General features: G+C 62.3%; 210 protein-coding genes, 5 tRNA genes and 5 pseudogenes (2 of these 220 cut by a window edge). 93 read left to right on the forward strand and 127 right to left on the reverse strand.

The features are described from left to right. Positions 1–663, forward strand: partial view of a GTP 3',8-cyclase MoaA gene (gene moaA / locus OSW16_RS20485; RefSeq protein ID WP_241806009.1) — the 3' portion only. Its footprint begins 342 nt before the window's first position; only the last 663 of its 1,005 coding nucleotides appear in the window; the start codon falls outside the window, past its left edge; it ends in the stop codon at positions 661–663. A 20-nt stretch (positions 664–683) separates the two neighbouring features. Beyond that, complete coding sequence (locus tag OSW16_RS20490; protein WP_267818048.1) at positions 684–1,583, forward strand: bestrophin family protein; 900 nt, start codon at positions 684–686, stop codon at positions 1,581–1,583. Positions 1,584–1,605: 22 nt separating this feature from the next. Here OSW16_RS20490 and moaB read toward each other — a convergent pair whose 3' ends face one another. Further along, a complete protein-coding gene (gene moaB, locus OSW16_RS20495; protein ID WP_267818051.1) occupies positions 1,606–2,145 on the reverse strand; it encodes a molybdenum cofactor biosynthesis protein B in 540 nt (179 codons plus the stop codon). A 139-nt stretch (positions 2,146–2,284) separates the two neighbouring features. Here moaB and OSW16_RS20500 point away from each other — a divergent pair, with 139 nt between their 5' ends. Then, positions 2,285–3,172 carry a LysR family transcriptional regulator gene (locus OSW16_RS20500; RefSeq protein ID WP_267818053.1) on the forward strand — a complete coding sequence of 296 codons (888 nt, stop codon included), beginning with the start codon at positions 2,285–2,287 and terminating at the stop codon, positions 3,170–3,172. Here OSW16_RS20500 and OSW16_RS20505 read toward each other — a convergent pair. Beyond that, positions 3,160–3,942 (reverse strand): AraC family transcriptional regulator, encoded by a 783-nt coding sequence (locus OSW16_RS20505; RefSeq protein WP_267824066.1) that lies wholly within the window; start codon positions 3,940–3,942, stop codon positions 3,160–3,162. The genes OSW16_RS20500 and OSW16_RS20505 overlap by 13 nt on opposite strands. 285 nt (positions 3,943–4,227) lie before the next feature. On the opposite strand from OSW16_RS20505, the gene OSW16_RS20510 reads away from it, so the two are divergent. From OSW16_RS20510 to OSW16_RS20530, 5 genes are all read left to right on the forward strand, one after another. Next, the gene (locus tag OSW16_RS20510) at positions 4,228–5,841 is read left to right on the forward strand and encodes an APC family permease (protein WP_267818055.1); all 1,614 of its coding nucleotides are present in this window, start codon (positions 4,228–4,230) and stop codon (positions 5,839–5,841) included. Between the two features lie 22 nt (positions 5,842–5,863). Then, the gene (locus OSW16_RS20515; RefSeq protein ID WP_267818057.1) at positions 5,864–6,790 is read left to right on the forward strand and encodes a 4-hydroxyproline epimerase; all 927 of its coding nucleotides are present in this window, start codon (positions 5,864–5,866) and stop codon (positions 6,788–6,790) included. A gap of 40 nt (positions 6,791–6,830) precedes the next feature. Further along, positions 6,831–7,778 carry a dihydrodipicolinate synthase family protein gene (locus OSW16_RS20520; protein WP_267818059.1) on the forward strand — a complete coding sequence of 316 codons (948 nt, stop codon included), beginning with the start codon at positions 6,831–6,833 and terminating at the stop codon, positions 7,776–7,778. An 84-nt stretch (positions 7,779–7,862) separates the two neighbouring features. Then, the gene (locus tag OSW16_RS20525) at positions 7,863–9,440 is read left to right on the forward strand and encodes an aldehyde dehydrogenase (NADP(+)) (protein ID WP_267818061.1); all 1,578 of its coding nucleotides are present in this window, start codon (positions 7,863–7,865) and stop codon (positions 9,438–9,440) included. A 2-nt stretch (positions 9,441–9,442) separates the two neighbouring features. After that, positions 9,443–10,690, forward strand: a complete 1,248-nt coding sequence (locus OSW16_RS20530; protein ID WP_267818063.1) for an NAD(P)/FAD-dependent oxidoreductase — start codon at positions 9,443–9,445, stop codon at positions 10,688–10,690. A gap of 234 nt (positions 10,691–10,924) precedes the next feature. Here OSW16_RS20530 and xenA read toward each other — a convergent pair whose 3' ends face one another. Beyond that, entirely contained in the window at positions 10,925–12,016 is a 1,092-nt protein-coding gene (gene xenA / locus OSW16_RS20535; RefSeq protein ID WP_267818065.1) for a xenobiotic reductase XenA, read from the reverse strand. Between the two features lie 49 nt (positions 12,017–12,065). Between xenA and OSW16_RS20540 the strand changes: the two genes are divergently transcribed. After that, the gene (locus OSW16_RS20540; RefSeq protein ID WP_267818067.1) at positions 12,066–12,401 is read left to right on the forward strand and encodes an ArsR/SmtB family transcription factor; all 336 of its coding nucleotides are present in this window, start codon (positions 12,066–12,068) and stop codon (positions 12,399–12,401) included. 82 nt (positions 12,402–12,483) lie between these two features. Here OSW16_RS20540 and mqo read toward each other — a convergent pair whose 3' ends face one another. From mqo to dapA, 6 genes are all read right to left on the reverse strand, one after another. Next, positions 12,484–14,121 carry a malate dehydrogenase (quinone) gene (gene mqo, locus OSW16_RS20545; RefSeq protein ID WP_267818069.1) on the reverse strand — a complete coding sequence of 546 codons (1,638 nt, stop codon included), beginning with the start codon at positions 14,119–14,121 and terminating at the stop codon, positions 12,484–12,486. 420 nt (positions 14,122–14,541) lie between these two features. Beyond that, positions 14,542–14,631, reverse strand: a tRNA-Ser gene (locus OSW16_RS20550). 92 nt (positions 14,632–14,723) lie between these two features. After that, positions 14,724–15,434 carry a phosphoribosylaminoimidazolesuccinocarboxamide synthase gene (gene purC, locus OSW16_RS20555; RefSeq protein WP_012315794.1) on the reverse strand — a complete coding sequence of 237 codons (711 nt, stop codon included), beginning with the start codon at positions 15,432–15,434 and terminating at the stop codon, positions 14,724–14,726. A gap of 30 nt (positions 15,435–15,464) precedes the next feature. Next, positions 15,465–16,223: an MBL fold metallo-hydrolase gene (locus tag OSW16_RS20560; protein WP_241805992.1), complete on the reverse strand. Its 759-nt coding sequence runs from the start codon at positions 16,221–16,223 to the stop codon at positions 15,465–15,467. Next, on the reverse strand, positions 16,224–17,342 hold the full coding sequence (gene bamC, locus OSW16_RS20565; RefSeq protein ID WP_267818073.1) for an outer membrane protein assembly factor BamC: 1,119 nt from the start codon (positions 17,340–17,342) through the stop codon (positions 16,224–16,226). 17 nt (positions 17,343–17,359) lie between these two features. Further along, on the reverse strand, positions 17,360–18,238 hold the full coding sequence (gene dapA / locus OSW16_RS20570) for a 4-hydroxy-tetrahydrodipicolinate synthase (protein ID WP_241805990.1): 879 nt from the start codon (positions 18,236–18,238) through the stop codon (positions 17,360–17,362). Positions 18,239–18,498: 260 nt separating this feature from the next. Between dapA and OSW16_RS20575 the strand changes: the two genes are divergently transcribed. Together OSW16_RS20575 and OSW16_RS20580 are read left to right on the forward strand one after the other, a co-directional pair. Continuing rightward, a complete protein-coding gene (locus OSW16_RS20575) occupies positions 18,499–19,059 on the forward strand; it encodes a glycine cleavage system protein R (RefSeq protein ID WP_008097509.1) in 561 nt (186 codons plus the stop codon). 11 nt (positions 19,060–19,070) lie between these two features. Beyond that, positions 19,071–19,544, forward strand: a complete 474-nt coding sequence (locus OSW16_RS20580; protein WP_241805989.1) for a peroxiredoxin — start codon at positions 19,071–19,073, stop codon at positions 19,542–19,544. A gap of 101 nt (positions 19,545–19,645) precedes the next feature. Here the strand turns inward: OSW16_RS20580 and OSW16_RS20585 are convergent, their stop codons facing one another. Beyond that, positions 19,646–20,716, reverse strand: coding sequence for an AI-2E family transporter (locus OSW16_RS20585; protein WP_241805988.1), 1,071 nt, complete (start codon positions 20,714–20,716; stop codon positions 19,646–19,648). 18 nt (positions 20,717–20,734) lie between these two features. Continuing rightward, complete coding sequence (locus tag OSW16_RS20590; RefSeq protein WP_241805987.1) at positions 20,735–20,974, reverse strand: sulfurtransferase TusA family protein; 240 nt, start codon at positions 20,972–20,974, stop codon at positions 20,735–20,737. 120 nt (positions 20,975–21,094) lie between these two features. Here OSW16_RS20590 and OSW16_RS20595 point away from each other — a divergent pair, with 120 nt between their 5' ends. Next, on the forward strand, positions 21,095–22,531 hold the full coding sequence (locus OSW16_RS20595; protein ID WP_267818077.1) for a M48 family metalloprotease: 1,437 nt from the start codon (positions 21,095–21,097) through the stop codon (positions 22,529–22,531). 154 nt (positions 22,532–22,685) lie between these two features. Here the strand turns inward: OSW16_RS20595 and nadA are convergent, their stop codons facing one another. Continuing rightward, complete coding sequence (gene nadA, locus OSW16_RS20600; protein WP_267818079.1) at positions 22,686–23,744, reverse strand: quinolinate synthase NadA; 1,059 nt, start codon at positions 23,742–23,744, stop codon at positions 22,686–22,688. A 339-nt stretch (positions 23,745–24,083) separates the two neighbouring features. Continuing rightward, entirely contained in the window at positions 24,084–25,592 is a 1,509-nt protein-coding gene (locus OSW16_RS20605) for a YdgA family protein (protein WP_267818081.1), read from the reverse strand. 547 nt (positions 25,593–26,139) lie between these two features. Here OSW16_RS20605 and OSW16_RS20610 point away from each other — a divergent pair. The 8 genes and pseudogenes from OSW16_RS20610 to OSW16_RS20640 all read left to right on the forward strand — a co-directional run bounded on the left by OSW16_RS20610 (position 26,140) and on the right by OSW16_RS20640 (position 35,497). Continuing rightward, positions 26,140–27,492, forward strand: a complete 1,353-nt coding sequence (locus tag OSW16_RS20610) for an APC family permease (RefSeq protein WP_267818083.1) — start codon at positions 26,140–26,142, stop codon at positions 27,490–27,492. 285 nt (positions 27,493–27,777) lie between these two features. Next, a pseudogene (locus OSW16_RS27180) lies at positions 27,778–28,719 on the forward strand (chemotaxis protein); the annotation flags it as partial. A 390-nt stretch (positions 28,720–29,109) separates the two neighbouring features. After that, positions 29,110–29,625: pseudogene (locus tag OSW16_RS27185) on the forward strand (methyl-accepting chemotaxis protein); the annotation flags it as partial. 253 nt (positions 29,626–29,878) lie between these two features. Further along, a pseudogene (locus OSW16_RS20620) lies at positions 29,879–30,163 on the forward strand (chemotaxis protein); the annotation flags it as partial. Positions 30,164–30,239: 76 nt separating this feature from the next. Next, complete coding sequence (locus OSW16_RS20625; RefSeq protein WP_267818087.1) at positions 30,240–31,199, forward strand: cation diffusion facilitator family transporter; 960 nt, start codon at positions 30,240–30,242, stop codon at positions 31,197–31,199. Between the two features lie 206 nt (positions 31,200–31,405). Then, positions 31,406–32,746, forward strand: coding sequence for a cytochrome C (locus tag OSW16_RS20630; RefSeq protein ID WP_267818089.1), 1,341 nt, complete (start codon positions 31,406–31,408; stop codon positions 32,744–32,746). 4 nt (positions 32,747–32,750) lie between these two features. Next, positions 32,751–33,242 carry a sorbitol dehydrogenase gene (locus OSW16_RS20635; RefSeq protein ID WP_241805979.1) on the forward strand — a complete coding sequence of 164 codons (492 nt, stop codon included), beginning with the start codon at positions 32,751–32,753 and terminating at the stop codon, positions 33,240–33,242. Then, entirely contained in the window at positions 33,239–35,497 is a 2,259-nt protein-coding gene (locus OSW16_RS20640) for a GMC oxidoreductase (RefSeq protein ID WP_267818092.1), read from the forward strand. Before OSW16_RS20635 ends, OSW16_RS20640 begins: the two co-directional genes overlap by 4 nt. A 153-nt stretch (positions 35,498–35,650) precedes the next feature. Here OSW16_RS20640 and OSW16_RS20645 read toward each other — a convergent pair whose 3' ends face one another. Further along, complete coding sequence (locus OSW16_RS20645) at positions 35,651–36,553, reverse strand: LysR substrate-binding domain-containing protein (RefSeq protein ID WP_267818094.1); 903 nt, start codon at positions 36,551–36,553, stop codon at positions 35,651–35,653. A 93-nt stretch (positions 36,554–36,646) separates the two neighbouring features. Here OSW16_RS20645 and OSW16_RS20650 point away from each other — a divergent pair, with 93 nt between their 5' ends. The 9 genes from OSW16_RS20650 (at position 36,647) to OSW16_RS20690 (ending at position 46,316) form a co-directional block, all read left to right on the forward strand. Then, positions 36,647–37,741, forward strand: coding sequence for a tartrate dehydrogenase (locus OSW16_RS20650; RefSeq protein ID WP_267818096.1), 1,095 nt, complete (start codon positions 36,647–36,649; stop codon positions 37,739–37,741). 221 nt (positions 37,742–37,962) lie between these two features. Continuing rightward, positions 37,963–39,018, forward strand: coding sequence for an ABC transporter substrate-binding protein (locus OSW16_RS20655; RefSeq protein WP_267818099.1), 1,056 nt, complete (start codon positions 37,963–37,965; stop codon positions 39,016–39,018). 62 nt (positions 39,019–39,080) lie between these two features. Next, positions 39,081–39,947, forward strand: coding sequence for an ABC transporter permease (locus tag OSW16_RS20660; RefSeq protein ID WP_267818101.1), 867 nt, complete (start codon positions 39,081–39,083; stop codon positions 39,945–39,947). 1 nt (position 39,948) lies between these two features. Next, positions 39,949–40,740: an ABC transporter permease gene (locus OSW16_RS20665; protein ID WP_267818103.1), complete on the forward strand. Its 792-nt coding sequence runs from the start codon at positions 39,949–39,951 to the stop codon at positions 40,738–40,740. A 156-nt stretch (positions 40,741–40,896) separates the two neighbouring features. Then, positions 40,897–42,357: an NAD-dependent succinate-semialdehyde dehydrogenase gene (locus OSW16_RS20670; RefSeq protein WP_267818105.1), complete on the forward strand. Its 1,461-nt coding sequence runs from the start codon at positions 40,897–40,899 to the stop codon at positions 42,355–42,357. Positions 42,358–42,474: 117 nt separating this feature from the next. After that, positions 42,475–43,557 (forward strand): ABC transporter ATP-binding protein, encoded by a 1,083-nt coding sequence (locus OSW16_RS20675; RefSeq protein ID WP_267818107.1) that lies wholly within the window; start codon positions 42,475–42,477, stop codon positions 43,555–43,557. Between the two features lie 175 nt (positions 43,558–43,732). After that, the gene (gene gabT / locus OSW16_RS20680) at positions 43,733–45,025 is read left to right on the forward strand and encodes a 4-aminobutyrate--2-oxoglutarate transaminase (RefSeq protein ID WP_267818109.1); all 1,293 of its coding nucleotides are present in this window, start codon (positions 43,733–43,735) and stop codon (positions 45,023–45,025) included. 79 nt (positions 45,026–45,104) lie between these two features. After that, positions 45,105–45,785: a hypothetical protein gene (locus OSW16_RS20685; protein WP_267818111.1), complete on the forward strand. Its 681-nt coding sequence runs from the start codon at positions 45,105–45,107 to the stop codon at positions 45,783–45,785. A gap of 39 nt (positions 45,786–45,824) precedes the next feature. Further along, positions 45,825–46,316: an Lrp/AsnC family transcriptional regulator gene (locus OSW16_RS20690; RefSeq protein WP_267818113.1), complete on the forward strand. Its 492-nt coding sequence runs from the start codon at positions 45,825–45,827 to the stop codon at positions 46,314–46,316. Positions 46,317–46,446: 130 nt separating this feature from the next. Here the strand turns inward: OSW16_RS20690 and OSW16_RS20695 are convergent, their stop codons facing one another. The 3 genes from OSW16_RS20695 to OSW16_RS20705 are packed head-to-tail and all read right to left on the reverse strand — an operon-like array spanning position 46,447 to position 49,142. Next, positions 46,447–47,085: a cupin domain-containing protein gene (locus OSW16_RS20695; protein ID WP_267818115.1), complete on the reverse strand. Its 639-nt coding sequence runs from the start codon at positions 47,083–47,085 to the stop codon at positions 46,447–46,449. Between the two features lie 12 nt (positions 47,086–47,097). Then, on the reverse strand, positions 47,098–48,381 hold the full coding sequence (locus tag OSW16_RS20700; protein ID WP_267818117.1) for an NAD(P)/FAD-dependent oxidoreductase: 1,284 nt from the start codon (positions 48,379–48,381) through the stop codon (positions 47,098–47,100). Between the two features lie 56 nt (positions 48,382–48,437). Further along, positions 48,438–49,142, reverse strand: coding sequence for an HAD-IA family hydrolase (locus OSW16_RS20705; protein ID WP_267818119.1), 705 nt, complete (start codon positions 49,140–49,142; stop codon positions 48,438–48,440). Between the two features lie 183 nt (positions 49,143–49,325). Between OSW16_RS20705 and OSW16_RS20710 the strand changes: the two genes are divergently transcribed. The 4 genes and pseudogenes from OSW16_RS20710 (at position 49,326) to OSW16_RS20725 (ending at position 52,288) form a co-directional block, all read left to right on the forward strand. Continuing rightward, positions 49,326–50,252: a 2-hydroxyacid dehydrogenase gene (locus OSW16_RS20710; RefSeq protein ID WP_267818121.1), complete on the forward strand. Its 927-nt coding sequence runs from the start codon at positions 49,326–49,328 to the stop codon at positions 50,250–50,252. 483 nt (positions 50,253–50,735) lie between these two features. Next, positions 50,736–51,008, forward strand: coding sequence for a GNAT family N-acetyltransferase (locus tag OSW16_RS27190; protein ID WP_372490504.1), 273 nt, complete (start codon positions 50,736–50,738; stop codon positions 51,006–51,008). Between the two features lie 137 nt (positions 51,009–51,145). Further along, positions 51,146–51,926 (forward strand): annotated as a pseudogene (locus OSW16_RS20720) (hypothetical protein); the annotation flags it as partial. Continuing rightward, complete coding sequence (locus OSW16_RS20725; RefSeq protein WP_267818125.1) at positions 51,923–52,288, forward strand: hypothetical protein; 366 nt, start codon at positions 51,923–51,925, stop codon at positions 52,286–52,288. The pseudogene OSW16_RS20720 and the gene OSW16_RS20725, both read left to right, overlap by 4 nt. Before the next feature lie 897 nt (positions 52,289–53,185). Here OSW16_RS20725 and OSW16_RS20730 read toward each other — a convergent pair. The 18 genes from OSW16_RS20730 to OSW16_RS20815 all read right to left on the reverse strand — a co-directional run bounded on the left by OSW16_RS20730 (position 53,186) and on the right by OSW16_RS20815 (position 66,824). Then, a tRNA-Lys gene (locus tag OSW16_RS20730) sits at positions 53,186–53,261 on the reverse strand. Positions 53,262–53,322: 61 nt separating this feature from the next. Then, positions 53,323–53,997 carry a 7-cyano-7-deazaguanine synthase QueC gene (gene queC / locus OSW16_RS20735; protein WP_267818127.1) on the reverse strand — a complete coding sequence of 225 codons (675 nt, stop codon included), beginning with the start codon at positions 53,995–53,997 and terminating at the stop codon, positions 53,323–53,325. Positions 53,998–54,013: 16 nt separating this feature from the next. Continuing rightward, positions 54,014–54,661: a 7-carboxy-7-deazaguanine synthase QueE gene (gene queE / locus OSW16_RS20740; protein WP_267818129.1), complete on the reverse strand. Its 648-nt coding sequence runs from the start codon at positions 54,659–54,661 to the stop codon at positions 54,014–54,016. Positions 54,662–54,820: 159 nt separating this feature from the next. Next, positions 54,821–55,636, reverse strand: coding sequence for a tol-pal system protein YbgF (ybgF, locus tag OSW16_RS20745; RefSeq protein ID WP_241805975.1), 816 nt, complete (start codon positions 55,634–55,636; stop codon positions 54,821–54,823). 6 nt (positions 55,637–55,642) lie between these two features. Beyond that, positions 55,643–56,140, reverse strand: coding sequence for a peptidoglycan-associated lipoprotein Pal (gene pal / locus OSW16_RS20750; RefSeq protein WP_023381906.1), 498 nt, complete (start codon positions 56,138–56,140; stop codon positions 55,643–55,645). 54 nt (positions 56,141–56,194) lie between these two features. Continuing rightward, positions 56,195–57,466 (reverse strand): Tol-Pal system beta propeller repeat protein TolB, encoded by a 1,272-nt coding sequence (tolB, locus tag OSW16_RS20755; protein ID WP_267824068.1) that lies wholly within the window; start codon positions 57,464–57,466, stop codon positions 56,195–56,197. 26 nt (positions 57,467–57,492) lie between these two features. Beyond that, complete coding sequence (gene tolA / locus OSW16_RS20760; protein ID WP_241805974.1) at positions 57,493–58,569, reverse strand: cell envelope integrity protein TolA; 1,077 nt, start codon at positions 58,567–58,569, stop codon at positions 57,493–57,495. Beyond that, positions 58,569–59,021, reverse strand: a complete 453-nt coding sequence (tolR, locus tag OSW16_RS20765) for a protein TolR (protein WP_012315816.1) — start codon at positions 59,019–59,021, stop codon at positions 58,569–58,571. Before tolR ends, tolA begins: the two co-directional genes overlap by 1 nt. 14 nt (positions 59,022–59,035) lie before the next feature. Further along, a complete protein-coding gene (gene tolQ / locus OSW16_RS20770; RefSeq protein WP_010952367.1) occupies positions 59,036–59,731 on the reverse strand; it encodes a protein TolQ in 696 nt (231 codons plus the stop codon). A gap of 2 nt (positions 59,732–59,733) precedes the next feature. Further along, positions 59,734–60,186: a tol-pal system-associated acyl-CoA thioesterase gene (gene ybgC / locus OSW16_RS20775; protein WP_012315817.1), complete on the reverse strand. Its 453-nt coding sequence runs from the start codon at positions 60,184–60,186 to the stop codon at positions 59,734–59,736. A gap of 125 nt (positions 60,187–60,311) precedes the next feature. After that, positions 60,312–61,358: a Holliday junction branch migration DNA helicase RuvB gene (gene ruvB, locus OSW16_RS20780; RefSeq protein ID WP_241805972.1), complete on the reverse strand. Its 1,047-nt coding sequence runs from the start codon at positions 61,356–61,358 to the stop codon at positions 60,312–60,314. Further along, positions 61,355–61,972: a Holliday junction branch migration protein RuvA gene (ruvA, locus tag OSW16_RS20785; RefSeq protein ID WP_241805971.1), complete on the reverse strand. Its 618-nt coding sequence runs from the start codon at positions 61,970–61,972 to the stop codon at positions 61,355–61,357. Before ruvA ends, ruvB begins: the two co-directional genes overlap by 4 nt. 109 nt (positions 61,973–62,081) lie before the next feature. Then, positions 62,082–62,606 (reverse strand): crossover junction endodeoxyribonuclease RuvC, encoded by a 525-nt coding sequence (gene ruvC / locus OSW16_RS20790; RefSeq protein ID WP_012315820.1) that lies wholly within the window; start codon positions 62,604–62,606, stop codon positions 62,082–62,084. Positions 62,607–62,800: 194 nt separating this feature from the next. Further along, positions 62,801–63,547: a YebC/PmpR family DNA-binding transcriptional regulator gene (locus OSW16_RS20795; RefSeq protein WP_012315821.1), complete on the reverse strand. Its 747-nt coding sequence runs from the start codon at positions 63,545–63,547 to the stop codon at positions 62,801–62,803. A 112-nt stretch (positions 63,548–63,659) separates the two neighbouring features. Next, on the reverse strand, positions 63,660–65,435 hold the full coding sequence (gene aspS, locus OSW16_RS20800; RefSeq protein ID WP_267818142.1) for an aspartate--tRNA ligase: 1,776 nt from the start codon (positions 65,433–65,435) through the stop codon (positions 63,660–63,662). 95 nt (positions 65,436–65,530) lie between these two features. Beyond that, the gene (locus tag OSW16_RS20805) at positions 65,531–65,752 is read right to left on the reverse strand and encodes an FmdB family zinc ribbon protein (RefSeq protein ID WP_046787975.1); all 222 of its coding nucleotides are present in this window, start codon (positions 65,750–65,752) and stop codon (positions 65,531–65,533) included. Positions 65,753–65,805: 53 nt separating this feature from the next. After that, positions 65,806–66,162, reverse strand: a complete 357-nt coding sequence (locus tag OSW16_RS20810) for a ribbon-helix-helix domain-containing protein (RefSeq protein WP_267818146.1) — start codon at positions 66,160–66,162, stop codon at positions 65,806–65,808. Positions 66,163–66,350: 188 nt separating this feature from the next. Continuing rightward, the gene (locus tag OSW16_RS20815; protein WP_012315825.1) at positions 66,351–66,824 is read right to left on the reverse strand and encodes a Dps family protein; all 474 of its coding nucleotides are present in this window, start codon (positions 66,822–66,824) and stop codon (positions 66,351–66,353) included. Between the two features lie 283 nt (positions 66,825–67,107). Between OSW16_RS20815 and OSW16_RS26955 the strand changes: the two genes are divergently transcribed. Then, positions 67,108–67,701 (forward strand): cold shock domain-containing protein, encoded by a 594-nt coding sequence (locus OSW16_RS26955; protein WP_324288788.1) that lies wholly within the window; start codon positions 67,108–67,110, stop codon positions 67,699–67,701. 39 nt (positions 67,702–67,740) lie between these two features. Here the strand turns inward: OSW16_RS26955 and OSW16_RS20825 are convergent, their stop codons facing one another. Together OSW16_RS20825 and OSW16_RS20830 are read right to left on the reverse strand one after the other, a co-directional pair. Further along, positions 67,741–67,947, reverse strand: coding sequence for a SlyX family protein (locus tag OSW16_RS20825; RefSeq protein ID WP_267818149.1), 207 nt, complete (start codon positions 67,945–67,947; stop codon positions 67,741–67,743). Position 67,948: 1 nt separating this feature from the next. Continuing rightward, a complete protein-coding gene (locus OSW16_RS20830) occupies positions 67,949–68,368 on the reverse strand; it encodes an HIT family protein (RefSeq protein ID WP_267818151.1) in 420 nt (139 codons plus the stop codon). Positions 68,369–69,128: 760 nt separating this feature from the next. Between OSW16_RS20830 and OSW16_RS20835 the strand changes: the two genes are divergently transcribed. The 3 genes from OSW16_RS20835 to OSW16_RS20845 all read left to right on the forward strand — a co-directional run bounded on the left by OSW16_RS20835 (position 69,129) and on the right by OSW16_RS20845 (position 73,262). Continuing rightward, a complete protein-coding gene (locus OSW16_RS20835) occupies positions 69,129–70,412 on the forward strand; it encodes an OprD family porin (RefSeq protein WP_267818153.1) in 1,284 nt (427 codons plus the stop codon). A gap of 160 nt (positions 70,413–70,572) precedes the next feature. Continuing rightward, positions 70,573–72,288: a proline--tRNA ligase gene (locus OSW16_RS20840; protein WP_267818156.1), complete on the forward strand. Its 1,716-nt coding sequence runs from the start codon at positions 70,573–70,575 to the stop codon at positions 72,286–72,288. 20 nt (positions 72,289–72,308) lie between these two features. Further along, positions 72,309–73,262, forward strand: a complete 954-nt coding sequence (locus OSW16_RS20845; RefSeq protein ID WP_267818158.1) for a hypothetical protein — start codon at positions 72,309–72,311, stop codon at positions 73,260–73,262. Between the two features lie 30 nt (positions 73,263–73,292). Here the strand turns inward: OSW16_RS20845 and dinB are convergent, their stop codons facing one another. Beyond that, positions 73,293–74,351, reverse strand: coding sequence for a DNA polymerase IV (gene dinB / locus OSW16_RS20850; RefSeq protein WP_267824072.1), 1,059 nt, complete (start codon positions 74,349–74,351; stop codon positions 73,293–73,295). A gap of 220 nt (positions 74,352–74,571) precedes the next feature. On the opposite strand from dinB, the gene OSW16_RS20855 reads away from it, so the two are divergent. From OSW16_RS20855 to OSW16_RS20875, 5 genes are all read left to right on the forward strand, one after another. After that, positions 74,572–74,648: transfer RNA gene (locus tag OSW16_RS20855), tRNA-Met, on the forward strand. 136 nt (positions 74,649–74,784) lie between these two features. Next, positions 74,785–74,861: transfer RNA gene (locus OSW16_RS20860), tRNA-Met, on the forward strand. A gap of 135 nt (positions 74,862–74,996) precedes the next feature. Continuing rightward, a tRNA-Met gene (locus tag OSW16_RS20865) sits at positions 74,997–75,073 on the forward strand. Positions 75,074–75,318: 245 nt separating this feature from the next. Beyond that, a complete protein-coding gene (gene mprF / locus OSW16_RS20870; RefSeq protein ID WP_267818160.1) occupies positions 75,319–77,961 on the forward strand; it encodes a bifunctional lysylphosphatidylglycerol flippase/synthetase MprF in 2,643 nt (880 codons plus the stop codon). Then, a complete protein-coding gene (locus OSW16_RS20875; RefSeq protein WP_267818162.1) occupies positions 77,961–79,253 on the forward strand; it encodes a virulence factor family protein in 1,293 nt (430 codons plus the stop codon). Before mprF ends, OSW16_RS20875 begins: the two co-directional genes overlap by 1 nt. A 36-nt stretch (positions 79,254–79,289) precedes the next feature. Here OSW16_RS20875 and OSW16_RS20880 read toward each other — a convergent pair whose 3' ends face one another. Continuing rightward, a complete protein-coding gene (locus OSW16_RS20880; protein ID WP_267818165.1) occupies positions 79,290–81,188 on the reverse strand; it encodes a potassium transporter Kup in 1,899 nt (632 codons plus the stop codon). 236 nt (positions 81,189–81,424) lie between these two features. On the opposite strand from OSW16_RS20880, the gene rimO reads away from it, so the two are divergent. From rimO to tsaA, 5 genes are all read left to right on the forward strand, one after another. After that, complete coding sequence (gene rimO, locus OSW16_RS20885; protein ID WP_241805961.1) at positions 81,425–82,756, forward strand: 30S ribosomal protein S12 methylthiotransferase RimO; 1,332 nt, start codon at positions 81,425–81,427, stop codon at positions 82,754–82,756. An 85-nt stretch (positions 82,757–82,841) separates the two neighbouring features. After that, positions 82,842–83,297, forward strand: coding sequence for a GNAT family N-acetyltransferase (locus OSW16_RS20890; RefSeq protein ID WP_241805960.1), 456 nt, complete (start codon positions 82,842–82,844; stop codon positions 83,295–83,297). 121 nt (positions 83,298–83,418) lie between these two features. Next, positions 83,419–84,129, forward strand: a complete 711-nt coding sequence (locus OSW16_RS20895; protein WP_267818168.1) for an rRNA pseudouridine synthase — start codon at positions 83,419–83,421, stop codon at positions 84,127–84,129. 47 nt (positions 84,130–84,176) lie between these two features. Then, entirely contained in the window at positions 84,177–84,638 is a 462-nt protein-coding gene (locus tag OSW16_RS20900; RefSeq protein ID WP_267818170.1) for a DUF1456 family protein, read from the forward strand. Positions 84,639–84,644: 6 nt separating this feature from the next. After that, the gene (tsaA, locus tag OSW16_RS20905; protein ID WP_267818172.1) at positions 84,645–85,340 is read left to right on the forward strand and encodes a tRNA (N6-threonylcarbamoyladenosine(37)-N6)-methyltransferase TrmO; all 696 of its coding nucleotides are present in this window, start codon (positions 84,645–84,647) and stop codon (positions 85,338–85,340) included. Positions 85,341–85,535: 195 nt separating this feature from the next. Here the strand turns inward: tsaA and fpr are convergent, their stop codons facing one another. Beyond that, positions 85,536–86,315, reverse strand: coding sequence for a ferredoxin-NADP reductase (gene fpr, locus OSW16_RS20910; RefSeq protein WP_012315841.1), 780 nt, complete (start codon positions 86,313–86,315; stop codon positions 85,536–85,538). 117 nt (positions 86,316–86,432) lie between these two features. Here fpr and finR point away from each other — a divergent pair, with 117 nt between their 5' ends. After that, positions 86,433–87,359 (forward strand): LysR family transcriptional regulator FinR, encoded by a 927-nt coding sequence (finR, locus tag OSW16_RS20915; protein WP_241805956.1) that lies wholly within the window; start codon positions 86,433–86,435, stop codon positions 87,357–87,359. Here the strand turns inward: finR and OSW16_RS20920 are convergent. The 3 genes from OSW16_RS20920 to OSW16_RS20930 all read right to left on the reverse strand — a co-directional run bounded on the left by OSW16_RS20920 (position 87,356) and on the right by OSW16_RS20930 (position 89,331). Continuing rightward, positions 87,356–87,718, reverse strand: a complete 363-nt coding sequence (locus tag OSW16_RS20920) for a diacylglycerol kinase (protein ID WP_008094698.1) — start codon at positions 87,716–87,718, stop codon at positions 87,356–87,358. The two genes, finR and OSW16_RS20920, sit on opposite strands and share 4 nt — an antisense overlap. 73 nt (positions 87,719–87,791) lie before the next feature. Continuing rightward, positions 87,792–88,442, reverse strand: a complete 651-nt coding sequence (gene erdR / locus OSW16_RS20925) for a response regulator transcription factor ErdR (protein WP_012315844.1) — start codon at positions 88,440–88,442, stop codon at positions 87,792–87,794. Positions 88,443–88,620: 178 nt separating this feature from the next. After that, positions 88,621–89,331, reverse strand: a complete 711-nt coding sequence (locus tag OSW16_RS20930) for a tRNA-uridine aminocarboxypropyltransferase (RefSeq protein ID WP_267818177.1) — start codon at positions 89,329–89,331, stop codon at positions 88,621–88,623. Positions 89,332–89,553: 222 nt separating this feature from the next. Between OSW16_RS20930 and OSW16_RS20935 the strand changes: the two genes are divergently transcribed. Then, positions 89,554–89,973 carry a quorum-sensing-regulated virulence factor family protein gene (locus tag OSW16_RS20935; protein WP_267818178.1) on the forward strand — a complete coding sequence of 140 codons (420 nt, stop codon included), beginning with the start codon at positions 89,554–89,556 and terminating at the stop codon, positions 89,971–89,973. Here OSW16_RS20935 and OSW16_RS20940 read toward each other — a convergent pair whose 3' ends face one another. Next, positions 89,974–90,177 (reverse strand): hypothetical protein, encoded by a 204-nt coding sequence (locus tag OSW16_RS20940; RefSeq protein WP_241805953.1) that lies wholly within the window; start codon positions 90,175–90,177, stop codon positions 89,974–89,976. Positions 90,178–90,478: 301 nt separating this feature from the next. On the opposite strand from OSW16_RS20940, the gene OSW16_RS20945 reads away from it, so the two are divergent. Next, entirely contained in the window at positions 90,479–91,597 is a 1,119-nt protein-coding gene (locus OSW16_RS20945) for an LOG family protein (RefSeq protein ID WP_267818181.1), read from the forward strand. A gap of 29 nt (positions 91,598–91,626) precedes the next feature. Here the strand turns inward: OSW16_RS20945 and recX are convergent, their stop codons facing one another. The 5 genes from recX to OSW16_RS20970 form a co-directional block, all read right to left on the reverse strand. Next, a complete protein-coding gene (gene recX, locus OSW16_RS20950) occupies positions 91,627–92,097 on the reverse strand; it encodes a recombination regulator RecX (protein WP_267818183.1) in 471 nt (156 codons plus the stop codon). 18 nt (positions 92,098–92,115) lie between these two features. Continuing rightward, positions 92,116–93,183: a recombinase RecA gene (recA, locus tag OSW16_RS20955; RefSeq protein ID WP_241805950.1), complete on the reverse strand. Its 1,068-nt coding sequence runs from the start codon at positions 93,181–93,183 to the stop codon at positions 92,116–92,118. Positions 93,184–93,286: 103 nt separating this feature from the next. Continuing rightward, complete coding sequence (locus OSW16_RS20960; RefSeq protein ID WP_241805949.1) at positions 93,287–93,769, reverse strand: CinA family protein; 483 nt, start codon at positions 93,767–93,769, stop codon at positions 93,287–93,289. 107 nt (positions 93,770–93,876) lie between these two features. Further along, a complete protein-coding gene (locus OSW16_RS20965) occupies positions 93,877–94,212 on the reverse strand; it encodes a phage holin family protein (protein ID WP_267818186.1) in 336 nt (111 codons plus the stop codon). Between the two features lie 235 nt (positions 94,213–94,447). Further along, a complete protein-coding gene (locus OSW16_RS20970) occupies positions 94,448–95,194 on the reverse strand; it encodes a LexA family transcriptional regulator (protein WP_267818188.1) in 747 nt (248 codons plus the stop codon). Between the two features lie 138 nt (positions 95,195–95,332). Between OSW16_RS20970 and mutS the strand changes: the two genes are divergently transcribed. Both mutS and fdxA read left to right on the forward strand, forming a co-directional pair. Further along, a complete protein-coding gene (mutS, locus tag OSW16_RS20975) occupies positions 95,333–97,906 on the forward strand; it encodes a DNA mismatch repair protein MutS (protein ID WP_267818190.1) in 2,574 nt (857 codons plus the stop codon). 140 nt (positions 97,907–98,046) lie between these two features. Further along, entirely contained in the window at positions 98,047–98,370 is a 324-nt protein-coding gene (gene fdxA, locus OSW16_RS20980; protein WP_054891051.1) for a ferredoxin FdxA, read from the forward strand. A gap of 504 nt (positions 98,371–98,874) precedes the next feature. On the opposite strand, the gene rpoS is transcribed toward fdxA, so the two are convergent. From rpoS to OSW16_RS21020, 8 genes are all read right to left on the reverse strand, one after another. Next, the gene (rpoS, locus tag OSW16_RS20985; RefSeq protein ID WP_241804432.1) at positions 98,875–99,882 is read right to left on the reverse strand and encodes an RNA polymerase sigma factor RpoS; all 1,008 of its coding nucleotides are present in this window, start codon (positions 99,880–99,882) and stop codon (positions 98,875–98,877) included. 108 nt (positions 99,883–99,990) lie between these two features. Next, positions 99,991–100,848, reverse strand: a complete 858-nt coding sequence (locus OSW16_RS20990) for a peptidoglycan DD-metalloendopeptidase family protein (RefSeq protein WP_267824074.1) — start codon at positions 100,846–100,848, stop codon at positions 99,991–99,993. Between the two features lie 185 nt (positions 100,849–101,033). Beyond that, positions 101,034–101,672, reverse strand: a complete 639-nt coding sequence (locus OSW16_RS20995; protein ID WP_161872020.1) for a protein-L-isoaspartate(D-aspartate) O-methyltransferase — start codon at positions 101,670–101,672, stop codon at positions 101,034–101,036. A 38-nt stretch (positions 101,673–101,710) separates the two neighbouring features. Next, positions 101,711–102,460: a 5'/3'-nucleotidase SurE gene (gene surE / locus OSW16_RS21000; RefSeq protein ID WP_012315875.1), complete on the reverse strand. Its 750-nt coding sequence runs from the start codon at positions 102,458–102,460 to the stop codon at positions 101,711–101,713. Further along, positions 102,448–103,506, reverse strand: coding sequence for a tRNA pseudouridine(13) synthase TruD (gene truD / locus OSW16_RS21005; RefSeq protein ID WP_267818195.1), 1,059 nt, complete (start codon positions 103,504–103,506; stop codon positions 102,448–102,450). The genes surE and truD overlap by 13 nt, the downstream gene beginning before the upstream one ends. Beyond that, positions 103,503–103,976 (reverse strand): 2-C-methyl-D-erythritol 2,4-cyclodiphosphate synthase, encoded by a 474-nt coding sequence (ispF, locus tag OSW16_RS21010; RefSeq protein WP_241804430.1) that lies wholly within the window; start codon positions 103,974–103,976, stop codon positions 103,503–103,505. The genes truD and ispF overlap by 4 nt, the downstream gene beginning before the upstream one ends. A 152-nt stretch (positions 103,977–104,128) precedes the next feature. Beyond that, complete coding sequence (gene fghA, locus OSW16_RS21015; RefSeq protein ID WP_267818198.1) at positions 104,129–104,983, reverse strand: S-formylglutathione hydrolase; 855 nt, start codon at positions 104,981–104,983, stop codon at positions 104,129–104,131. A gap of 8 nt (positions 104,984–104,991) precedes the next feature. Then, positions 104,992–106,104, reverse strand: a complete 1,113-nt coding sequence (locus OSW16_RS21020) for an S-(hydroxymethyl)glutathione dehydrogenase/class III alcohol dehydrogenase (protein ID WP_241804428.1) — start codon at positions 106,102–106,104, stop codon at positions 104,992–104,994. A 107-nt stretch (positions 106,105–106,211) separates the two neighbouring features. On the opposite strand from OSW16_RS21020, the gene OSW16_RS21025 reads away from it, so the two are divergent. Next, entirely contained in the window at positions 106,212–107,108 is an 897-nt protein-coding gene (locus tag OSW16_RS21025; RefSeq protein ID WP_267818200.1) for a LysR substrate-binding domain-containing protein, read from the forward strand. 34 nt (positions 107,109–107,142) lie between these two features. Here OSW16_RS21025 and ispD read toward each other — a convergent pair whose 3' ends face one another. The 22 genes from ispD to rpsB form a co-directional block, all read right to left on the reverse strand. Further along, a complete protein-coding gene (gene ispD / locus OSW16_RS21030; protein WP_267818202.1) occupies positions 107,143–107,850 on the reverse strand; it encodes a 2-C-methyl-D-erythritol 4-phosphate cytidylyltransferase in 708 nt (235 codons plus the stop codon). Beyond that, entirely contained in the window at positions 107,847–108,128 is a 282-nt protein-coding gene (gene ftsB, locus OSW16_RS21035; RefSeq protein ID WP_012315882.1) for a cell division protein FtsB, read from the reverse strand. Before ftsB ends, ispD begins: the two co-directional genes overlap by 4 nt. Positions 108,129–108,290: 162 nt before the next feature. Further along, positions 108,291–109,580, reverse strand: coding sequence for a phosphopyruvate hydratase (gene eno, locus OSW16_RS21040; protein ID WP_012315883.1), 1,290 nt, complete (start codon positions 109,578–109,580; stop codon positions 108,291–108,293). A 195-nt stretch (positions 109,581–109,775) separates the two neighbouring features. Continuing rightward, complete coding sequence (locus tag OSW16_RS21045) at positions 109,776–111,404, reverse strand: CTP synthase (RefSeq protein WP_241804425.1); 1,629 nt, start codon at positions 111,402–111,404, stop codon at positions 109,776–109,778. A gap of 269 nt (positions 111,405–111,673) precedes the next feature. Beyond that, positions 111,674–112,954, reverse strand: a complete 1,281-nt coding sequence (tilS, locus tag OSW16_RS21050) for a tRNA lysidine(34) synthetase TilS (protein WP_267818206.1) — start codon at positions 112,952–112,954, stop codon at positions 111,674–111,676. A 54-nt stretch (positions 112,955–113,008) separates the two neighbouring features. Further along, positions 113,009–113,956: an acetyl-CoA carboxylase carboxyl transferase subunit alpha gene (accA, locus tag OSW16_RS21055; RefSeq protein ID WP_241804423.1), complete on the reverse strand. Its 948-nt coding sequence runs from the start codon at positions 113,954–113,956 to the stop codon at positions 113,009–113,011. A gap of 105 nt (positions 113,957–114,061) precedes the next feature. Continuing rightward, positions 114,062–117,586, reverse strand: a complete 3,525-nt coding sequence (gene dnaE, locus OSW16_RS21060; RefSeq protein WP_267818209.1) for a DNA polymerase III subunit alpha — start codon at positions 117,584–117,586, stop codon at positions 114,062–114,064. A gap of 89 nt (positions 117,587–117,675) precedes the next feature. Then, positions 117,676–118,299: a ribonuclease HII gene (gene rnhB / locus OSW16_RS21065; protein ID WP_046788313.1), complete on the reverse strand. Its 624-nt coding sequence runs from the start codon at positions 118,297–118,299 to the stop codon at positions 117,676–117,678. Between the two features lies 1 nt (position 118,300). Continuing rightward, positions 118,301–119,428 carry a lipid-A-disaccharide synthase gene (lpxB, locus tag OSW16_RS21070; RefSeq protein ID WP_267818210.1) on the reverse strand — a complete coding sequence of 376 codons (1,128 nt, stop codon included), beginning with the start codon at positions 119,426–119,428 and terminating at the stop codon, positions 118,301–118,303. 1 nt (position 119,429) lies between these two features. Beyond that, on the reverse strand, positions 119,430–120,206 hold the full coding sequence (lpxA, locus tag OSW16_RS21075) for an acyl-ACP--UDP-N-acetylglucosamine O-acyltransferase (protein WP_267818212.1): 777 nt from the start codon (positions 120,204–120,206) through the stop codon (positions 119,430–119,432). Continuing rightward, entirely contained in the window at positions 120,203–120,643 is a 441-nt protein-coding gene (gene fabZ, locus OSW16_RS21080; RefSeq protein ID WP_012315891.1) for a 3-hydroxyacyl-ACP dehydratase FabZ, read from the reverse strand. Before fabZ ends, lpxA begins: the two co-directional genes overlap by 4 nt. A 113-nt stretch (positions 120,644–120,756) precedes the next feature. Beyond that, positions 120,757–121,812: a UDP-3-O-(3-hydroxymyristoyl)glucosamine N-acyltransferase gene (gene lpxD, locus OSW16_RS21085; RefSeq protein ID WP_241804418.1), complete on the reverse strand. Its 1,056-nt coding sequence runs from the start codon at positions 121,810–121,812 to the stop codon at positions 120,757–120,759. A 1-nt stretch (position 121,813) separates the two neighbouring features. Continuing rightward, entirely contained in the window at positions 121,814–122,317 is a 504-nt protein-coding gene (locus OSW16_RS21090; RefSeq protein WP_241804417.1) for an OmpH family outer membrane protein, read from the reverse strand. Positions 122,318–122,361: 44 nt separating this feature from the next. Further along, the gene (bamA, locus tag OSW16_RS21095; protein WP_267818215.1) at positions 122,362–124,716 is read right to left on the reverse strand and encodes an outer membrane protein assembly factor BamA; all 2,355 of its coding nucleotides are present in this window, start codon (positions 124,714–124,716) and stop codon (positions 122,362–122,364) included. Between the two features lie 70 nt (positions 124,717–124,786). Continuing rightward, on the reverse strand, positions 124,787–126,139 hold the full coding sequence (gene rseP, locus OSW16_RS21100; RefSeq protein WP_267818217.1) for an RIP metalloprotease RseP: 1,353 nt from the start codon (positions 126,137–126,139) through the stop codon (positions 124,787–124,789). 61 nt (positions 126,140–126,200) lie between these two features. Continuing rightward, complete coding sequence (ispC, locus tag OSW16_RS21105) at positions 126,201–127,391, reverse strand: 1-deoxy-D-xylulose-5-phosphate reductoisomerase (protein WP_267818219.1); 1,191 nt, start codon at positions 127,389–127,391, stop codon at positions 126,201–126,203. After that, complete coding sequence (locus OSW16_RS21110) at positions 127,388–128,203, reverse strand: phosphatidate cytidylyltransferase (RefSeq protein ID WP_267818222.1); 816 nt, start codon at positions 128,201–128,203, stop codon at positions 127,388–127,390. Before OSW16_RS21110 ends, ispC begins: the two co-directional genes overlap by 4 nt. Beyond that, positions 128,203–128,958 carry a polyprenyl diphosphate synthase gene (gene uppS / locus OSW16_RS21115; RefSeq protein WP_241804412.1) on the reverse strand — a complete coding sequence of 252 codons (756 nt, stop codon included), beginning with the start codon at positions 128,956–128,958 and terminating at the stop codon, positions 128,203–128,205. Before uppS ends, OSW16_RS21110 begins: the two co-directional genes overlap by 1 nt. Before the next feature lie 15 nt (positions 128,959–128,973). Continuing rightward, positions 128,974–129,531, reverse strand: a complete 558-nt coding sequence (gene frr / locus OSW16_RS21120) for a ribosome recycling factor (protein ID WP_267818224.1) — start codon at positions 129,529–129,531, stop codon at positions 128,974–128,976. After that, positions 129,528–130,271 carry a UMP kinase gene (gene pyrH / locus OSW16_RS21125; RefSeq protein ID WP_008094912.1) on the reverse strand — a complete coding sequence of 248 codons (744 nt, stop codon included), beginning with the start codon at positions 130,269–130,271 and terminating at the stop codon, positions 129,528–129,530. The genes frr and pyrH overlap by 4 nt, the downstream gene beginning before the upstream one ends. Positions 130,272–130,454: 183 nt before the next feature. After that, positions 130,455–131,318 (reverse strand): translation elongation factor Ts, encoded by an 864-nt coding sequence (tsf, locus tag OSW16_RS21130; RefSeq protein WP_267818228.1) that lies wholly within the window; start codon positions 131,316–131,318, stop codon positions 130,455–130,457. Positions 131,319–131,502: 184 nt separating this feature from the next. Continuing rightward, the gene (gene rpsB / locus OSW16_RS21135) at positions 131,503–132,240 is read right to left on the reverse strand and encodes a 30S ribosomal protein S2 (RefSeq protein WP_012315900.1); all 738 of its coding nucleotides are present in this window, start codon (positions 132,238–132,240) and stop codon (positions 131,503–131,505) included. Positions 132,241–132,619: 379 nt separating this feature from the next. Between rpsB and map the strand changes: the two genes are divergently transcribed. Genes map through dapC form a run of 3 tightly spaced genes read left to right on the forward strand, consistent with a single transcriptional unit; the run spans position 132,620 to position 137,368 of the window. Further along, positions 132,620–133,402 (forward strand): type I methionyl aminopeptidase, encoded by a 783-nt coding sequence (gene map, locus OSW16_RS21140; RefSeq protein WP_004375406.1) that lies wholly within the window; start codon positions 132,620–132,622, stop codon positions 133,400–133,402. Positions 133,403–133,438: 36 nt separating this feature from the next. Next, positions 133,439–136,141 carry a [protein-PII] uridylyltransferase gene (locus OSW16_RS21145; RefSeq protein WP_267818232.1) on the forward strand — a complete coding sequence of 901 codons (2,703 nt, stop codon included), beginning with the start codon at positions 133,439–133,441 and terminating at the stop codon, positions 136,139–136,141. Between the two features lie 30 nt (positions 136,142–136,171). Further along, positions 136,172–137,368 (forward strand): succinyldiaminopimelate transaminase, encoded by a 1,197-nt coding sequence (dapC, locus tag OSW16_RS21150; protein ID WP_267818234.1) that lies wholly within the window; start codon positions 136,172–136,174, stop codon positions 137,366–137,368. Between the two features lie 60 nt (positions 137,369–137,428). Here the strand turns inward: dapC and OSW16_RS21155 are convergent, their stop codons facing one another. After that, positions 137,429–139,075 carry a Na+/H+ antiporter gene (locus tag OSW16_RS21155; RefSeq protein WP_267818236.1) on the reverse strand — a complete coding sequence of 549 codons (1,647 nt, stop codon included), beginning with the start codon at positions 139,073–139,075 and terminating at the stop codon, positions 137,429–137,431. 435 nt (positions 139,076–139,510) lie between these two features. Here OSW16_RS21155 and OSW16_RS21160 point away from each other — a divergent pair, with 435 nt between their 5' ends. The 4 genes from OSW16_RS21160 (at position 139,511) to OSW16_RS21175 (ending at position 142,630) form a co-directional block, all read left to right on the forward strand. Continuing rightward, positions 139,511–139,858, forward strand: a complete 348-nt coding sequence (locus OSW16_RS21160) for an ArsC family reductase (RefSeq protein WP_241804440.1) — start codon at positions 139,511–139,513, stop codon at positions 139,856–139,858. 42 nt (positions 139,859–139,900) lie between these two features. Then, complete coding sequence (dapD, locus tag OSW16_RS21165; RefSeq protein ID WP_241804406.1) at positions 139,901–140,935, forward strand: 2,3,4,5-tetrahydropyridine-2,6-dicarboxylate N-succinyltransferase; 1,035 nt, start codon at positions 139,901–139,903, stop codon at positions 140,933–140,935. Positions 140,936–141,017: 82 nt separating this feature from the next. After that, positions 141,018–142,223, forward strand: a complete 1,206-nt coding sequence (locus tag OSW16_RS21170; RefSeq protein WP_267818240.1) for a cysteine desulfurase — start codon at positions 141,018–141,020, stop codon at positions 142,221–142,223. Next, positions 142,220–142,630 carry a SufE family protein gene (locus OSW16_RS21175; RefSeq protein ID WP_241804404.1) on the forward strand — a complete coding sequence of 137 codons (411 nt, stop codon included), beginning with the start codon at positions 142,220–142,222 and terminating at the stop codon, positions 142,628–142,630. The genes OSW16_RS21170 and OSW16_RS21175 overlap by 4 nt, the downstream gene beginning before the upstream one ends. 20 nt (positions 142,631–142,650) lie before the next feature. Here the strand turns inward: OSW16_RS21175 and tcdA are convergent, their stop codons facing one another. Then, positions 142,651–143,460: a tRNA cyclic N6-threonylcarbamoyladenosine(37) synthase TcdA gene (tcdA, locus tag OSW16_RS21180; RefSeq protein ID WP_241804403.1), complete on the reverse strand. Its 810-nt coding sequence runs from the start codon at positions 143,458–143,460 to the stop codon at positions 142,651–142,653. A gap of 132 nt (positions 143,461–143,592) precedes the next feature. Between tcdA and OSW16_RS21185 the strand changes: the two genes are divergently transcribed. The 4 genes from OSW16_RS21185 (at position 143,593) to OSW16_RS21200 (ending at position 148,648) form a co-directional block, all read left to right on the forward strand. Further along, the gene (locus OSW16_RS21185; protein WP_267818244.1) at positions 143,593–146,184 is read left to right on the forward strand and encodes a glycosyltransferase; all 2,592 of its coding nucleotides are present in this window, start codon (positions 143,593–143,595) and stop codon (positions 146,182–146,184) included. A 105-nt stretch (positions 146,185–146,289) separates the two neighbouring features. Next, the gene (gene dapE / locus OSW16_RS21190; protein WP_241804401.1) at positions 146,290–147,441 is read left to right on the forward strand and encodes a succinyl-diaminopimelate desuccinylase; all 1,152 of its coding nucleotides are present in this window, start codon (positions 146,290–146,292) and stop codon (positions 147,439–147,441) included. Continuing rightward, positions 147,441–148,253 (forward strand): putative RNA methyltransferase, encoded by an 813-nt coding sequence (locus OSW16_RS21195; protein ID WP_267818247.1) that lies wholly within the window; start codon positions 147,441–147,443, stop codon positions 148,251–148,253. The genes dapE and OSW16_RS21195 overlap by 1 nt, the downstream gene beginning before the upstream one ends. A 17-nt stretch (positions 148,254–148,270) precedes the next feature. Continuing rightward, complete coding sequence (locus OSW16_RS21200) at positions 148,271–148,648, forward strand: hypothetical protein (RefSeq protein WP_267818249.1); 378 nt, start codon at positions 148,271–148,273, stop codon at positions 148,646–148,648. A gap of 99 nt (positions 148,649–148,747) precedes the next feature. Here the strand turns inward: OSW16_RS21200 and OSW16_RS21205 are convergent, their stop codons facing one another. Next, on the reverse strand, positions 148,748–148,957 hold the full coding sequence (locus OSW16_RS21205) for a cold-shock protein (protein WP_012315914.1): 210 nt from the start codon (positions 148,955–148,957) through the stop codon (positions 148,748–148,750). A gap of 231 nt (positions 148,958–149,188) precedes the next feature. Here OSW16_RS21205 and plsB point away from each other — a divergent pair, with 231 nt between their 5' ends. The 4 genes from plsB (at position 149,189) to OSW16_RS21225 (ending at position 153,318) form a co-directional block, all read left to right on the forward strand. Next, entirely contained in the window at positions 149,189–151,675 is a 2,487-nt protein-coding gene (gene plsB, locus OSW16_RS21210; RefSeq protein ID WP_267818251.1) for a glycerol-3-phosphate 1-O-acyltransferase PlsB, read from the forward strand. Between the two features lie 79 nt (positions 151,676–151,754). Further along, positions 151,755–152,123, forward strand: a complete 369-nt coding sequence (locus OSW16_RS21215) for a YbaY family lipoprotein (protein WP_267818253.1) — start codon at positions 151,755–151,757, stop codon at positions 152,121–152,123. Between the two features lie 73 nt (positions 152,124–152,196). After that, positions 152,197–152,595, forward strand: a complete 399-nt coding sequence (locus OSW16_RS21220) for a YbaY family lipoprotein (protein ID WP_267818255.1) — start codon at positions 152,197–152,199, stop codon at positions 152,593–152,595. A gap of 33 nt (positions 152,596–152,628) precedes the next feature. After that, positions 152,629–153,318, forward strand: a complete 690-nt coding sequence (locus OSW16_RS21225; RefSeq protein WP_267818257.1) for a DUF4197 domain-containing protein — start codon at positions 152,629–152,631, stop codon at positions 153,316–153,318. A gap of 36 nt (positions 153,319–153,354) precedes the next feature. Here the strand turns inward: OSW16_RS21225 and OSW16_RS21230 are convergent, their stop codons facing one another. After that, positions 153,355–156,420 carry an efflux RND transporter permease subunit gene (locus OSW16_RS21230; RefSeq protein ID WP_267818259.1) on the reverse strand — a complete coding sequence of 1,022 codons (3,066 nt, stop codon included), beginning with the start codon at positions 156,418–156,420 and terminating at the stop codon, positions 153,355–153,357. Positions 156,421–156,426: 6 nt separating this feature from the next. After that, positions 156,427–157,527, reverse strand: coding sequence for an efflux RND transporter periplasmic adaptor subunit (locus tag OSW16_RS21235; RefSeq protein WP_267818261.1), 1,101 nt, complete (start codon positions 157,525–157,527; stop codon positions 156,427–156,429). A 181-nt stretch (positions 157,528–157,708) separates the two neighbouring features. Between OSW16_RS21235 and OSW16_RS21240 the strand changes: the two genes are divergently transcribed. Both OSW16_RS21240 and OSW16_RS27195 read left to right on the forward strand, forming a co-directional pair. Next, on the forward strand, positions 157,709–158,338 hold the full coding sequence (locus OSW16_RS21240; RefSeq protein ID WP_267818264.1) for a TetR/AcrR family transcriptional regulator: 630 nt from the start codon (positions 157,709–157,711) through the stop codon (positions 158,336–158,338). 400 nt (positions 158,339–158,738) lie between these two features. Then, positions 158,739–159,515 (forward strand): RHS repeat-associated core domain-containing protein, encoded by a 777-nt coding sequence (locus OSW16_RS27195; RefSeq protein ID WP_349974844.1) that lies wholly within the window; start codon positions 158,739–158,741, stop codon positions 159,513–159,515. A gap of 27 nt (positions 159,516–159,542) precedes the next feature. Here the strand turns inward: OSW16_RS27195 and OSW16_RS21245 are convergent, their stop codons facing one another. After that, complete coding sequence (locus tag OSW16_RS21245; protein WP_267818266.1) at positions 159,543–160,319, reverse strand: class I SAM-dependent methyltransferase; 777 nt, start codon at positions 160,317–160,319, stop codon at positions 159,543–159,545. Between the two features lie 104 nt (positions 160,320–160,423). Between OSW16_RS21245 and OSW16_RS21250 the strand changes: the two genes are divergently transcribed. Next, positions 160,424–161,044, forward strand: a complete 621-nt coding sequence (locus OSW16_RS21250) for an energy transducer TonB (RefSeq protein ID WP_267818268.1) — start codon at positions 160,424–160,426, stop codon at positions 161,042–161,044. A 2-nt stretch (positions 161,045–161,046) separates the two neighbouring features. Here the strand turns inward: OSW16_RS21250 and OSW16_RS21255 are convergent, their stop codons facing one another. From OSW16_RS21255 to ppc, 7 genes are all read right to left on the reverse strand, one after another. Continuing rightward, positions 161,047–161,733 carry an extensin family protein gene (locus tag OSW16_RS21255; RefSeq protein ID WP_267818270.1) on the reverse strand — a complete coding sequence of 229 codons (687 nt, stop codon included), beginning with the start codon at positions 161,731–161,733 and terminating at the stop codon, positions 161,047–161,049. Between the two features lie 6 nt (positions 161,734–161,739). After that, positions 161,740–162,570: an isocitrate lyase/PEP mutase family protein gene (locus OSW16_RS21260; protein ID WP_241804378.1), complete on the reverse strand. Its 831-nt coding sequence runs from the start codon at positions 162,568–162,570 to the stop codon at positions 161,740–161,742. Positions 162,571–162,599: 29 nt separating this feature from the next. Beyond that, entirely contained in the window at positions 162,600–163,469 is an 870-nt protein-coding gene (locus OSW16_RS21265; protein ID WP_267818272.1) for a DUF72 domain-containing protein, read from the reverse strand. Positions 163,470–163,472: 3 nt separating this feature from the next. Continuing rightward, on the reverse strand, positions 163,473–163,760 hold the full coding sequence (locus OSW16_RS21270) for a hypothetical protein (protein WP_267818274.1): 288 nt from the start codon (positions 163,758–163,760) through the stop codon (positions 163,473–163,475). Positions 163,761–163,889: 129 nt separating this feature from the next. Next, entirely contained in the window at positions 163,890–164,564 is a 675-nt protein-coding gene (tsaB, locus tag OSW16_RS21275) for a tRNA (adenosine(37)-N6)-threonylcarbamoyltransferase complex dimerization subunit type 1 TsaB (RefSeq protein WP_267818276.1), read from the reverse strand. Between the two features lie 87 nt (positions 164,565–164,651). Further along, positions 164,652–165,302, reverse strand: coding sequence for an adenylate kinase (adk, locus tag OSW16_RS21280; protein ID WP_267818278.1), 651 nt, complete (start codon positions 165,300–165,302; stop codon positions 164,652–164,654). 257 nt (positions 165,303–165,559) lie between these two features. Beyond that, positions 165,560–168,187 (reverse strand): phosphoenolpyruvate carboxylase, encoded by a 2,628-nt coding sequence (gene ppc, locus OSW16_RS21285; protein ID WP_267818281.1) that lies wholly within the window; start codon positions 168,185–168,187, stop codon positions 165,560–165,562. A 170-nt stretch (positions 168,188–168,357) separates the two neighbouring features. Between ppc and OSW16_RS21290 the strand changes: the two genes are divergently transcribed. The 3 genes from OSW16_RS21290 to OSW16_RS21300 all read left to right on the forward strand — a co-directional run bounded on the left by OSW16_RS21290 (position 168,358) and on the right by OSW16_RS21300 (position 170,225). Then, complete coding sequence (locus tag OSW16_RS21290; protein WP_241804372.1) at positions 168,358–168,702, forward strand: pilin assembly protein; 345 nt, start codon at positions 168,358–168,360, stop codon at positions 168,700–168,702. A 270-nt stretch (positions 168,703–168,972) separates the two neighbouring features. Beyond that, a complete protein-coding gene (locus tag OSW16_RS21295; RefSeq protein ID WP_267818282.1) occupies positions 168,973–169,386 on the forward strand; it encodes a DUF4398 domain-containing protein in 414 nt (137 codons plus the stop codon). 50 nt (positions 169,387–169,436) lie between these two features. Further along, complete coding sequence (locus tag OSW16_RS21300; RefSeq protein ID WP_267818284.1) at positions 169,437–170,225, forward strand: OmpA family protein; 789 nt, start codon at positions 169,437–169,439, stop codon at positions 170,223–170,225. Between the two features lie 74 nt (positions 170,226–170,299). On the opposite strand, the gene OSW16_RS21305 is transcribed toward OSW16_RS21300, so the two are convergent. The 7 genes from OSW16_RS21305 to prfB form a co-directional block, all read right to left on the reverse strand. Then, entirely contained in the window at positions 170,300–170,626 is a 327-nt protein-coding gene (locus OSW16_RS21305; protein ID WP_267818286.1) for a hypothetical protein, read from the reverse strand. Beyond that, positions 170,623–171,546, reverse strand: a complete 924-nt coding sequence (locus OSW16_RS21310) for an alpha/beta hydrolase (protein WP_267818288.1) — start codon at positions 171,544–171,546, stop codon at positions 170,623–170,625. The genes OSW16_RS21305 and OSW16_RS21310 overlap by 4 nt, the downstream gene beginning before the upstream one ends. Then, positions 171,518–172,795 carry a flavohemoglobin expression-modulating QEGLA motif protein gene (locus OSW16_RS21315; RefSeq protein ID WP_241804367.1) on the reverse strand — a complete coding sequence of 426 codons (1,278 nt, stop codon included), beginning with the start codon at positions 172,793–172,795 and terminating at the stop codon, positions 171,518–171,520. Before OSW16_RS21315 ends, OSW16_RS21310 begins: the two co-directional genes overlap by 29 nt. Positions 172,796–172,869: 74 nt before the next feature. Continuing rightward, positions 172,870–173,418 carry a hypothetical protein gene (locus OSW16_RS21320; protein WP_267818291.1) on the reverse strand — a complete coding sequence of 183 codons (549 nt, stop codon included), beginning with the start codon at positions 173,416–173,418 and terminating at the stop codon, positions 172,870–172,872. A 29-nt stretch (positions 173,419–173,447) separates the two neighbouring features. Next, positions 173,448–174,152: a TetR/AcrR family transcriptional regulator gene (locus OSW16_RS21325; RefSeq protein ID WP_267824079.1), complete on the reverse strand. Its 705-nt coding sequence runs from the start codon at positions 174,150–174,152 to the stop codon at positions 173,448–173,450. 259 nt (positions 174,153–174,411) lie between these two features. Further along, entirely contained in the window at positions 174,412–175,914 is a 1,503-nt protein-coding gene (gene lysS, locus OSW16_RS21330) for a lysine--tRNA ligase (protein ID WP_267818293.1), read from the reverse strand. An 89-nt stretch (positions 175,915–176,003) separates the two neighbouring features. Continuing rightward, a protein-coding gene (prfB, locus tag OSW16_RS21335; RefSeq protein ID WP_241804364.1) for a peptide chain release factor 2 occupies positions 176,004–177,099 on the reverse strand; the annotation gives its coding sequence in 2 pieces (ribosomal slippage) (positions 176,004–177,026 and positions 177,028–177,099; 1,095 coding nt in all). A gap of 211 nt (positions 177,100–177,310) precedes the next feature. On the opposite strand from prfB, the gene OSW16_RS21340 reads away from it, so the two are divergent. Next, positions 177,311–177,706, forward strand: coding sequence for a hypothetical protein (locus tag OSW16_RS21340; protein WP_267818295.1), 396 nt, complete (start codon positions 177,311–177,313; stop codon positions 177,704–177,706). Positions 177,707–177,745: 39 nt separating this feature from the next. Here the strand turns inward: OSW16_RS21340 and wspR are convergent, their stop codons facing one another. The 8 genes from wspR to OSW16_RS21380 form a co-directional block, all read right to left on the reverse strand. After that, positions 177,746–178,750, reverse strand: a complete 1,005-nt coding sequence (gene wspR / locus OSW16_RS21345; protein ID WP_267818297.1) for a Wsp signal transduction system regulator diguanylate cyclase WspR — start codon at positions 178,748–178,750, stop codon at positions 177,746–177,748. Between the two features lie 51 nt (positions 178,751–178,801). Further along, complete coding sequence (locus tag OSW16_RS21350) at positions 178,802–179,815, reverse strand: chemotaxis response regulator protein-glutamate methylesterase (RefSeq protein WP_267818299.1); 1,014 nt, start codon at positions 179,813–179,815, stop codon at positions 178,802–178,804. After that, positions 179,812–182,079, reverse strand: coding sequence for a hybrid sensor histidine kinase/response regulator (locus tag OSW16_RS21355; RefSeq protein WP_267818301.1), 2,268 nt, complete (start codon positions 182,077–182,079; stop codon positions 179,812–179,814). Before OSW16_RS21355 ends, OSW16_RS21350 begins: the two co-directional genes overlap by 4 nt. After that, entirely contained in the window at positions 182,076–182,741 is a 666-nt protein-coding gene (locus tag OSW16_RS21360) for a chemotaxis protein CheW (protein WP_267818303.1), read from the reverse strand. The genes OSW16_RS21355 and OSW16_RS21360 overlap by 4 nt, the downstream gene beginning before the upstream one ends. Next, positions 182,738–183,982, reverse strand: a complete 1,245-nt coding sequence (locus OSW16_RS21365) for a CheR family methyltransferase (protein ID WP_267818305.1) — start codon at positions 183,980–183,982, stop codon at positions 182,738–182,740. The genes OSW16_RS21360 and OSW16_RS21365 overlap by 4 nt, the downstream gene beginning before the upstream one ends. Then, a complete protein-coding gene (locus OSW16_RS21370; protein WP_267818307.1) occupies positions 183,979–184,485 on the reverse strand; it encodes a chemotaxis protein CheW in 507 nt (168 codons plus the stop codon). Before OSW16_RS21370 ends, OSW16_RS21365 begins: the two co-directional genes overlap by 4 nt. A gap of 5 nt (positions 184,486–184,490) precedes the next feature. Further along, positions 184,491–186,113, reverse strand: coding sequence for a methyl-accepting chemotaxis protein (locus OSW16_RS21375; RefSeq protein WP_267818309.1), 1,623 nt, complete (start codon positions 186,111–186,113; stop codon positions 184,491–184,493). 128 nt (positions 186,114–186,241) lie between these two features. Then, the gene (locus OSW16_RS21380) at positions 186,242–186,931 is read right to left on the reverse strand and encodes a tellurite resistance TerB family protein (protein WP_267818311.1); all 690 of its coding nucleotides are present in this window, start codon (positions 186,929–186,931) and stop codon (positions 186,242–186,244) included. 206 nt (positions 186,932–187,137) lie between these two features. Here OSW16_RS21380 and ydcS point away from each other — a divergent pair, with 206 nt between their 5' ends. From ydcS to OSW16_RS26960, 6 genes and pseudogenes are all read left to right on the forward strand, one after another. After that, a complete protein-coding gene (ydcS, locus tag OSW16_RS21385; RefSeq protein ID WP_267818313.1) occupies positions 187,138–188,289 on the forward strand; it encodes a putative ABC transporter substrate-binding protein YdcS in 1,152 nt (383 codons plus the stop codon). Positions 188,290–188,405: 116 nt separating this feature from the next. Continuing rightward, positions 188,406–189,446 (forward strand): ABC transporter ATP-binding protein, encoded by a 1,041-nt coding sequence (locus OSW16_RS21390; RefSeq protein ID WP_267818315.1) that lies wholly within the window; start codon positions 188,406–188,408, stop codon positions 189,444–189,446. A gap of 1 nt (position 189,447) precedes the next feature. Then, complete coding sequence (locus OSW16_RS21395) at positions 189,448–190,371, forward strand: ABC transporter permease (RefSeq protein ID WP_267818317.1); 924 nt, start codon at positions 189,448–189,450, stop codon at positions 190,369–190,371. Next, positions 190,361–191,167 carry an ABC transporter permease gene (locus tag OSW16_RS21400; RefSeq protein WP_267818319.1) on the forward strand — a complete coding sequence of 269 codons (807 nt, stop codon included), beginning with the start codon at positions 190,361–190,363 and terminating at the stop codon, positions 191,165–191,167. The genes OSW16_RS21395 and OSW16_RS21400 overlap by 11 nt, the downstream gene beginning before the upstream one ends. Before the next feature lie 17 nt (positions 191,168–191,184). Beyond that, positions 191,185–192,609 (forward strand): gamma-aminobutyraldehyde dehydrogenase, encoded by a 1,425-nt coding sequence (locus OSW16_RS21405; RefSeq protein WP_267818321.1) that lies wholly within the window; start codon positions 191,185–191,187, stop codon positions 192,607–192,609. A gap of 127 nt (positions 192,610–192,736) precedes the next feature. Beyond that, a pseudogene (locus OSW16_RS26960) lies at positions 192,737–192,932 on the forward strand (toxin-antitoxin system HicB family antitoxin); the annotation flags it as partial. 9 nt (positions 192,933–192,941) lie between these two features. On the opposite strand, the gene OSW16_RS21415 reads toward OSW16_RS26960, so the two are convergent. After that, positions 192,942–194,048 (reverse strand): NADH:flavin oxidoreductase/NADH oxidase, encoded by a 1,107-nt coding sequence (locus OSW16_RS21415; protein ID WP_241804349.1) that lies wholly within the window; start codon positions 194,046–194,048, stop codon positions 192,942–192,944. 452 nt (positions 194,049–194,500) lie between these two features. Here OSW16_RS21415 and OSW16_RS21420 point away from each other — a divergent pair, with 452 nt between their 5' ends. Together OSW16_RS21420 and OSW16_RS21425 are read left to right on the forward strand one after the other, a co-directional pair. Beyond that, positions 194,501–194,782 carry a hypothetical protein gene (locus tag OSW16_RS21420; RefSeq protein ID WP_241804348.1) on the forward strand — a complete coding sequence of 94 codons (282 nt, stop codon included), beginning with the start codon at positions 194,501–194,503 and terminating at the stop codon, positions 194,780–194,782. Positions 194,783–194,921: 139 nt separating this feature from the next. Continuing rightward, the gene (locus OSW16_RS21425; protein WP_115274004.1) at positions 194,922–195,185 is read left to right on the forward strand and encodes a DUF3077 domain-containing protein; all 264 of its coding nucleotides are present in this window, start codon (positions 194,922–194,924) and stop codon (positions 195,183–195,185) included. A 112-nt stretch (positions 195,186–195,297) separates the two neighbouring features. Here the strand turns inward: OSW16_RS21425 and recJ are convergent, their stop codons facing one another. Together recJ and OSW16_RS21435 are read right to left on the reverse strand one after the other, a co-directional pair. Next, positions 195,298–197,007, reverse strand: a complete 1,710-nt coding sequence (gene recJ / locus OSW16_RS21430) for a single-stranded-DNA-specific exonuclease RecJ (protein WP_267818326.1) — start codon at positions 197,005–197,007, stop codon at positions 195,298–195,300. 12 nt (positions 197,008–197,019) lie between these two features. Beyond that, entirely contained in the window at positions 197,020–197,562 is a 543-nt protein-coding gene (locus tag OSW16_RS21435; protein WP_046784361.1) for a YaeQ family protein, read from the reverse strand. A 132-nt stretch (positions 197,563–197,694) separates the two neighbouring features. Between OSW16_RS21435 and OSW16_RS21440 the strand changes: the two genes are divergently transcribed. Then, entirely contained in the window at positions 197,695–198,894 is a 1,200-nt protein-coding gene (locus OSW16_RS21440; RefSeq protein WP_267818330.1) for a CaiB/BaiF CoA transferase family protein, read from the forward strand. 56 nt (positions 198,895–198,950) lie between these two features. Continuing rightward, entirely contained in the window at positions 198,951–199,769 is an 819-nt protein-coding gene (locus OSW16_RS21445) for a TIGR02285 family protein (RefSeq protein WP_418942212.1), read from the forward strand. Positions 199,770–199,897: 128 nt separating this feature from the next. Here OSW16_RS21445 and OSW16_RS21450 read toward each other — a convergent pair whose 3' ends face one another. The 6 genes from OSW16_RS21450 to xerD all read right to left on the reverse strand — a co-directional run bounded on the left by OSW16_RS21450 (position 199,898) and on the right by xerD (position 205,548). Then, complete coding sequence (locus OSW16_RS21450; RefSeq protein ID WP_267818334.1) at positions 199,898–200,179, reverse strand: DUF3509 domain-containing protein; 282 nt, start codon at positions 200,177–200,179, stop codon at positions 199,898–199,900. A 79-nt stretch (positions 200,180–200,258) separates the two neighbouring features. After that, positions 200,259–200,657, reverse strand: a complete 399-nt coding sequence (locus OSW16_RS21455) for a histidine kinase (protein WP_267818336.1) — start codon at positions 200,655–200,657, stop codon at positions 200,259–200,261. Between the two features lie 126 nt (positions 200,658–200,783). After that, entirely contained in the window at positions 200,784–202,193 is a 1,410-nt protein-coding gene (gene thrC, locus OSW16_RS21460) for a threonine synthase (RefSeq protein WP_241804342.1), read from the reverse strand. A gap of 157 nt (positions 202,194–202,350) precedes the next feature. Continuing rightward, positions 202,351–203,655, reverse strand: a complete 1,305-nt coding sequence (locus tag OSW16_RS21465; protein WP_241804341.1) for a homoserine dehydrogenase — start codon at positions 203,653–203,655, stop codon at positions 202,351–202,353. Positions 203,656–203,737: 82 nt separating this feature from the next. Continuing rightward, the gene (gene dsbC / locus OSW16_RS21470) at positions 203,738–204,499 is read right to left on the reverse strand and encodes a bifunctional protein-disulfide isomerase/oxidoreductase DsbC (RefSeq protein ID WP_267818339.1); all 762 of its coding nucleotides are present in this window, start codon (positions 204,497–204,499) and stop codon (positions 203,738–203,740) included. A 152-nt stretch (positions 204,500–204,651) separates the two neighbouring features. Then, the gene (xerD, locus tag OSW16_RS21475) at positions 204,652–205,548 is read right to left on the reverse strand and encodes a site-specific tyrosine recombinase XerD (protein ID WP_241804339.1); all 897 of its coding nucleotides are present in this window, start codon (positions 205,546–205,548) and stop codon (positions 204,652–204,654) included. Between the two features lie 68 nt (positions 205,549–205,616). On the opposite strand from xerD, the gene OSW16_RS21480 reads away from it, so the two are divergent. After that, positions 205,617–207,443 (forward strand): cation:proton antiporter, encoded by a 1,827-nt coding sequence (locus tag OSW16_RS21480; protein ID WP_267818341.1) that lies wholly within the window; start codon positions 205,617–205,619, stop codon positions 207,441–207,443. Positions 207,444–207,447: 4 nt separating this feature from the next. Here the strand turns inward: OSW16_RS21480 and OSW16_RS21485 are convergent, their stop codons facing one another. The 6 genes from OSW16_RS21485 to ffh form a co-directional block, all read right to left on the reverse strand. Further along, on the reverse strand, positions 207,448–207,855 hold the full coding sequence (locus OSW16_RS21485; protein ID WP_267818343.1) for an acyl-CoA thioesterase: 408 nt from the start codon (positions 207,853–207,855) through the stop codon (positions 207,448–207,450). A gap of 94 nt (positions 207,856–207,949) precedes the next feature. Then, positions 207,950–208,300 (reverse strand): 50S ribosomal protein L19, encoded by a 351-nt coding sequence (rplS, locus tag OSW16_RS21490; protein ID WP_008094487.1) that lies wholly within the window; start codon positions 208,298–208,300, stop codon positions 207,950–207,952. A 42-nt stretch (positions 208,301–208,342) separates the two neighbouring features. Continuing rightward, the gene (gene trmD / locus OSW16_RS21495; RefSeq protein WP_008094486.1) at positions 208,343–209,095 is read right to left on the reverse strand and encodes a tRNA (guanosine(37)-N1)-methyltransferase TrmD; all 753 of its coding nucleotides are present in this window, start codon (positions 209,093–209,095) and stop codon (positions 208,343–208,345) included. 3 nt (positions 209,096–209,098) lie between these two features. After that, positions 209,099–209,635 carry a ribosome maturation factor RimM gene (rimM, locus tag OSW16_RS21500; protein WP_241804336.1) on the reverse strand — a complete coding sequence of 179 codons (537 nt, stop codon included), beginning with the start codon at positions 209,633–209,635 and terminating at the stop codon, positions 209,099–209,101. Positions 209,636–209,640: 5 nt separating this feature from the next. Next, positions 209,641–209,892: a 30S ribosomal protein S16 gene (rpsP, locus tag OSW16_RS21505; RefSeq protein WP_012315971.1), complete on the reverse strand. Its 252-nt coding sequence runs from the start codon at positions 209,890–209,892 to the stop codon at positions 209,641–209,643. A gap of 235 nt (positions 209,893–210,127) precedes the next feature. Beyond that, on the reverse strand, positions 210,128–211,504 hold the full coding sequence (gene ffh / locus OSW16_RS21510; RefSeq protein ID WP_241804335.1) for a signal recognition particle protein: 1,377 nt from the start codon (positions 211,502–211,504) through the stop codon (positions 210,128–210,130). 295 nt (positions 211,505–211,799) lie between these two features. Between ffh and OSW16_RS21515 the strand changes: the two genes are divergently transcribed. From OSW16_RS21515 to OSW16_RS21525, 3 genes are all read left to right on the forward strand, one after another. After that, entirely contained in the window at positions 211,800–212,609 is an 810-nt protein-coding gene (locus OSW16_RS21515) for a cytochrome C assembly family protein (protein WP_241804334.1), read from the forward strand. 9 nt (positions 212,610–212,618) lie between these two features. Continuing rightward, positions 212,619–213,824, forward strand: coding sequence for a transporter associated domain-containing protein (locus OSW16_RS21520; protein ID WP_267818351.1), 1,206 nt, complete (start codon positions 212,619–212,621; stop codon positions 213,822–213,824). Positions 213,825–214,101: 277 nt separating this feature from the next. Then, the gene (locus OSW16_RS21525; RefSeq protein ID WP_267818353.1) at positions 214,102–215,403 is read left to right on the forward strand and encodes an MFS transporter; all 1,302 of its coding nucleotides are present in this window, start codon (positions 214,102–214,104) and stop codon (positions 215,401–215,403) included. Positions 215,404–215,489: 86 nt separating this feature from the next. Here OSW16_RS21525 and purT read toward each other — a convergent pair whose 3' ends face one another. The 5 genes from purT to OSW16_RS21550 all read right to left on the reverse strand — a co-directional run bounded on the left by purT (position 215,490) and on the right by OSW16_RS21550 (position 218,632). Further along, entirely contained in the window at positions 215,490–216,671 is a 1,182-nt protein-coding gene (gene purT / locus OSW16_RS21530) for a formate-dependent phosphoribosylglycinamide formyltransferase (RefSeq protein ID WP_267818355.1), read from the reverse strand. Positions 216,672–216,747: 76 nt separating this feature from the next. Next, a complete protein-coding gene (locus OSW16_RS21535) occupies positions 216,748–217,215 on the reverse strand; it encodes a VUT family protein (protein WP_267818357.1) in 468 nt (155 codons plus the stop codon). Between the two features lie 59 nt (positions 217,216–217,274). Further along, entirely contained in the window at positions 217,275–217,475 is a 201-nt protein-coding gene (locus OSW16_RS21540; protein ID WP_267818359.1) for a DUF1289 domain-containing protein, read from the reverse strand. After that, positions 217,468–217,992, reverse strand: a complete 525-nt coding sequence (locus OSW16_RS21545) for a gamma carbonic anhydrase family protein (RefSeq protein WP_267818361.1) — start codon at positions 217,990–217,992, stop codon at positions 217,468–217,470. The genes OSW16_RS21540 and OSW16_RS21545 overlap by 8 nt, the downstream gene beginning before the upstream one ends. A gap of 40 nt (positions 217,993–218,032) precedes the next feature. Beyond that, positions 218,033–218,632 carry a CoA pyrophosphatase gene (locus tag OSW16_RS21550; RefSeq protein ID WP_241804328.1) on the reverse strand — a complete coding sequence of 200 codons (600 nt, stop codon included), beginning with the start codon at positions 218,630–218,632 and terminating at the stop codon, positions 218,033–218,035. A 126-nt stretch (positions 218,633–218,758) separates the two neighbouring features. Here OSW16_RS21550 and OSW16_RS21555 point away from each other — a divergent pair, with 126 nt between their 5' ends. From OSW16_RS21555 to OSW16_RS21570, 4 genes are all read left to right on the forward strand, one after another. Beyond that, positions 218,759–219,310 carry an NUDIX hydrolase gene (locus OSW16_RS21555; RefSeq protein ID WP_267818364.1) on the forward strand — a complete coding sequence of 184 codons (552 nt, stop codon included), beginning with the start codon at positions 218,759–218,761 and terminating at the stop codon, positions 219,308–219,310. A gap of 18 nt (positions 219,311–219,328) precedes the next feature. After that, positions 219,329–219,883 carry a L,D-transpeptidase family protein gene (locus OSW16_RS21560; protein WP_241804326.1) on the forward strand — a complete coding sequence of 185 codons (555 nt, stop codon included), beginning with the start codon at positions 219,329–219,331 and terminating at the stop codon, positions 219,881–219,883. 160 nt (positions 219,884–220,043) lie between these two features. Then, entirely contained in the window at positions 220,044–221,723 is a 1,680-nt protein-coding gene (locus OSW16_RS21565) for a ShlB/FhaC/HecB family hemolysin secretion/activation protein (RefSeq protein WP_267818368.1), read from the forward strand. Between the two features lie 27 nt (positions 221,724–221,750). After that, a protein-coding gene (locus OSW16_RS21570; RefSeq protein WP_267818370.1) for a hemagglutinin repeat-containing protein crosses the window boundary here: on the forward strand, positions 221,751–226,019 show its 5' portion. The gene runs 258 nt beyond the window's last position; 4,269 of the gene's 4,527 nt are visible here — the first part of the coding sequence; its start codon is at positions 221,751–221,753; its stop codon lies beyond the right edge, outside the window.

Raw genomic sequence — 226,019 nt, forward strand, 5'->3', positions numbered from 1 at the left:
GACGCAGGCCTGTCACGCCTGAACATCAGCCTCGACAGCCTCGATGCAGAACGTTTCAAGCAACTGACCCGCACCGGCGACCTGGCCCAGGTGATTGCCGGTATCGACGCGGCCCGCCGCGCGGGGTTTCAGCGCATCAAACTCAATTGCGTGGTGCTCAAGGGGCGTAACGACGATGAGCTGGTCGACCTGGTGCGCTTTGCCATCGACCGCGAACTGGACATCACCTTCATCGAAGAAATGCCGCTGGGCGTGATCAGCGAGCACGAACGCGGCGAGTCGTTCTGCTCCAGTGACGAAGTACGCGCGCGGCTGGCCGAACATTTCACCCTGATCGAATCGACCGAGTCGTCCCAGGGCCCGGCGCGCTACTGGCGCCTGGCAGAAGCGCCGAGCACCCGTGTCGGCTTCATCTCGCCGCACAGCCACAACTTCTGCGCCACCTGCAACCGTGTGCGCCTGACCGTCGAAGGCCGGCTGTTGTTGTGCCTGGGCAATGAACATTCGATGGACCTCAAACAGGTGCTGCGTGCCCACCCGGGTGATGCCGAGCGGCTGGAAAAAGCCATCCGCGATTCGCTGCACCTCAAGCCCTATCGCCATCATTTCGAGGTCGGTGGCGATGTGCAGATCCTGCGCTTCATGAACATGACCGGCGGCTGACCCGCCGTCTCTGGATCGCCATGATCGTCCACTCCCGCCCCGACGTGTTGCGCGTGCTGTTCACCCTCAAGGGTTCGATCGTCAAGCGCATTGCCTTGCGCTGCCTGACGGTCACCTTGCTCGCCGCCCTGATCGTGCTGGTCGAACGCCACTTCCCGGCGTTTTTCTACCCCGTCAGCGCTACCCCCTTCACGCTGCTTGGCCTGTCGCTGTCGATCTTCATGAGCTTTCGCAACAACGCCTGTTACGACCGTTGGTGGGAGGGGCGCAAGGCCTGGGGGAAGATGATCATCGAGGCCCGCTCGTTCATACGTGAAAGCGGGGTGATCACCGATGAAAAGCTGCGCGCCGAGTTGCTGCGCAGCCTGTGCGGCTTTGCCCATGCGCTCAATGCCCGGTTGCGCAATGAGGATGAAGTGGCCGCCGCCCGGCCGTGGCTGGCCAACCCTGCTGCGATCCGCGCGCACAATGTCTGCGACGGTATCTTGCAGGAGGTTGGCGCCCACTGCTCACGCCTGGCCGAACAGCAGCACATCAGTGAATGGCGCTACAGCCTGTTGGAGCAACGTCTGGTCGGGCTGTCGGAGGTGCAGGCCACCTGCGAGCGGATCAAGGGCACACCGCTGCCCTTCCCCTATACCCTGCTGCTGCACCGCACCATCTACATCTTCTGCCTGCTACTGCCGTTCGCCCTGGCCGAGCCGCTGGGCTGGCTGGCGCCGCTGTTTACTACCATCGTGGGGTACACCTTCTTCGGGCTGGATGCCATCGGCAATGAACTTGAAGACCCGTTCGGGCGAGACGAGAACGACCTGCCGACCGATGCCATGGTGCGCACGGTCGAGCGGGATGTGCTGGGGGCCTTGGGCGTGGAGCCGCTGCCACCGGCGTTGCAGCCAGTGGAGCATGTGCTGAGCTGACTGGCCCTAGCGCCGGGGCTGTTCAACCGCGCGTTGTGCAGGGCGCGGTGGGCTTGAGGTGCTTCACAAAATTACAAGGCTGGTGCCGCGCATCCAGCTGCTCTGCCAGGATGCCTTCCCACGCCGTGCGGCAGGCACCGGTAGAACCTGGCAGGCAACACACCAGGGTGCCATTGGCCATCCCGGCCGAGGCGCGGCTCTGCAAGGTCGAGCTACCGACATCGAGAATGGACAACGCCCGGAACAGCTCGCCGAAACCGTCGATACGCCGATCGAACAGGCACTCCACCGCTTCGGGTGTGCTGTCCCGGCCGGTGAAGCCGGTGCCGCCGGTGATCAGCACCACCTGCACCTGGTCATCGGCAATCCAGGTGGCCACCTGGGCGCGGACCTTGTACAGGTCGTCCTTGAGCAGCGCGCGCGCCACCAGGCGATGGCCGACCTGCACCGGGCGGCTGGCGAGCAGCTCACCGGAGGTGTCGTTGTCGTAGGTGCGGGTGTCGCTGACCGTCAGAACGGCGATATTGAGCGGAACGAAGACCGCATCGGGTTGAACACGCACAGTGAAGCTCCTTGTATGGCAGGCTCGTTACGCTAGAGACATGACCAGAGCGCGTCCAATCGATATGCCGTACCGCCCGATCAATGACATCTATCGCTGACTTGGTTAAGGTCAGCACACCAAGGCCCCAGGCACTCCCATGGACATCAAGCAGCTCAAGTTTCTAATCGCCCTCGACCAGACCCGCCACTTCGGCCAGGCCGCGGCGCTGTGCCATATCACCCAGCCGACCCTGTCCATGCGCCTGCGCAACCTGGAGGACGAACTGGACCTGGTGCTGGTCAAGCGCGGCCAACGCTTCGAGGGCTTCACCGAAGCCGGCGAGCGCATCCTGGCCTGGGCCCGCACCCTGCTCGCCGCCCATGACGGCCTGCAGGCCGAGGCGGCCAGTTGCCGTGGCCAAGTGGTTGGTAGCCTGCGCTTGGGCACCGTGCCGTTGGCCAGCTTCAACCCCATGCAGTTGCTGCTGCCGCTGCGCGAAAAATACCCGGAGCTGCAGTTTCAGCTCAGCTCCCACAGCACCGAACAGATCATGGATGGCCTGAGCCGCAACCAGCTCGATTTGGGGATCTGCTATCTGGACCAGGTCAACGCCAACTTCTTCGAGGTGATCGAACTGGGCACCACCACCATGGGCCTGCTGCACGATACCCGGCATTTCCAGTTCGAGGCCGACACCTTGCGCTGGGAGGACCTGGGCGAAATCCCTCTGGGCCTGCTGAGCAAGGGGATGCACTACCGTCAGTCGCTCGACCTGAGCTTTCGCAGCCGCAGCCTGGAACCCAATGCCGTGCTGGAAAGCGACTCGAGCTTCCAGTTGGTCCAAGCCATCAATACCGGGGTGTGCTGCGCAATCATGCCGCTCGATTGCGGGTTGGAAGACCTGAGCGAGCACATGCGCATCGTCCCGATCACCGACGCCAGCATCCACAGCCCCGTCGGCCTGCTGCTGCGCCGTAGCGAGCCGCGCTCGGCCATTGCCGAACAGTGCTTTGACGAGGCCCGCACCCTGTTTCAACCCTCCTGAGCCGCAGTCGCCTGGCGGTACTGGCGCGGGGTGAAACCGGTGAGTTGCTTGAACTGCCGGCTGAAGGCGCTGTGGTCGGTGTAGCCGCACTGCAGCGCCACTTCGGTGATCGGCAAGTCGCTGTGCAGCAGCCGATGGGCATGTTCCAGCCGCGCCTTGTGAATCATTTGCCGGGGTGTGAGATGGAACACACGCTTGCAGTAACGCTCCAGTTGCGCGACGGAAATGCCGGCAATGCGGGTCAGCTCGCCCATGCTGATCGGCTGGTGAAAGTGCTTACGAATGTGCTCGTCCACCGCGGCCAGGCGTTGATAGGCGGGGTGGCTGTCGGCGGCTGATTGCAGGTCGACCGAAATGCCGACCAAGCCGAGGATCTCGCCCGCCCGGTTGTACAGCGGTCGCTTGTGGGTCAGGCACCAGCCTGCTTCACGGCTGCCGTACAGGTGCAACTCAAGCTGGTCTTCCAGCACCAGCCCATCCTTGAGCACCCGGCGGTCCTGCTCGGTATAGCCGGGGCCCAGTTGCGCCGGGAAGACTTCGGCGCTGGTCTTGCCCAACAGTGGCTGCAGGCGCTTGAGGCCGCAGCGCTGGACCAGGGTGTTGTTGGCCAGCACATAGCGGGCATCCGGATCCTTGATGAAGATCGCGGCGTTGGGGATGGCATCGAGGATCGGCAGCAGCAGGGATACCCCCGCGAGCAGGTCCTGCAGGCTAGCGGGGCGATGCTGGTCGAGGTTCTGGTACAGGGCTGCCAGTGTGGCGTCGGCCATCATTCAATTCTCTAGTAGGGGCACCGGCGCCATCGCCGGCAAAACTCTCAAACCCTTGAACAACAGGGCCTCCAGCCTATCGAGCCTGGTGAATGACGCGCCAGCCTTTTCTACGATTGTGCCGATTTCGTCATCCCCACTGCGGAAAACCATCAAGAACCGTGGCCCCGTTCGGTCCACTCTATGCCCCACGCAAGCCGTCCAAGACCTACAAGAGCGCGGCCCCAGAAGCCGCACCTGGTGACATCAGACCTGCCTATCCAAAACCTACAAAAAGGCGACCCCATGTCAGGCAAATTCAAGAAACAGCTGTCCTTGCTGGACCTCACGTTCATCGGCCTCGGCGCCATCTTCGGCTCCGGCTGGCTGTTCGCCGCCAGCCACGTGTCGGCCATTGCCGGGCCGGCCGGCATCCTCTCCTGGTTCCTCGGCGGCTTCGCCGTACTGCTACTGGGCATCGTGTACTGCGAGCTCGGCGCCGCGCTGCCACGCGCCGGGGGTGTGGTGCGCTACCCGGTGTACTCGCACGGCCCACTGCTCGGCTACCTGATGGGGTTCATCACCCTGATCGCCTTCTCTAGCCTGATCGCCATCGAAGTGGTCGCCTCTCGCCAGTACGCGGCGGCCTGGTTCCCCGGGCTGACCGAGGCCGGCTCCAGTGTCCCCACCGTGCTCGGCTGGTTGGTGCAGTTCGCCCTGCTGGGGCTGTTCTTCTTCCTGAACTACCGCAGCGTCAAGACCTTCGCCAAGGCCAACAACCTGGTCAGCGTGTTCAAGTTCATCGTGCCGCTGCTGGTGATCGGCGTGCTGTTCAGCTTCTTCAAGCCAGAGAACTTCGAGGTCCAGGGCTTCGCCCCGTTCGGCATGTCCGGGGTAGAAATGGCTGTGTCGGCGGGCGGCATCATCTTCGCTTACCTGGGCCTGACACCGATCATCTCGGTGGCAAGCGAAGTCAAGAACCCACAGCGCACCATCCCCATCGCGCTGATCCTCTCCGTGCTGCTGTCCACCGCGATCTATGCGCTGCTGCAACTGGCCTTCCTCGGCAGCGTGCCAACCGAAATGCTGAGTGACGGCTGGGCCGCGGTGACCAAGGAACTGGCCTTGCCCTACCGCGACATCGCCCTGGCACTGGGCGTAGGCTGGCTGGCCTACCTGGTGGTGGCCGATGCGGTGATCTCCCCCAGCGGCTGCGGCAACATCTACATGAATGCCACGCCGCGTGTGGTCTACGGCTGGGCCCAGACCGGCACCTTCTTCAAGTACTTCACCCGTATCGATGCAGAATCCGGCATCCCGCGCCCGGCCCTGTGGTTGACCTTCGGCCTGTCGGTGTTCTGGACCCTGCCGTTCCCCTCGTGGGAAGCGCTGATCAACGTGGTATCCGCTGCCCTGGTCCTGAGCTACGCCGTGGCCCCGGTCACCGTTGCCGCCCTGCGCCGCAATGCGCCACAGATGCCGCGCCCGTTCCGGGTCAAGGGCATGGCCGTACTCGGCCCGCTGTCTTTCATCATCGCCGCGCTGATCGTGTACTGGTCGGGCTGGAACACCGTGTCGTGGCTGCTGGCCCTGCAGATCGTGATGTTCGTGCTGTACCTGCTGTGTGCTCGTTTCGTCCCCACCCAGCACCTGTCGCTGGCCCAGCAGGTGCGCTCCAGCGCCTGGCTGATCGGCTTTTACGCGGTGACCATCCTGCTGTCGTGGCTTGGCAGTTTCGGCGGCCTGGGCGTGATCGGCCACCCGTTTGACACCGTAGTCGTCGCGGCCTGCGCGCTGGGCATCTACTACTGGGGCGCCGCGACTGGCGTGCCTGCCCACCTTGTGCGCCTGGAAGGTGAAGACGAAAGCGAAGCCAGCGCTGACACCGCTACCTGCCGCCCTGCTGCCGTTGCTTCCTGATCTTTTACGCAAGGAACAAGCCATGAAACAGATTCACGTCATCGACTCTCACACTGGTGGCGAACCGACCCGCCTGGTGATGAAGGGCTTCCCGCCACTGCACGGCCGCAGCATGGCCGAACAGCGCGACGAACTGCGCGAGCTGCACGACCCCTGGCGCCGCGCCTGCCTGCTGGAGCCACGTGGCAACGATGTACTGGTCGGCGCGCTGTACTGCCCACCGGTTTCGGCCGACGCGACCTGCGGGGTGATCTTCTTCAACAACGCCGGCTACCTGAACATGTGCGGCCACGGCACCATCGGCCTGGTCGCCTCGTTGCAGCACCTGGGCCTGATCGAACCGGGCGTGCACACGATCGACACCCCGGTCGGCCAGGTCAGCGCGACCCTGCATGAAGACGGCGCCATCACCATCGGTAATGTGCCCTCCTACCGCTATCGCCAGCAGGTTGCAGTGGACGTGCCCGGCCATGGCCTGGTGCGCGGCGACATCGCCTGGGGCGGCAACTGGTTCTTCCTCGTTTCCGAACACGGCCAACGTATCGAGCTGGACAACCGTGAGGCCCTGACCGAGTACACCTGGGCCATGCTCAAGGCACTCGAACAGCAGGGCATCACCGGTGAAAACGGCGCAGCCATCGACCACGTCGAGCTGTTCGCCGAGGACGCCAACGCCGACAGCCGCAACTTTGTGATGTGCCCCGGTAAAGCCTACGACCGCTCGCCCTGCGGCACCGGCACCAGCGCCAAGCTGGCCTGCCTGGCCGCCGACGGCAAGCTTGGCGAAGGCCAGACCTGGGTCCAAGCCAGCATCACCGGTAGCCAGTTCCATGCCCGTTACGAGCGCGACGGCGAGCGCATTCGCCCGTTCATCACCGGCCGCGCCTACATGACCGCCGACAGCACGCTGCTGATCGACGAACAAGACCCCTTCGCCTGGGGCATCTGAGCCCCGACGTTTTCGCCCCCTTTCGCCAGGAGTAACAACAATGACTGATAGCATTTTCACCGGCACCATGCCCGCCCTGATGACCCCGTGCACCGCCGCGCGCAAACCGGACTTCGACGCCTTGGTGCGCAAAGGCCGCGAGCTGATCGAGGCCGGCATGAGCGCCGTGGTGTACTGCGGTTCGATGGGCGACTGGCCACTGCTCACCGAAGCCGAGCGCCAGGAGGGTGTGGCCCGCCTGGTGGCCGCCGGCATCCCGACCATCGTCGGCACCGGCGCGGTGAACACCCGTGAAGCGGTCTCTCATGCCGCTCACGCGGCCAAGGTCGGTGCCGCCGGCCTGATGGTCATCCCCCGTGTGCTAAGCCGCGGTGCCTCGCTGATCGCCCAGAAGCACCACTTTTCGGCCATCCTCGCTGCCGCACCCAAGCTGCCAGCGGTGATCTACAACAGCCCCTACTATGGCTTTGCTACACGCGCCGACCTGTTCTTCGAGCTGCGCCGCGAATACCCGAACCTGATCGGCTTCAAAGAATTCGGCGGTGGTGCCGACCTGCGCTACGCCGCCGAGCACATCACCTCCAAGGATGACGACGTGACCCTGATGGTGGGCGTGGACACCCAAGTAGTGCATGGCTTCGTCAACTGCAACGCCACCGGCGCCATTACTGGCATCGGTAACGCCCTGCCGCGTGAGGTGCTGCACCTGGTAAGCCTGAGCAAGCAGGCGGCCAAGGGCGATGCGCAGGCCCGTCGCCTGGCCCGCGAGCTGGAAGCGGCGCTGGCGGTGCTGTCGTCGTTCGATGAAGGCTGCGACCTGGTGCTGTATTACAAGCACCTGATGGTGCTGAACGGCGATAGCGAGTACAGCCTGCACTTCAACGAAACCGATGTGCTGACCGACGCCCAGCGCAACTATGCCGAACAGCAGTACGCGCTGTTCCGCAACTGGTATGCGAGCTGGTCGGCCGAACAGAACATCGCCTGAGCCGCCAGTGCTTTCTTTGTGGGAGCGGCCTTGCCCGCCCCCACGACGCCCTTGATACCCGAATCTGATTTCCAAGGAGGCTACATGCCCCTCACAGGCAACCTGCTGATCGGCCAAACGCCGGTAACCGGCAGCCGCGAAGCGATCCGCGCCATCGACCCGGCCACCGGCCAGGCGCTGGAGCCGGCCTACCTGGGCGCCAGCGATGAGCACGTGGCCCAGGCCTGCGCCCTGGCCTGGGCGGCGTTCGATGCGTACCGCGAAACCACGCTCGAACAACGGGCACAGTTTCTCGAAACCATCGCCACGCAGATCGAAGCGCTGGGCGAGCCCCTGATCGACCGCGCGGTGGCCGAGAGCGGCCTGCCGAAAGCGCGCATCCAGGGCGAGCGTGGCCGCACCTGTACCCAGTTGCGCACCTTCGCCCGTGTAGTGCGGGCCGGTGAGTGGCTGGATGTGCGAGTCGACAGCGCCCTGCCAGAACGCCAGCCCTTGCCGCGCGCCGACCTGCGCCAGCGCCAGGTTGCCCTTGGGCCGGTAGCCGTGTTTGGTGCCAGCAATTTCCCGCTGGCCTTCTCGGTGGCCGGTGGCGACACCGCCTCGGCGTTGGCTGCCGGCTGCCCAGTGGTGGTCAAGGCCCATAGCGCCCACCCTGGTACCAGCGAACTGGTTGGCCAGGCAGTGGCGCAAGCGGTGCAGCTGTGCGATTTGCCGGCCGGCGTATTTTCGCTGTTGTATGGCTGCGGCCATGAAGTCGGCGTTGCGCTGGTCAGCGACCCACGCATCAAAGCCGTTGGTTTTACCGGCTCTCGCAGCGGTGGTATCGCGCTGTGCAAGGTGGCCCAGGCACGCCCGGAACCGATCCCGGTGTACGCCGAAATGAGCTCGATCAACCCGGTGTTCCTGTTCGAGGCCGCCCTGCAGGCCCGCGCCGAGGCGCTGGCACAAGGCTTCGTCGCCTCACTGACCCAAGGTGCCGGCCAGTTCTGCACCAACCCCGGCCTGGTGATCGCCCGCCAAGGGCCGGCGTTACAGCGGTTCATCGACGCGGCAAGCGAACACGTTGGCCAGGCCGCTGGGCAAACCATGCTCACACCGGGCATCTTCAGTGCTTACCAAGCCGGTATCGGTGGCATGGCGGAAAACGCCAATGCCCAGGTTGCGGCCAGTGGTCAGGCTGGACAAGGCCCTAACCAATGCCAGGCGCAGTTGTTCGTGACCGAGGCCGAAGCCTTCCTGGCCGACCCAACCTTGCAGGCCGAGGTATTCGGCCCATCGTCACTGGTGGTGGCCTGCGCGAGCGATGAACAGGTAGGCCGAGTGGCCGAGCATCTGGAAGGCCAATTGACCGCGTCTTTGCAACTGGACGATGCCGACATCGACCGCGCCCGCGTGCTGCTGCCAACCCTTGAACGCAAGGCCGGGCGCATTCTGGTCAATGGCTGGCCGACCGGTGTCGAGGTGTGCGATGCCATGGTCCACGGCGGGCCGTTCCCGGCCACCTCCGATGCCCGCACCACCTCGGTGGGCACGGCGGCGATCCTGCGCTTCCTGCGCCCGGTGTGCTACCAGGACTTCCCCGATGCGCTGCTGCCGCAGGCGTTGAAACACGGCAACCCGCTGCAGCTGCGGCGCCTGCTCGACGGCACCCGGGAAGGCTGAACATGGTCGACACCTCTGAAGCCGACATCGCCGTGGTCGGCGCCGGCATTGTCGGCGTCGCCTGCGCCCTGCAACTGGCCCGCCAGGGGCGCCAGGTAGTGCTGTTCGACCGCCAACCGCCCGGCCACGGAGCCTCGTACGGCAACGCCGGGCACCTGGCCACCGAGCAGGTGTTCCCCATCGCCGACCTATCGATACTCAAGCGCCTGCCACGCATGCTGCTGGACCCGATGGGCCCACTGCGGTTGGACTGGAAATACCTGCCCAAGGCCCTGCCCTGGTTCGCCCGCCTGCTGCTCAACCTGCGCCCGGAGCCCTTCCAGCGCAGCGTGGCCGGCATCCGTACGTTGAACGAAGGCAGTCTGGGCGCCTGGCAGCGTTTGCTCGGCTCCATCGGCCGCAGCGAACTGTTCAAGGAAGACGGCTCGTTATTGGTGTTCGAGCGCGCCGATTCGCGCTCGGCACTGGAGGCGTTGTTGGCCCGGATGCAGCAACAGGCGGTGCCGGCCGAATTCTGGTCAGCCGACACGGTGCGCGCTGCTGCGCCGGAGTTGTCCCCGTCCATCCTCGGTGGCTTGTTTTTCCCCCGTACCGGGCATTTCATCGACCCTTACCGTGTGGTCATTGAGTTGTTCGAAGCCGCCAAGGCGGCTGGCGTACGCTTCGTCCAGGCGCAGGTCGATGGCGGGCAACTCAATGGCAATGGCGTGCAGCTCAACAGCGTTCAGGGTACGTTCCATGCGCGCCAGGTGCTGATCAGTTGCGGCGCGCACTCAGCGCAACTGACCACGGCTCTAACCGGCATAAGCGTCCCGCTGGATACCGAGCGTGGCTATCACTTGATGCTGCCTGGCGAGCACCAGCGCTTGCCATTCGCCGTCACCTCGCTGGAGCGCAAGTTCATCATGACGCCGATGGCCGAGGGCTTGCGCCTGGCTGGTACGGTGGAGTTCGCCGGGCTCGATGCACCGCCCAGCATGCAGCGGGCGTGGCAGTTGCACCGCTTGAGCAAGGGTTTGTTCCAGCGCGAATTGAATGCCGAAGGCGCGACGCCGTGGATGGGGTTTCGGCCTTCGCTGCCGGATTCGCTGCCGGTGATCGACCGGGTGTGTGATGGGCGCGTACTGCTAGCGTTTGGGCATCAGCACCTGGGCTTGACCCAAGCGGCGGTGACAGCGGAATGGGTGGGTGGGTTGGCTGAAGGGGAGCCTCGGGCCGAGTTGAAGCGTTACCGGCTGGATCGGTTTTGAGACGGGGCCGCTGTGCGGCCCAATCGCCGGCAAGCCGGCTCCCACAGAATGGACTGCCCCCAAGAAGTTGGACACCAATTGTGGGCCGGCAAGCCGGCCCACCGCGACCGCGCAGTTCTTCAAGTCAGCGCTTTACCTGTGTGAGCAACGGTCTTACCCATTTCTAAAAGCCGGCGCAATCCAAGTGGGAGCCGGCTTGCCGGCGATTGGGCTGCGCAGCAGCCCCTGCAGCAATCAGCGATAACGCTCAAGCCAGTGCGCGTAAGGCGCAGGCAACGTCCACGAAGCTTTGTCGACGCCCAGTTCCTTGGCCGCGAAATACGCCCAGTGCGGGTCGGCCAGGTGCGCACGCCCCACCGACACCAGGTCGAGCTGATTGGCCTTCAACGCCCCTTCCGCCAACTGCGGCGTACCGAAGCCCCACGCCGAAGTCACTGGCAAACCCGCCTCACGACGCACACGTTCAGCGATCGGCCCCATAAAGGCCGGGCCCCATGGAATGTTGGTTTCCGGGATGGTGAAGCCAACGCTGACACTGAGCAGGTCCAGACCACCAGCCTTGAACAGCCGGGCCAACTCGATGGACTCCTCCAGCGTCTGCTCGTCACGGCCGTCGTATTCCAGCACGCCAAAGCGGGCGGTCAACGGCAGGCTTTCCGGCCACACCTCGCGCACGGCTGCCAGGGTTTCCAGCAGGAAGCGGCTGCGGTTCTCGAAGTTGCCGCCGTAGGCATCGGTGCGCTGGTTGGAGTGCTCGGAGAAGAAGCTCTGCCCCAGGTACCCGTGAGCGAAGTGCAGCTCGATCCATTCAAAGCCTGCATCACGCGCCCGGCGTGCCGCATCGACGAAGTCCTGCTTGACCCGGGCAATGTCGTCCAAGGTCATTTCACGTGGCACTTTCGGCAGGTTGGCGCCGAAAGCGATGGCCGACGGGGCGATGGTGGCCCAGCCTCGCGCGTCATCCGCAGCGATATGGTCGTCACCTTCCCACGGGCGGTTGGCACTGGCCTTGCGCCCCGCGTGGGCAATCTGGATGCCCGGCACCGAGCCTGCCGCCTTGATCGCCTGCACCACCGGCACGAAGGCCTGGGCATGGGCGTCGCTCCAGATACCGGCACAACCAGGGGTGATGCGCCCTTCTGGCGCCACCGCAGTGGCTTCGACCACCAGCAGGCCGGCGCCACCACGGGCCAGGCCAGCATAATGCACCTGATGCCAATCGTTGATGACACCGTCCTCGGCCATGTACTGGCACATCGGCGGAATGGCGATGCGGTTACGCAAGGTCACGTCTTTGAGGGAATAGGGTTCGAACAGTGCAGACATGGAAAACTCCGGGGTCATCTGAATACGATAGTTCGATCATAATCGAACTATGGCAATTAATGAAACCCCCGTTATCATGACGCCCATGCGAGCCTACAAACATCCCACCGCTGAAGACCTGATCCTCGAGCGCCTGCTGTATGCGCTGAGCGACCCTGTACGTATGGAAATCGTGCGCCACCTGGCGGGCGTGGCGGAAGCCAGCTGCGGCGAGCTGGACGGTGGCCGGCCGAAGTCCAGCATGTCCCATCATTTTCGTGTGCTGCGCGATGCGGGGCTGGTGCAGACACGCAATGTCGGCACCACGCATATGAACTCACTGCGCAGCGAAATGCTCGAGGCACGCTTCCCCGGTTTGCTGGAGTGCATTTTGCGTCAGCGCTGAGCCAAGGCTGACAGCGCGGCCGGAACAGGCAAAAAAAAAACCACGAGGTCTCCCCGTGGCTTTTCGTTCACAACACTAACGCTTACAGCGCCATGTCGTTCTCTGGCTTGCTTTCAACCGGCTGGCTCGCGCCTGTGCTGGTTTCGACGCTCTGGTCGATGACCGGCGGCTTCTGCAGTTGCAGGACTTCAGCGGTGTAGTTCCACTCTTTCTGCGTGGCCGCTGCCGAATCGTTGAGCTTGGTGCCGTAGCTCGGCACGATCTCTTTGATCTTGGCTTGCCATTGCGGGGTGGCGACTTTGTCTTTGAACACGGTTTCCAGCACGTGCAGCATGATCGGCGCGGCGGTCGAGGCACCTGGCGATGCGCCCAGCAAGCCGGCGATGGTGCGGTCTTGCGAGGCCACCACTTCGGTACCCAGCTTGAGCACGCCGCCCTTGTCGGCGTCACGCTTGATGATCTGCACGCGCTGACCGGCCTGCCACAGCTTCCAGTCTTCCTTCTTGGCGTTCGGGAAGTAGGTGCGCAGCGCTTCGAAGCGGTCGTCGTCCGACAGCATCAGCTGGCCAGCGAGGTACTCGACCAGCGGGTACTGATCGATGCCGACCTTGGTCATCGGCCACACGTTGTGCATCGTGGTGCTGCTGAGCAGGTCCAGGTACGAACCGTTCTTCAGGAACTTGGTCGAGAAGGTGGCGAATGGCCCGAACAGGATCACACGCTTGCCGTCCAGCACACGGGTGTCCAGGTGCGGTACCGACATGGGTGGCGCGCCCGTCGAGGCGATGCCATAGGCCTTGGCCATGTGCTGCATGGCGATGGTCGGGTTCTCGGTCACCAGGAACGAACCGCCGACCGGGAAGCCTGCGTATTCCTTGGCTTCAGGAATGCCCGATTTCTGCAGCAGCTTCAGCGCGCCGCCGCCGGCACCGATGAACAGGAACTTGGCGTCGGTGGCCGACTCGGTTCCGTCCTTCAGGTTCTTGTACTCGACGTGCCAGGAGCCGTCTTCGTTGCGGGTGATGTCCTGGACTTCGCTGGACAGCTTCAAGGTGAAGTTGTCCTGGGTCTTCAGGTGGCCGACGAACTGGCGGGTGATCTCGCCGAAGTTGACGTCGGTGCCCAATGGCGTCCAGGTCACGGCCAGCTTCTGGTTCGGGTCGCGGCCTTCCATCATCAGCGGGACCCACTTGGCGATCTGCGCGTGGTCCTCCGAATACTCCATCGAGCGGAACAGCGGGCTCGCCTGCAGCGCGTCATAACGCTTCTTGAGGAACTTGATGTTGTCATCGCCCCACACGAAGCTCATGTGCGGAGTGGTGTTGATGAACGAATGCGGGTTCTTCAGCACGCCCTGACGGACCTGCCACGACCAGAACTGGCGGGAGATCTGGAAGGCTTCGTTGATTTCGATGGCCTTGGAGATGTTGACGTTGCCGTCTTTGTCTTCCGGGGTGTAGTTCAGCTCAGCCAGCGCGGAGTGGCCGGTGCCGGCGTTGTTCCAGCCGTTGGAGCTTTCTTCGGCGACGCCATCCAGGCGCTCGACCATTTCCATCGACCAGCTTGGCTCCAGCTCGTGCAGCCACACGGCCAGGGTGGAGCTCATGATGCCGCCGCCGACCAGCAGCACATCGACTTTTTTGGTTTCTGCGGCGTGCGCTTGCATGAAGCTCGCAGCGACAGCCAAACCCAGCAAGGTTTTGCCAGCTTTCTTGAACATTGATCAATTCCAGTCTGTAGAACGGAGGACGGGCCTGTGGCTGGCCCAGGTGCTTCGTGTTCTTGTGCGCAGGCTTTTTGTGATCATTGTTCAGCGGCTTAAAGAACCAGAAAACGACCCAGGCTTTTGTCGTATTGACCGACAGGGCTGAATCGTTTCGCTGATTGTATCTGAAATGCCAGCACAAACAAATTGCGAGCGCGTAAGCAAGGCGGCAGGTTGTCCCAGCGGCAGGTTGTCACGCCAAGCTTGCTGCGGCTGAGGCGGTTTTTCGATCGGGCCGCAGCCTGGCGCTCTGTTCCGGTCCGCCGGGCCCCGCCGCTAGCGGCACATGGCAAGGTCGTGCGATGGGGATTAGTCAGGCATAACGAAAAAGCCCCTGAAAACGCATCGTTTTCAGGGGCTTTTCTACTACATGTATGGCGGAGAGATAGGGATTTGAACCCTAGGTACTGTTGCCAGTACAACGGATTTCGAATCCGTCCCGTTCGACCACTCCGGCATCTCTCCAATGCCGCGCATCATACCAGCGAATTCTGAAAACGCAAACCTTTATTTTCAAAAAAATCGCGTGGTATCAGGCGCTTGCGTGAATGCGCCGCTTACAGCGGCACGCCCAGGCGCTTGGCAACTTCTTCGTAGGCTTCGATCACATCGCCCAGGCCCTGGCGGAAGCGGTCCTTGTCCATCTTCTTGCGGGTTTCTTTGTCCCACAGGCGGCAGCCGTCCGGGCTGAACTCGTCGCCCAGGACGATCTGGCCGTGGAATACACCGAACTCCAGCTTGAAGTCGACCAGCAGCAGGCCGGCGTCATCGAACAGTTTGTTCAGTACTTCGTTGACCTTCAGCGAAAGCTTCTTCATCTCTGCCAACTGCTCGGCAGTGCCCCAGCCGAACGCCACAACGTGGGATTCGTTGATGAACGGGTCGCCCTTCTCGTCGTTCTTCAGGAACAGTTCGAAGGTGGACGGCTCGAGCTTGATGCCCTCCTCCACGCCCAGACGCTTGACCAGGCTGCCGGCGGCATAGTTACGCACCACACACTCGACCGGGATCATGTCCAGCTTCTTGACCAGGCACTCGTTGTCGCCCAGCAGCTTGTCGAACTGGGTCGGCACGCCGGCTTCTTCGAGCTTCTGCATGATGAAGGCATTGAACTTGTTGTTCACCATGCCTTTACGGTCCAGTTGTTCGATGCGCTTGCCGTCGAACGCCGAGGTGTCGTTACGGAACAGCAGGATCAAGCGGTCGGCGTCGTCGGTCTTGTAAACCGATTTGGCCTTGCCGCGGTAGAGTTCTTCGCGTTTTTCCATGATTGGGCTCCGCTTGCTTGAGTGGGTGGGCTAGGCGATTTCGCGCCAGTCGAGCCCGTGTTCCTGATTCGCCACCTGGAGCCAGTCCGGGTCGCACCCAAGGGTGTCGACGAAGCACTGGCGGGCCAGATGTGGCAGGTTGTTCTTGCTGCTGAGGTGGGCCAGCACCAGGTGCTGCAGGTTGCTCCACCCCAACTCGTCCACCAGGCGCGCGGCCTGGTGGTTGTTCAAATGTCCTTGCATGCCGCCGACCCGCTGCTTGAGGAAGTACGGGTAGTGCCCGCGCGCCAGCATGTCGCGGCAATGATTGGCCTCGATCAGCAGTGCATCCAGGCCCTGATAGCGCTCAAGCAACAACGCGTCGTACGACCCCAGGTCGGTGAGCATGCCAAAGCGACGGCGACCGTCACTGATGACGTACTGCAGCGGCTCATAGGCATCATGCTCGACCCGCGCCGCACTCACCTGCAGGCTGCCGATATGCAGGCTGTCGCCACAAGCAAGAAAACCGGCCGCCTCCACCGGCTTGCGCATGCCGCGCAATGTGCCCTGGCTGAGGTAGACCGGTACATTGTAGCGCCGTGACAGCAACCCCACCCCATGCACATGGTCGGCATGTTCGTGGGTGACCAGCACGGCGCTCAGTTGAGACGCCTGCACCCCGAGCAGCGCCAGGCGCCGCTCGGTTTCACGCAGTGAAAACCCGCAATCGACCAGGATGAACGTGTCACCACTGGCGATCAGCGTGCCATTTCCCTGGCTGCCGCTTCCCAGTACCGCGAAGCGCACTTAACCCAGGTGGTCCTGAATGGCGCTCAGCACGCGGCGAGCGACATCGGGCGGGGCCACGGTGTTGATGTTCTTCTCGACGGTAACCTGCACGCTTTCGCCAACCTTGCTCAGGCGCACCTGGTAACGCTCGGCGCGGGCTTCAAGCTCTTCCTTGGTTGGCTCGCTGCCAAACATCCGGCTGAAGAAGCCAGGCTGGTTCTGCTTGTCGTCGGGCTTCTCGGACAGGTTGATGTAGTACAGGCCCAGGCTGCGGTTGATGTCTTCCACACGCCATTGACCGCCCTGCTCCAGGGCACGCCCCACACCGGACCAGGCGCGGTCCAGGTCGGCGCCGAGGAACAGCACCGGGTTGCCGCTACCGTCTTCACTCAGGCTGACGCGGCTCGGCGCATCGAAGTCGCGCGCAGCCAGCAAGGACACCGAACCGCCCTTCTCGGCGCTGCGGTTCATGCTGGCGAGCATTTCGTCGACCAGCAGCGCATCGGCGGCCGTGTTGCTGGACGTGGACGGGAACTCAGGCTCGGCAGTGCTGCCCGCCGGGCGCTCGATACTGACGACATACACCTCGGAGGTGTTGCGTTGTACGCCAGGCTCCATGCGCACACGCACGCGCACCTCGCTGTCGCCACTGCTGGTGGTGCTCGCCAGACGCTGGCCGAGCGATGCCGACAGTTCGTCGAAACGCTGCCAGGTGGTTGTGAATTCGCCGGTCTGCGGGCGCTCTTCGGCAATGCGGAAGCCATTGTCTTCGAAGAACTGATGCGCTACCGGCCAGACTTCGGCCGGGGAACGCTGGGCCAGCACCCAACGGCTGCTGCCGCTGCGCTGCAGGCTGAAATCGGTGACGTCGGCGCCAGCCGACAGCGGTTGCGGACGCGGCACTTCGAACTCGCCCTTGGCGGTATCGTCGGCGACGTTGCGCGGGATCGGCAGCAGCGGGTCAAGGCGCTTGACGTTGCTGACGTCCTGGGGGAGCTGCATCGGTGCAGTCGGGTGCGCCTGCAGGTAATCGCTGCCGCGGTCGCGGAAATAGCCATCCTCGCCCCACAGCCAGCCACACCCACTGGTGCTGGAAATGATCAGGGCGAGCGCGGAAAGACCAGCCAGTCGCTTCATGCGGTGTACTTCCTCGATTAAACCAGTACGCCGGACTGGCGCAAGGCAGTACGGACTTTTTCGTGACAACCTTCGCTCAGCCAGGTCAGTGGCAGGCGAATGCCTTTTTGCATCAGGCCCATTTCGACGAGCGCGTATTTCACCGGAATCGGGTTGGCTTCGCAGAACAGGTCTTTGTGCAGCGGCATGAGTTTTTCGTTGATCGCGCGGGCCTTCTCGGCATCGCCCGCAAGGGCAGCCTCGCACAGGTCGGCCATTTCGCGCGGGGCGACGTTGGCAGTGACCGAAATATTGCCTTTGCCACCCAGCAGGATCAGCTCGACGGCAGTCGGGTCGTCGCCGGACATGACGATGAAGTCCTTGCTGACGCCATCGAGGATGGCCTTGGCACGGGCCAGGTCGCCCGTGGCTTCCTTGATGCCGATGATGTTGGGCACGGTCGACAGACGGATCACGGTCTCGGCCTGCATGTCGCAGGAGGTGCGGCCGGGTACGTTGTAGAGGATCTGCGGAATGTCGACGGCTTCGGCGATGTGCTTGAAGTGCAGGTACAGGCCTTCCTGGGTCGGCTTGTTGTAGTACGGCACCACCAGCAGGCAGGCGTCGGCGCCGGCATCCTTGGCGTTCTGGGTCAGGTGCACGGCTTCGGACGTGGAGTTTGCACCGGTGCCGGCGATGACCGGAATGCGGCCAGCGACCCGCTTGACCACGAATTCGATGACCTCGATGTGTTCTTCGACGCTCAGGGTGGCCGACTCGCCGGTGGTGCCGACGGCGACGATCGCGTGAGTGCCGTTTTCCAGGTGGAAGTCTACAAGTTTGCCGAGGCTGCCCCAATCAAGACGCCCTTGTGCATCCATGGGTGTGACCAATGCCACCATACTGCCCGCAATCATGTAAACGCTCCTGCCGGAAAAAGAGAGCGGTAATGGTACTGGGGGCATCGGCCTTGCACAAGCGAAGCAGGCGGGTGGAGCATTCCCCTCGGCGCCTTATTTCGCTACCCTTGACCCTTTGATCGGTGCAGCGCGGCCCGCCGGGCCGTCGACCTTGCTCCCCGGCCAGCGTCCACGTCCTCGCATGCGAGCCCCGGGCCCTGCCGACAGGAGGCTTTCGTCCGTCCTGTGCCGACCGCTCATCGCTTTAGGAATGCTGCATGTCCACCCCCACCGTCCGCGAACAATTCCTTGTCATCAGTGCCCTGGGCCCCAACCCCATGGAGCTGGCCAACGTCCTCAGCCGCGCTGCCTTCGAGAACCGCTGCGCGGTCGTCACCTCGCGCCTGAGCCGCCATGGCGAGACCAGCGCCCTGGTATTGCAGGTCGGTGGCAGCTGGGACGCCCTGGCACGCCTTGAGTCCACCCTCCCCGGCCTGGGCAAGAAACACGGCCTGACCCTCGACGTGGTGCGCAGCGCCGACCAGGAAGTGCGCCCGCAGGCCCTGCCGTATGTGGCCTATGTCAGTGCGGCCTACCGCCCGGACATCATCAACGAGCTGTGCCAGTTCTTCCTCGACCACCGTGTCGAGCTCGAAGCCATGACCTGCGACACCTACCTGGCACCGCAGACCGGCAGCAGCATGCTCAACGCCCAGTTCACCGTGATCCTGCCGGCCGGCACCCAGATCAGCTGGCTGCGCGACCAGTTCCTCGACTTTGCCGACGCCCTCAACCTGGACGCGCTGATCGAGCCTTGGCGCCCACAGAACCCCGTTTAAGGAATGCATCCATGGCAGTAGCACTCGACCAACCCGTCGCCGACTTCCAGGCCCAGGCCACCGGCGGCCAGTCCGTCAGCCTGGCCGAGCTCAAGGGCCGTCAGGTAGTCGTGTATTTCTACCCAAAGGACAGCACCCCAGGCTGCACCACCGAAGGCCAGGGCTTTCGCGACCAGCACGCAGCGTTCGAAGCGGCCAACACCGTGGTGTTCGGTGTGTCGCGCGACGGCATCAAGTCGCATGAGAACTTCAAGGCCAAGCAGGGCTTCCCGTTCGAGCTGATCAGCGACAAGGACGAGGCCCTGTGCCAGCTGTTCGACGTGATCAAGCTGAAGAAGCTGTATGGCAAGGAATACATGGGCGTGGACCGCAGCACCTTCCTGATCGACAAGGATGGCGTGCTGCGCCAGGAGTGGCGTGGCGTGAAGGTACCAGGCCATGTGGATGCCGTCCTGGCAGCGGCCCAGGCGCTGAACCAGCGCTGAGCTGCAAGCTGCAAGCTGCAAGCTGCAAGCAAAAGCGGATCGCATGGACACCGCTATCTGCTTTTACTTGCAGCTTGCAGCTCGAAGCTTGCCGCTTAACCTCACAGCATGGGCGCCACGGCAGGTTCGTGCCGCGGCCAGGCATCGAGCACGGCCTTGATCAGCGTCGCCAGCGGGATGGCGAAGAAGATCCCCCAGAAGCCCCATAGCCCGCCAAACAGCAATACCGCGCAGATGATCGCCACCGGGTGCAGGCTCACTGCCTCTGAGAACAACAGCGGTACCAGCACGTTGCCATCGAGCGCCTGGATGATGGCGTACACCGTCATCAGATAGATGAACTGATCCCCCCAACCCCACTGGAACAATGCGATCAGCGTCACCGGCACGGTCACCACCACCGCCCCTACATAAGGCACCACCACCGATAGGCCTACCAGCAACGCCAGCAACGCCGCGTAGTTGAGGCCCAGGCTGATGAACGCGATGTAGGTGGCAATACCGCAGATCAGAATCTCGATGCCCTTACCGCGGATGTAGTTGGCGATCTGCCGGTTCATCTCATTGCCAACCCGGTTCAGCAAGGTCCGCTGGCGCGGCAGGTAGCCACTGACCCAACGGCCGATCTGCTCCCGGTCCTTGAGAAAGAAGAACACCAGAATCGGCACCAGCACCAGATAGATCATGGCACTGACCAGCAGCGGCAGGCTCGACAGCGAAAAAGACAGTGCCCATTGGCCGAACTTGCCGATCTCGCCACGCACCGATTCGATGGCATGCAGCACCTGCTCGTCAGACACCAGGTGCGGGTAGCGCTCAGGCAGGAGCAGAAGCAGCGACTGCCACTTGCCGAGCATGCCCGGTAACTCGTTGAACAACGTGATCAACTGATGCCACAGCAACGGCACCAGCACCAGCAGGAACACCGCCAGCGCGCTCATGAACAGAGCGAACACCACCATTACCGCCAGCCGCGTCGGCACCCGAAGGCGCTCCAGGGCATTGACCAGGCCCTGCATCAGAAAAGCCAGCACCATGCCCGCCAGCACCGGCGCAAGCATGCCGCCCAGGGTCAGAACCGCGGTAAAGGCCAGAAACAGCAGGACCGCCAGCACCACAGCCTCCTCATCGGAGAAGTAGCGCTCTATCCAGTCGCGAAGCACTTTGAACATTGACGATCCTTGGTTGGGTCAGGCCTTGCGCAGCCAGTAGGTATAGGTGCCGGCCTCGGCCACTTCATGCAGCAGCGTATGACCGGCCAGCTGGGCAAAAGTGCGGAAGTCGCGCTGGGAGCCTGCGTCGGTCGCAATGACCTTCAGCACCGCGCCACTGGCCAGTCGGTTGAGCTCCATCTTCGCCTTGAGCAGAGGCAGGGGGCAGTTCAGCCCGCTGGCGTCGAGTTCGGCGTCGCAGGTCAGGGTGCTGGTCATCAGGGGGTCTCCAAACGTGGAACAGACGTCTTTGGTAACAGGCTGGCTAGCATACCGCCACTGGTCGCCAACGTGTGAGCCGGCTACAGTAGGGGCTTTGACCCGACGCGAGCTTCGTGCATGAATCTACTGCGCCCTACCCTGTTGACGCTGGCCTGCCTGATGGCCGTTCCCGGCCATGCTAGCGACCTGCCTTCACTGGGCGACGCCAGTTCCGCGATCGTCTCGCCGCAGCAGGAGCACCAGCTCGGGCGTGCCTGGCTCAGCCTGCTGCGTGGCCAGGTCAACCAGCTGAACGACCCCCAGCTCAAGGACTACGTCGAAACCACCGTGTACCGCCTGGCCGAAACCAGCCAGCTGCAGGACCGGCGCCTGGAATTCATCCTCATCGACAGCCGCGAGCTGAACGCCTTCGCCGCCCCGGGTGGTATCGTCGGGGTCAACGGCGGCCTGTTCCTCAACGCCCAGACCGAGGGCGAATACGCCTCGGTACTGGCTCACGAACTGGCGCACTTGTCGCAGCGCCACTTCGCCCGTGGCGTGGAGGCCCAACAACGCATGCAGCTGCCGATGATGGCGGCGCTGCTGGCCGGTATCGTCCTGGCGGCTGGGGGCGCCGGTGATGCCGGCATCGGCATGATTGCCGGCACTCAGGCAGCGGCGATCCAGGAGCAGCGGCGCTTTTCGCGGCAGAATGAGCAGGAAGCCGACCGGGTCGGTATCCAGAACCTGGAAAAGGCCGGTTACGACCCGCGCAACATGCCAACCATGTTCGAGCGCCTGGCGCGCCAGTACCGCTACGACGCCAAACCACCGGAATTCCTCCTGACTCACCCAGTCACCGAATCGCGTATCGCCGACACCCGCAACCGTGCCGAACAGGCCCCCAAGGGCGGCGTCGAGGACAGCCAGCGTTATCAGCTGATCCGCGCCCGCGTGGCCCTCATCTATGAAGGCACACCGGGCCTGGCCGCCAAACGCTTCCGCGCGCAGCTGGATGAAGATCCGAAGCTGGACGCTGCCCGCTATGGCCTGGCCCTGGCGCAGATCAAAGGCGGCCAGCTCAACGAAGCGCGTGAGAACCTGAAGCCACTGCTGGCCAAGGCGCCCAATGACATCACCTACAACCTGGCGCAGATCGACCTGGACATCACCAACAACCGCCTGGCCGATGCGCAGCAGCGGGCGGAGCGCATGCAAGGCCTGTATCCGGGCAACTATCCGCTCAAGCAGGTGCGTGCCGACCTGCTGATCAAGCAGAACAAGCCCGCCGAGGCCGAAAAGGTGCTGAACGACCTGCTCAAGAACCGCCCGGATGACCCGGATGTCTGGTACGAAATGGCCGAAGTGCGTGGCTTGGCGGGCAATACCATCGGCTTGCACCGGGCGCGGGCTGAGTACTTTACCCTGGTGGGGGACTTTGACCAGGCGATCCAGCAGCTGGATTACGCCAAGCGTCGTGCCGGCAGCAACTTCCCACTGGCATCACAGATCGACCAGCGCCAGCGCGAGATCATGGAGCAGCAACGCATGGTGCAGGAGATGATGGGGCGGTAAGGGGCTGCTTTCGCAGCCCAATCGCCGGCAAGCCGGCTCCCACAGGGATCGCGCCAGCTTTTAGAAGTTGAGCAAGACAGTGGCTCCCCCAAGGGTCGGATTGGTGTCCAACTTCTTGGGGGCAGTCCATAGCAAGGGCGCCGGCGATTGAAGCTCAGGCGTTACCCGACAGCTTCAGCCGAGCCGCCTGGGTAAAGTCCAGCATGCGGTTCAAGGGTTTGATCGCTTTCGGCACCAGCGCCGGGTCGACGAAGATTTCATTAGTCCCCTTGCGCAAGCACTCCAGCACCCGCTCCAGGGTATTCATGGCCATCCACGGGCAGTGCGCGCAGCTGCGGCAGGCCGCGCCGTTACCGGCGGTGGGGGCTTCGACGAATTCCTTGTCCGGGCACAGCTGCTGCATCTTGTAGAAGATGCCGCGGTCGGTGGCGACGATGAAGGTTTTGTTGGGCAGTGTCTGCGCCGCCTTGATCAGCTGGCTGGTGGAACCTACCGCATCGGCCAGCTCGATCACCGCCTCTGGCGACTCCGGGTGCACCAGGATCGCCGCATCGGGGTACAGCGCTTTCATGTCTGCCAGCTGGCGCGACTTGAACTCTTCGTGGACGATGCAGGCACCGTCCCACAGCAGCATGTCGGCACCGGTCTGCTTCTGGATGTAACGGCCCAGGTGCTGGTCCGGGCCCCAGATGATGGTCTCGCCGTTGTCCATCAGGCTTTCGACGATTTCCAGCGCGCAGCTCGAGGTCACGACCCAGTCGGCCCGCGCTTTGACGGCGGCAGAGGTGTTGGCATACACCACCACGGTGCGCTCGGGGTGCTGGTCGCAGAAGGCCGAGAACTCTTCGACAGGGCAACCCAGGTCGAGCGAGCAAGTGGCTTCCAGGGTCGGCATCAGCACGCGCTTTTCCGGGGTGAGGATCTTCGCGGTCTCGCCCATGAAGCGCACACCGGCGACGACCACCGTCTGGGCGGGGTGGTTCTTGCCGAAACGGGCCATTTCCAGCGAGTCGGACACGCAACCGCCAGTCTCTTCGGCGAGCGCCTGGATAACCGGGTCACAGTAGTAATGGGCAACCAGCACGGCATTTTGCGCCTTGAGCTCGGCAGCAATGGCCGCACGGTATTCGGCCTCCTGCTCGGCTGTCAGCGGATTGGGCTGCTTGGCGTCGAGGTGGGCCTGAACCAACAGGCGTTCGGATATCTGGGTCATGATCGCTGGACCTGCAGGCGCGCATGCGCGTCAAATCGAGTGTATCACCCGGCCCTGACAGATCGGCTAAGGGCGCCGGACGGCAGGCAAGCCGCCACGGCCCTCTGCGGGCGCGGATTATTATCGGACGCCGAAGGCTACAGACAATCTGGGGATTTCTAAAGCGGTTTTTGTGTGGCCTGCACGGGCCTCATCGCCGGCAAGCCGGCTCCCACCGGCTAGTGCACGCCCCGGGCATGCGCACACCAGTGGGGCCCGCTGAGCGACTACAGGCTCAAGGCCCGTGCGCACCAGTACAAGCCGGCTTGCCGGCGATGAGGCCGGTACAGGCTCAATCGATCAGCCCTGCGGCTGCATCGCCGCAAAGTGCGCCGCGAGGATCATGGCGAATTCTTCAACGGTCATCTTCTTGCCATTGAAGTCGACCATGCCATCGACGTAATGCAGGCTAGCCACCACGTCATTGCCCTGCACGGTGGCCATGCCGCTCTGCAGCGCCATCAGGCCGACCATCTCACCCGCCTGGCTGGATTGCATGGCAATCGCCTGGGCATCGGTCTGCCCTTGCAGCAACGCCTGCAAGGTCGCCAGGTCACCTATCATCGGTTTGGACAGCGACAGCTTGCTCTTCACCTGAGTGATCAACTGCTTGCTCAACTGGTCAGGCGGCAGGTCGAAAGAGGTGGGGCTGGCGAAATCCATCGCCAGGTTGAACCGGCTCTCACCGTTGGCTGTCTTGAACGAGAGATTCTCCACCGCCACCTGCGGCTTGGATGCCAACAGCTGCTTCAAGTCGCCCTGAAAAGCCGCCTTCTCCTGTTCATCCATCTGGATCTGCGGGATAGGCTGCCCTGCAGCGGCAGCCTGCTCGAACTCCGGCAGGTGGGCCTGATACCACTGCGACAGCGACTGGAAGGCCGGAGCGTTGAGCGACTTGATGCTGACCGCCATCTGCCCGCTGCCGACTGCTCGGCCATCCCAATTGATGTCCGCGACCTTGTAATCCACACGACCACCGACGGTGTCGGGGCCATCGAGGTTCTGCACGGCGTGCTGCTCCAGGCCTTTGAGCAGCAGGACCTGCTGCTTGGGCCCCAGCGTCACCTTGGCTTCGGCCAGCAACACATCGACGTTACCGACATAGATCGCATCATGCTGGGTGGCGGCCAGTTCACCGCCGATTTTCAGCCCCTTGAGCTCGAACGTGGCCGGTGGGTGATCCTCCCCAACCATCTTCATTTCGAAACGATCGGCAGCGCCATGGAATTTCGAGGCTTTACCTTCACTGTCGCCACTGACCTGCAACTGCATACCTGAAAAATCGAGGCTAGTGCCGTTGTCTTCGGCCAGCTTGACCGGCGCCAGGAGGATGCTGCCATCGACACTGCCGTCAAAGCCCAGGCTGGTTCGCGAGCTGACCGGGGCCTTGTCGCCGGCGGCGGCGAACCAAGGCGCGGTGAAGTCGTCCTTGTCCAGCGAACTGTTGCTGGCTGCCAGCACCGGTATCAGTTTGAAGGCTTTAACCCGCGACCAAGGGAAAGGGCCGTGCTCGATATGGTCGGTGACACCCACCTCGAAACTGACCGGCTCACCGTCAGACAGGCGAATGTCGCGGACCTTGAGGCGGTAGTGCGCGGTACTGGTGAAAAGGTGCTGCTCAAGCGAGGCCACTTCGATGGTCATGCTGCCGCCAACCCCGACAAGGGCCTTCTTCAGCTGAGCATTACTCTGGTTGACGGTGCGCTCCAGCTGCGCAGGCAGCTGCTTGCCGGTGTACCAGGCGCCGGCTGTGGTGACGACGGCAATGGCGATGGCCAGGCCGGAAAGGATGCCTACTGATTTCTTCATGAATAGAACCGATTGATGTCCATATGGGCGTGTTCACAGCCAGGAGCTGCGCGGGAGCAGAATAGTATCACTCCTACTCCTGGCCCGAGGGTCCCACGCGGACGCAATGGGCAATCGCGACCTGCCTGACGCACGCTTGGGAATCTTCCTATTCGTTAAATTTTACGAACATCCGCATCGATCATAACCGCAAAAAAGCGCGCAAAAACCGAACATTTAGGCCAATAAATCGATAATTATTTCAATCTAGCAACATCTTGTCATGTTTAACTTGACACCAACCTACCCATCGTTTTTTATTTTCACCACCTTGCCCAGCGCCACTCCACGAAGAAGAACAGACGCGCCGTCATGATGCCTCACCGCCCCTGCCCGCACGCTCCACCTTCCTAGACCAGGCACTGCCAGCTCGACCCCGGCGCATCGCCTGCGTCTACCTCTGCTCCAACAATAAAGGTGAACAACATGGAGCCCACCCGCTCGCCATTGCCGCATGCGCACTACAACTCGCCCGCCGTTCACGCCCAGCCGAAGGAGCCATGCCAGTATGCAGCCTGACCACAGCGCCGCCGGCAACGGCCAACTGCGTAAAACCTTGCGCCTCTGGCACGTGATCATCATCGGCCTGGCTTACCTGACACCGATGACCGTGTTCGACACTTTCGGCATCGTCTCAGGGATTACCGCAGGGCACGTGCCCAGTGCCTACATCCTGGCGCTGGCCGGCATCCTGTTCACCGCCGTGAGCTATGGCACCCTGGTGCGCCGCTTCCCGCAATCGGGGTCGGCCTACACCTACACACAGCGCGCCATCAACCCGCATGTGGGCTTTCTGGTCGGCTGGTCGTCGCTGCTCGACTACCTGCTGCTGCCGATGGTCAATGCCTTGCTGGCCAAGCTCTACCTGTCGGCCATGTTCCCCGAAGTGCCGGAGTGGATCTGGGTAGCGGGCTTCGTCACCCTGATCAGCCTGATCAACATGCGCAGCGTCAACCTGGTGGCACACTTCAACCTGCTGTTCGTGGCCGTGCAGGTCGCGATCATCGCCGTATTCATCTACCTGTGCGTGCGTGGCCTGGACCAGGGTGAAGGCCTGGGGACCGCGTGGAGCCTGCTGCCGTTCGCCGACAGCCAGACCCAGTTCAGCGCCCTGGCGGCCGGTGCGACCATCCTGTGCTTCTCGTTCCTGGGCTTCGACGCCGTGACATGCCTGTCCGAGGAAACCCGCGACCCGGCCAAGACCATCCCACGGGCGATCTTCCTGACTGCACTGATCGGCGGCCTGGTGTTCATCACCGTGTCGTACTTCATCCAGGCCTACTTCCCGACCATGGCACGCTTCCATGACCAGGAAGCTGCGCTGCCAGAAATCGCCCTCTACGTGGGTGGCAAGCTGTTCCAGTCGATCTTCATCGCCTGCACGGTGATCAACACCATCGCCTCGGGCCTGGCTTCGCAGACCAGCGTCTCGCGCCTGTTGTACGTGATGGGGCGTGACAAGGTGATCCCGGCCGGCATCTTCGCTCGCCTGCACCCGCGCTACAAAACACCGGTGCTGAACATAGCCGTGGTCGGCCTGATATCGCTGTCGGCGATCTTCTTCGACCTGGTTACCGCCACCTCGATCATCAACTTCGGGGCGCTGGTGGCGTTCAGCTTCGTCAACCTATCGGTGATCAACCACTGCTATCTGCGTGAAGGCAATCGCCGGGGGCTGGCGAACAAGCTCAGGTACCTGGTACTGCCGACCATCGGTTTCTGCATCATCGTGTCGCTGTGGCTGGACCTCAACGAACACTCGTTGATGTTCGGCGGGGTATGGGCGCTTCTTGGCCTGGTGTATCTGGCCTGGCTGACCAAGGCCTTCACTGCCGCCCCGCCGAACTACGTTGCCGAATGACACTTGCCATCTCCACCGCCCGCGCCTGAACGCGGGCGTTGTCCTTGCTCGAAAAGGAACGTTCTCATGCCGCTGCGTCGCCTTTCCATCCAGTGGAAGATCACCTTGCTTGCCGGCCTGTGCCTGCTGGCCATCGTCGCACTGCTGGTGGCCACCTCGCTGACCCAGGCGCAGCGCAGTGCAGCCCTGGTCAGCCAAGCCAACAGTGAAATGCTCGACCACAGCGCACGCCTGCGCCTGCAGGCCCAAGGCGAGACCCAGACCCTGCGCATTCAGCGCTACTTCATGGACGCCTACCAGTACGCCAACGGCTTTGCCCGCCTGGTGCAGGTGCTCAAAGCCCACGGCGCTAGCGACCTGCGCGCCGAATTGACGCGCCAGGCGCGCACCGCGCTGGCTGGCAACCCGGACGTGATCGGGCTTTATGTGGTGTTCCAGCCCAACGGGCTGGACCACCAGGACAGCCAGTTCGTCGCCCAAGACGCGGTGGGCAGCAACGACAGCGGGCGATTTTCGCTGTACTGGTCGCAACCGAGCCCCGGCACCCTTGAGCAGGAGGCGATGCCTGAAGCGATGCTGGCCGACAGCACGATCGGCGCCAACGGCGTAGCACAGAACCGCTGGCTGACCTGCCCGCAGGATACGGCCAAAGCCTGTGTCGTCGAGCCCTACCTCGATGAGGTCAATGGCCGCCAGGTATTGATGACGAGTATCGCCCTGCCCCTGCTGGAAGGCGGCAAGGTAGTGGGCGTGGTGGGCCTGGACATCGGCCTGGACAACCTGCAGCAGCTGAGCCTGGCGGGCCGCCAAGAGTTGTTCGATGGCCAGGGCCAGGTGAGCATCGTCAGCGATACCGGCTTGCTGGCTGGCCACAGCCGCGACGCCGGCAAGCTGGGCAAACCGCTGGACAACGACGTGGCGCAGGGAGTACTTCGCGTCGGTCGCCCGTTCGCGCCAATCCCGGGCGCCGCCCCCTGGCAGGTGCTGCTGGAACTGCCCGAAGCCGTGTTGCAAGCCCCTGCCGTCGCTCTCAACCACAGGCTGAGCGAACACAACCAAAGCGCCAATCTGACCAGCCTGTTGATCGGCCTGGGTGCCGCGATCGTCGGCTTGTTGCTGGTCTGGCTGACGGCACGCGGTGTGACCCGGCCGATTCTGGCCGTAGCGGCACGCCTGGAGGATATCGCCAGCGGTGAGGGCGACCTGACTCGGCGCCTGGACTACGCGCGCCAGGACGAACTGGGCCTGTTGAGCGGCTGGTTCAACCGTTTCCTCGACAAACTGCAACCTGTGATTGCCCAAGTCAAAGGCTCGCTGCTCGAAGCCCGCGGCACCGCCGACCAGTCTGCGGCCATCGCCAGCCAGACCAGCAGTGGCATGCAGCAGCAGCAACGCGAGATCGAGCAAGTGGCAACCGCCGCCAACGAGATGAGCGCAACGGCCCAGGATGTCGCCCACAATGCAGCGCAAGCAGCCCAGGCCGCACGTGGCGCCGACCAGGCGAGCCGCGAAGGCTTGGAACTGATCGCCAGCACCCGCCAGACGATTGACAACCTGGCAAGCGGGATGGATGCCGCCATGGGCGAGGCGCGCGCACTGGAGCAGCGCAGCGAGCAGATCGGTTCGGTACTGGAGGTGATCCGCGCCATTGCAGAGCAGACCAACCTATTGGCCCTCAACGCCGCCATCGAAGCGGCCCGCGCTGGCGAGGCCGGGCGGGGTTTTGCCGTGGTGGCCGACGAGGTGCGTAGCCTGGCGCAGCGCACCCAGGTATCGGTAGAGGAAATCCGCCAGGTCATCGAGGGCCTGCAGCAAGGCACTCAGGATGTGGTCGGCGCCATGCACGATGGCCAGAAACAGGCGCAGGCCAGCGCCTTGCAAATGGAACAGGCACTGCCGACGCTGCAGCGCATAGGTGAAGCCGTGGCGGTGATCAGCGACATGAACCTGCAGATCGCTTCAGCCGCCGAAGAACAAAGCGCGGTGGCCGAGGAAGTGAACCGTAACGTGGCCGGCATCCGCGACGTGACTGAATCGCTCTCGGGCCAGGCTGACGAATCGGCGCGCATCAGCCAAGCGCTGAACCGCCTGGCCAATCAGCAGCAGGCGTTGATGGAGCAGTTTCGCGTCTAGTCTGTACGGGCTCCATCACCGGCTCGCCGGCAATGGAGCCCGCCCAGGCAACCCACCTTTTGAATGAGTTTCACCCATGGAAACACCCAACAGATCCGCCTTCTTCGACATCACCAGCGAACAGGGCCTGCTACGCACCTCGATCGCCGTCACCCTGTTCATCGCCACAATCGGCATCGCTTTCGGCCTGGCTTCCGGTTCGTTCTCGATCATTTTCGACGGTGTCTACTCGCTGGCCGACGCTGGCATGAGCGGCCTGAAACAGGCGCAGGCCAGCGCCTTGCAAATGGAACAGGCACTGCCGACGCTGCAGCGCATAGGTGAAGCCGTGGCGGTGATCAGCGACATGAACCTGCAGATCGCTTCAGCCGCCGAAGAACAAAGCGCGGTGGCCGAGGAAGTGAACCGTAACGTGGCCGGCATCCGCGACGTGACTGAATCGCTCTCGGGCCAGGCTGACGAATCGGCGCGCATCAGCCAAGCGCTGAACCGCCTGGCCAATCAGCAGCAGGCGTTGATGGAGCAGTTTCGCGTCTAGTCTGTACGGGCTCCATCACCGGCTCGCCGGCAATGGAGCCCGCCCAGGCAACCCACCTTTTGAATGAGTTTCACCCATGGAAACACCCAACAGATCCGCCTTCTTCGACATCACCAGCGAACAGGGCCTGCTACGCACCTCGATCGCCGTCACCCTGTTCATCGCCACAATCGGCATCGCTTTCGGCCTGGCTTCCGGTTCGTTCTCGATCATTTTCGACGGTGTCTACTCGCTGGCCGACGCTGGCATGAGCGGCCTGTCGCTGGTGGTGGTGAAGCTGATCACTTCCCATGCCACCAGCCGGCACGTGTCACGCAAGCTGCGCGAACGCTTCACCATGGGTTTCTGGCACCTGGAACCGATGGTGCTGGCGCTCAATGGCGTCCTGCTCAGCGGTGTGGCGCTGTACGCCCTGATCAATGCCGTCAGCAGCCTGCTCGAAGGCGGCCGCCACCTGGAGTTCGGCATCGCCATGGTTTATGCGGCGCTGACCGTGATCGCCTGCGCGACCATCGCTGCGGTCGAAGCCCGGGCCAACCGCCAGTTGGACTCGGATTTCGTGCGTATGGACGTCAAGGGTTGGGTAATGTCGGCCAGCATCACCGCAGCGTTGCTCGTCGCCTTCTGCTTCGGCTTTGCCGTGCAGGGCACGCAGTGGGCGTGGGTATCGCCGTACATCGACCCGGCGGTGCTCGCGCTGGTGTGCCTGGTCATCATTCCCTTGCCGTTGTCGGTGGTGCGCCAGGCCATGGCGGACATCTTCCTGGTCACGCCTGGCGACCTGATGCTGCACGTGGATGAGGTGGCCCGTGCGTTTGTCGCACGCCACGGCCTGGAATCCTATCGGGCGTATGTGGCCAAGGTTGGCCGCTCTCGGGAGATCGAACTGTATTTCATCGTGCCCAAGCACCTTCCAGCCAAAAGCATCGAAGCGTGGGATGCGCTGCGCTGTGAAGTCGGCGATGCGCTGGGTGGTGAGGGGCCGGACCGCTGGTTGACGGTCGTATTTACCGCAGACCCTGAGTGGGCTGAATAAGGCGGGCCAACAGCACGGGGGTGCCGCTTGGCGCTGATCTGCAGGTGCCCTGCTTGGTGATACCCCTACCGCTAGTCGGATATTTCTGAGCGTTCTGAAGCAACGGCTAGCCTCCAGCCTAGCGTCAGGGATAACGCTGAACATTCGGTCCATGAAGGGCCAGTACGCCTCGTCGTCCCGACGCTTTATCTGCTGAGGAGACGATAATGAAAATAACCCTGAAACGGTTGGCGTGCCTGGGAGCGAGCTTCACCAGTGCGCTGGCCATGGCCGATGCGGCCAGCCCGCCGGTGCTTTCACCTGCAATTCCCTTCGACGTCAACGCTACATCCCCCTTCACCCTGGACAACCTGCAACACGCTTTCGATGTGCTGTCGTGGCAGACATTCGTTGCCCTGAACTGGCCCGCCGGCGCCGACGGCAGCGCCAACACCTCGGCGAAGATCGGCGCGCCGGGGCAAACGGTGTGGGAGTCGTGGAAGGAGAGCTACGAGATATTCCTGCCCCAAGGCCAGAAGCCGGTCGCCTGGAACCAGAAGGCACCACTGCCCGCCGCCTGCCAAGGCAAGGGTGACCTGCCCGTGCTGCAACAGATGGGAAAGGTCGCCGGTGTGCTCGACGAATTCATCCAGCCATTCAAGACCGGCCCACTGGTGGACCAGAACGGCACCTACACGCGCAACGCGATCATGGTCAACCAGCCGATGTTCGACGACATCGTCAACAATGGCCTGTACAGCAAGGAGGGCCAGCAAGCGTTCCTGAGCAAGCCCGATAACCGCATCGCCTTTGCCTGCGGCTCGCAAGAGGCCCAACAGGTCGGCGCGATCATGGTCAAGTCGTCCTGGAAGGTACTCGGCGGCAACGACAACGCCCAGGACTTCCACGCCGTCGACGCCTTGGTCTACACGCCCGGCAACGCCGACCCGAACAAGGGCGCGGTGATACCCGAGTCGTGCAGCGCGCAGAAGGTCGGGCTGGTCGGCCTGCACATCGTGCACAAGACCAAAAGCGCGCCGCAGTGGATATGGTCGAGCTTCGAACACGTGCGCAACGTGCCGGAAAAGACCACGCCGATGAACGAGCGCAAAGGCCCCTACCTGTTCTACGACGCCCAGGCCAGCGACCGCCCAGTGAACGAGCCACCAGCGCAGCCGTGGGACCCCTCGAAGAAAGCCACGCCTTCGCAGATTGTGCGCGAGATCCCGCTCACCGCTGCGACCCAGCAGCTCAACGCGCAGTGGCAAGGCGCGCTCAAGGGCACTGTGTGGGCCAACTACCAGTTGATCAGCACCCAGTGGCCGACCGATGCCGCCGAGGACTGCCAAGTACCGTCGCCAACCAATCCGCTGGGCACGCCTGCGCCGAACTTCCTGGCCAACGCCACGCTGGAAACCTACAACCAGGGCACTACGCCGCAAGCTTCATCCAGTTGCATGGAGTGCCACAACAACGCGACCACCCGCGTGACCCAGTCACCGCGCACCAGCTTCGCCGATTTCACCTTCCTGCTTGAACGTGCCCAATCCACTGGCGCCAAGGAGTGATGCCATGAGCGACACTAACCTGCAGAACTTCATCGACCTGTCCGCCATCCTCACCGGCCTGTCAGCAGAGCTGCTGGCGCCTTCGGTGGACCCGATCAACCTGCCGCCGGTGTTCTTCGCCACCGCCCAGCAAGGGATGGGGACCGCAGCGTTCAGCAACCTGCTGGAGCTGTACGTCAGTATCAAGGGCCAAACCCCGGCGCAAATCGCCAGCGCCGTACTCGGCAATGCGGACCCGCAGATCGCCCAAGGCGCCCGTTCGATCATGAAGCTGTGGCTGCTCGGCAGTTGGTACCAGCCATATGACCAAGGCAGCAAGCGCAAGGGTGACACCCGCGTGGTGTCTGACCAAGCCTACAAGCAAAGCTGGGCGTGGAAGATCGCCCAGTCTCACCCCATGGGCTATAGCCAGTACCACTTCGGCTACTGGGCCGAGCAGCCACCGACCCTCAAACAATTCACCGGTGTCGACGCCAAGGAAGGGCAGCAGCCATGAGCAACGTACACACCCAGAATATCGAAACCGCCGATGTGATCGTGGTGGGCGCCGGCATGGCCGGCAGCGTCATGGCCTACCAGTTGGGCCTGGCCGGCTTGAAAGTGCTGGTGCTCGAGTCGGGCCCGGCAATCCCGCCCAACCGCAGCGAGTATCTGGAGCGTTTCTACACTGCCGTGCTCAAGTCGCCGGAGTCGCCCTACCCGCCGGAGCAGACCGAGCAGACCCCGGCCACCCAGTTCGCCCCGCGCGCGACGATCCAGGACTTGATCACCGCCGGCAGCACCGACCCTGACAAGGTGCAGAAAAGCTACCTGGTTCAGAAGGGGCCGCAACTGTTCGCCAGCACCTACGAACGGGTAGGCGGCGGCACCATGTGGCACTGGATGGGCACCGCCCTGCGCCTGTTGCCCAACGACTTTCGCATGCGCACTGCGTACAACGTCGGGGTCGACTGGCCGATCAGCTACGACGACCTGCAGACCGCCTACTGCCGCGCCGAGGAGGAAATGGGCGTTTCCGCCGATGTCGCCTCGCAGGCCTACCTGGGCGTGACCTTCCCGCAGGGGTATGAATACAGCATGCACGGCATCCCGCCGTCGCTGGTCGACCAGGGCCTGGGCAAGAACGTCACGGGCGCGGTGTACCAGAGCCCGGAGAAAGCACCGGACGGCAAGCCGTACCCCGGTGTCACGCTCAACGTCCGGCAGACCCCGGCCGGGCGCAACTCACAGAGCGACAACGGCCGCCGGGTGTGTGCCGGTAACACCAGCTGCACGCCGATCTGCCCGATCCAGGCCAAGTACGACGCCACCGTAACCATGGCCAAGGCACTGGATACCGGCAATGTGCGCATCCTTTACCAGACCGTGGCGAGCCAGGTGCAGGTCGATGCCAATGGGGTCACGGGGATTGATTTCATCCAGTACCAGAACAATGGCACGCGTCAGAACGGCACGGCCCAGGGTAAGCGCTACGTGATCGCCGCCCACGCGATCGAAACGCCGAAGCTGTTACTCAACTCCATCGGCCCCAACAGCCCTAAAGGGGTCGCCAACAGCAGCGGCCAGGTTGGCCAGGCGTTGGCGGACCACCCGGTGTACCTGGCCTGGGGCCTGATGCCCGAAGGCGAGCCGCTGTTCCCGTTCCGCGGGCCGTTGTCCACCTCGGGGATCGAGGATATGCGCGATGGCCCGTTCCGCAGCCAGCGTGCCGCTTGGCGTATCGAGATCGGCAACGAAGGTTGGAACTGGTCGGTGAACGACCCCTACGCCTCGGTCTGCGATTTCATCGACGGCACCAACGACGGCGGCGCTAACCCCAACAACCTGGCGTTGTCTGGCGAGGCGCTGGTGCAGCAGCTCAACAGCGTGCTGACCCGCCAGTTCCGTCTGGGCTTCTTGATCGAGCAGGTGGAGGAAGACCCTGACCATGCGCTGTGCCGGGTGGAGCGCAGCACGGAGTTCACCGACGGCCTGGGCCTGCCCCGCCCGCAGATCACCTACGCGCTGTCCGACTACACCAAGGAGGGCTTCAAACAAGCGCGCCTGGCCGCCACCCATATCATCACCAAACTGATGGGTGCCACCGAGCTGACCAACCTGAACCCTGAACTCAAGCCCGGTTCGCAAACGGTGTTCAACTACGACGGCCAGAACTACGCGTTCTTCGGCGCTGGCCACCTGATGGGCACCTACCGCATGGGCGCGGACCGCACCAAATCGGTGGTGGACAAGGACCAGCGCAGCTGGGACCACCCCAACCTGTTTCTGGTCGGCGACGGCGTATTCCCCACCACCGGCACGGCCAACCCAACCTTGACCATCACCGCGCTGACGTTCCAGGCGGCCGACGTGGTGGCCAGCGACCTGCTCAAACGCACGCTGCAGGTGCAGGCCAACCAGGCATGGCAGGCCACGGGCATGCAGGTCAATGGGCAAAGCTGGCAGCTGGCGGTGTGTACGGGCGGGCAGTGGACGGCCAACCCGGCCACCGGCATGGTAGGCGCGAAGGGCAACCCGGCGTTGATCGCCAAGCCGGGCTACACCCTGCCGGGGCAGAACGAAGGGGCATTGATCGGGCGCATCGGCAGCAACGGCGTGCCGTTCCTGGTGGGTGATCAGGTGCAATTGCCGCGCGGCCAGCAGGGTGAATTGCAGCTGTGCATCAACGACGACCTGGCTGGGCGTTATGGGGCTGGCCTGAGCGATAACCTGGGCAGCCTGTCGGTGGAGGTGCGTTTCGGGGCGCTCTAGGCAATGTCGTACCAACCCCACACTGCTCGGGCAATGGCGCAGCAGTGTGGGGGTGGTCTCTCAGCCCAGGTGGGCCAGCGGTTCGCGGCAACGTGCGCGCAATTCACGCGCACTTTCGTCCGCTGGGGGTCACTTGACGTTGTCTGCAGCCTCTTAACTACAACGGCCCCTGAAGTACTCACTGAGAAACTCCACCGTTACTTTCACCTTCGCCGAATTGAGCAACGGTGATGTGTATACGGCCCAGATATCCGCAGCCTGCCGATACTCACCGAGCACCTGCACCAACCGTTCTGATAGCAAGTCATCTTTGATGTCCCACCTCGAACGCAGCAATATCCCACGGCCATCCAGGCACCACTGCCGAGCGATTTCACCGTTGTTGGTCGACAAGCTGCCGGTCACCTTCACCGTCTCCGGGCCTCGGGGGCCCGTCAGGTTCCATACGCCAAAGGGGTGGTCGCGCTCCTTGATCACCAGGCAATCGTGGTGCCCGAGATCCGCCAGCGAAGCAGGTGTGCCATGGGCACGCAGGTACTGCGGGCTGGCGCACAACACGCGATGATTCTGCGCCAGCGGCTTGGCGATGACATGGGGGGCAAGGTCGTTACCCACCCGGATGTCCAGGTCCACGCCCTCCTCCACCAAGTCGACCAAGCGGTCGTGAACATCGAGGCGAATATCCAGGCCCGGGTAGCGCGCGCTCAACTCCGCCAATGCCGGCGCCACCATCCGCCGCCCGAGGCCGGCGCTACTCACTACCTTCAGCAAGCCCTTGGGCTCGCCGTGAAGGGCATCGATCTCATCACCCAGTTGGCTGACCTGATACAGCAGTTGCTGCGCCCAGCGGCTGACCCGCTCCCCCTCGTCGGTCAGCGTCACACTGCGGGTGGAGCGGTGCAACAGGCGCAGGTTCAGGTCTTGCTCTAGTGCCCGAATACGCTTGCTGACGAACGCGGGTGACATCCCCAGTTCGTCTGCGACGCCGGTGAAGCTGGACCGACGCGCGACCAGCAGGAATACCTCAAGGTCGTGCAAGTTAGGTAGATTGTTCACGATTCAGAAACCAAGTTTCAACGTAGGAGCTGATTTTGTCCGAAATGAATAAGATTAGCCTAGGGCTTCCTTCATCGAACAGAGCCCCTGCCCATGATCACGCACCCTTTTCGCATTGCCGCCATCCCTGGTGACGGTATTGGCCTCGAAGTCCTGCCTGAGGGCATTCGTGTGCTGGAAACCGCGGCGCACAAGCACGGTCTGGCGTTGCAGTTCGACACGTTCGAATGGGCCAGCTGCGACTACTACCTGCAACATGGCAAGATGATGCCCGACGACTGGGCCGAGCAACTCAAGCACTACGACGCCATCTACTTCGGCGCAGTAGGCTGGCCTGACAAGGTGCCTGACCATGTCTCCCTGTGGGGGTCGCTGCTCAAGTTCCGTCGCGAGTTCGACCAGTACGTGAACATCCGCCCGGTGCGGCTCTTCCCGGGCGTGCCGTGCGCCCTGGCCAACCGCAAGGTCGGCGACATCGACTTCGTGGTGGTGCGGGAAAATACCGAAGGCGAGTATTCGTCCATCGGCGGCATCATGTTCGAGAACACTGAAAACGAATTCGTCATCCAAGAGTCGATCTTCACCCGCCGTGGCGTCGACCGCATCCTCAAGTACGCCTTCGACCTCGCCGAAAAGCGCGAGCGCAAACATGTCACCTCGGCCACCAAGTCCAACGGCATGGCCATCAGCATGCCCTACTGGGACAAGCGCACCGAAGCGATGGCGGCTCACTACCCGCAGGTCACCTGGGACAAGCAGCATATCGACATTCTCTGCGCCCGGTTCGTCCTGCAGCCCGAGCGCTTCGATGTAGTGGTGGCGTCCAACCTGTTCGGCGACATCCTGTCGGACCTGGGGCCGGCCTGTGCGGGCACCATTGGCATCGCACCGTCGGCCAACCTGAACCCCGAGCGCACCTTCCCATCCCTGTTCGAGCCGGTGCATGGTTCTGCGCCAGACATCTTTGGCAAGAACATCGCCAACCCGATCGCAATGATCTGGTCCGGGGCCATGATGCTGGAGTTTCTGGGCCAAGGCGATGAGCGTTACCAGCGCGCCCACGACGACATGCTCCAGGCCATCGAACGCGTGATCGCCGAGGGTTCGGTCACACCTGACATGGGGGGTTCACTCTCCACCCAGCAGGTGGGCGCCGCCATCAGTGACACCCTGGCCCGGCTGGATTGAGCACTGTTCGCGTTGAAACCGGCATATCTGGGGCCTCTGCGCAGGATATGCCGTCAACCCCTCGGTTTTTGCAATAAAGCACTTTTGCAGCGCCCATTTGTGCGCCCTTGCGCCTGGGACCTGCCGGTACATTAGACCGAGGGGTCATCCACTCAGCGGCCCAACAAGACCGCCCCTGCTCGCCTCCTGCACCTGCCCACATCCGAATGGGAGTTATGCACATGACAATATCCACACTACGCACCCTGCAAGTTTCCACCCTCGCCTTGCTGATCGGCAGCGCATCGCTTGCCCAGGCTGAAGATTCGATCACCTTCGTCTCACAGGGCGGCGCCTATCAGGAAGCACAAAGCAAGGCGATCCTGGAGCCTGCGGCCAAGAAGTTGGGCCTGACCCTGAAGCAGGACAGCTCGCCCAAGGCCTACCCGATCATCAAGACCCAAGTGCAAAGTGGCAATGTGAGCTGGGACGTGGTCGACCTCCCCACCGGCGACTGTATCCGCGGTGAAGAGGAAGGCCTGTTCGAAAAGCTCGACCTCGCCATGATCCCAAATGCCGCGCAACTGCCCGCAGCCCTCAAGGATGACTACAGCGTCGGCTACATCAGCTATTCCACCGTGCTGGCCTACCGCACCGATGCCTTCGACAAGGACAACGCGCCGAAAACCTGGGCCGACTTCTGGAACACCGACAAGTACCCGGGCGAACGCTCGCTGCGCAACCTGCCACGCCCTACCCTGGAGATCGCCCTGCTGGCTGACGGCGTGGCACCCGACAAGCTTTACCCGCTGGACGTCGACCGCGCATTCAAGAAGCTCGAACAGATCAAACCCCACATCGCCACCTGGTGGACCTCCGGCGGGCAATCGGCGCAGCTGATCAGCGACGGCGAAGTCGACATGATCCAGGCCTGGAACGGCCGTATCAGCGCCGTGCAAGCAGACGGTGCACCGGTGAAGTTCACCTACGACCAGGGCATCCTCGAAACCAATTCCTTGTGCGTGCTCAAAGGCACCAAGCACCGTGATGCCGCGATGAAGTTCGTCAACGAATTGATCGATGCCCGCCTGCAGGCCGCTTTGCCGATGATCATCGACTACGGCCCGCTGAACCCCAAGGCCTTCGAAACCGGCGTCATCCCGGCCAAGCGTGCTGAAGAACTGCCCTCCTCACCCGGCAACATGCAACGCCAGGCCCTGCTGTCGGCCCAGTGGTGGGCATCGGACGCTGGAATCAAGGCTGAAGAACGCTGGTTGTCGTTCGTGCAGAAGCAGTAATCGGAGGCGACATGACACAGGCTTATCTCACACACTCGATACCCGACTCAGGGGCAGCCCCCATGACCACGCCCGAGGCACTGCAGCGTGAAGAGCGCAAAGAGCACGCCAGCATGTTGCTTTTGCTGCTGCCGGCGTTGCTGATGGTTGCGGTGTTGCTGATCCTGCCCCTGGGCTGGCTGGCCATGCAGTCGGTGCAGGGTGATGATGGCTTCACCCTGGCCAATTATCTGCGCATCTTCGAGGAGCGCATCTACTGGGACACTTTCGCCCTGACCTTCAAGATCAGCCTGATCGTCACCGTGCTGTCGATCCTGCTGGGCTTCCCCATCGCCTACGCCGCGGCGCGCCTGCAGGGGCTGTGGGGCAACTTGATTCTGGTCTGCGTCATCATCCCCTTCTGGACCAGCGTACTGGTGCGTTCCTACGCCTGGTTGGTGCTGCTGCAGCGGCGCGGCCTGGTCAACCAGACCCTGCTCGACCTGGGCCTGATCGACAGGCCACTGAACCTGATGCACAACACCACCGGCACGGTGATCGGTACCTTGCATGTGATGCTGCCGTTCATGGTACTGCCGCTGTACGCAGTCATGCGCAAGATCCCCCAGGACCTGTTGCAAGCTTCCAGCAGCCTCGGTGCTTCGCCGTTCTATTCGTTCCGCCGGGTGTTCCTGCCCATGGCTGCCCCCGGCGTCATGGCAGGCTCGATCCTGGTGTTCGTGATCTGCCTGGGCTTCTTCATCACACCCGAGTTGCTGGGTGGCGGGCGCACCATCCTGGTGTCGATGCTGGTGCAACGCAACGTCGAGCTGTACCACGCGTGGGGCGCTGCCAGTGCTGTAGGCCTGGTCCTTCTGTTGGTGGTGTTCCTGATCTTCTGGGGCATCAACCGCTTCATCCCGATCGAACGTGTTCTGGGAGCGCGCTGACATGAAAGCCTTGTTTTCCAACCTGCGCATCTCGAACGTTGTGTTCGGGCTGCTGGTGGCGATGATCCTCGCCTACCTGATCGTGCCAGTGCTTATCGTGGTGCCGATGTCGTTCTCCGAAGCACGCTTTCTGCAGTTTCCGCCCAAGGAGTGGTCGCTGAACTGGTATGCGGCGTTCTTCCAGAGCATCGAGTGGATGAGCGCCGCCAAGGTCAGCCTGATCACTGCCCTGGCCACGACCTTGATCTCGCTGCCCATGGGCATGGCCGCCGCCTATGCGATCAACAATTCGTCGCTCAAGATCATCCGCACCCTGCAGATCATTCTGCTGTTGCCGATGATGGTGCCGATCATCCTGATCGCAGCTGGGGTGTTTTTCGTTTACGCCCGGGTCGGCCTGGTCAGCTCGCTGACCGGCCTGGTGCTGGCGCATATCATGCTGGCGCTGCCCTACGTGATCATTGCCTTGCTGGCAGGCCTGCGCAATTTCGACATGTCCCAGGAAATGGTGGCGCGTAGCCTGGGCATGAACCGCTTTCGCGCATTCATGGCGGTGACCCTGCCACAGATCAAACCCAGCGTGGTATCGGCCACCTTGTTCGCCTTCATCACCTCGCTGGATGAAACCGTGGTGGCGCTGTTCATCTCGGGCGGCGACAACCAGACCATCACCAAGCGCATGTTCACGGCACTGCGTGACGAAATCGACCCGACCATCGCGGCCATCAGCTCCATGCTGATCCTCGCCTCCCTGCTGCTGGTGGTCATCGCCGGGCGCAACAAACAGGCCTGACCCCCTGCCGCTTCGCCTCGAGCGTAGCGGCAGGTCCTGCTGTCACCTCACTCAATTCGGCATCTCTGGCTGCCCGCCCGGGCCAACTTGGCATCGGGCGCTGGCGCCGGCTTCTTACACTTTGCCTATCACGGCAACCGAGCTACAGGTAACCCTATGTTGAAAGCCCAATTACGTGACCCGTCTCTACTGATGGAGAAATCCTACGCCAATGGTGCGTGGATCGACGCCGACGATGGCGCCACCCTGGCTGTCGTCAACCCGGCCAATGGTCAGACGCTGGCCCATGTTCCGGCGCTTGGGGCCAGCGAAACCCGCCGCGTCATCGCCGCCGCCGAAGCCAGCTTCCAGGCCTGGCGCGACGTGCCGCCGGCGGAGCGGGCCCGTTTGCTGGAAGCCTGGCACCAGGCAATTCTGGCCAACCAGGACGACCTGGCGGTGATCATGAGTGCCGAGCAAGGCAAGCCACTGGCCGAAGCCAAAGGCGAAATCGGCTACGGCGCCAGCTTCGTCAAATGGTTTGCCGAGGAAGCCCGGCGTATCTACGGCGACACCATCCCCGCGCCCAGCAGCGACCGGCGCATCTTGGTGCTCAAGCAACCGGTCGGGGTGGTGGCCGCCATCACCCCGTGGAACTTCCCCAATGCCATGATTACGCGCAAGTGCGCCCCGGCCCTGGCGGCGGGCTGCACCATCGTGGTCAAGCCCTCCGAGCTGACGCCACTGTCGGCGCTGGCGCTGGCAGCGCTGGCAGAGCGTGTGGGCATTCCCGCCGGGGTATTCAATGTGCTGACCGGGCTGCCCGCTGGCGTCGGCAGCGAGCTGACCGCCAACCCCAGTGTGCGCAAGCTGTCGTTCACCGGCTCGACCAAGGTCGGCCAACTGCTGATGAGCCAGTGCGCGGCCACCATCAAGCGGCTGAGCCTTGAACTGGGTGGCAACGCGCCCTTCATCGTGTTCGACGATGCTGACATTGAACTGGCGATCCAGGGCGTGATGCAGAGCAAGTTCCGCAATGCCGGGCAAACGTGTGTGTGCGCCAACCGCATTCTGGTGCAGGACGGCATTTATGACCGGTTCGCCGAACGCCTCAGCGCCGAGGTGGCCAAGCTCAAGGTCGGCGATGCCTTCACCCCCGGGGTCACCCTCGGCCCGTTGATCAACACTGCCGCCGTTGACAAGGTACGCCGGCACATCGACGACGCCGTGGCCAAGGGCGCCTCGGTGATCGCCGGTGGCCTGCCTCAAGGCGATGGCCTGTTCGTGCAGCCGACCGTGTTGCGCGACGCCAGCCCCGACATGCTCCTGGCCAGCGAAGAGACCTTTGGCCCGGTGGCGCCGCTGTTCCGCTTCACTGAAGAGTCCGAGGCGCTGGAAATCGCCAACGCCACGCCTTATGGCCTGGGCGCCTACTACTTTACCCAAGACATGCGCCGTGCCTGGCGCGTCGGCGAGCGCCTGGAGTTCGGCATGGTCGGCCTGAACACCGGGGTCATCTCCATGGAAGTGGCGCCATTCGGCGGGATGAAACAGTCGGGTACCGGCCGCGAGGGCTCCAAGTACGGGCTGGACGAATTCCTGGAGATCAAAGCCTGGCACATGGGTGGCCTGGGCTGAGCCCGACTCAGCAGATCTGACTTTTGAACCGGAGCAAAACAGCACGAACCGGGTGGCCGGCTGTGCTCAGATGAACACAGCCCGCTAGCCCAGTTGCCCAGTGCAGGAGAATTCGCGATGCATTTCACTGATGGTTTCGAATCGGTCACCGTTCACCAGGTAAGCAAGCACTACGGCAACCTCAAGGCGCTGGATCAGGTCGACCTGAAGGTCGAGGCCGGGGAATTCATGTCGTTGCTGGGGCCTTCCGGCTCGGGCAAGACCACGCTGCTGAGTATCCTTGGCGGCTTTTTGCGGGTGAGTTCGGGCAGCATCTCGTTTGGCGAGCGTGACGTCACATTGATGCCCCCCAATAAGCGTGACATCGGTGTGGTATTCCAGAACTACGCCTTGTTCCCGCACATGACCGTGGGGCAGAACGTTGCGTTTCCCTTGCGCGCCCGCGGCATCAGTGCCAGCAACAGCCGCGAGCAGGTAGCCAAGGCCCTGGCCACGGTGGAACTGGCCGGCTATGAAGACCGCGCGATCAGCGCCCTGTCGGGCGGCCAGCGCCAGCGCGTGGCCCTGGCCCGGGCAATCGTCTTCGAACCCAAGTTGATCCTGATGGACGAGCCATTGTCTGCGCTGGACAAGCAACTGCGCGAAACCATGCAGATCGAGCTGCGTGCCCTGCATAAACGCTTGGGGGCAACCATGATCTACGTGACCCACGACCAGCGCGAAGCCCTGACCATGAGCGACCGCATCGCAATCATGCGTGGCGGCAAACTGGTGCAGGTGGACACCCCGCGCAGGCTTCACGACCACCCGTCCAATGACTTCGTCGCCAGCTTCATCGGTGAAAGCACGCTGGTGCCCCTGCAACGCAGCGCTACAGGCCTTAGCCTGGGCGCGACCCCGCTGCGCACCAGCCGTGAGGTCCCGGCCAGTGGTGCGCTGTTCCTGGCCCTGCAATCGGAAAAACTGCTGCTGGACAACGGCAGCGCAGGGCCGGAATGGAACCGCTTGCACGGCCGGGTTTCGGACATCGTCTTTCAGGGTGAGAGCCTGAAGGTGTTCGTCGACCTCGATGATGGGCCGACCATCAGCCTGCGTCAGCCCAGCCATCATGAAGGCAACCTGAGCCTGCCGCAGGTCGGCGCGCCCCTGTGGATGCGTCTGCACCCGCAAGACACCATCGTGGTGCCCCAGGCGAGTTGAGTGAGCCTGGCGTGGTCCTCGCCATCCAGCCAGGACCACCGACCAGCTTAATATTTCGTAACCCCCCTGCAAAACAACCGATCTCACCACCGCCTCCCCCAACTTCAGCGCTTGTCACCCCGGCCAGTCTTTATCCTGAAATCTCCCCACTCCCTGACTTGCCCCGGAGATCACCATGAATCCACCTTTGAGCGAAAACCAACGCCTGCTTGCCTGGCGCGAAGAGAACGTGCCACGCGGCATCGCCACCGCCCATCCGCTGGTGGCAGCGCGTGCCAGCGGTGCCGAACTGTGGGATGTCGACGGGCGTCGCTACCTGGACTTCGTTGGCGGCATCGGCGTACTCAACACCGGGCACAACCACCCCAGGGTGGTGGAGGCGGTGCAACGCCAGGTTCAGCAGCTTTCACACGCCAGCTTCCAGGTGGTTGCATACGAGCCCTATATCGCCGTCGCCGCACGCCTGAACGCGTTGGTGGGCAACGGTGAGCGTTACAAGACGGCACTGTTCACTTCCGGTGCCGAAGCCGTAGAAAACGCCATCAAGATCGCCCGTGGCCACACTAACCGCCCTGCAGTCATTTCCTTCACCGGCGGCTTCCACGGCCGCACCCTGCTGGGCGTGACGCTGACCGGCATGAGCCAACCCTACAAGCAGAACTTCGGCCCCTTCCCGGCCGAGATCTACCATGCCACCTACCCCAACCCCTATCGCGGCATCGACAGTGATGAAGCCCTGGCGCGCCTCGATGAACTGTTCGCCACCGATGTTGCGCCAGACCGGGTCGCGGCCATTCTGATCGAACCCGTTCAAGGTGACGGCGGTTTTATCGCCGCACCCAAAGCATTCCTGCAAGGGCTGCGCGAGCGCTGCGATCACCACGGCATCGTATTGATCCTTGACGAGATCCAGGCCGGTTTCGGCCGCACGGGCAAGATGTTCGGTTTCCAGCACGCCGGCATCCAGCCTGACCTGGTCACTGTTGCCAAGAGCCTGGCCGGTGGTCTGCCGCTGTCGGGTGTGGTGGGCCGTGCAGCGATCATGGACGCCCCTGCACCTGGTGGGCTGGGCGGCACCTACGGCGGCAACGGTGTGGCCTGCGCGGCCGCACTCGCGGTGCTGGACCTGTTTGAAAGCCAGGACCTGCTGGCACAGGGCGAAGCCTTGGCGCAGCAACTGCACCGAGGGTTGCTGGCCTTGCAACAGGCACACCCGCGTATTGGCGAGGTGCGCGGCCTGGGCTTCATGCAAGCGATCGAGATGGTTGCCGGGGATGCTGCCAACAGCCCGGACGCGGCCTTGGCGCAACGCGTGATCGATGAGGCCCGGCATGCCGGCCTGCTGGTAATAAAGTGTGGCGTGCACCGCAACGTAGTGCGCTTCCTGGCGCCACTGGTCACTACCCCGGCGCAGCTGGCCGAGGCCTTGCAGATGCTTGGCCAGGCACTGGATGCCGCGGGTGCCTGATGAATCGCCCAGGGCCGCTGACGCGGCCCTGGGTATAGCCCCGGACGGACCCGCTGAACCACCACAGGAGTCAATACCCATGAAAATCACGCATTACCAGGCACTGGGCTTGTCGTATGCCACCCTGGTCGACCGCGAACGGGGCATTCTCGAAGGCCTGCGCCCCCTTGCGGCGCAATCTGCCCAGCGGCTCAACGACCAACAGTTACTCGCCGCTTATCGTCAGCTGACACTGCAACTGGCGCGCCAGGCCAACAGCCCGGCCGCCTTGCACGGGCAATTGTACCAACGCCTGGCGCAGCAATTGCTTGTTGTTCCGGACTGGGATGCAAGTGTGGCGTTTGGTAGCGCTGCAGCGCAGTGGCCGATCTACGAGGACGCTCCTGGCGCCTTGCAGTACCTGAGCAAGTTCTATCGCCTGGTGCTCATCGCCCCCCGGCACGGCATCGATATCGAAAGCCTGACCCGGCGCTTGCCGGTGGCCTTCGATGCTGTCGTTGAACCGGCTGACGACGACTGGCGGCCGGCCTTGGCACAGGCTCTGCAGGAGATTGAAGTACAACGGATGGGCATGCTGCCCGTTCGCAGCAGTGAACCGGACGACCCTTGGAACAGCTTGGTCGACTTCCCGATCTGTACCCTGCGGCGCGCACAGTCCACCCCCTGGAACCTCACGCATTCGGCACTCGACGCCAAACGTTGTGAATACGCAAGCCTGGCCGACATGGCCCATGCCCACCAATGGGCACTGAGGGCCTGAAGCAGGCAGACCGGCGCGCAATCAACTGAGGACTCAACGATGGACGCGGCAACCAAACTTGATCGCATCGACATCAACATTCTTGTCCAGTTGCAAAAGGACGGGCGGATGACGAACGTCAGCCTCGCCGAAGCCGTGGGGCTCTCCCCCAGCCCCTGCCTGCAGCGCGTCAAACGCCTGGAGGCAGCGGGTTATATCAGTGGCTACGAAGCCCACGTGAACCTGGCCAAGTTCGCCAACTCGGTAACCGTGTTCACAGAAGTTACCCTGCAGGACCACAAGCGTGCGGATTTCGTGAAGTTCGAATCGAGTATCCGCAACATCGATGAGGTGCTGGAGTGTCATCTGATCAGTGGGGGCTACGACTACCTGGTGCGCTTCCTGTGCAGCAGCATCCAGCATTACCAGGAACTGATGGAATCGATTTTGGAGAAGGACATCGGCATCGAGAAATACTTCAGCTACATCGTGATCAAGTCGCCCGTGGTCAAGAGCACCGTGCCAGTGCGTAGCCTGGTCAAAGCCGTATGATCATCGAAGCGCAGTAGAAATGCTCGCTGGGGGCTGGTGGGCTCGGTAACTATCTGCGTGAGCCCAACCGGGTTTTTAAATCTGACCGTTTTCCGACGTGTCTGGATAAGGCGATGAGGCAGCCTTCGGCCTAGCCGTAAATGCAATAGACCTTGCGCACCAGCACTTCACTGGCCCAGGCGTTGGTGGCTCCGGCCGGCACGACTACCGTTTCACCCGCTGCAATGGTGTGTTGGGTGCCATTACTCTCCGTCAGCGTGATCTGGCCATCGATGATGTGCATCAGCTCGCTGTAACCCGGCTCCACCTGCCGCCGTTGGTACGGCTCGCACGCCCAAACACCAATGCGTAACGCGCCCTGCTCGAACACCGCCTGGCTCCAGGCGCGTGGCGTGGGGCTGAGCAGTACGTCGGCGGACGGCGGATTGCAGGATTGCAAGCGACCATCGAGTGCCAACTTGAGCGGCTGGCCATGGCTGGCCGCCCCCTTCACACCCGGAATGCGAATGAACCAATAACGCAGCGCGCCTTGCGCCTGCCAGTCGAGCGCCACGCCCTGGGGCACCACAAAGCAGTCACCTGCGTTTAGCTGCAACACGAAACCCTCCCCGCTCAGCTTCAGTTCGCCCTCTTCGAGCATCCCCAGCAGCACAGCATCCAATGCTGCGCAACGAAGCGCCTGCGCGCCTTCGCCACGGCCCACCTCGTAACCTGGCCCATACTGATGGCTGATCGGATCGGTTGGACGGTAATGCAGAACCTGCGCCATGAAAGCTCCTGGTCAATGGCCAATGGCATCGAGAAACTGCTGCCAGCCGGCGGCCAGGCGCACACCCGGCGCTCGGAAGGCATGCAAGGGGATCGGGTTGAGACGCTCGCCAGCCAGAAGACGCAAGTCAAGCGGACGACCTGCGGTAAGCTCGGCCAGGCGGGCGCCCATATAGGTCGACATGGCGACACCACCCCCGTTGTAACCGATGGCATAGAAACGCCGCTCATCCAACTTACCGGCATGGGGCAAGCCGTCCAGGGTCATGTCTACCAAACCCGACCAGCGATAAGCGATCGGCTGGCCAGACAACTGCGGGAAGATCTCCGCCATGTTCTCCTCCAGCGCCTTGTAGGCAGCATTGCTGCCATCCTTGCCGAATGCCCCGCGCCCGCCGAAGATCAGGCGGTCACCAATCACTCGGAACCAGCGCAGCATGCGCTTGGTATCCCCGCACACTTGGCCGCCGGGCAGGAGGCTGGCCAGCACTGCGCTCGGCAGTGGCTCGGTGGCGATGATCGCACTGCAAAACGGCACGATACGCCGGTGCAAACTGGCGGTGACGGGGGTCAGGTCGGAGTAGGCATTGGTGGCGTACACCAGTTGCTGGGCGTGCACGCGCCCTTGGGCAGTCTCAACCACTACGCCATCGGCGCGGCACTCCACACGCTGGGCCGGGCTGTCGATGAACACCTGAACCCCGCGCCCGTGCAAGTGGCGTGCGATACCACGGGCAAAATTGAGCGGGTGCAGCCCCCCGGCCTTGGGGGTCAACATGCCTCCCCTGAAGCGCTGGGAACCCGTCATCTGCGCGACTTCCTCGGCATCCAGCATTACCGAGCTGCGAGTGCCGGTTTCCTGCCGTATCCATTGCGACGTCGCCTGCAGGCCAGCGAGCGCCTTATCGTTGTGCGCCGCCGCAATGTGACCATTGAGTGTCAGCTTGGCCTCGCTCAAGCCCAGGGTATCGACGGTCTCTATCACACTGTCTACCGCCTCATAGCCGGTGCGATACAGGTGCAGTGCGGTGTCACGATCGAAACGTTGCATCACGCTCTGGAAGCTGACGCGAAACTTCGGCGACACCACGCCGCCATTACGTCCGCTGGCACCGGAGGCCAGGCTGTTGGCCTCCAGCACCACCGGTTCACGGCCACTGTCGGCGATGTGGCGGGCGGCGCTGAGGCCGGTATAGCCGCCACCGATAATGACCACGTCGCACCTGCGATCGCCTTGCAGCGACGAGAGCGGCACGTCGGGCTCGGCAGTGGCGGCCCATAGAGACTGGATATTCATGAGGCACTCGTCCGCAATGTCATGACACCGGGGCCGCAATGCGGCCCCATTCCAATTCAGCCCAGTTCCTTCTCCACCGCATCGGCCAATTGCGCCAGTGAGGTGAAGTGGTAGTGGGGCTCGGTGCGCTCGGACTCCAGCGTTCCGCCGGTACCCTTCTGCGCATGGCGGCGCTCGATCCAGCACACCTGGTAACCCAAACGCTTGGCCACACCGATATCGTGGTACTGGCTTTGCGCAACATGCAGGATTTGCTCGAAGACGATGCCCTGGGTAGCCAGAACGCCCCGGGTGTAAGCGAAGAACTGCGGGTCGGGCTTTTCGAAGCGCACATCGTCCACGGTGACCCGCACATCGAAAGGCTCACCCAGGGTACGGGCCATGTGGTTGAGCGCCCAGATGCGTGAGTTGGTGGTGGCGACCAGCTTGAAGTGCTTACGCAGGCGTTGCAGGGCCTCTACCGAATCGGGGAATGCCGGGAAATTCTCTACCGACAGCGCAAGGCCCCGCGCATATTCGGCGCTGTCGGGGAGGTTGAGCTTGGCAGCGATGCGGTGGTAGCAACGCTCCAGGTCGTCAGGCCACCAGCCCGCATCCGACTCCGCGCGGGCTTCACGGTAGGCCTTGAGGATTTCGTCGTCGGTGTAGGGCTTCGCGGCCTCGGCGACCACGCCACGGATATGATTGAGGATGCCAGCCTCGAAATCGATCAGGGTACCGACAACATCGAAGGTCAAGGCTTTGAATGACGTGAAGGACATGGGGCGCTCCGCTGGGGTGAGTGACGGTGTGCAAACAGTATCGGCGCCATCACCTGCGCCAATGTTCCGTTTTCACCGTTCGAGGCAGGCATAACCTGCTGAATTTCCCCTGGCGCCCAGACGAATGTTGCGTGCACCTCTGACATGCTTGAGGCCCCTCCAGCTACCCAGGAAGCGAGCACCATGACACTGCTCTTCAAAGTCGACCCAGACCGAGGCCGGGCCTGGAAAGCCCTGTTCGCCGAACACGCGCCGGATATCGAAGTGCGGCTCTGGCCGGAGGTCGGCGAACCCACGGATATCCGCTACCTTGCCACGTGGCAACCCCCGGAAGGTATCGCCGAGCGTTTTCCCAACCTTGAGGTGCTGTTCGCGACGTCGGCAGGCGTCGATCAATTCGACACCACTGCACTGCCATCGAGCGTACAGATCGTGCGGATGCTTGATCCCGGTATCGTCGAGGGCATCGTCGAGTACGCGACGATGGCGGTACTGGCACTGCACCGAGACTTGCCGCGTTATCTTCAACAGCAGCGCGAGGGGCGATGGCATGTGCAGCAAAATGTGCCAGCCCGGCAGCGCAGCGTTGGCGTGATGGGGCTGGGTAATCTGGGCCAGGCGGTACTGCGCCGGTTACAAGGTTTTGGCTTTGCCTTGCGGGGATGGTCGCGCACATTGAAACAGTTGGAGGGGGTAGCTTGCCATGCAGGTGACGCTGGCTTAGCGGACTTTCTCGACGGTTGTGAAATTCTGATCTGCCTGCTTCCGCTTACCCCACACACCACCGCGATCCTCGATGCCGACCTGTTCGCCGCCCTGCCGCGGGGCGCCAGCATTATCAACCTCGGACGCGGTGCTCACCTGGTAGAGCAAGACTTGATCCAGGCACTGGACAGCGGTCACCTGCGCCAAGCGATCGTGGATGTGCTGGTCCATGAGCCACCGCAGGCGGAACATAAACTCATGCAACATCCCAATGTGTGGGTGACTCCGCACATTGGTGCAGTGACCCACCCAGAATCAGCATTCTGGGTATTGCTGGACAACCTGCGCAACTACCAGCATGGGCAACCGATGCTTGGGGAAGTAGCCCCGGGAAGGGGGTACTGACGGTGCTTACTGTGGAGCAATCTGCAACTTCAGTGCATCGGTGGTACGCCGTGATGCCTCTGCACTGACTTGCTCGGCCAACAGCCGACTCACATGGCGCAGTTGTTGCGGCGTGACTCCAGTATTGATCGCAATGCCAATAGGGGCCTGGAGCTGAGGCGCCCCCCTCCAGCGCCGAAAGATAATGCACCGCTTTATCCAGCTGTGTCTTGCTAATGCGGCTTGCTACGTAGCAAGCATTTGAAATTTATCCGGTGTTGCCGCATAAATGGACGCACCTATGTCATTACTCTTGAGAGTCCTTGTAGGACGGTGGCGCGGATGACCTCATATTCATGTTTACTGGAACTGCCGTCAGTGCAGACTTACCAAGCACTACGGAGGGGCTCCGGCCTTAGCGGCAAGACGGATGAAGCCTCTGAACGAGGCCTGCCCAATACGCTCTTCGCCGTTCAGATCCTTTATGGGACGGTACCCGTGGGAATGGGGCGCGTAATCGGTGACGGAGGATGCTTCTTCCAAGTTGTGGATATAGCCGTCCTTCCCGCGCATCAAGGCAAAGGCTTAGGAAAACGAATCATGGCTGAAGTTATTAAATACATTCAAGCCAACGTCCCTGAAAGTGGGTACGTCAGCCTTATTGCGGATGGCCAAGCACAAGACCTTTACGCACAGTTTGGTTTCATTCACACGGCACCACGTTCTGTAGGTATGGCTTACAGTTTCCCACCTAAGCCTACCGGTCTCACAGCTTGATGCGATGAACACAGGCTGGCGGTGACAAAGCATTGCGCCAGTTACAGGTATTCCTGGACGATACAGGCCCGGAATGCGTTGGTGAAAGGGCTTCCGCGACGTATGAAATGCTGAAGCCAAGAGCAATCCCGTCCGCTCTCATGGCCAAGGCTGCTCAGGTGCACGCTGGCTTGCTTACAAGTGGGGTGGACGCGGATGATTTTTTCCTGGAGCACTTCGACTTGCTGCAAAGCGTTCTTGCCAACGCTTCAATGGGAGTTGGTGCAGTCGGTGACGGCTGGAGCAGGCATCTGCAAAATATCAAGGACACACTTGAGGAGATCGAGAAATTACATCGCGATTACCTCGGCTCTGGCACCTTGAGTGCCCGCGACGCGTTTTATACCAAGCGCACCGCTTTGTTCATGAAGCTCGAAAAGCAGTTGGGAAACTTCGCCGCGTACGGTTCAGGGTTACGTAACCAAGGAAAGGTCAAGCAGGCATTTGGCATCTCGACCCGCAGCTACCTCCATACAGGCGAGATCGCCGGCTATGCCGATAAGGTATCTGGTGTTGCCAAAGCGTCGAATCTGGTCAAGAAAGGCACGTATATCGGTACTGCGCTGGATGTGGCTGCCACAGGCTTGTCGATTCATAAAGCCTGCACAATGGGCCGGGAGGAGCAGTGCCGCCGCGCCAAATATGTTGAAAGCTCGGCGTTGATAGGTGGCCTGGGAGGCGGCAGCCTCGGGGGGGGCTGCGGGAGGTATGGCAGGGACTGGTGTTTGTGTAGTCGTCCTGGGGATTAGTACAGGCGGCCCAGGAGCGCTGGCTTGTGCTGTAATAGGCGGTGCAGTAGGCGGTAAAATCGCCGGTGACTTCGGGAGCGAGAGAGGCGAAAAGGTGGGTGAATTTTTATATCGTGAGGTATCGGAGTGAGTGGAGTTGACCCTGGATTGATTGCGCTGTTGATCCTTGCGCCCATAATTCTGTTGATGATCGTGCTGTGTTACATCGCACATAAGCACACTGAGTACTTTGAGTCGTTTCTTCCGAACTGTACGTACGTGACCGGCAATAAAAAAATATTCCAGCATGCAGGCTTACTGGGCAAAGTCATGCGCACGGGGTCGATCTCTCTGGTGCTGGCGATACCGACAATCTTTTTGCGCAGAGGCTTAATTGACTTAAATGAAGTCAAACGTTTCCCGCCCAACATGAAACGATTACTGGTAAGCATGTTAGCCATCCAAATCGTACTGCTCATTGCGCTTACCATTTCCCATAATGCAGATCGCTGAAAATAATTGACTGGCATTATCGGGACGATGGCCAGATAGATGGCCTCGTCCCAGCTGGCCAACTCCAATCATTTTAAGTCCTAGTTAGAAGTGTACAAAATTGCTTGTAGATGAGCTGACTATACTTTTAAGGCGTCGTTCGTGATACCTCTGGTGGTAAGGACTGATCTTCGCCCCCATCTCCCCTGCCCCTCCCAGCTGTCTAATGTCCACACAAACAACCAGCAAAAATTGCCGCGCGCTTCGGGGAGCCCCTTGCTCAAGAACGCTGCGTCGAGCAGTAAGGGGCGCTGCAAGCACCGCATGCCCAGATCAAACCTCATAGCGAAAACACTGCATATCCAAATAACTATTTCCTGGCGCGATCTTCGGGCTGCGGTTGCTATCGTTTATTGAAGCGAAGCCACACGGCGAAAAAACGCCTCGACGTGATCTCGCTGAACGCAAGACCATGTGAGTCGTGACATGACTGGTCTCTCCCCTGTGCAAGCTCCCAGAAGATTGTTTCGACCCTACCGCGTTGATGGACATGGTACCATCTGCCAACGTTGTCTGGTCGCATAGGTGGAGTTGAAACCTCAGCTATAACTGCTGCATTTTTGAATGCATGCCGGAGTCGGTAGAACCGATAGTCGCCGAAAAACGATGACCCGCATCAGCTATGAAGCTGTTTTGCATAGGATTAATGCTTGACCCATGCGGGCAGGCAGGATGTGAGCAAAACAATGTGCCTAGTCAGGCTGGACCAACGAAAAAGCCCGCAAACCAATGAAGGTTGCGGGCTTTATCATATTTACGTCACGGTGAAGCGCGCCTGTTGCTCGCTCCATTCGGTTGAAAGACTAGAAAGCTGGCTGATACAAGCCCCTCTCCAGCACTCACGAACCGCTTTGCATATGGTGGGTCGTGTAGGATTCGAACCTACGACCAATTGGTTAAAAGCCAACTGCTCTACCAACTGAGCTAACGACCCGTTGGATGGCGCGTATAATACTGATTTCTAACGAGAAATCAACACCCCATCAAAACTTTTTTCAAAAATAACGGGTTGGGTCGTCTACACCGGCAGCCTTGAAGCCATCGGCGCGCAGGCGACAGCTGTCGCACTTGCCACAGGCACGCCCGTCATCGTCGGCCTGGTAGCAGGACACTGTCAGGCTGTAGTCCACACCACGGGCCATACCGGCCTGTACGATCTGCGCCTTGCTCATGTTCTGCAGAGGCGCCTGAATACGGAAGCCCTGCCCCTCGACACCGGCCTTGGTAGCGAGGTTGGCCATGCGCTCGAACGCTTCGACGAACTCAGGTCGGCAATCGGGGTAGCCCGAGTAGTCCACGGCATTGACACCGATGAAGATGTCGCGCGCCTGCAGCACTTCTGCCCAGCCCAGGGCCAAGGACAGGAACACGGTATTGCGCGCCGGCACGTAGGTCACCGGAATGCCCTCACCCGGGGTTTCCGGTACATCGATGCTGCTGTCGGTCAGCGCCGAACCACCTATGCCATCGAGGTTCAAGCCGATGACTTTGTGCTCGACCACGCCAAGGTCACTGGCGACCCGCGCAGCAGCGTTCAATTCAGCCCGATGGCGCTGGCCATAATCGAAACTCATGGTGTAGCAGCTGTAGCCTTCGGCTTTGGCCATGGCGACGACAGTGGCCGAGTCCAGGCCGCCGGACAGCAGGATTACTGCGCGTTTCTCAGTCATGTGCTTTTGCTCCTAATCAACGTCCGGGTTCGTCGTTCCACAGCAGCTTGTGCAGCTGCAGCTGGAAACGCACGGGCAGGTTGTCGGCAACAATCCAGTCGGCCAGATCACTGGCCTTCACCTGGTGATGGCTTGGCGAAAACAGCACCTCGCCGGCTCGCTCGGCGAGGTTGTACTGAATCAGCTTGGACACCGCCCAGTCATAGTCTTCGCGCGAGCAGATGACGAACTTGACCTGGTCATTGCGGGTCAGGTGCTCGATGTTTTCGTAGAGGTTGCGGTGGGACTCTTCGGAGCCCGGGGTCTTGAGGTCCACCACGCGGCTGACGCGCACATCGGTAGCCGAGATGTCCAGGGCACCACTGGTTTCCAGCGAAACCTCATAGCCCGCATCGCACAGACGCTGCAGCAGCGGCAGGGCATTTGGCTGAGCCAGGGGTTCGCCGCCCGTTACGCAGACGTAACGTGGCTTGAAGCCGGCCACCTGCTCCATGATCGAATCGAGGCTACGCACAGTACCGCCACTGAACGCGTAGGCACTGTCGCAATATTGACAGCGCAGGGGGCAACCGGTCAGGCGCACGAATACCGTGGGCAGCCCAGCCGTGCGTGTTTCACCCTGCAAAGAGTAAAAGATTTCGGTGATGCGTAATGTGTCTTGCATGATCGCCACGGGCGTGACAGCTAAACAGGCTGTCCGCCTCCGTCAGGCACTGTCGCGGACTCGACATGGCGTTATCCGCAGCAGCGTGTTTAAGAAAAAGGGCGCTGATTCTAACGAAAAAACCCGCGACTGGCGCGGGTTTCTTTTGAACGGTGTTACTTAGAGCTTCTGCAGGTCACGCTGCGCCAGCTGTGCGGCGGAGGTGCCGGGGTACTGGGTAATGACTTGCTGCAGGATGCCCTTGACCTTGTCGGTATGGCCCATGCGGCGCTCGACGTCGGCCAGCTTGTACAGGGAGTCCGGTACCTTGCTGTGCTTGGGATACTTCTGGCTGACCTGGGCAAAAGCCTGGCTGGCACTTTGCAGGTCACCCTTGGCCAGGTTCACCTCACCCAACCAGTACTGGGCGTTGCCTGCGTACTGGCTGTTCGGGTACTTGCGCAGGAAGGCGGCGAACGCCTGGCTGGCCTTGTCGAAGTCCTTCTGCTTGATCAGGTCGAAAGCCGCATCGTAATAGAGCTTTTCTTTCGCCGGATCACCCGGCTCGCTGTTGGCGGCCGGCTGCTGTGCAGCAGCGCCAGCGGCGCCTGCTGCTGCACCGGCGGCGGCATCGGGTGCACCACCGGTGGAGGAATTATCGGGGGTCGCGGCAGGCGCGCCACCACTGTTGATGCGGCGGTCCAGATCCTGGTAACGCTCCAGGCTTTCCTGCTTCATGCGGGCGACATCGTTTTGCAGCTCTTCGATGATGCCTTGCTGGCGGGATATCTGGTCCTGCATCTGTTGCAGCTGCATGAACAGCTGGCCCTGTGCTGAGGCAGGGGTCGAAGCCCCTGCCCCGGCATAGGCGCCGCTCGTGCCATAACCCGAAGGTGGGTAAGCACCTGCGTTGTCATCTACTACAGGAACCGCAGCCCACGCCGAAAGCGGAAGGCTGAGTGCGAGGACGGTCACAGCACGACGGCACATACGCATAAGAACTTACTTACGCAGTTCTACGCGGCGGTTCTGAGCCCAGGACTGCTCGTCGTTGCCGGTGGCAACTGGACGCTCTTCGCCGTAGGAAACCAGTTCCAGCTGAGCAGGGGAAACGCCCTGCAGAACCAGGTAGCGCTGAACGGCCTTGGCACGACGCTCGCCCAGAGCCATGTTGTACTCGCGAGTACCGCGCTCGTCGGTGTTGCCTTCCAGAACAACGCGGTTGCCGTTGGCCTTCAGGTCCTTGGCGTGAACGTCCAGAGCGCGCATGGCTTCTGGCTTCAGGTCCGAGCTGTCGTATTCGAAGTAGAAGGTGGTGATTGCGCGCAGGGCGGCTTCTTCGCTCAGGGAACCGTCAACAGCGCCAGTGTTGGCACCGTAGCCAGCGTTAGGATCGACAGCGCCTTCGCCAGCGTTGTCACCGCCCTTCGAGGAGCAACCTACAGCTACAGCCATGGCCAGAGCCAGCGCAGCAAATTTACCAAACTTCAGCATTTCCATCGTGAAACTCCTAATGAAACCCCAGTGTGTTAAGCAAAACGTATTACGCCGCAATCAGTTCAGGTAAGGGGACCAGGACGGTTCTCTGACTTCGCCTTGAGCGGTAGGAAGTGGGAGCCTCACGCGGCCATTAAGCGACACGAGCATCAAGACTCCCCGGCCCTGCTGGCGGGTGGCGTAGATTAGCATGGTGCCGTTTGGCGCAACAGTGGGAGACTCATCAAGACTTGTTTCCGAGAGAATCTTTACACTTCCTCTTTGCAAGTCTTGCGCCGCCACTTTGAAGTTGGTGAAACCCTGCTGACGATGGATCATTACCAACGTCTTTTCATCCGCCGAAAGCTTCGGGTTGGCGTTGTAGTTACCAACGAACGTCACACGCTCGGCGCTGCCGCCACTGACCGACTGTTTGTAGATCTGCGGCTTGCCGCCACGGTCGGAGGTGAAATACAGGGTGTTGCCATCCTTGCCCCAGAACGGCTCGGTATTGATACCTGGGCCGGCAGTGACACGGCTGATCTGGCGCGAAGCCACGTTCATCACGTAGATGTCCGGGTTACCGTCCTTGGACAGCACGAACGCCAGGCGCGAACCATCCGGCGACCAGGCAGGCGCGCCGTTGAGGCCTTCGAAGTTGGTCACCTGTTCACGACGGCCTGTGTCGATGTGCTGGATGAAAATGCGCGGACGCTTCTGCTCGAACGAGACATAGGCGATACGCTTGCCGTCCGGGGCGAAACGCGGCGACAGGATAGGCTCACGCGACTGCAGCAACGTCACTGCACGCGCACCGTCGTAGTCCGAACGCTGCAGGGTGTAGCGGGTATTGTTGGTCGAGAAGCGCTCGGCGGTCACGTACAGCATGCGGGTGGAAAACGCACCCTTGATACCGGTGAGCTTCTCGAACGACTGGTCGGCAATGTAGTGCGACATGTCGCGCAGCTGGTCGACGCTGCCGGCAACGCTGCCGGTCAGCACTTGCTGCTCGGTGGCGACGTTGAACAGCGCGTACTGCACCTGCAGGCGGCCGCCCGACGGTACGATGCTGCCGACCATCACGTACTGGGCGCCCAGGGCTTTCCAGTCACGGAAGATCACTTCGCTGGCCTGGGTAGGCTGGCTGATCATGTTCTGCCGCGGGATGGGCGCGTAGTAGCCGGAGTTGCGCAGGTCATTACCAATGATATCGGCCATGTCTTCCGGCAGCACACTGCCACCCTGCAGACCGAACGGCACTACCGCGATAGGCGTTGCCCGATCGCTGCCGCTGGTGACCAGGATGTTCTTTTCCTCTGCCATGGCCATGCCTGCCACGCAGCACAGCATGACCAGCAGTCCTCGAAGGAGTTTAATCACAACGCTAGATCCTCAGGTGTAAATGTCATCTTGAACGAACGATACGGATTGAACTCGTTCGGCTTCAAGCCCTGCATTTCGGTCAGACGACCGATGTTCTTGACCGCTGCCACCGCCGAACTGTCGAACGGGCCGTCACCACTGGAGCGCGATACGCTGACATTGGTGATGGTGCCATCGGGCAGCATGTTGATCTGCAGGACTACCGTCATGCCCTTGCGCGCTGAAGGGGGACGCGCCCAACCTTCGGCCGCTCGCATGCGGATCAGGTCGTCGAAATCGCCGGCCACCTGGTCGCCCTGCTCGTCGGCCAGCGCCTGCTGCCGCTCGGTGGAATCAGACAACAGCTCGGCCAGGGCCTGGGCTTTCTTGTCTTCTGCCGCCTTGCGGGCCGCTTCCTGTGCCTTTTTCTTCTGGGCATCTGCAGCGGCCTTTTTCTTGGCCTCTTCAGCTGCCTTCTTCTTCGCTTCCTCAGCCGCCGCTTTTTTCTTGGCGTCCTCGGCTGCTTTCTTCTTGGCCTCCTCGGCTGCCTTCTTCTTGGCATCCTCGGCGGCTTGTTTCTTCGCCTCTTCGGCAGCCTGCTTCTTGGCCTCTTCCTCAGCCTTTTTCTTGGCGATGTCGGCCTGCTGCTTTTCAGCGGCCTTTTTCGCCTCGTCGGCCTTTTTGGCTTCGGCGGCTTTCTTGGCTTCGGCGGCCTTGGCAGCGTCTTCTGCCTTCTTCGCCTCAGCAGCTTCGCGAGCCTCTTCGGCCTTTTGAGCGGCATCGGCTTTCTTTTGTTCCGCGGCCTTCACGGCTTCCTGCTCGACCTTCTTCTGTTCCAGCTGCTCGACTTCGGTCTGACGCGCGGCGGTTTTCTTCGCTTCCCCGGCAATCTTCTGATTGGTCTGGGTGGTCGCCTGGCTCTTGGACTTGAGCTGATACAGCGTAGCCTGAACGATCGGCTTGGAAGGCGGCAATTCTGGCGTCATGGCAAAACTGACGAACAGCAATGCGAACACAAGCACATGCAGGCCGATGGCCCAGACACTGGGCCAGAAGTAGCTTTCCGAGGCGGATGGCTCTCGCTGTTGCATCAGGGCGCCTCGGTAATCAGGCCAACGTTACCGACACCGGCCTTCTGCAACCCGCCCATGGCACCCATGACCGCGCCGTAGTCGACAGCCTTGTCGCCACGAATGAAGACCTGGGTCTGCTTGCCCTGGTCGCGACCGGCGGCAATGATCTTGGTCACTGCACTGGTCATTTCGGGCAAGGTCATGGCCTTGTCCATCTGCTTGTCGGTATCGACTTCGCTGCCCAGGTTCCAGTAATACGTCTTGTCGGCTTTGATGGAGATGGTCAGGATCTGGACATTGTTGTCCTGCGGCAAGGCTTCGCTGGAAACCTTGGGCAGGTCGACCTTCACGCCCTGATTGAGCATGGGAGCCGTCACCATGAAGATGACCAGCAGCACCAGCATCACGTCGATGTAGGGCACCACGTTCATCTCGGCGACCGGCTTGCGTTTGTGGCGAACTCGGGCCATGGGTTTGTACCTGATTACTCTTCGCTGGTGTGCACTTTGCGGTGCAGGATCGCCTGGAACTCGTCGGCGAAGGTGTAGTAACGACCGATCAGCACTTCGCTGCGTGCGGCGAAACGGTTGTAGGCGATAACCGCCGGGATTGCCGCGAACAGACCGATGGCGGTAGCGATCAGCGCTTCGGCGATACCCGGGGCCACGGTGGCCAGGGTCGCCTGCTGGGCGCTGGCCAGGCCGCGGAAGGAGTTCATGATGCCCCACACGGTACCGAACAGACCGATGTACGGGCTGGTGGAACCGACAGTGGCGAGGAACGGCAAGCTCTGCTCGAGTTTTTCTTCCTCACGCGAGATGGCTACGCGCATGGCCCGGCCAACGCCTTCCATGACCGCGTCGGGGTCCACACCCGGCTGCTGGCGCAGGCGAGAGAACTCCTTGAAGCCGGCCCGGAACACTTGCTCAACGCCCGAATCCGGGTCCGGGTTGCTGCCTGCCTGACGGTACAGCTTGGACAGGTCGATACCCGACCAGAAGCGTTCCTCGAAGGCATCCAGCGCACGACGACCGGCGCGCAGCATGGTGCTGCGCTGGAAGATCATGATCCATGAGGTGACCGAGGCGGCCACCAGGGTCAGCATTACCAGCTGTACCACCACGCTGGCATTGCTGACCAGACTCCACATGGAGGTATGGTCGACGACGTTAGCTTCCACGCTTATTCTCCTGCATTCGATTGAGTACCCGAGCCGTCCGCCACAAAGGCGTCGCGCAGCTTGGGGGGTATGGCTCGGGGTTTGAAAGTGTCGGCGCGCACGGCGGCCACCAGGAACTGCCCTTCGCAGAGCAGCGTTTCATCCTTTTCCCGCCAGACCTGCTGCACGAAACGCAGGCTGGCGCGATTGAGTTCAAGTACTTGCGCGGTCACTCGAAGTTCGTCGTCCAGGCGCGCCGGCGCGTGATAGCGCGCTTCGCTCGAATGGACCACGAACAACAGGTTCTCACCGGCCAGTTGCTGCTGGGAAAAACCCAGGTGCCGCAGGCGCTCGGTCCGCGCGCGCTCCATGAATTTCAGGTAGTTGACGTAATACACCACGCCACCGGCATCGGTATCTTCGTAATAGACGCGACAGCGGTGAGCGAAAGGTTCCAGGCCATTTTGCGCGCGCATACTCTAGTGCTTACTCCTCAGCTTGCCAATCCGCTGCAGCAACTGTTTTTTCTTCATTAATGTCGTATTGCCAGCGCACCCGAGGCATGCCAGCGGTAGGACCACGAAAAGCGGGTTTCGATCTGTCATTCATCGCCTGCTTCAGAAAATTCTGCCCCCTCACCCAAGCGCCCGGGAACATTCAGGCCAAAGTGCAGGTAGGCATGGCGGGTGACCACGCGCCCGCGCGGCGTGCGCATGATGTAACCCTGCTGAATCAGATAAGGCTCAAGCACATCCTCGATGGTATGACGCTCTTCGCTGATCGCTGCCGCCAGGTTATCCACGCCCACCGGGCCGCCATCGAACTTTTCGATCATGGTCAGCAGCAGGCGGCGGTCGGAATGGTCGAAGCCACGCTCGTCGACGTCCAGCAGGTTGAGCGCCATGTCGGCCACCGCCTTGGTGATCTGCCCCTTGCCGCGCACCTCGGCATAGTCACGCACGCGGCGCAGCAAACGGTTGGCGATACGCGGCGTGCCGCGGGCACGGCGGGCGATCTCGTAAGCCCCCTGGTCCTCGATGACCAGCCCCAGAATATTGGCCGAACGGCTGACGATGGTCGCCAGGTCCTTGTCGCTGTAGAACTCCAGGCGCTGGACGATCCCGAAGCGATCGCGCAGCGGGTTGGTGAGCATGCCGGCGCGGGTCGTGGCCCCCACAAGGGTGAAGGGCGGCAGGTCCAGCTTGATCGAGCGGGCAGCCGGGCCTTCGCCGATCATGATATCGAGCTGGAAGTCCTCCATGGCCGGATACAGCACCTCCTCGACCACCGGCGACAGCCGGTGAATCTCGTCGATGAACAGTACGTCATGCGGTTCGAGGTTGGTCAGCATGGCCGCCAGGTCGCCCGGGCGCTCGAGAATCGGCCCCGAGGTACTCTTGACCGATACGCCCATTTCCTGGGCGATGATATTGGCCAAGGTGGTCTTGCCCAGGCCTGGCGGACCGAAGATAAGCGTGTGGTCGAGCGATTCGTTGCGACCGCGGGCAGCCTGGATGAACAGCGCCATCTGCTCGCGCACCACCGGCTGGCCGATGTATTCGTCCAGGCGCAGCGGGCGGATGGCACGGTCCTGGACTTCTTCGCGGTCGCGGCCACTGGCGGCAATCAGGCGGTCGGCTTCGATCACTTGGTAATCATCCCTTTGAGGCTGCGACGGATCAGCTCCTCACTGCTCAGCCCGGCCTTGTCCTTGATCGCGGACACTGCCTTGCTGGCTTCCTGCGGCTTGTAGCCCAAAGAAACCAGGGCGCTGACGGCATCGGCCTCGGCGCTGGAGGCGCTGCTGACCGGCACCGGCCCATCCGAAACAAGCGTGAACATGGCCGGTGAGGTTTCCCAGGCCTTGAAGCGGTCTTTGAGCTCGACCAGCAAGCGCTCGGCGGTCTTCTTGCCCACACCAGGCACACGCACCAGCGCCGAGGTGTCCTGGGCCTGGACGCAACGCACCAGTTCGTCGGCCTCAAGGCCCGACATCAAGGCCAGCGCCAGCTTCGGGCCCACGCCATTGAGGCGGATGAGCTCGCGGAACAGTTCGCGCTCGCGCTTTTCATGAAAGCCATAGAGCAGGTGGGCATCTTCGCGCACCACCAGATGGGTATGCACGGTGACCGTTTCGCCGACTTTCGGCAGGCGGTACAGCGTGGTCATGGGCACTTCAAGCTCATAACCCACGCCATTGACGTCGATAATCAGGTGCGGCGGTTGCTTTTCCGCCAGGGTGCCGCGCAAACGTCCAATCACGTTTCGATCCTTCCTCTCGGGGAGCCGATCAAAGACCGCTCAACCCTATCAGCAAATACGTCGGGTGAACGTGCCACCCTGACAAAATGTGTATCAGCTCATGAAGCAGCTACAGACGCAAGCGCCCACCGCGCCGCCGCGCCGTGGCCAGGCCGTGCGGCACCAGGCTGGAACGGGTATGGGCATGGCACAGGGCAATCGCCAGGGCATCAGAGGCATCGATCTGTGGTTTCTGGGTCAGCTTGAGCAGGTGCATGACCATCAGCATCACCTGCTCCTTGTTAGCCCCGCCAGTGCCGGCCACGGCCTGTTTGACCTGAGTCGCGCTGTATTCGGCGATTTCCAGGCCGGCCTCGGCGGCGGCGACGATGGCCGCGCCGCGTGCCTGGCCAAGCTTGAGCGCCGAATCAGGGTTGCGCGCCATGAACACGCGCTCGATACCCATGGTCACGGGGCCATGTTGGGCAATGATTTCACTGACACCGCGAAAAACGATCTGCAGGCGCTCGTGCAGCTCGCCGCTGCCGGTTCGGATACAACCCGACGCCACGTACTCGCAACCACGGGCAGTCTGGCGCACAACGCCATAACCGGTGATGCGCGAGCCGGGGTCGATACCAAGAATCAGAGTCATAACGCCTTTCGTGTAGGGGGTGCTTGAAAGCCTGAGCTCAATTCAAGGCTATTGGGGCCGCTGCGCAGCCCATCACCGGCAAGCCTGCTCCCACAGATGCAGCGCAACGCTTGAGGGGTGCGCTTGACTACAGGAGCGGGCCTGCCGGCGATGGGCCGCCCAGCGGCCCCAATTACAACCTTGCTGGCGACACCTTAGCCGAGTTTTTCCATGATCTCGTCGGAAATCTGTGCATTGGAATAGACGTTCTGCACATCATCCAGGTCTTCGAGCATGTCGATCAGCTTGAGCACTTTCTCCGCGCCCTCCTGATCCAGCTCGGCACTGGTGGTCGGCTGCATGACGATTTCCGCGTCTGCGGCCTTGAAGCCGGCTTCTTCCAAGGCGTTACGCACGGCATAGAAGCTGTTGAACGAGGTGAACACCTCGAACGAGCCATCTTCGTTGGCCACCACATCGTCGGCGTCGGCTTCCATGGCGGCTTCCATCAGCGCATCTTCGTCCACGCCCGGCGCAAAGCTGATCTGCCCCTTGCGCTCGAACAGGTAGGCCACCGAGCCATCGGTACCAAGGTTGCCGCCACACTTGGTGAAGGCATGCCGCACAGCGGCTGCGGTACGGTTGCGGTTGTCGGTCATGGCCTCGACCATGATCGCCACCCCGCCCGGGCCGTAACCCTCGTAGCTCAGCTCTTCAACGTTATCGCTTTCGTTGGTACCGGCACCACGGGCCACAGCGCGATCGATGATATCGCGGCTCATGTTGGCACCCAGGGCCTTGTCCAGCGCCAGGCGCAAGCGCGGGTTGGAGGCCGGGTCACCTCCGCCCTGCTTGGCAGCGACGGTCAGCTCACGGATCCACTTGGTGAAGATCTTGCCTCTCTTGGCATCCTGGCGCTCTTTGCGGTGCTTGATGTTCGCCCACTTGGAATGACCAGCCATAACGACTCCAAACTCTTGAAACACAAACAATTGCGCCCCCGAGAGGGGCGCAACAACAAATTCCTGCGCCGAAACGCAAAGGCGCATCCATCTGGATGCGCCCGGGGTCCGCTTACTCGACCTTGGTCTGTTCGCGCAGGCGGATATGCAGCTCGCGCAGGGCCTTGGCATCAACCAAACCAGGCGCCTGAGTCATCACGCACGCGGCGCTCTGGGTTTTCGGGAAGGCAATCACTTCACGGATCGACTGGGCACCGGTCATCAGCATGACCAGGCGGTCCAGACCGAAGGCCAGGCCACCGTGAGGCGGAGCACCGAACTTCAGGGCATCGAGCAGGAAGCCGAACTTCTCTTCCTGTTCTGCTGCTTCGATCCCCAGCAGGCGGAACACCACCTGTTGCATCTCTTTGCGGTGGATACGGATCGAACCGCCACCCAGTTCGGTGCCGTTCAGCACCATGTCGTAGGCACGCGACAGCGCGGTGGCCGGGTTGGCCTCGAGCTCTTCGGGGGTGCACTTGGGCGCGGTGAACGGGTGGTGCAGGGCGGTGAAGCTGCCGTCTTCGTTCTCTTCGAACATCGGGAAGTCGACGACCCACATCGGTGCCCACTCGCAGGTCAGCAGTTCGAAGTCGTGGCCCAAACGGATACGCAGCGCGCCCAGGGCCTCGCTGACGACCTTGAACTTGTCGGCACCGAAGAACACGATGTCGCCGTCTACGGCACCTACGCGATCGAGGATCACGTTGAGGTTGGCTTCAGGGATGTTCTTGACGATCGGCGACTGCAGGCCTTCGACGCCTTTGGCACGCTCGTTGACCTTGATGTACGCCAGGCCACGGGCGCCGTAGATGCCGACGAACTTGGTGTACTCGTCGATCTTGCTGCGCGGCATGCTGGCGCCACCTGGCAGGCGCAGTGCGGTAACGCGGCACTTCGGATCGTTGGCCGGGCCTGCGAAGACCTTGAAGTCGACATCTTTGAGCTGGTCGGCGACGTCAACCAGTTCCAGCGGGTTACGCAGGTCTGGCTTGTCGGAACCGTAGCGGCGCATGGCTTCTTCGAAGGTCATGTGCGGGAATTCGCCGAACTCCAGGTCCAGCACTTCCTTGAACAGCTTGCGGATCATGCTCTCGGTCAGGCCCATGATCTCGGACTCATCGAGGAAACTGGTCTCGATGTCGATCTGGGTGAACTCCGGCTGACGGTCAGCGCGCAGGTCTTCGTCACGGAAGCATTTGGCGATCTGGTAGTAGCGGTCGAAGCCGGCGACCATCAGCAGCTGCTTGAACAGCTGAGGCGACTGCGGCAGCGCGAAGAAGCTACCAGCGTGGGTACGGCTGGGCACCAGATAGTCACGCGCGCCTTCTGGCGTTGCGCGGGTGAGGATCGGCGTTTCGACGTCGAGGAAGCCATTTTCGTCCAGGAAGCGACGAATGCTGCTGGTGATGCGCGAACGCAGGCGCAGCTTGTCGGCCATTTCCGGGCGACGCAGATCGATGAAGCGGTAGCGCAGGCGGGTTTCCTCGCCGACGTCAGAGTATTCGTTCAGCGGGAACGGCGGGGTTTCAGCTTCGTTGAGCACGTTGAGCTGGTAACCGAGGATTTCGATGGCACCGGAAGCCATGTTGGCATTCACCGCGCCCTCGGGGCGCTTGCGCACCTTGCCGGTGATCTGCACCACGTATTCGCTGCGCACGCGGTCGGCCGCAGCGAAGGTTTCGGCGCGATCGGGATCGAAGACGACCTGGGCCATGCCCTCGCGGTCACGGATGTCGAGGAAGATCACCCCGCCGTGGTCGCGGCGACGATGGACCCAGCCGCAAAGGGTGACTTCCTGGCCGTCCAGGCTCTCGTTCAGTTGGCCGCAATAATGGCTGCGCATCATGATGGTGGTTTCGCTTCTCGTGATTCGTGTATTCGATGGAGGCCTTGGCCGCCCCAGGGGGCTAATACTGCAAGACCCGGCTACTGCAATTCAACTCAGTCGGCCTTGTCGCCGCCTGCCAGATTCTTTTTAGCCCCGGTCTTGAAGTCGGTTTCGTACCAGCCGCTACCGCTCAGGCGAAATCCAGGGACCGACAACAGTTTCTTCAATGCCGGCGCCTGGCAGGCCGGACAGTCGGTCAGCGGCGCTGCACTGATCTTCTGCAACGCTTCCATCCGGTGATCGCAGGATGCACATTGATAGTCATAAAGGGGCATGGGTGTCTCTCGTCAACCATTACGCTGGCTGCCCGGGGCAGCAAAAAGCGGGATTATATATGGTTAACAGGCACTGCGCAGCCCGCCTGGCGATCAGCGTCCTGCAACCACGCGACGCAGATCACCCGCACCAGGCCGCTGAAGTTGCGCACCCCGCCCTGGCGCAGGTGCACTTCACGGTCCACATAGGAAAGTACGGCACTGACGGAGCACTCATTGGCCTCTGCGATGCGCTCGAGGATGCGCCAATAGACTGCCTCCAGGCGCAAGCAGGTGGAAAAACCGTTGAGCCGGACCGAGCGCGATACCGGCTGAATCTGCATCATGTCGAAATCCGCCTTGAACGGATCAATGCTTTGCCTGCCCAGGCAGCGGCCTTTGCCTACTACACGCTTGCTCGCTTGCATCATGCGCCCACATCCTCGCCACAGGTATGTTCCCCTGCACCGCAAGACAGGCACGGAGCAGGAACCAGAGGCTCAATGAAGCGCGTGCGGCCGGGCGCAAAGCAGCGGCAAAGCCTTCCCGCGCAAACGAAAAAGCCCGGTGAGCGTCACTCGACCGGGCTTTGCAGGCCGCTTTTCATACAAGCGGCTGATCATTTACCGTCAAGCAGTACCCGCAGCATCCATGCAGTCTTTTCGTGCACCTGCATACGCTGGGTCAGCAGATCGGCAGTTGGCTCATCACTGACCTTGTCCACTACCGGGAAAATACTGCGGGCGGTACGCACGACCGCCTCCTGCCCCTGGACAAGCTGATGGATCATCTCGTCCGCTGCGGGCACCCCTTCCTCTTCCTTGATGGAAGAATGCCGTGCATAAAAAGCATAAGAACCCGGCGCCGGGAAGCCCAGGGCGCGGATCCGCTCGGCGATGGAATCAACGGCCAGCGCCAGCTCGTTGTATTGCTCTTCGAACATCAGGTGCAGGGTACGGAACGAAGGACCGGTGACGTTCCAGTGAAAGTTGTGGGTTTTCAGATACAGCACATAGGTATCCGACAACAGACGGGACAGCCCTTCGACGATGGACTTGCGATCTTCTTCACTGATACCGATATCGATTGCCATGAAGTTCCCCTTTTTCATATGGCTTGATGATGATCAAGCGGGCCTCACACACTGTATCAATACTTCGCGCCACGCGCCCATGACACAGGGCAACTCATCGCCGGCAGCCACCTGCGGTTTGAGAAGGCCCCGCGTTTGCTGTTAAATAGGCACTGTGCCACCCGTGCGTGCTGTTATTGCCGGGTGCATAGGCTGGCTCACCATGTGTTCGCGCTCTACACCTCATGCGCACCATGCCGCCAGCTCTTCCTGTGATCGGCCTTATCAATTGCGAGCCAACCCCATGTTCAAGATCGTCCATCTGTTGACGGGCGCTGCAGCTTTGCTGCTATCGCTCATACCCAGCCTGAAATACGACGCAACTCCCTTCCTGCAGCAACCGGACGCGGTCTACCTGGCCCTGCTCGGCCTGCTCAACCTACAGCTGGCACCTGTCGTGCCGCTGTATTACCGCGGCGCCCGCCAGCAATTGCAGCATCTGGCCTGCGCCTTGCTGGTGGTGGCCGTGGTACTGCAAACCCTGACCTTGCTGGCCCGCCCCGAAATGGGCAACCTGGCAGCCTTGGTCTGCGCAGGCCTGGCGGTCATTCTGCACCTGGCTGCAGGCTTGGCCCGTAGCCCCAGAAAAAGCCGACCAAGCCAAGGCGCGCCGCAGGAGACCGGCACGCGCGATACCGGCACGGTGAAGTGGTTCAATACCTCTAAAGGCTTTGGATTCATTTCCCGCGATTCGGGTGACGATATCTTCGTCCACTTTCGCGCCATTCGTGGCGAAGGCCATCGCATCCTGGTCGAAGGCCAGCGTGTGGAGTTCTCGGTAATGCACCGCGACAAGGGCCTGCAGGCCGAAGACGTGGTCGCGGTATCCCGCCGCTGACCCTGCGCAGCCCTGGGGCAACCCCAGGGCTGGCACCCATCAGTAATGAGGCGGCGGCGCTTCCTCGCCCTCACTGCCATACTGACCGACCATTTCCTCGTAACGCTTGATCAACTCGGCCATCTGCAACTGCAGGCGCTGAATCACCCACCCCTGCTCGACCACCACGTCATTGAGTTCCTGAATGGTGTCGTCCTGAAACGCCTGACGGGTTTCCAATTCGACTATGCGCGATTCCGGCGACATGTCAGGCCTCCTCATAGGCGTCATCGAGCAGAACGCGCAAGCGCTGGCGAATGGCATCGACCTGCCCCGGCCCGTATTCGACAGCGGGCACCTTGCCCCAGACCGGCGCCGGCCAGGCGGCATCCCCGTGGCGACGGACAATCACATGCATGTGCAGTTGGCTGACCACATTACCCAGTGTGGCAACGTTCATCTTGTCTGCCGCGAACTCCGTTTTGAGTGCCTCGGCCAGGCAGGTGGTTTCTTTCCACAACTGCGCCTGATCGTCCGGGCTCAGGTCGAACAGTTCGCTTACGCCGGCGCGCTTGGGTACCAGAATGAACCAAGGGTAGTTGGCATCCTTGCTAAGCAGCAGACGGCACAGCGGGAAGTCTCCAAGAACCAAAGAGTCCTGCTGCAAACGCAAATCCATCTCAAACACTGAAAACCTCCACCAACGAAAAGGGGCCCGGCGTGCGGGTCTATGGCGCAAGGATACTCTGCTTCGCCCACGCAAGCATGCTGCACGCCCCCAGACTGCACCCTTATTGCACAGGAATCGCTTCAGCCTGCACAGGCGCGGTAACACTCCGCTACTTTTCGCACCAAAATGAGGCCGCAAACGAGTACACCACTACGCTTTCACACACACAAATGACTCAACTTGAACAGCGAGCGGTAACACATTGACTTGCAAGGCAGGTTTTTAATTTGCGGGCGGGCTGCTGCCTGATACGCCATCAGCCAGCAGCCGCCCCGTGTTTACGGGCATTTTCCAGCCACGTGAGCGGCATTTGTGAAAATTTCATGAACCGTTGTTAATTTTGAGCACGCTTGTTGCATTCTTCTCACATCAAGTCGGCACGACATCTGCATAAAGCGATGGACGCAACAAATAACAACAGCCGCTTTGGATCCACCAGGGAGTTTCCCCAACCGAAATCGATAGTTACAGAATCGTTACGGTGACAGGAACAGCGCTGGCGTTGTACGGCTCGGAATTCCGGGACGTGATTTGCGACATGGAAATACCTGAAAGCGACATGGCCGTAAACTTCGCGAAACGTTGTATATGCCCATATCGCCAACAACAGTCTGCGTGCTATACATTTCCGCCGACATAACAAGAAAGAGCTGCCCCATATAACTAAAAGACTTGGGCGCAGCGGTACTCTTCCTAAAAACCAAAGGAGCAAATCACGATGCGCGTGATGAAGTGGAGCATGATCGCCCTGGCCGTTTCGGCAGGGACCTCGCAGCTGGCCTTTGCCTCTGCACAGGACGAATCCAAGGGTTTCATCGAAGACAGCCAGCTGAACGTCAAGACTCGCATGCTGTACTTCAGCCGTGACGCTCGTAACAATGATCGGGACCCTATTACCGGCGATCGCCAGAGCCGCACAGAAGAAACCGGCCTCGGCTTCCTCGGTACCTTTGAGTCGGGCTTCACCCAAGGCACCGTAGGCTTCGGTGTCGATGCCATCGGCATGCTCGGCCTGAAACTGGACAGCGGCAAAGGCCGTGCCGGTACCGGCCTGTTCCCGCAAGGCTCCGACGGCCGCTCGCAGGATGACTACTCCGAAGCCGGTGGCGCTGTGAAAATGCGCATCTCCAACACTGTGCTGAAGTACGGTAACCAGTTCACCGCCCTGCCGGTATTCGCTACCGACGACAGCCGACTGCTGCCGGAAGTCGCCGAAGGCGCCTTGATCACCAGCGACGAGATCGAAGGCCTGACCCTGCACGCCGGTCACTTCACCGGCATGAACGCCCAGGCCCAGACCTACCGCGACAGCCTGCGCCTGACTGAAGCCAACATCGTCGGTGGTACCTATGCCCTGACCGACAGCCTCAGCACCAGCCTGTACTACTCCAAGGTCGAAGACTACTGGCGCAAGTACTACGGCAATGTCAACTGGGCACTGCCGATTTCGGACAAGCAAGGCCTGGTGTTCGACTTCAACATCTATGACACCAAGAGCGAAGGCAGCGCCCTGTACAAAGCGTACGACGGCGACAAGCTCGACAACACCGCTTTCAGCCTGTCGGCTGCGTGGAACATCGGCGCTCATACCTTCACCATCGTGCATCAGCGCGTCCACGGTGATGGTGACTACGGTTACGGCGTCGACGGTGGCGGCACCGTCTTCCTGGGTAACTCGGTGGCCCGTTCCGACTTCAACGCAGAAGACGAGAAGTCCTGGCAAGCGCGCTACGACCTGAACTTCGCTGAGTTCGGCGTACCCGGCCTGACCTTCATGACCCGTTACGTGCGCGGTACCGACGCCAATGTCGCAGGCACTTCCAACGGTAAGGAATGGGAACGCGACATCGACATCAAGTACGTGTTGCAGGAAGGCCCGGCCAAGGACCTCAGCTTCCGCGTCCGTCAGGCCACCTACCGCTCCTCCGACGGCGTCTACTACGGCTCCCCGTCGCTGGACGAACTGCGCCTGATCGTCGAGTACCCGCTGAGCATCCTGTAAGCCACGCTTATAGTGCCCCGCACCTGAAAAAGCCCGGCACGCTCGCCGGGCTTTTTCTTGGCTGACAATTACCCCGCCCTGGGGCATCCTGTACGCCTTCGTTTCGCCCCCGTACAATGCGGGGTCATTTCAATGTCTTAGGCAATCGACACGGCTAACCATGCGCACCAGTCAATATTTGCTCGCCACCCAGAAAGAAACCCCTGCCGACGCAGTGGTCATCAGCCATCAGCTCATGCTGCGTGCCGGCATGATCCGCAAGCTGGCTTCCGGCCTGTACACCTGGCTGCCGATGGGCTTGCGGGTCATGCGCAAGGTCGAAGCCGTGGTGCGCGAGGAAATGAACGCCGCCGGCGCCCTGGAAGTGCTGATGCCCAGCATCCAGCCCGCCGAACTGTGGCAGGAATCCGGCCGCTGGGAACAGTATGGCCCCGAGCTGCTGCGCCTGAAGGATCGCCACCAGCGCGATTTCTGCGTAGGCCCGACCCACGAAGAAGTCATCACCGACCTGGCCCGCAACGAGCTGTCCAGCTATAAACAGCTGCCGCTCAACCTGTACCAGATCCAGACCAAGTTCCGTGACGAGATCCGCCCGCGCTTCGGCTTGATGCGTGGCCGCGAATTCATCATGAAGGACGCCTATTCCTTCCATGCCGACCAGGCTTCCCTGCAGGAAACCTACGACCGCATGCACCAGGCGTACTCCAACATCTTCACCCGCCTGGGCCTGGATTTCCGTCCAGTGCAGGCCGACACCGGCTCCATCGGCGGCAGCTACTCGCATGAGTTCCATGTGCTGGCATCGTCTGGCGAAGACGATGTGATCTTCAGCGACAGCTCCGACTACGCTGCCAATATCGAGAAAGCCGAAGCCATCCCGCGTGAGACCGTGCGCCCAGCGCCAACCGAGGAGCTGCGCCTGGTCGATACGCCAGAGGCCAAGACCATCGCCCAGCTGGTCGAGAACCACGGCTTGCCGATCGAGAAGACCGTCAAGACCCTGATCGTGCGCGGCGCGGAAGAAGGCAAGCTGATTGCCCTGATCGTACGTGGCGACCACGAACTGAACGAAATCAAGGCTACCAAGCTCGAGCAGGTTGCCGACCCATTGGTCATGGCCACCGAAGCCGAGCTGCGCGATGCGATTGGTGCCGGCGCCGGCTCCCTCGGCCCACTCAACCTGCCACTGGAAATCATCATCGACCGTTCGGTTGCCTTGATGAGCGACTTCGGCATCGGTGCCAACATCGACGACAAGCACTACTTCGGCGTCAACTGGGAGCGCGACCTTCCGGTCCCACAGGTTGCCGACCTGCGCAACGTCGTCGAGGGCGACCCGAGCCCGGATGGCCAGGGTACGCTGGTGATCAAGCGCGGCATCGAAGTGGGCCATATCTTCCAGCTCGGCACCAAGTACAGCGAGGCGCTCAAGTGCCAGGTACTGGGCGAAAACGGCAAGCCGGTCGTGCTGTCCATGGGTTGCTACGGCATCGGCGTATCCCGCGTGGTCGCCGCCGCCATTGAGCAGAGCCATGACGACAAAGGCATCATCTGGAACGACGCCCTGGCGCCATTCCAGATCGCCCTGGTACCACTGCGCTACGAAACCGACGTGGTTCGCGAGGCCACCGACAAGTTGTACGCCGAGCTGACGGCCGCAGGCTTCGAAGTGCTGCTGGACGACCGCGACAAGAAGACCAGCCCAGGCATCAAGTTCGCCGATATGGAGCTGATCGGTATTCCGCACCGCATCGTCGTCAGCGACCGCGGCCTGGCCGACGGCAACCTGGAATACAAGCACCGCACCGAACAGGATGCTCAAGCGCTGCCACTCAATGAAGTGCTGACCTTCCTGCAGGCCCGCGTTCGCCGCTGATAATCAATGCACGAGTGATCATGTCCAAGCGAAGTACCTTTACCCTGGGGGGCACCGCACTGTGCGGCGCCCTGTTCCTCAGCGGCTGCGCGAACCAGATGTCCCAGCGCAGCGAGCACGAGGAGCGCGTCGAGCGCAAGCTGCTCGAACACACACTGCAGATTGATGTCGGCGAGCCCAAGGTGATGGAGCTTCCGCAGCGACGTGTACGCATCAATGAAAAGAGGCGCTTCGAAGTCACCGAGTTCGAAGTTACCCGCCGCTATGACCGCTATACGCCCTACCAACCCTGGCGGGAGATCTACGAAATCCCGCTGGGCGCGGTGGCGGTAGTGGCCGGTGCAGGCGCCAACGTGGTCAACGTTTTTGCATTGGGCAACCTGCCTGAGAGCATGACGCACGACTGGCTCAGTTATGGCGTCGCCGGGCTCAACCCGTTCATGAACGTGCAGTCCAACGGTCGCGCCCAACAGAACCTGGCAGGGATCAGTGAGGTGCAAAAGGACAAGCGCGAGGAGTTCACCAGCCTGCCCTGGAGCGAGCGCCTGGTCGAGGTCAAGGCCGGCAAGATGACCCACGCGCTGACCACCGACAGAAACGGCGTGCTACGCCTGAACCTGCTGGACAGCCCTTTCTCGGAGCAGCACCTGAACCACGTCGGCACCCTGCACCTGCAGGTGGTCGATGAAGACAATGCTGTGCGGGGCGACGCCAGCCTGCTGGTCAGCGCCACCCTGCGCAACAAGCTGCGTGAAGCCCATGAGCTGATTTTCGACGACCTGGAAGACGACGATGTCGGCCAGTGGGTACACCGGGTGAAGCGCCTGTCGGAGCTAGGCCTGGAAGAAGAGGCCAGCGAGATGGAGCAGAGCCTGATCGAGCTGACCCGCAACGATCCGGAGCTGCAACAGGAGTTTGTGCAGGCACTGACCAAGGCCACCGGCCGGTTGGTGGCTGACCCAGGCGCACAGTAATAACAGAGGGGCTGCAGTGCAGCCCTTCTTTTATTCGTCTGCGAACAATTCCAACTGCTCGTGAGCCCCGCGCAAGTCGCGCAACCTCACCCCTACCCCTAGCAACCTCACCGGCTTGCCACCGCGGGCGAATGCTTGCCGTAGCAACTGCCTATAGCTGTCCAGGTCCCTACCCGCCCCTGCCTGCTCCAGGGTTGTCTGGCTGAAGTCATGGAATTTGACCTTCACGAAAGGTTTGTCCGGCCGATAGCTGCTGTCCATACGAGCGATCCGTTCATTCAGGCTGACCAGCAGTTCAGGCAAGCGCTCCAGACAACTGGCCAAGTCCGGCAGATCCGTGTCATAGGTGTTCTCCACGCTTACTGACTGCCTACGGCTATCGTTGTGCACGGCGCGATCATCGACACCCCGCGCCAGCCCCCATAGGCGTTCACCGAAACTGCCGAATTCCCGCACCAGCGCCAGCCGCGACCAGTCACGCAGGTCCAGGCAGGTGTCGATACCCAACCGAGCAAGCTTGTCTGCAGTGACCTTGCCGACACCATGCAGCCTGGCAACGGGCAATGCGGCGACAAAAGCTTCCACCTGATCGGGCGTAATCACGAAAAGACCATTGGGCTTGCGCCAGTCACTGGCGATCTTGGCCAGAAACTTGTTTGGCGCCACCCCAGCCGAGACGGTGATGTGCAAGGTGCGCGCAACACGCCTGCGAATATCTTCGGCGATGCGCGTAGCGCTGCCGGCAAACCACTGGCTGTCGCTGACATCCAGGTAGGCCTCATCCAGCGACAATGGCTCGATCAGGTCGGTGTAGTCGCGGAAGATGCCGTGAAGCTCGCGTGATGCTTCGCGGTAGGCCTCGAAACGCGGTTTGACGATCAACAAGTCAGGGCAAAGCTTCAGTGCATGGCGCGATGACATGGCCGAGCGCACCCCATAGGCACGCGCTTCATAATTGCAGGTGGCGATCACCCCACGGTGGTCCGGCGAGCCACCCACGGCCATGGGGCGACCGGCCAGGCGCGGGTCATCACGCATCTCGATCGCGGCGTAGAAACAATCGCAGTCGATGTGAATGATCTTGCGCAAAGACATGGATGACCGTCAGCACTGTAAATTCATACAGATAGTACCGCATGCTCTGTCAGCGAGACAGCCAACGCAGGGGTGCGCTCGACAATTGGCCTGAAAGCCGCAGAGCGACTGAGTTGCCTGCCTTATTGAAGGCCTAAGGGTTTGAACGAAAAAGGTTTTTTTGAACGAAAAGCTTGACAGTGGGCGTTAAATCCGTAGAATTCGATCTCACAGGCGCGGGATGGAGCAGCCTGGTAGCTCGTCGGGCTCATAACCCGAAGGTCGTCGGTTCAAATCCGGCTCCCGCAACCAGATTCAAGAAAAGGCCACTGTTAACGCAGTGGCCTTTTTCTTTTGCCCTAACAATAGTCTTTGGTTGAAAACGTAAGTAAATCAATAAGTAACGCTTGACACCCTGCACGTTCACTGTAGAATTCGTTTCCACAGGCGCGGGATGGAGCAGCCTGGTAGCTCGTCGGGCTCATAACCCGAAGGTCGTCGGTTCAAATCCGGCTCCCGCAACCAGATTCGAGAAAAGGCCACTGTTAACGCAGTGGCCTTTTTCTTTTGCCTTCGAAAAGCAGGCCACCCGTAAGTTACTGACCAATCAAAAGTAATGCTTGACCGCCGCAGTCAACGCTGTAGAATGCGCACCTTTGACGCGGGATGGAGCAGTCTGGTAGCTCGTCGGGCTCATAACCCGAAGGTCGTCGGTTCAAATCCGGCTCCCGCAACCATATTCGTCAGAACAAACCCCGCCTGTGTAACAGCAGCGCGGGGTTTGTTGTTTTTCCCCTCCTGAAAAATCCGGGCCCCGTAGCCAGCCTTGGCTTTGCGGCGCCACCTGCTGGATGAACTATCTTTAACCCTCCCAAAGGACTGAAAGTCACGTTGCCCGGAGTAATATCTGGATACGTTTCCACAGGGAGATTCACTTGGCCGCACCATCCCCCTACCTCGCGCTGCTTGCCCGGGGTAACTCATGACAGACCGCAACCCAGAAGCCCAGGCCCCACTCGCCTCAACCCTGCCCACGGCTGCGCAGCGTTTGCCGTGGCTGGAGCGGGTGAGCCGCTATCGCCAACCCATCACCCTGGCAGTCACCCTTGTGCTGTTCGCGATGGCACTGATTGCCTGCCGACACTTGCTCAGCGAACTGGATATCTATGCACTGCACGATGCGATGCTCAGCGTGCCCACCCGCTCACTGGTCGGCGCACTCCTCGCGGCGACAATCGGGTTTCTGATCCTGCTGGGGTACGAATGGTCGGCCAGCCGCTACGCCGCCGTGAAGTTGCCCCGGCGTACGCTTCTGCTGGGCGGTTTCAGCGCATTTGCCATAGGTAACGCCATTGGCCTGTCGATGCTCTCGGGCGGTTCGGTGCGCTATCGCCTGTATGCTCGAGAAGGCCTGGGGGCCGCCGAAGTCGCGCGCATGACAGTGTTCGCCAGCCTTTCCTTGGGCTGTGCCCTGCCCCCCCTGGCAGCCCTGGCCACCTTGAGCAACTTGCCAGCTGCGGCTGCCGCCCTGCACCTGCCCATCTCTGTAATGGCCGCAGTCGCTATCGGCGTGCTGGTACTGAGTGCATTACTGGTGGCCGGCCTGTATCGCCGACGCCTGACAGAGCAGCCGTTGCCAGACAGCTTGCTGGTACAACTGGGCCGCCGGACGCTGCGCCTGCCCGGCGCACGCCTGGCAGCGCTGCAATTGGTCATCACCGCGCTGGATGTAGCCGCCGCCGCGACGGTCCTTTACCTGCTGCTCCCAGAAGCCCCTCCGTTCGGCGCGTTCGTGCTGGTGTATCTGCTGGCCCTGGCTGCCGGTGTACTTAGCCATGTGCCTGGCGGGGTCGGGGTATTCGAGGCGATCTTGCTCGCTGCCTTCGCCAATCAGCTGGGCGCCGCGCCACTGGCCGCCGCACTGCTGCTGTACCGTTTGATCTATGTGGTACTGCCATTGCTGCTGGCCTGCGTGCTGCTGCTGGCCAACGAAGCCAGGCGCTTGCTGTTTGCGCAGCAGGCGCTCAAGGCCGCCTCCGGGCTGGCCGCTCCGGTCCTGGCGATCCTGGTGTTTCTCTCCGGCGTGGTGCTGTTGTTCTCTGGCGCCACACCAGAAATCGACACTCGCCTGGAACACATGGGCTTTCTGGTACCCCACCGCCTTATAGATGCCTCGCACTTCGGTGCCAGCCTGATTGGCGTGCTGTGCCTGTTGTTGGCCCAGGGCTTGCGCCGACGCCTCTCTGCGGCTTGGCTGCTGACTACCGTTCTGCTACTGGTCGGTGCACTGCTGTCGTTGCTCAAAGGCTTCGACTGGGAAGAGGCCTGCCTGCTGACCTTCACCGCAGCGCTGCTCGCGTTGTTCCGCCGTTCGTTCTACCGCCCAAGCCGGCTGTTGGAACTGCCGTTCTCACCGGTATTCCTGGCAGCGAGTGCGTGCGTGGTCGGTGCTTCGGTGTGGCTGCTGCTTTTTGCCTACCAAGACGTGCCCTATAGCCATGAACTGTGGTGGCAATTCACCCTCGATGCCGATGCCCCACGCGGCCTGCGCGCCGCCATGGGCAGCGCGATACTGTTGCTGGCCGTGGCCCTGACCTGGCTGCTGCGCACTGCCCGGCCGGTCATACACTTACCAGACGACCAGGAGATACAGCGCGCCAACCGCATCCTGCTGGCTTCCGACCAACCTGACGGCGGCCTGGCCCTGACCGGTGACAAGGCCCTGCTGTTCCATCCCAATGACAACGCCTTCCTGATGTACGCACGCCGGGGCCGCAGCCTGGTAGCGCTGTACGACCCGATCGGCCCGGCCCAGGAACGCGCCGAGATGATCTGGCAATTCCGCGACCTGTGCGACCTGCACCATGCTCGCCCGGTGTTCTACCAGGTGCGCGCGGAGAATCTGCCGTTTTACATGGATATCGGCCTGACCGCACTCAAGCTCGGCGAAGAGGCCCGGGTCGACTTGCGCCGCTTCGACATCGAAGCCAAAGGCAAGGAGATGAAAGACCTGCGCTACACCTGGAACCGCGGCGGCCGCGACGGCTTGAGCCTGGAGATCCATGAACCCGGCCAGGCCCCCCTGGCCGAGCTCAAGGAAATCTCGGATGCCTGGCTCGGCGGCAAGAACGTGCGCGAAAAGGGCTTCTCGCTGGGCCGTTTCAGCCCTGAGTATCTGCAGCATTTTCGCATCGCCCTGATTCGCTACCAAGGCCGGCCGGTGGCGTTTGCCAACCTGCTTGAGACTCACGGCCACGAACTGGCCAGCCTGGATCTGATGCGCGCCCACCCCGAGGCACCCAAGCTGACCATGGAATTCATGATGATCGGCCTGATCCTGCACTACAAAAGCCGTGACTACAGCCGGTTCAGCCTGGGCATGGTCCCGCTTTCCGGCTTGCAGCCCCGGCGCGGGGCCCCCCTGGCGCAGCGCCTGGGCTCGATGGTGTTCCGTCGCGGTGAACAGCTTTACAACTTCCAGGGGCTACGCCGCTTCAAGGACAAGTTCCAACCGGACTGGGAACCCCGCTACATGGCTGTGCCGGCCGGGCTCGACCCGCTGGTGGCACTGGCCGACACTGCCGCCCTGATTGCAGGCGGCCTGACTGGATTGGTGAAACGTTGATGATCCGACGCTACTGGCTGTACCTACTGATACCCCTGCTGCTGGCCGCACTGGCCGGGGCTACCGCCTTCTGGTTGTGGGCCCGTCCGGCCCCAGAGGCGCACCTCGAGCAACTGCCGGTCAATGACACCCACATCACCCGCGTCACCCCGGGCGTTCATGCCAAAGCCTGGGTGGCCATCGGCGTGCCTCAGGACCAGGCGCTGACCGACAAGCAGTTGCTTGACTTGAGCCAGGCCGGTGAGGCCCAGCTGGTGCAGGTCATCCTGCCGTCGGGGGACTGCACTCACCAGCAGCAGTCAATGGACAAGGCCATGACCCTGCTGGCCGAAAAACCGACCCTGGTGGCCGGTATCGGCCCTGGTGCGACCCAGGCATGGCGTTGGCTGGCCACACAGAATGACGACAAGGCCCGAGCCATCTCCGTCGACTTCAACATGGAGCAGCCCGGGTGCACTGCAGCCTTGCCCAAGTCCGCCCCTCATGGCCACTGGAGCGTCGCCTGGAACGACAACCCGGATGATGCCAGCGCCGCGTTCGTGCGCGACCAGCGCAATGCCGAGACCAGCATCAGCGACTACGACATTCACCTGCCACAAGTACTCAAGTCGCAGCTGACCCAGGCCTTGGTGGGCCACGATGGTAACGCGCTGGCTATCCCGGTGGTGGAAGTGCCCGCCGGGCAAACCACCGACACCGTCACTCTATTCCTCTCAGGCGATGGTGGCTGGCGCGACCTGGACCGCGATGTGGCCGGTGAAATGGCCAAATTGGGTTACCCCGTGGTCGGCATAGACACCCTGCGTTACTACTGGCAGCACAAGACACCCGAGCAAAGCGCTGCCGACCTGTCGGCACTGATGCAGCATTATCGTCAGAAATGGGGTACCAAGCGCTTCGTGCTAACCGGCTATTCGTTCGGTGCCGACGTGCTGCCGGCCATCTACAATCGCCTGCCTGCCGAGGACCAGCAACGTGTCGATGCGGTGATGCTGCTGGCCTTCGCCCGCAGTGGCAGCTTCGAAATCGAAGTCGAGGGCTGGTTGGGCAAGGAAGGCCAGGAAGCACCTACCGGGCCGGAGATGGCGAAACTGCCGGCGGCCAAAGTGGTATGCATCTATGGCGTGGAAGAGGCCGACGAAAGCGGTTGCACCGACAAGACTGCCGTGGGCGAGCGCATGAAGCTGCCCGGTGGGCACCACTTCGACGAGAACTATCCGGCGCTGGCCAAGCGCTTGATCGATGAAATTGAAACACGCCAGGGCAAGCCCAGCGTGGCAGAACAGCACTGAGGCGTAGCGAGGGCCGCATTGCGGCCCTCACGGGCGTCAGATCTCGACCTGTGTACCCAGCTCGATCACCCGGTTGAGCGGCAGGTTGAAGAAACGCAGGTTACCGTTGGCATTCTTGAGCAGGAACGCGAACAGGTTGCCCCGCCAGCGCGACATCCCCTCAAGACGCGACGCGATCACCGTTTCGCGGCTAAGGAAATAAGTCGTACGCATCGGGCTGAAATCCAAGCCGTCCAGGTGGCACAGCTTCAGGGCCGCCGGCACATCCGGCTCATCCATGAAACCGAAGTGCAACAGCACCCGGAAGAAGCCATCACCATAGGCCTCCACTTCAAATCGCTCCTGCTCGGGCACCCGCGGCCGGTCCTCACTCACAACCGTCAGCAGCACCACCTGGCTGTGCAGCACCTGGTTATGCAACATGTTGTGCAATAGCGCGTGCGGCACCGCGTCAGGCCGCGCAGTGAGGAACACCGCAGTACCTTCGACACGGTGCGGTGGCTGTACGCGAATGCTGCTGATGAAAACCGGCAGCGGCAGCCCACCCTCATCGATTCGCTCGACCAGAATCTGCTTGCCGCGCTTCCAGGTGCTCATCAGCAGGAACAGCACGCCCCCGGCCAGTACCGGGAAGGCGCCGCCCTGGGCAATCTTCGGCACGTTGGCGGCGAAGAACAGCCCGTCGATCAGCAGGAAACCAATCAGAATCGGTACCGCCAGCACCGGCGGCCACTTCCACAACAACAGCATCACCGCCGCCACCAGGATGGTGGTAATCAGCATCGTTCCGGTCACCGCCACGCCGTAAGCAGCCGCCAGCGCGCCGGATGACTCAAAACCGATCACCAGCAGCACCACACCCGCCATCAGCGCCCAGTTCACCGCAGCGATGTAGATCTGCCCCTGCTCGTCGCTGGAGGTGTGCTGGATATGCATGCGCGGGATGTAACCCAACTGGATAGCCTGGCGGGTCAGGGAGAAAGCACCCGAGATCACCGCTTGCGAAGCGATTACCGTGGCCATGGTCGCCAAGCCCACCAGCGGCAGCAACGCCCAGGCCGGCGCCAGCAGGTAGAACGGGTTGCGCGCAGCATCAGGGTTTTGCAGCAATATCGCGCCCTGGCCGAAATAATTGAGCACCAATGCTGGCAGCACCAGGGCGAACCAGGCCCGGGCAATCGGCTTGCGCCCGAAATGGCCCATGTCGGCGTAGAGCGCCTCGGCACCGGTCAAGGCCAGCACCACCGCACCGAGGATGGCCACGCCCATGCCGGGGTGCACGATGAAGAAATTCACCGCCCAGCCCGGGTTGAACGCCTTGAGCACCTCGGGGCTTTGCGAGATGCCATGCACCCCGAGCGCCGCCAGCACCACGAACCAGGTGACCATGATCGGGCCGAACAGCTTGCCGATCTTATCGGTGCCATGCTTTTGCACCAGGAACAGCCCCACCAGCACCACCAGCGAAAGCGGCACCACCCAATGGTCGATACCCTCGAATGCCAGGCCCATGCCCTCCACTGCCGACAGCACCGAAACCGCCGGGGTGATCATGCTGTCGCCGTAGAACAGCGAGGCGCCGATCAATCCGCAGATGACCATCAGCGTGCGCAGGCGTGGGTAGGCCGCCGTGGCCCGCCGCGCCAGCGCGGTCAGGGCCATGGTGCCGCCCTCCCCCTGGTTGTCGGCACGCAGGATGAACATCACGTACTTGAACGACACCACCCACAGCAGCGACCAAAGGATCAGCGAGAGGATCCCCAGTACACCATCGTGATTGACCGGCACCCCGTAACCGCCGGTGAAAACTTCCTTGAGGGTATACAACGGGCTGGTTCCGATATCGCCGTAGACCACCCCAACAGCTGCCACCAACAGGCTCAGCGACCGCGTCGCCCCCTGACCGCCCTCGGCGTGACTGCTTGCCTGAACCATCGACCACTCCCGCAAACGGCCATCTAGACCGGTAGAATTCTGCCCCACGCCAGGGGAACACACATACCCCGGCGCAACGGGGCGAAGCATAGCGCAGCGTTCGTCGCATTTGTGCTGGTCAAGCGACCTTGCGCTCGCTAGAATTGCGCACTTTTTGATCAGAGGCGCCCAAAAGCGCCCGTCAGGGTCGCCGCCGTTTCCGGCCGGGCGGCCTGTATTCAATACCGAGGTTAGTCATGTCCACCACTCCCGCCACCCCCAAGGTAGGGTTCGTCAGCCTGGGTTGCCCAAAAGCCCTGGTTGATTCCGAGCGCATTCTGACCCAGCTGCGTATGGAAGGTTATGAAGTCGTGCCCACCTACGAGGATGCCGACGTGGTGGTGGTCAACACCTGCGGCTTCATCGACAGTGCCAAGGCCGAGTCGCTGGAAGTGATCGGCGAAGCGATCAAGGAAAACGGCAAGGTCATCGTCACCGGCTGCATGGGTGTCGAGGAAGGCAGCATCCGTGACGTGCATCCCAGCGTGCTGTCGGTCACAGGCCCCCAGCAGTACGAGCAGGTAGTCAACGCCGTGCACGAAGTGGTACCACCCCGCCAGGACCACAACCCGCTGATCGACCTGGTACCACCGCAGGGCGTCAAGCTGACCCCGCGCCACTACGCCTACCTGAAGATCTCCGAAGGCTGCAACCACAGCTGCAGCTTCTGCATCATCCCGTCGATGCGCGGCAAGCTGGTCAGCCGCCCGGTCGGCGAGGTGCTGAGCGAAGCCGAACGCCTGGTCAAGGCCGGCGTCAAGGAGATCCTGGTGATCTCCCAGGACACCAGCGCCTACGGCGTCGATGTCAAGTACAAGACCGATTTCTGGAACGGCCGGCCCGTCAAGACCCGCATGCTTGAGCTGTGCGAAGCGCTGAGCAGCCTGGGCGCTTGGGTGCGGCTGCACTACGTCTATCCGTACCCGAACGTCGACGACGTGATCCCGCTGATGGCCGCCGGCAAGATCCTGCCGTATCTGGACATCCCGTTCCAGCACGCCAGCCCGAAAGTGCTCAAGTCGATGAAGCGTCCTGCCTTCGAAGACCGCACCCTGGCGCGCATCAAGCGCTGGCGCGAGCAGTGCCCGGAACTGGTGATTCGCTCGACCTTCATCGTCGGCTTCCCGGGCGAAACCGAAGAAGACTTCCAGTACCTGCTGGACTGGCTGACCGAAGCTCAGCTCGACCGTGTCGGCTGCTTCCAGTACTCGCCAGTCGAGGGTGCGCCTGCCAACGACCTGGGCCTGGAAGAGGTGCCGGATGACGTCAAGCAGGCACGCTGGGACCGCTTCATGGCCCACCAGCAGGCTATCAGCAGCGCCCGCCTGCAACTGCGTATCGGCAAGGAAATCGAAGTGCTGATCGACGAAGTCGAAGAACAAGGCTCGGTTGGCCGCAGCTTCTTCGATGCACCTGAGATCGATGGCAGCGTATTCATCGATGGCGACCATGGCTTCAAACCGGGCGACAAGGTCCGTTGCCGGGTGGTCGATGCCGACGAGTACGACATGTGGGCAGAGCCAGTCTGAGGCCGCGCCTGTAGAAGAAGCCCCGCCCCACTGGCGGGGCTTTTTGCATCTATGGTTTCTTCATTGGCCACCGAGGAACACCGGCATGCATTCGGCATTGACGCTGCAAACGCCCCACCTGTCTGATTACCCGGAACTGGTTCAGGTCTGGGAAAGCTCGGTGCGCGCAACCCATGATTTTCTGCCAGACGCTTACATCCTGCTGCTGCGCGATCATGTGCTACGCAAGTACCTGGATGCCGTGATGCTGGTCTGCTGCAAGGATCGCCAGCGCATCTGCGGCTTTGCCGGTGTCGCCAATGGGCGTGTGGACATGCTGTTCGTGGCACCGGAATACCGCGGCCGAGGCGTGGGCAAGCGCTTGCTGCGTTATGCCATCAGCGAACTGAACGCCCAGTACCTGGACGTCAACGAACAGAACCCCCAAGCCTTGGGCTTCTACCGGCACGAGGGCTTTGAGGTGATCGGGCGCTCGGAAACGGATGGCCTGGGGCAGCCCTATCCATTGCTTCATATGAAGCTTATTCGTACAGCGTCCTAAGACTTTGTCGCAGGAGGCCGTGCAATACTTCCCAATTGACGGATTTGGCACAGATTCCCGTCATCAGCCCCCCATGGACAGGTACAATGCAAGACTTTCCCTGCCTTGCGAATTGCCCGCCATGTCCGAACCCGTCCGCCTGTCCAAACGCCTCATCGAGCAGCTCGGTTGCTCACGTCGGGAGGCAGAGCTGTACATCGAAGGAGGCTGGGTCACGGTCGATGGCGTGGTAGTCGAGCAGCCTCAGTTCAAGGTTGACCAGCAAGCGGTCGAGCTGTTGCCGGGCGCCAATGCCGAGGCGCTTGACCCGGTTACCCTGCTGCTCAACCAGCCTGCCGGTGTCGATATGGATACGGCCCGCGCCAGCATCAACATGGCCAGCCTCAGCGAAGCGCATCGCGAAGGCGTGCGGCCGCTGCACGGGCACTTCACCCGGCTGACCTGTTCGGCCCCCTTGGAGCGCGGAGCCAGTGGCCTGCAGGTGTTCACCCAGGATTGGCGGGTTACCCGCAAGATCGAAGCCGACCTGCGTCGCCTGGAACAGGAATACATCATCGAAGTGCGCGGCGAGACTACGCCACAGGCGCTGGAGCGCCTGGCGCGCGGCGCGACGCGCAATGATCGGGAACTGCCCAAGGCCAAGGCCAGCTGGCAGAACGAGACCCACCTGCGCCTGGCCCTGAAAAATCCACAGCCTGGGCAAATCTCCGAGATCTGCGCCTACCTGCGCCTGGAAATCCTCAGCATGCGCCGCATTCGCCTGGGTGGTGTCTCCATGGGCAAGCTGCCCGTGGGCAACTGGCGCTACCTGGCCGGCACTGAACGTTTCTAAGCAATGCGCCACGCCCTGGCGTGGCATTTGAACAGGATTTTGCAGCAATGAACCACAACGATGTACTGCGCAGCCTGCGCTACATGCTCAAGGTGAACGACGCCAAGATGGCCGAGATCATCGCGCTCTCGGGCCTGGAAGTTAATCCGGTAGTGCTCGCCACCTACCTGATGAAAGAGGACGAGGCCGGCTTTGTGCGTTGCCCCGAACGGGTCATGGCGCACTTTCTCGACGGTTTGGTCTTCTATCGCCGCGGCAAGGACGACAGCCGTCCGCCACAGCCTGTTGAGCTGCCGGTGACCAACAACACCATCCTCAAGAAGCTGCGCGTAGCCTTCGAGCTCAAGGAAGACGACCTGCATGCGATCCTCAAGTCGGTCAACTTCCCGGTTTCCAAGCCCGAACTCAGCGCACTGTTCCGCAAGGTGGGCCATGACAACTATCGGCCTTGCGGCGACCAGTTGCTGCGCAACTTCCTCAAGGGCCTGACCCTGCGCGTACGCGGCTGACTCGCGATGCACCATACGGTTTCGCCTGTTGGCATCGTGCGCTCCTGCTTCAAGGAGAAATTCGCCATCCCACGGCAGCCACAGCTGGCGCCGGCTGCACGTGGGATACTTGAGTTGCTGCCACCGTTCGACCAAGGCGAGGCCGTGGCGGGCCTGGAGCAGGTCAGCCATGTGTGGCTGTTGTTCCTGTTCCATCAGGCCCTGGAAGACAAGCCACGCCTCAAGGTGCGCCCACCCCGCTTGGGCGGCAACAAGAGCATGGGCGTGTTCGCCACGCGAGCGACCCACCGGCCCAATGGCATCGGCCAGTCGGTGGTGCGCCTGGAGGGGGTGGAACCGGGGCGGCTGCTACTGTCCGGCATCGATCTGCTCGATGGCACGCCGGTGCTGGACATCAAACCGTATGTTCCCTATGCCGACAGCATCGCCGGGGCGAACAACCTGATGGCCAGCGATGCGCCTGCCGCGATCGCCGTGCAATGGGGCGATAGTGCCCTGCCCCAGGCCCGCGAACACGCCCTGCGCCTGGGCGAGCCACTGGTGGAGCTGATCGAGCAGTGCCTGGCACAGGACCCTCGACCGGCCTATCAGGTGCCAGTACCGGACCGGGTGTACGGGGTGAAGTTCTGGGATGTGCAGGTCAGGTGGCACTACCCGCAGCCGGAAGTGATTCGGGTGCTTGAGGTCGTTGCGGAAAACTGAAGGCACTGGCAGCCTCAGGCGCACAGGCTTAATGGCCTTGTCAGGGCTGCTGCGCAGCCAATCGCCGGCAAGCCGGCTCCCACAGGGACCGCGCAGTCATTGAGGCCTGCGCTGTACCTGTGGGGGCCGGCTTGCCGGCGATGGGCCGTAAAGCGCTTGGCTGACTGGCATCAGGCCAAGCTTGCTACCGGTCGATTACTTCTCGACGAAGGCACGTTCGATCAGGTAGTCACCCGGCTCACGCATGCGCGGGGAGATCTTCAGGCCGAAGCTGTCGAGGACCTCGCTGGTCTCGTCGAGCATGCTCGGGCTACCACAGATCATCGCGCGGTCGTCCTGCGGGTTGATCGGTGGCAGGCCAATGTCGCTGAACAGCTTGCCGCTGCGCATCAGGTCGGTCAGACGGCCCTGGTTCTCGAACGGCTCGCGGGTCACGGTCGGGTAGTAGATCAGCTTGTCACGCACCGCTTCACCGAAGAACTCGTTCTGCGGCAGGTGTTCGGTGATGAACTCGCGATAGGCCACTTCATTCACGTAACGCACACCGTGCACCAGGATCACTTTCTCGAAGCGCTCGTAGGTTTCCGGGTCCTGAATGACGCTCATGAACGGCGCCAGGCCAGTGCCGGTGCTCAGCAGGTACAGATGCTTGCCCGGGTTGAGGTCGTCGAGGACCAGCGTGCCGGTAGGCTTCTTGCTGATGATGATCTCGTCGCCTTCCTTCAGGTGCTGCAGCTGGGAGGTCAGCGGACCGTCCGGCACCTTGATGCTGAAAAATTCCAGATGCTCTTCCCAGTTGGGCGAAGCGATGGAGTAGGCGCGCATGAGCGGACGGCCGCTGTCCTGCTGCAGGCCGATCATCACGAACTGACCGTTCTCGAAGCGCAGGCCCGGGTCGCGGGTGCACTTGAAGCTGAACAGAGTGTCGTTCCAGTGATGCACACTGAGGACACGTTCGTGGTTCATGTTGCTCATCGATGGGGCTCCTGAAGAAAACGCAGCGCGCAAAGCGCACAGTTGCGCGATAGTTTAGGGGCAGCGACAATATCTGTTAACTGAATTATCAAGATATGTGTTATCGGTTATATAGATATGCGATTCACACTTCGTCAGCTACAGGTATTCGTCGCCGTGGCCCAGCATCAGAGCGTCTCTCGAGCCGCCAGCGTGCTGGCCCTGTCGCAGTCGGCTGCCAGCACGTCCATCACTGAACTGGAGCGGCAATCGAGCTGCCAGTTGTTCGACCGTGCAGGTAAACGCTTGGCCCTCAATGCCTTGGGCCATCAGTTGCTGCCGCAAGCGGTTGCGCTGCTCGACCAGGCCAAGGAGATCGAAGACCTGCTCAACGGCAAGTCCGGTTTTGGCTCACTGGCAGTCGGCGCCACACTGACCATTGGCAACTACCTGGCCACCTTGCTGATCGGCAGCTTCATGCAGGTACACCCGGAAAGCCAGGTCAAACTGCACGTGCAGAACACCGCCCATATCGTGCACCAGGTTGCACAATACGAAATTGATCTGGGTCTGATCGAAGGCGACTGCAGCCATCCAGACCTGGAGGTGCAGCCTTGGGTGGAGGACGAACTGGTGGTGTTCTGCGCGCCGCAACACCGGCTGGCCGAGGTGGGCCATGCAGATATCGAAAGCCTGTCCCAGGAAGCCTGGATCCTGCGTGAGCAGGGTTCTGGGACACGACTGACGTTCGACCAGGCCATGCGCCATCATCGCGCCAACCTGAACATCCGCCTGGAGCTGGAGCACACCGAAGCGATCAAACGCGCCGTGGAATCAGGCCTGGGCATTGGCTGCATATCGCGCCTGGCACTGCGCGATGCCTTCCGGCGTGGCAGCCTGGTGCCGGTTGAAACCCCGGAGCTGGACCTGATGCGCCAGTTCTATTTCATCTGGCACAAGCAAAAATACCAGACCTCGGCCATGCGCGAGTTTCTCGAGTTATGCCGTAACTTCACCGCAGGCTTCACCCGCAGTGACGAAATTGTTCTGCCGCCGATCGCTTAGAGCAGGATAACGCCCCAGACCAACGCCACCATCGTCAACGCTACGAGTTGCGCAGCACTGCCCATGTCCTTGGCGTTTTTCGAAAGCGGGTGGCGCTCCAGCGAAATACGGTCAATGGCCGCCTCTACCGCCGAGTTGAACAGTTCGACGATCAGCCCGAGGAGGCACACCGCAATCATGATGGCCCGCTCTGCGCGGCTTACCGGCAGCCAAAAGGCAATCGGGATCAGCAGCACATTGAGCAGTACCAGTTGACGGAAAGCAGCCTCGCCTTTGAAGGCGGCGCGCAGGCCGTCCAGCGAATAGCCGGCGGCATTGAAGATACGTTTGAGGCCGGTCTGGCCTTTGAATGGCGACATGTGCGTCACTTCACCGATGAAAGGCCAGCAGACTAGTCCAAAACGAGTCAAAAAAGCGTGAAGCTGCAAGCAGTTAGCTGCTTGCAACAGATTCAAGTTGTTGCAGCAGCAAGGCCGCCTGGGTTCGCGTGCGCACGCCCAGCTTGCGAAAGATCGCTGTCACATGAGCCTTGATGGTCGCTTCCGACACATTCAGCTCGTAGGCGATCTGTTTGTTAAGCAAGCCTTCACAGACCATGGTCAGCACGCGAAACTGCTGTGGCGTAAGGCTGGCCAGGCCTTCGCTGGCGGCTTTGGCCTCGGCCGACACATCGACCCTTTCGAATGCCTGAGGCGGCCACCAAACGTCGCCATCGAGCACCTTTCTCACTGCATCCTGAATCACTTCCAGCCCACTGGACTTTGGAATGAAGCCACTGGCCCCGAACTCACGGGACTTGACTACCACGGCAGCCTCCTCCTGGGCCGAGACCATCACCACCGGGATCTGAGGGTACTGGCCACGGAGCAGGACCAGCCCGGAGAAACCATAGGCACCCGGCATGTTCAGGTCCAGCAGGACCAGATCCCAGTCGGCTTTTTCGCTCAGTCGGCTTTCCAGCTCGGCGATGCTCGCCACCTCGACCAGGCGCACATCCGCACCCAGGCCGAGGGTGACGGCCTGGCGCAGAGCGCTACGAAACAGTGGGTGGTCATCGGCAATCAGGATTTCGTACATGGCCATCGATCTAAGGATCCTGTTCTGTGCCAGGCGCAGCGGCGGAATGATAGCGCCCGGCGGGGAATCGGCGCCAAGGTGCCGAGCACAACCGGGCGGGTCAAACCACTCGCCCCGGCGCCTCGCTTCATCCTGGCCGCCAGCCCCGTCATTATGAACCAAAGTGGGGCTTGTGCCCCTTGGACTATAGGAAGGTATGCAAACGCTGGTGGGTAGCGTCCTGCTCATCCAGTGGCAGACGACGCTTGCCACTGAGGTAGTGCAGGCTGAACACATCCAGGTACGCATCCAGGGCTTGGGAAGCCTGGTGGTCACCCGCAAGGTCCAAGCACATGGCAGCCACTTCCGCAGTGCAGAAATGATCATCGCGCTTGGAGCGGCGCAAGCGATAGCGCGACATCTGCTCAGCTTGCAGGCTGAGCACCGGGAAGCGGTCAAGATAAGGGCTCTTGCGGAACATTTTGCGGGCTTCGGTCCAGGTAGCGTCCAGCAGGATGAACAAAGGCCGCTTGCCCGGCACACGAACTACCTCGCTGACCACCCGCTCCTGGGCGACGAATTCCCCGGGGAAGACGATGTACGGCTGCCACTGGGGGTCTGCCAGCAGGGTCAACAATCGTTCGTCCACCGCCGTGCGCAACCAGCCGAAGGCAGAGGTCTCTTCGATGACGTCGGCGATCAGCCAGCCGGTGTTGGTGGGCTTCAGTGGCTCGGTATCATGCATCAACAGGCATACACCCGAGTCGGCCTGCACCTTTGGCTTCCAGGCACATAGACAATGGGTGGCGATAACCCGACAGTCAGGGCAACGTTCGGCACGTGAGCCACGAGCAATGAACGGCTTGATGCTGCGGGCCAGCCGTTCGGCGCGCAGGCGCGCTACCGCATGGCTCATGCTGGCAAGCCTCGGAACAGGTTGTGACTGGACACTGCGATAACTCGATGAAAACAAAGCGCCATTCTATCAGAGCGGGCGTCATTTGCCGTGCAGCTGGACGGGCTGGTCCTTTATAATCGGCGTTTGGTGGCCGCGAGCCTACCCGCGATACTGCGGGTTTCATGGAACACCAGCCGTCTGCGCATGTCGAAGCGCCAGTCACCGAACCAGGAGAGATTCATGCTGCGTCTTATCGTCCCGACCCTGAGCCTGTTGCTCACCCTGCCACTGGCAGCCCAGGGGGCCTCCAAGCAGGAGTTCGAGCTGAACAAGCTGCTGGAAAAGGTCGCCAAGCAAAGCAGCGTCGGCACCCCAAGGGCCATCAACGAAGATATCCTCGACCAGGGCTATACCGTTGAAGGCAGAGCACTGGTCAATCACCTGAGCGTACGCGCCGAGCACGCCGCACGCATGCAGGAAAAACCCGCCGAGGTGCGTAGCCAATTGGGTGACAGCGTCTGCCGCAATAGCGGCTACCGCAACCTGATGTCCAAAGGCGCCGTGATGGTCTATCGCTTCACCGTCTACAAGACCAACGAACCTGTCATGGACCAGGCCTTCGACGCTGCCAGCTGCACTGCCGGCAACAAGAAGAAGTGATCAACTGACCCGCTCATCCTCCGCGCGCTGCGGCTCTTCGTCGGCGCGCATCTCTGCCAAAAGCGCCTGCAGATAGGGTGATTGGCATTCCAACGCAGCCAACCGCCGCAAGCACTCCGCTTCCAGGCTCACATGATGGACCTGGGCCGCATGTTCCAGCTGCTGATACAGCTGCCGGTCTACCTCGATGACCAAGCGATGCATACCGCCACCTCCTGCATCGACACGTTTCGCTTCTCCAGTTAACCAAACCCTTGCCATCAATGGCCGCGTGCCGACGAGTGGCCGCAGCGATAGTGCCTGCACGAAGTGGCGCAAGGGTCTAGATTGATAGCGAAGCGCACAAAAACGACAAGATGAATGACGCACTGCATCAGGGCCTTGAAGGCCTACTGCAATGCTCGGGACGCACACTCGAGCAAGAGCAGCCAGCGACGCACGTAGTGTCGCGGCCGAGCCCAGCCATCAGCTCGGTCAGAGGTTTTGCTGCAGAAGGAGACGTTGAATGCCTTACCAACCCAATGAGTATCTGTTCAATCACTTCAGGGACAGTGGTATCGACCTGAGCAAGCTAGACGAACAACTGCAATTGGTCGCACCGGACAGCCCCAACCTGCCACTGTACCGGGACATGATGCTGACCATCTTGCGCATGGCCCACGACGACACCGATCGCTGGAGTGCCAAGATCACCTTGCAGGCCCTTCGCGAACTGGACCACTCCTTCCGCAGCCTGCAACGCTACAAGGGCCGGCGCAAGGTCACGGTTTTTGGCTCGGCGCGCACACCGCTGGAACACCCGATGTATGCCTTGGCCCGCGAACTGGGCGCCACACTGGCCCGCTCCGACCTGATGGTCATTACCGGCGCAGGTGGCGGCATCATGGCCGCTGCGCATGAAGGCGCGGGTAGCGACCACAGCCTGGGTTTCAACATCACCCTCCCTTTCGAACAACACGCCAACCCTACAGTGGACGGCACTGACAAGCTGCTGCCCTTCCACTTTTTCTTCATTCGCAAGCTGTTCTTCGTCAAGGAAGCGGACGCCCTGGTCCTTTGCCCCGGAGGTTTCGGCACGCTCGACGAAGCACTGGAAGTACTGACACTGATTCAGACTGGCAAAAGCCCACTGGTACCGGTGGTGCTGCTGGATTCACCAGGTGGCAGCTTCTGGCAAGACTGCCTGGACTTCATCAGCAGGCAACTGGAAGAAAACCGCTACATCCTACCCAGTGACCTCAAGCTGCTACGCCTGGTGCACAGTGCCGACGAGGCGGTGGAGGAGATCAACCAGTTCTACAGCAACTACCACTCCAGCCGTTGGCTGAAGAACCAGTTCGTGATCCGCATGCATCATCGGCTCAGCGACGCAGCACTGCATGAAATTCAGGAAGCCTTCGCCGATTTACGGCTCAGCGGTAAGTACTACCAACATGCCGACAGTGGCGCAGAGCATGAAGTAGGCAACTACAACCACCTGACCCGCCTGACCTTTGCCTTCAATGGGCGCAACCAAGGGCGCCTGCGTGAGCTGGTGGATTTCATCAATCTGTCGGAGAACTGGGCCAAGCCCCAGCCGATGCATACTACACAGCGGGCAAGGGACGCGCTGAAGGTCAGCTGAGTACGCCTGCCTGCGATGTGGCTGTTAGATCAATAGTCGTCCAAGTCTCGGCCGCTGAGCAGGCGGCCGATCATGTCCATGGGAAACCCACGGTAAGCGAGAAATCGGGTCTGCTGGGCGCGGCTGCGGGGATCCTGCGGACGTTGACCGGCATATTTGCGCTGCCAGGCATCCTGTAACCGCTCTGCCCAGTTCACACCACAGTCACGCAGTGCCTGGTCGACATCGCCACGGTTCAGGCCACGCTGGCCGAGTTCCTCGCGAATACGCGCTGGACCATAGCCGGCATTGGAACGGTACCTGATGAAGCTTTCGAGGTAGCGAGCCTCGCTGAGCAGCCCTTCTTCGGCGAGCCGATCGAGCGCTGGCTCGATCAACTCATCCGTAGCGCCGCGCTGACGCAGTTTACGCGTCAGCTCGATGCGACCATGCTCGCGGCGCGCAAGCAGGTCCATGGCTGTCCGCCGAACGGCGACGGGGGTGTCGAGTACGACGGACATGATCAGGCCAAGCAGCTATCAATAACCGGCGTCGGCGTCAGCCACGTCGTCGGCGTTGGCATCGGCTGCAGCAGCCTTGCCCGCTTCGGCAACGACACCCGCCTTGAGCAGCTTCTCACGAATCTGCTTCTCGATCTCGGCGCCAATGGCCGGGTTCTCTTGCAGGTACTTGGCCGCGTTAGCCTTGCCTTGGCCGATCTTGTTGCCTTGGTAGGCATACCAGGCCCCCGACTTCTCGACCAACCCTTGGGAAACACCCAGGTCGATGATTTCGCCGTTACGGTAGATACCCTTACCGTAAAGAATCTGGAATTCAGCCTGACGGAACGGCGGCGAAACCTTGTTCTTGACGATCTTGACGCGGGTTTCGCTGCCGACGACTTCGTCGCCTTCCTTGACTGCACCAGTACGGCGGATGTCCAGGCGCACCGAGGCGTAGAACTTCAGGGCATTACCACCGGTGGTGGTTTCGGGGCTACCGAACATCACACCGATCTTCATACGGATCTGGTTGATGAAGATGACCAAGCAGTTGGCATTCTTGATATTACCGGTGATCTTACGCAGCGCCTGGGACATCAGACGGGCCTGGAGGCCAACGTGCATGTCACCCATCTCGCCTTCGATTTCCGCTTTGGGCACCAGGGCGGCCACGGAGTCGACGATGATTACGTCAACGGCGTTGGAACGCACCAGCATGTCGGTGATTTCCAGCGCCTGCTCACCGGTATCCGGCTGCGAAACCAGCAGGTCGTCGACGTTTACGCCCAGCTTGCCGGCGTACTCAGGGTCCAGCGCGTGCTCGGCGTCGACGAAGGCACAGGTGGCGCCGCTTTTCTGGGCTTCGGCGATGACCGACAGGGTGAGCGTGGTTTTACCCGAAGACTCCGGGCCATAAATCTCGACGATACGGCCTTTTGGCAGGCCGCCGATGCCCAGGGCGATGTCCAGGCCCAGGGAGCCGGTGGAGATGGCCGGAATGCCAGTGCGCTCGTGATCGCCCATGCGCATGACTGCGCCCTTGCCGAATTGGCGTTCGATCTGACCCAGGGCCGCAGCCAAGGCGCGCTTCTTGTTGTCGTCCATTGAAATCCTCACGTGTTCGACTTGGCCCTGATGGCCGGAATACCTGTATAAGTAGCCAGTATTATTCCACAGGGAAGCGCTTGAGCAAACCCCTGTCGTCGATTTACTCGGCACCAAGCTGTAACAAGCCGTCTAGCGCGGCGATCACCGTCTGTCGGCGCACTGCTTCACGGTCGCCGTCGAAGTGGCGACGCTCACTGATCACATGACTGCCATCGGCCCATGCCAGCCACACGGTACCAACGGGTTTGGCCGGCGAGCCACCATCGGGCCCGGCCACACCACTCACCGCCACGGCGAAACGCGCACCGCTGGCCGCTTGGGCGCCGCGCACCATGGCTTCGACCACTTCCTGACTGACTGCACCTACCTGGGCGAACAAATGTTCAGGGACCCCAAGCTGGCGGGTCTTCTGAGCGTTGGAGTAGGTGACATAGCCAGCCTCGAACCAGGCGGAGCTGCCAGGTACGCGGGTGATAGCTTCGGCGATGCCACCGCCGGTGCAGGATTCGGCGGTGGTGACCTGGGCGCTGAAACGGCGCAGGTGTTCGCCCAGTCGGGCGGAGAGAACGGTAATCGGGTCCATGTGCAGTTCCTGGAAGAGAGGCAGAGCCACACCCTAGCATTTGAGGTGGCTGATCGGGACAGGCATTGCTTTACCCAAGCGCACACTTTCGCATGCACATCCTTCATTCACTCATCGCTCGACGCGTTTTCACGCAAGCCCAGCCGCCTGATCGCCCAGCACTCATAAAGGCGCATGGCAACATCGGCGCCACCTACCGCGGTCAGGCAACCAAATGCGCTGGCCGCCCAGATCGACAGGCCGCCGGCATAGAGCAACATCACCGTCGAAACGCCGCAGACGATACAGGCGCCGGAGCGCAGCGCCAGTCGTCGCAGCAGCGACCAACCGGTGGCGCCCGCCTTGTCGGCCCGCCACATTTCGCCGCTGAGGCCGCCCAGCGATGCCAGGACGATCACCAGCCAGAGCGGCATCTCCAGTAACACTTGGTGCTCGTTCGTCACTGCCCTGTCTCCCGTGTGATGCCCACCGGCATCCGCGCTGCCGGCGTAATAAAGGTCTAGCCCGACCTGAGACACAATCTATGCGTACATGCATATGCAGTCAATGCATTTATTCATTGAAAAGTAAGCTCGGCTTTGCTGATACGCATGAAGGTCTCTGCTCATCAGGCCTGTAGGACTGTTCACCAGGCGAAAAAAAACCCGCCAAAGCGGGTTTTTCTGAAAAAACGCCTGGTCAGCGGGCGTACATGCCCCACCAGAACACATGACCGAGCAAGCTGATCTGCTCCTCCTGCAACTGCAGGAAGCTGTAGTCTTCATCAGGGTGCTCGTCGCGATTGAAGCTGCGCAGGCGGATACCCGTGGGCAACCGATAAACCTGCTTCACGCGCAATTGGCCATTGTGGTTGATGGCGTAGAGATCGCCATCGATGATGTCACCGATCGAGCACTTGCCGGTATTGACACCGACCGTCGCCCCATCTCGCAGCACCGGTAGCATGCTGTTGCCGCGCACGGTCACGCACTTGGCCTGGTCGAACTGCACGCCGTTATGGCGCAGGCTGCGCTTGCCGAAGCGCAGGCGAGCGCGCTCGCTTTCCTCGATGACGAATCTTCCTGATCCTGCTGCCAACTCGACCTCACGGAGAAAGGGTACTGACACCTCGTCGTCCTCGACGGGCGTTTCATCATCCCACAGGCTGATGTCACTGAGGTCAGCATGGCCGTGTGCGGGCACGGCGGCTTCGCGTGAGGCGCCAAGTTCCGCGCGGCCGCGCAGCTGTTCAGTGCTGACGCCGAAATAGTCGGCAATTTTCGACACGTGCTTGTCCGAGGGATCGACGATCTTCTCGCTGAGGATCCGCGACAAGGTGGACTGAGGCACGCCCGTGCGCCGATGCAGCTCTGTAGGGGACAGGCCGTGGCGGGCGAGCAGTTCTCTGAGTACGGTAGCTACATTGCGTTTTTGCATAGCGTGCATAATGCAGCGCCGCCGCAGGAAATGCAATCGATGCAGCCGGGTGCAAAGGCGCTCGCCCGCCGCCTGCATCTCGGCCGAAAAGCCTGTACCATTGCCGGTTTCACAATCGCCAACCAGATACCCGCTGTAAGGCCCTGAATGTCTGATCTTTCCGCACACACCCCGATGATGCAGCAGTACTGGAAGCTGAAAAACCAGCACCCGGACCAGCTGATGTTCTACCGCATGGGCGACTTTTACGAAATCTTCTATGAAGATGCGAAAAAAGCCGCAAAACTGCTGGATATCACCCTGACCGCGCGCGGTCAGTCTGCCGGCCAGTCGATCCCCATGTGCGGAATTCCGTTCCACTCGCTGGAAGGCTACCTGGCCAAGCTGGTCAAGCTCGGCGAGTCGGTGGTGATCTGCGAGCAGATCGGTGACCCCGCCACCAGCAAGGGCCCGGTGGAGCGTCAGGTGGTGCGCATCATCACCCCAGGCACCGTCAGCGACGAAGCGTTGCTCGATGAGCGCCGCGACAACCTGATTGCCGCACTGCTGGGGGACGAGCGCCTGTTTGGCCTGGCAGTGCTGGATATCACCAGCGGCAACTTCAGCGTGCAAGAGATCAAAGGCTGGGAAAACCTGCTGGCCGAGCTTGAACGCATCAACCCTGTCGAGCTGCTGATCCCCGACGACTGGCCCCGCGACCTGCCGGCCGAGAAACGTCCGGGCGCACGCCGACGTGCCCCTTGGGACTTCGACCGCGACTCGGCACGCAAGGCGCTGTGCCAGCAGTTCGCAACCAAAGACCTCAAGGGCTTTGGTTGCGACAAGCTGACCCTGGCCATCGGCGCCGCCGGCTGCCTGCTGACCTACGCCAAGGAAACCCAGCGCACCGCCCTGCCCCACCTGCGCAGCTTGCGCCATGAGCGCCTGGACGACACCGTGATCCTCGACGGGGCCAGCCGTCGCAACCTGGAACTGGACATCAACCTGGCAGGCGGCCGCGACAATACCTTGCAGTCGGTGATCGACCGCTGCCAGACCGCAATGGCCAGCCGGCTGCTGACCCGTTGGCTGAACCGGCCGCTTCGCGACCTCAAGGTCTTGCAGGCGCGCCAGGATTCGATTCGCTGCCTGCTCGATGGCTACCGCTTCGAAAAACTGCAGCCCCAGCTCAAGGAAATTGGCGATATCGAGCGGATCCTCGCCCGTATCGGCCTGCGCAATGCCCGCCCGCGGGATCTGGCACGCTTGCGTGATGCCCTCGGCGCCCTGCCCGAACTGCAGAACGCCATGGCCGAGCTGGAAGCCCCACACCTGGCGCGCCTGGCGGCCATCACCGGCACCTACCCGGAACTGGCCAGCCTGCTGGAGCGGGCGATCATCGACAACCCGCCAGCGGTTATCCGCGACGGCGGCGTACTCAAGGCCGGCTACGACAACGAGCTGGACGATCTGCTGGCGATCAGCGAAAACGCCGGCCAGCTCCTGATAGACCTCGAAGCCCGCGAGAAGGCCCGCACCGGGCTTGCCAACCTGAAAGTCGGCTACAACCGGGTGCACGGCTACTTCATCGAATTGCCGACCAAGCAAGCCGAACAGGCCCCGGGCGACTACATTCGTCGCCAGACCCTCAAAGGGGCCGAGCGCTTCATCACGCCGGAGCTCAAAGCGTTCGAGGACAAGGCGCTGTCGGCCAAGAGCCGTGCCCTGGCCCGCGAGAAGATGCTGTACGACGCGTTGCTCGAGACACTCATCAGCCACCTCGCACCGCTGCAGGACAGCGCTGCGGCGCTGGCCGAGCTGGACGTGCTGAGCAACCTGGCCGAGCGGGCGCTGAACCTGGACCTGAACTGCCCGCGTTTCGTCGAGGAACCTTGCCTGCGCATCGAGCAGGGGCGCCACCCGGTGGTCGAACAGGTACTGACCACGCCGTTCGTAGCCAACGACCTGGGCCTGGACAACAGCACCCGGATGCTGATCATCACCGGCCCGAACATGGGTGGTAAATCCACCTACATGCGCCAGACCGCACTGATCGTGCTGATGGCGCACATCGGTAGTTTCGTTCCGGCGGCCAGCTGCGAACTGTCGCTGGTCGATCGCATCTTCACCCGTATCGGCTCCAGCGACGACCTGGCAGGAGGCCGCTCGACGTTCATGGTCGAGATGAGCGAAACCGCCAACATTCTGCACAACGCCACTGACCGCAGCCTGGTACTGATGGACGAGGTCGGCCGTGGCACCAGCACCTTCGACGGCTTGTCGCTGGCTTGGGCGGCTGCCGAGCGCCTGGCGCAGCTGCGTGCGTACACGCTGTTCGCCACGCACTACTTCGAGTTGACCGTCCTGCCGGAAAGCGAACCGCTGGTGGCCAACGTCCACCTGAACGCTACCGAACACAACGAGCGCATCGTGTTCCTGCACCACGTGCTGCCTGGCCCCGCCAGCCAGAGCTACGGCCTGGCCGTGGCGCAACTGGCGGGCGTGCCGTCGCCGGTCATCCAGCGTGCGCGCGAACACCTTGGGCGGCTGGAGACCAGCAGCCTGCCCCACGAACAACCCGTGTCGAAAAAAGCCAAGGGCGAGCCACAAGCACCGCACCAGAGCGACCTGTTCGCCAGCCTGCCACACCCGGCCATCGAGAAGCTGGGCAAGCTGGACCTGGACGACATGACCCCGCGTCAAGCTATCGAAATGCTATATCAACTAAAGAACCTGTTATAACGGCGTCCACTACAAGCTGGTAGAATCCGCCGCGGTTTGCTGGTGCTGCAGGTTATTAGCCTGGCCTGCAGCCACATGCCCGTAAACCGCGCGGCCCTGAGAGGAAGGGCCGCCGCCGTTGCCTGAGGAGAGAACTAGAAATGACCTTCGTCGTCACCGACAACTGCATCAAATGCAAATACACCGACTGCGTGGAAGTCTGTCCGGTGGACTGCTTCTACGAAGGCCCGAACTTCCTGGTCATTCACCCGGACGAGTGCATCGACTGTGCACTGTGCGAGCCTGAATGCCCGGCCCAGGCCATCTTCTCGGAAGACGAAGTGCCTGCGGGCATGGAGAACTTCCTTGAGCTCAATGCCGAGCTGGCGGAGATCTGGCCGAACATCACTGAGCGTAAGGATCCCCTGCCTGACGCCGAAGAGTGGGATGGCAAGCCCGGCAAGATCGCCGATCTGGAGCGTTAATCGCCCGGATACGAAAAAGGCCCGCAACGGGCCTTTTTTCATTTTCTGCGGGCGAAAAAAAGGGGCGGTTTGACCCGCCCACATTTTTTTCCGTAGTCCCTGCTTGTCCTGAACATCGTCCTGATGAATCGCGTCTTGCGATGTCCTTGGCGCTCTTCCTGAACGCCTGTGCATGTCCGTGTGCACAGTTCGAATACTAACGACTTCTGGAGGCCAGGCAACCGCGAACCCTCACAAGACATTGCCGTGGACACATTTCCACATATCCAAAAAGTTCAATTATTTCAGCGGCTTGAGAAAAAATCGGATCTGGAAACGACAATGATTTACTGGCTGTTACGTGTATGGCTTACACAACAAGTAAGCAAAGGCTTACACGCAGTGCATCAGGGGTAGCAAGTTACATATTCCTCGTACTCAGCTAACGGCCGGCCGCCATGGCCTGCGCACCAAACGAAAACGCCCCGAGGTCATCGGGGCGTTTTGCATACTGGCATTGAATGCTTACTGGAACAGTGACTCACTGGACAAGCCATTCTTCTCCAGGATCTCACGCAGGCGCTTGAGGCCCTCTACCTGGATCTGCCGCACCCGCTCACGGGTAAGGCCGATTTCGAGGCCTACATCCTCCAAGGTGCTGCTCTCGTGCCCCCGTAGACCAAAACGGCGTACCACCACCTCGCGCTGCTTGTCGGTGAGCTCGCCCAGCCACTGATCGATGCTCTGAGACAGGTCGTCATCCTGCAGCAGTTCGCACGGGTCGGTCGGCCGATCGTCGGTGAGTGTATCGAGCAGGGTCTTGTCCGAATCTGGCCCGAGCGAAACATCCACCGACGATACCCGCTCGTTAAGACCAAGCATGCGCTTGACCTCGGCAACGGGCTTTTCCAGCAGGGTGGCAATCTCTTCGGGGGAAGGCTCGTGGTCGAGCTTTTGGGTCAACTCCCGCGCCGCACGCAGGTAGACGTTGAGCTCCTTGACGACATGGATCGGCAGGCGAATGGTGCGGGTCTGGTTCATGATCGCCCGCTCGATGGTCTGGCGGATCCACCACGTCGCGTAGGTCGAGAAACGGAAACCGCGCTCTGGGTCGAACTTCTCGACTGCTCGAATCAACCCCAGGTTGCCCTCCTCGATCAGGTCAAGCAAGGACAGGCCGCGATTCACGTAACGGCGGGCGATTTTCACGACCAGGCGCAGGTTGCTTTCGATCATGCGCTTGCGCCCGGCTGGATCGCCCTTCTGCGACAAGCGCGCGAAGTGCACTTCCTCTTCCGGCGAAAGCAGAGGCGAGAAACCAATCTCGTTGAGGTACAACTGGGTGGCATCGAGCGCCCGGCTGTAATCGATATATTTATGCTGCTTGAGCGTAGAGCCTGATTTAGCCTTGGTCCGAACCGACGGTACAGCAGGTTCGTCTGACACCACATCCGTTTCCAAAACGATGCCCGTCTCCATCAGGAGCACGTCATCGTCGATGTCAAACTCCGGCGCTTCTTTATTGAGAGCCATTGTTATAGTCCTTTGCTGAGTTCGAACTCAGACTCGAGCGGCGCCTGCATCCCTGGCATCGCTGGAGCCTCTCCCCTCTACCTCAGAGGAACAGGCCGGGAACAACAATCAACGACGTGGCAGGAACTGGAGTGGATCGACGGGTTTGCCCTGGCGGCGAATCTCGAAATGCAGCTTCACCCGATCAGTGCCCGTGGACCCCATTTCAGCAATCGACTGCCCTGCCTTGACCTGCTGCCCCTCCCGAACCAACAGCCTGCGGTTGTGACCGTAGGCACTGACGTAGGTATCGCTGTGCTTGATGATGATCAGTTCGCCGTAGCCCCGCAAGCCACTCCCGGCGTAGACCACCGCACCATCAGACGCAGCAAAAACAGGCTGTCCCAAATCACCGGCGATATCAATGCCTTTATTCAAACTACCGTTTGAAGCGAATTTTCCAATCAGCACGCCATTTGCAGGCCAGGTCCAACCGCCCACCGCGCGCTCTGCGGCGGGCACCGTGGTAACCACCGGAGTAGGCGTGGTTCGCGTTGTTGGCGTCGTTTTCCCGCCGCTGGCGGGGGTCGTGATAGGTTGTCCAACAGGCCGACGAATGACCGTCGTCTTGCTCGAAGAAGAGGGGCTGGACACCACTGTGGTACTGCCGGTAGCGCCGCTGCTGAAGCGGATCGCCTGACCTGGCCGGATGGTGTAAGGCGCAGAGATGCCATTGCGGGCTGCGAGCTCCTTGTAGTCCCAGCCGTAGCGAAAGGCAATGGAGAACAACGTATCGCCAGGCTTGACCACATACTGGCCCGAGGTCACCGTCGGCCGCTTGGGCGCCGCATTGCTGCGATCGACCACGCGTGCGCCGCCTGAGCCGGTGCTTGAGCAACCAGTCAGCAGGGCGCCCATGGCCAGTGCAATCACCAGAAGCTTGAAACTCAACCAATCCCTGCGCTGCCGAATGACTGTGTGCCCCACCCGCGCTCCCCTCATGGTGCCGAAAATCGAAAATACGCAAAGAAATGCAATAATGTTGCAATTATAACCGAGTGCGACTGTATTGGCAGGCTCGGCCACAGGCTCGGTAAAGAGCCGGGATGCCCCGCCAGATAGACAGGGCAATGCGGCAAGAATTCGTCGCCAGCACAAATATTCCCTGCAGCTCAGGCCACCGGGCCATTGAGCAACGGTACGAAGCGCACGGCGCCCAGTACGCGGCGGGAGAAGCCTTGCTCCTCACGCACGATCAGCATCAGCTGCTGGACTTCGCCAGCAGGGCCTACCGGGATGACCATTCGCCCCCCGGGAGCCAGCTGGTCGAGCAGTGCCTGTGGCACTTCTGGCGCCACGGCGGTAACGATGATGCCGTTGTAGGGAGCCAGCGCCTGCCAGCCGTCGCACCCATCCCCCCAACGGAACACCACGTTGCGCAGGTTCAGTTCGACCAGGCGTTCTTTGGCACGGTCCTGCAGCACCTTGATGCGCTCTACCGAAAATACCCGCTCCACCAATTGGGCAAGGATGGCCGTCTGGTAACCGGACCCGGTACCGATCTCCAGCACCTTGTCCAGCGGCCCGGCCTCCAGTAGCAGCTCACTCATGTGTGCAACCATGAAAGGCTGGGAGATGGTCTGATTGTGCCCGATCGGCAGCGCAGTATCTTCGTAGGCACGATGGGCCAGGGCCTCATCGACGAACAGATGGCGCGGCGTACGGCGGATGGCATCGAGCACCTTGGGGTTCGATACGCCCTCTTCGCACAGGCGCTGGATCAGCCGCTCGCGGGTACGCTGGGAAGTCATACCGATACCCCGGCGCTGCAGATCGTCCTGTTCGCGCATCAGAGCACGCCCTCCAGCCAACCATGAAGCTGCTCGAAAGCATCGTTGAAGGTGCGGTCCAGTTGCAGCGGGGTGATCGACACATAACCTTGCATCACCGCGTGGAAGTCGGTACCCGGCCCACCGTCTTCGGCATCACCGGCCACGGCAATCCAGTAACCTTCCTTGCCACGCGGGTTGACCACCTTGGTCGGTGCCGCCGCCCGCGCCCGGTGACCGAGACGGGTAACCTGTATGCCACGGATGTGTTCAAGCGGCAGGTTGGGAATATTGACATTGAGGACCGTACGCGGCGGCAGTTCCAGGCGTGACTGCGCCTCGACCAGGCGGCGGGCGATGAACGCGGCGCTCGGCAGATTGTCGGGCAGACGCGACAGTAATGAAAATGCCAACGAGGTACCGCCGAGGAAGCGCCCCTCCAGCGCGGCCGCGACCGTGCCGGAATAGATCACATCATCACCCAGATTGGCACCGAGGTTGATCCCCGATACCACCATGTCCGGTGTTTCCGGCAACAGGCCATTGAGCCCCAGGTGCACGCAATCGGTAGGCGTGCCATTGAGGCTGATGAAGCCGTTGGCCAGGGTTTGCGGGTGCAACGGCCTGTCCAGCGTCAGCGAACTGCCGGCGCCGCTCTTGTCTTGGTCCGGGGCGATCACCACGCACTCGGCATAATCCACCAGCGCACCGTGTAGCGCGGCGAGGCCAGGTGCCGTAACACCGTCGTCATTCGAAATCAGAATACGCATGGGCTGTCCGTCTGCCCTGCCGGCACCAGATCGACGAGTTCGCGCACCACCACGGTGGCGAAGCATCCGGCCGGAAGGACGAATTCCAGTTGCAGGTTATCAGGCTCCGGATAATGCCACGTAAGGCCGCCAATAGGGAGCCGCAGGATGCGCCGTTCGTGACTCATGCCTGCATTGGCCAGCCATTGGCACAGCGATGCATGCTGCTCGCCTATCGCCGTCTCCAGTGCCAAGGCCGCGCCGGCCGCAGGAGACGGGCCTTCGCCCCACATTGGCCCGGTAGGATGCAAGTCCAGAATGGCCAAGCGGGGGTCTGAACATTCCAGTTCACCCGCCGAAAAAAAACTACGGCTATCGGTGAATGCCAGCAGATCACCGACTTGGGCCTGCTGCCAGCTACCGTCAGCAACACGGGCGGCCAGGACCTGGTTGAACAGGTAGCTGCGGGCAGCCGAGAGCAACCGCGAACGCACGTTGCGCTGCTCGGGCAGGGCTTTGCGGGCAGCCCAGTGCTGGGCATCCTGGACGTTGCCGCCGCCATGCCCGAAACGCTGGCCGCCGAAGTAATTCGGCACACCCTGCTGCTTAAGCGTCTGCAGGCGGGCATCGAGGGCCGCATGATCAGCCGCCAGCGCCCTGAGGCGCAGGGTGAAGCCATTGGCCGAATGGGCGCCGCGCTGCAGCTTGCGCTGGTGGCGCACCTGTTTGAGCACACGCAGGGTGGCATCTTCGGCACGCGACAGGTCAGGGTCTGCCTTGCCCGGCAGGTGCAGGCTGAACCACTGGCGCGTCAGGGCCTGGCGATCCTTGAGGCCGGCATAGCTGATCGAGCGCACCGGCACGCCTGCGGCCCGCGCCAGGCGGCGGGCAGCTTCTTCGGTGTTGAGGTCACGCTTCTCCACCCACAGCCATAGGTGCTCCCCTTGGCCCGAGAGCGGGATGTCAAGCACCTCGTCGACCTGGAAATCTTCGGCCACAGCCTTGAGTATCGCGGTGCCCAGGGGTTGGCCCGATGCGCGCGGGCCCAGCAGTTCCATTTCGGTCATGCTGGCAGCAGCAGGGCGACCGCGTGCACGGCAATACCCTCCTCGCGGCCAGTGAAGCCCAGTTTTTCGGTGGTGGTAGCCTTGACGTTGACCTGGTCGAGCTCGACCTGCAGGTCCTCGGCGATCCGTTGCCGCATGGTTTCGATATGCGGGGCCATTTTCGGCGCCTGGGCAACGATGGTGGCGTCGACATTACCGACTTTCCAGCCTTTGGCCTGGACGATGCCGACCACATGGCGCAGCAGCGCACGGCTGTCGGCACCCTTGAATTGGGGATCGGTATCGGGGAAGTGCTTGCCAATGTCACCCAGCCCCGCCGCGCCAAGCAAGGCATCGCTCAGGGCATGCAGCAGCACGTCACCGTCGGAATGGGCCAGGAGGCCGTATTTGTGGGGGATACGCACCCCACCCAGGGTAATGAAATCACCGTCGCAAAAACGGTGCACATCGTAGCCGTGGCCAATACGCATAGAAAAACGCCCTGATTGAGTCAGGGCGTGATTCTACCTGCATTTGCAGCTGCAAGCTGCAAGCTACGAGCCGCAAGCCAAAAGCAGGCGCTGCGCCAACCGCACTGCCTTGCAGCTTGCAGCTTGCAGCTTGAAGCTTGAAGCTTGCCCCCCTACCCCCGCCCAAGTGCCACGGCGTGATGGCGCAGATGCTCATCAATGAAGCTGGCGATGAAGTAATAGCTATGGTCATAGCCAGGTTGCAGCCGCAGGTCCAAGGCATGCCCCCCTTTGCGGGCCGCCTGCTCCAACGCTTCAGGCTTGAGCTGCTTGGCCAGGAAGTCGTCACGATCGCCTTGATCGACCAGCAATGGTGGGCATTGGCCCGCTGGCGTCTCGGCAAGCAGCACACTGGCATCCCACTCACGCCAGCGCGCCCGGTCTTCCCCTAGGTAACGGCTGAACGCCTTTTCACCCCAAGGGCAATCCATCGGATTGCTGATCGGAGAAAACGCCGATACCGAGCGATAGCGCCCCGGGTTGCGCAGGGCGCAGACCAGCGCGCCGTGCCCACCCATGGAGTGGCCACTGATGCTGCGCTGACCCGAGGCCGGGAAGTGCGCTTCGATCAGCTCTGGCAGCTCCTTGACCACATAATCGTGCATGCGGTAGTGCTGCGCCCAAGGCTGCTGGGTGGCGTTGAGGTAAAAGCCGGCGCCCAGGCCGAAGTCCCAGGCACCGTCAGGGTCGCCTGGCACCTGCTCGCCACGCGGGCTGGTATCGGGCGCGACGATGATCAGGCCAAGCTCGGCGGCCAGGCGCTGGGCGCCGGCCTTCTGCATGAAGTTCTCGTCGGTGCACGTCAGGCCGCTGAGCCAGTACAGCACGGGCAGCTTTTCGCCCTGTTCGGCCTGCGGCGGCAGGTAAACGGCGAACACCATGTCGCAACCCAGCACCTTGGAGTGATGCCGGTAACGCTTGTGCCAGCCGCCGAAGCTTTTCTGGCAGGAGATGTTATCCAGGCTCATGGCTCACCTCAGAAGTGGATCACGCTGCGGATGCTCTTGCCTTCATGCATCAGGTCGAACGCCTTGTTGATATCCTCCAGGCCCATGGTATGGGTGATGAAGGTATCCAGCGGAATCTCGCCCTTCTCGGCCATTTCCACGTAGCTTGGCAGTTCGGTACGGCCGCGTACGCCACCGAAAGCAGACCCGCGCCAGACGCGACCGGTCACCAACTGGAACGGGCGAGTGGCGATTTCCTGGCCAGCGCCGGCAACGCCGATGATCACCGACTCACCCCAACCCTTGTGGCAGCATTCCAGGGCCGCGCGCATCAGTTGCACGTTGCCGATACATTCGAACGAAAAGTCCACGCCACCATCGGTAAGGTCGACGATCACTTCCTGGATCGGGCGATCGTACTCTTTCGGGTTGATGCAGTCGGTGGCACCCAGCTGGCGAGCGATCTCGAACTTGGCTGGGTTGATGTCGATGGCGATGATGCGCGAGGCCTTGGCCTTGACCGCACCGATGATCGCTGAAAGGCCGATGCCGCCCAGGCCGAAGACGGCGACGGTGTCACCGGGTTTGACCTTGGCAGTGTTCAGCACCGCACCGATGCCGGTGGTGACGCCGCAACCTAGCAGGCAGACCTTTTCCAGCGGCGCTTCCTTCTGGATCTTGGCGACGGAAATTTCCGGCAGCACGGTGTACTCGGAGAAGGTCGAGGTGCCCATGTAGTGGAACAGCTGCTGGCCCTTGTACGAGAAACGGGTGGTGCCGTCCGGCATCAGTCCTTTGCCCTGGGTGGCCCGTATGGCCTGGCACAGGTTGGTCTTGCCCGAGCGGCAGAATTTGCACTGACCACACTCTGGGGTATACAGCGGGATCACGTGATCGCCGACCGCCACGGAGGTGACGCCCTCACCTACCGCCTCGACGATCGCGCCACCTTCATGGCCCAGAATCGACGGGAAGATACCTTCCGGGTCGGCACCCGACAGGGTATAGGCATCGGTGTGGCAAACGCCGCTGGCGACCACGCGCAGAAGCACTTCGCCAGCCTTGGGCATGGCTACGTCCACCTCGACGATTTCCAGCGGTTTTTTAGCCTCGAAGGCTACAGCGGCACGGGACTTGATCATCAACGTTCTCCAGACAAAGGGTCAGTTCAGGCAGGCAGTGTAATTCAGCTTGTTTTGATGAATAATCGTGGCCAAGACAAAACATTATTGCTGTATAGGGACAATCCATGACCAGCCGCTGGGAGGGCATCGATGAATTCGTAGCGGTGGCCGAATTGGGCCAATTCACGGCTGCAGCCGAACGCATGGGCGTATCGTCGTCGCATATAAGCCGGCAAATCGCCCGCCTGGAGGAGCGCCTGCAAACGCGCCTGCTGTATCGCAGTACGCGCCGCGTGACCCTGAGTGAAGCCGGGCAGACATTCCTGCAACATTGCCAACGCCTGCAGGATGGCCGTGAAGAAGCGCTGCGTGCCGTAGGCGATCTGGCCAGCGAACCCAAGGGGCTACTGCGCATGACCTGCGCGGTGGCTTATGGCGAGCGCTTCATCGTGCCGCTGGTGACGCGCTTCATGACGCTGTATCCACAGTTGCGGGTCGAGGTGGAGTTGAGCAACCGCACGCTGGACCTGCTGCACGAAGGCATGGACCTGGCGATTCGTCTGGGACGCCTTGCCGATTCAAGGTTGGTGGCGACGCGCCTGGCGCCTCGGCGCATGTATCTGTGCGCTTCACCCGCCTACCTTGAACGCTACGGCCGTCCGCACAGCCTTTCGGAATTGGCCCGGCACAACTGCCTGGTGGGCAGCTCGGACCTGTGGGCGCTGCAACAGGACGGCCGCGAGATCAGCCAGCGGGTGCAGGGCAACTGGCGGTGCAACAGTGGCCAGGCGGTGCTGGATGCCGCTTTGCTGGGGATGGGGCTGTGCCAGTTGCCGGATTACTACGTGCTGGAACACCTCAACAGCGGCGCGCTGGTGTCGTTACTGGAGGCGCATCAGCCGCCCAATACGGCGGTGTGGGCGCTGTATCCGCAGCAGCGCCACCTGTCGCCCAAGGTCCGGCGGCTGGTGGACTATCTCAAGGAAGGGTTAGCGGGGATGCCGGAGTACCGAACGGTCTGACAGTTTGCCGGGGCCGCTTTGCGGCCCGGTAATCTCAACGCCGCCCCGCCCACCGCTGGCGGAGCCACTCCAGGTCTTCCGGGCGGGTCACCTTGATGTTGTCGCTGCGCCCCTCGACCAGCCGCGGCGCCTGGCCGGACCACTCGATGGCCGAAGCTTCATCGGTGACCACCACATCGGACACCAGGCACTCGGCCAACGCTCGGTGCAAAGCACCAAGACGGAACATCTGAGGCGTGAAGGCCTGCCAGATGGTACTGCGATCCACGGTCGCACTGACCCGGCCATCGACATCGGCGCGCTTTAGCGTGTCACGCGCAGGCACCGCCAGCAGCCCGCCAACAGGGTCATCCGCCAACTGCGACAGCAGACGGTCGAGATCGGTGCGTGCCAGGTTTGGCCGCGCCGCATCGTGCACCAGCACCCAGTCAGTGTCCGGCGCACCTTGGGCATGCAACAGCAACAACGCGTTGAGCACCGAGTCGGCACGCTCACGCCCACCTGGCGCACGCTGGATGCGAGGATCGCTGGCGCAGCGCAAGCCAGGCCAGTAAGGATCATCTGCAGCAATGCTGACCACCACGCCCTTGAGCGTCGGATGGCCAAGAAAACAGTCGAGGCTATGCTCGAGAACGGTCTGCCCGCCCAATTGCAAATACTGCTTCGGGCGGTCGGCAGCCATGCGGGCACCTACACCCGCAGCAGGAATCACGGCCCAGAAGGCCGGTAGGGTTTCGATCATTTTTGCGGCAGCTGGAAGAGGGTTTCACCCTCTTTGACCATCCCCAGTTCGTGACGAGCCCGTTCTTCAACGGTCTCCATACCTTTTTTCAATTCCAGGACCTCGGCATAGAGCACGCGATTACGCTCCAGCAGCCGCTCGTTTTCGGCATGCTGCTCGTCGATCTGCTGCTTGAGCTCAGCCACTTGCGCCAGGCTGCCGTTACCCACCCACAGGCGGTACTGCAGGCCACCAAGCAGCAGGAGCAGGACAAGGAACAACCAATAGGGACTGCGCATCAAGGTATCCAGGTTAAAAAGACCGCCGCGAAAAGGCAGACCTCAAATAGCACGAAGCCTGGCCGAGGCCAGGCTTCGTCGACAGAAACCCGCATCATGTGTCAGAAATTTCAGTATGAAAGTTCCGACAGCTTCGGCTGCTGTCTTTTTACCATCTCTTGCTTAGCCGCGAAACTCGGCGCGACCGCGGTAAACCGCTTTGGCGCCCAGTTGTTCTTCGATGCGCAGCAGCTGGTTGTACTTGGAGACGCGGTCGGAACGGCACAGCGAGCCAGTCTTGATCTGGCCAGCGGCGGTACCCACAGCCAGGTCGGCAATGGTCGAGTCTTCGGTTTCACCGGAGCGGTGCGAGATCACGGCGGTGTAGCCAGCGGCCTTGGCCATCTGGATGGCTTCCAGGGTTTCGGTCAGCGAGCCGATCTGGTTGAACTTGATCAGGATCGAGTTACCGATGCCCTTCTCGATGCCTTCCTTGAGGATCTTGGTGTTGGTCACGAACAGGTCGTCACCGACAAGCTGGACCTTCTCGCCGATCTTGTCGGTGAGAATCTTCCAGCCCGCCCAATCGGACTCATCCAGGCCGTCTTCGATCGAGATGATCGGGAAGCGCTCGGTGAGGCCTTTCAGGTAATCGGCAAAGCCTTCGGCGTCGAACGACTTGCCTTCGCCAGACAGGTTGTACTTGCCGTCTTCGTAGAATTCGGAGGCCGCGCAGTCGAGGGCCAGGGTCACGTCGGTGCCCAGCTTGTAACCGGCTTTTTCCACGGCTTCAGCGATAGCGCCCAGGGCGTCTTCGTTGGAAGCCAGGTTCGGCGCGAAGCCACCTTCGTCACCCACTGCAGTGTTCAGGCCACGGGCCTTGAGCACAGCCTTGAGGTGATGGAAGATCTCGGTGCCCATGCGCAGGCCATCAGAGAAGGTCTTGGCGCCAACCGGCTGCACCATGAACTCCTGGATGTCGACGTTGTTGTCGGCGTGCTCGCCACCGTTGATGATGTTCATCATCGGAACCGGCATCGAGTACTGACCTGGGGTGCCGTTCAGGTTGGCGATGTGCGCGTACAGCGGCAGGTCCTGGTCCTGGGCAGCAGCTTTCGCGGCAGCCAGGGAAACCGCCAGGATGGCGTTGGCGCCCAGCTTGGCCTTGTTCTCGGTACCGTCCAGTTCGATCATGGCGCGGTCCAGGGCCTTCTGGTCGGAAGGGTCCTTGCCCAGCAGCAGGTCACGGATCGGGCCGTTGATGTTGCCAACGGCTTTCAGCACGCCCTTGCCCATGTAACGGCTCTTGTCGCCATCACGCAGCTCCAGCGCTTCGCGCGAGCCGGTGGAAGCACCGGACGGCGCGCAAGCGCTGCCGATGATGCCGTTGTCGAGCAGTACATCGGCTTCCACGGTGGGGTTGCCACGCGAATCGAGAACTTCACGACCTTTGATGTCGACGATTTTTGCCATTGTTGTAAGCACTCCAGAATTGACGAAAACAACGCAGCTTTAGGAAATTCTTGCCTTGCACCAGGCGTAAATGCAGCAGGCAGGCCTGGCAGAAGCAGCCCCTGACCTGTGGGTCAGGGGCAGAACGGACGGTACTTTACCCGAGAAATGAGCGTTGCGCGGTTTATACCGTCGGAAAACTCACCCAGCCTGGGCTCAGGCCTTGTTCTTCTGTGCCAGGGCAGCCTTGACGAAGCCACTGAACAGCGGGTGGCCATCACGCGGAGTCGAGGTGAACTCCGGGTGGAACTGGCAGGCGACGAACCACGGGTGGTCCTTGGACTCGACCACTTCAACCAGCGCACCGTCTTCGGAACGACCCGAGACCACCAGGCCGGCATCGACCAGTTGCGGCAGCAGGTTGTTGTTCACTTCGTAACGGTGGCGATGGCGCTCGGTGATCACGTCCTTGCCATAGCAGTCATGTACCTTGGAGCCGGCTGCCAGTTGGCAATCCTGCGCGCCCAGGCGCATGGTGCCACCCAGGTCGGAGGCTTCGGTACGGGTCTCGACGGCGCCGGTGGCATCGGCCCACTCGGTGATCAAGCCAACGACCGGGTGGCCGCTGTTGCGATCGAACTCGGTGGAGTTGGCGTCTTGCCAGCCCATCACGTTACGGGCGAACTCGATCACGGCAACCTGCATGCCCAGGCAGATACCCAGGTACGGCACCTTGTTCTCACGGGCATACTGCACCGCGGTGATCTTGCCTTCCACGCCACGCAGGCCGAAACCGCCCGGTACCAGGATGGCGTCTGCGCCTTCGAGCAGGCTGGTGCCCTGGTTCTCGATATCTTCGGAATCGATGTAGCGCAGGTTGACCTTGGTGCGGTTGGTGATGCCGGCGTGGCTCATCGCTTCGATCAGCGACTTGTACGCGTCCAGCAGCTCCATGTATTTGCCGACCATGGCGATGGTCACTTCGTGCTCAGGGTTGAGCTTGGCGTCGACCACCTTGTCCCACTCGGACAGGTCGGCGCTGCTGCACTGCAGGCCGAAGCGCTCGACGACGAAATCATCCAGGCCCTGGGCATGCAGAATGCCTGGGATCTTGTAGATGGTGTCGGCGTCTTCAAGGGCAATCACCGCACGCTCTTCAACGTTGGTGAACTGGGCGATCTTGCGGCGCGACGAGCTGTCGATCGGGTGGTCGGAGCGGCAGACCAGTACATCAGGCTGCAGGCCGATGGAGCGCAGCTCCTTGACCGAGTGCTGAGTCGGCTTGGTCTTGGTCTCACCAGCGGTGGCGATGTACGGCACCAGCGTCAGGTGCATCAGCATCGCGCGCTTGGCGCCGACTTCGAAGCGCAACTGGCGGATCGCCTCGAGGAACGGTTGCGACTCGATGTCGCCCACGGTGCCACCGATTTCCACCAGGGCCACGTCGGCATCGCCGGCGCCCTTGATGATGCGGCGCTTGATCTCGTCGGTGATATGCGGGATGACCTGGATGGTCGCGCCAAGGTAATCACCACGACGCTCTTTGCGCAGCACGTGCTCGTAGATGCGGCCGGTGGTGAAGTTGTTGTTCTGGGTCATGGTCGTGCGGATGAACCGCTCGTAGTGGCCCAGGTCGAGGTCGGTCTCGGCGCCGTCGTGGGTGACGAATACTTCACCGTGCTGGAACGGACTCATGGTGCCAGGATCGACGTTGATGTACGGATCCAGCTTGAGCATGGTGACCTTTAGCCCCCGCGCTTCCAGGATGGCCGCCAGGGAAGCCGAGGCAATGCCTTTCCCCAATGAAGAAACAACACCGCCCGTGACGAATATGTAGCGCGTCATGAAAAACCCTAGAAGTCTGCGTTAAGGCGGCCAGCGCCGCCGGAGAAAGCGAAGGAAGGCCGAAGCCCCCGATCACCTGCGTCAATCACAGTGCATCTCGAAAAACTGCCGCGCCTGTACAGACCAGGGTCATCCCCGGCATGGAGTTCGCTCGTCATTTCCAGAATCAGCCCAGCAAAAAACTGCGTGGTAATCGGCAACTGCCGTGTTTCCGAGGAACGCACAGAAGTTGTATCAAGAAGGGAGGGTAGTCTACCGGAATGTACCCTTCAGCTCAAACCTTGCGCGTTCGTCGGAGGCTGCCAGTGAAGCTGGCAATCGGCCTGCGCCAGTCGCGGCAGATTGGCCACTGCCAGCAAGCGCTCGCCACGATACAGCAATGGCAGGCGCGGTCGCACGAAGTGCGGGACGTGCGTTTCGTTGAGCAGGCGCTTGAGGTCGCGCTTGCCACGGCCTGGTATGTCCAGCACTTCCCCGCCCTGGCGATAGGCGATGCGCAAATCGCCTTCCGGGGCGCCCTGCAGGCTGACGCTGCCGTTCCCGGGCAATGGCAACGGGCTACCGGGCTTGTCCCAGCGCAGCGTTCCGCACACAGGCTGCAGCCAGTCGCCAGACAACCACCAGATCCGTCCATGGCTGCGCTCGAGTTTGCCATCGGTCAGCTGCCAGGCAGGTTGGGCATCGATTGCCGCATCACGCAGAGCCGCCCAACCGGCCCAATGCCGGGTGTCGGGCAAACGGGTACGCAAGCTCAACCAATACTGCAGGGCGTTGCGCTGACGGGCCGGCGACAGCGCCGCCAGGCTCGCAAGGTCAAGGGAGTCCACCGCAGACCACATGGCCGGCGCGCCCTCCTGGGCCACGGCCAGGTCAGCCTGGGCCAGTTCATCGAGCAGCCCGAGCGCCTCCCCCAGGTGCCCGGCGGTGCGAGCCAGGGCCTGGCTGGCCTGCGGCCAACGCTGCTGCAGTAGCGGGAACACCTCAGCGCGCAAGAAATTGCGGGCAAAGGCCCTGTCTGCGTTGGACGGGTCTTCGGCCCAGATCAGCCCATGGCTTTGTGCATAGTCATGCAACTGCACACGTGAAACGTTGAGCAGCGGCCTGACCAGGTGGCCGCGCCCCAACGGACGCTGTTGCGGCATCGCCGCCAGACCACGCAGGCCGGCACCACGCAGAAGCCGGAACAGCAAGGTTTCGGCCTGGTCATCACAGTGCTGCCCCGTGAAAAGAACGTCGCCCGCGCCGAGCACGGTCTCGAATGCCGCATACCGAGCATCGCGCGCAGCCTGCTCCAGGCTCGCCTCGGCAGCGACCTGAACGTGGATGACGGTGAGTTCGATCCCGAGCCGTTCGCACACTGCGGTGCAATGGCTTGGCCAGGCATCGGCGGCGGGTTGCAGGCCGTGGTGAATGTGGATGGCATGGAGCGGAGGCGTTGCATGGATGCTGGCGTAGTCGGCCAGCCAGTGCAGAAGGACCGTGGAGTCGAGGCCACCGGAGAAAGCGATGTACCAGGCAGGGGCATTGAGCCAAGGGGTGAGGTTGATCATTGGCGCCTCACGCGACTTGAAAGCGTGGGGGCGCTTGGCGCCCCCAGTGGTGCATCAGAGGCCGTAGCTCATCAGGCGCTCATAACGACGGGCCAGCAGCGTGTCGTTATCGAGCTTGCCGAGCATGTCCAGCTGCTGAACCAGGTCAGCGCGAATGCTTTCGGACATCTGCGCCGGGTCACGGTGGGCACCGCCCAGCGGTTCCTCGATGACCTTGTCGACGATGTTCAGGCTTTTCAGGCGCTCGGCGGTGATGCCCATGGCCTCGGCAGCGTCGGCGGCCTTGTCGGCGGTTTTCCACAGGATCGAGGCGCAACCCTCCGGCGAGATCACCGAGTAGGTGGAGTACTGCAGCATGTTCAGCTGGTCGCACACACCGATGGCCAGTGCACCGCCGGAACCACCTTCACCGATGACGGTGGCGATGATCGGCGTCTTCAGGCGCGCCATGACACGCAGGTTCCAGGCGATCGCTTCGCTCTGGTTGCGTTCTTCCGCGTCGATGCCTGGGTATGCACCCGGGGTGTCGATGAAGGTCAGGATCGGCATCTTGAAGCGTTCGGCCATTTCCATCAGGCGGCAAGCCTTGCGGTAGCCTTCAGGGCGCGGCATGCCGAAGTTGCGGCGAACCTTTTCGCGCACTTCACGGCCCTTCTGGTGGCCGATGACCATGACCGGCCGGCCATCCAGGCGCGCGGTACCACCGACGATGGCGGCATCGTCGGAGAAGTGACGGTCGCCGTGCAGCTCTTCGAACTCGGTGAAGATGTGCTCCAGGTAGTCCAGCGTGTACGGACGACGCGGGTGACGGGCCAGGCGGGCGATCTGCCAGCTGGTCAGGTTGCCGAAGATGCTTTCGGTCAGAGTGTTGCTCTTGTCTTGCAGACGGGCAATTTCATCGCTGATGTTCAGCGAGTTGTCGTTACCCACCAAACGCAGCCCTTCGATCTTGGCTTGCAGGTCGGCAATCGGCTGTTCGAAATCGAGAAAATTCGGGTTCATAGTCATCCGTCTTGGGTCTACGGCCAGGCGGCCGGCCGGTTGATCCGTTTGGCGCCCTACCTTAAGGGATCAGGCGCATTCAGGTCGAGATTAAATTTCGTCGGTTCAACGATATTGCAGGAAGACGTTCTCACGCCCGAACTGGTCACGCAGCGCCTGAATCAAGCCATCGGCCGGGTCGATCGACCACTGGTCGCCGAACTGCAGCATCGCCTTGGCGTCGCTGCCGGTGTACTCGAGGGTGATCGGGCAACCACCGCGATGGCGGGTGATCAGCTCGCCCAGCCAGTTCAGGCGGTCGCCCTTGAGGGCATCGTGGGTGATCTTCAGCCGCAGGCTCTCGGCAAGCTTGGTACGGGCATCTTCCATGGTCATCACCTGCTTGACGCGCAGGCGCAGGCCACCGGAGAAGTCGTCGTTGCTGACCTCACCCTCGACCACGACCATGGCATCGTTCTGCAACAACGCCTGAGCGCCCATGAAGGCATCGGCGAACAATGAGGCTTCGATGCGCCCGGAGCGGTCATCGAGGGTGACAAACCCCATCTTGTCGCCCTTCTTGTTCTTCATCACCCGCATCGCAATTATCATCCCGGCGATCGTCTGCGTTTCGCGGGAGGGTTTCAGGTCGATGATGCGCTGGCGGGCGAACCGGCGGATTTCCCCTTCATACTCATCGATCGGGTGGCCGGTGAGGTACACGCCAAGGGTATCCTTCTCGCCCTTCAGGCGCTCCTTGAGCGTCAGTTCACGCACCTTGCGGTGGTTGGCGTAGACATCGGAGTCCGCCTCGACGAACAGCCCGCCGAACAGGTCCACGTGGCCGCTATCAGCGGTGCGTGCGGTCTGCTCTGCAGCCTTGATCGCCTCTTCGAGGGCCGACAGCAAGGTCGCGCGATTGATGTCGATACTGGCGTGGTACGCCTTGATCTCATCATGGAAGTGCGGGCCCAGCCGATCCAGTGCGCCACTGCGGATCAGCGCATCGAGTGTACGTTTGTTCACCCGCTTGAGGTCGACCCGCTCACAGAAGTCGAACAGATCCTTGAACGGGCCACCCTGGGCGCGTGCCTCGACAATCGCCTCCACCGGGCCTTCACCCACGCCTTTGATAGCGCCAAGGCCATAGATGATGCGGCCGTCGTCATTGACCGTGAACTTGAACTCCGAGGCATTCACGTCCGGGGCATCGAGGCGCAGCTTCATGCTGCGCACTTCTTCGATCAGCACCACCACTTTGTCGGTGTTGTGCATGTCCGCTGACAACACCGCGGCCATGAACGGCGCCGGGTAATGAGTCTTGAGCCAGGCGGTCTGGTAAGACACCAGGCCGTAGGCCGCCGAGTGGGACTTGTTGAAGCCGTAACCGGCGAACTTTTCCACCAGGTCGAAGATGTTGCCGGCGAGGTCTGCATCGATGTTGTTGGCCACACAACCCTCGATGAAACCGCCGCGCTGCTTGGCCATTTCTTCAGGCTTTTTCTTACCCATGGCACGGCGCAGCATGTCGGCGCCGCCCAGGGTGTACCCCGCCATGACCTGCGCAATCTGCATCACCTGCTCCTGATACAGGATGATGCCGTAGGTCGGCGCAAGAACAGGCTTGAGGCCTTCGTACTGGTAGTCCGAGTGTGGGTAGGCAAGTTCGGCGCGGCCGTGCTTGCGGTTGATGAAGTCGTCCACCATGCCCGATTGCAGGGGGCCTGGGCGGAACAACGCCACCAGTGCGATGAGGTCTTCCAGGCAGTCAGGCTTGAGCTTTTTGATCAGCTCTTTCATGCCCCGCGACTCGAGCTGGAACACCGCCGTGGTTTCGGCCTTCTGCAGCAACTCGTAGGTCTTGCGATCGTCCAGCGGGATGAAGTCGATGTTGACGTCGGGCAGGTTGTTCTTGGCCTGCTCGCGGTTGATCGTCTCCATGGCCCACTTGATGATGGTCAGGGTACGCAGGCCAAGGAAGTCGAACTTGACCAGGCCGGCGGCCTCGACATCGTCCTTGTCGAACTGGGTCACCAGGCCGCCGCCCTCTTCGTCACAGGCGATCGGCGAAAAATCGGTGAGCTTGGTCGGGGCGATGACCACACCACCGGCGTGCTTGCCGGTACCACGGGTGACACCTTCGAGCTTGAGCGCCATTTCCCAGATTTCGCGGGCGTCTTCGTCGCCCTTGAGGAAGTCGCGCAGGATCTCTTCCTGCTCGTAGGCCTTCTCCAGGGTCATGCCCACTTCGAACGGGATCATCTTCGACAGACGGTCAGCCAGGCCATAGGACTTGCCTTGCACCCGCGCCACGTCGCGTACCACCGCCTTGGCGGCCATGGTCCCGAAGGTGATGATCTGGCTGACCGCGTTGCGCCCGTAGGCGTCGGCCACGTAGTCGATCACCCGGTCCCGGCCATCCATGCAGAAGTCGACGTCGAAGTCGGGCATGGAAACACGTTCAGGGTTCAGGAAACGTTCGAACAGCAGGTCATAGGCCAGAGGATCGAGGTCGGTGATCTTCAGTACGTAGGCCACCAGCGAGCCGGCACCCGAACCACGGCCAGGGCCTACCGGCACGCCGTTGTTCTTGGCCCACTTGATGAAGTCCATAACGATCAGGAAGTAACCGGGGAAACCCATCTGGATGATGATGTCCAGTTCGAATTTCAGGCGGTCCAGATAGACCTGGCGCTTCTCTTCGTAATTGGGCGTGGTCTCCTTGGGCCAGAGCACTGCCAGGCGCTCCTCCAGGCCTTCGTGCGAGACATGGCGCAAGTAGTCGTCGATGCCCATGCCATTGGGCGTGGGGAAATCCGGCAGGAAGTACTTGCCCAGCTGTACCTGTATGTTGCAGCGCTTGGCGATCTCGACGGTGTTGGCGATGGCGTCGGGCAGGTCGCTGAACAGCTCGGCCATTTCATCCGCGCTTTTGAGGTACTGCTGGTCGCTGTACATGCGCGGGCGACGCGGGTCGTCCAGGGTCCAGCCTTCACCGATGCACACCCGGCTTTCGTGGGCGTCGAAGTCCGATTGCTTGATAAAGCGCACATCATTGGTGGCCACCAGCGGCGCGCCGACCTTGTCGGCCAGGGCCACTGCAGCGTGCACGTACTCTTCGTCACCGGCACGATTGGTGCGCTGCACCTCGACGTAAAACCGCTCGGGGAACATGCCCATCCAGTCGTGTAGCAGCGCCTCGGCCTCAGTGGCACGGCCGGCCATCAGCGCCATACCGATATCGCCCTCCTTGCCAGCAGACAGGGCAATCAGGCCTTCGCTGGCCGAGGCGACCCATTCACGCTGAAGAATCACCAGGCCATTGCGTTGGCCGTCAGTCCAGCCTCGGGAGATCAGCTCGGTAAGGTTGCGGTAACCCTTGGGGTTCATCGCCAGGAAGCAGATACGCGACAGCGGCGCTTCAGGGTCGACACCGGCCAGCCACAGGTCAGCACCGCAGATCGGCTTGATGCCCGCGCCCATGGCGGTCTTGTAGAACTTCACCAGCGCACACATGTTGCTCTGGTCGGTGATCGCCACCGCGGGCATGTTCATCCCGGCCAGCGCCTTGGCCAGCGGTTTGATCCGCACCAGGCCGTCGACCAGCGAGAATTCGGAGTGGACGCGCAGGTGAACGAAGGGAACCGACATGGAAGATCCTGTAGCAGTGCTGAACGACAAAGGCGGGATTGTAGCGTAAAAGCGAGGGGGGGTTGGGGACGCAAGGCGTCCCCAACAGGCTAGATCAGAGAATCGGTAATGCCTTCACGGGCTTCCCAAGCGGCCCGTACCGGCGCAAAGGAACGCCGATGGATGGGGGTGGGCCCGAGGCGGGCCAGGGCTTGCAGATGTACCGGCGTCGGGTAGCCCTTGTGCCCGCCAATCCCGTACCCCGGATAAATCAGCTCGAATGCGCTCATCTCCCGATCGCGGGTCACTTTGGCCAGGATCGACGCTGCAGCGATGGCCGGCACTTGGCTATCGCCCTTGATGACCGGAGCAGCCGGCACCGACAGCTTGGGGCAGCGGTTACCGTCGATCAGAGCGAGCCTGGGAGTAACGCTCAGGCCTTCGACCGCACGCTGCATGGCCAGCATGGTCGCTTGCAGAATATTGAGGCGGTCGATTTCCTCCACTTCGGCGCGGGCAATGCAAAAACTCAGGGCTTTCGCACAGATCTCGTCGAACAGCGCTTCGCGCTTGGCTTCGGTGAGTTTCTTCGAATCGTTGAGGCCGAGGATCGGCCGCGCCGGGTCAAGAATCACCGCCGCTGTGACAACGGCGCCGCACAGTGGGCCGCGCCCGACTTCGTCGACGCCGGCAACCAGGTCCTCGACCAGGTTGAAATCCAGTCCTATCTGCATGTCAGCGGTCCTTGAGCAAAGCCAGCACCGCGTCAGCCGCCTGGTTGGAGGCGTCGCGGCGCAGGGTGCGGTGAATCTCGTCGAAGCGCTCGGTCTGCTGCCTGCCATCGGCCACCAGGGGGGCCAGGGTTTGTGCCAGGGCCTCGCTGGTGGCGGCATCCTGCAGCAACTCGGGGACCAACTCGCGCTGGGCGAGCAAGTTGGGCAAAGACACGTAGGGGCTTTTCACCAGACGCTTGAGAATCCAGTAGGTCAATGGCGCGAGGCGATAGGCAACGACCATGGGGCGCTTGTACAGCATGGCCTCCAGGGTGGCGGTACCCGAGGCGATCAGCACCGCATCACAGGCAGCGAGCGCCTGATGCGACTGGCCATCGAGCAGCGTCAGAGGCAAATCGCGACCTTCCAGCATCTGTTCGAGCTGTGCGCGCCGCGCGCCATTGGCGCACGGCAATACAAACTGCACGCCGGGTATCAGCTCGCGCAGGCGCTGCGCCGCATCCAGGAACAACGCCCCCAGGCGCCCGACTTCCCCGCCACGGCTACCGGGCATCAGGGCAACCACCGGCCCTGCATCGAGCCCCAGCGCCCCGCGTGCAGCCTGCCGATCCGCAGCCAACGGTATGGTATCGGCCAAGGGATGGCCGACGAACCTTACCGGCACGCCCTGTTCTTCATAGAAGCGTGCTTCGAAGGGCAGCAGCGTCAGCATCAGATCGCAACCTTCACGAATCTTCAGCACGCGCTTCTGCCGCCATGCCCAGACCGAAGGGCTGACGTAATGCACGGTCTTGATACCCGCCTGGCGCAGCTTCAGTTCGATATTGAGGGTGAAATCAGGTGCATCGATGCCAATGAACACATCGGGCTTTTCAGCGATGAGGGTGTGGATCAGTGCCTTGCGCCGCTTGAGCAGCTCGCGCAGGCGCCCCAGCACCTCGACCAGGCCCATGACCGCCAGACGCTCCATCGGGAAATACGACTGCATACCCTCGGCTTCCATCAGCGGACCGCCAACACCGATGAACCGCACCTGGGGATGACGCGCCTTCAAGGCGCGCATCAGACCGGAACCCAGAATATCGCCGCTGGCCTCACCCGCGACCAGGGCTACGCAAAGTTGCGCCATGTCAGCGGGTAATGCCGCGAGCAGAGTTCACGATCGACTGACGGAACAAGTCGACCTGTGGGTGTTTGCCGGCCAGCTCATCCAGCTCCTTGACCGCTTCTTCAACGGTCAGGCCCTGGCGGTAGACGATCTTGTAGGAACGACGCAGGGCATGGATGACCTCGTCGCTGAAACCGCGACGGCGCATGCCTTCGAAGTTCATGCTGCGGGCTTCGGCGGGGCTGCCGAATACCGTGACGAATGCCGGAACGTCCTTGCCGATTGCCGTGCCCATGCCGGAGAAGGCATGCGCGCCGATGTGGCAGTACTGGTGCACCAGGGTGAACCCGGAGAGGATCGCCCAGTCACCCACATGAACATGCCCGGCCAGCGCAGTGTTGTTGACCAGGATGCAATGGTTTCCGATCACACTGTCATGGCCGATATGGGCGTAGGCCATGATCAGGTTGTGGTCACCCAGCGTGGTTTCAGCGCGATCCTGAACCGTGCCACGGTGAATGGTCACACCCTCGCGAATCACGTTGTGATCACCGATCACCAGGCGCGTCGGTTCACCTTTGTACTTCAGGTCCGGGGTGTCTTCGCCGATCGAGGAAAACTGGTAGATGCGGTTGTGCTTGCCGATCCGGGTCGGACCTTTGAGCACCACGTGAGGACCAATGACGGTACCCTCCCCGATTTCAACATCAGGGCCAACGATCGACCACGGGCCGACCTCGACGCCATCGGCCAGTTTGGCCGACGGATCGATGATCGCCCGTGGATCAATCGAATTCATAGCTCACGTTCCGCACAGGTGATCTCAGCCGAGCACACTGGCTTGCCATCGACCAGTGCCCGGCACTCGAACTTCCAGATGGTCTTCTTACGGCCGATGAACTTGGCCTCCAGCACCAACTGGTCGCCCGGCAGGACGGGCTGACGGAAACGCAGCTTGTCGGAACCAACGAAGTAATAGAGCGTGCCGTCGGCCGGCTTGGCATCGAGCATCTTGAAACCGAGAATGCCTGCAGCCTGTGCCATGGCTTCGATGATCAGCACGCCTGGCATCACCGGGTGCTCCGGGAAATGCCCGTTGAAGAACGGCTCATTGATGCTGACATTCTTGTAGGCACGAATGCTCTGGGCCTCGAAGTCCAGATCCGTTACACGATCCACCAACAGGAACGGGTAACGGTGAGGCAGGTATTCGCGAATCTCGTTGATGTCCATCATTTCGGGGGGAAGCCTGTAATAAGAATAGGGAGCGCAGGTGCTGACCACACGCTCCTTTTGCAATCCAAAGAGGAGCCAGCTAGCGACTGTTCACTCTTGCTCAGGAAATGGTATCAGCCTTCTGATGTCGGCTGGCCACCTGAGGTCACGGTATCGACACGTTTTTCCAGCTGCTGGAGACGTTTGGACATGTCATCCAGTTGGCGGATACGCGCAGCGCTCTTGCGCCAGTCAGCCAGTGGCTGCATGGCAGTACCGGAAGAATAGGCGCCCGGTTCGGTGATCGAACGAGTGACCATGGTCATCCCGGAAACGAATACGTTGTCGCACACATCGATGTGGCCCACCATGCCGACGCCGCCAGCGATGGTGCAGTGCTTGCCAATGCGCGTGCTGCCGGAAATCCCGACGCAGGCAGCCATGGCCGTGTGCTCGCCGATCTGCACGTTGTGGGCGATCTGGATCTGGTTGTCGAGCTTGACGCCGTCAGCGATCCGCGTGTCGGACAATGCGCCCCTGTCCACCGCAGTGTTCACGCCGATTTCGACGTCATCACCCAGGGTGACACCGCCGATCTGGGCGATCTTGCGCCATACGCCCTTCTCGTTGGCAAAGCCGAAGCCCTCGCCACCGATCACCGCACCAGACTGGATGACCACGCGCTTGCCAATGGTCACGTCGTGATACAGCGTGACCCGCGGTGCCAACCAGCCACCCTCACCGACCACACACCGGGCACCGATCACGCAATGCGCACCGATACTGACGTTCGCGCCAATGCGGGCGCCGCTCTCGATGACCACGAACGGCCCGATACTGGCACTGGCATCCACCTGTGCATCCTCGGCGACCACGGCGCTGGGATGAATTCCCGCTACAGCCTTGGGTTTGGGATCGAACAGGTGGGAAATGCGCGCGTAGGCCAGGTACGGGTCCGCCACGATCAGCGCATTGCCGGCGAAGCCTTCGGCATCTGCAGCCTGCAGCAATACCGCTGCTGCCTGACAGTTATCCAGGTACTTGCGGTACTGCTTGTTGGCGAGAAAGCTCAACTGACCGGGGCCGGCCTCCTGCAAGGTGGCCAGCCCGGTGATCTGTAGCGCCTCGGAGCCTTTGAGAGTGGCCCCGAGGGCCTCGGCCAACTGGCCGAGCGTCATGGTCACGGTCATATCAACGGGCTTGGTTCATGCGCTCGATGACTTGGCGGGTGATGTCGTACTGAGGCTTGACATCAATGACCGCGCCACGCTCGAGGACCAGGTCGTAACCGCCTTTCTTGATCACTTCTTCGACAGCGCCGTCGAGCTTGGGCTTGAGCTGCTTGAGCATGTCGCGGTCAGCGACCGCTTTGGCTTCATTCAGCTCCTTGGACTGGAACTGGAAGTCACGTGCCTTTTGCTTGAACTCAAGCTCCAGGCGCTCGCGCTCTGGCTGGGCCAACTTGTCGCCGCCCTTGATCAAGCGGTCCTGAATGCCTTTGGCACTGCTTTCCAGGGTCTTGAGCTTGGTCAGCTGCGGGCCGAACTTCTTCTCGGCATCCACCGCGTACTTCTTGGCGGCATCGGATTCAAGCAACGCCATCTGATAGTTCAGCACGGCAACCTTCATTTCGGCGAAAGCCGGGGTGGCGACCAGCGCCGCGGCCAGTATGGCCAGTTGAGTCAACTTACGCACGATGCACTCCTGGATAAACCGTTGTCGTTAAGCAAGGGCCGACCTTAGAAGGTCTGGCCCAGAGAGAATTGGAACACCTGGGTGTCGGCATCGTCCGGCTTCTTGACCGGCATCGCCAGGCTGAAGCTCAACGGGCCCAATGCGGTGATCCAGGTCACACCCAAACCAACGGAGCTGGCCATGTCCGAGAAACCGACCTTGGCGCAGTCAGGCTTGGAACCGCAATTGGTGTCGAACACGTTACCCACATCCCAGAACACGGAGGTGCGCAGCGAGCGCTGGTCCTTCACGAACGGCAGCGGGAACAGCAGCTCTACGCCACCCTGCACCAGGACGTTGCCACCGAACGGCAGCGGGTCTTGGTCCGGGTCAAACTCAGTGCCCGGCTTGCTAGCTAAACCTCTGCTGGGCGTACTGCGTGGGCCCAGGCTGCTGTCCTTGAAGCCGCGAACGGAGTTGAAGCCACCCGCATAGTAGTTCTCGTAGAACGGCAGGCCCGAAGTGCCACCGAAACCATCACCATAGCCCAATTCGGTGTGCAGGCGCAGGGTGTACTCGTTGTTGATCGGCTTGAACAGCTGGCCGCGGTAATCAAGCTTGTAGAACGACAGGTCGCTGCCTGGAATGGTCGATTCCAGGGTCAGGCTCTGGGAGTGACCACGGGTCGCCAGCACGCCTTTGTTCAGGGTCGACTCGGACCAGCCGATTGACGCCTTGAAGTTCAGGAAGTTATCACCCTCTTCATCGAGGAAGTCGAAGATCTCGTCAACGGTATAGCGACCGGTCTTGATCTTGTCCTGCTGCACGCTGAGGCCGTAGGTCAGGCGCGAGGTTTCGCTGATCGGGTAGCCCAGGCTCACACCGGCACCCAGGCTGTCGACCGCATAGCTGGCCACGTCAACGTCGAGGTCGTCGTAGTCGGTGCTGCGATAGAACGCGTTGTAACCCAGGCTCACACCGTCAGCAGTGAAGTAGGGGTCAACGAAACCGAAGTTGTAGCGGGTCTGGTATTCCGAGCGGGTCAACCCGATGGAAACCTTGTTACCCGTACCGAGGAAGTTGGTCTGGCTGATCGAACCGCCCAGGATCAGGCCGGCGCTCTGGGCGAAGCCCACGCTGGCAGTGATCGAGCCGGACGCCTGCTCTTCGACGCTGTAGTTGACGTCGACCTGATCGTCGGTACCCGGCACTGGCGGGGTCTCGACGTTGACTTCCTTGAAGAAACCCAGGCGCTCCAGACGGGTCTTGGACTGGTCGATCAGGTAGGTCGAGGCCCAGCCGCCTTCCATCTGGCGCATTTCGCGGCGCAGCACTTCGTCTTCGGTCTTGGTGTTGCCGCGGTAGTTGATGCGGTTGACGTAGGCACGCTTGCCCGGGTCGACCACGAACATGATGTCGACGGTGTGGTCTTCGTCATTGGGCTGTGGCACGCCGTTGACGTTGGCGAACGTGTAGCCTTCGTTACCCAGGCGGCGGGTGATCAGCTCGGACGTGGTGGTCATCACCTTGCGCGAGAATACCTGGCCCGGCTGCACCAGCAGCAGCGACTTGACCTGGTCTTCCGGCACCTTCAGGTCACCCGACAGCTTCACGTCGCGAACGGTGTACTTCTCGCCTTCGTTGACGTTGACGGTGATATAGACGTGCTTCTTGTCCGGGGTGATCGACACCTGGGTGGAAGCGATGTCCATGTTGATGTAGCCGCGGTCCAGGTAGTAGGAACGCAGGCGCTCCAGGTCACCGGAAAGCTTTTCGCGGGCGTACTTGTCGTCGTTCTTGAAGAACGACAGCCAGTTGGTGGTCTTGAGCTCGAACAGCTGCGACAGCTCTTCATCGTCGAACACGGTGTTGCCAACGACGTTGATGTGCTGGATGGCAGCGACGGTGCCTTCGTTGATCTTGATCTTCAGGGCAACCCGGTTGCGCGGCTGCGGCACCACCTCGGCGTCGACCTCGGCCGAGTAGCGGCCCTGGGCCACGTACTGGCGCTGCAGCTCGTTACGCACGCCTTCGAGGGTGGCACGCTGGAAGATCTCGCCTTCGGCCAGGCCCGACTGTTTCAGGCCCTTCATCAGGTCTTCGGTGCTGATCGCCTTGTTGCCTTCGATCTCGATGCTCGACACCGACGGGCGCTCGACCACGTTGATGATCAGGACATCGCCGTCGCGGTTCAGCTGAATGTCCTGGAAGAAGCCGGTCTTGAACAGCGACCGGGTCGACTCCACCAGGCGCCGGTCATCGGCCTGATCGCCCACGTTCAGGGGCAAGGCACCGAAAACGCTGCCGGCGGATACCCGCTGCAGGCCGTTGACACGAATATCGGAGATGGTGAAGGACTCGGCGTGAACTTCAGCGATCATCAATGCGGAGAGGACCGCAGTTAGCAGCAGACGTTTCATGAAGTCCTTTTATTCCAACTGGCAATAAACAACCTGCCGCAATTGGCGGCAGGTTTGCAATGCGAAGCTTTTATAGTCGACCCAGATCGTTGATCAGGGCGAGCAACATCACCCCTATGACCAAACTGATACCGATCTGGACCCCCCAACCTTGAACCCGATCCGACAATGGACGACCGCGCGCCCACTCGACCAGGTAAAACAGCAAATGCCCCCCATCCAGCACTGGAATGGGCAGCAGGTTAAGAACCCCCAGGCTAATGCTCAGGTAGGCGAGGAAGTTCAAGAAATCCCCCACGCCGGACTGGGCTGAAGCGCCCGCCACTTTAGCAATGGTTATCGGTCCGCTCAAGTTTTTTACCGAGAGCTCACCGAACAGCATTTTCTTCAGTGATTCGAGGGTCAGGACGCTCATGTTCCACGTCCGGGAAAGGCCCTCGCCTACCGCGTCCAGCGGACCGTAGCTGACCTCACGAAGCATGCCGGCAGGCCATTCGCCGCCTTTCACCCCGGCGCCCAGGTACCCTGCGGCAGCGGCGCCCTCACCTTTTCGAGCCAAGGTTACCGGCACATCCAGCGCCGCACCGTCGCGCTCGACACGCACCACGACCTTGGCTTCAGGGCGCGCGCGTACGCTATCGACAACCTGCTGCCAGTCACTCAAGGCCACCCCATCGAGACTCAGCAGCCTGTCGCCGGTTTTCAGGCCGGCAGCTGCCGCTGGACCTTTTGGATCGATCTCGGCCAGCACGGGCGCCACGACCGGCCGCCATGGCCGCAGCCCGAGCGACTGAATCGGGTCAGGCTCGTCTGCACCCTTGAGCCAGCTATCGAGCTTGACCTGCAACTGACGCTCGGCGCTGGCGCCCTCATCGCGTACACCGACCTGCAATGTTCCGCTTTCGCCCAGGCGACGCACCAGCTGCAGGTTGACGGCCGACCAACCACTGGTCGCCTTGCCATCGATGGAAACAATTTCCTGGCCGGCAACCAGGCCAGCCGATGCAGCCAGGCTGCCAGGCTCTACCGCACCGATGACCGGGCGGATCTGCTGGGTACCGAGCATCGCCAGCAACCAGAAGAAAACGATGGCCAGCAGGAAGTTGGCAATGGGGCCTGCGGCGACGATGGCGATGCGCTGGCGAACCGATTTGCGATTGAAGGACTGGTCGGCCAGCGCTGGCGGCACTTCGCCTTCACGCTCGTCGAGCATCTTGACGTAACCGCCCAAAGGAATGGCCGCCACCACGAACTCGGTACCGTGGCGGTCATGCCAGCGCAATAGCCCGGGGCCGAAGCCCACGGAAAAGCGCAGCACCTTGACCCCGCAACGCCGAGCCACCCAGAAGTGGCCGAATTCGTGGAAAGTGACCAGTACACCCAAGGCCACCAGGGTGCCGATAATCATGTACAGCGCAGTCATGTCTTTCTCCGAATGACGTTCAGCGGAACGACTTTTCGCACATCCTCTGGGCCGGGCAGCATCAGCGGCCGTGGCGCCTCAACCACTCGCGGGACAACTCTCGGGCGCGCTGATCGGCTGCAAACACCGCCTCCAGCGAAGGCACAGGCACCACAGGTTCCTGGGCCAACACCTGTTCGATCATACTCGCGATCTCCGGGAAGCGGATACGCCGCTCAAGAAATGCATCCACGGCAACTTCGTTGGCCGCATTGAGCACCGCTGGCGCGCTATTGCCCGCCTCCGCAGCCTGCCGTGCCAGGCGCAGGCAGGGAAAGCGCAGCTCGTCGGGAGCCTGGAAATCAAGGCGAGCGATGGCGAACAGGTCCAGCGGGGCCACACCAGAATCGATCCGCTCTGGCCAGGCCAGGGCATTGGCAATGGGCGTGCGCATGTCCGGGTTACCCAACTGGGCCAGCACCGAACCGTCTACGTAGTCCACCAGGGAATGGATCACGCTCTGCGGGTGCACCACCACTTCGACCTGGCTTGGCGCCGCATCGAACAACCAGCAGGCCTCGATAAGCTCCAGGCCCTTGTTCATCATGCTCGCCGAGTCCACGGAAATCTTGCGCCCCATGGACCAGTTCGGGTGGGCACACGCCTGCTCTGGCGTGACATCGGCCAGCTCGGCCTGAGGGGTCTGGCGAAACGGCCCGCCCGAGGCAGTCAATAGAATTCGGCGCACCCCCACCTGGCTAAGCCCCCGGTCATAGTCACCCGGCAGGCACTGGAAGATGGCATTGTGCTCGCTGTCGATCGGCAGCAGCACTGCACCACTGCGTCGCACAGCTTCCATGAACAGCGCGCCGGACATCACCAGCGCCTCTTTGTTGGCCAACAGCACCTTCTTGCCCGCCTCGACGGCGGCCAGCGTTGGGCGCAAGCCCGCAGCGCCGACGATGGCCGCCATCACCGCATCCACTTCCGGGGCGGCAGCGACCTCGCACAGGCCCGCCTCCCCTTCCAGCACCTCGGTGGCGCAGCCCGCAGCTGCCAGGCCTTCGCGCAAGCGCACAGCTGCTTCGCCGTTCGGCACCACTGCATAGGCCGGGCGATGCAGCACGCACAGGGCCAGCAGTTGATCGATGCGCGAATAGCCGCTCAATGCAAATACCTGGTAGCGCTCGGGATGGCGGGCGATCACATCCAGGGTACTGAGGCCGATGGAGCCGGTGGCGCCCAGCACGGTAATACGCTGTAGCGCTGTCACATCACACCCCATTCGGCAGCCCACAGCAACACTGCGAACACCGGGATGGCGGCAGTCAGGCTGTCGATGCGGTCAAGCACCCCGCCATGGCCGGGCAGCAGGTTGCTGCTGTCCTTGATCCCGGAGCGGCGCTTGAACATGCTCTCGGTCAGGTCACCAATCACCGATGCCATGACCACCAGCGCAGCCCCCAGGAGCCCCAGCAGAATCTGGCCGACACCCCAATCGCGAGTTATGCCGACCGCCAGCGTAATCACCAGGCTGACCGCCAGGCCACCATAGACGCCTTCCCAGCTTTTGCCCGGGCTGACTTGCGCGGCCAGCTTGCGCTTGCCGAAAGCACGGCCCGAGAAGTAAGCGCCGATATCGGCCGCCCACACCAGCACCATGACCGAGAGAATAAGCCAGTTACCCAGCGGCCAATGCTTGAGCAACACCAGCCCTTGCCAGGCAGGTAGCAGGATCAGCAGACCGATCAGCAGACGACAGGCAGCACTGACCCACAGCTCACTGCTTCGCGGATAGGTCAGTACCAACCAGGTGGCCATGCCCCACCAGATGACCGACGCACCCAGCACCCAGGGCGCCAGGTCAGGCATCAGGTAGAGCAGCATCAGCGCACCAGCGACGACAGCGGCATAGGCAATGCGCAGCGGCTGGGCCATCAACCCGGCCAGGCGCGCCCATTCCCAGGCCGCCAGGGTCACCACGAAGCCGATGAACAGAGCGAAATCCCCGCCGTTGAGCAGGAAGAAACCACCCAGCGCGACCGGCAGCAGGATCAGCGCGGTAATGATGCGTTGTTTAAGCATTAAGCACGAGCTCCAGCCTCGACCTGCTCGCTGGTCTTACCGAAGCGGCGCTGGCGCGAAGCGAAATCGGCCAGGGCATTGCGCATGGCCTCGTGTTTGAAGTCCGGCCAGTACAGGTCGGAGAAATACAGTTCGGCGTAAGCCAACTGCCACAGCAGGAAGTTGCTGATGCGGTGCTCGCCACCCGTGCGGATGCACAGGTCCGGCAACGGCAGGTCGCCCGTCGCCAGGCAGGTTTGCAAAAGCCCGGGCGTAATGTCGTCCGGACGCAGATGACCGGCCTGAACCTCACGCGCCAGCCGCTGGGCGGCCTGGGCGATATCCCACTGCCCGCCGTAGTTGGCGGCGATCTGCAGGATGAAACGGTTATTGCCGGCGGTCTGCGCCTCGGCCTCGCGCATGGCGGCCTGCAGCTCTGGATGGAACCGCGAACGGTCGCCGATGATGCGCAGGCTGATATTGTTCTCGTTCAGGCGTTTGGCCTCGCGGCGCAGCGCCGAGAAGAACAGCTCCATCAACGCCCCCACTTCCTCGGCAGGGCGCTGCCAGTTCTCACTGGAGAAGGCGAACAGCGTCAGCACCTCGACACCGGACTTGGCGCAGACCTCGATAACCGCACGTACGGCATCGACGCCGGCCTTATGCCCGGCTACGCCGGGCAACAGGCGCTTCTTCGCCCAGCGATTATTGCCATCCATGATGATCGCGACGTGTCGCGGCACCGAAGACGGTGCCGCCAGCTTGGTCTTTTCCATTAAAAAACCTCGGCCTTAGACGGCCAACAGGTCCTTTTCCTTGGCTTTGAACGCAGCGTCGATCTCGGCGACGAACTTGTCGGTCAGCTTCTGGATCTCGTCAGCCGCACGACGCTCTTCGTCTTCGCTGATTTCCTTGTCCTTGGTCAGCTTCTTCAGGTCGGCCAGGGCATCACGACGCACGTTGCGCACCGCAACCTTGGCATCTTCGGCAACGCCGCTGGCCTGCTTGGTGTAACCCTTGCGGGTTTCCTCGGTCAGGGCCGGCATCGGTACACGGATGGTGGTGCCGGCGCTGGACGGGTTCAGGCCCAGGTCGGAAGTCAGGATGGCCTTCTCGATGGCAGCGCTGAGGTTCTTGTCGTGGGCGACGATTTTCAGGGTGCGCGCATCTTCAACAGTGATTGCAGCGACCTGGTTCAGCGGCATTTCGCTGCCCCACGCCGTGACCTTGACGCTGTCCAGGATGCTTGGGTGGGCGCGACCGGTGCGAATGGACGCCAGGTGGCGGCCCAAAGCCTCGATAGACTTGCCCATGCGGTCCTGAGCGTCTTTCTTGATGTCGTTGATCATTTTTGAACTTCCTCGATCAGAGTTCCTTCCGCGCCGCCATGCACGATGTTCAGCAAGGCGCCGGGTTTGTTCATGTTGAAGACGCGCAGCGGCATCTTGTGGTCGCGGCAAAGGCAGATTGCCGTGAGATCCATTACACCCAGCTTGCGATCCAGCACTTCATCGTAGGTCAGATGATCGAACTTCTCGGCATGCGGGTCCTTGAATGGATCTGCAGTGTATACACCATCGACCTTGGTTGCCTTCAATACCACGTCGGCATCGATTTCGATGGCACGCAGGCACGCGGCGGAGTCGGTGGTGAAGAACGGGTTGCCAGTACCGGCAGCGAAGATTACGACTTCTTTGGCGTTCAGGTGGCGCATGGCTTTGCGGCGGTCATAGTGATCGGTCACACCCACCATGGAAATGGCCGACATGACGATAGCGGTAATGTTCGCCCGCTCCAGCGCGTCGCGCATGGCCAGGCCGTTCATCACCGTCGCCAGCATACCCATGTGGTCACCGGTAACACGGTCCATGCCGGCTGCACTGAGCGCCGCACCACGGAACAGGTTGCCACCGCCGATCACCAGGCCGACCTGGACACCGATGCCGACCAACTGGCCGACTTCCAGGGCCATGCGATCCAGGACCTTGGGGTCGATCCCGAACTCTTCCGAGCCCATCAGGGCCTCGCCGCTAAGTTTGAGTAGAATGCGTTTATAGCGAGCCTGATAACCACTGCCCTGCTGAGCCATTGCGAATCTCTCCTGCGGCGTTTGTAAAATTCTGGCGGGCTGCTTGCGCTTGAGCCTGCCTGTAACTCTAACGTGACGCAGCGACTGCGTCAGCGAGCAACGGCTTTGAAAACCGCTCCCGCTTTGACAAAGAGGCTGCGCGCGTGAGCGGGCAGCCTCTTTGGGGCGACAGACGAGCCTGTCTTACTGCTTGGCGGCAGCTACCTGAGCGGCAACTTCAGCAGCGAAGTCGTCGACCGGCTTCTCGATGCCTTCGCCTACCTTGAAGTAGGTGAAGGAAACGATTTCAGCACCGGCTTTCTTGGCCAGCTCGCCGACTTTGACTTCTGGGTTCATGACGAAGGCTTGCTCTTTCAGCGAGGCTTCTGCCTTGAACTTGGTGATGCGGCCGTTGATCATGTTCTCAACGATGTTTTCCGGCTTGCCGGCGATCTTGTCAGCGTTCAGCTGCAGGAAGACGTTCTTCTCGCGCTCGATGGCCTCGGCGGAGATTTCCGACGCATCGAGGAACTCTGGGTTCGAAGCTGCAACGTGCATGCCAATGTTCTTGGCCAGCTCGACGTCGCCGCCTTTGAGGACGACAACAGCACCGATCTTGTTACCGTGCAGGTAAGCACCGACAACGTCACCCTCAACGCGCACCAGGCGACGGATGTTGACGTTCTCGCCGCACTTGGCGACCAGGGCTTCACGAGCGGCTTCGCGCGAGGCGATCAGCGGAGCGGCGTCGGTCAGCTTCTGGGCGAAAGCTTCTTCAAGGCTTTCAGCGACGAAGTTCTTGAAGTCGTCTTGCAGGGCCAGGAAGTCGGTCTGCGAGTTGACTTCCAGCAGGACGGCGGATTTACCGTCGGTCTTGACGGCGATCGCGCCTTCCGCAGCGACGTTGCCAGCCTTTTTGGCGGCCTTGATGGCGCCCGAGGCACGCATGTCGTCAATGGCTTTTTCGATGTCGCCGCCGGCCTTTTCCAGGGCCTTTTTGCAATCCATCATGCCTTCGCCGGTACGCTCGCGCAGTTCTTTGACCAGCGCTGCAGTAATTGCTGCCATTTCAAAATCCTCTTGGAAAGTTTTTCAACCATTCCACCCGCTCATCACGGGCGTTCAATTCTGCAAATCCGCTGTTTCAACCTCAGCCGGCCCATAATGCGGGGCGCTGCTGACAGCAGGATTTCAAGGTGGCAAAAAGGGGGCAGAGCCCCCTTTTTGCGTGCCAAGCAGACGCTAGCGTCTATTACTCGGCAGCAGGTGCAGCCGCTTCTTCAGCGTAGACTTCGGTGCCGCCAGCAACGTTGTTGCGGCCGCGGATGACGGCGTCAGCCATCGAAGTCATGTACAGCTCGATAGCGCGAATGGCGTCATCGTTACCTGGGATGATGTAGTCAACACCTTCCGGGCTGCTGTTGGTATCGACAACGCCGATAACCGGGATGCCCAGCTTGTTGGCTTCGGTGATAGCAATGCGCTCGTGGTCAACGTCGATCACGAACAGGGCATCAGGCAGGCCGCCCATGTCCTTGATACCACCCAGGCTGCGGTCCAGCTTTTCCAGATCGCGCGAACGCATCAGGGCTTCTTTCTTGGTCAGCTTGGCAAAGGTGCCATCTTCGGCCTGGGTTTCCAGGTCGCGCAGACGCTTGATCGAAGCGCGGATGGTTTTGTAGTTGGTCAGCATGCCGCCCAACCAGCGGTGGTCAACGTATGGCGAACCGCAACGAGCAGCTTGCTCGGCGACGATCTTGCCGGCGGAACGCTTGGTGCCGACGAACATGATCTTGTTCTTGCCCTGGGCCAGGCGCTCTACGAACGACAGAGCGTCGTTGAACATTGGCAGGGTTTTTTCCAGGTTGATGATGTGGATCTTGTTACGCGCGCCGAAAATGTACTTGCCCATTTTCGGGTTCCAGTAACGGGTCTGGTGGCCGAAGTGCACACCGGCCTTCAGCATATCGCGCATGTTGACTTGGGACATGATAGTTCCTTGATAAGTCGGGTTGGGCCTCCACGTATCCCAATGACCAACCCACGCAGCTGAACGAGAAGTTCGAGAATGCGGGGCACCCAGGTCATCGTGTCGACACGTGTGTGGGTTTGAGCTGACGGGGTCGTCCCCGAAAGCGGCGCATGTTATACCACAGACCGCCAACGAACGGAACCCGCAGCTTTAAGCTTCGAGCTGCAAGCTTCAAGCTGCAAGAGAAAGCCGACCGCAGACCCCCAAGCCACGCCGCTCAGCTTGCAGCTTGCAGCTCGAAGCTTGAAGCTTGATGCTGGGTTCACAGCCGCCCTCTGATAGAATGAGGGCCTTTTCCGTTTGTTCGCGCCACCTGCGGCGCCGTAGAGAGCCTGTAATGACCGTTACCATCAAGACCGCAGAAGACATCGAGAAGATGCGCATCGCCGGCCGCCTGGCCGCCGAAGTGCTGGAAATGATCGAAGAACACGTCAAGCCCGGTGTCACCACCGAAGAGCTCGACCGCCTGTGCCACGACTATATCGTCAACGTGCAGCAGGCCATTCCGGCACCGCTCAACTACAAAGGCTACCCGAAGTCGATCTGCACCTCGATCAACCACGTGGTCTGCCACGGCATCCCCAACGACAAGCCACTCAAGGACGGCGACACGCTGAACATCGATGTCACCGTGATCAAGGATGGCTACCACGGCGACACCAGCCGCATGTTCCACGTCGGCACTGTGCCGGTCTGGGCCGAACGCCTGTCCAAAGTCACCCAGGAATGCATGTACAAGGCCATCGAACTGGTCAAGCCAGGCTGCCGCCTGGGCGATATCGGTGAAGTGATCCAGAAGCACGCCGAAAAGAACGGTTTTTCGGTGGTGCGTGAATTCTGCGGCCACGGCATCGGCAAGGTGTTCCACGAAGAGCCGCAGATCCTCCACTACGGCCGTGCCGGCACCGGCATGGAGCTCAAAGAGGGCATGACCTTCACCATCGAACCGATGATCAACCAGGGCAAGGCCGACACCAAGGTACTGGGCGACGGCTGGACTGCCATCACCAAGGACCGCAAGCTCTCGGCGCAGTGGGAACACACCCTGGTGGTGACCGCCACCGGCTACGAGATCTTCACCCTGCGCAAGGACGACACCATCCCGCGCACTTCGGCCTGAATTCACGCCAAAGCCCCTACGACAGGAACGCGATGCATGCCCCAGGTGGATCCCGAGCTGTTCGACCGCGGCCAGTTCCAGGCGGAACTGGCCCTCAAGGCGAGCCCCATCGCCGCTTTCAAGAAGGCCATCCGCCAGGCCGGCGAGGTGCTCGACAAGCGTTTCCGTGACGGCCGTGAAATCCGTCAGCTGATCGAGGACCGTGCCTGGCTCGTCGACAACATCCTGCAACAGGCCTGGAAGCAGTTCGACTGGGGCGATGCGGACGGCATCGCGCTGGTGGCGGTCGGGGGCTATGGGCGCGGTGAACTGCACCCGCACTCGGACATCGACCTGCTGATCCTGCTGCGCGACGTCGAACACGAGCAGTACCGCGATGCCATCGAACGCTTCCTTACACTGCTGTGGGACATCGGCCTGGAAGTGGGCCAAAGCGTGCGCACCATCGACGAGTGTGCCGAACAAGCCCGTGCCGACCTGACGGTCATCACCAACATGATGGAAAGCCGTACCATCGCCGGCCCTGAAGCCCTGCGTCAGCGCATGCTCGAGGTCACCAGCACCGCGCACATGTGGCCGAGCAAGGAGTTCTTCCTGGCCAAGCGTGCAGAGCTCAAGGCCCGCCACCACAAGTACAACGACACCGAGTACAACCTCGAGCCCAATGTAAAAGGCTCGCCCGGTGGCCTTCGCGACATCCAGACAGTCCTTTGGGTAGCCCGTCGCCAGTACGGCACCCTGAACCTGCACGCCCTCGCTGGCGAAGGCTTCCTGCTGGAAAGCGAAAACGAACTGCTGGCTTCCTCCCAGGACTTCTTGTGGAAGGTGCGCTACGCCCTGCACATGCTCGCCGGCCGCGCCGAAGACCGCCTGCTGTTCGACCACCAGCGCAGCATCGCCGCACTGCTGGGCTACAGCGACGAAAATCCCAAGCGCGCCATCGAACAGTTCATGCAGCAGTACTACCGGGTGGTGATGAGCATCAGCCAGTTGTGCGACCTGATCATCCAGCACTTCGAGGAAGTCATCCTCGCCGACGATGACAGTGGCACCACCCAGCCGCTCAATACACGCTTCCGCCTGCACGACGGCTACATCGAAGCGGTCAACGCCAACGTGTTCAAGCGCACGCCGTTCGCCATGATGGAGATCTTCGTGCTGATGGCGCAGCACCCGGAAATCAAGGGTGTGCGCGCTGACACCGTGCGCCTGCTGCGCGAGCACCGCCACCTGATCGACGACACCTTCCGCAACGATATCCGCAACACCAGCCTGTTCATCGAGCTGTTCAAGTGCGAAATCGGCATCCATCGCAACCTGCGGCGGATGAACCGCTACGGCATCCTCGGCCGCTACCTGCCAGAGTTCGGCCTGATCGTCGGGCAGATGCAGCACGACCTGTTCCACATCTATACGGTCGACGCGCACACCCTCAACCTCATCAAGCACCTGCGCAAGCTGCAATACACGCCCGTATCCGAAAAATTCCCGCTGGCCAGCAAGCTCATGGGCCGCCTGCCCAAACCTGAGCTCATCTACCTGGCCGGTCTGTACCACGACATCGGCAAAGGGCGCCAGGGCGACCACTCCGAGCTGGGCGCTGTGGATGCGAAGAAATTTTGTGAGCGCCATCAGTTGCCCGCCTGGGACAGCCGGCTGATCGTCTGGCTGGTGCAGAACCACCTGGTGATGTCCACCACCGCGCAACGCAAGGACCTGTCCGACCCGCAGGTGATCAACGACTTCGCCCTGCATGTCGGCGACGAGACGCGCCTGGACTACCTGTATGTGCTGACCGTGGCCGACATCAATGCCACCAACCCCAGCCTGTGGAACTCCTGGCGCGCCAGCCTGCTGCGCCAGCTGTACAGCGAGACCAAACGGGCCCTGCGTCGCGGCCTGGAAAACCCGCTGGACCGCGAGGAGCAGATCCGTCAGACACAGAGCGCTGCGCTGGACATCCTCGTCAGAGAGGGCACCGACCCGGACGACGTCGAGCAACTCTGGTCGCAACTGGGTGACGACTATTTCCTCAAGCACAACGCCGCTGATGTGGCCTGGCACAGTGATGCGATCCTGCAGCAGCCTGCCGACGGCGGGCCGCTGGTACTGATCAAGGAAACCACCCAGCGTGAGTTCGAGGGCGGTACGCAGATTTTCATCTATGCCCCCGACCAGCACGACTTCTTTGCCGTGACCGTAGCGGCCATGTCGCAGCTCAACCTGAACATCCATGACGCGCGCATCATCACCTCGAGCAGCCAGTTCACGCTCGACACCTATATCGTGCTCGACAATGACGGCGGCTCCATCGGTGACAACCCGCAACGCGTCAAGCAGATCCGCGACGGCCTGACCGAGGCGCTGCGCAACCCCGAGGATTACCCGACCATCATCCAGCGTCGGGTACCCCGCCAGCTCAAGCATTTCAACTTCCCGCCGCAGGTGACCATCCTCAACGATGCCCAGCGGGCGGTGACCATCCTCGAGATCACCGCGCCGGACCGCCCCGGGCTGCTGGCGCGGATCGGGCGGATCTTCCTGGAGTTCGACCTGTCACTGCAGAACGCCAAGATCGCCACCCTCGGCGAACGCGTGGAAGACGTATTCTTCATTACCGACGCCGACAACCAACCGCTGTCCGACCCGCAGTTGTGCAGCCGCCTGCAGGAAGCGATCGTGCAACAGCTGCAGGCCGGCCAGGCCAGCGATGCCAGCCCGGCCCGCGTGACCTTTTAACGATTAGACGATTGACGAGACCTTGCGCCGATGAACCATGCCTTGACCCAGCTTCAGCCCTACCCGTTCGAGAAACTCCGCGCGCTGCTGGGCAGCGTGAAGCCTGCGGTGGACAAGCGCGCCATCGCCCTGTCGATCGGTGAGCCGAAGCACGAATCGCCGGCATTCGTAGCCCAGGCCATGGCCGACAACCTCGACAAGCTGGCGGTCTACCCCAGCACCATCGGCCTGCCAGCGCTGCGCCAGGCCATTGCCCAGTGGTGCGAGCGCCGCTTCGGCGTACCGGCCGGCTGGCTGGACGCAGACCGCCATGTGCTGCCGGTCAACGGCACCCGTGAAGCGCTGTTCGCCTTCACCCAGGCCGTGGTCAACCGCGCCGATGATGGCCTGGTGGTCAGCCCCAACCCGTTCTACCAGATCTACGAAGGCGCGGCCCTGCTCGCCGGCGCCACGCCGCATTACCTGCCGTGCCTGGAAAACAACGGTTTCAACCCGGACTTCGACGCCGTGCCCGCCGAGGTCTGGAAGCGCTGCCAGATCCTGTTCCTGTGCTCACCGGGAAACCCCACCGGCGCACTGGTACCGATGGACACCCTGAAGAAGCTGATTGCACTGGCCGACGAGCACGATTTCGTCATCGCCGCCGACGAGTGCTACAGCGAGCTCTACTTTGACGAAGACGCCCCACCACCGGGCCTTCTCAGTGCCTGTGCCGAACTGGGTCGCAGTGATTTCAAGCGTTGCGTGGTATTCCACAGCCTGTCCAAACGCTCCAACCTGCCGGGCCTGCGTTCGGGCTTCGTTGCCGGCGATGCGGAAATCATCAAGCCGTTCCTGCTCTATCGCACCTACCATGGCTGCGCCATGCCAGTGCAGACCCAACTGGCCAGCATCGCCGCCTGGCAGGATGAAGCGCATGTGCGCGAGAATCGCGACCAGTACCGCGCCAAATACGATGCCGTGCTGGATATCCTGCAGCCCGTGCTGGACGTACAGCGGCCCGATGGCAGCTTCTACCTGTGGGCCAAGGTGCCGGGGTGCGATGCTGACTTCACCCGCGACCTGTTCGAAGCCCAGCATGTGACGGTGGTGCCTGGTTCGTACCTGTCGCGCGACGTGGACGGCGTCAATCCGGGGGCCGGGCGGGTACGCATGGCACTGGTCGCACCGTTGGCCGAGTGCATCGAAGCGGCTGAGCGGATTCGTGCGTTCGTGCAAAACCGTTGATCGAGTGAGTGCCGCACTGTAGCTCGAACGCCGGCTTACCGGCGCTTGAGCTACAGCGGCTCATTTGACTGCCCCCAGGTTCGCCTCGCTCAAGTCCAGCTCACCCAACACTTGCCGTACCACCTCGTCGCCTACCAGGTGCTGGCGATGCAGGTTATACAACTCCAGGCGCTGCGCCCTGAGCGCCCGCAGGCGCAGGCGGCGCTCCAGCAAGTCCATCTGCTCTGCCAAGGCCCTCGCCTCGGCCGTGTCGTTGTAACTGTCCAGTTCATCGCGGTACTCGGCCATCAACCGTGCCTTGAGCTCCGTGGCCAGGGTCGCCTGCGCCGCATCCTGAGGCGCGCTGGCATCAATCACTTCCTCGGCCTCCAGGGCATGAATGGCAGCCTCGGCCGTGCGCCGCCAGGCTTCCTGCACCTCCTGATGCAGCCGCTCGTCCGGGCTGCGGGTGACACCTTTCAAGAGAAAAGGCAGAGCCACGCAGGCGCTGGCCAGCGAAAGCAAGATGACGCCCGCAGCGATGAAAATCAGCAGGTCGCGCTCTGGGAAATCCTGGCCAGCCCCGATCAGCAGCGGTATCGACATCACACCCGCCAGGGTCACGGCCCCGCGCACCCCACCTAGGGTCAGCAGCCAGCATGAGCGCGCGGTGGGCATCAGTACCAGTGCCGGTTTGCCCCGCCAGCGACGCACGACCCCAACCGCCCGCCAGATGCTTTGCACCCAGATGAAACGCAGCAGGATCAGCGCCGCGAAGATCGCCAGCACATCCAGGCAACGCCAGGCCAGTGTCGGCCACAGGGTAGGCTCATGGCTGACCACCGCCTTGATGATGTCCGGCAATTGCAGGCCCAAGAGGAGGAAGATCAGGCCATTGAAGGCGAATTCCAGCAGCGACCAGACACTACGGTTGAGCAGGCGGGTGCTGGTCTGGCGCGGCAGCAGATCGAGCCAGCTCTGCATCATGCCGGCGGCGACCGCCGAGAGGATGCCCGATACCCCAAGGCGCTCGGCCAATACATAGGCGGCAAACGGCAGCAGCAGCATGAATACCACGTGAGTGGCCGGGTCATCCCAGCCACGGGCGATCATCCAGGCGCGCAGCCTGCCAATCAGCCAGCTCAGAGCCACGCCGACCGCCAACCCGCCGATGGCAACCAAGACAAAACTGAAACTGGCATCGGCCAGTGAAAATACGCCGGTGATCGCCGCTGCCAGCGCAAACTTGAAGGTCACCAGGCCAGAGGCGTCATTCATCAGCGCCTCCCCCTGAAGCATGTGCATCAGGGGAGTGGGGAGGCGGTCCTGGGTGATGGCCGAGACGGCCACGGCGTCGGTCGGCGACAATACGGCCGCCAGGGCAAAGGCGACCGCCAGCGGGATGCTGGGCAGCAGCCAATGGATGAAGTAGCCGGCACCGACCACAGTGAACAGCACCAGCCCTACAGCCAGCGCCACCACCGGCCCGCGGATGCGCCACAGTTCGCGTTTCGGGATGCGCCAGCCGTCGGCAAACAGCAACGGCGGCAGGAACAGGAAGAGGAACAGTTCAGGGTCCAGGGCCACATGCAGCCCCAGGCTCGGCCAGGCCAACAGCGCACCGGCAGCGATCTGCACCAGCGGCAGCGGCAACGGGATTACCCGCCCGACCAGTTTCGACACGCTTACCAGCGTCAGCAGGATGAGGACGGTATAGGCGGACTGCATCCGTTAAAGCTTCCTTTGTGAACCGAAATCAATCCAGGCGAAAGACCGCCATGGAAACAACATGTTAGCGCTGTGTGGCAACCCTGGGCCGCTGCACGAAAGTCGCAGGCGGCGCATGAATATGTAACATGATGATACCCGCCTAACGTGCAGATGCTGACGTTTGCCTCCACAGGTGCAATGAAATCCGGCACTTGCATACGCCCACCCCCGAGTGCTGGCTCAACTTGCAGAGCACCTACCCGCTGCGCACAGCCAGGCAGCAATAGGGCAATGAAATCATCCAGGCGGTTCACCGTTTGGTCGATCAAGACACATCCTGACCCGTCGTCAGGGCGCCTCGGGCGTGGCGCACCGAGGATCGTTCCCGCATAATCGCGTGACTGACATTCGGAAATGGAGAGATTGGGGCAGCCTGTGACCCCAATGCACACAATGACCTACACGCTCTACGGCATCAAAGCCTGCGATACCATGAAAAAAGCGCGCACCTGGCTCGAAGATCAAGCCATCGCCTACGAATTCCATGACTACAAGACTCAAGGCATCGACCGTGACAGCCTGAACCGCTGGTGCGACGAGCACGGCTGGGAAGTGATCCTCAACCGTGCCGGCACCACGTTCCGCAAGCTCGACGATACCAGCAAGGCCGACCTCGACCAGGCCAAGGCCGTCGAGCTGATGCTGGCCCAGCCGTCGATGATCAAGCGGCCGGTGCTCGACCTTGGCGCGCGCACCCTGGTCGGTTTCAAACCTGACCTGTACGCCGCTGCGCTGGCCTGAGTCCATCTACGCATCGCCCCCTATTTCGCACGAGGTAATCATATGTCCACTACCCTGTTCAGCCTGGCCTTCGGTGTCGGCTCCCAGAACCGCCAGGGCACCTGGCTGGAAGTCTTCTACGCACAGCCGCTGCTCAAGCCGAGCGCCGAGCTGGTCGCCGCTGTTGCGCCGATCCTCGGCTATGAAGGTGGCAACCACGCCATCACCTTCAGCAATGCCCAGGCCGCGCAACTGGCCGAAGCCGTCAAAGGCATCGATGCCGCCCAGGCCGCCCTGCTGACCCGCCTGGCCGAAAGCCACAAGCCGCTGGTCGCCACCCTGCTGGCCGAAGACGCTGCCCTGGCGTCGACCCCAGAGGCCTACCTGAAGCTGCACCTGCTGTCGCACCGCCTGGTCAAGCCGCACGGCGTGAGCCTGGCAGGCATCTTCCCGCTGCTGCCGAACGTCGCCTGGACCAACCAAGGCGCCGTCGACCTGGCAGAGCTGGCCGAACTGCAACTGGAGGCGCGCCTCAAAGGCGAGCTGCTGGAAGTGTTCTCGGTGGACAAGTTCCCGAAGATGACCGACTACGTGGTCCCGGCCGGCGTGCGTATCGCCGACACCGCCCGTGTGCGCCTGGGCGCCTACATCGGCGAAGGCACCACGATCATGCACGAAGGCTTCGTCAACTTTAATGCCGGCACCGAAGGCCCGGGCATGATCGAAGGCCGTGTATCGGCCGGTGTATTCGTCGGCAAGGGTTCGGACCTGGGCGGCGGCTGCTCGACCATGGGCACCCTGTCCGGTGGTGGCAATATCGTCATCAAGGTCGGTGAAGGTTGCCTGATCGGCGCCAACGCCGGCATCGGCATCCCGCTGGGCGACCGCAACACCGTCGAAGCTGGCCTGTACATCACAGCCGGCACCAAGGTAAACCTGCTCGACGAAAACAATGAGCTGGTCAAAGTGGTCAAGGCGCGCGACCTGGCTGGCCAGACCGACCTGCTGTTCCGCCGCAACTCGCTCAACGGCGCCGTCGAGTGCAAGACGCACAAATCGGCGATCGAGCTGAACGAGGCGCTGCACGCCCACAACTGAGAACTCCCCAAGGGTTCGAAGTGTTAAGATCGGGTCTGGCGCACTCACGCCAGACCCGATTTTCATTCCAGGCCCCGTGATCATGTTCCAGCCCTCCCCCTGGCGTGCCGATTTCCCCGCCATCGACGCCCTGCAACGCCAGCACCAGACCTACCTGGACAGCGCTGCCACCACCCAGAAGCCCCAGGCCCTGCTCGATGCCCTGAGCCACTATTACGGCCACGGCGCAGCCAATGTGCACCGTGCCCAGCACCTGCCGGGCGCACTGGCGACCCAGGCGTTCGAAACCAGCCGCGACAAGGTCGCCGCCTGGCTCAACGCTGGCGAATCGCGGCAGGTCATCTTCACCCACGGCGCCACGTCGGCCCTGAACCTGTTGGCCTATGGCCTGGAACACCGTTTCGAGGCAGGCGACGAAATCGCGGTGAGCGCGCTGGAGCACCATGCCAACCTGCTGCCCTGGCAACAACTGGCGCGGCGGCGCAACCTGCGCCTGGTGGTGCTGCCGCTGGATGAGCATGGCCGCATCGACCTTGAGCAGGCGCTGCAGTTGATTGGCCCGCGTACCCGCGTGCTTGCGGTCAGCCAGTTGTCCAACGTGCTCGGCACTTGGCAGCCGCTGCCAGCGTTACTCGCCCATGCCCGGGCCCAAGGGGCGCTGACGGTAGTCGATGGCGCCCAGGGTGTGGTGCATGGCCGCCACGATGTTCAGCAACTGGGCTGTGATTTCTACGTATTCTCCAGCCACAAACTGTATGGCCCGGAAGGGGTCGGCGTACTTTATGGCCGTGCGCAGGCGCTGGAACTGCTGCGCCACTGGCAGTTCGGCGGTGAAATGGTACAGCTGGCTGACTACCAGAGTGCCAGCTTCCGCCCCGCACCGCTGGGCTTCGAGGCTGGCACTCCGCCGATCGCCGGGGTGATCGGCCTGGGGGCGACGCTCGATTACCTGGCCAGCCTCGATGGCCAGGCCGTCGAGAATCACGAGACCCACCTTCATCATCACCTGCTGCGCGGGCTGGCCGACCGTGATGGGGTGCGGGTGCTGGGCGCGCCACAGGCTGCCTTGGCCAGCTTTGTCATCGAAGGCGTGCACAATGCCGACATCGCCCACCTGCTGACAGAGCAAGGCATTGCCGTGCGTGCCGGCCATCACTGCGCCATGCCACTGCTCAAGGGGCTGGGGCTCGAAGGCGCGATTCGGGTATCGCTGGGCATGTACAACGACAGCGATGACCTGCAACGTTTCTTCGATGCCCTCGATCAAGGCCTGGAGCTGTTGCGATGAGCCTGCCAGTACGCGCCCAGGCAGTATTGGAGCGTTTCGAGCAGGCCCGCGGCTGGGAGCAGCGTGCCCGGCTTCTGATGCAGATGGGTGAGCAACTGGAACCGCTGAGCGATACGCAAAAAGGCGAGGACAACCGCGTGCACGGCTGTGAAAGCCTGGTATGGCTGGTAGCTGAACAGCACGACGGCCAGTGGCAGTTCAAGGCGAGCAGTGATGCGCGACTGTTGCGTGGCCTGCTGGCAGTGCTGCTGGTGCGGGTGCAAGGGCTGGACAGCCGCGAACTGGCAGCGCTTGACCTGCGCGCATGGTTTACCCAATTGGGGCTGGAGCGGCAGTTGTCGCCATCGCGCAGCAATGGCCTGCATGCAGTGTTGCTGCGCATGGCCGAGCTGGTTTCAGACCACTGAACCCAGCTCGGCCGTGCGCCTCACTCGGCCTTGACCCGCTCTGACGGGCGCCGGGCGCCAGCCACCAGCTTTTCCACGGCCTTGCTCGCCGCCACCATGCCAAAGGTCGCCGTCACCATCATCACCGCGCCAAAGCCCCCGGCGCAGTCAAGGCGCACACCCTCGCCCACGAAGCTCTTCTGCAGGCACACGCTGCCATCGCCCTTGGGGTAGCGCAGCTGTTCGCTGGAGAACACACACGGCACCCCGTAATTGCGGCTGACGTTGCGCGAAAAGTTGTAGTCACGCCGCAGGGTCGAACGTACCCGCGATGCCAGCGGGTCGTTGAAGGTCTTGTTGAGGTCGCCGATCTGAATCTGTGTGGGGTCGATCTGCCCACCTGCGCCGCCGGTGGTGACGATCGCGATCTTGCGCCGCCGGCACCAGGCAATGAGCGCCGCCTTGGCCATCACGCTGTCAATGCAGTCGACGACGCAATCGAGCTGCTCGGTGATGTACTCAGCCATGGTGTCGCGGGTGACGAAGTCAGCCACCGCATGCACTGTGCAGGCCGGGTTGATCGCACGCAGACGCTCGGCCATCACCTCGACCTTGGGGCGCCCCACCTGCCCTTCCAGGGCATGGGCCTGGCGGTTGGTGTTGCTGACACAGACATCATCCAGATCGAACAAAGTGATCTCACCCACGCCACTGCGCGCCAGCGCCTCGGCCACCCAGGAGCCCACCCCGCCGATACCGACGACCGCCACGTGGGCCTGGTTCAGGCGTTGCAGCCCTTCGTCGCCGTACAGCCGGCCAACGCCGGCAAAGCGTGGATCTTCTGTGCTCATGTTCGTACCCCGAAGCTCATACCGCCAAAACGGCGCGCATTATAGGCCAGCAGCGCCGATGACCTCCATCGTTAGGAAAACACCTACTGATCCTGCTTTAATGTCCTACTACCTCGACAGATATGGACGACAATGTCATCTCGCAAATTCGGCTTGAACCTGGTGATTGTCCTGGCCATCGCCGCACTGTTCACCGGGTTCTGGGCGCTGGTCAATCGGCCGGTCTCGGCGCCGGCCTGGCCTGAGCAGATATCAGGCTTCTCGTACTCGCCATTTCGTCTGGGGGAAAGCCCGCAAAAAGGCCAGTACCCAAGCGATGCCGAGATGCGCCAAGACCTGGAGCAGATGAACACGCTGACCGACAGCATCCGTATCTACACCGTCGAAGGCACCCAGGCCGATATCCCGCGCCTGGCAGAGGAGCTTGGGCTGCGCGTCACCCTGGGCATCTGGATCAGCCCGGACCTGGAGCGCAACGAGCGAGAGATCGCCACCGCCATCGAACTGGCCAACACCTCGCGCAGTGTGGTTCGCGTGGTGGTCGGCAACGAAGCGCTGTTCCGCGAAGAAGTCACGCCCGAAGCCTTGATCCAGTACCTCGACCGGGTGCGAGCCGCAGTCAAGGTGCCGGTCACCACCAGTGAACAGTGGCACATCTGGAAGGAACACCCGGAACTGGCCAAGCATGTCGACCTGATCGCCGCGCACATCCTGCCCTACTGGGAATTCGTGCCCATGAAGGATTCCGTGGAGTTCGTCCTGGATCGGGCCCGTGAGCTGAAACAACAGTTCCCGCGCAAGCCATTGCTGCTCTCGGAAGTCGGCTGGCCGAGCAACGGCCGCATGCGCGGCGGCGCCGACGCGACCCAGGCCGACCAGGCCATCTACCTGCGCACGCTGGTCAACACCCTCAACCGCCGCGGCTACAACTATTTCGTCATCGAAGCCTACGACCAACCCTGGAAAGCCAGTGACGAGGGCTCGGTGGGCGCCTACTGGGGCGTATTCAATGCCCAACGCCAGCAAAAATTCAATTTTGAAGGGCCGGTGGTGGCGATACCGCAATGGCGTGCGCTGGCGGTCGCCTCGGTGGTGTTGGCGATGATCGCCCTGACCGTATTGCTGATCGACGGCTCGGCCTTGCGCCAACGCGGGCGAACGTTCCTCACCTTCATCACCTTCCTCTGTGGGTCAGTGCTGGTGTGGATCGGTTACGACTACAGCCAGCAGTACAGCACCTGGTTCAGCCTGACTGTCGGCGTGCTGCTGGCGCTCGGCGCGCTCGGCGTCTTCATCGTGCTATTGACCGAGGCGCACGAGTTGGCCGAGGCGGTGTGGATTCACAAACGCCGCCGGGAGTTTCTGCCGGTGCAGGGCGACAGCGCCTACCGGCCCAAGGTCTCGGTACATGTACCGTGCTACAACGAACCGCCCGAGATGGTCAAACAGACACTCGACGCCCTGGCCGCCCTGGATTACCCGGACTACGAAGTGCTGGTGATCGATAACAACACCAAGGATCCAGCCGTTTGGGAGCCGCTCAAGGCCCACTGCGAAAAGCTCGGCGAGCGCTTCAAGTTCTTCCACGTCGCGCCGTTGGCCGGGTTCAAGGGCGGTGCGCTCAACTACCTGCTGCCGCACACCGCCAAGGATGCCGAAGTGATCGCAGTGATCGACTCGGACTACTGCGTGGACCGCAACTGGCTCAAGCACATGGTGCCGCATTTCGCCGACCCGAAGATCGCCGTGGTGCAGTCGCCCCAGGACTACCGCGACCAGCATGAGAGCGCCTTCAAGAAGCTTTGCTACAGCGAGTACAAAGGCTTCTTCCACATCGGCATGGTCACCCGTAACGACCGTGACGCGATCATTCAGCACGGCACCATGACCATGACCCGGCGCACCGTGCTGGAAGAACTGGGCTGGGCCGAATGGTGCATCTGCGAAGACGCCGAACTGGGCCTGCGGGTGTTCGAGAAAGGCCTGTCGGCTGCCTACGCCCACAACAGCTATGGCAAGGGCCTGATGCCCGACACCTTCATCGACTTCAAGAAGCAGCGTTTCCGCTGGGCCTATGGCGCCATCCAGATCATCAAGCACCACGCCGCCGCCCTGCTGCGCGGCAAGGGCAGCGAGCTGACCCGTGGCCAGCGCTATCATTTCCTGGCCGGCTGGCTACCCTGGGTCGCCGATGGCATGAACATCTTCTTCACGGTCGGTGCCCTGCTCTGGTCGGCGGCGATGATCATCGTGCCGCACCGGGTCGATCCCCCCCTGATGATCTTCGCCATCCCGCCACTGGCGCTGTTCTTCTTCAAGGTCGCCAAAATCATCTTCCTTTACCGCCGGGCGGTCGGGGTCAACCTCAAGGACGCATTCGCAGCGGCCCTGGCGGGGCTGGCACTGTCGCACACCATCGCCAAGGCGGTGCTGTACGGGTTCTTCACCAGCAGCATGCCGTTCTTCCGCACGCCGAAAAATGCCGACAGCCATGGGCTGCTGGTCGCGATTTCCGAAGCGCGCGAAGAACTGTTCATCATGCTGCTGCTGTGGGGAGCGGCAGCCGGGATCTACCTGGTGCAAGGGTTGCCGAGCTCGGACATGCGCTTCTGGGTCGCGATGCTGCTGGTGCAGTCACTGCCCTACCTGGCGGCGCTGGTAATGGCACTGCTGTCGTCGCTGCCCAAGCCCGAGCACACAATGGCCGAGCCTCAGGAGGCTTGAACATCGCGGGGCCGCGCAGCGGCCCAAAGCCCCGTGCCGACAAACCTTGTTTGATATAAGATAACGCCCCTCGTTTTTCCGCCTTGCCTTGCCCCGGAGTTCCCCATGACGGCCCCAGCCGAGCTCTCGCCCACCCTCCAACTGGCCTGCGACCTGATCCGTCGTCCCTCGGTCACCCCTGTCGACGCCGATTGCCAGGCGCAGATGATGAACCGCTTGGGCGCCGTGGGCTTCCAGCTCGAACCGATGCGCATCGAAGACGTCGACAACTTCTGGGCCACCCATGGTCACCAGGACGGGCCGGTGCTGTGCTTCGCCGGCCACACCGATGTGGTCCCTACCGGCCCGGTACAGCAGTGGCAGCATGAGCCGTTCGAGGCACTGATCGATGCCGATGGCATGCTCTGCGGGCGTGGCGCTGCCGACATGAAGGGCAGCCTGGCCTCCATGGTGGTCGCCAGCGAGCGGTTCGTGCAGGACTACCCGAACCACCGCGGCAGGGTCGCGTTCCTGATCACCAGCGATGAAGAGGGCCCGGCACACCATGGCACCAAGGCTGTGGTCGAGCGCCTGATCGCGCGCAACGAGCGCCTGGACTGGTGCATCGTCGGCGAGCCGTCGAGCACCAGCCTGCTCGGTGACGTGGTCAAGAACGGCCGCCGTGGCTCGCTTGGCGCCAAACTGACCGTGCGCGGCAAACAAGGCCATGTGGCCTACCCGCACCTGGCACGCAACCCGATCCACCTAGCCGCGCCAGCGCTGGCGGAGCTGGCCGCCGAACACTGGGATGAAGGCAACGCGTTCTTCCCACCGACCAGTTTCCAGATCTCCAACCTCAATTCCGGTACCGGCGCCACCAATGTGGTGCCGGGTGATCTGACCGCGCTGTTCAATTTCCGCTTCTCCACCGAGTCGACGGTCGAAGGCCTGCAGGCGCGAGTCTCGGCAATCCTCGACAAGCATGAACTGGACTGGTCGATCGACTGGGCGCTTTCGGGCCTGCCATTCCTCACCGAGCCCGGCGAACTGCTCGATGCCGTTTCGGCCAGCATCAAGGGGGTCACCGGCCGTGATACTCAGCCGTCCACCAGCGGGGGCACGTCCGATGGCCGGTTCATCGCCACCATGGGCACCCAGGTCGTCGAACTGGGCCCGGTCAATGCAACCATCCACCAGGTCGACGAACGCATCCTGGCCAGCGACCTCGACCTGCTGACCGAGATCTACTACCAGACCCTGGTGCGGTTGCTCGCCTGATGCTCGCCTGCCCTATTTGCCAGGCGTCACTGACGCGGCTCGACAACGGTGTGGTGTGCCCGGCCGGCCACCGCTTCGACCGTGCCCGCCAGGGTTACCTGAACCTGCTGCCTGTGCAGCACAAGAACAGCCGTGACCCTGGCGACAATCAGGCCATGGTCGAAGCGCGCCGGGACTTCCTCGATGCCGGCCATTACGCGCCCGTGGCCCGTCGCCTGGCTGAACTGGCCGCCGAGCGCCAGCCTGGCGCCTGGCTGGACATCGGCTGCGGCGAAGGCTATTACACCGCGCAACTCGCCCAGGCCCTGCCACAGGCTGACGGCTACGCTTTGGACATCTCGCGGGAGGCCGTCAAACGTGCCTGCCGCCGCGACCCTTCGGTCACCTGGATGGTCGCCAGCATGGCCCGCGTCCCCATGGCCGATGCCAGTTGCCAGTTCATCGCCAGCGTGTTCAGCCCGTTGGACTGGGCCGAGGCCCAGCGCCTGCTGAGCCCGGGTGGCGGCCTGATGCGGGTGGGCCCGACCAGCGGCCACCTGATGGAATTGCGCGAAGTGCTCTACGATGAAGTACGCCCTTATGCCGATGACAAACACCTGGCCCTGCCCCCCCAGGGCATGGCCCATACCCACAGCGAAACCCTTGAGTTCCGGCTGAGCCTGGCGGCCCCCAAAGCCCGGGCCGACCTGCTGGCCATGACGCCGCACGGCTGGCGCGCCAGTGCCGAGAAACGTGCGCGGGTGATAGACCAGCCCGAGCCCTTCGACGTCACGGTTTCGATGCGTTATGACTATTTCGTGCGCCAAGACTGAGCACACCTGGAGCCCTTATGCGCCAACCTGATATCGAGATCTACCTGAAGGACGCTGACGTCGACCACAAGCAGATTGCCCAATGGCTCGGCGAAGTGATTGGCCCCTGCAGCGAATGGCAGCAGAAAGGCCAGACCTTCAAATGCAAGGCCGGTAACATTCCGGTCACCTGGTTACCCAAGGCTGTAGGGAAATGGAACAGCCTGTACCTGGAAAGCGACCAGACGCCATGGGACGATGACGTCGCCTGCGCCCGCGCCGCATTCGCCGCACTGGGCGTGGAAGTGCGCTGCGCGCCAGGTGGCTGGGTCGAGGAAGATGGCGAGGAAGATGCCGATCGCTGGATCCGCATCAGCGCTGACGGTGAAGAGGAGATCACCTGGCGTACCTCGTGAGCAGCACGCTACAAAAGAGTTCGCATCAGGCTGCAAGTTACACGGTCAACTTGCAGCTTGAAGCTTGAAGCTTGAAGCTTGAGGCTCGAAGCGCAGGACTCAGAGCCCTACGACGTCCTCGGCTTGCAGGCCTTTCTGGCCCTGCACGCAGGAGTACTCGACCCGCTGCCCTTCGACCAGGGTACGATGCCCCTCACCGCGGATCGCCCGATAATGGACGAATACATCCGCACCACCTTCGCGCTGAATGAAGCCAAAGCCCTTGGCATCGTTGAACCACTTTACATTCCCAGTCTCACGAGACGACATCTGAACTACTCCGGATTTTTATTGTGAAGATCGCCTTGTAGACACAGGGTTTCCTCCCCGTGCCGACGCCGCTTGCCGAAATATCCTGCAAGTGGCAGGCCGAGTATATGCCACAGAACAAATAATTTTCATGACCGCCGCGCCCTTTGCAGGATTTTGCTGAACTTACGCAGATACGGCAGACTAACCGTTTGCACATTCACTGAACATCACACCCAGGGCACACACCCCATGACCCGTTCTCCCCTGCGCCGCCTGATCTTTGGCGCTCTGCGTCGCCTGTTGTACCTGTGGGTGCGCTCCGAGACCATCAACCAGTCCGCCATGAGCCTGCAGCTCGACCGCAGCCGCCCGGTGTTCTATGCCCTGCCCTCGCCATCGCTCACCGACCTGGCCGTACTCGACCATGAGTGCACCAAGGCGGGGCTGCCGCGCCCGGTACTGCCGGTAGCGGTGGGCACGCTGCACGAGCCGGCCGGGTTCTTCTACCTCACGCCCGACCCGGACTGGCTCGGCCGCCACGACAAGCGCGGCGCGCCCCCCACCCTTGAGCGGGTGATTGCAGCGGTCAGCCAGCATGCCGAAGAAGACGCACAGATCATCCCGGTCAGTGTGTTCTGGGGCCAGACGCCTGCCAGCGAATCGAGCCCGTGGAAATTGCTCTTCGCTGACAGTTGGGCGGTAACCGGGCGCCTGCGCCGGCTGCTGACCATCCTGATACTGGGGCGCAAGACCCGCGTGCAGTTCTCGGCGCCTATCCAGGTGCGTGAGCTGGTGCAGCACAACAAAGGCCATGAACGCACCGTGCGCATGGCCCAACGCCTGATGCGCGTGCACTTTCGCAACCTCAAGACTGCAGTGATCGGCCCGGACATCTCGCACCGGCGCAATCTGGTCAAAGGCCTGGTGCACGCGCCACTGGTGCGCCAGGCCATCAGCGAACAAGCCCAACGGGAAAACATTCCCCAGGCCAAGGCTGAAGCTCAGGCCCTGCGCTACGGCAACGAGATCGCCTCGGACTACACCTACACCGCGATCCGCTTTCTGGAAGTGGTGCTCAGCTGGTTCTGGAACAAGATCTACGACGGTATCAAGGTCAACCACATCGAGCAGGTGCAGGGCATCGCACCGGGCCACGAAGTCATCTATGTACCCTGCCATCGCAGCCACATCGACTACCTGCTGCTGTCGTACCTGCTGTTTCGCAACGGCCTGACGCCACCGCACATCGCGGCCGGCATCAACCTCAACATGCCAGTGATCGGCGGCTTGCTGCGCCGCGGCGGCGCCTTCTTCATGCGCCGCACCTTCAAGGGCAACCCGCTGTACACCGCAGTGTTCAACGAATACCTGCACACCCTGTTCACCAAGGGGTTCCCGGTCGAGTACTTCGTCGAGGGCGGGCGCTCGCGCACCGGGCGCATGCTGCAACCACGCACGGGGATGCTGGCGATCACCTTGCGCAGCTTCCTGCGCTCATCGCGCACACCGATCGTCTTCGTGCCGGTGTACATCGGCTACGAACGGGTCCTGGAAGGCCGCACCTACCTGGGTGAACTGCGTGGCGCCAGCAAGAAGAAGGAGTCGATCTTCGACATCTTCAAAGTCATCGGCGCGCTGAAGCAGCGTTTCGGTCAGGTCTACGTCAACTTCGGCGAACCGATTCGCCTGGCAGGCTTTCTCGACCAACAGCAACCCGGCTGGCGTGAGCAGGCACTTGGCCCGCAGTTCCGTCCCGCCTGGCTGAACGAGACCACCACCCGCCTGGGTGAAACCGTGGCCCGCCACCTCAACGAGGCTGCAGCGGTCAACCCGGTCAACCTGGTGGCCCTGGCGTTGCTCTCCACCAGCCGCCTGGCACTGGACGAAAGTGCCCTGATCCGGGTGCTGGACCTGTACCTGGCCCTGTTGCGCAAGGTCCCCTATTCGCAGCACACCACCCTGCCCGAGGGCGACGGCCAGGCGCTGATCGAGCACGTCAGGGGCATGAACCTGCTGGCGGAGCAGAAAGACGCCCTGGGCCGCATCCTCTACCTGGATGAAGCCAATGCGGTGCTGATGACTTATTACCGCAACAACGTCCTGCACATCTTTGCCTTGCCGGCGTTACTGGCAAGCTTCTTCCACAGCAGCTCACGAATGAGCCGTGACCTGCTCGGGCAGTATGTACACGCGTTGTATCCGTACCTGCAGGCCGAGCTGTTCCTGCGCTGGTCACCCGAGCAACTGGACGAGGTGATCGACCAGTGGCTGGCCGCGTTGGTCGAACAGGGGCTGCTACGCCAGGAGCAAGACAGCTACATTCGCCCTGCTCCGAGTTCGCGCCAATTCGTCCTGCTGACCCTGCTGGCCCGCTCCATCACCCAGACCTTGCAACGCTTCTACATGGCCACTTCGCTGCTGCTCAACAGTGGGCAGAACACCCTCAGCGCGGAAGAACTCGAAGACCTGTGCGTGATGATGGCTCAACGCCTGTCGATCCTGCACGGTCTCAATGCCCCGGAGTTCTTCGACAAGACCCTGTTCCGCCACTTCATCCAGACCCTGGTCGAGCAGGGCGTGTTGCGCCCGGACGGCAATGGCAAGCTGGGCTATCACGACAAGCTGGGAGAGCTGGCCGAGGGCGTGGCCAAGCGCGTGCTGTCAGCCGAGCTGCGCCTGTCGATCCGCCAGGTGGCGCTGCACCGTGATGAGCCGGTGGACATCGTGCAGGGGTAGATTTTCAGCCTGCGCCCGGTCCTTGAAAGGGATCAACATCGATTCGCTGCACCCCACATCCCTTTCAAGGACTATCAATATGCCTCAGATCAAATCGGTGACCGTCGAAATCACCTGCTCAGACTCCACCACCCCGCCGGCGGGAGCCCTCGTCAAATTGAGCTTGGCTGATGTTTCGCTAGCAGATGCGCCGTCCACCCCTGTTACCGAACTCGATCTGCGCTGGGGAAGCGGTTTTCCGATCACCCTGCCGCTGCCCTTTGACTGGAGCCAGATCAACCAGAAACACGAATATGCCATCGGTGCGCGCATCGAGAATGATGGGCAACTGGTGTACATCAACACCACGAACTACACGCTGAAACCAGGCGTAGGCACCTATCAGGTTGAGGTCGAGAAGGTGCACTCGGTCGCTGAAGGTCTCCACGGCGGCAACCTCATGGGTTGACCACCTGCCCTGGAAAATCCGTTAAAGTCCTTGGGGTTGGCCACAAGCCAACCCCAAGGACTTTGGAGATTCCATGAAAAAGCTCGTAATGCTGTGGTGCGCATCCCTGCTCGCAGCCTGTTCCACCCACACCTCGCCGCCCCAGGCCAGCCTGGATGGCGAAGTCTTCTACCTTCAGCGCATCGCCCTGCCGCCCGCCGCCACCTTGAGCGTGGAACTGCAGGACGTATCGCTGATGGACGCCCCCGCCGTCACCCTGGCGCGCCAGGCCGGCCCGGTCAAAGGCAACGTACCGCTGCCGTTCCACCTCACCTACGACCCCGCCCAAGTCAAGCCCGGCCACCGCTACGCGGTCAGCGCGCGCATCGAACTGGGCGGCAAGCTGCTGTTCATCAACACCGAACACCACGGCGTCGAGCTCGATGGCAGCGACGCCCAGCCGGTACGGATCAAAGTCGATCCCGTACGCTGACATCCGCCTACTTCTGTTGAAAGGGACCCTTTCATGATTCGCTCCTCCCTGCGCTTCACCGCCCTGTGCGCCGGCCTGCTGCTGTCCGCCAGCGCCCTGGCCCTGTCACTGGGCGACCTGACCCAGAAGGACGCCACCGGCGGCCTGAAAGATGCGCTCACCCAAGGTGCACAGGTCGCCGTCAAGCAATTGAGCACCCCCGGTGGTTTCAGCAACAACCCGGATGTGCGCATCGAACTGCCAGGCAACCTCGGCAAGGCCGCCAAGGCCATGAAGATGTTCGGCAAAGGTGACCAGGTCACGGCCCTGGAAGACAGCATGAACAAGGCCGCGGAAGCGGCGGTGCCGCAAGCCCAGGCGATCCTGGTCGATGCGGTGAAGAACATGAGCGTGACCGATGCCAAGGGCATCCTCAGCGGGGGCGATGATTCGGCCACCCAATACCTGAACAAGAGCAGCCGCGAGAAGATCCGCGCCAAGTTCCTGCCCATCGTCAAGGCGGCGACCGACAAGGTGGGCGTGGTTCAACAGTACAACGCTTTTGCCGGCCAGGCCTCAGCCCTGGGCCTGGGCGATGCCAAGAGTGCCAATGTCGAGAGCTATGTGACCGAAAAAGCCCTAGACGGCCTGTTTGAAATGATCGCCAAGCAAGAACAGAGCATTCGCCAGAACCCCGCACAGGCAGCTACCAGCCTGGCCAAGAAGGTATTTGGCGCCCTGTGACCCGCGAAGGGAGGGCTATGCCCTCCCCCGCAGCCTTCAGCCCTTCTTCACCCTGAACCACGCCGCATACAGTGCCGGCAGGAACAACAGGGTCAGCACCGTGGCAACGATCAACCCGCCCATGATCGCCACCGCCATCGGCCCGTAGAACACGCTGCGCGACAGCGGGATCATCGCCAGCACTGCCGCCAGCGCCGTCAGCACGATCGGCCGGAAGCGCCGCACCGTGGCCTCGATGATGGCCTGCCAACGGTCCAGCCCCGAAGCGATATCCTGTTCGATCTGGTCCACCAGGATCACCGAGTTGCGCATGATCATGCCCGCCAGGGCAATGGTGCCAAGCATGGCGACGAAGCCGAACGGCTGGCGGAACACCAGCAGGAACAAGGTCACGCCGATCAGCCCCAGTGGCGCCGTGAGGAACACCATCACCGTGCGCGAGAAGCTGCGCAGCTGGATCATCAACAAGCTGAGCACCACGACGATGAACAGCGGCATGCCGGCGTTCACCGACTTCTGCCCGCGCTCGGAGTCCTCGACAGTGCCGCCCACTTCCAGCAGGTAGCCATCCGGCAGCTTGTCCTTGATTGCCTGCAAGGTCGGGGCAATCTGCTTGACCAGGGTTGCCGGCTGCTCCTTGTCATAGATGTCGCCGCGTACCGTCACCGTCGGCAAGCGGTTACGGTGCCAGATGATGCCTTCCTCGAAGCCATAGTCCAGGGTCGCTACCTGCGACAGCGCCACGCTCTGGCCGTTGTCGGTGGGCAACGCCAGGCTGCCGAGGTTGCCCAGTTCGCCACGCTCCTTCTGCGTGCCACGCAGGAGAATTTCGATCAGCTCGTTGTCCTCCCGGTACTGGCTCACCGTGGTGCCGGTGAGCGAGCTGCGCAGGAAGCTCGACAGGTGCGCGGTACTTACGCCAAGTGCACGCGCACGGTCCTGGTCGATCGCCAGGAACACCGCCTTGCTTGGCTCTTCCCAGTCAAGGTGCACGTTCACCACATGGGGGTTTTCACGCACCTTGTCCGCCACCTCACGGGCCAGGGCGCGCACCTTCTCGATATGCTCGCCCGTGACCCTGAACTGCACCGGGTAGCCCACCGGCGGGCCGTTCTCAAGGCGGGTGACGCGGGCGCGCAGGTCGGGGAATCGCTGGTCCACCGTGTCGATCAGCCAACTGCGCAAGCGCTCGCGCTCCTCCAAAGACGTGGCCAGCACGACGAACTGGGCAAAGCTCGCGGCGGGCAGTTGCTGGTCCAATGGCAGATAAAAGCGCGGCGACCCGGTGCCTACGTAGGCCACATAGTTGTCGATGCCATCCAGCTGCTTGAGCAGGGCCTCGAGCTGCTTGACCCGCTCGGTGGTATTGCCCAGCGACGCGCCCTCGGCCAGTTTGAGGTCGACCATCAGTTCTGGGCGGCCGGACGCCGGGAAGAACTGCTGCGGCACGAAGCGGAACATCGCAATGCTGCCGACAAAGGCTGCGATGGTCAGCAGGATGACCGTCTTGCGCCGCCGCACGCACCACTCCACTACACGTCGCACACGCTGGTAGAACGCGGTGGCATAGGGGTCCGGCGCATGCCCGTTACCGTTATGACGGGCGGCATGCAGCTTGGCCAGGTCCGGCAGCAACCGTTCACCCAGGTAAGGGACGAACACCACAGCCACCACCCACGAGGTGAGCAACGCAATGGTCACCACCTGGAAGATAGAGCGGGTGTACTCACCCGTACTGGACGCTGCCGTGGCAATCGGCAGAAAGCCGGCAGCGGTAATCAGCGTACCGGTCAGCATCGGAAAAGCCGTGCTGGTCCAGGCATAACTGGCAGCCTTGAACCGGTCGTAGCCCTGCTCCATCTTGATCGCCATCATTTCCACGGCAATGATCGCGTCGTCCACCAGCAGGCCCAGGGCCAGCACCAGCGCGCCCAGCGAGATCTTGTGCAGGCCGATACCGAAATAGTGCATGGCGGCAAACGTCATCGCCAGCACCAAGGGTATAGCCAGGGCCACCACCAAGCCGGTACGCAGCCCAAGCGAGAAGAAGCTCACCAACAGCACGATGACCAGCGCCTCGACCAGCACCTGGACGAACTCGCCCACGCCCGCCTTGACCGCAGCCGGCTGATCGGAGACTTTGCGCAGCTGCATCCCGGCCGGCAGGTTGCGCGCCAAGCGTTCGAACTCACCTTCCAGTGCCTTGCCCAGCACCAGGATGTCGCCGCCATCCTTCATCGACACGGCCAGGCCGATCGCGTCTTCACCCATGAAGCGCATGCGCGGCGCGGGAGGGTCATTGAAGCCCCGGTACACCTCAGCGACATCGCCGATACGGAAGGTGCGATCCCCTACCCGGATGGGGAACTGGCGAATCTGCTCGACGCTGTCGAACTGGCCACTGACGCGCAGTTGCAGGCGCTCGCTGGGGGTTTCGAAAAAGCCGGCGGTGCTCACCGCGTTCTGCTCTCGCAGCGCTTGCTGCACGGCCTCCAGCGGCACGCCCAGGGTGGCCAGCTTGAGGTTGGACAGCTCGATCCAGATTTTCTCGTCCTGCAGGCCGATCAGTTCGACCTTGCCCACGTCCTTGACACGTTGCAACTGGATCTGGATTCGGTCTGCATAGTCCTTGAGCACGGCGTAGTCGAAGCCGCTACCGGTGAGCGCATAAATATTGCCGAAGGTAGTACCGAACTCGTCATTGAAGAACGGCCCCTGGATTTCCGGGGGCAGGGTGTGGCGGATATCCGCGACCTTCTTGCGGATCTGGTACCACAGCTCGGGAATATCCTTGGAATGCAGCGAGTCCCGGGCCATGAAGGTCACTTGCGATTCGCCGGGGCGCGAGAACGAGACGATCCTCTCGTACTCGCCGGTTTCCATCAGCTTCTTCTCGATGCGCTCGGTCACCTGGCGCGACACTTCCTCGGCCGTTGCCCCCGGCCACAGGGTACGGATGACCATGGCCTTGAACGTAAAGGGCGGATCCTCGCTCTGCCCCAGCTTGGTGTAAGACATGGCGCCAATGGCAGCCAGCAGGATCATCAGGAACAGTACGATCTGGCGATTGCGCAGCGCCCAGGCGGAAAGGTTGAAACCCATCGGGACTTACTCCTTGGCCGTCAGGTTCACCACACGGTTGGTACGGTCCACCGGCCGCACCTCCTGCCCCTCGCGCAGCACGTGGCCGCCGGCGGCCACCACCCAGTCGCCAGGGTTCAGGCCTTCGAGTACGGGAACAGTGTCACTGCCATAAGGCCCCAGGCGCACGGCGGCACGCTCCAGGCGACGGTCCTGGTTGACCCGCCAGACGTACGCCTGGCCGTTTTCCGCGGTGACCGCCGAGAGAGGTACAGCCAGTGGGATCAGCCCGTCATGGGCAATGAATACCCGTGCGCTCTGCCCAAGGTCGGCAGGCACCTTGGCCGAGTTGAAGGCGATGCGTGCGGCGAAGGTACGTGAACGGGGGTCGGCTGCAGGCGACAACTCCCGGATACGGCCCTCAAAGCGCTCATTGCCCCGCGACCACAGCTCGACACTGACCTGCTGGCCAACGGCGAAGCGGGCGAACTGCTGCTCCGGCACGCCGATGACGACTTCGCGCTCACCATCGGCCGCCAGTGTGAATACCGTCTGCCCGGCAGCCACCACCTGGCCGACCTCGACCTGACGCTTGGCGATCACGCCGGCCTGGGGCGCCCGCAACACGGCGTAGCCGGCCTGGTTGCCAGCCACGTCGAATTCGGCTTTGGCCTGCTTGAGGCGCGCGAGCCCGGCCCGGTAGAGGTTCTCGGCGTTGTCGTACAGGGAATGGCTGACCATCTGCCGATCCAGCAACGTGCGGTAGCGGTCACGCTCGGCGCGTACCAGGGCAAGGTTGGCTTCGGCGGCCGCCAACTGGGCACGGTTGGCCTCAAGTTGCAGGCGCACATCCTGGGGGTCGAGCTCTGCCAGTGGCTGTTCGGCCTTAACCCGCTGCCCCTCCTCGACCAGGCGTTTGCTGACCTTGCCAGCGATGCGGAACGCCAGCTCCGGCTCGAAACGCGCTCGCACCTCGCCAGGGTAGCTGTTGGCTGAGGCTTGGGCTGGCTGCGGCTGGACCACCAGCGCTGGGCGGGGAGCTGTGGGCGGGGCCGCTTGCTGCCCGCAGGCGGCCAGCAACAACGCGGCAGCGGCAGGCAGAGCGAGGCACAAGGCATGACGCAACATGATGAATCCTTTCGCGACGAGCGCATCGAATATTTATACTGTCGAGTATATTAAATCAGGGAACCGAAGCCGGGAAGCCAGCGTCGGAAAGAAAATCAGCGCTAAGGATGGGCCATTCCCTGAAGCCGGAAGGCAAACGAGCCGGTAAGATGGGGGCCCCTTCAACCAGACATGGACTCCAATGCCCAACGACGCACCCATCGGCCCAGGTCGCCCCAAGGACCTTGCCAAGCGCGAGGCGATCCTCGAAGCGGCCAAGACGCTGTTCCTCAGCCTCGGCTATGCCAACACCAGCATGGATGCGGTCGCTGCGGCGGCAGGTGTTTCAAAGCTCACCGTGTACAGCCACTTCACCGACAAGCAGACCCTGTTCTGCTCGGCGGTCATGGCCACCTGCCAGATCCAGTTGCCTGATCTGCTGTTCGAGTACCCCGAGGGCGTCGCGCTGGAAGAAGTGCTTCTTACCATTGCCCGCGGCTTCCAGGCGTTGATCAGCAGTGATGAAGCGGTAAAACTCAGCCGCCTGATCATGGCCCAGGGCAGCCAGGACCCCGGTTTTGGCGAGTACTTCTACGAAGCCGGCCCGAAACGGGTGCTGGCGGGCATGGAGGGGTTGCTGCGCGAGGTCGCCGAGCGCGGCCTGTTGCGCATCGACAATCCGTTGCGCGCGGCCGAGCACTTCTTCTGCCTGGTCAAAGGTGCGCCCGATTACCGGCTGCTGCTGGGGTGTGCGGGGCCATTGGAGGGAGCTGAGGCCGAGGCGCATGTGCGCGAGGTGGTGGGGGTGTTCATTCGGGCGTTTCAACCCTGAGGATCATCCTATACCTATCGGACGGTGCAGTACCTGAGTGGCCTTGTGTCGCAAAAGGGCCGCAAAGCGGCTCCGGAACTCAGCGCTGTCGTGAATATTTCCCTGGCCTTGCCAAACCTTGTTTCCCAACATTTTTGCCAGTAGTCAGTTCCACCTTCACGCGACAAACTCATAACCATCCTTGAATATGAGTGCGACGGCCATGCCTGCAAAAAGCGAAACACTGAGACTCTTCTATAAGGGCACCAAGCTGTCTACATTGCAAAGAGACGACGCTCACCATGCCATCATCAGCGCCCAGGGCCGGAACTTGTGCGAAACATCCAGCCAAACATCAAAAGCCTATCTATTAGCCGCCGACGTGCAGGAGTCGACCGTCATATCCCATTCAGAGAGCGTAATGTCTACTGCCTATAGTCCATATGGCTGTGACAATCTTCCGCCCGCCAGTCACGTGCTGGCGCTATACACTGGACAACCCCGTTTACCATTGGCAGTTGGTTACCTGTTGGGAAATGGCCATCGCCTCTATGATCAAAGGTTGATGCGGTTTACCAGACCAGACGGATTATCCCCATTCGGGAAAGGAGGTCTGAATGCCTACGCCTATTGCGTCAACGATCCAATCAATAAATCAGACCCAACAGGGCAAAGCTTTATACCAAATATACACTTACTTAAGAAACTACAGGGCGGATACTCATACAAAAGGCTTTCGCCGAGACTGGACTCAGCCAAACCAAACCTATCGCAGAGAGAATATCGTTCGCTTGATGCATCCCTGTCAAAACGCCAGAGCAAGCTAACAAAACAAGAAGGCAGATTCGCCGACGCCGAGCGATCCAGACTCGCCCAGCAGCAAGCCAGACTGCAGTCGTTAGTGCCCTCTGAAGTTGACGGCAAAACACGCTACCACGCCCCTGCCAAGCCATACGCGCCAGCGTCTTCTTTAGACCTGAACAGCCGTCAACTGACCCGCTATCTACTGACCCATGGGCTGCCTGCAGGTTCGAGTGCGCCTCCAGAATCGAGGCCGGTGCTTCTCAATGGGAATACCTTGGAAGAAGTCGAAACTAATGTGCGGAATGCTTTCGCTAGATCTCCCAGCTCCCTGACGCAAATAGAGACAGATCTGGATGCGCTCCTCGCAAGGTTAGTGGTATTACGCGAAAGCTAGCCAAGCAGTCACAGCCACTTTAGCTCTTTATGATTTCAGCGCCTTCTTCGGATATATGTCATACCGGCTAGACTTGCCTTCCAGGCTGTGGCTGGGCTTGGGCCCGTCGATGATCGGTGCCTTGCGCGGCCGCTTCACCACCACCCGGTGGCTGGCCAACGCCAGCGCGGCTTCGAGCAAAGCGGGGGCGTCCAGGTCATCGCCCACCAATGGCCGAAACACGCGCATTTCCTTTTTCACCAAGGCACTCTTGTCCCGGTGCGGGAACATGGGGTCAAGGTAGATCACCTGCGGCGCCTCCCCTTCCCAGTCGCGCATACGCTCGATGGCGTTGCCCGTCAGCAAGCGCATGCGGCCGACGATGGGCCCCACCTCGTCATCCGACCGGGCTCGCGTCAGGCCGTCTTCCAGCAAGGCCGCGATCAGCGGCTGGCGCTCGATCAGGGTCATCTGGCAACCCAGGCTGGCCAGCACGAACGCGTCCTTGCCCAAACCTGCCGTGGCATCGAGCACTTGCGGCCGCACCCCCTGCGCGATACCCACGGCCTTGGCGATCATCTGCCCGTTACCACCGCCGAACTGGCGCCGATGCGCTGCCTGACCTTCGACGAAGTCCACCCGCACCGGCCCGGGCGCCTGCGGGCCCAACTGCTGGATCTGCAAGCCATCGGCGCCTACCTGCACAGCGAAACCGGCCGCATCGTCCTGCAGCGGCAGGCCGAGGCGCTCGGCCCATGCCGTCGCCTGGTGCGCATACTCAGCCGACATCGCTTCGACTCTGATACCCGTGCCTTGCTCTTCCATCATCCACACCTGAAAATTCAACCCACGCCCTTAATGAATCGGCACCCTCGGCCGATACAGGCAATATCCCGCTATTCTGCCAGAGCACAACGCGCACGACTGCCATGACAGATACTCTTCCCATCGGCTTGACCTACCTGTCGCCCGTCGGCAACTACGGTCGGCAGAATACCCAGGCACTGGGAGGCGTCAGCCACCTGTGGCAGGATTTCTTTGCCCGCGCCATGGCCGAACAGCAAGGGGATGAGGCAGACAGCAGCCATCAGGCGCTGGTGCAGTATGACACCGTCAGCGGTGAGCCGATTGGCGGAGCCAGGGCCCTGGCCCTGATCGATGCCCAACGCGCCTGCCCCGTGCACGACACCATCGTTGCGCCACCCGAGCCCCTGTTCCTGCCCAAGGCCGAACTCGAAGCCAGCCTGCTGGAGCCAGCGCCGGAGCCATTCAGCGCCGCCGAGATGATTCAGCAGCAGCGCCAACTGGACATCACCAACAGCTGGCTACGCCCGGTCGTCATCAGCCAGGGGCAGCCGCTTGCCGAGCCAGGCCCTGCACCCTCCCCGCGCCCGCTGCACTTGCCTATCGCCGAGTTCGAGACTGCCCTGCTCGACCCCGCGCCGGAGCCTTTAGACGCCGCGACCATGGCCAAGCAGCAGAACGACCTAGAGTTCGACATCCATTGGGCACGGCCGGTCGTGCTGAACAACGTTCGCGCTCACGCCTGATGTCAACGGCAGACCTGCCACACGCCCATGTCCAGGTGAAAGTGATTGCGGTGAGCGGCATTGTATTCCGGCCCCAGCACCGTGCTGAAACTCTTGCAGGCCGCTTGCTGTACCTGCCGCAGGAAGGCCGCCTTTTGTCCACCTGCCTGCCAGTCCCGCGCCAGCACGATCCGCTGCCCATCTTGTAGACGAAAGCCGCTGATATCCAGCGCATTGGCCGTGGCGTGCTGACTGAGCCGGCCCTGCTTGCGGTGATAGACGTTGCGGCAGGCAAAGCTGCCCAGATGATCGACCTGCGCCACCGGCTGGCCGAACACCTGCTGCGCGGCAGGTTGCAAGCCATGCTTCTCGAACAGCGCATAGGCCACCGCCAACGGGCAACTGGCCAGAAAACTGCTGCTCAACCGCGCCTGGCCTCTTTCTATCCGCCAGACGTTTTGCAATGGGCAATTGGCCGATGCCGGGCTATCGGCCTGCGTCCGATAGCGCAGGCTGGTGGTCGCCAACGCTTGGCGGCACAGCTGAGGGTCATCGCGCAGACGCGAAAGCTTGTAAGGCGTCAGCAGGTTCGGCGGCTGACCAACGTCCAGTGCTGCCCACGGATCCCAAGCCTGGGGCAGGCGCCAACCCAGCTGCCATAAAACGCCAGCTACCAGCAGCAGCCCGCACAGCAGCACCAATGCGCGCACCGCGCTTCAGCGCCGGAACAGGTCGTTGAGCTGGGCGAACGGCAGCGCCTGCTCACCGTAGCTGAACGTGCCCTGGTCACGAATTTCCAATGCCGCGCGCTGGAACGCACCGAGCGCTGCACGCGCCAGTGAAGAGCCCACGCTGATGCGGCGTACGCCCAAGTCCTGCAGCTGATTGACGCTCAATGGCACACCCGCCAGCCCCATCAGCACATTGACAGGTTTCGGTGCCACGGCCTGCACCACCGCGCGAATTTCTTCGGCAGAGCGCAAACCCGGCGCATAGAGCACGTCGGCGCCCGCTTCGGCGTAAGCCTGCAGGCGCAGGATGGTGTCATCCAGGTCCATACGCCCGTGCAGCAGGTTTTCCGCGCGAGCGCAAAGCGTGAAGGGGAATGGCAGGCTGCGCGCCGCCTGCACTGCAGCCCTCACCCGCTCCACCGCCAGGCCCAGGTCATAGATCGGCGCGTCGCGGCGCCCACTGGCATCCTCGATCGAGCCGCCGACCAACCCTGCTTCGGCGGCTCGCAAGATGGCGTGGGCACAGTCGTCCGGCAGGTCACCAAAACCATTTTCCAGGTCGGCGGCAACTGGCAAGGCAGTGGCATCGACGATCATCCCGGCGTTGCCAAGGGTTTCCTCCAGGCTCAGCGCCGCCTCGGCATCCGCTCGGCCAAGGCTGAAGGCAAGGCCTGCACTGGTGGTAGCCAGGGCCTCGAAACCGAGGTCTGCCAGTAGCTTGGCGGAGCCGGCATCCCAAGGGTTGGGGATGACGAACGCCCCATCGCGCTCGTGCAGGGCTTTGAAGGCTTCGGCACGCAGGGTTTGTACATCCATGGTCACAACCTCCTACTGGTCGGTGAGGGTCAAAGTAGCCCCAGTTGTTCGACCTCCGGGGCCCGTGGCAATTCCCACAACGCCGCCAGCCCCGGCAGGCGCGCCATCAGCCGCTGATGAAAACGCTGGGCCAGCGCGGCGGCCAGGCGGTTGTCCGAGGTGTGCAGGAAGATGTAAGGGCTGCGGCCTTCCTCGATCCAGCTGGCGACCTTTTCAACCCATGGCGAAAGGAACGCTTCGTTGGCCTCGAGCACAGGGTGGCCGATAAAACGGACTTGGGGGTGCTGGCTGAACGCTGCGGGGCGCGGCGGAACCTTGGGCTTCTTGGCTTGCGCATCGAGCACGGCGGCTTCACGTGAGGTACAGCTGAACAACGCACGCGGGTCCAGGCAGATACGCTCAACACCGCGCTCATTCAGCAAACGGTTGAGCAGGCGCTCCTCTTCACCCTTGGCGAAAAAAGCCTGATTACGCACTTCCACCGCCACAGGCACACCGATCTGATCGAGAAACTGCCCCAGCTCAGCCAGCCGAGCCGGGCCGAACTGCGCCGGCAATTGCAACCAGTACGGTGACACCCGCTGGCCGAGGGGCGCCAGCAGCCGGGTGAAGTCCAATGCTGCTTCCAGTCGCTCGCGCAGGTCGCCTTCATGGCTGACATCGCGGGGGAATTTGGCAGTGAAACGAAAGTGCGCGGGCATGACCTGCGCCCAACGCTCGACAGTGCTCGGCGCTGGGCGGGCATAGAACGTGGTGTTGCCCTCGACCGCATTGAGCACCTGGCTGTAAAGGCCAAGAAACTCGCCGGTGCGGGCGTCAGCGGGATACAGGTAGTCGCGCCAGGCGCTTTCGCTCCAAGACGGGCAACCCAGGAAATAAGGCAGGTGGGATGAACTCATCCCTCAAATGTACAGGTCCAGCCCCAGCACTTCCATGTCCCAATCGGTAAAACCTGCAGTACTGAGGTAGCTGGCCAGCGCGGTCGCCGTGCGGCGGTCCCGCGCCCGTGGGAACACCATGTCCTGCTGGCGGGCCGGCAGGCCACCGGGGCGACGGCGCGGCGCCGCTTCCTGAGCGGCATCGCCCTCTTCGATGAGCTCGGCATCGTCGATGCTCTCATCGCGCACCGGCGCCTTACGCGGCGCGCGCTTTACCGGATAGGACTGCGATGAGAAACCGTCGATACGCATGATGAGCACTCAGGACCAATGATGGCAATTTAGCAGCATCAGTGTTCCGTCGCTAATGCCCTAGTGATAACTGGACCACAGTTTGCACCAAAGGTTTTATCGACAAGCGCGATAACCGACGGACAGCCGTCAGCGGGCTTTGGGCGTAGCGACATTATCGCGCAGGTAAACCGGTTGCGCCTGATCGGCGACGATTGCCTCGCCCCGTGCCCAGGCGAAGCTGGCCAGGTTGAGGATGTCCAGCGCATTGGGCAATGCCGCCGGGTTGCTGGCACTGGCCTGCACGGCCAGACGCTCGGCATAGCCCCAGCCGGTCCCGGCACCGTACCAATCGCCGCTGCTGCCCTCTGGCAACGCCACGCGCTCCGGTGGCAGCACCGCTTCCAGGCCCTGCAGGCGCATCTCGCCACCCACCGCCTGGTAGCAACCCCAGTACACCTCGTCCATGCGCGCATCGATGGCCGCCGCTACCTGCTGCGCGCCATGCTCGCGCAAGGCACCCTGAGCCAGCGCGGCCAGGTTGGACACTGGCAGGACTGGGCGCTCCAGCGCGAAAGCCAGGCCTTGCACCACGCCGATGGCGATCCGCACGCCGGTGAAGGCGCCGGGGCCACGGCCGAAGGCAATGGCATCGAGGGCATTGAGCGCCACGCCGGAATCATTCAGCAGCTGCTTGATCATCGGCAGCAGCTTCTGCGCGTGCATGCGCGGGATCACCTCGTAATGGCTGGTTACCTTGCCGTCATGCAGCAGCGCGACGGAACAGGCTTCAGTGGCGGTATCCAGGGCCAGCAGGGTGGTCATCGAACGGGTATCCAGGAGCAAGTGAAAAGAGCGGCAGTATAGACGACAACGGCCCGCAAGCGGGCCGTCGTGACGCACGGTGATGGATCAGCTCAGGGCTGCCAGCACTTTGGCGGTAATGTCCTCTACCGAACCCACGCCTTCGATGTGGATGTACTTGGGCTTGCCAGCGTTGGCGGCCGACAGCTTCTGGTAGAAGTCCACCAGCGGTTTGGTCTGGTTGTGGTAGACCGACAGGCGATGACGCACGGTTTCTTCCTTGTCATCGGCGCGCTGAATCAAGTCTTCGCCGGTGTCGTCGTCCTTGCCTTCCACTTTCGGCGGGTTGTACCGAACGTGGTAGGTACGGCCCGAGGCCGGGTGCACGCGGCGGCCCGCCATGCGGCCGACGATCTCTTCGTCGTCGACGGCGATCTCGACCACTGCATCGATGTCGACACCGGCAGCGACCATGGCTTCAGCCTGTGGAATGGTGCGTGGGAAACCGTCGAACAGGCAGCCGTTGGCGCAATCTGGCTGGGCGATGCGCTCCTTGACCAGGCTGATGATCAGCTCGTCGGAGACCAGCTGGCCGGCGTCCATGACTTTCTTGAGCTCCAGACCCAGCGGGGTACCGGCCTTGACGGCAGCACGCAGCATGTCACCGGTGGAGATCTGTGGGATACCGAACTTTTCGGTGATGAACTTTGCCTGAGTACCTTTACCGGCCCCGGGAGCTCCCAGCAGAATTACGCGCATCTCGTGCTCCTCAAATTTTTTTATGAAATTCAATGGATTCGGCAACCAGGGCCAAGTCCGGAAAATCGGGTATGACCATAAATCGGTCAGAAGGCTGCTCAAGATACACAGCGCCCGTCAGCCAGACAAGCGTCCCAAAGTTGCAGGAATGGGCCATCTGTAGCCGAGGCGGCGGATGGTTGCGCCAAGCGCAACCACCTGCCCTGCCCTGGCCTGGTCCCCACCAAGGCCCTGCGCGCGAGCCCCCAGGCAGGGCCTCAGCCCGTGTTGCGCAGGCCTGCGGCGATCCCTGCAACGGTCACCAGCAGGGCCTGCTCCAACGGGCTGTCCAGAGCGGCTTCGCGGCTGCGCGAGCGCGCCAGCAGCTCGGCCTGGAGCCGGTGCAGCGGGTCCAGGTAGGTGTTGCGCAGGCTGATGAATTCCAGGGTTTCCGGGCTGTGCGCCAGTAGCACCTGTTGCCCGGTGAGGGCCAGTACCACCTGACAGGACTGCGACAATAGGTCGCGCAGGTGTGCACCTAAAGGAAGCAATTCCGGTTGCACCAGACGTTCGTCGTAGGCCTCGGCAATTTGCGCATCCGCTTTGGCCAGGACCATCTCCAACATGTCGATGCGGGTACGAAAGAACGGCCACTGTTCACGCATCTGCGCCAGCAATTCACCCTGCCCCCGTGCCAGTGCATTGCCCAATGCGGTCTCCCACCCCAACCAGGCCGGCAGCATCAAACGCGTCTGCGTCCAGCCGAAGATCCATGGAATGGCCCGCAGGCTTTCGATTCCACCGGCACGGCGCTTGGCCGGGCGGCTGCCCAGCGGCAGACGCCCCAGTTCCTGTTCGGGTGTGGACTGGCGGAAATACTCGACGAAGTCCGGGTTCTCCCGCACCACACCGCGGTAAGCCTTGACCCCATCGGCGGCCAGTTGGTCCATCAAGGCGCGCCAGGCCGGCTCCGGGGGTGGCGGCGGCAGCAAGGTGGCTTCCAGCACCGCCGCCAGGTACAGGTTGAGGTTCTGCTCGGCGATGCCTGGCAAACCAAACTTGAAGCGGATCATCTCGCCTTGCTCGGTAGTGCGGAACCGCCCCGCCACCGACCCCGGTGGTTGCGACAGGATCGCTGCATGCGCCGGGCCACCGCCGCGGCCGACAGTGCCGCCACGGCCATGGAACAGCAGCAGTTCGACCTGATGCTCACGGCAGATGCGCACCAGGTTTTCCTGCGCCCGGTATTGGGCCCAGGCCGCGGCAGTGGTCCCGGCGTCCTTGGCCGAATCGGAGTAGCCGATCATCACTTCCTGCGGCCCGCGCAAGCCCGCGCGGTAGCCCGGCAGGCCGAGCAGCCGCTCCATCACAGGGCCTGCGTTGTCCAGGTCGGCGAGGGTTTCGAACAGCGGCACGACCCGCATCGGCCGGGTCAGCCCCGCTTCCTTGAGCAGCAATTGCACCGCCAGCACGTCCGATGCCGCGCCGGCCATGGAGATGACGTAAGAACCGAGCGATGCACCCGGCGCCGCAGCGATTTCGCGACAGGTGGCAAGCACTTCGGCAGTGTCCGCCTGGGGCATGAAGTGGGCCGGCAGCAAAGGCCGGCGGTTTTTCAGTTCGGCCTGCAGGAAAGCGATACGCTTGTCTTCATCCCAGTCCGCATAGCTGCCCATGCCCAGATAGTCGGTGATTTCCGACAGTGCGTCGCGGTGTCGGGCGGCATCCTGGCGCACGTCCAGCCGCCCCAGAAACAGGCCGAATGTCACGGCACGTCGCAGGCTGTCGAGCAGTGGCCCATCGGCGATAACGCCCATGCCGCATTCGTGCAGGGACTGGTAGCACAGCTCCAGCGGCGCGATCAGGTCACGGTTGTCCACCAGCACCTCGGCACTGGCCGGCTGGGTTGCGGTGAGCGACGCATGGGCCCAGGCGCGCGTCGCCCGCAAGCGGTCACGCAAGCGCTTGAGAACGGCGCGGTAGGGCTCGGGGGTATCCCCTACCCGCTCGCGCACAGCGCTGCTGGCTTGCTGCATGGACAGCTCCGCGGCCAGCGCGTCGACATCGCGCAGGAACAGGTCGGCCGCCATCCAGCGCGCCAGCAGCAACACTTCGCGGGTCACGGCGGCGGTCACATTGGGGTTGCCATCACGGTCGCCACCCATCCAGGAGGCAAAGCGCACAGGGGCCGCTTCCAGTGGCAGGCGCAGGCCGGTGGCGTCGAACAGCGCCTTGTCCACCTTGCGCAAGTGGCTGGGGATGGCATGCCACAGGGAGTGTTCGATCACCGCGAAGCCCCATTTGGCTTCGTCTACCGGCGTTGGCCGGGTGCGGCGGATTTCTTCTGTGTGCCAGGCCTCAGCGATCAACCGGCGCAGGCGCTCGCGTACCTGCTGGCGCTCGACCGGGGTCAGGTCGCGATGGTCCTGCGCGGCCAGCTGGCCGGCAATGGCATCGTACTTCTGGATCAGCGTGCGGCGTGCCACTTCGGTGGGGTGCGCAGTGAGCACCAACTGGATGTCGAGCTTGGCCAACTGCCTGGCCAAGGCATCGTCCTTGTGCCCGGCCTGCTTGAGCCGCGCCAGCAGCTCAGGCAGCACCCGCGCCTCGAAAGGTTCTGGCTGCTCGGCGTCACGGCGGCGGATCAACTGGTACTGCTCAGCCATGTTGGCCAGGTTGAGGAACTGGTTGAAGGCACGCGCCACCGGCAGCAAGTCGTCTTCGGCCAGGTCCGCCAACGTAGAGCTCAGCTGTTCGCCGGCGCTGCGCCGGTCCGCCTTGGCGCTATGACGAATGTCCTCGATCTTCTGCACGAACGCGTCACCGTGCTGCTGGCGTATGGTTTCGCCCAGCAAATCCCCCAACACATGGACATCTTCACGCAAGCGCACATCGATATCAGTCATTGGCCCTCTCTTCGGCACGGCTCGCCCGCGCTCTGCTCCGGAAACAGCACTGGCCCAAGAGTGCCCATAGCGGGGCAGCCATGGCAAGCCATGACCGGTAAAGCAAACTAAAGTAAACACGTAGCAGTCCGATGCAGTGCAGCCTTTTCAAGGCGTTGACAGAGGTCATCATGAAAATCCGCGAACTCGCCCAGCACTGGGAACAAAATGCCGCCGGCACCCTGAGCCCGACCGGCCATACCTTGCACCTTGACCTGGAATCGGAGGCGCGCCTGGCGGCGCTCATCGACATGTACCCCAAGCGCACCGCCGAGGAGTTGCTCGGTGAACTGGTCGCAGCGGCGCTTGAGGAGCTTGAGGCCAGCTTCCCCTACGTGCAGGGCAACAAGGTCATTTCCACCGACGAAGAAGGCGACCCGTTGTACGAGGACATAGGCTCTACACCGCGCTTTCTGGCGCTTTCACGGCGCCATCTGCACACGCTCAGCCACCCCGGCGAGAACAGCGGAAACTGACGTGCCAGCCCCCGTTCCGGGCTGCCCTCCAGCCCGGAATACCGCTTCTGACAGTGGAAGTTCCGCCCCCATACCACTGACCGATCAGTCAGAAATAGTTGGCATTTTTTTCTGAACTATTCAAAAAACGACTCAGTCACAGCCAATAGCCATCACGCTAAAACCCTGCACACAGTCGTTGTGCACCCTTGAGCTGACACACACGGCGATGCCAGGGATTGAGCGATGGGATGGACTGCTACGGACATCGTCGTTATCAGGAGTGATCCAATGGAGCTGACCACCATGAAGACCCGCACTTCGAAACTTTCCTCAACTCATGTGCGCGGGCTCAAGCTGGCCGCGCTGGCCCTGGGCAGTAGCCTGGTCCTGGCCGGCTGTGCAGGTAACCCGCCCACCGAGCAATATGCCGTCACCCAGTCCGCCGTGAACTCCGCCGTCAGCGCTGGCGGTACCGAGTTTGCCGCCGTTGAAATGAAAGCGGCGCAGGACAAGTTCAAGCAGGCCGAAATCGCCATGCACGACAAGAACTACGAGCAAGCCAAGCGTCTGGCCGAGCAGGCCGAATGGGACGCTCGCCTCGCCGAACGCAAAGCCCAGGCGGCCAAAGCCCAGAAGGCCGTGCAGGACGCCCGCCAAGGCGTTCAGGACGTACGTCAGGAAGGCCTGCGTAGCGTTCAGTGAACGCTGCCCAACCTGCCTTAGCCTTCGCACTCGATCAAAGGATGAACACTATGCGCAAACACGTCATGATTCCCGCCCTGTTGGCCCTGAGCGTCGGTCTCGCTGCCTGCTCGCACGACCCGAATGCCAACCTGGAGTCGGCCCGCACCAACTTCTCGTCGCTGCAGAGCGATCCGCAGGCGAGCAAGGTCGCAGCCCTTGAAACCAAGGACGCACAGGACTGGCTGAACAAGGCCGACAAGGCCTACATGGAGCGTGAAGACAGCAAGAAAGTCGACCAACTGGCCTACCTGACCAACCAACGCGTTGAAGTGGCCAAGCAGACCATTGCCCTGCGCACGGCCGAAAACGAGCTGAAAAACGCGGCGGCCCAACGTGCCCAAGCCAAGCTCGATGCCCGCGACGCGCAGATCGCCAAGCTTCAGGACAGCCTGAACGCCAAAGAGACCGACCGCGGTACGCTGGTGACCTTCGGCGATGTACTGTTCGACTTCAACAAAGCTGAACTCAAGAGCAGCGCCTACCCTAACGTGACCAAGCTGGCCCAGTTCCTTCAGGAAAACCCTGAGCGCAAGGTCATCGTAGAGGGCTACACCGACAGCGTCGGTTCGGCCAGCTACAACCAGTCCCTGTCCGAACGTCGCGCCGGTGCTGTACGCATGGCGCTGGTACGTGCAGGCGTGGACCCTGCGCGCATCGTCGCTCAGGGCTACGGCAAGGAGTACCCGGTTGCTGACAACTCCAGCAACTCGGGCCGTGCGCAGAACCGCCGGGTGGAGGTGACCATCTCCAACGACAACCAGCCGGTAGCGCCGCGCTCGGTGAGCCAAGTGCAGTAACGCTCACAGGCCGCTAAAAAAGAACCCCGCCTTCATGGCGGGGTTCTTCATTTTTGATCATTGGCTGGAACGGGTCATTGCACGCGTTGCGGGGTTTGTTCACCCATGCAGCGCACCGCACGCTTGCGGTTGTCGACCAGTACCCCGGTAAGGCCTTTTTGCGCTGTGTCGAACAGCACCAGCACCCCATCTACACACTGCGCCACCTGCGGCGCAGGGTCGAGGGACACCTTGTAATCCTCGCCCGGAACGGTCTTGAGCATGGTGAAATCCTGCAGCAACAGCGCGTCTTCTGGCTTGGCGAAATGCAGGTAGCCGTAGTACCACAGAGCCCCCACCGTCACGATGATGCTGCCGACACCGGTCAGGATCAGCGGGATGGCGTTGCGTTCTTCACTCATTGCTTGCTCTTCTCGTCGGGGTAGTTGGGCACTTCGGCCAGCCGCCGCAGGCCGTTGAAATGGCTGGGATCATCAAGAAAACGCAGCATCACCTGGCGCCAGACCGGGTCGGCGAAGGTCTGCACGTGGCCGCCACGGGTCAACTGCAGCACCCTTGGAGGCGGTGCGTGCTGGTAGAGGCGGATGCCGTTGTCCATGGGTACCAGGTTGTCGTCGATGCTATGGAAGAACAGTTTGGGTGGGCTGCTCAGGCGCTCGACGGAGCGGATCGCGCTGTCGCCATCGGGTACCAGCCAGGACAACGGCACCTGCAAGGGCCAGGTCAACCATGATGTGCTCAGCGCAAAGCGCCCGACGTCACGGTAACTGGCCGGTACGCCGTCGAACACCAGTGCGCTGAAGCGCTGGCGCTGCTCGGGGTGGGCTGCCAGGTAGTGGATGGCCATTGCCCCACCGAGGCTCTGCCCCAGCAGTACCAGGGGTTTACCCTGGACCTCGGGGGCCTGGTCGAGCCATGCCATGGCCGCTGCGATGTCGGTGTAGACCTGCGGCAAACCGGGCTTGCCCTCAGACAGGCCATAGCCCCGGTAATCGATCATCAGCACCTGATAACCCTGCTCCGGCAGCCAGTAGCTACCGCCCAGGTGCCCCGCCAGGTTGCCGCCATTGCCGTGCAAGTGCAGCACCGTGCCCTTGACCTCGACACCGGCCTTGGCCGGCAGCCACCAGCCATGCAGGCGAACGCCGTCGGCGGTGGTCAGGGTGACATCGCGGTACTGCAGCTTGGCACGCTCGGGCGTGAACGGCTGGCCCGGCTCCGGGTAGAACAACAGGCTGCTGCAGCCGCCCAGGCCCAGCAGCGCCAAGCCCAGGACCAGGCAGCGGCAGCGCTCAAAGAATGTTCGCGTAGTCGGCTTCAATGCGATCCAGGCTCAGGTGGTTGAGGAAGTTGGAGAAGCACATCCAGGCCGACAGGGCATTGAGGTCGCGGAACTGCTCCGGCAGGTACTTGGGCGGTTCCACCAGGCCTTCTTCGACCAGTTGACGCAAGGTGCGCATGTCCTCGAGGGTAGTCTTGCCGCAGAACAGCAGCGGAATCTGCTCTAGCTTGCCCTTTCTCACGGCCAACTGAATGTAGTTGTAAACCATGATGAAACCCTTGAGGTAGGACAAATCCTTGGTAAATGGCAGACCATCAGGCACCGACCCGCGGAATACCCGGCTTGCATTGCTGTAGCTTTGCGCCATTTCAAAGCCCTGGGCGCGGAAGAACTCGAAGACCTGAAGAAAATCGGCGCCCTCTTCGACCATGTGGATGGCGCGCGTGCGGTTGGTGAGTTTGCGCAGGCGACTGGGGTACGAGGCGAAGGCGATCACCTCCATGAGAATCGCCAAGCCCTCCTGCGTCACCGTCGATGAAGGCGGGCCCTTGGCCAGGAAGGTGCAGATCGGCTGGTTCAGGCCGTTGAGCGTGGTGCCCACATGCACCAGCCCCTCGTGCACTTCCAGCGCGCGCACATCACGGCTGTTGAACATGGCGTCGGCGCGCACCTTGATATAGTCGGCACCGGCCGCCGCATCGGCGACGATCCCGTCCGACTCAAACACCCGGATGGTCTCTTCAGCCTCGCCGAACACCTTGTTCAGGCGATGCTGGAGGATATCCACGGTCTCTTTGGCAGTGATGTTTTTCGGCTCGTCCTTGAGGTCACCACGGCCGTCGATGTTGTTCAGGTAATCGGAAAGCATCAGGCCGAGGTCGGCCAGCGTCGGGTCGCCAGCGTGGAAGGCATCGGACGCTGCGCCATAGAGTTCCTGGGAGATCAGCCCGAAGTCCTCGGTGCCGCGTGCCTCGAGCATGCGCACCACCATGCGGTACTCCTTGCACATGCGCCGCATGATCTGCCCCACCGGGTTGAACTGCCCCAATTGCCGGGTGATGTCGCGCTCGATGCTCTGGAACTCGGCCTTGACCGCACTTGAGTCGAACGACAGCGGCCGCGACTGGTAATAGGCACGGTCCACGGCCGGCGGCTCTTTGCCCTTGGCCTTAAGAAAGCCTTGGCGGATGCTGTCGTCCCATTTGACCGCGTCGAGCACTCGGATCGGGGTCTGCGCGGTGACGATGCGATCGGACAGTGCGCGAATGGTCTGCTGGTACTCGTCCAACGGGGAACTCCTTTCTAGAACAAGGCACCTGTACTGGCCCTAGCCTCGGCACGCCGGCGCTAGGGCCTGCACGGTCATTTGCCGACTCGCTGGAAGCGCGCCACCTCGACGAACAGGTCGGAGTTGGCCGGGTCATCCAGGTAGGCCAGCACCCGCGCTGAAGGGCTGTCGATCAACACGCCCTCGCCATTGTCCTCCGGCACCTCGGTACTACGCCCGCTCAGCTCTTTTTTCTCCAGCGCCTGCTGCACCTGTTCTACATCAAGGTTGTAGATGACCAGCTCCTTGCCATCGACGATATCGAAACCGCCAATCAAGAAATGGCCGCCCAGGCGTTTGGGGACACCGGCAGAGAGGTACCAGCGGTTGCCGTGGCGTGACACGGTGAATACGTACTCTTCGGGCTTCTTGCCTTTGGCAGTGGCCACGGCCTTGTAGGCATCGGCGCCACTGCGGCTGATGACCATCTTGAGTGGCTCGCCCCAGGCGTCCTTGCTGCTCCACGTGCCGAGCAGGGTTTTGGGCGCCGCCTGATTGCTCGGCAATGGCTCATGGAAGGTCACCAGACAACCGCCCAGCACGAGGAATGACAACGTCAACAACACCACACGCCAGGCTTTCATCAAGTTCTCCTTGAAAGTTCGTTCTCGGCTCAGCCCGATGCCAGCACCAGGTGCAGGTAACGGGTAAGCATAGCGAGCATCTGCCCATCGGCTTGCGCATCGGCATCCTTGAGCAGGCCCTGATATTCCATCTGCTCGATGATCGCCGTCAACATCTGGGCATCCTGTTCCGGTTGCTGCGAACCGACCACCTGCAACAGCTGGCGCGTGCCATGCAGCAGGATCTGTTCGTGGGCACACACCAACTCGGCCAGGCGCGGGCACAGCAGCGCCTCCTGACGGAAGGCCTGCTCCGCCATCAGGAAGTCGCGGCGGGTGATCAACTGACGGGAAACGTAGTCGGCAGTCATCTGCGCCACTTCGTCAGCCAGGCGCGCCCTTGATTGCGCACTGCCATCCCCCTGGGCAAGCAGCTGGCGCAGCACCACTTCGGTATTGGCCCACAGCTTGGCCATGTAGGCGGCACTGCGTTCGACGTATTGGGCGAAGGTATCGGTGAGCAGGTCCTCGATATCCTTGAAATAGTAGGTGGTGGCCGACAGCGGCACACCGGCTTCGGCGGCAACGGCACGGTGGCGCACGCCACGCACACCATCACGCACGACAATGCGCATGGCGGCGTCGAGGATCAACTGGCGGCGCTGTTCGCTGCCTTGGCGGGCGGTCTTGCGACCCTGGTATTGCACGCTTTCGGCGACGGCGGTGGCAATGCCGGCGGCGCCTTGCTGGGCCATTGCGGGGGTCACGGGTGTACCTCATCGATCTTGGGGGTGACTGCACCGGCCCTATCGCCGGCAAGCCGGCTTCCACAACGGGCACTGCCCAACGACATTGGATGGGTGTCCAACGTCCGGGGGCCGCCCAAACACCCCGCGCTGTTCAAGCGCAGTGCGGTTTCTGTGGGAGCCGGCTTGCCGGCGAAGGGGCTCTGACAAACAAAATAAGGCTTCAGGCAATAAAAAGCCGCCCCGAAAGGCGGCTTGTTCAATCCACTCAGGCCTGTGGGCGCATGTGCGGGAACAGGATCACGTCGCGAATCGACGGCGAGTTGGTCAGCAGCATCACCAGGCGGTCGATGCCGATACCTTCACCGGCAGTCGGTGGCATGCCGTACTCCAGGGCACGAACGAAGTCGGCATCGTAATGCATGGCTTCGTCATCACCGGCGTCCTTCTCGGCCACCTGGGCCAGGAAACGCTCTGCCTGGTCCTCGGCGTCATTGAGCTCGGAGTAGGCGTTGGCGATCTCGCGGCCACCGATGAACAGCTCGAAGCGGTCGGTCACGGCCGGGTTGTCGTCGTTGCGACGGGCCAGCGGCGACACTTCGAACGGGTATTCGGTGATGAAGTGCGGCTGCTCCAGCTTGTGCTCGACCAGCTCTTCGAAAATCATCACCTGCAGCTTGCCCAGGCCTTCGTGGCCCAGCACCTTGGCACCGGCTTTCTTGGCGATGTCGCGGGCCCGCTCGACATCCTGAAGGTCCGCTGCGGTCAGCTCCGGGTTGTACTTGAGGATCGAATCGAACACCGACAAGCGCACGAACGGCTCACCAAAGTGGAACACCTTGTCGCCATACGGCACATCGGTGCTGCCCAGCACCAGCTGGGCAAGCTCGCGGAACAGCTCCTCGGTGAGGTCCATGTTGTCGCGGTAGTCAGCGTAGGCCTGGTAGAACTCGAGCATGGTGAACTCGGGGTTGTGCCGGGTCGAAACGCCTTCGTTACGGAAGTTGCGGTTGATCTCGAACACTTTCTCGAAACCACCGACCACCAGGCGCTTGAGGTACAGCTCCGGCGCGATACGCAGGAACATGGCCATGTCCAGGGCGTTGTGGTGGGTTTCGAACGGTTTGGCCGCGGCGCCGCCAGGGATGGTCTGCAGCATCGGCGTTTCGACTTCGAGGAAGTCGCGGTCGATGAGGAACTTGCGGATGTGCGAGATCACCTGCGAACGCACACGGAAGGTGTGGCGGGTTTCTTCGTTGACCATCAGGTCGACATAACGCTGGCGGTAGCGCTGCTCGGTGTCGGTCAGCCCGTGGTGCTTGTCCGGCAGTGGGCGCAGCGACTTGGTCAGCAGGCGTACGTTGGTCATCTCGACGTACAGGTCGCCCTTGCCGGAACGGGCCAAGGTGCCTTCGGCGGCGATGATGTCGCCCAGGTCCCAGGTCTTGACCGCGGCCAGGGTTTGCTCCGGCAGGGTCTTGCGGTTGACGTAGACCTGGATGCGCCCGGTCATGTCCTGGATGACCATGAACGAGCCACGGTTGAGCATGATGCGACCGGCAACCTTGACCGGGATCGCTGCCGCTTCCAGCTCTTCCTTGGTCTTGTCCGCGTACTGTTTCTGCAGGTCGTTGCAGTAGCTGTCGCGGCGGAAGTCGTTGGGGAAGGCCTGACCCTTCTCGCGCTCGGCGGCAAGCTTTTCCTTGCGCAGGGCGATCAGGGTGTTTTCTTCCTGTTGCAGGTCTTGCGATTCGGTCTTGAGGTCGCTCATGTCGTCATTCTTTCCATCAGGTATTCGTTGCCCTTTTCGGGCAGGGCACGCGATGCCGGCGTACAGGCATCGCGGCGGTGGTGTGCGGCTTACAGCCCCTGCTTGAGGCTCGCTTCCAGGTACTGGTCGATGTCGCCATCGAGCACCTTGTTGCAGTCGCTGCGCTCGACGCCGGTACGCAGGTCCTTGATGCGCGAGTCATCGAGCACGTAGGAGCGGATCTGGTGGCCCCAGCCGATGTCCGACTTGCTGTCTTCCAACGCCTGGGAAGCGGCGTTGCGCTTCTGCATTTCCAGCTCGTACAACTTGGCCCGCAGCATTTTCATGGCGGTGTCCTTGTTGGCATGCTGGGAGCGTTCGTTCTGGCACGCCACCACGGTGTTGGTCGGCACGTGGGTGATACGCACCGCGGAGTCGGTGGTGTTCACGTGCTGACCACCGGCACCGGAGGAGCGGTAGGTGTCGATACGCAGGTCGGACGGGTTGATATCGATCTCGACCTTGTCGTCGATCTCGGGCGACACGAACACCGCCGAGAACGAGGTGTGGCGACGGGCGCCGGAGTCGAACGGGCTCTTGCGCACCAGGCGGTGCACGCCGATTTCGGTGCGCAGCCAGCCGAAGGCGTACTCGCCCTTGATGTGCACGGTGGCGCCCTTGATGCCGGCGACTTCGCCTTCGGACAGCTCGATGATGGTGGCGTCAAAGCCGCGCTTGTCGGCCCAGCGCAGGTACATGCGCAGCAGGATGTTGGCCCAGTCCTGCGCTTCGGTACCGCCGGAACCTGCCTGGATGTCCAGGTAAGCGTTGTTCATGTCCATCTCGCCGCTGAACATGCGACGGAACTCAAGCTGGGCCAGGTTTTCTTCCAGGCCTTCCAGCTCGGTCACGACATCGCTGACGGCGCCTTCGTCATTTTCCTCGACAGCCATGTCGAGCAGGTCCTTGCAGTCCCCCAGGCCACCGGACAGCTTGTCCAGGGTCTCGACGACCTGCGCCAGCATGGCGCGCTCGCGGCCCAGGGCCTGGGCGTACTCAGGCTTGTTCCAGACGTTGGGGTCTTCCAGCTCGCGGTTGACTTCGATCAGGCGGTCATGCTTTTGATCGTAGTCAAAGATACCCCCGAATGGACTGGGAGCGTTCGGTGAGGTCCTTGATGGTGTTCAGGATCGGTTGGATTTCCATGGGCGCGGGGCTCTCGTACGAATTCGGTGAAAAGCCCGCGAGTATAACCCATACAGCCAAGCACAGCAGCCCGTTGAGCAGCCCGCACAGCGCCGGATCATGACCGCGCGTGATTTCCTGGCAATTCTGCCAGTAGCCCCCAGGCGTCGAGCCACGCAAGACTTGCCCTCAGGCATGCGGATCGTCCGCCGCCTCAATGGGAGCAATGAAAATGAGTGATGACTTTGACCGCGCATTGAAAATGCTGGAAGGGTTCGAAATTCTGCCTCCAGAATTCACGAACGCCGTGAACGACACGCTAGAGTTCGACCCAGCGCCCGCCCGTAACCCTGTAAAAGTACATTACCCGGGGTTGAAGGAGGACATTCCCGGGCTCGAAAGCGTCACCGTCGGCTGTTACGGCGATAATTGGGGAACGGGACGATCACCTGCAGACCCCCGACGCGAAGAGACCGTTGAAGGCTATGTACCCGGCGCCGTCCTGAAAGAGGCCGCCAGCTACAGAATATGGGCGGTCGTCAGGTTCAAGATCGCAGGCGAAGAAACGGAGCTCACCGTCCGCTCTGCAGATCGCACTTACCGGCTCAAGAGAAAAGCCGCCAAATAAACTTGACTGGCGGCTACCCCGCTCGTGCCAGCCAAGCCCTTATGCGATACCCACTTTGTTCCGACCACTGTTCTTGGCCAGGTACAAGCCTTTGTCGGCAGCGGATATGAGCTGCCGGCAATGGCTGCCCACAGCCGGGGTCTGCGTCGCCAGGCCAATGCTCACGGTCAGGCGCGAGTCGTCCTGCGGCGCGGTATGCGGGATATCCAGGCCATGTACGGTCTGACGCAGTTTCTCCGCGACCAGCCGCGCCCCGCCCGGGGAGGTGTTGGGCAATACCAGCGCGAACTCCTCGCCACCGTAGCGCGCCGGCAGGTCGGTAGGCCGTGAACACGAACCGCGAATGGCCTGTGCCACCTTGCGCAGCGCCTCATCACCGGCCAGGTGCCCGAAGCTGTCGTTGTAGACCTTGAAATAGTCGACATCGATCATCAGCAGCGACAACTGCTGTTGCTCACGCATGGCCCGGCGCCACTCCAGTTCCAGGTACTCATCGAAATGGCGGCGGTTGGACAGCCCGGTGAGGCCATCGGAGTTCATCAGCCGCTGCAGCATCAGGTTGGTATCGAGCAATTGCTGCTGGCTCACGCGCAATGCCCGGTAGGCCTCGTCACGTTGCAGCAGGGTCAGGTACGAGCGCGAGTGGTAGCGGATGCGGGCCACCAGTTCGATGGTGTCCGGCAACTTGACCAGGTAGTCGTTGGCCCCGGCAGCGAAGGCGGCACTCTTGACCAGAGGGTCTTCCTTGGTCGACAGCACGATGATCGGGATGTCCCGGGTAGCCGGATTGTTGCGGTATTCGCGCACCAGGGTCAGGCCGTCGAGGCCCGGCATGATCAGGTCCTGGAGGATCACCGTGGGCTTGATGCGCATGGCCTGGGCCACGGCCTGATGGGGGTCGGCGCAGAAATGGAAATCGATGTTTTCCTCTTGGGCCAGGCCACGCCGCACCGCTTCACCGATCATCGCCTGATCATCGACCAGCAAGACCATCGCCGAATTTTCATTGGCGGTCGCAAACCCTTCGATCGGTAGATCAATCATCCCTATTCACCTGATCACGGCCGCAGGAGCGGTGTGACTCAATACATATCGTCATTGTGCAAAGATTTCCATCAAGCGCCCGGCGATTCGCTCCAGCGGACGGATTTCCACCGCTGCATCGATTGCCGCGGCGGCTTTGGGCATACCGTAGACTGCGCTGCTTGACTGGTCCTGAGCAATGGTCAGGAAACCTTGCTGGCGCATCATTTTCAAGCCTTGGGCGCCATCGCGCCCCATGCCGGTGAGCAGCACGCCCACCGCCTGCCCGCGCCAATAGCGCGCCACACTCTCGAAGAACACATCGATCGAGGGCCGGTAGATCTCGTTGACAGGTTCGGCAGTGTAGGCCAACTGGCCGTTGTGCAGCAGGCGTATATGGTGGTTGGTGCCCGCCAGCAGCACCTGCCCGGGCTGCGGCGGTTCGCCTTCATGGGCCAGGCGCACCGGCATGCCACAGGCACTGCCAAGCCACTCGGCCATGCCGGCAGCGAACACTTGGTCAACATGCTGGACTAGCACGATGGATGCCGGAAACCCCTTGGGCAACCCCTTCAGCAGTACCTCGAGGGCCGCAGGCCCCCCGGCCGAAGAGCCGATCGCCACCAGGCCGCGGCGCTGGGCGGCATCGCGTAAAGGCGCGGCGACCGGTTTGGTCGCGCTGGGCCGCTGTTGGCCGATCAACCAGCTGATGTTGAGGATCTTGCGCAGCAACGGGGCCGCTGCCTCCCGCGCATCACCCGCGCCGAGCGCCGGGGTGTCGACCACATCCAGGGCCCCGTGGCCCATGGCCTCGAACACGCGGTGCACGTTCTGCTTGCGGTCGACGGTGACGATGACGATGGCACACGGCGTTTCGGCCATGATCTGCCGGGTCGCTTCCACCCCATCCATCACCGGCATGATGAGGTCCATGAGTATCAGGTCGGGCGTTGCCTGGGCACACTGGCGCACGGCCTCGGCGCCATTGCTGGCCACCCAGATCACCTCATGCGCAGGCTCCAGGGCCAGGGCCCGGCGCAACGCTTCTACCGCCAGGGGCATGTCGTTGACGATGGCGATCTTCATCCTTGAGCACCTCCGATCAGTTCGATCACAGCATCGATCAACGCATCGTCGTGGAAACTGGCTTTTGCCAAATAGTAGTCGGCGCCAGCGTCCAGGCCCCGCCGTCGATCTTCTTCGCGGTCCTTGTACGACACCACCATCACCGGCAGCGACTGCAGCCGCTGGTCACGGCGCACCAATGTGACCAGCTCGATACCGTCCATGCGCGGCATGTCGATGTCGGTGATCAGCAGGTCGAAATCCTCGCTACGCAGTGCATTCCAGCCGTCCATGCCGTCGACCGCCACAGCCACCTCGAAGCCGCGGTTGCTCAGCAGCTTGCGTTGCAGCTCGCGTACGGTGAGTGAGTCGTCGACAACCAGAATGCGCTTGCGGCTGGCACCGCGGCCGGCCTGCACGCCGCGCTCGATGCGCTCCAGGCGGCCGGTGCTGAGCAGCTTCTCGACCGAGCGCAGCACGTCTTCGACGTCGACGATCAACACCACCGAACCATCGTCCAGCAGCGCCCCCGCAGAAATGTCCTGGACCTTGCCCAGCCGTGCATCGAGCGGCATCACTACCAGCACCCGCTCACCGATCAGCCGCTCCACGGCCACACCGTACAGCTGTTCACGTTCGCGGATCACCACCACCGGCAAACCGCTTTCATCACCTTGCACGGCGGGCCGGTTGAGCAACTGGCTGGCCGCCACCAGGCCGATATGCCGGCCCTCATGCCAAAAATGCTGCCGCCCCTCGATTTGCACGATCTGCTCGGCCGTCACTTCCACGGTGCGCTCGATATGCGCCAGCGGGAACGCATAAGCCTCACCGCCGACTTCCACCACGAGGCTGCGTACCACCGAAAGCGTCAACGGCACTTCAAGATGGAAACGGCAGCCCTGGCCGGCCTGCTGGGTCAGCTCGATCGAGCCGCGCAGGTCCCGCACCAGATGCTGCACCGCGTCCAGGCCGACGCCACGGCCGGAGACCTCGGTCACCTTGTCGCGCATGCTGAAGCCCGGGAGGAACAGGAAGGTCAGCAGCTCCGCCTCGCTCATCTGCGCCACGGTATCGGCCGGGGACAGGCCGCGCTGAACGATACTGCGCTGTAGCTGTTGCAGGTCGATACCGGCGCCGTCATCGCTCAGTTCAAGGACCAACAGGCCGGCATGATGGGAGGCCCGCAGGCGTACTGCGCCTTCTGGCGGTTTGCCCGCCAGCAATCTTTGCTCAGGCAGTTCGATACCATGGTCGACTGCATTGCGCAGCAGATGGGTCAGCGGCGCTTCGAGCTTTTCCAGTACATCACGGTCGACCTGGGTCTTTTCACCGTCAATCTGCAGACGCACCTGTTTGCCCAGCGAGCGGCCCAGGTCCCGCACCATACGGCTCTGGCCGGTAAGCACATCGGCGAACGGGCGCATGCGGCAGGCCAAGGCGGTGTCGTACAGCAACTGGGCGCGCTGGCTGGCCTGCCAGCCGAATTCGTCGAGGTCGGCGGTCTGCTGCTGCAGGATCTGCTGGGTTTCCAGCAACAACCGTTGCGTCTGGGCCAGCGCTTCGAGCACCAGCAGGCTCTGGCCGCTGCCTTCCAATTGGGCTTTCAGGCCATCGAGGGCGCGCATGCCTTGGCCGTGCATGCGCTTGAGGCGCTGCAGCGTGGCCAGGTAGGGTTTGAGGCGCTGAGTCTCGACCAGCGACTTGCTCGACAAGTCGAGCAGGCTGTTGAGTCGATCGGCGGTTACCCGCAACACCCGCTCGCCACCTGGTGCGCTGCGTTTGCCTGTTTTGCGCGGCACAAGCGGCTCTGCTTCTGGCTCAGGCTCGGCAGTGATCGGGTCGGCCGCAGCTAATGGTTTGTGCAGCGGCTCCGTGGCAGGCGCAGGTGCACTGGAAGGGCCCAGCAGGCCAGACATCTGGGCCAGAAAGCCGGGTACCGCGCCCTCACCGGCGGGGTCACCGGGTGTGGCGACATGCAGCAGCAGGTCGGTACCGCGCAGCAAGGCGTCGATATGTTCAGCGCGCAGCAACAGCCGGCCTTCCTGGGCCGCTACCAGGCAATCTTCCATCACGTGGGCCACGCTGACGCCGTCGTCGATGCCAACGATGCGCGCAGCCCCTTTCAACGAGTGCGCAGCACGCATGCAGGCTTCCAGCTGATCGGCCTGGGTCGGGTCACGCTCCAGTGCCATCAGCCCGGTGATGAGCACCTGGGTCTGAGCTTCCGCTTCCAGGCTGAACAGCTCGAGCAACGATGCGTCGCGCATTTGCTCAGGGGTCATGACAGGCTCCGCTGCACGGCAGACAGTAGTTGTTGATCATCCAGTACACGCACGCTGCGCCCACGCCACTGCAGCACGGCGGCGGTGAAGGGTGCGCTATCTTCAGTGCCCCCCGGTAGTGTGGGCTGCAGGCGATGAATACCGTCGATCTCGTCCACCGCCAGCACCACTGGCCCGCCTGCCGCCGCCAGAATCAACATGCGCGGGATCGCCCGGCTGCTGTGTGCAGCCTCGGAGAAGTGCGCCACCCCCAGCAGTTCGCTCAGCGACAGGCACGGCACCAGTGCGCCACGCACATTGGCCACCCCTTGCAGCACTCGGGAGCGCTGATGCGGCAAGGAATGCACCGGCTGCACCGGGGCGATCTCGGCCAGGCAGGCAGTGGCCAGGGCCAGCCACTCCTCCCCCAGACGAAACAGCAGCAGCGAGCGCCCGACGCTGGCCTCGGCCTGCGCCGCCTCCTGCACCTGATCGTCCTGGACCAATGCATAGCGATCCAGCAGACGGGTAGCGGCCGCCGCATAGATTTCACAGTTGCGACAGTGGATATGCCTTTCCAGCAGCGGGCATTGCTTGTTGCCGTGCACGCCGATCCGGTTCCAGCAATCGTCGATACGCTCAACGTCCTCGGCGAGCAGTGCAATCGCGTCTTCAACGCTCATCGTTCAGCCCCCCTGCCAGCGCGTGTCGCGCGCTCCTGCAAGCGGCGGGCACCTGCTTCGTCGCCCTGGGCCGCCAGCAACATGGCCAGGTGCAGCAGCGCCTCAGGGTGCTGCGGCTCCAGGTACAGGGCTTTGCGGTAGTGAATCTGGGCTTGCCGGGCATCGCCTTCGGTATCGCTGAGCAGTCCCAGCCAGTAATACACCTGAGCCGTGGGTTCGAATTGCTGCAGGTAGCGCTGGCAGTTGGCACGCGCTTGCGCGCCCTCCCCGGCGTTGGCCTGCTTCGCGATCAGGGCCAGCAACTCACTGGCGCTCTCGCGCTGCACGGCTGTGGGCGGGGCAACCGGCACCGAGCGCAATGGCCGCAAAATGGGCGCCGGGGCCGGCACGGGGCGGGTCGGTGCGACTGGCACCGGCGGGCTGAGCCGAGGCTGGACTGGCGTCTCCAACGGCTGGCGAACGTAGGCGAACGACTGGGCAATGCCCAGTGGCCGCATCCCCAACCTTGCCAGCAAACTGCCCTCGGCCGGCCCGATGAACAGCACGCCGTGCTCGTGGGTAAGGCGCTTGAGCACCTCGAAGACTCGCTGCTGGGTCGCCACGTCGAAGTAGATCAGCAAATTGCGGCAGAACACGAAGTCGTAACAGCCATTACGGCTGCCCAGTGCCGGATCGAGCACGTTGCCTACGGCCAGGTCCACCTGCGCGCGCACCCGCTCATTCAACTCATGGCCCTCGGCAAGCGCATTGAAGTGGCGCTCGCGAAAGCCCAGTTCAGCGCCGCGGAACGAGTTGCGACCGTAGACCGCCTGCACGCCCTTGGCCACCGAGTTGGGGCTGATGTCGATACCGTCGATGCGAAACGCAGCCGGGTTCATCCCCGAATCGAGCAAGGCCATGGCCAGGGAATACGGCTCTTCGCCCGTGGAGCACGGCAGGCTCAGCAAGCGTAGCGGCCGCTCGCCGGCGAGTTCGTTCAGGCGTTTGTGGGCCAGCCCGACCAGCGCGGTAAACGACTCTGGGTAGCGGAAGAACCAGGTCTCCGGGACGATGACCGCTTCGATGAGCGCTTGCTGCTCCTCTGCGGAGCGCTGCAGGTACAGCCAATAGTCGTTCAGGTCTTGAGCATTGACCGCGACACAGCGCTGCTGCAGGGCACGCTCGACCATGGGCACGCCGACCGACTCGACATCCAGGCCGATGCGCGCTTGCAGAAAGCGGAAAAACCGTTGCTCGCTCATGCCGACACCTGCCCCGATGCTGGTGGGAACAGCAGTTCGCGCACGGGGTCCGACAGCAAGTCATCGACCTCGATACGCTGCAGCAGGCCATCGGCGTCCTGGCGAACCGGGCCCAGGTAACGCGCGTCGGGGTTGTCCAGCCCATAGGGCTGAAACTCCTCCGCGAGGCAGCGCAAGGTCTCGGTAGCCTGTTCGAGGATCAGCCCCAGTTGATGCTCGCCGCGATAGTGCACCAGCACCAGCCGTGTGCTGGTGCGCGCAGTGGCAGGCTGGCCGAAACTCAGGGCCGACAGGTCGACCACCGGCACCAGCACGCCACGATGGGCGACAATCCCAGCAACCCAGGCCGGCGCCTGGGCGATCGGCTTGAGTGGCCGGCGCGGCAGCACCTCGATCACCTCGCGCACATCCAGGGCGAAGCGTTGCTCGTTGAGACGAAACAGCAGGTACAGCTTGCCCTTGGCGCTGGCCGTTACTGCCGCATGCGAGTACAGGTCACTCATGGCGGTCAGACTTTGAAGCGCGATACACCACCGCGCAGGCCCGCGGCCACCTGGCTCAACTCGTCGATGGCGAAGCTGGCCTGGCGCAGCGATTCCACCGTCTGTGTGCTGGCATCGCTGAGCTGAGCCAGTGCCTGGTTGATCTGCTCGGCACCCGTAGCCTGGGCCTGCATGCCTTCGTTGACCATCAACACCCGTGGCGCCAGCGCCTGTACCTGATGAATGATCTGGCTCAGTTGCTCGCCCACTTGCTGCACTTCGAACATGCCTCGGCGTACTTCTTCGGAAAACTTGTCCATGCCCATCACCCCTGCCGATACCGCCGACTGGATTTCCCGCACCATCTGCTCGATGTCGTAGGTGGCGACAGCCGTCTGGTCCGCCAGGCGCCTTACTTCGGTGGCTACCACGGCAAAGCCGCGCCCATACTCGCCGGCTTTTTCCGCTTCGATGGCAGCATTGAGCGAGAGCAGGTTGGTCTGGTCGGCGACCTTGACGATGGTCACCACCATCTGCGTGATGTTGCTGGCCTTTTCGTTGAGGATCGCCAGCTTGGCATTGACCAGGTCGGCTGCACCCATGACCTGGTGCATGGTGTCTTCCATGCGCGCCAGGCCTTGCTGGCCGGAACCGGCCAGGCTCGAGGCCTGGTCGGCGGCACTGGTGACTTCGGTCATGGTGCGCACCAGATCGCGCGATGTCGCCGCAATTTCGCGCGAAGTGGCCCCAATTTCCGTGGTGGTCGCAGCGGTTTCGGTGGCGGTGGCCTGCTGTTGCTTGGACGTGGCGGCAATTTCGGTGACCGAGGTGGTCACCTGCACCGAAGAACGCTGAGCCTGGGACACCAGCTTGGCCAGGGCCTCGGCCATCTCGTTGAAGCCGCTTTCGATGGCGCCGAACTCGTCCTTGCGGTCCAGGCTCAGGCGCATGCTCAAGTCGCCCGAGCGCAGCTTGTCGAGGGCGTGCACCACGCGCTGCACCGGGGCGGTGATGGCACGCATCAGAAGCAGGCCGCAGATGCCCGCCGCGATGATTGCCAACAACAGCGAAACGATCATGCTGCCTTTGGCAGTGCTCACGGCACCGACGATCTGGTGGTTAGCGGTGTCGGCGGCTTCGCGGTTGTACTCGATCATCTTGTTGAGATGATTACGGCCTTGCGACCACGCCGGTGTCAGTACGTCCTTGATCAACCGCTCTGCCTCGGCATAATCACGCCGACGGTAGGCTTCGATCACCTGACCAATGATTTGGGTGTAGTTCGCCTCCATCTGGATGAAGGCGTCGAAATGGGCCTGGTCGTCCTTTTCGTGAATGGTGCCTTGGTAGCTGGCCAGGTATTGCTTGAGGCGATCATCGAAGCTTTTGAACAGCTCCATGTCAGCAGCTGTGATCTCGCGGTGGCCGGACAACCCCACCAACTGCTGGCTGGTGACATAGCTGTCGACCCAGGCACTGCGGATCATCGAGCTGTAGTAGACCCCGGGAATGCTGTCGTCACCGACTGCCTGCTCGGCACTTTCAATCGCCACCAGCCGCGAGTAAGCAGCTACCACCATCAGCAACATGATGGCGATGATCACAGCGAAACTTGCCAGGATCCGTTGGCGCAAGGTCCAGTTCTTCACATTCAGCCCTCAGGAATTCACAACGAGCGGGAAAAATCGCCGAAGTATAGCCCAGGCTTCCTACGCTTAGGCGGCTGAATATACGGGGTAATCAGGCATCCTTGCCTTGAGATCAGATCATGTGCGCGTCATTGACCTGCGGCGGCAAGGCGGGCCTGGCTTTCCAGTTCCTGACGCAACGCTGGGTCCAGGCGAAGCTGGCGGGCCAGTTCATCCAGGTACGCACGCTCCATGAAGTTCTCCTGATCGACCATCATCAGGCTGGCCAGGTACATCTCGGCAGCCATCTCCGGCGTTTGTGCGGCGCGCGCGACTTCGGCCGGGTCCAGCGGCTTGTTCAGCTCGGCGTGCAACCAGTGCTGCAGTTCACGGTCGCTGTCCAGGCGGGTGAATTCGCCTTCGATCAACGCACGCTCACGGTCATCGATGTGACCATCGGATTTGGCCGCTGCCACCAACGCCCGCAATACCGCCTGGCTGTGCTGCTCGACCTGGGCCGGCGGCAGGCGATCGAGGGTTTGCGGTTCGGCCCCCTGCCCGGTGCCCTGGCGGGCCTGCCAGTTGCCATAGGCCTTGTAGGCCAGCACACCGAGCGCGGCGAGGCCACCGTAGGTGATCACTTTGCCGCCGTACTTGCGCGCCTTCTTGTTGCCCAACAGCAAGCCCAGGGCGCCAGCACCCAGCGCCCCGCCCCCAGCGCCGGACAACAGGCTGCCCAGGCCGCCTGAGCCTGCGGCCGGCTTGCTTGCGCCGCCCTGTTTGTTCAGCAGTTCCTGGCCGGATTTGAGCAGTTGATCGAGCAGACCCCGAGTATTCATTGGCATGGCTCCACGCTGCGGAAAATGACGTTCAGAGTAAGGCCTGCAGGGCCCAGGGCCACCCATGGATTTGCTTCCGGATGTTGCATCGGTGGGCAAAAAGCCAACTAGACTCGATTTCGCCACAAGCGCTTTACACCTATGACGATCGCTCCACTGCTTTCTTGATGACTGCCCCGACCAAGCTCTACAAAAGAGGGAACACCATGTCAGCGCACAAGACCGCATTGCTCGGCGCCGTGACCGGCGCACTGCTGGCCAGTGCAGGCCTGCAGGCCGCCGAGTTGCCCAAGGCCCTCGGTGCCGGCGAAGGCCGGCTGGATATCGTCGCCTGGCCCGGTTATATCGAGCGCGGCGAGAGCGACACGGCCTATGACTGGGTCACAGGCTTCGAAAAGCAAACCGGGTGCAAGGTCAGCGTCAAGACCGCAGCCACCTCCGATGAAATGGTCAGCCTGATGAACAAGGGCGGTTACGACCTGGTCACCGCCTCCGGCGATGCCTCGCTGCGCCTGATCGCCGGCAAGAAGGTGCAGCCGATCAATACCGCGCTGATTCCCAACTGGAAAAACCTCGACCCGCGCCTGCAGGACGGTGGCTGGTACGTGGTCGACAAACAGGTCTACGGCACCCCGTACCAGTGGGGGCCGAATGTACTGCTGTACAACACCAACACCTTCAAGCAGCCCCCCACCAGTTGGAGCGTGGTGTTCGAACCGCAGGACCTGCCCGACGGCAAACCGAACAAGGGCCGCGTTCAGGCCTATGACGGGCCCATCTACATTGCCGACGCGGCGTTGTACCTGAAGTCGGCCAAGCCCGAACTGGGCATTCAGGACCCCTATGAACTGAATGAAGCACAGTACAAGGCAGTGCTCGAACTGCTGCGCCAGCAGCAACCGCTGATCCACCGCTACTGGCATGACGCCACGGTGCAGATGAGCGATGTGAAGAACGAAGGCGTGGTCGCCTCCAGTTCCTGGGGCTACATGGTCAACAGCCTCAAGGCGGACAACCAGCCGGTGGCCTCCACCCTGCCCAAGGAAGGTGCCACCGGCTGGGCCGACACCACCATGCTGCATAGCGAGGCCAAGCACCCCAACTGCGCCTATAAATGGATGGACTGGTCGCTGCAGCCAAAGGTGCAGGGTGACGTGGCGGCCTGGTTCGGCTCGTTGCCAGCAGTACCTGCGGCCTGCAACGGTAATGCGCTGCTGGGGCCCGAGGGCTGCAAGACCAATGGCTTCGACAACTTCGACAAAATCGCCTTCTGGAAAACCCCGCAGGCACAGGGCGGCAAGTTCGTGCCGTACAGCCGCTGGACCCAGGATTACATTGCGATCATGGGCGGGCGCTAGCGCCCCCGGAGCATCGTGGCATTGCCTGAAGGAACAAGGGCCGCCCGGTTTCTCCAGCAGCGGCCTTGTGTCGCCAAAGGGGCGCAAAGCGCCCCAGCTTCAACCTGGAGCCCTTTATGCCCCTAGCCGTCCAGTTCACCCAGGTGTCGCGCACCTTCGGTGAGGTCAAGGCCGTTGACCAGGTCAGCATCGACATCATCGATGGTGAGTTCTTCTCGATGCTCGGCCCCTCAGGCTCGGGCAAGACCACCTGCCTGCGCCTCATAGCCGGTTTCGAGCAGCCCGACAGCGGCTCGATCCGCATCCATGGCGTCGAAGCCGCTGGCGTGCCGCCCTACCAGCGCGACGTCAATACCGTATTCCAGGACTACGCACTGTTCCCGCACATGAACGTGCGCGACAACATCGCCTATGGCCTGAAGGTCAAAGGCATAGCCAAGGCCGAACGCCATGCCCGCGCCGAAGAGGCCCTGGCGATGGTGGCCCTGGCAGGCTACGGTGAGCGCAAACCGGCACAGCTTTCCGGCGGCCAGCGCCAGCGTGTTGCCTTGGCCCGCGCCCTGGTCAATCGGCCGCGGGTGCTGCTGCTCGACGAGCCGCTCGGCGCCCTCGACCTGAAACTGCGCGAACAGATGCAGGGCGAATTGAAAAAGCTGCAGCGCCAGCTGGGCATCACCTTCATTTTCGTCACCCATGACCAGACCGAAGCGCTGTCGATGTCGGACCGGGTAGCGGTGTTCAACCGCGGCCGTATCGAACAGGTCGATGCACCGCGCACGCTGTACATGAAACCGGCTACCACCTTCGTCGCCCAGTTCGTCGGCACCTCCAACGTGGTGCGCGGCGATCTGGCTCAGCACCTGAGCGGCAGCCGAACGCCGTTCTCCATTCGCCCCGAGCATATTCGCCTGCTCGGCCAGCCCGAGGCCGGCCGCGATGTACAGGTCAGCGGCCTGCTGCGTGATATCCAGTACCAAGGCAGTGCCACCCGCTATGAAGTGCAGCTGGACAGCGGCCAATCGCTGGCGGTCAGCCAGGCCAACGACCGCTGGCAAGACCAGCCACACCCCCTGCAACCCGGCCAACGGGTACAGGCCCACTGGCCACGTGAAGCGATGACGGTGCTGCAGGAAACTGTCCTGACCGAGGGCCAGTGACATGAGCCTGGCCCTGAGCCCGTCACGCAGGTTTTCCAACCTGCTCTACCGCCGCCCCAACCTGTACCTGCTGTTACTGCTGACCCCACCGCTGACCTGGTTCGGCGCGGTCTACCTAGGGTCGCTGCTCAACCTTTTGTGGCAAGGCTTTTACACGTTCGACGACTTCACCATGGCAGTCACCCCGCAACTGACCCTGGGCAACTTCGCCGCGCTGTTCAACCCGTCGAACTTCGACATCATCCTGCGCACCTTGGCCATGGCCGTGGCAGTCTCGCTGGCCTGCGCCATGCTGGCTTTCCCCATCGCCTATTACATGGCGCGCTACACCCGCGGCAAGACCCGGGCATTCTTCTATATCGCCGTAATGCTGCCGATGTGGGCCAGCTACATCGTCAAGACCTATGCATGGACCCTGCTGCTGGCCAAGGGGGGTGTGGCTCAGTGGTTCATTCAGCAGTTGCACCTCGAAGGCCTGCTGCAGGCCCTCCTGACCTTGCCTGCGGTGGGCGGCAGCACGCTGTCGACCTCGCACCTCGGGCGCTTTCTGGTGTTCGTGTACATCTGGCTGCCGTTCATGATCCTGCCCGTGCAGGCGTCGCTGGAGCGCCTGCCGCCTTCACTGCTGCAGGCATCGGCAGACCTTGGCGCACGGCCGGCGCAGACCTTCACCCAAGTGATCCTGCCATTGTCGATACCCGGCATCGCGGCCGGCTCGATCTTTACCTTCTCGCTGACCCTGGGCGACTTCATCGTACCGCAACTGGTCGGCCCGCCCGGCTACTTCATCGGCAGCATGGTCTACGCCCAGCAAGGCGCGATCGGCAACATGCCGATGGCCGCGGCGTTCACCCTGGTGCCGATCGTGCTGATCGCGGTGTACCTGTCCATCGTCAAGCGCCTGGGGGCCTTCGATGCACTCTGAAAAAGCGTCCACAGGCCTGCGCCTGGCGGCTTGGGGCGGGTTACTGTTCCTGCACTTCCCGATCCTCATCATCTTCGTGTACGCCTTCAACACCGAAGAGGCGGCGTTCAGCTTCCCGCCCAAAGGCTTCACCCTGAAATGGATCGCCGTCGCCTTCGCCCGGCCGGACGTGCTCGAAGCCATCAAGCTGTCGCTGCAGGTGGCCAGCCTGGCCACGCTCATCGCGCTCGTGCTCGGCACCCTGGCCTCGGCGGCACTGTACCGGCGCAGCTTCTTCGGCAAGGAGAGCATCTCGCTGATGCTGATCTTGCCGATCGCCCTGCCCGGCATCATTACCGGCATCGCCCTGTTGTCGGCGTTCAAGACCCTGGGTATCGAGCCTGGCTTGTTCACCATCGTGGTCGGCCACGCCACCTTCTGCGTGGTGATCGTCTACAACAACGTGATTGCCCGCCTACGGCGCACCTCGCAAAGCCTGATCGAGGCCTCGATGGACTTGGGAGCCGATGGCTGGCAGACCTTCCGCTACATCATCCTGCCCAACCTGGGCTCGGCGCTGCTGGCCGGCGGCATGCTGGCCTTCGCCCTGTCGTTCGACGAGATCATCGTCACCACTTTCACTGCCGGGAACGAGCGCACCCTGCCAATCTGGCTGCTCAACCAACTCAGCCGCCCGCGCGACGTGCCGGTGACCAACGTGGTTGCCATGCTGGTGATGCTGGTGACCATGCTGCCGATCCTCGGCGCCTATTACCTGACCCGCGACGGTGAAAGCGTTGCGGGCAGCGGCAAATGACCCACAAGGAGCCCCCGATGCAAACCAACATGCTGATCAACGGTCGCCTGGTCGCAGGCGATGGCCCGGCCTGGACCGTGCTCAACCCCGCCGAAGGCAGTGCCTTGGCACAGATCAACGAAGCCACCGAGGCCCAGGTCGATACGGCAGTGCGCGCCGCCGACCAGGCCTTCGACAGCTGGTCGCAGACCAGCCCGAAAGAGCGCTCGCTGGCCCTGCTGGCGCTGGCCGACACGATCGAGGCGCATGCCGATGAGCTGGCCAGGCTGGAGTCGCAGAATTGCGGCAAACCGTTCGCAGCGGCCCTGAACGACGAGATACCGGCCATCGCCGATGTGTTCCGCTATTTTGCCGGCGCCGCCCGCTGCCTCGGTGGCTCGGCGGCTGGTGAATACCTGCCCGGGCACACGTCGATGGTCCGCCGCGACCCGCTGGGCGTAGTGGCCTCGATCGCACCCTGGAACTACCCGCTGATGATGCTGGCGTGGAAGATCGCCCCCGCCTTGGCGGCTGGCAATACCATGGTCATCAAGCCGTCCGAACTCACCCCGCTGACCGCCCTGCGCCTCGGCGAACTGGCCAAGAACGTACTGCCGGCCGGCGTGCTCAACATCCTCTTCGGCCGCGGCCAGACGGTGGGCAGCCCACTGGTGACCCACCCCAAGGTGCGTATGGTCTCGCTGACCGGTTCGATCCCCACCGGCGCGCACATCATCGGCGCCACGGCGGGCAGCGTTAAACGCATGCACATGGAGCTGGGCGGCAAGGCGCCGGTGCTGGTGTTCGACGATGCCGACATCGATGCCGCCATCGATGGCATCCGCACCTTCGGTTTCTACAACGCAGGGCAGGACTGCACTGCGGCCTGCCGCCTGTATGTGCAGGCGGGCATCTACGAACGCTTCGTCGAACGCCTCGGCAAAGCCGTGGCCAGCCTTAAAACCGGCCTGCAGGATGCCGAGGACACCGAACTCGGCCCGCTGATCAGCGCCCAGCACCGTGACAAGGTAGCCGGCCTGGTCGGGCGCGCCATCGCCCAGCCGCACATTCGCCTGGTCACTGGAGGCAAGGCACTACCGGGGGAGGGTTTCTTCTTCGAGCCAACAGTGCTGGCGGATGCGCTACAGGATGACGAGATCGTGCGTCACGAGGTGTTTGGCCCAGTGGTGTCGGTAACACGCTTCACTGACGAAGCGCAGGCGCTGGAATGGGCCAACGACTCGGAGTACGGCCTGGCTTCGTCGGTGTGGACCCGCGACACCGGCCGCGCCCACCGCCTGGCGGCGCGGTTGCAGTATGGCTGCACCTGGGTCAATACCCACTTCATGCTGGTCAGCGAAATGCCCCATGGCGGGCAGAAGCATTCGGGGTATGGCAAGGACATGTCGATGTATGGGCTTGAGGACTACACCTGCGTGCGGCATGTGATGATCAAGCACTGAACGTGATGTGAAGCTACCGGCCTCTGCTGAGACAAGTCAGCAAGGAGGCCGGTACAAAGTGGCGATCGTCCTCGCATGGATACCTAGGGCCTTTCCTTCAAGCATGGTCCCTATCTCCTACAGTCCGGCTGTCGAGGAGGCCGTTGATGACACCTCGAAACCTGCGAACGCCTTGGCCGTGAGCCGCACAAGACCTATTCGGGGAAGCTGAGTCTGCGCCTTGAGCCCATCCTTCACGCCAGCGTGGCCGCAAAGGCCGAGCTGGCGGGAAAAGCATCAATCAGTGGGTCAGCGATACGCTGCGCAAGGCCGCTTACAGCTGAGGGGGCCAATCAGTCGCGCAGATCCGACTCATGTATCGGATTCGCCCGGCTGGTAGCCCGTTGATACTGCGCCGGCCATGTAGCCCTGTTACCGCCCAGGTCATCATCGGCATGCAACGGCCAGTAAGGGTCGCGCAGCAGCTCGCGAGCCAGGAAGATCAGGTCGGCCTGCCCGGTGCGCAGGATGTGTTCAGCCTGGGCCGGTTCGGTGATCATGCCCACCGTGCCGGTAGCGATTTCCGATTCCTTGCGTACACGCTCGGCGAAACGGGTCTGGTAGCCGGGGCCGGTGGGGATTTCCGCATTCATCGAAGTACCGCCGGAGGACACGTCGATCAGGTCGACCCCGAGCACACGTAGCCGGCGGGCCAGTTCCACGGTTTCGTCCGGGTTCCAGCCGTCCTCTACCCAGTCGGTCGCCGACACACGCACGAACAGCGGCAGTTCCTGCGGCCAGACCTTACGCACCGCCTCGGTCACCTGCAGCGTCAGGCGGATGCGGTTTTCGAAGCAACTGCCATATTCATCGCGGCGCTGGTTGCTCAGCGGCGAGAGGAACTGGTGCAGCAAGTAGCCATGGGCGGCGTGGATTTCGACCACTTTGAAGCCCGCTTGCAACGCGCGTTCGGTGGCTTTGACAAACTCGGCTACAACATCCTGGATCTCGTCCTTGCTCAACTCACGCGGCGCCGTGTGTTCAGGGTCGAAGGCAATTTTCGAGGGGCCCACCGGCTGCCAGCCTCCTTCCTCGATTTTGACGCTGCCATGCTTGCCCAGCCAAGGGCGATAGGTGCTGGCCTTGCGCCCGGCGTGGGCCAGCTGGATGCCCGGCACAGCGCCCTGGGCAGTGATGAACCGCGTAATGCGTTGCAATGGCGCGATCTGATCATCGGTCCACAGCCCAAGGTCCTCGGCAGTGATACGGCCCTCGGCGGTCACGGCTACCGCTTCGGTGATGACCAGCCCGGCGCCACCGACGGCGCGGCTACCCAGATGAACGAGGTGCCAGTCGTTGGCCAGGCCATCGACGGCGGAATACTGGCACATCGGCGAGACGGCGATGCGGTTGGGCAACGTCAGCTGACGCAGGGTGTAAGGCTCGAGCAGCAGGCTCATGAGGGCACCTCCCAAGGACTCCAATGGTGATCCGGCCCGGGCATTCAAGTGCACATCCCTGGCCCGGTGCCGGTCATTAATCAGACTAGACCAGATTGGTGGGGGGGAAGGTTCCCTCAGATTGCTGACTGCTCCGACGCGCGCACCAGATATTTCCTACACACATGAGCTAGCGATACTTACATCAGGAAAATATCCTACGAATCTTGTCGACTCGCGGCTGATTGTCCCTGGAAACCCCACCCTTTAGGCTTCTTGCGTCGCTGATGTTTGGCGTCCGGGAGTGGAATCCTGTCAATTACTGAGTTGCTGTCGTCATGGCAGTTGTGCGCGGGAGGCCGCAAAGCCTACCGGGTTTACTCGTAGCCTGGATTCCACACCGCGTACAACTGCCACCCATCCGTGTGGAATCGGACAGGTCGGTCAATCAGTAACCTTACGAGTCGTTCACTATGAAAAAACTAGTCCCCGATCCACCGCACCATTTCGACCTTCCCTCCGACAAGACCCTGACCAACGCCGTGAACGAAGGCATCGTGCCAATCGATCACGTGTTGATGAATGTCACCCATTACCTGATGCTCGCTTACAACCATTGCCATCGAGTCCTCGATGCCGTCGAAGATGACAGCTCCCGGGAATCGCTTGTGAATGGGCTGCGTGCCCTGCAGATTGCCTGGGGCCAAGCGGATGCGCTGTCATTGGCCTTGGAGCGTACTACTACCCTGCATTGAGGTTGGATCCACTGGCCTCTTCGCGGGTAACCCCGCAGCCACCGGGGCATCCCAATCCTCAAAACTTGCAGATGACCTGTGGGAGCTTGCCCAAAAAGAGGCCAGAACAAGCAATCGAGAAACTTCAGGAGGGAATTCGATGACCACAGACGACACCCACTTTACTGTCGGGAAGACCACCTTCTTTCAAGGTGAACACCAGACTCACCCACTGTTCCGCATCGAGCCAGGGATTCCCTGCCGCGATGCCCGTGAGCAGGCCTCGGAATTGATGGGTTATGTACGAGAGCTGACCATCATCGGCCTGATGGATGAAAAACCGATGATGATCTGGGCATCCCACTACCTCAGTGCCATGGCCAAGGCACTGATGGATGATGCCGAGTTAGGCATGACAGGCTAACTTTCTTCGGATGGCTAAAGTGTCAGGGAGCCTAGGTCTTGACCTTTAGGTTTACGGCGCCAGGGCAATCGAGCACCGCCCCTCAAAGACAAGTCAGGCACCTGCAGGCTCCTCAGCGCGGCTCCATATGCGCAATCATCAACTGCACACTTTCGTTCCCGCGGAACTCGTTCACATCCAGCTTGTACGCCAGCTCCACCCAGCGCACGGTCGGGTTGGGCCAGACTTCGCGGTCAATGCCAAAGGCGATGCCGTCCAGACGAACCGAGCCACATTCGCTCTTTAGCACCACCTTCAGGTGCCGCTCGCCGACCACACGCTGCTCGACCAACTGAAACACGCCATGGAACAGTGGTTCGGGGAAGTGTTGCCCCCAAGGCCCGGCATTACGCAGGGCCTTGGCCAGGTCCAGGTGAAACTCCTCCACCGCCAGGCTGCCGTCCGAAAGCAGACGGCCGGTCAAATCGTCTTCGCGCAACTGGCGACGGACTTCTTCATCGAACGCTTCGGCGAACGCCGGGAAATGACTTTCGGGCAACGACAGGCCTGCAGCCATGGCATGGCCGCCAAACTTGCTGATCAACTGCGGATGGCGCGCCGCCACTGCATCCAGCGCATCGCGGATATGGAATCCCGGCACCGAACGTGCGGAGCCCTTGAGCATGCCGTCGCCAGCATCGGCAAAGGCGATGGTCGGGCGGTGGTAACGCTCCTTCAGGCGCGAGGCAAGAATGCCGATCACACCTTGGTGCCATTCGGCATCGAACAGGCACAGGCCGTACGGCATAGCCTCGACCGGCAAATCCTTGAGCTGGGCCAACGCTTCGCGCTGCATGCCCTGCTCGATCGACTTGCGGTCCTGGTTCAGGCCATCGAGCTGCTGCGCCATGTCCTGGGCCAGCGCCTCGTCCTCGCACAACAGGCACTCGATACCCAGGCTCATGTCGTCCAGGCGCCCGGCGGCATTGAGCCGCGGGCCTAAAATGAAGCCCAGGTCGGTGGAGGTGATACGCCGGTGGTCGCGACGTGCCACCTCCAGAATCGCCTTGAGCCCCGGCCGTGCCCGGCCGGCGCGGATGCGCTCAAGGCCTTGGTGCACCAGAATGCGGTTGTTGGCATCCAGCGGCACCACGTCGGCAACGCTGCCCAGCGCGACCAGGTCGAGCAGTTCACCGATGTTCGGTTGTGGTTGTGTTTCGTAGCGGCCCAGGCTGCGCAGGCGGGCGCGCAAGGCCATCAGCACATAGAAGATCACCCCGACCCCGGCCAGCGACTTGCTCGGGAAGCCGCAACCTGGCTGGTTCGGGTTGACGATGGCGTCGGCGTCCGGCAACTGCTGGCCTGGCAGGTGGTGGTCGGTGACCAGCACTTTGAGCCCGGCCGCTTTGGCTGCCGCCACACCCTCGACACTGGAAATGCCGTTATCGACCGTGATCAGCAAGTGTGGCTGGCGCTGCAGCGCCACCTCGACGATCTCTGGCGTCAGGCCATAGCCATATTCGAAACGGTTGGGCACCAGGTAGTCGACATGGGCTGCCCCCAGCAGGCGCAGCCCGAGTACGCCGACCGTACTGGCGGTGGCGCCGTCGGCATCGAAGTCGCCGACGATGATGATGCGCTGGCGCTGGTCGAGCGCTTCGACCAGCAAGTCTACCGCGGCATCAATGCCCTTTAGCTGCTGGTACGGCAACAGCCTCGCCAGGCTCTTGTCCAGTTCTGCCTCAGATTGCACGCCACGGGCGGCATACAGTCGGGTCAGCAAGGGTGGCAGGTTACCGAGAAACGGCAGTGTCGGCGGCAGCGGGCGGGGTTCGATACGCATGGGTCGGTTGGCTCAGCCACGCTCACCGAGCAGCCACTGCAGCTGCACTTCGTGCTGGCCACGGTCGTCAGTGACGAACACCGTGCCTTCGCTGATCATCACGTCCCACTTGATGCTGCGCGGCATGTCCGTGGCCAGCACTTCGAGCACCTCTTGCGGTACAGCGGCGATGTTCAGGTTTTTCAGGTTCTTGACCGCGCCCACCACCTTGGACTCCCATACCCGCAAGCTGCCGTAGGCCAACAGGCTGGTGCGCTCGGTACGACGCGAACACCAGGTCAGGCGATCAGCGTCAGGCTGGCCCACTTCGATCCAGTGCAGCACGCGGTCGTCCAGGCTCTTCTCCCACAGGGCAGGCTCGTCGACATCCGACAGGCCGCGGCCGAACGACAGATTCTCGTTGTACCAAAGTGCGTAGGCCAACAGCCGCACGGCCATGCGCTCCTCGGTTTCCGAAGGATGACGGGCGATGGTCTGCTTGACGCTTTCGTACACGCCGCGATCGAGATCGGTCAGATTCAGTTCGAATTTGTAGGTGGTGGACGGCTGGGCCATGGTCGACGGGCTTCTTGCGCAAAGAAAAGTCACACAGTCTAACCGATCCTGCTCTTCGTTGCGCCGCAGCAGTATCTGCCGCCAACGACCTATGATAAAACCACGCCTCTGCCCATTCGCCCCGGATGCCCCATGCCTACACCGAGCAAACCCCTCGCCGGCCTGAAAGTGATCGAGCTTGGCACCCTGATCGCTGGCCCGTTCGCCTCGCGCATCTGCGCCGAGTTCGGGGCCGAGGTCATCAAGGTCGAGTCGCCCGACGGCGGTGATCCGCTGCGCAAATGGCGCAAGCTGTACGAGGGTACGTCGCTGTGGTGGTTCGTGCAGGCGCGCAACAAGCAGTCACTGACCCTGAACCTCAAGCATCCCGATGGCCGCGAGATCCTCAAGCGGCTGCTGGCCGAGGCCGACATTCTCATCGAGAACTTCCGCCCGGGCGTGCTGGAAAAGCTCGGCCTGGGCTGGGATGTGCTGCACGCGCTCAACCCGAAACTGGTGATGGTGCGCCTCTCAGGCTTCGGCCAGACCGGGCCGATGAAGGATCAGCCAGGCTTCGGCGCCGTGGGCGAGTCGATGGGTGGCCTGCGCTACATCACCGGCTTCGATGACCGCCCACCGGTACGCACCGGCATCTCCATCGGCGACTCGATCGCTGCATTGTGGGGCGTGATCGGCGCACTGATGGCGCTGCGTCACCGCGAAGTCAACGGCGGCCAGGGCCAGGTGGTGGACGTGGCGCTGTACGAAGCAATCTTCGCCATGATGGAGAGCATGGTCCCGGAGTTCGATGTGTTTGGCTTCATTCGCGAACGCACCGGCAACATCATGCCAGGCATCACGCCCTCCTCCATCCACACCAGCGCCGACGGCAAGCACGTGCAGATCGGTGCCAATGGCGATGCGATCTTCAAACGCTTCATGCAGGCCATCGGCCGTCACGACCTGGCCGACGACCCGACGCTGGCCAGCAATGATGGCCGCGATGCACGGCGTGACGAGCTGTATGGCGTTATCGACCGCTGGGCCAACAGCTTGCCGCTGGAGCAGCTGATGCAGACGTTGACCGTCGCCGATGTTCCGGCCAGCCGCATCTATTCGGCGCAAGACATGTTCAGCGACCCGCAGTACCTGGCCCGCGAAATGTTCCTCCAGGCCCGCCTGCCAGACGGTAAAGCGTTCAAGATGCCCGGCATCGTACCCAAGCTGTCCGAGACACCCGGCTCGGCCGAGTGGGTGGGCCCGGCGCTAGGCGAACACACAGACGCCCTGCTTGGCACCCTGGGGTATGACGCCGCCGCCATCGCCCGTTTGCGCCAGGCCGGCGCGGTCTGAGGTCGCCTCCGCCCGTGCGCGCGCGCCTGTCCCTGCTGTGCGGGCTGCTGCTCGCCATGGCCATCGCGCCAGTGCAGGCCAAGGAACGCCTGCTATGGCTGGTCCGCGACCTGCCGCCTTTCACCATCCTGGAGGGTGCGGCCAAAGGCCAAGGTGCGATCGACCGGATGCTGGGGCTGCTGATCGAGCAGATGCCCGAATACGACCACGACATCGTGCGCGTCACTCGGGCGCGCGGCATACAGATGCTGCAGGACCCTGCCAGCTTCACCTGCGACCCGACCTTGATGTGGACACCGGAGCGCGCGAAGTTCGTGCACTTCTCCAAACCGGCGCTGGGGGCGATGAGCGGTGGCCTGGTGGTGCGCAAGCAAGCCGAACCACTGCTGGCACCGTTTCTGGATGGCGCGCAGATCGATCTCAAGCGCTTGTTGAGCGACACGCAACTGAAGCTCGGCATCGTCGCCGGGCGCAGCTACAGCACCCAGATCGATGCGATCCTGCACCCGCTTCCCGACTCGGTTCTCAGCCGCCACTATGGTAACGATGCCACTGCCAACCTACTGCAGATGCAGCGCCTGGGGCGCCTGCAACTGGTGCTCGGCTACTGGCCGGAAGTGCGCTACCTGATCCAGCAACAAGGCGGCTCGCTTGATGACTATCAGTTTCACCCGATACAAGGCGTGGACCGCTATCAGTTCCTGCATGTGGGCTGCTCCGATACGCCATCGGGGCGCGCAGCCATCACGCATATAGACCAACTGCTGTCCGCGCTGCGCCAGGACACACTTCCAGCGCTCTATGCCAGGTGGCTGGACGCGGAGTTCCAGACAGAGTACCTGGAGCAGAGCAGGCATTTTTTCGAAGGGCGATAAAAAAGAAACCCCGGGACGCTGGGGAGGACGCCCGGGGCCAATCGAAAGTCCTCATGGACTTCCCGTGACAACCCGCCATCACCGGAGCTGTGTGCTGGCTGGCTGCCCTACTGTGTCTGATGCGCCACTCAGGCAAAGGTTCCCGCAGGTTGTTGGCGTTGCTGCAAAGCCGCGATGACACAGGGCTGCAGGCGCCCTTCGGCGATCTGCAGGTCACGGTGAAGGCCATCGACCAGGTCGATCAGCAGGCGCTGCTCCTGTAACTGGCGTTGGCTGACCGTTCGGCGCAAGGTCATGCCACCGAGGCTGTCGAAAACGGTGAGTTGCCGATTACCGCTGGCATCGGCGGCGCCAAGCTGGGTCTGATAAGGGCTCAGTGCGTCATTAAGCAGGCTGCAGATTCTTTCCATCCGGATCACTCGCTGCGTGGTGGTCTATGAAGAAACTGACCAGCAAGCGCAACGGAAAGTTCGTTACGCTTGAGCTGTTTCAATGAGCATGCGTGGGGGATGTGAACCTTTGAATACGCTGCAAGGCCTGTTGCCAGCGCCGCACCGGCAGCGGCCACGGCAAATCGGCCAGCACCCAGAGGCCACGCTCGCGTGCTTGCTCGGCAAGGTTGGGACGGTGCTCGCTGGCACAGCCGACAAAAAGCAAGGCGCGTGAACAGCGGTTGCGCTGCAGACGTTCGAGCAGGGCCTGGCCGCCTTTCATCGAATGGTCGAGGATCAGCAGGTCGGCACCGCGCTTGCGTGCAAGGCAGGCATTGAGGTCAACCAGATCATGGGTGATGCGCACGTCGAAAACGCCCAGGGCATTGCACGCCTGATGCAGAAGAATCTGGTGGGAAGGCCGAGCCTGGTGAATCAACACGTAGGGCTGATGCATGAGCCGCTCCTGAGGGAAGGACGGGCCACTGTATGCAGCGCTTAACGCGTTTTACATAGGAAAAATCTGAATAAAACCAGGGAAAAGTCTAAAAGCGGGGCCGCGCAGCGGCCCCCTTCATCACGATTAAAGCGGCTTGCCGCGGTTACCGTGCTGGCTGACGAAGGCCTGGACGGCCTTGAGGTCGTTGGCCAGAACCGTGCAGCGCTCCTCTCGGCCGAACAGGTCGCTCAGGTGCGCAGGCAGCTCCAGCGCCTTGCCGACCCCCGCCTTCTCCACGGCCTCCGGGAACTTGACCGGGTGCGCGGTGCCCAGCACCACCATCGGGGTATCCAGGCTGCGACGGCATTCGCGCGCGGCCTTCACACCGATCGCGGTATGCGGGTCGAGCACTTCACCTGTGCTGGCGAAGACCTCGGCGATGGTCTGGCAGGTCTGCTCGTCGCTGACGGCCAGCGAATCGAACAGCTTGCGCGCCTCGGTCCAGCGGTCCTGGTCGACGCTGAAACCGCCACCCTGCTTGAAGTTGGCCATCAATTCGCCGATAGCCGCGCCGTTGCGACCATGGAGGTCGAACAACAAGCGCTCGAAGTTGGACGAGACCATGATGTCCATCGACGGCGACAAGGTCGCGTGCAGGGTTTCCTTGACGTACTGGTTGCCGCTCATGAAGCGGTGCAGGATGTCGTTGCGGTTGGTGGCAACCACCAGCTGGCTGACCGGCAGGCCCATGTTGCGTGCCAGGTAGCCGGCGAAGATGTCGCCAAAGTTACCGGTCGGCACCGAGAACGCCACCGAACGCGCCGGGCCGCCAAGCTGCAGGGCAGCGTGGAAGTAGTAAACGATCTGGGCCATGATCCGCGCCCAGTTGATCGAGTTGACTGCGACCAGGCGGGTGCCTTTGAGGAACGATTGGTCGGCGAAGCTGGCCTTGACCATCTCCTGGCAGTCATCGAAGTTGCCTTCGATGGCGATATTGTGGATGTTGTCGCCGAAGATGGTGGTCATCTGGCGGCGCTGAACCTCCGACACGCGCTGGTGCGGGTGAAGGATGAAGATGTCGACGTTGTCGCAGCGGCGGCAGCCTTCGATCGCGGCAGAGCCGGTGTCGCCGCTGGTCGCGCCGATGATCACCACGCGCTCGTTGCGCTTGGCCAGCACGTGATCGAGCAGGCGCCCGAGCAGCTGCAGGGCGAAGTCCTTGAAGGCCAGCGTCGGCCCGTGGAACAACTCAAGAACCCACTCGTTGCTGTTCAGCTGGCGCAGCGGAGCGACCGCGGCGTGGGCGAACTCGCCGTAGGTCTCTTCCAGGATCTTCTTGAAGTCGGCGTCGGCAATGCTGCCCTCGACGAACGGGCGCATCACACGGAAAGCCAGCTCGTGATACGGCAGGCCCGCCCAGGAAGCGATTTCTTCCTGGGTGAAGCGTGGGAGGTTCTCTGGCACGTACAGGCCGCCATCGCTGGCCAGGCCAGCCAGCAGGACGTCTTCGAAATTCAGGGCCGGTGCCTGGCCGCGGGTGCTGATATAGCGCATATGCAAACCTTCGGTTTGAGCGGCAAGCTGCGAGTTGCAAGAAAAAGCCGATCGGCATTTCTCTTACGCCCTGCACTGCCCTTGCCGCAAATTTAAACTGTTAAAAGCCTCAACACCGAACTGCTTTTCTTGCAGCTTGCAGCTTGAAGCTTGCCGCTTAGTTGAGCTGTTCGACGCGGATGCGCACGACCTTACCGACCACGTCCTGCAAGGCTTCCAGAGCAACGATGGCGTCGTTGATGCTCTTTTCGACCACACGGTGGGTCAGCAGGATCATCGGCACCAGGCCGTCCTGTTCCTCGGCTTCTTTCTGCATGATCGACTCGATGTTGATGCCGCGCTCCGAGAGGATGCTCGCCACCTGGGCCAGCACGCCCGGGTGATCCTTGGCCTGGATACGCAGGTAGTAGGCGCTCTGGCAGGCGTCGATCGGCAGAATCGGGTGCGCCGACAGCGAATCCGGCTGGAAGGCCAGGTGCGGTACGCGGTTTTCAGGGTCGCTGGTCATGGCGCGGACAACGTCGACCAGGTCGGCGACCACCGAGGAGGCGGTGGGCTCCATGCCGGCGCCGGCGCCGTAGTAAAGGGTGGAGCCTGCCGCATCGCCATTGACCATCACGGCGTTCATCACGCCATTGACGTTGGCGATAAGACGGTCGCTCGGGATCAGCGTCGGGTGCACGCGCAGCTCGATGCCTTCTGCAGTGCGGCGGGCCACACCCAGGTGCTTGATGCGGTAGCCCAGGGCTTCGGCGTAGTTCACGTCGGCGGTGGTCAGCTGGGTGATGCCTTCGGTGTAGGCCTTGTCGAACTGCAGCGGGATACCAAAGGCGATGGACGCCAGGATGGTCAGCTTGTGCGCGGCATCGATACCTTCGACGTCGAAAGTCGGGTCGGCTTCGGCATAACCCAGCGCCTGCGCTTCGGCCAGCACGTCGGGGAAGGCGCGGCCTTTTTCACGCATCTCGGTGAGGATGAAGTTGCCGGTGCCGTTGATGATCCCGGCCAGCCAGTTGATGCGGTTGGCCGACAGGCCTTCGCGGATCGCCTTGATCACCGGGATGCCACCTGCCACTGCGGCTTCGAAGGCGACGATCACGCCCTTCTCACGGGCCTTGGCGAAGATTTCGTTGCCGTGTACGGCGATCAGCGCCTTGTTGGCGGTGACCACGTGCTTGCCGTTGTCGATGGCCTTGAGCACCAGGTCGCGGGCGATGGTGTAGCCACCGATCAGCTCGATGACAATGTCGATCTCCGGGTTGCTCGCAACGTCGAACACATCAGCGGTAATGGGGGTACCGGTAATCTGGCAGTTCGGGTTAGGCGAGCGCATGGCGATCTGTGCCACTTCAATACCGCGCCCGGCACGGCGGGCAATCTCCTCGGCGTTGCGCTGAAGTACATTGAAGGTTCCGCCACCGACGGTCCCCAACCCACAGATGCCTACTTTGACCGGTTTCACTGTGAACTCCCCATTGAACGGCCGGCACCTGCGCCGACCGTGAAACATGCCGTCACCCCATGACGACGGCGTACTGAATGATTTACTTGGCGGCCTGCTGTTGGCCGGCCAGGGCCAGTTTGGCCACTTGCGGTGCCGGTTGATAACCTGGAATCACCTGGCCATTTTCGAGCACGATCGCCGGCGTGCCGTTGACGCCGATCGACTGGCCCAACTGGAACTGCTTGCCCACCGGGTTGGTGCATTTGGCGGCTTTGATTTCCTTGCCGTCGATCATCTTGTCCAGCGCTGCGCGGCGGTCACTGGAGCACCACACGGCCTGCAGCTGCTCGTCACCCGGCGAGCCGAGCCCCTGGCGCGGGAAGGCGACATAGCGCACTTCGATACCGCGACGGTTGAGCTCTGGCACTTCGGCGTGCAGCTTGTGGCAATACGGGCAGGTGGTGTCGGTGAATACGGTGATGTGCGACTTGGTCTGGCCCTTTGCAGGATAAACCACCATCTCGGCGGCTGGAATGCCATTGATGAGCTTGGCGACCCCTTGGCGTTCGGTCTTTTCGGTCAGGTTGACCGGCTTGCCGTCCTGGATCTGGTACAGGTAGCCCTGCATGACGAACTGGCCATCGGCGCTGGCGTACAGCACACGGCCGCCCTGCAGCTTGACTTCATACAGGCCGTTGAGCGGGCTGCTGGCCACGCTCTCGACCGGCACTTCCAGCTCAAGGTTCTGCAACGACTTGCGAATCGCCTGCTCGGCAGCGGCATTGCTGTCGGTCGCCGCGGCAACGGCAAAGGTACTGGCCAGCGCCAACGCGGCGGCGGCGAACATCTGGGTCACGCGCATGGGAACTCCTGAAGGCGGACAGGGGCCGTGGGGCGTCACCTGCGGAAAAACGCGGCGACCGTGCGGCCCTTGGTGCAAACCGCCCAAGCCTACCACAACACGCTACCGGTGAAGGGGTCTGCGAGTACCGGCCGGCGGAACATGAAAATCATTCATCCACGTGGGTGGTGCTGTGCGTGCAGTTGCTGCAGGCGGGCCTTGGCCACATGGGTATAGATTTGCGTGGTCGACAGATCGCTGTGCCCCAGCAGCATCTGCACCACGCGCAGGTCGGCACCGTGGTTGAGCAGATGAGTGGCGAAGGCGTGACGCAAGGTGTGCGGCGACAGTGGCTTGTCGATACCGGCTACCCGCGCGTGATGCTTGATGCGGTGCCAGAACGTCTGGCGGGTCATCTGCTCCCCGCGCAGGCTGGGGAACAACACATCGCTCGGGCGCCCGCTGAGCAGCTCGGCGCGCCCGTCGCGCAGGTAGCGCTGCAGCCACAGCACCGCCTCTTCGCCCATGGGCACCAGGCGCTCCTTGCTGCCCTTGCCCATCACCCGGAGCACGCCCTGGCGCAGGTTCACCTGGTCCAGGGCAAGGCTGACCAGTTCGGTAACGCGCAGACCACAGGCGTACAGCACCTCAAGCATGGCACGGTCGCGCTGGCCAATGGCTTCGCCAAGGTCAGGGGCCTGCAACAGGGCCTCGACGTCGGCTTCCGACAGCGACTTGGGCAAGGGCTTGCCCAGCTGCGGCATCTCTATCTGCAGGGTCGGGTCGACGGCAATGAGCTTTTCCCGCAGCAAGTAGCGAAAAAAGCCACGCAGACCGGAGAGAAAACGCGCTGTAGAACGGGGTTTGTAACCCTGATCCAGGCGCCAGGCCAGGTGATCGAGGATCAGCTCCCGACCGGCCTCAGGCAAAGCCAGGCCGTGATCCTGCAGCCAGCCATTGAACAGTGCCAGGTCACTGCGATAGGAGAGGCGAGTGTTGTCTGAAAGGCCTTTTTCCAGCCACAGGGCATCAAGGAACTGGTCGATCAAGGGGTGGTCAAGGGCAGGCATGAAAACTCGGTGGCAAACGACGAAATGACGCTTAGTCTTTCATAACAACGCCGGCATAGGGAGCCCGCATGAACGAACAGCAGATCCTTCTCAGTGTGGGCGGTATCGGTGCCGCCGCCCTCGCCTGCCAGTGGCTGGCCTGGCGCCTGAAGCTTCCGGCGATTCTCTTCCTGCTGCTGGCCGGCATAACGCTGGGGCCGTTGCTCGGCTGGCTCGACCCGCAAGCGCTGTTCGGCCCGTTGCTGATGCCTCTGGTGTCACTGGCGGTGGCACTGATCCTGTTCGAAGGCAGCCTGACCCTGCACCTCTCGCAATGGCGGGAGATCGGCAGCGTGGTGCACCGACTGGTCACCGTCGGCGCCCTGTCGACCTGGCTGGTGATCGCCCTGGCCACGCACTGGCTGCTGGGGTTCGACTGGCCGCTGGCAATCCTGTTCGGCACCTTGACCCTGGTGACAGGGCCTACGGTCATCGTACCGATGCTGCGCGTGGTACGGCCCAAGGCAACCATTGCCAACATCCTGCGTTGGGAAGGCATCGTCATCGACCCGATCGGTGCCCTGCTCGCCGTCGTGGTGTACAGCTTCATCATCGCCAGCGCCGATGGCGATGGCCTGAGCCAGAGCCTGGGCACCTTTGCCGGGGTGATCTTCTGCGGCAGCGCCCTGGGCGCCGCCGGCGGCTGGCTACTGGGGCAGATCATGCGCGAGCAATGGCTGCCGGAATACCTGCACAACCTGGCGTCGCTGGCTGCCGTACTGGGTATTTTCATCGCCGCCAACCAGATCGTTCACGAGTCCGGGCTGCTGGCGGTGACGGTCATGGGCATGTGGCTGGCCAACATGCGTGGCGTGGATGTACGGCAGATCCTGCACTTCAAGGAGAACCTCAGCGTACTGCTGATCTCTGGCCTGTTCATCCTGCTGGCCGCACGGCTCGACCTGCACGCCCTGCTGGGGCTGGGCCCGGCCGTACTGGCACTGCTGCTGGTGATCCAGCTGGTGGCGCGGCCGTTGAATGTCTTGCTGTCAACGCTGGGGTCCACGCTGAACTGGCGGGAACGGGCGCTGCTGGCCTGGATCGCACCGCGCGGTATCGTAGCCGCCGCAGTGTCGGCGATATTCGCCATCCGCCTGGATGAGGCCGGGCATCAGGACGCGCTGCTGTTGGTGCCGCTCACCTTCGCAGTGATCATCGGCACGGTCGTGCTGCAGAGCGCGACGGCGCGCCCCTTGGCGCGCCTGCTGAAAGTCGCGGAGCCTGCGCCCAGCGGTTTTCTCATCGTCGGCGCCAACGAGCCTGCACGCACCCTCGGCAAGGCTCTGCAGCAATTGGGTTGCCGTGTGTTGCTGACCGATTCGAGCTGGGAAAACATTCGTGCGGCACGCATGGAGGGGCTGCCAACCTACTTTGGCAACCCGGCTTCGCAACATGCCGACGCGCACCTGGACCTGGTAGGCCTCGGCCACCTGCTAGGGCTGTCACCTGCCGGGGAAATCAACGCCTTGGCCTGTGCGCGCTTTCGCCATGACTTCGGCCACGGCCGTTTGTATGTGCTGGCCAGCGGCCTGGAGAAGCAGCGCAGCGACAAACACCGGGCCAGCGAAGAGCACCGCGGCCATTTGCTGGGCTCCAGCCCGATGACCTACCAGCAAATGGCCAATCGCCTGCATCATGGCGCGGAGCTGTACAGCACCAACCTGACCGAGGGCTTCGACTGGGGCAATTACCAGGCGCTGCATGGCGAGCGCGCACATCTGTTGTTTGCCCGGGATACCCAGGGCTGGGTGCATGTATCAAGCCCCGAGAACCCGTTTGCGCCGCAGCCTGGCTGGACCTTGGTGGCGCTGGTAGAACCGGCCCCCGTCACCGAGACGACTGCCGCGCCGGGTTGAGCCCTCAGGCCTGTGGCAACACCGGCACCGGGCGCTTGTCCTCGTCGATGGCGACAAAGCTGAACACTCCATGGATCGCCCGCTCGCGCCCATCCAGGTACATGTTCTCGACGAATACGTCCACTTGAACCTGCAGGCTGGTGTTTCCGACCTTGATCACCGTGCCCACCAGCTCGACGATAGTGCCCGCCGGGATCGGGTGCTTGAAGTCAATGCGGTCGGTGGAGACGGTCACCAGCGGCAACCGGCAAAAGCGCGTAGCGGCGATGAACGACACTTCGTCCATCCAGGCCAGCGCAGTGCCGCCGAACAAGGTGTTGTGGTGGTTGGTGGTGCTGGGGAATACCGCTTTGGTCACGCGGGTCACCGACAACTCGGTACGGCGCTGAATTTCCTGGTCTCGGCTGGTCATGTCCGTCACTTCTTTCGGGTTTCAAAACGCAAAAAAGCAGCCCGAAGGCTGCTTTTTTCTCGCTAGGCGGCCAGAGCCACCGGGCAAACTGTACTCAGGACAGTTTTTCCTTGATGCGAGCGGCTTTGCCGGACAGGTCGCGCAGGTAGTACAGCTTGGCTTTACGCACGTCACCACGACGTTTCACGGCCAGGCTGTCGATCTGCGGGCTGTAGGTCTGGAAGGTACGCTCAACGCCAACGCCGCTGGAGATTTTGCGCACGGTGAAGGCGCTGTTCAGGCCACGGTTACGCTTGGCGATAACGACGCCTTCGAACGCCTGCAGACGGGAACGCTCACCTTCCTTCACTTTAACCTGAACGACGATGGTGTCGCCTGGTGCGAAGGTCGGGATTTCCTTGCTCATCTGCTCGGCTTCGAGCTGCTGGATGATCTTGTTGGTCATGCTGTGCTCCTAAGATGGATACGTGATCCACCATCGATACGTTTAACTATCGTCCCGCTCGCGGAGATATTCCTCGAGCAGCTTCTTCTCTTCTCCAGAAAGCGAGCGACTTTCCAGAAGATCGGCGCGTCGTTCGAAGGTCCTACCAAGGGACTGCTTCATCCTCCAACGCCGGATGTGTGCATGGTTGCCACTTAGCAACACGTCGGGAACACGCTGATCCGCATACACCTCAGGTCGGGTGTAGTGCGGGCAATCGAGCAGACCGTCGGTGAAGGAGTCTTCCTCCGCCGAGTCCACATGCCCTAAAGCTCCGGGCAGCAGCCGTGTAACCGCATCGATCAGTACCATGGCCGGCAGCTCGCCACCGGAAAGCACATAGTCGCCAATCGACCACTCCTCATCGACATGAGCTTCGATAAAACGCTCGTCGATGCCTTCATAACGACCGGCGATCAGGATCAGCGATTCCTGTTCGGCCAGGCCTTTGACCGCTTGCTGAGTCAGCTTGCGGCCTTGCGGCGAAAGGTAAATCACCTTTGCCGATGCTCCGGTCGCTTGCCTGGCGCTAACCAGGGCGTCTTCCAGAGGCTTGATTTTCATCACCATGCCCGGGCCACCGCCAAACGGCCGATCATCCACCGTGTGGTGGCGATCTGTGGTGTAGTCCCGCGGGTTCCAGCAGGTCACCTGAAGCAACCCCTGTTTTACCGCGCGGCTGGTAATGCCGTACTCCGTGATGGCCGAGAACATCTCGGGGAACAACGTGATGACGTCTACGCGAAGGTTACCCATCGTTTAGAAGTCCGCGTCCCATTCAACCCGCATCACGCCTGCTTCCAGGTCGATTGCCAGCACACATTGCGCCGTATAGGGCAACAGACGCTCGCGATCATCCAGGCTGCCTGCGCAGGGCTTGACCACCATGACATCGTTCGCACCGGTCTCCAACAGGTGATCGACCTTGCCGAACAGCTGTTCGTCCTGGTTGATGACCTTCAGGCCCTGCAGCTGGTACCAGTAGTACTCGTCTGCGGCCAGGTTGGGCAAAAGGCTCCGCGCAATGCAGATTTCGTAGCCGCTCAGAAGACGCGCTTCATCACGATCATCGAGGCCTTTCAGTTTAACGACCAGGCCCTTTTGGGAGCCACGACCGCTGACCAGCTCGACCTGCTTTACCTTGCCTTCGTGCCGAAGCGTCCAGCTTGGATAATCCAACAGGTTTTCAATCGGATCGGTAAAGGAATACACCTTCACCTCGCCGCGAACGCCGTGAACCGAAAAAATCTTGCCAACGACGATGAGGTCGTCAGCCTTTTCTGGCGTCGCGTTCATATTGCTCAGGCAGCGGCCTTGGCAGCGTCCTTCAGCAGCTGAGCAACGCGCTCAGACGGCTGTGCGCCTTGGCTCAGCCAGTAGCTGACGCGCTCTTGGTTGACCGACAGCTTGACTTCAGCGCCAGCAGCGATCGGGTTGAAGAAACCTACGCGCTCAACGAAACGGCCGTCACGGGCGTTACGCGAGTTGGTCACGGTCAGGTGGTAGAAAGGGCGCTTTTTCGAGCCGCCACGGGCAAGACGGATGGTTACCATGTGAACATCGTTCCTATAGTCGGTGCTGCAAATCTGAATGCCAAATAGGCACACGGGTGCCCAAAAGGCCGCATATTCTCGGGGAATACACGGACATTTGCAAATGACTTTTTCGACAAGGCCTCGCCCTGCCGTCCAGATTTGCCGGTTGAGCCACGGATTGCGTGGCCGTTGCCCCGCCGCAGCGGGGGTTCTGAGCGCTCATCCTGCAAAAGACAAGCGCCCGGAATAAGGGTTACAGCTTAGGCATGCCGCCACCCGGCAGCATCCCGCCCAGGCCGCGCATCATCTTGGCCATGCCGCCCTTGGCGGAGAATTTCTTCATCATCTTCTGCATCTGCTTGTGCTGCTTGATCAGCCGCCCGATATCCTGCACCTGGGTACCAGAACCCAGGGCGATCCGGCGCTTGCGCGAACCGCTGATCAGGTCAGGGTCGCGACGCTCGGCCGGGGTCATGGAGTTGATGATCGCCTCCATCTGCTTGAACTGCTTCTCGGCCGCGCCCTGGGCATTGCCCATCTGCGACAGGTTCACCCCGCCGATGCTCGGCAGCTTGTCCATCAGGCCGCCCAGGCCGCCCATGTTCTTCATCTGTAGCAACTGATCGCGGAAGTCTTCGAGGTCGAAGCCCTTGCCCTTCTTCAGTTTCTTGGCCAGCTTGTCGGCCTTGGCCTTGTCGATGGTCTGCTCGGCCTGCTCGATCAGGCTGAGCACGTCACCCATGCCGAGGATGCGCGATGCCACACGGTCCGGGTGGAAGGGCTCGAGCGCCTCGGTTTTCTCACCCATACCGATGAACTTGATCGGCTTGCCAGTGATGGCACGCACCGAAAGCGCAGCACCGCCACGGGCATCACCGTCGACCTTGGTCAGCACCACGCCGGTCAGCGGCAGGGCTTCACCGAAGGCCTTGGCGGTATTGGCGGCGTCCTGGCCGGTCATGGCATCGACCACGAACAGGGTCTCGACCGGCTTGACCGAAGCATGCAACGCCTTGATCTCGTCCATCATGTCGGCGTCGATGTGCAAACGGCCGGCGGTGTCGACGATGACCACGTCGATGAACTTGAGCTTGGCCTCGCGGATCGCCGCTTCGGCAATGGCCACAGGCTTCTGGCTGATATCGGACGGGAAGAAGGTCACGCCGATGTCGTTGGCCAGCGTTTCCAGCTGCTTGATGGCTGCCGGGCGGTAAACGTCGGCCGAAACGACCATCACGCTTTTCTTCTTACGCTCCTTGAGGAAGCGCGCCAGCTTGCCGGCGGTGGTGGTCTTGCCCGCACCCTGCAAGCCGGCCATCAGCACCACTGCAGGCGGGGCAGCATTGAGCGCGAGGTCTTCGTTGGCCGCGCCCATCAGGCTTTCCAGCTCGGCCTGGACGATCTTCACGAACGCCTGGCCCGGGGTCAGGCTGCGCGACACCTCGGTGCCGACGGCGCGTTCTTTCACGCTGTTGACAAAATCCTTGACCACCGGCAGGGCAACGTCGGCCTCGAGCAGGGCCATGCGCACTTCGCGCAACGTATCCTTGATGTTGTCTTCAGTCAGCTTGGCCTTGCCGGTGACATGGCGCAGCGTCTGTGACAGGCGGTCGGTCAGGTTTTCGAACATGGTGATCCTTTCAGGCCAAGTAAAAGCCGAGGTTTGTCAGGCGCCCAGATGAATATGCACACGCGCTGGGCACAGCAAGGCGGCGATTATAGCGAAGAGCGGCGGCGGCGCACACCTCAGCTTCCCGGCGGCACCTTTGAAGCTGCCAGGCGCAAGCCGCGAACCACCAGAAAATCCCCTCCCCCCACGGATCTGCCTTCGTTTGCGGCGTGCCGCTTGAAGCATGCAGCTCACTAGCCCCCCCAGCGCGATCTATGCCAAACTCCGTTTCTTTAAGGCTTGCCCACCAGGACTTATGGTCTCCTCACCCAGCCTCATCCCCAACCTGATCGCCGCCGGCCTATATATAGCGGCGACCGTTTATCAGGGTTCGCGCCTGGCCCAGTCGAACAAAGCCGACAAACGGCTGCTCGGCCTGCTCGGCGCCCTCGCCGTGATCGCCCAGAGCGGCGCACTGTTCTTTCAACTGATCACTCCGCTGGGGCTGAGCCTGGACTTCTTCAGCGCCGCCAGCCTGATCGCCGTGGCGGTCATTACCCTGACCCTGCTGGCCTGCCTGCGCATACCGGTGGAAAATCTGCTGGTGCTACTGTTCCCGCTCGGCGCCATCACGGCCCTGCTGGCCCAGTTCGCCCCACCCGGCACCGTTCCGCTGATCGATGAAGAGCCGGGGATTCTCGCCCATATCCTGCTGTCGATCCTGGCCTATGGGCTGTTCACCATCGCGGTGTTCCAGTCGCTGCTCCTGCTGCTGCAGGACCACCAGCTGAAAAACAAGCACCCTTCCGGGCTGATCCGCAACTTCCCACCGTTGCAGACGATGGAAAGCCTGCTGTTCGGCTTCCTTTGGGCGGGCTGGTGCCTGTTGTCGCTGTCGCTGATCTCCGGCTGGCTGTTCCTGGACAACCTGTTTGCCCAGCACCTGGTACACAAAACCCTGCTGGCCTGCGTGGCCTGGATCGTCTTCAGCGTACTGCTGTGGGGCCGCACCCGCCTGGGCTGGCGTGGCCACAAGGCGATCCGCTGGACGCTGGCCGGTTTCTGCCTGCTGATGCTGGCCTATTTCGGCAGCAAGCTGGTTCGCGAATTCATCCTGCATATCTGACGGTCGCCCATGGACACCCTGCCGTACGCTCCGCTACTCGGCACTCTGGCACTGGCGCTGCTGTGGTCGGCGCTGTTTAGCGCGGTAGATGCCGCCCGCCTGCAGCTCAACGGCTCGTTACGCCCCGGTCATGACGAGCACCCCGTATTACCAGCCCAGGCCCTCGTGCTGTGTGCCAGCGCGGGCAAGCTTCTGGTGCTGGGCCTGGCCTGCCTGATGGGCCAACGCTTCAACGGCGAGCATGGTTTCTGGCTGGCAGGCCTGGCCGCCACCGCTGGCTTGCTGATTTTTGCCGAGTACCTGCCGCGGCGCCTGGCGCGGCGCAATCCGCAGGCCTTCATCAGCCTGGGCGTCAGCCTGCTGAAGCTGCCATTGGCGCTGCTGCAACCCGTGGCCTGCCTGCTGGACGGCTGCGCCAGGCTGCTGTTGCGGCCGTTTCGCGTGCCGCCCACCGCAGTGGCCCTGCACCCGCAGGCAGATGATGACTTCAGCGACGATGAAGACCACGACATGCCGCGCCACGGCCTGCTCGATGGCCTGCACTCGCTGAACAAGGTCACCGTCAACGACATTCTGGTGCCGCGCAACGAGGTCGACGGCATCAACCTCGACGAGCCGATCGAGCGCATCATCGAGCAGTTGATCCTCAGCCGCCACACGCGCCTGCCGGTGTATCACAACGATATCAACCAAGTCGAAGCCATCCTGAACACCAAGCTGATCAGCCACCTGCTGCCCAAGGCCGAGCTGACGCTGGAGAAACTTCACGATGCCTGCTACGAGCCCTACTTCGTCCCCGAAAGCACGCCACTGCAATTGCAGCTGCTGAACTTCCACAAGCAGCAGCGCCGGCTAGGCGTGGTGGTAGACGAATACGGTGAGGTACTGGGTATCGTCACCCTGGAAGACATACTCGAAGAGATCGTCGGCGAGTTCGAGGAAGAGCACAGCCTCGACAACCCCCATGTTCACCCACAGCCCGATGGCACCTTCGTCATCGAGGGCGCCGCTTCGCTGCGCGAAATCAACCGCACCCTGGGCTTGCACCTGCCCAGCGACGGTGGGCCGAAGACCCTGAACGGCTTGGTCACCGAGGCCTTGGAAAGCATCCCGGAAAGCGCTGTGTGCCTGAAGATCGGCCGCTATCGCCTGGAAATCCTCGAAACAGAGGACAATTGCGCCAGCAAGGTACTGGTGTGGACCGTGACCCGCTAGCTATACTCGGGTCACGCTTACCCAGCCCTGCCGTCCCGCCCGCTACCCGCACCCGGCGCCTCACGGCCAGCGCGCCCCACTGACGCGCCCTGCGGTCCTGCTTCAACACCCTGAACAGTGCCCGCTCCCGCCCCTATCCCCCTTGGGCTATCGTCAGTCGGGCGAACAAGAACAATACGCTCCGGCGTCCGCGAACCGTACCTGCCCTTTACTGGCCGGCGGAAACCTTCGCGGGCAAAGCCCATGGAGCACGACCAGACTGTTAGGGACCTACTTAATGACAACCAGCAGCACGTATGCCCAGGCGCCTGACGCGCCGGTCAACTCCCCCGCGCGGGTCGCCACTGCCAGTTTCATCGGCACCGCCATCGAGTTCTACGATTTCTACGTTTATGCCACTGCCGCTGCGCTGGTGATCGGGCCCGTGTTCTTCCCTTCGGGGTCGGGCACCGCGCAGATGCTGGCGGCCTTTCTTACCTTCGGCATCGCCTTCCTCGCCCGCCCGCTGGGTTCCGCACTGTTCGGGCACTTCGGTGACCGCATCGGGCGCAAGTCGACGCTGGTCGCCTCGCTGCTGCTGATGGGGGTATCCACCACGCTGATAGGCGTGCTGCCAGGCTACGACAGCATCGGCGTGTGGGCACCGATCATCCTGTGCCTGCTGCGCTTCGGCCAGGGCCTTGGCCTGGGCGGAGAATGGGGTGGTGCGGCGTTGCTGGCCACCGAGAACGCGCCGGCGGGCAAGCGTGCCTGGTTCGGGATGTTCCCGCAGCTAGGCCCTTCGATCGGCTTCCTGGCGGCCAACGGCCTGTTCCTGACCTTGGCCCTGCTGCTCAGCGACGAGCAGTTCCGTGAGTGGGGCTGGCGCATCCCGTTCCTGCTCAGTGCCGCGCTGGTGCTGGTAGGCCTGTACGTACGCCTCAAGCTTGAAGAAAGCCCGGTGTTCGCCAAGGCCGTGGCCCGCCACGAGCGGGTGAAAATGCCGGTGGTGGACCTGTTCAGCAAGTACTGGCTGCCGACGCTGCTGGGGGCCGCGGCCATGGTGGTGTGCTATGCGCTGTTCTACATCTCGACGGTATTCTCGCTGAGCTACGGCGTCACGACGTTGGGCTACAGCCGCGAGACCTTCCTTGGCCTGCTTTGCTTCGCCGTGGTCTTCATGGCCCTGGCCACGCCGCTGTCGGCCTGGCTCAGCGACCGTTACGGGCGCAAGCCGGTACTGATCGTCGGCGGTCTGCTGGCGGTGGCCTCGGGCTTCACCATGGAGCCTTTGCTGACCTCTGGCTCGACCACAGGTGTTGCGTTGTTCCTGGCCATCGAGCTGTTTCTGATGGGCGTGACGTTCGCACCGATGGGCGCATTGCTCCCAGAGCTGTTCCCTACTCACGTGCGTTACACCGGCGCATCGGCAGCGTATAACCTGGGCGGCATCGTCGGAGCTTCGGCGGCGCCGTTCTTTGCTCAGAAGCTGGTGAGCATGGGCGGGCTGAGCTGGGTAGGTGGGTATGTATCGGTTGCGGCGGTAATCAGCCTGATCGCTGTGCTGTGCCTGAAAGAGACCCGCCACACGGAGCTTTGAAGGCTTGAAGCTGCAGGCTTGAAGCTGCAAGCCTCAAGCTGCAAGCAAAGGCATCCCCTTGCAGCTTGCAGCTTGCAGCTCAAAGCTTAGAACTCGACCTTGACCGCCTGCGCCGCGCGGGTCGCCTTGGCGCGCGCCGCTTCGATCGACTCATCACGTGCCAGGCACACACCCATGCGGCGCTGGCCGTTGATTTCCGGCTTACCGAACAGGCGGATCGCAGTATCCGGCTCGCTCAACGCTGCGCCGAGGTTGGCGAAGCTGGTCTGCTGCGACTGGCCTTCAGGCAGGATCACCGCCGAAGCGCTAGGGCCGAACTGGCGTACCACCGGGATCGGCAGGCCCAGAATGGCACGGGCATGCAGCGCGAACTGCGAGAGGTCCTGGGAAATCAGGGTGACCAGGCCCGTATCGTGCGGGCGTGGCGAGACTTCGCTGAACCACACCTGATCGCCCTTGACGAACAGCTCGACGCCGAACAAACCACGGCCGCCCAACGCATCGGTGACCGCCTTCGCCACACGCTGCGACTCGGCCAAGGCTTTCGGGCTCATCGCCTGGGGCTGCCACGACTCCTGATAGTCGCCCTTCTCCTGACGGTGACCGACTGGCTCCAGATACGTGGTGCCGCCAACATGGCGCACGGTCAGCAAGGTGATCTCGTAGTCGAAGTCGATGAAGCCTTCGATGATCACGCGGCCCTTGCCGGCGCGGCCGCCCTCCTGAGCGTAGTCCCACGACTTCTGCAGGTCGGCATCGCTGCGCAGCAGGCTCTGGCCCTTGCCGGACGAACTCATCACCGGCTTGACCACGCACGGGTAACCGACATCGGCCACAGCCTTGGCGTAGTCTTCAAAGGTGTCGGCGAAGTGGTACGGCGAGGTTGGCAGGTCCAGCTCTTCGGCCGCCAGGCGGCGAATGCCCTCGCGGTTCATGGTCAGCTGGGTGGCGCGGGCGGTCGGCACGACGTTGAACCCTTCGTTCTCCAACTCGACCAGCGTAGCGGTGGCGATGGCTTCGATTTCGGGGACGATGTAATGCGGTTTTTCAGCCTCGATAATGGCGCGCAGGGCGACACCATCGAGCATGTTGACCACGTGGCTGCGGTGCGCGACCTGCATGGCCGGTGCGTTGGCGTAGCGGTCCACGGCGATCACTTCGACGCCCAGGCGCTGCAGCTCGATCACCACTTCCTTGCCCAGCTCGCCACAGCCGCAGAGCAGTACACGGGTCGCGGTAGGCGACAATGGGGTTCCGATACGGGTCATTTCAGGTCCTCGAAGGCGTCCGGGGCCGCGCCAGTCTTAGCGCCGCCCGCTGAAAAAGGACCGGTATTCTACACCATCAGCCGGCCACGGCAGCCCGCCGCGCACGAAATGCCATGGCCAGCCACACCGCAGTCACGCCGGCGAACTTGGAGGCCATTGCGGTGCCGATCACGGCCGGTGTCAGGGCACCGATCATGCCGAAGAAAATGAAGGTATCCACCGGGATGCTCAGTGCCGAGCTCAACCACAAGCGGTCACGCAAGGGGCGCCGGGTGATGCTGAACACCAGCCAGTCGATCAGCTCGGAAACGAAGAACGCAGTGGCACTGGCCAGGGCAATGGTCGGCTCGGAGGTCACGTACGACAGCACCAGGGCCAGCAGCATGGCGATCAGCGCGCCATGGCCGTAGCGGGTCTGCACCATGTCACGCAGGATGAACACCAGCCCGCCCCAGGCGGACCAGATCACGTCCAGATGCGGGGCGCTGGAAAAGGCAAAGTTGATCAGTACAACGCTGCTGATGTAAGCGATTAGAAAGAACATGGGCAGTGACCGTCCGGCAAGCGGCACAGATTACCTGATTTTCGAGTCAACCGCAGCGCTTACATGATCAATCCGGCAGCCACCGCCCGCTCATGGCAACGCTTGAGCACGGCCCGGCGTTCGGTATTGTCCATCCGCCCCCAACGGCCAATCTCTGCCACGGTACGCTGGCACCCGGTGCACACATCCTGCTCGTCCAGCGCGCAGATGCTCACGCAGGGCGAAGCGACCGGGCGCTCAGTGGCGATCACCTCACTCATCGTCCATCTCCAGGTCCCGCGCATAGCGCTGGGCGTTGTGCACATAGTGCGCGGCGCTGGCCTCGAGCATGCGTTTTTGCTGCTCGGTGAGTTCGCGCACGACCTTGCCAGGCGAACCCATCACCAGCGAACCATCGGGGATTTCCTTGCCCTCGGGGATCAGCGCATTGGCGCCGATGATGCAGTGCTTGCCGATGCGCGCACCGTTGAGGATCACCGCATTGATGCCGACCAGGCTGTAATCGCCAACCGTGCAGCCATGCAGCATGGCGTTGTGGCCGATGGTCACGCCCTTGCCCAAGGTCAGCGGCGAACCCATGTCGGTATGCATCACGGTACCGTCCTGGACGTTGCTGTCCTCGCCGATATCGATCAACTCGTTGTCACCGCGCAGCACCGCGCCGAACCACACACTGGCGCGCGCCTGCAGGCGCACCTTGCCAATCAGCATGGCATTGGGGGCGGCCCAACTGGTGGCATGGCTCTCGACCCGCAGGTCGCCCAGGCGGTATTTCATTCTCGCTCCTCAGGGTATCAGCGGCGAAGGGGGGCGCCGTTCAGATCTCTACATAACGCTCGGGTGGCTGATGCAGGCTGATGCCTGCGTCATACAGCAAGTTGACCAGTTCGACGATCATGATCGCCGACAGCCCCCAGATCTTGTATTCGCCATATCGATAGCTGGGCACATACCAACTGCGGCCCTGGTAATCGATACGGTGGGTGTGGTCACGCGGGTCCTGGCGGAAGAATTCGAGCGGCACGCTGAATACTGCCGCGATCTCTGCATCATTGGCGCGGTATTCGACGAAATCGGGGATAACCCCGACGAATGGCGTCACTTTCAGCCCATGCAGGGAAATCAGCGGGCTCAGGGGGCCCAGTACTTCCACCAGGCCTGGCGGCAGGCCGATCTCTTCTTCGGCCTCGCGCAGCGCGGTGAACACCAGGTCGGGGTCTTCCGGGTCGCGCCGGCCACCGGGGAAGGCGACTTCGCCGCCATGGGTGGAAAGGCCCTTGGCACGCAGGGTCAAGACCAGCTCGGGCGCTTCGCTGCGGGTAATGGGCAGAAGTACCGCAGCCTCGGGGAACCGTCGGTCGGTTTCCAGTGAAGCTGGTTGGTGGTTGCTCATTCGGCGAAGTAGCTCGTCCAGCATTGCGCACTCTCGTTTCCAAGGCCTGCCCTGCATGATGCACCAAAGCCGCGAAGCACCCAAGCCCTGTACGCTTGCGGCAGGCATGCCTGGCGCGCCAAGATAGCCTGGGCTCAAGGGAAGAACAGCATGAAATTCTGCAGCGCGTGCGGCCAGCCGGTCATTCAGCGGATACCCGAAGGCGACAGCCGCCTGCGGTATGTCTGCGATCATTGCCAGACCATTCACTACCAGAACCCGAACATCGTCGCCGGGGTGTTGCCGGTGTGGGGCAGCCAGGTGCTGCTGTGCCGGCGAGCCATCGAGCCCCGCCGCGGCTTCTGGACCTTGCCCGCCGGCTTCATGGAGAACGGCGAAACACTGGACCAGGCCGCCCGCCGTGAAACTGTCGAAGAAGCCTGCGCCCGGGTCGGCGCGATGGCCCTGTACCAGTTGTTCGACCTGCCGCACATCAATCAGGTGCATGTGTTCTTCCGCGCCGAGCTGGCCGACCTGGACTTCGACATCGGCACCGAAAGCCTGGAGGTGCGGTTGTTCGACGAACACGAAATACCGTGGGGCGAGCTGGCTTTCCGGACCGTCACACGCACACTAGAATGCTATTATCGCGACCGCATCGGGCAGCATTACCCCATAGGCCATGAGTACCTGCCACCGATGAACGTTTCGCCCACCACTTAAGCTTGCAGGTACCGCTTCATGCGCTGGTTGTTTGCCCTTTTCTGCCTTTGCGTTACCTCGGTGTCCCAGGCGGCCTTCACCGAAACCATCATTCGCAAGCCGCAGCCGCCTTTGCCGGCAACATCGCAATCGCAGGCAGCCATGCAGCCGCTGATCGACAAGGTGCTGGTGATCAAGTCCGAGCGCCGCCTGCAACTGATCAGCCGTGGCGAACCGCTGAAAACCTACCGTATTTCGCTGGGCAAGCAGCCCAAGGGCGCCAAGCAGCGCGAAGGCGACAAGAAAACCCCCGAGGGCCTGTACTGGCTGGACTGGCGCAAGCAAAGCGACCGTTTCAACCTGTCCATGCACATCACCTACCCGAACATCAGCGACGCCGCCCGTGCCACACGCGAAGGCTGGAGTGCCGGCAGCATGATCATGATCCACGGCACCCCGATCAACGACGAGTATCCCGAATGGTATTTCCATACGCTTGACTGGACCGATGGCTGTATCGCCATGCGCAACTCGGACATGCGCGAGGTCTGGGACCTGGTACCAGACGGCACATTGATCGAGATTCGGCCCTGATAGTCCGGCATTCCGGTTGATGCTGTAGGAACCTTCCCACTTCAATCAAGCATCTGCCCTACCGCAGTGTAGGTAGCAGACTGCATCCAATCGACTGGCAAAATTTTTAGCATCCACGCAAACGAGTACGCAGGCCGTACGCCATTTGCGGGGATCCCCAATGCCATCCCGATACCGCCACATCGCCAGCAGGCTGCTTGCCTGCTGCATGACCAGCTTGCTGGCCCTGCCACAGGCATTGGCGGACGACCCTGCCAGCCTGCAACTGCGGGATCAACAGCGCACACTGCGCCAGTTCGAGCAGCAGCAACGGCTGCAGCGCTGGCAACGCCCTCCAGCCGCGCAACCCGATGCCCCCCTCTCGCCGAACCCACCCCGCGACAGCCACTGCTGGGCGATCACCGGCGTTCGTCTGGCCGGCAACCGCCAGCTTTCGGCACAGGCCCTTGAGCCGGCCATCCAGGCACTGACAAAACCCTGCCTGGGCATCGCCGACATCAATCGCGTGCTCAAGGCCATCACCCAGCGCTACGTGCTCGCCGGTTACCCGGCCAGCCGCCCCTACTTGCGGCAAGCACCAGCGCATGACGCACCGCTGGACATCGTCATCATCGAAGGCTTCGTCGAATCGATCGAGCTGGATGCCGAGCTGCCGCTTTCCCTGCACAACGCATTCCCCGATCTGCTGGGCAACCCCCTGTACCTGCCAGACCTAGAGCAGGGGCTGGACCAGCTCAACCGCCTGCGCGCCTACGAGCTCAGTGTCGACCTGTTGCCAGGCGAACTGCAGGGCGGCACGCGGGTGCTGCTGCAGCCTCGCCACGTGGCTTCACGCTGGCACCTGGACAGCCGCTTCGATAACCGGGGCAGCCCGTTGACCGGGCGTCACCGCCTGAACCTCGGCCTTGGCGTGGACAGCCCCTTGGGCCTGAACGACGACCTGCGCCTGTCGCTGTCCACCACGGTCATCGATGCGCCGGGGCGCAGCCAGGGCGTCGCCCTCTACTACAGCCTGCCCTACGGCCCATGGACCTTCACGCTGAATGTCGGCCAGCTGCGCTACAACGCGCCGATTCCGCAGGGGCGGTACGACAGCAACGGCAGCAGCAGCTACCAGAGCGTCAGCGCCGAGCGCATGCTCTGGCGCAACCAGTACGGCATGCTCAGCGCCAGCGCCCGGCTGGACCGCAAACGCCTGATCAACCGCGCCGGCTCTGCCGTCATCGGCCTGCAGAGCCCCACCCTGACCAGCGTGGAGGCCGGGCTCAACCTGCTCTGGCTGGACCACGGCCTGTGGCACGCCTACATCGGCGTCGCCCAAGGCACCCACTGGCTGGGTGCCGAGCAACCCGCCAGGCACGCGACAGCGCCAAAGCCCGACTATCGAAAATACCGCGCCAGCCTGCTGCACCTGCGCCAGGGGCCTGCGAACTGGCCGTGGCGCTGGCAAAGCGAGCTTGGCCTGCAGTACAGCACCGATGCCTTGCCGGCCGTCGAGCAGATGTTGTTGAGCGACGATTCGGCCGTGCGTGGCTTTCGCCTGCGTACCTACAGTGGCGCCAGCGCCGCCGCCTGGCGCAATACCTTCAGCCAACCGCTGCCACTGCCCTGGGCCACACCGGCTACGGTGCGCCCCTACCTGGGCCTGGACCTGGGCTGGGAACGGCTGGCGCAAGGCGCTTCGCCGCGCCGGCTGGCAGGTGCCACGGCGGGTATCGAAGTGACCCTGCCGCACAGCCGGCTGCGCCTGGACTATCAGCGTGCCCTCTATGCCAGCGACCTGCACCGCCCGATGCTCGAACCCGGATTCTGGGTGCTTGAGTGGGCCCTGAACATCTGACTGACCCACAACAAAGAGAACGAGAACATGCTTACACTCTCGCAGATACCCGCTATCCGTCCCGATACCTTGCGCTGGGCCATTTTTCTCGCCCTGCTCGCCTCCACCAGTGCGCTGGCCCAGAACGGCCTGGAGGCGGCCACCGGCCCTGGGGGTACACCGCTCATCAACAACAACCATGGCGTACCGGTTATCGACATCGTCGCGCCCAATGCCAACGGCCTGTCGCACAACCAGTTCCTCGATTACAACGTCGCCCGCCCCGGCGTGGTATTGAACAACGCGCTCCAGGCCGGGCAGTCGCAACTGGCCGGCGCGCTGGCGGCCAACCCCCAGTTCCAGGGCCACGCAGCCTCGACCATCCTCAACGAGGTGATCAGCCGCAACGCCTCGCTGATCGAGGGCCCACAGGAGATCTTCGGCCGCCCGGCCGATTACATCCTGGCCAACCCGAACGGCATCACCCTCAACGGCGGGAGCTTCATCAACACCACCCGGGCCGGGTTCCTGGTCGGTACGCCGGAGTTGCAGGACGAACAGCTCAAACACCTCAACACCCTCAATGCCAGCGGCACTCTGCAAGTGCTCGCAGGCGGGCAGCGCAATGCCGAAGGTGCGCTTGACCTGATCGCGCCACAGCTCGACAGCAAAGGCGTACTCCTGGCCCAGGGCGACCTCAACGTCACCGTTGGTCGTAACCGCCTGCGCCACGACGACGGGCAGGTCATCGAGCATCTGCCGGGTACGCCGTCGAGCATCGACGCCAACCTGTTCGGCGCCATGCGCGCTGGGCGCATTCGTGTCGTCAGCACTGCCGAGGGCGCGGGGGTGCGGGTGGGGCCGGTGCAGCTCAAGGCCGACCAGGGCATCACCCTGCAGTCTGCCGGCGCGCTGCAGGTCAGTGGCCATGCAGACCAGTCAGGGGAACTGAGCACCGACCACGGCGCCTTGCAACTCACCGCCGCCGATGACCTGCGCCTTGGCGCCGTCGACGGCAAGGCCGAGCGCATCGAGATAAAGGCAGGCAAGAAGCTCACCCTGGACGCCGAAAGCCGCCAGAGCATCGCCCGCGAGCAGGAAAGCTGGAACAAGAAGTTTTTGTTCATCACCCGCGAGACCTACCAACGCGAACGAACCACCACCGACCAGCACGTGCGCGGCACACAGCTGCAAGCCAGTGACAGCGTGCTGTTGAAGTCCGGCGCCGACATGCGCCTGGTGGCAGCCGACGTGGCTGCAGGGGGCGACCTGACGCTCGACAGCGCTGCCGACCTGGGCATTGCCGCCGGCACCACCAGCCAACGTATCGAGGAGCAGGTACGCCACCGCAAAGACCTGTGGCGCGGCGACAGTGATACCAGCCAGTACCAGGAGTCGGCACAAGGCAGCACGCTCAATGCCGCGCGCATGACGGTCAAGGCCGATGACACCCTCACCGTGCAAGGTAGCAAACTGCACAGCCGTGCCGACCTGGACATCACTGCCAGGAACGTCGACATCGGCACTACGGCGCTGCAGGAGCAGGGTACAGACCGCAACTACAGAGGCGACCTGGTATCGGGCACTTTCTTTGGTGGCCGCAAGGGCAACGATACCCAGGGGCAGCGCCTGGCCGGCAGCGCGGTCACGGCCGATGCCAAGCTGAAGGTTGCGGCCGAACAGGTGAGCATCAAGGGCAGCAACGTCCACGGCGCCCAGGACGCGGTGCTGCACAGCGACAAAGGCGCCTTGGCGATCGAGGCCGACCACGCCAGCACCGTTGCCACCGAGCGCGACAGCAGCAGCAAGCTGTTCGGCCTGATTGGCAACGATCGCGAGCGCACGCAACACAAGCAGCAGGTGTTGAGCAGTGACGTCAGCTCTGCCAGCAACCTGCGGCTGGCCAGTGCCGAAGACTTGCGTATCCAGGGTTCGAAAGTGACGGCCGCCGGGCATCTGCAGGTCGAGGCCAAGGGCGACCTGTCGATTGGCAGCACGCAGTCACGCGATGAAAGCCAAACAAGCAGCCAGCGACGCGGTTTCACGGCCAGCGCCAAACAGACCGAAACGGCCGAAGACGGCAAGCCCGAGTCGCGCCAGTACGCCGCAGGCGTTGCTTACGAAGTGGTCACCACCACAGGCCAACAGCGTGAAACATCGCAGGTGGCCAGCGAATTGACGGGCGCTACGGTTGGCCTGAACAGCGGCGCGCACCTGCAGGTCAACGGCTCCAACGTACAGGCCAAAGCCGGCGACCTGGACGTGCAGGCCAAACAGCTGACCCTTGGCGCCACACGCAACGAGCGCGAGTCGTCCAGCGGCTCTACCCACAGCGGCGGCGGCCTGAAGGTGACTGGCGGTATCGACCGGCTGGGCAGCCTGTTCGAAGGCCATCGCAACAACGAAGGCGTCACCGAGCGCGACAGCAAGACGCAACGCACCCGTTTGCAGGCCAGCGGCGACCTGAAGCTCAGCGCCGACGAATTGATCACCGAAGCGGCAAGCGCCAACGCAGGCAACACCCTCGAGATCACTGCCAAACGCATCGACAACCGTGCCGTGCAGGACACCCATGACCGTGAAGTGCAACGCAATGACGGGTCAGGCAGCCTCGGCGCCAGCCTGGAGTACCGTGACGTGACCCGGCCGATCGAACGCTTGGTCCAGGGTGAAGAAGCAGCGCGCTTCCAGCAGGCCTCGCCCGAAGACGCAATGGTGGCACCGAGCGGTGGCGGCGACATGACCCTCGACCACCTCAAGCGCTTGGAAAACCAGCGCCGTGGCTTTGCCCAGGTGAGCGAACTGGCAGGGGCAAGCGTGAAGGTCAAGGCCGATACCCTCGATGACCAGGGCACCGCCTGGCGCGCCAACGCCGGCGCCCTGCAGGTCGACGCGCAGCACCACCAACTGCGCGCCGCCGAAAACACCCGGGAGGATAGCCTCCAGCGCCTGTCCTACGGTGGCGACCTGCGCGTGGATACCAGTTCGGGGAGTGACCTGAACGTACGCGTTTCCGGCAAGGGCGGCTCGCAGGACAAACAGGCGGTCGTCCGCACTGCAGTGCCGGGCAGCCTGTATGGGCAACAGGGCATTCAGGTTCAGCTGGGCAGCGATGGCCGCTACGAAGGCACACGCATCGAGGGCGGTGAAGGTGATGTGCTGATCCAGAGTGCCGGTACCCTGTCACTGCCCCAAGCCACCGACCACACCCAGCAGCGCTCACGCCAGCTCGATGGCAACGCCTGGGCCAAGGTCGGCAATCGCCCAGGCAGCACTGGCGTCGACGGCCGAGGCTATCTCAACCATGCCTGGGAGCAGGCAACCCAAACCAATGCCCAGGTGGCGCAGATCGACGGCAAAGGCCAAGTGCGCCTGACCAGCGGGGGCGACATGCTGCTCGAAGGCACGCGTATCGGCAGCCGCGAGGCCAAGGTCGGTGACACCCTCCTGCAAAGCGCTGGCCGCTTGCAAATCGAGGCTGCGAGCAATACCCGGCAGGCCACCGGCGGGGGCCTGGGCGGCGGTCTGGAGCTGGCCGTGAAGACCGGCACCACCCAAGGTGGCGCCATCGGGGGCCACTTCAACCACGGCAAGAAGAACGAGGATGCTCGCCAGGCAATCGATGCGCAGTTGCAAAGCGCGGGCAAACTGACCCTCGGCAGCCGCGCTCGCGAGGACATCGCTGTGCACCTGGCGGGCCTCCAGGCATCGGCCGAGTACATCGACATCGACGCCGCCAAGGGCGGTGTGCTGGTCGAAGCGTCATCCACTGTCGAGCGCCGCGACAACCTGGACATCACCGCTGGCGCCGGTTTCAACACGTCCAAGGGCGACACCGACACCCTTGGGCTGCATGGGCGTGCCCGAGTCGACCTGGACAAACGCGACAACCTGATCTGGAACGCCGGCAACCTGCGCGCCGAGCGTATCGGCCTGCACAGCCGCGGCGACACCCGCATCGAAGGCGTGAGCCTGGAGGCCGGGCGCATCAGCGGCGCAATTGATGGCAACCTGCGCATCGCCAGCCGCAAGGACAGCGTCGATACCCTGACCGTAAACGGCGATGCACGGCTGAGCAAAGAGCAAAACCCGCAGGGCTATGTGAACGCTGCCACGGCCGTCGCGGGGCCGCTGGGAGGCAAGGTCAGGGAAAAAGCAGGTTCTGCCCTGGCCAAGGTCGACCCGGGCGTTTCGCCAACCTTCAGTCTCGATGTGTCGCATGTTCAGCGTGATGGCGTTGCCCAGCAGACGACGCTCAAGGGCAGCGAGGGGGTAGACCTTGCGGTGGGTGGTGACGCTCACCTGACGGGCGCACGC

Source organism: Pseudomonas putida (assembly GCF_026625125.1).
Classification (GTDB): Bacteria; Pseudomonadota; Gammaproteobacteria; order Pseudomonadales; family Pseudomonadaceae; genus Aquipseudomonas; species Aquipseudomonas putida_X.

Excerpts from the sequence above, each read along its gene's own strand:
- OSW16_RS20490 (WP_267818048.1), top strand. The coding sequence starts at position 684 with ATGATCGTCCACTCCCGCCCCGACGTGTTGCGCGTGCTGTTCACCCTC.
- OSW16_RS20500 (WP_267818053.1), top strand. The coding sequence starts at position 2,285 with ATGGACATCAAGCAGCTCAAGTTTCTAATCGCCCTCGACCAGACCCGC.
- OSW16_RS20505 (WP_267824066.1), bottom strand. The coding sequence starts at position 3,942 with ATGGCCGACGCCACACTGGCAGCCCTGTACCAGAACCTCGACCAGCAT.
- OSW16_RS20510 (WP_267818055.1), top strand. The coding sequence starts at position 4,228 with ATGTCAGGCAAATTCAAGAAACAGCTGTCCTTGCTGGACCTCACGTTC.
- OSW16_RS20515 (WP_267818057.1), top strand. The coding sequence starts at position 5,864 with ATGAAACAGATTCACGTCATCGACTCTCACACTGGTGGCGAACCGACC.
- OSW16_RS20520 (WP_267818059.1), top strand. The coding sequence starts at position 6,831 with ATGACTGATAGCATTTTCACCGGCACCATGCCCGCCCTGATGACCCCG.
- OSW16_RS20525 (WP_267818061.1), top strand. The coding sequence starts at position 7,863 with ATGCCCCTCACAGGCAACCTGCTGATCGGCCAAACGCCGGTAACCGGC.
- OSW16_RS20530 (WP_267818063.1), top strand. The coding sequence starts at position 9,443 with ATGGTCGACACCTCTGAAGCCGACATCGCCGTGGTCGGCGCCGGCATT.
- xenA (WP_267818065.1), bottom strand. The coding sequence starts at position 12,016 with ATGTCTGCACTGTTCGAACCCTATTCCCTCAAAGACGTGACCTTGCGT.
- OSW16_RS20540 (WP_267818067.1), top strand. The coding sequence starts at position 12,066 with ATGGCAATTAATGAAACCCCCGTTATCATGACGCCCATGCGAGCCTAC.
- mqo (WP_267818069.1), bottom strand. The coding sequence starts at position 14,121 with ATGTTCAAGAAAGCTGGCAAAACCTTGCTGGGTTTGGCTGTCGCTGCG.
- purC (WP_012315794.1), bottom strand. The coding sequence starts at position 15,434 with ATGGAAAAACGCGAAGAACTCTACCGCGGCAAGGCCAAATCGGTTTAC.
- bamC (WP_267818073.1), bottom strand. The coding sequence starts at position 17,342 with ATGAAGCGACTGGCTGGTCTTTCCGCGCTCGCCCTGATCATTTCCAGC.
- dapA (WP_241805990.1), bottom strand. The coding sequence starts at position 18,238 with ATGATTGCGGGCAGTATGGTGGCATTGGTCACACCCATGGATGCACAA.
- OSW16_RS20575 (WP_008097509.1), top strand. The coding sequence starts at position 18,499 with ATGTCCACCCCCACCGTCCGCGAACAATTCCTTGTCATCAGTGCCCTG.
- OSW16_RS20580 (WP_241805989.1), top strand. The coding sequence starts at position 19,071 with ATGGCAGTAGCACTCGACCAACCCGTCGCCGACTTCCAGGCCCAGGCC.
- OSW16_RS20585 (WP_241805988.1), bottom strand. The coding sequence starts at position 20,716 with ATGTTCAAAGTGCTTCGCGACTGGATAGAGCGCTACTTCTCCGATGAG.
- OSW16_RS20590 (WP_241805987.1), bottom strand. The coding sequence starts at position 20,974 with ATGACCAGCACCCTGACCTGCGACGCCGAACTCGACGCCAGCGGGCTG.
- OSW16_RS20595 (WP_267818077.1), top strand. The coding sequence starts at position 21,095 with ATGAATCTACTGCGCCCTACCCTGTTGACGCTGGCCTGCCTGATGGCC.
- nadA (WP_267818079.1), bottom strand. The coding sequence starts at position 23,744 with ATGACCCAGATATCCGAACGCCTGTTGGTTCAGGCCCACCTCGACGCC.
- OSW16_RS20605 (WP_267818081.1), bottom strand. The coding sequence starts at position 25,592 with ATGAAGAAATCAGTAGGCATCCTTTCCGGCCTGGCCATCGCCATTGCC.
- OSW16_RS20610 (WP_267818083.1), top strand. The coding sequence starts at position 26,140 with ATGCAGCCTGACCACAGCGCCGCCGGCAACGGCCAACTGCGTAAAACC.
- OSW16_RS20625 (WP_267818087.1), top strand. The coding sequence starts at position 30,240 with ATGGAAACACCCAACAGATCCGCCTTCTTCGACATCACCAGCGAACAG.
- OSW16_RS20630 (WP_267818089.1), top strand. The coding sequence starts at position 31,406 with ATGAAAATAACCCTGAAACGGTTGGCGTGCCTGGGAGCGAGCTTCACC.
- OSW16_RS20635 (WP_241805979.1), top strand. The coding sequence starts at position 32,751 with ATGAGCGACACTAACCTGCAGAACTTCATCGACCTGTCCGCCATCCTC.
- OSW16_RS20640 (WP_267818092.1), top strand. The coding sequence starts at position 33,239 with ATGAGCAACGTACACACCCAGAATATCGAAACCGCCGATGTGATCGTG.
- OSW16_RS20650 (WP_267818096.1), top strand. The coding sequence starts at position 36,647 with ATGATCACGCACCCTTTTCGCATTGCCGCCATCCCTGGTGACGGTATT.
- OSW16_RS20655 (WP_267818099.1), top strand. The coding sequence starts at position 37,963 with ATGACAATATCCACACTACGCACCCTGCAAGTTTCCACCCTCGCCTTG.
- OSW16_RS20660 (WP_267818101.1), top strand. The coding sequence starts at position 39,081 with ATGACCACGCCCGAGGCACTGCAGCGTGAAGAGCGCAAAGAGCACGCC.
- OSW16_RS20665 (WP_267818103.1), top strand. The coding sequence starts at position 39,949 with ATGAAAGCCTTGTTTTCCAACCTGCGCATCTCGAACGTTGTGTTCGGG.
- OSW16_RS20670 (WP_267818105.1), top strand. The coding sequence starts at position 40,897 with ATGTTGAAAGCCCAATTACGTGACCCGTCTCTACTGATGGAGAAATCC.
- OSW16_RS20675 (WP_267818107.1), top strand. The coding sequence starts at position 42,475 with ATGCATTTCACTGATGGTTTCGAATCGGTCACCGTTCACCAGGTAAGC.
- gabT (WP_267818109.1), top strand. The coding sequence starts at position 43,733 with ATGAATCCACCTTTGAGCGAAAACCAACGCCTGCTTGCCTGGCGCGAA.
- OSW16_RS20685 (WP_267818111.1), top strand. The coding sequence starts at position 45,105 with ATGAAAATCACGCATTACCAGGCACTGGGCTTGTCGTATGCCACCCTG.
- OSW16_RS20690 (WP_267818113.1), top strand. The coding sequence starts at position 45,825 with ATGGACGCGGCAACCAAACTTGATCGCATCGACATCAACATTCTTGTC.
- OSW16_RS20695 (WP_267818115.1), bottom strand. The coding sequence starts at position 47,085 with ATGGCGCAGGTTCTGCATTACCGTCCAACCGATCCGATCAGCCATCAG.
- OSW16_RS20700 (WP_267818117.1), bottom strand. The coding sequence starts at position 48,381 with ATGAATATCCAGTCTCTATGGGCCGCCACTGCCGAGCCCGACGTGCCG.
- OSW16_RS20705 (WP_267818119.1), bottom strand. The coding sequence starts at position 49,142 with ATGTCCTTCACGTCATTCAAAGCCTTGACCTTCGATGTTGTCGGTACC.
- OSW16_RS20710 (WP_267818121.1), top strand. The coding sequence starts at position 49,326 with ATGACACTGCTCTTCAAAGTCGACCCAGACCGAGGCCGGGCCTGGAAA.
- OSW16_RS27190 (WP_372490504.1), top strand. The coding sequence starts at position 50,736 with ATGGGGCGCGTAATCGGTGACGGAGGATGCTTCTTCCAAGTTGTGGAT.
- queC (WP_267818127.1), bottom strand. The coding sequence starts at position 53,997 with ATGACTGAGAAACGCGCAGTAATCCTGCTGTCCGGCGGCCTGGACTCG.
- queE (WP_267818129.1), bottom strand. The coding sequence starts at position 54,661 with ATGCAAGACACATTACGCATCACCGAAATCTTTTACTCTTTGCAGGGT.
- ybgF (WP_241805975.1), bottom strand. The coding sequence starts at position 55,636 with ATGCGTATGTGCCGTCGTGCTGTGACCGTCCTCGCACTCAGCCTTCCG.
- pal (WP_023381906.1), bottom strand. The coding sequence starts at position 56,140 with ATGGAAATGCTGAAGTTTGGTAAATTTGCTGCGCTGGCTCTGGCCATG.
- tolB (WP_267824068.1), bottom strand. The coding sequence starts at position 57,466 with ATGCTGTGCTGCGTGGCAGGCATGGCCATGGCAGAGGAAAAGAACATC.
- tolA (WP_241805974.1), bottom strand. The coding sequence starts at position 58,569 with ATGCAACAGCGAGAGCCATCCGCCTCGGAAAGCTACTTCTGGCCCAGT.
- tolR (WP_012315816.1), bottom strand. The coding sequence starts at position 59,021 with ATGGCCCGAGTTCGCCACAAACGCAAGCCGGTCGCCGAGATGAACGTG.
- ybgC (WP_012315817.1), bottom strand. The coding sequence starts at position 60,186 with ATGCGCGCGCAAAATGGCCTGGAACCTTTCGCTCACCGCTGTCGCGTC.
- ruvC (WP_012315820.1), bottom strand. The coding sequence starts at position 62,606 with ATGACTCTGATTCTTGGTATCGACCCCGGCTCGCGCATCACCGGTTAT.
- OSW16_RS20795 (WP_012315821.1), bottom strand. The coding sequence starts at position 63,547 with ATGGCTGGTCATTCCAAGTGGGCGAACATCAAGCACCGCAAAGAGCGC.
- aspS (WP_267818142.1), bottom strand. The coding sequence starts at position 65,435 with ATGATGCGCAGCCATTATTGCGGCCAACTGAACGAGAGCCTGGACGGC.
- OSW16_RS20805 (WP_046787975.1), bottom strand. The coding sequence starts at position 65,752 with ATGCCCCTTTATGACTATCAATGTGCATCCTGCGATCACCGGATGGAA.
- OSW16_RS20810 (WP_267818146.1), bottom strand. The coding sequence starts at position 66,162 with ATGATGCAAGCGAGCAAGCGTGTAGTAGGCAAAGGCCGCTGCCTGGGC.
- OSW16_RS20815 (WP_012315825.1), bottom strand. The coding sequence starts at position 66,824 with ATGGCAATCGATATCGGTATCAGTGAAGAAGATCGCAAGTCCATCGTC.
- OSW16_RS26955 (WP_324288788.1), top strand. The coding sequence starts at position 67,108 with ATGTTCAAGATCGTCCATCTGTTGACGGGCGCTGCAGCTTTGCTGCTA.
- OSW16_RS20825 (WP_267818149.1), bottom strand. The coding sequence starts at position 67,947 with ATGTCGCCGGAATCGCGCATAGTCGAATTGGAAACCCGTCAGGCGTTT.
- OSW16_RS20835 (WP_267818153.1), top strand. The coding sequence starts at position 69,129 with ATGCGCGTGATGAAGTGGAGCATGATCGCCCTGGCCGTTTCGGCAGGG.
- OSW16_RS20840 (WP_267818156.1), top strand. The coding sequence starts at position 70,573 with ATGCGCACCAGTCAATATTTGCTCGCCACCCAGAAAGAAACCCCTGCC.
- OSW16_RS20845 (WP_267818158.1), top strand. The coding sequence starts at position 72,309 with ATGTCCAAGCGAAGTACCTTTACCCTGGGGGGCACCGCACTGTGCGGC.
- mprF (WP_267818160.1), top strand. The coding sequence starts at position 75,319 with ATGACAGACCGCAACCCAGAAGCCCAGGCCCCACTCGCCTCAACCCTG.
- OSW16_RS20875 (WP_267818162.1), top strand. The coding sequence starts at position 77,961 with ATGATCCGACGCTACTGGCTGTACCTACTGATACCCCTGCTGCTGGCC.
- OSW16_RS20880 (WP_267818165.1), bottom strand. The coding sequence starts at position 81,188 with ATGGTTCAGGCAAGCAGTCACGCCGAGGGCGGTCAGGGGGCGACGCGG.
- rimO (WP_241805961.1), top strand. The coding sequence starts at position 81,425 with ATGTCCACCACTCCCGCCACCCCCAAGGTAGGGTTCGTCAGCCTGGGT.
- OSW16_RS20890 (WP_241805960.1), top strand. The coding sequence starts at position 82,842 with ATGCATTCGGCATTGACGCTGCAAACGCCCCACCTGTCTGATTACCCG.
- OSW16_RS20895 (WP_267818168.1), top strand. The coding sequence starts at position 83,419 with ATGTCCGAACCCGTCCGCCTGTCCAAACGCCTCATCGAGCAGCTCGGT.
- OSW16_RS20900 (WP_267818170.1), top strand. The coding sequence starts at position 84,177 with ATGAACCACAACGATGTACTGCGCAGCCTGCGCTACATGCTCAAGGTG.
- tsaA (WP_267818172.1), top strand. The coding sequence starts at position 84,645 with ATGCACCATACGGTTTCGCCTGTTGGCATCGTGCGCTCCTGCTTCAAG.
- fpr (WP_012315841.1), bottom strand. The coding sequence starts at position 86,315 with ATGAGCAACATGAACCACGAACGTGTCCTCAGTGTGCATCACTGGAAC.
- finR (WP_241805956.1), top strand. The coding sequence starts at position 86,433 with ATGCGATTCACACTTCGTCAGCTACAGGTATTCGTCGCCGTGGCCCAG.
- OSW16_RS20920 (WP_008094698.1), bottom strand. The coding sequence starts at position 87,718 with ATGTCGCCATTCAAAGGCCAGACCGGCCTCAAACGTATCTTCAATGCC.
- erdR (WP_012315844.1), bottom strand. The coding sequence starts at position 88,442 with ATGGCCATGTACGAAATCCTGATTGCCGATGACCACCCACTGTTTCGT.
- OSW16_RS20930 (WP_267818177.1), bottom strand. The coding sequence starts at position 89,331 with ATGAGCCATGCGGTAGCGCGCCTGCGCGCCGAACGGCTGGCCCGCAGC.
- OSW16_RS20935 (WP_267818178.1), top strand. The coding sequence starts at position 89,554 with ATGCTGCGTCTTATCGTCCCGACCCTGAGCCTGTTGCTCACCCTGCCA.
- OSW16_RS20940 (WP_241805953.1), bottom strand. The coding sequence starts at position 90,177 with ATGCATCGCTTGGTCATCGAGGTAGACCGGCAGCTGTATCAGCAGCTG.
- OSW16_RS20945 (WP_267818181.1), top strand. The coding sequence starts at position 90,479 with ATGCCTTACCAACCCAATGAGTATCTGTTCAATCACTTCAGGGACAGT.
- recX (WP_267818183.1), bottom strand. The coding sequence starts at position 92,097 with ATGTCCGTCGTACTCGACACCCCCGTCGCCGTTCGGCGGACAGCCATG.
- recA (WP_241805950.1), bottom strand. The coding sequence starts at position 93,183 with ATGGACGACAACAAGAAGCGCGCCTTGGCTGCGGCCCTGGGTCAGATC.
- OSW16_RS20960 (WP_241805949.1), bottom strand. The coding sequence starts at position 93,769 with ATGGACCCGATTACCGTTCTCTCCGCCCGACTGGGCGAACACCTGCGC.
- OSW16_RS20970 (WP_267818188.1), bottom strand. The coding sequence starts at position 95,194 with ATGCACGCTATGCAAAAACGCAATGTAGCTACCGTACTCAGAGAACTG.
- mutS (WP_267818190.1), top strand. The coding sequence starts at position 95,333 with ATGTCTGATCTTTCCGCACACACCCCGATGATGCAGCAGTACTGGAAG.
- fdxA (WP_054891051.1), top strand. The coding sequence starts at position 98,047 with ATGACCTTCGTCGTCACCGACAACTGCATCAAATGCAAATACACCGAC.
- rpoS (WP_241804432.1), bottom strand. The coding sequence starts at position 99,882 with ATGGCTCTCAATAAAGAAGCGCCGGAGTTTGACATCGACGATGACGTG.
- OSW16_RS20995 (WP_161872020.1), bottom strand. The coding sequence starts at position 101,672 with ATGACTTCCCAGCGTACCCGCGAGCGGCTGATCCAGCGCCTGTGCGAA.
- surE (WP_012315875.1), bottom strand. The coding sequence starts at position 102,460 with ATGCGTATTCTGATTTCGAATGACGACGGTGTTACGGCACCTGGCCTC.
- truD (WP_267818195.1), bottom strand. The coding sequence starts at position 103,506 with ATGACCGAAATGGAACTGCTGGGCCCGCGCGCATCGGGCCAACCCCTG.
- ispF (WP_241804430.1), bottom strand. The coding sequence starts at position 103,976 with ATGCGTATTGGCCACGGCTACGATGTGCACCGTTTTTGCGACGGTGAT.
- fghA (WP_267818198.1), bottom strand. The coding sequence starts at position 104,983 with ATGAGCCTGGATAACATCTCCTGCCAGAAAAGCTTCGGCGGCTGGCAC.
- OSW16_RS21020 (WP_241804428.1), bottom strand. The coding sequence starts at position 106,104 with ATGATCAAGTCCCGTGCCGCTGTAGCCTTCGAGGCTAAAAAACCGCTG.
- OSW16_RS21025 (WP_267818200.1), top strand. The coding sequence starts at position 106,212 with ATGACCAGCCGCTGGGAGGGCATCGATGAATTCGTAGCGGTGGCCGAA.
- ispD (WP_267818202.1), bottom strand. The coding sequence starts at position 107,850 with ATGATCGAAACCCTACCGGCCTTCTGGGCCGTGATTCCTGCTGCGGGT.
- ftsB (WP_012315882.1), bottom strand. The coding sequence starts at position 108,128 with ATGCGCAGTCCCTATTGGTTGTTCCTTGTCCTGCTCCTGCTGCTTGGT.
- eno (WP_012315883.1), bottom strand. The coding sequence starts at position 109,580 with ATGGCAAAAATCGTCGACATCAAAGGTCGTGAAGTTCTCGATTCGCGT.
- OSW16_RS21045 (WP_241804425.1), bottom strand. The coding sequence starts at position 111,404 with ATGACGCGCTACATATTCGTCACGGGCGGTGTTGTTTCTTCATTGGGG.
- tilS (WP_267818206.1), bottom strand. The coding sequence starts at position 112,954 with ATGATCAACCTCACCCCTTGGCTCAATGCCCCTGCCTGGTACATCGCT.
- accA (WP_241804423.1), bottom strand. The coding sequence starts at position 113,956 with ATGAACCCGAATTTTCTCGATTTCGAACAGCCGATTGCCGACCTGCAA.
- dnaE (WP_267818209.1), bottom strand. The coding sequence starts at position 117,586 with ATGTCGGTTCCCTTCGTTCACCTGCGCGTCCACTCCGAATTCTCGCTG.
- rnhB (WP_046788313.1), bottom strand. The coding sequence starts at position 118,299 with ATGCAGATAGGACTGGATTTCAACCTGGTCGAGGACCTGGTTGCCGGC.
- lpxB (WP_267818210.1), bottom strand. The coding sequence starts at position 119,428 with ATGGCGCAACTTTGCGTAGCCCTGGTCGCGGGTGAGGCCAGCGGCGAT.
- lpxA (WP_267818212.1), bottom strand. The coding sequence starts at position 120,206 with ATGAATTCGATTGATCCACGGGCGATCATCGATCCGTCGGCCAAACTG.
- fabZ (WP_012315891.1), bottom strand. The coding sequence starts at position 120,643 with ATGATGGACATCAACGAGATTCGCGAATACCTGCCTCACCGTTACCCG.
- lpxD (WP_241804418.1), bottom strand. The coding sequence starts at position 121,812 with ATGACCGTGACCATGACGCTCGGCCAGTTGGCCGAGGCCCTCGGGGCC.
- bamA (WP_267818215.1), bottom strand. The coding sequence starts at position 124,716 with ATGAAACGTCTGCTGCTAACTGCGGTCCTCTCCGCATTGATGATCGCT.
- rseP (WP_267818217.1), bottom strand. The coding sequence starts at position 126,139 with ATGACTGCGCTGTACATGATTATCGGCACCCTGGTGGCCTTGGGTGTA.
- OSW16_RS21110 (WP_267818222.1), bottom strand. The coding sequence starts at position 128,203 with ATGCTTAAACAACGCATCATTACCGCGCTGATCCTGCTGCCGGTCGCG.
- uppS (WP_241804412.1), bottom strand. The coding sequence starts at position 128,958 with ATGGAAAAGACCAAGCTGGCGGCACCGTCTTCGGTGCCGCGACACGTC.
- frr (WP_267818224.1), bottom strand. The coding sequence starts at position 129,531 with ATGATCAACGACATCAAGAAAGACGCTCAGGACCGCATGGGCAAGTCT.
- pyrH (WP_008094912.1), bottom strand. The coding sequence starts at position 130,271 with ATGGCTCAGCAGGGCAGTGGTTATCAGGCTCGCTATAAACGCATTCTA.
- tsf (WP_267818228.1), bottom strand. The coding sequence starts at position 131,318 with ATGGCAGCAATTACTGCAGCGCTGGTCAAAGAACTGCGCGAGCGTACC.
- rpsB (WP_012315900.1), bottom strand. The coding sequence starts at position 132,240 with ATGTCCCAAGTCAACATGCGCGATATGCTGAAGGCCGGTGTGCACTTC.
- map (WP_004375406.1), top strand. The coding sequence starts at position 132,620 with ATGACCGTTACCATCAAGACCGCAGAAGACATCGAGAAGATGCGCATC.
- OSW16_RS21145 (WP_267818232.1), top strand. The coding sequence starts at position 133,439 with ATGCCCCAGGTGGATCCCGAGCTGTTCGACCGCGGCCAGTTCCAGGCG.
- dapC (WP_267818234.1), top strand. The coding sequence starts at position 136,172 with ATGAACCATGCCTTGACCCAGCTTCAGCCCTACCCGTTCGAGAAACTC.
- OSW16_RS21155 (WP_267818236.1), bottom strand. The coding sequence starts at position 139,075 with ATGCAGTCCGCCTATACCGTCCTCATCCTGCTGACGCTGGTAAGCGTG.
- OSW16_RS21160 (WP_241804440.1), top strand. The coding sequence starts at position 139,511 with ATGACCTACACGCTCTACGGCATCAAAGCCTGCGATACCATGAAAAAA.
- dapD (WP_241804406.1), top strand. The coding sequence starts at position 139,901 with ATGTCCACTACCCTGTTCAGCCTGGCCTTCGGTGTCGGCTCCCAGAAC.
- OSW16_RS21170 (WP_267818240.1), top strand. The coding sequence starts at position 141,018 with ATGTTCCAGCCCTCCCCCTGGCGTGCCGATTTCCCCGCCATCGACGCC.
- OSW16_RS21175 (WP_241804404.1), top strand. The coding sequence starts at position 142,220 with ATGAGCCTGCCAGTACGCGCCCAGGCAGTATTGGAGCGTTTCGAGCAG.
- tcdA (WP_241804403.1), bottom strand. The coding sequence starts at position 143,460 with ATGAGCACAGAAGATCCACGCTTTGCCGGCGTTGGCCGGCTGTACGGC.
- OSW16_RS21185 (WP_267818244.1), top strand. The coding sequence starts at position 143,593 with ATGTCATCTCGCAAATTCGGCTTGAACCTGGTGATTGTCCTGGCCATC.
- dapE (WP_241804401.1), top strand. The coding sequence starts at position 146,290 with ATGACGGCCCCAGCCGAGCTCTCGCCCACCCTCCAACTGGCCTGCGAC.
- OSW16_RS21195 (WP_267818247.1), top strand. The coding sequence starts at position 147,441 with ATGCTCGCCTGCCCTATTTGCCAGGCGTCACTGACGCGGCTCGACAAC.
- OSW16_RS21200 (WP_267818249.1), top strand. The coding sequence starts at position 148,271 with ATGCGCCAACCTGATATCGAGATCTACCTGAAGGACGCTGACGTCGAC.
- OSW16_RS21205 (WP_012315914.1), bottom strand. The coding sequence starts at position 148,957 with ATGTCGTCTCGTGAGACTGGGAATGTAAAGTGGTTCAACGATGCCAAG.
- plsB (WP_267818251.1), top strand. The coding sequence starts at position 149,189 with ATGACCCGTTCTCCCCTGCGCCGCCTGATCTTTGGCGCTCTGCGTCGC.
- OSW16_RS21215 (WP_267818253.1), top strand. The coding sequence starts at position 151,755 with ATGCCTCAGATCAAATCGGTGACCGTCGAAATCACCTGCTCAGACTCC.
- OSW16_RS21220 (WP_267818255.1), top strand. The coding sequence starts at position 152,197 with ATGAAAAAGCTCGTAATGCTGTGGTGCGCATCCCTGCTCGCAGCCTGT.
- OSW16_RS21225 (WP_267818257.1), top strand. The coding sequence starts at position 152,629 with ATGATTCGCTCCTCCCTGCGCTTCACCGCCCTGTGCGCCGGCCTGCTG.
- OSW16_RS21230 (WP_267818259.1), bottom strand. The coding sequence starts at position 156,420 with ATGGGTTTCAACCTTTCCGCCTGGGCGCTGCGCAATCGCCAGATCGTA.
- OSW16_RS21235 (WP_267818261.1), bottom strand. The coding sequence starts at position 157,527 with ATGTTGCGTCATGCCTTGTGCCTCGCTCTGCCTGCCGCTGCCGCGTTG.
- OSW16_RS21240 (WP_267818264.1), top strand. The coding sequence starts at position 157,709 with ATGCCCAACGACGCACCCATCGGCCCAGGTCGCCCCAAGGACCTTGCC.
- OSW16_RS27195 (WP_349974844.1), top strand. The coding sequence starts at position 158,739 with ATGTCTACTGCCTATAGTCCATATGGCTGTGACAATCTTCCGCCCGCC.
- OSW16_RS21245 (WP_267818266.1), bottom strand. The coding sequence starts at position 160,319 with ATGGAAGAGCAAGGCACGGGTATCAGAGTCGAAGCGATGTCGGCTGAG.
- OSW16_RS21250 (WP_267818268.1), top strand. The coding sequence starts at position 160,424 with ATGACAGATACTCTTCCCATCGGCTTGACCTACCTGTCGCCCGTCGGC.
- OSW16_RS21260 (WP_241804378.1), bottom strand. The coding sequence starts at position 162,570 with ATGGATGTACAAACCCTGCGTGCCGAAGCCTTCAAAGCCCTGCACGAG.
- OSW16_RS21265 (WP_267818272.1), bottom strand. The coding sequence starts at position 163,469 with ATGAGTTCATCCCACCTGCCTTATTTCCTGGGTTGCCCGTCTTGGAGC.
- OSW16_RS21270 (WP_267818274.1), bottom strand. The coding sequence starts at position 163,760 with ATGCGTATCGACGGTTTCTCATCGCAGTCCTATCCGGTAAAGCGCGCG.
- tsaB (WP_267818276.1), bottom strand. The coding sequence starts at position 164,564 with ATGACCACCCTGCTGGCCCTGGATACCGCCACTGAAGCCTGTTCCGTC.
- adk (WP_267818278.1), bottom strand. The coding sequence starts at position 165,302 with ATGCGCGTAATTCTGCTGGGAGCTCCCGGGGCCGGTAAAGGTACTCAG.
- ppc (WP_267818281.1), bottom strand. The coding sequence starts at position 168,187 with ATGACTGATATCGATGTGCGCTTGCGTGAAGATGTCCATGTGTTGGGG.
- OSW16_RS21290 (WP_241804372.1), top strand. The coding sequence starts at position 168,358 with ATGAAAATCCGCGAACTCGCCCAGCACTGGGAACAAAATGCCGCCGGC.
- OSW16_RS21295 (WP_267818282.1), top strand. The coding sequence starts at position 168,973 with ATGGAGCTGACCACCATGAAGACCCGCACTTCGAAACTTTCCTCAACT.
- OSW16_RS21300 (WP_267818284.1), top strand. The coding sequence starts at position 169,437 with ATGCGCAAACACGTCATGATTCCCGCCCTGTTGGCCCTGAGCGTCGGT.
- OSW16_RS21305 (WP_267818286.1), bottom strand. The coding sequence starts at position 170,626 with ATGAGTGAAGAACGCAACGCCATCCCGCTGATCCTGACCGGTGTCGGC.
- OSW16_RS21320 (WP_267818291.1), bottom strand. The coding sequence starts at position 173,418 with ATGAAAGCCTGGCGTGTGGTGTTGTTGACGTTGTCATTCCTCGTGCTG.
- OSW16_RS21325 (WP_267824079.1), bottom strand. The coding sequence starts at position 174,152 with ATGGCCCAGCAAGGCGCCGCCGGCATTGCCACCGCCGTCGCCGAAAGC.
- lysS (WP_267818293.1), bottom strand. The coding sequence starts at position 175,914 with ATGAGCGACCTCAAGACCGAATCGCAAGACCTGCAACAGGAAGAAAAC.
- OSW16_RS21340 (WP_267818295.1), top strand. The coding sequence starts at position 177,311 with ATGAGTGATGACTTTGACCGCGCATTGAAAATGCTGGAAGGGTTCGAA.
- wspR (WP_267818297.1), bottom strand. The coding sequence starts at position 178,750 with ATGATTGATCTACCGATCGAAGGGTTTGCGACCGCCAATGAAAATTCG.
- OSW16_RS21350 (WP_267818299.1), bottom strand. The coding sequence starts at position 179,815 with ATGAAGATCGCCATCGTCAACGACATGCCCCTGGCGGTAGAAGCGTTG.
- OSW16_RS21355 (WP_267818301.1), bottom strand. The coding sequence starts at position 182,079 with ATGACCCCTGAGCAAATGCGCGACGCATCGTTGCTCGAGCTGTTCAGC.
- OSW16_RS21360 (WP_267818303.1), bottom strand. The coding sequence starts at position 182,741 with ATGAGCGTTGAAGACGCGATTGCACTGCTCGCCGAGGACGTTGAGCGT.
- OSW16_RS21365 (WP_267818305.1), bottom strand. The coding sequence starts at position 183,982 with ATGAGCGAGCAACGGTTTTTCCGCTTTCTGCAAGCGCGCATCGGCCTG.
- OSW16_RS21370 (WP_267818307.1), bottom strand. The coding sequence starts at position 184,485 with ATGAGTGACCTGTACTCGCATGCGGCAGTAACGGCCAGCGCCAAGGGC.
- OSW16_RS21380 (WP_267818311.1), bottom strand. The coding sequence starts at position 186,931 with ATGAATACTCGGGGTCTGCTCGATCAACTGCTCAAATCCGGCCAGGAA.
- ydcS (WP_267818313.1), top strand. The coding sequence starts at position 187,138 with ATGTCAGCGCACAAGACCGCATTGCTCGGCGCCGTGACCGGCGCACTG.
- OSW16_RS21390 (WP_267818315.1), top strand. The coding sequence starts at position 188,406 with ATGCCCCTAGCCGTCCAGTTCACCCAGGTGTCGCGCACCTTCGGTGAG.
- OSW16_RS21395 (WP_267818317.1), top strand. The coding sequence starts at position 189,448 with ATGAGCCTGGCCCTGAGCCCGTCACGCAGGTTTTCCAACCTGCTCTAC.
- OSW16_RS21400 (WP_267818319.1), top strand. The coding sequence starts at position 190,361 with ATGCACTCTGAAAAAGCGTCCACAGGCCTGCGCCTGGCGGCTTGGGGC.
- OSW16_RS21405 (WP_267818321.1), top strand. The coding sequence starts at position 191,185 with ATGCAAACCAACATGCTGATCAACGGTCGCCTGGTCGCAGGCGATGGC.
- OSW16_RS21415 (WP_241804349.1), bottom strand. The coding sequence starts at position 194,048 with ATGAGCCTGCTGCTCGAGCCTTACACCCTGCGTCAGCTGACGTTGCCC.
- OSW16_RS21420 (WP_241804348.1), top strand. The coding sequence starts at position 194,501 with ATGAAAAAACTAGTCCCCGATCCACCGCACCATTTCGACCTTCCCTCC.
- OSW16_RS21425 (WP_115274004.1), top strand. The coding sequence starts at position 194,922 with ATGACCACAGACGACACCCACTTTACTGTCGGGAAGACCACCTTCTTT.
- recJ (WP_267818326.1), bottom strand. The coding sequence starts at position 197,007 with ATGCGTATCGAACCCCGCCCGCTGCCGCCGACACTGCCGTTTCTCGGT.
- OSW16_RS21435 (WP_046784361.1), bottom strand. The coding sequence starts at position 197,562 with ATGGCCCAGCCGTCCACCACCTACAAATTCGAACTGAATCTGACCGAT.
- OSW16_RS21440 (WP_267818330.1), top strand. The coding sequence starts at position 197,695 with ATGCCTACACCGAGCAAACCCCTCGCCGGCCTGAAAGTGATCGAGCTT.
- OSW16_RS21445 (WP_418942212.1), top strand. The coding sequence starts at position 198,951 with ATGGCCATCGCGCCAGTGCAGGCCAAGGAACGCCTGCTATGGCTGGTC.
- OSW16_RS21450 (WP_267818334.1), bottom strand. The coding sequence starts at position 200,179 with ATGGAAAGAATCTGCAGCCTGCTTAATGACGCACTGAGCCCTTATCAG.
- OSW16_RS21455 (WP_267818336.1), bottom strand. The coding sequence starts at position 200,657 with ATGCATCAGCCCTACGTGTTGATTCACCAGGCTCGGCCTTCCCACCAG.
- thrC (WP_241804342.1), bottom strand. The coding sequence starts at position 202,193 with ATGCGCTATATCAGCACCCGCGGCCAGGCACCGGCCCTGAATTTCGAA.
- dsbC (WP_267818339.1), bottom strand. The coding sequence starts at position 204,499 with ATGCGCGTGACCCAGATGTTCGCCGCCGCCGCGTTGGCGCTGGCCAGT.
- xerD (WP_241804339.1), bottom strand. The coding sequence starts at position 205,548 with ATGCCTGCCCTTGACCACCCCTTGATCGACCAGTTCCTTGATGCCCTG.
- OSW16_RS21480 (WP_267818341.1), top strand. The coding sequence starts at position 205,617 with ATGAACGAACAGCAGATCCTTCTCAGTGTGGGCGGTATCGGTGCCGCC.
- OSW16_RS21485 (WP_267818343.1), bottom strand. The coding sequence starts at position 207,855 with ATGACCAGCCGAGACCAGGAAATTCAGCGCCGTACCGAGTTGTCGGTG.
- rplS (WP_008094487.1), bottom strand. The coding sequence starts at position 208,300 with ATGACCAACAAGATCATCCAGCAGCTCGAAGCCGAGCAGATGAGCAAG.
- trmD (WP_008094486.1), bottom strand. The coding sequence starts at position 209,095 with ATGGGTAACCTTCGCGTAGACGTCATCACGTTGTTCCCCGAGATGTTC.
- rimM (WP_241804336.1), bottom strand. The coding sequence starts at position 209,635 with ATGAACGCGACGCCAGAAAAGGCTGACGACCTCATCGTCGTTGGCAAG.
- rpsP (WP_012315971.1), bottom strand. The coding sequence starts at position 209,892 with ATGGTAACCATCCGTCTTGCCCGTGGCGGCTCGAAAAAGCGCCCTTTC.
- ffh (WP_241804335.1), bottom strand. The coding sequence starts at position 211,504 with ATGTTCGAAAACCTGACCGACCGCCTGTCACAGACGCTGCGCCATGTC.
- OSW16_RS21515 (WP_241804334.1), top strand. The coding sequence starts at position 211,800 with ATGGTCTCCTCACCCAGCCTCATCCCCAACCTGATCGCCGCCGGCCTA.
- OSW16_RS21520 (WP_267818351.1), top strand. The coding sequence starts at position 212,619 with ATGGACACCCTGCCGTACGCTCCGCTACTCGGCACTCTGGCACTGGCG.
- OSW16_RS21525 (WP_267818353.1), top strand. The coding sequence starts at position 214,102 with ATGACAACCAGCAGCACGTATGCCCAGGCGCCTGACGCGCCGGTCAAC.
- purT (WP_267818355.1), bottom strand. The coding sequence starts at position 216,671 with ATGACCCGTATCGGAACCCCATTGTCGCCTACCGCGACCCGTGTACTG.
- OSW16_RS21535 (WP_267818357.1), bottom strand. The coding sequence starts at position 217,215 with ATGTTCTTTCTAATCGCTTACATCAGCAGCGTTGTACTGATCAACTTT.
- OSW16_RS21540 (WP_267818359.1), bottom strand. The coding sequence starts at position 217,475 with ATGAGTGAGGTGATCGCCACTGAGCGCCCGGTCGCTTCGCCCTGCGTG.
- OSW16_RS21545 (WP_267818361.1), bottom strand. The coding sequence starts at position 217,992 with ATGAAATACCGCCTGGGCGACCTGCGGGTCGAGAGCCATGCCACCAGT.
- OSW16_RS21550 (WP_241804328.1), bottom strand. The coding sequence starts at position 218,632 with ATGCTGGACGAGCTACTTCGCCGAATGAGCAACCACCAACCAGCTTCA.
- OSW16_RS21555 (WP_267818364.1), top strand. The coding sequence starts at position 218,759 with ATGAAATTCTGCAGCGCGTGCGGCCAGCCGGTCATTCAGCGGATACCC.
- OSW16_RS21560 (WP_241804326.1), top strand. The coding sequence starts at position 219,329 with ATGCGCTGGTTGTTTGCCCTTTTCTGCCTTTGCGTTACCTCGGTGTCC.
- OSW16_RS21565 (WP_267818368.1), top strand. The coding sequence starts at position 220,044 with ATGCCATCCCGATACCGCCACATCGCCAGCAGGCTGCTTGCCTGCTGC.